Consider the following 209022-nt stretch of genomic DNA (forward strand, 5'->3'; position numbering starts at 1 on the left):
GCCCGGCGAACCCGACCCGACCGCCCACCCGGCCGGCCGCTGCAGGCCGCTTTTTCGCCGGGCGAGGCGCCCGTCTCGTCGGAAGCTCGAACTCTCCGAGCCCCGCACGCCGGCGGCGGGGCATCACCGACTTCGACAGACGTCGCACCGGCCACCCGCAACCACAAGCGCAACCCCCGTCGAAAGCGCCCGGTCCGCCCCGGAGGCCCGCCCGGTGGCGCCCCGGATCACCCGAGTCGCCGAGGTCCTGTCGTCCCCCGGCCTGCTCGTGCGTCGCGGCCAACGGCTAGGCTGGGGGGAGCATCGCGTGTCGGTCGCCGGCTGGGTGAGGCATGGAGGTGCCGGGAGTTGCCTTCGGAGGCATTCCTTGTCTGTCGAGTTGAATCACACCATCGTCCACGCCCGGGACAACCGGGAGTCCGCCGAGTTCTTCGCGGATCTGTTGGGACTCGAAATCTCCGGCGAGTGGGGGCCGTTCGTCGCGGTCGCACTCGGCAACGGCGTCACGCTGGACTTCGCCGCCATTCCGCCGGACAAGATCACCCCTCAGCACTACGCCTTTCTGGTCTCCGAACCGGAGTTCGATGCCGCGTACGCGAAGATCAAGGAGCGCGGGATCGAGCATTACGCCGATCCGCACCGGCAACACCCCGGCACGATCAACCGCAACGACGGCGGCCAAGGCGTGTACTTCATCGATCCGGCGGGCCACTACATGGAGTTGATCACCGTGCCGTACGGCGGTTGGCCCGTGTAGGCACGCCGCCCGGACAACGGTCTCGCCAATGGAGCGCGTTGCGTCGTCCGCACGCTAAAGGCTGCGATGGATATCACGGCGGTTGCCAACAGCCAGTACCCACACGATCAGGTGACCCTGTTCGACCGTATAGACGATCCGATGGTCACCGACTCGGAGACGCCATCGGGCACTGTGCCCCTGGAGGGCCTTGATAGCGGAAGCTGCTGCCACTCGGTGGGTCAGATGTGTAGGCGGGTGGCCAGGCCGTCGAGGATGCAGTCGAGGCCGGTTTCGAACTGCCATTGTGGGTCGTCCTTGTGCCGTGCCGTGCCGATGTAGTGGTGGAAGGCCGGGTAGCGGCCGGTGCGGATGAGCCAGGTCATCTCCGGGGCCATCGACGTGCGCAGGGCGTCGGCGTCACCCGGGGCACCCTGGGCGGCCATCAGGTGCCGCGTCGCGACCTCGGCGGCCGTGCGGCCCTGGACGTATGAGCCGACCGTGTCGACGGCGGCCATCGTCTCGTCGGCGGACAGGCCGGCCTCGGCCAGTGCCCGCATGCCCCACTCGGCCAGCGCCACCCGGTTCGGGGTCGGCGCGACCGCCGCCCGCCCCGAGGGCAGCTGTACCAACCACGGGTGGCGCAGGACCAGTTCGCGCGTGCGCACGGCCAGGCCCCGCAACGTCTCGCGCCACCCCGCGCCCGGCTCCGGCGCGGCCAGTTCGCCGTACGCGCGGTCGACCATCAGCTCCAACAGGTCGTCCTTGCCCGACACATACCGATAGGCCGCCATCGGCGCGACGCCCAACTCGGTCGCCAGCCGCCGCATCGTCACCGCCTCGATGCCCTCCGCGTCGGCGATCCCGACCGCGACCTCCGCGATGCGCTCCGGCGTCAGCACGGTACGCGCGGCCGGCGCCGGGGTGGCCAGCCGTTCCCACAGCGAGGTGCGCGACGCCCCGGCCTCCGCCGGCGCCGGGGTCCGGGTCGGGGGCGATTTCTTCTTCTGGCCGGCCATGACGGCGGGGCTCCTTCCGGGGGCGCGAAAACGGTCTGTTGCGTACAACGTATCAAGAGTAGACGTTGTACACCCTGATGTGTACGTTGTATTTCCGTCGATACGACGTACACCGATACGACGTACACGCACGAGCCGACCGGAGTCCGCATGCCCGCCCCCGCCCCCACCCCCACGCCCCTGCGCCTCGCGATCCTGGTCGGGAGTACCCGCGAGGGCCGCTTCGCCCCCGTCGTCGCCGGCTGGATCCGCGATCGTGCCGCCGCCCGGGACGACCTCGACGTCGATCTCGTCGACCTCGTCGAGACGCCGCTGCCCACCGTGTTCCCGGCCTTCGGGCAGCCCCCCGCGGCCGGCACCGTCGAGTTGCTCGCCGAGGTGTCCCCCCGGCTTGCCGCCGCCGACGCGTTCGTGATCGTCACCCCGGAGTACAACCACAGCTTTCCGGCCGCGCTGAAGAACGCCATCGACTGGCACGGCCCGGAGTGGCACGCCAAGCCGGTCGGCTTCGTGTCCTACGGCGGTCTCTCCGGTGGCCTGCGCGCGGTCGAGCAACTGCGGCTCGTGCTGGCCGAGTTGCACGCCGTCACGGTCCGGGACACGGCCAGCTTCCACGGGCACTGGGACAAGTTCGACGCCGATGGCGACGCCGTCGACCCGGCCGCGAACGCCGCCGCCGACGCCATGCTCGACCGCCTCGTCTGGTGGGCCCACGCCCTGCGCGACGCGAAAGCGGCCCGCCCGTACGCGGCCTGACGCCCCGTCACGCCACCCGAACCACGCCACGCCCGCACCACGCCCCGGGGGTACCCATGCGATCCGACACCGCGCCGCCCGACAAGATCCCCCTCGCCGTCCTCGGCCCGATCCTCGGCATGTTCCTGGGCATGCTCGACGGCACCATCGTCGGCACCGCCCTGCCCACCATCGTCGGCGACCTCGGCGGCCTGGATCGGCTCTCCTGGGTGGTCACCGCCTACCTGCTCGCCGCCGCCGCGACCACGCCCATCTGGGGCAAGCTCGGCGACCTGTACGGCCGCAAGGGCACGTTCATGGCCGCGATCGGCGTCTTCCTGGTCGGCTCGATGGCGTCCGGGCTGGCCCGGGACATGACCGAGCTGATCGTCTTCCGCGCCGTCCAGGGCCTGGGCGCCGGCGGCCTGATGGTCGGCGCGTTCGCCCTGATCGGCGTGCTCGTGCCGCCGCGCCGGAGCGGCCGCGTGCAGTCGCTCTTCGGCGCCGTCATGCCGATCGCCCTGGTCGGCGGGCCCCTGCTCGGCGGTTTCCTGACCGATCACCTGAACTGGCGCTGGGCGTTCTACGTCAACGTCCCCTTCGGCCTCCTGGCGCTCGCCGTCGTCGGCCTCGGCATCCGCGTCGAGCACGTGCGGATCAGGGCCCGGATCGACATCGCCGGCGCCGCCCTGCTCACCACCGGGATCGTCGCGCTCACCCTGCTCGCGGGCTGGGCCGGCACCTCCCACGCCTGGACCTCCCCGCGGGTCCTCGGCCTCGCCGCCCTCACCGTCGTCGCCCTCGCCTGCTTCGTCCCCGTCGAGCGGCGCGCGGCGGAGCCGATCATCCCGCCCCGGCTGTTCGCCGACCGCAACTTCACCCTCGCGCAGGTGCTGGGCTTCCTGGTCGGCGCCGTGATGATGGCCGCGATGAACTACCTCCCGCAATACATGCAGTTCGTCCGGGAGACCTCGCCGACGGCCGGCGGCCTGCTGCTCCTGCCGCTGATGTTCGGCATGCTCGGCGTACAGATCGCCACCGGGCGCCTGATCGCCCACAACGGGCGCTACCGGCTGTACCCGATCCTCGGCGGCGCGGTGATGGTCGTCGGCGCGCTCGCCCTGCTCGGGCTGCGCGTGGACACCCCCACCGCCGTCGCCTCGGCGCTCACTGCGGTGGTCGGCGTCGGCATCGGCTTCGTCATGCAGAGCACCATGCTGATCACCATGAACAGCGCCGACCGCCGCGACCTGGGCGCGGCGAGCGGTACCGCCACGCTGACCCGGACCATCGGCGGCTCGCTCGGCGTCGCGCTGCTCGGCTCGGTGTACGCCCGCCGCCTGGACGGGGAGACCCCCGCGGCCCCGCACGAGCTGCCCGCCGCCGCCCGGGACACCTTCCACACGGCGGTCACCGGCGGCCTGCACGGCGTGGCGATCGGGCTCGCGATCCTGTCCGCGCTCGCGTTCGCGGTGTCCTGGCTGGTCCGCGAGGTCCCGCTGCGCGGCGCGCCCGACGAGCCGGCCGAGCCCGCGTCGGCCGAGCCGGTCGCGGCGTCCGCCGGGGCCCGGGACACGTCGAACTAAGCTTCCGGGCGTGGATACCCCAGAACGCACTTTTCCCTGGTCACCCGGCGCCACCGGGATCGGTTCGATGCCCGGGGGCAACATTCGCGAGACGGTCGAGGCGACCCTCGAACTGCTGCCCGACCTGCCGCACCTGCCGGAGCTGCCGGCGCGCGGACCGGGCGCGGATCTGACCGGGCGCTCGGCCGGGCTGCTGGTCGACCTGTACACGGACGTGCAGCCCTCCGGATGGCGTTTCGTGGACCGCCCGGGGCGCGACCACCGCCGGGCCCGCTCGTATCTGGGCGAGGACCTGGACGCGCTGGAGGAGTTCGCCCAGGGCTACACCGGCCCGCTCAAGGTCCAGGTCGCGGGCCCGTGGACGCTGGCCGCCACGATCGAACTCGGGCACGGCGACAAGGCGTTGGCCGACCCGGGCGCCTGCCGCGACCTGGCCGTCTCGCTCGCCGAGGGCATCCGGCTGCACCTGGCGGAGGTGGCCCGCCGGGTCCCCGGGGCGAGCCTGCTGCTCCAGCTGGACGAGCCGGCGCTGCCCGGGGTGATCGCCGGCGAAGTGCCGACCGCGAGCGGGTTCGGCCGGTTGCGGGCGGTGGACAAGGCGGTGGTCCGGGACACGCTGCGGGACGTGATCGCGGCGGCCGGGGCGCCGACCATCGTGCACTCCTGCGCGCCGGGCATCCCGATCACCCTGCTGCGTCAGGCCGGCGTGGTGGGCGTCTCGCTGGACATGTCGCTCCTTGGCGAGGCCCAGGACGAGTCGATCGGCGAGGCGGTCGAGGCGGGCCTGCGGCTGTTCGCCGGCGTGGTGCCGAGCCTGCCCGCCGAGCCGGCGTCCGCCGAGGCCACGCCCGGTGTGGGAGTGCGGCCACTGTCCGACCCGCCCGGTACCGTCAGGTCTGTCGGAACGTTGTGGAACAGGCTCGGTTTCCCGCCGGAGTCCCTGGTCGAAGCCGTCGTGGTGACCCCCACGTGTGGCCTCGCCGGTGCCTCTCCGGCCTACGCCCGAGCGGCCCTGTCACACAGCGTGGCTGCCGGCCGGGTGCTTCGGGACGACCCCGAGAGCGCCATGCGGTCGTAGACGTACCGCAGTCCGAATTCGAACTGGTGGCGCTGGAGGGCGACGACGTGGCTGGTGCGACGACCGGAGTGGACGAGATCCCGGCCGAGGTGCGCGAACGCGCCGCGACGCTCGCCCGTGAGCTGGAGGAGCACCGCTTCCGCTACTACGTGAAGGACGCGCCGGTCGTCAGCGACGGCGAGTTCGACGCGCTGATGCGGGAGCTGGAGGCGATCGAGGAGGAGTATCCGGCGCTGCGCACGCCGGACTCGCCGACCCAGAAGGTGGGCGGGACCTACTCGACCGACTTCGCCTCGGTCGACCACCTGGAGCGCCTGCTCAGCCTCGACAACGCGATGAACGAGGAAGAGCTGGACGAGTGGGACGACCGCCTGGTCCGCGAGCTGGGCACGGGGACGTTCCACTACCTGTGCGAGCTCAAGATCGACGGACTCGCGATCAACCTCCTGTACGAGAACGGCCACCTGGTTCGGGCGTTGACGCGCGGAGACGGCCGCACCGGCGAGGACGTCACGCCGAACATCCGCACCATCGCCGAGATCCCGTCCCGGCTGCGTGACGACGGCGGGCACGACGTACCCGAACTGGTGGAGATCCGGGGCGAGGTCTTCTTCCCGATCGAGAAGTTCGACGAGCTCAACGAGCGCCTGGTGGCGGCCGGCGAGAAGCCGTTCGCCAACCCCCGCAACGCCGCCGCCGGATCGTTGCGGCAGAAGGACCCGCGGGTGACCGCGTCGCGCCCGCTGCACATGATCGTGCACGGCATCGGTGCCCGGCGGGGCTTCGAGATCGACTGCCAGTCGCACGCGTACGAGCGCCTGCACGCGTGGGGGCTACCGACCGCGCGGCACAACAAGGTGGTCGACACGATCGAGGAAGTGAAGGAGTTCGTCCGCTACTTCGGCGATCATCGCAACTCGGTCGAGCACGAGATCGACGGCATCGTGATCAAGGTCGACGAGATTCCGATCCAGGGTCGGCTGGGTGCCACCTCCAAGGCGCCGCGCTGGGCGATCGCGTTCAAGTACCCGCCGCAGGAGGTCAACACCAAGCTGCTCGACATCGAGGTGGGCGTCGGGCGCACCGGGCGGGTGACGCCGTTCGCGGTGATGGAGCCGGTCACCGTGGCGGGCTCGGTGGTGGCCCGGGCGACGCTGCACAACCAGCAGGTGGTCAAGGCCAAGGGCGTACTGATCGGCGACACGATCGTGCTGCGCAAGGCCGGTGACGTGATCCCCGAGATCCTGGGCCCGGTGGCCGATCTGCGCGACGGCGGCGAGCGCGAGTTCGTGATGCCCACCACGTGCCCCGAGTGCGGGACCGAGCTGCGCGCGATGAAGGAGGGCGACATCGACCTGCGCTGTCCGAACGCGCGGTCGTGTCCGGCCCAGTTGCGTGAGCGGATCTTCTACCTCGCGGGCCGCAAGGCGTTCGACATCGAGGCGCTCGGCTACGAGACGGCGGCGGCGCTGACCCGACCCGCCGCGGGGCCGTCCGTGCTGGCCACCGAGGCCGACCTGTTCGACCTGACCGCCGAGCAACTGCGCGACGTGCAGATGTGGCGCAAGGTCAACCGCAAGGGCGCCGCCGAGGACGAGAAGGAACTCGTCCCCTACTTCTGGTCGAAGGCCACCTACGACAAGGAGGGCAACGTCAAGAAGCCCTCCGAGCCGAAGGCCAACACGCTCAAGCTGATCGAACAGTTGGAGAAGGCCAAGACCCAACCGCTGTGGCGCGTCCTCACCGCGCTGTGCATCCGCCACGTCAGCGACACCACCGCCCGCGCGATCACCGGCGGCTTCCACGACCTCGACCGGCTCGGCGCCGCGTCCGAGGAGGAGATCGCGGCGGTCGACGGCGTCGGCCCGATCATCGCCGGCGCGGTGGTCGAATGGTTCGCCGAGGACTGGCACCGCGAGATCGTGGACAAGTGGCGCACCGCCGGTGTCCGGCTCGCCGAGGAGGGGGCCGACGAGGAGAAGCCCCCCGGCCTGCTTGACGGGATTGTGACGGTCGTCACCGGGACACTCGCCGGCTACACCCGGGACAGCTCCAAGGAGGCCCTGGAGCAGCGCGGCGCCAAGGTGACGGGATCGGTCTCGAAGAAGACCGACTTCGTCGTCGTGGGCGACAATCCGGGCTCCAAATACGACAAGGCAGTGCAACTGGGCCTGCCGATCCTGGACGACGAGGGCTTCGCGGTTCTGCTCGCCGACGGGGCGGAGGCGGCCCTCGCCTGGGTGGCCGAGCGCGCCGGCTGATAACCCTCCCCAGCCGTGCCGGAACGACCTACCCTGGGCACGAGCTTGCCCCACCCGGGGGGCTCGGTGCCCCACAGGCGTACCCGTCCCGGCGCCCGGGATGCCGCCCGACGAGGCCGCAGGGAGCAGGCGCATGGGTCGGATCGGCAGGACGGACCTGTCGCGACTGGCACGACCGCGCGCGTTCTTCATCCACACCGGGATCGTCGCGCTGGCGGGCGTGCTCGCGCTCGTCGTCCCGGCCACGACGGACCTGATCGACGGCCGCAGTCCGGTCCCGGCGACCCCGGGCGTGTGGATCATGCTCGCCCTGGTGTCGCTCGACGGGGTCTACACGGCGATGACGCGCCGGGGGTTGTACATCCCCGGCGCGATGCCGTCGATCGCCATCACGTTCGGTCTGCTGCTCGTGCACGGGTGGCAGGTGGCCGCGCTGTGGCAGGCCGTTCCGGTCCTGGTGTCCGGGCTGCTCCGGGGTGATTCGTGGTGGCGGATCGGCTACACCGTGGGCCATTACGTGCTGGGCTTCCTGGCCGCCGACGCGGTGCTCGGGGTGTTCGGGATGGATCCGGGGCCGGACTCCGCCCGGGCGCTGCACGTGGTCGACTTCCCCGTCGTCGCGCTGGCCGGCCTGGCGATGTCGGCCGTGTCGCAGACCTCGGGCTGGTTGACCAGGGCGAATTGGCGCGGGGTCAGCGTGCTCACCCTGGCCCGCGCGGAGATCCGGGCACGCGCCGTCTCGCACGGCGCGCTGATCGGGCTGTCCCCGCTGATCGCCGTCATCTGCGCCGAACAACCGTGGCTGCTCCCGCTGTTCGTGGTCCCGCTGCACACCCTCTACCGCAGCACCATGGTCCGCTTCGATCGCGAGCAGGAGTCGCGGCACGACGCGCTCACCGGGCTGCCGAATCGGCGGCTGCTGCTCGAACGCGGCGAGGAGGCGCTGGGTCGGGTCGGCGGTCGTGGTGGGCGGGTCGCCCTGTTGTTGCTCGACCTGCACCGGTTCCACGAGGTCAACGACACGCTCGGGCACGTCGCCGGCGATCGGCTGCTCCAGCAGGTCGGCGCGCGACTGGCCACGCTCGTGCGTCCCGGGGACACGGTGGCCCGGCTCGGCGGCGACGAATTCGCGCTGTTGTTACCGGGGTTGGACATGGGCACCGACCGGCTGACCGCGCAGGAGGTGGTCCTGGGGCTGGCCCATCGCATCGTCGACCGGCTCGGCGAGCCGTTCGATCTGGACGAGTTGACCCTGGACGTGGAGGCCAGCGTCGGCGTGGCGATCTTCCCCGACCACGCCTCCGACGTGCTCGGATTGTTGCAATTCGCCGATGTGGCCATGTACTTGGCCAAACGCTCGCGCAGTGGGGTGGAACTGTACGACGACACGCGCGACGTGAACACGCGGGACAAGCTGCTGTTGCTCGGCGACCTGCGGCGGGCCTTGGACAACCACGAGGTCGAGCTGCATTATCAGCCGAAGATTCGGCTCGCGGACGGGCGGGTGGACGGCTGCGAGGCGCTGGTGCGGTGGCGGCATCCGACCAGGGGGCAGGTCTCCCCCGAGGAGTTCGTGCTGCTCGCGGAGCAGACCGGCCTGATGCCCCGGCTCACCCGCTACGTGGTGGACGTCGCGCTCGACCAGGTCGCGCGCTGGCATGTGGAGGGCATCGACGTCACGGTCGCGGTGAACATCTCCGCGCGCGACATCCACGTGCCCTCGTTCGCCGACTCGGTGGCCGCCGGATTACGCGAACACGACGTCGCGGCGGGGGCGTTACAGCTGGAGATCACCGAGCGGGTGCTCCTGGAGGAGCCGCAGCGCGCGGCGGAGTCGCTGGACGCGCTGCGCCGGTTGGGCGTGCGGTTGTCGCTCGACGACTTCGGGACCGGCTACTCCTCGCTCGTACATCTCCGGCACATCCCGGTCAGCGAGATCAAGATCGACCGCTCGTTCGTGGCCCGGCTGACGATGAACGAGGAGGACGCGGCGATCGTCTGCTCGATCGTGCAGCTGGCCCACTCGCTGGGCCTGCGGGTGGTCGCCGAGGGCGTCGAGGACGAGGCCACCTACCAGCGCCTGCGCGAACTGGGCTGCGACGCGGCCCAGGGCTGGCTGATGTCCAAGGCGCTGCCCCGCGACGAGGCCACCGCCTGGCTGCTCCGCCACGGCGCGGGCGGCCACGCGACCCCGGCCGCCCCGACGGAGCTCCACCACCACCGCCGCGCGGACGTGAGCTGAGCGCACACCCGGGCCGACGGCGGGGAGGCCGGAGCGGTTCCGGATGGGCCGGCCGCTTTCGGCCAGCGTGGTGTGTGTGGGCGGGGGCTTTCAGGCGGGCTCGGCCGTGTCGCGGTCCGGGAGTTCGGCGCCGGCGCGGTCGGATCGGCTTGCCTCGACGCAGAATTCGTTGCCGGCCGGGTCGGCGCAGACGACCCACCCTCGGCCGTTGGGCTTGCGCATGTCGGCGACGATCGTCGCGCCCAGGGCCAGGACGCGCTCCAGTTCCTCCTCGCGGGTGGTGTCCGGCTCCAGGTCGAGGTGGACCCGGTTCTTGCCGGCCTTGGCGTCCGGCACCCGGACGAACAGCAACATCGGCCGGCCGTCGCCGGCGATCACGGCCGCCTCCGGGTCGCCGGGGAAGTCGTCGGGGCCCAGCGGGAGTTCGAGCACCCGGCTCCAGAACAGGGCCAGGTCGTACGGCTCGTGCGGCGCCGCGCAGTCGATGGTGATGTGTCGGACGGTGGAACCCACGCGGTGTCTCCCGAAGTGCTGCGGCGGTGCTACAGGGCCCGTCATTGTCCACTTCCGCCCGGGAGTTCGACAACGGGTACGGGATCGACGCCTGTCCGCCGAATTCCGGCGAATTCCGCCGACTTCCGGCGAGGATCGACAACTTTCGGGCGCACATTCGCAACTTTCGCCGCTCGTGCGGCCTCGGCACAGGCCGGCATCGTGGTTGCTCCGGCGCGGATGTACCCCGTGATCGACTACATCCGCGCCCGGTGCCCAGCGCCGTGTCCGGAGGGGGTTCACCGGTACCGGCCGGCTCGGCCTCCGCCGCCGGGGTGGCGGCGACACCGAGCGGGCGCCGGCGCGATCCCCGGGCCTCATCCCCCGGCCCGGGGATTCCTGCCGGCCCGCCGAAGCTCCGGCTACGCCGTGGCGTCGATCGTCGCCGAGCCGATCACGCGCGTCCCGGCGTACAGCACCACGGCCTGCCCCCGGGCGATGCCGCGGATCGGCTCCGCCAACCGCACCCGGACCTCCCCGTCGACCACCTCGGCGACCGCCGCCGTCTCGTCGCCGTGCGCCCGGACCTGGGCGGTGCAGTCCACCTCGCCCGCCGGGGCCGGACCGCACCACCTCGGGCGGATGCCGACCAGCCGGTCCACGTCCAGCGCCTCGACCGGGCCGACCGTGACCGTGTTGTTCACGGGCGAGATGTCCAGCACGTAGCGCGGCTTGCCGTCGGCCGCCGGGTGCCCGATGCGCAGGCCCTTGCGCTGGCCGATCGTGTACGCGTAGGCGCCGTCGTGCTCGCCGAGCTTGGTACCGCTCGCGTCCACGATGTCGCCGCGCTCGGTGCCCAGATGCTTCGCGAGGAAGCCCTGGGTGTCCCCGTCGGCGATGAAGCAGATGTCGTGGCTGTCCGGCTTCTTCGCCACCGCCAGGTCGCGCCGCTCCGCCTCCAGGCGCACGTCGCCCTTGGTGTCGCCGCCGAGCGGGAACATCGCGTGCGCGAGCTGGTCGGAGTCGAGCACGCCGAGCACGTACGACTGGTCCTTGCCCATGTCGACCGAGCGGTGCAGCTCGCGCGAGCCGTCGGGGTGCTCCACGATCCGCGCGTAGTGCCCGGTGCACACCGCGTCGAAGCCGAGCCCGAGCGCCTTGTCCAACAGCGCGGCGAACTTGATCTTCTCGTTGCAGCGCAGACACGGGTTCGGGGTGCGTCCGGCCTTGTACTCGGCCACGAAGTCGTCCATGACGTCCTCGCGGAAACGCTCGGCCATGTCCCACACGTAGAAGGGGATGCCGATCACGTCGGCGGCCCGCCGCGCGTCCCGGGAGTCCTCGATCGTGCAGCAGCCCCGGGCGCCCTCGCGCAGCGTCGCGGGTTTCGCCGAGAGCGCGAGGTGGACACCGACCACGTCGTGTCCGGCCTCGACCGCTCGCGCGGCGGCAACGGCGGAGTCGACCCCGCCGGACATGGCGGCGAGCACCCGGAGGCGGCGGCCGTTGGCGGGAGGAAGCATGTGATCAGACATAGCGCCTCAAGAGTACGTGGTCACCCGTGCGAGCCCCGAGCGGATTACCCCATCCCCCCGGCGCCGCTACCGGCGCGCCGACACCGACCCCGCCGACCGGGCCCGGGTCACCACCGGCAGGATCGCCTCGCCCAGTTCGGCGACCTCCGCCTCGGTCGTGGTGTGCCCGAGGCTGAACCGCAGCGACCCGCGCGCCCGGGCACTGTCCGCGCCCATCGCCAGCAGCACGTGGCTGGGCTGCGCGACCCCCGCCGAGCAGGCCGAGCCGGTCGAGCACTCGATCCCGCGCGCGTCCAGGAGCAGCAGCAGCGAGTCGCCCTCGCAGCCGGGGAAGGAGAAGTGCGCGTTGCCCGGCAGCCGGTGGGCCGGGTCGAGCCGCCGGTCCCCGTTGAGCTGCGCGTCGGGCACCGCGGCCAGGATCCGGCGCACCAGTTCGTCCCGCAGCGCGCCCACCCGCCCCGCGTACTGCGCCTGTTCGCGCACCGACTCCTCGGCCGCGACCGCGAGTGCCGCGATCGAGGCGGTGTCCAGCGTGCCCGAGCGCACGTCGCGCTCCTGGCCGCCGCCGTGCAGCACCGGCACCGGGGTGATGCCGCGCCCGAGCACGAGCGCCCCGCAGTTGCCCGGGCCGCCGAGCTTGTGCCCGGTCACCGTCATCGCGTCCAGGCCGGTCGCCGAGAAGTCGACCGGGATCTGACCGACCGCCTGGACCGCGTCGGAGTGGAAGGGGATGCCGAACTCGTGCGCGATCTCGACCAGCTCGGCGATCGGCTCGACCGTGCCGACCTCGTTGTTGGCCCACATCACCGACACCAGTGCCACCGACGCCGGGTCGCGCTCGATCGCGGCGCGCAACGTGTCGGGTTGCACCCGCCCGTCGGTGTCCACGTCCAGCCACTCGACCACCGCGCCCTCGGCGGACTCCAGCCACAGCACGGGGTCGAGCACGGCGTGGTGCTCGACCGGGCTGACCAGTATCCGCCGCCGGGCCGGGTCGTCCGCGACCCGCGACCAGTAGATCCCCTTGATCGCGAGGTTGTCGGCCTCGGTCCCACCGGCGGTGAAGACGATCTCGCTCGGCCGCGCGCCCAGCGCATGGGCCAGCGACTCGCGGGACTCCTCCACCGTGCGGCGCGCGCGTCGCCCGGACGCGTGCAACGAGGACGGGTTCCCGAGTTGGGCAAGCTGTACGGTCATCGCCCGGATTGCCGAAAGGCGCATCGGGGTGGTCGCCGCGTGATCGAAGTAGGCCATCGCACTGCGAAGCTTAGTCGGGTACGCGCGGGCGCCGGCGGGGGCGGCCGTACACCCGTCCGTAGCGCGGTCCTCCGGGCAGGAATCGATCGAGCCACAGGCGCATGGAAAGCACCGACGCGGTCGCGTACGCCACGAGGCGCCGGAGCGGGCCCCTGTCCTTCGGATCGGGTTCGGTCGACCGGTGGTCGTAGGTCAACGGCTGCTGGATCTCCCACACATCCTGGTGCAACGCGTACCGGGGCGTGTTGGGCACGGTCCACTCCTACGAGTGGCCGGGTCGGCCTCGGCGGCGCGGCCCGCGCCGGCCGCGACCGGCGGGACGCCCCGGGTCACTGCTCCTCGGCGCTGGTGCCGGAGTTGCGGCGCCACGCGCGTGGCGCCCGCCAGCCGCGCCGGAGCGCGAGCACACGAAGCAGGAAGGCGAAGGTGACCGCCGCGGTCGCGGTGACCGGGCCGAACAGGTCGAACTCGATCAGCGCGGCGGTGATGCCGGCGCCGAGCAGCGCGGGGAAGGTGTAGATCTCCTTGTCCCAGCGCAGCAGCGTGGGTACTTCCCGGGCCAGTACGTCGCGCAGCGCGCCGCCGCCGACGGCGGTGGTCACCCCGAGGGCGGCGGCCGGTATCGGATTGAGGCCGTACGCGTACGCCTTCGCGGTGCCGGTCACGCAGAACAGGCCGAGGCCGACGGCGTCCAGCACGTCGATCGCCGACATGATCCGCTCGACCTGGGGATGCAGGAAGAAGACCAGTACGGCGGCGAGCAGCGGGGTGGTGAAGTAGCCGAGGTCGGTGAAGGCCGCGGGCGGGACCGCGCCGATCATCACGTCCCGTATCACCCCGCCGCCGAGGGCGGTGACCTCGGCGAGCAGGGTGATACCGATGACGTCGAAGTTCTTCCGTACGGCCATCAGCGCGCCGGCCGCCGCGAAGACGAAGATGCCGAGCAGGTCGAGGACCTGCTGAAGCTGATGGTGGAAGATCTCGGGCGGCACCTCGGGCGACATAACGGATGTTCTACACCGCCGGGCTCGGCCCGATACTCATGGGGCGGGTGTGGGCGGTGTGTCCTTCCCGGGCGCCTCGTCGGGGGCCTTCGGGGAGGCCGCGGCGGGAGTCTCGGCGGGGCTGTCCGTCGAGGACTCGGCAACGGGTTCCGCAGCACCGTCCGCAGAGGTCTCGGCGGGAGCCTCGGCGGAGGTCTCCGCGACGGCCTCGGCGCCCTCCCCCGCGGCGACCGCGTCGGCCGGCGCCGGCTTCGCCAAAAGCACCGCCTCGCCCGCGCCGTCCTCCGTCGGCATGTTCTCCGGGAAGTGACAGGCCACCTGGTGCCGCGTGGTCAGCTCGGCCAGTGGCGGCTCCTGGGTCTTGCAGATGTCCTGCGCCTTCCAGCACCGGGTGTGGAAGCGGCACGCCGGCGGCGGGTCCATCGGGCTCGGTACGTCGCCCTTGAGCAGGATCCGGTCCCGGCTCTCGCGCCGGGCCGGGTCCGGCACGGGCACCGCCGACATCAGCGCCACCGTGTACGGGTGCTTCGGCGAGCTGTACAGATCCTCGCGGTCGGCGATCTCGACGATCTTGCCGAGGTACATCACCGCCACCCGGTCGCTGGTGTGCCGCACCACCGACAGGTCGTGCGCGATGATCAGGTAGGTCAGCCCGAACTCGCTCTGCAGGTCGTCGAGCAGGTTGACCACCTGCGCCTGGATCGACACGTCCAGCGCGGAGACCGGCTCGTCGGCGACCACCAGCTTGGGCCGCAGCGCGAGCGCGCGGGCGATGCCGATCCGCTGCCGCTGGCCGCCGGAGAACTCGTGCGGGTAGCGATTGTAGTGCTCGGGGCTGAGCCCGACCAGTTCCAGCAGCTCCTGGACGGCCTTCTTGACGCCGCCCTCGGGGGTGACCTTCTGCAACCGGAACGGCAGCCCGACGATGGTGCCGACGGTGTGCCTCGGGTTCAGCGAGGACTGCGGGTCCTGGAAGATCATCTGGAAGTCGCGTCGCAGCGGCCGCAGTTGCCCTCGGGACAGCCGGGTGAGGTCGCGCCCGCCGAACTCGATGGTGCCCTCGCTGGGCTCCAACAGGCGCATCACCATGCGTCCGGTGGTGGACTTGCCACAGCCGGACTCGCCGACCAGGCCCAGCGTCTCGCCCTCGCGGATGTCGAAGTCGAGCCCGTCCACCGCCTTGACCGTGCCGGCCCGGCGCCGGGTCATCCCGGAGCGGATCGGAAAGTGTTTGCGCAGCCCGCGCACGCGCACCAGCACGTCTCCCGGCTCGCGTCGGGACGCGGCCTCCGGCTCGCCGGCCTGCGCAACGTTCACGTCGTCTCCCGCTCGGGCGCCCTCGGTCACTTCCGCGTTCCCGTTCCCGTTTCCATCCTGGTGACCAGTCACGTGCCCATCCGCTTTCCCGTTCGCCGTCCCGCTCACAGCCGCGGCCTGATGTCCTCGGTCCAGATCCGCTCGCGCTCCCCGGGATCGAGGTGACACGCGGTGCGGTGGCCCGGTTCGATCTCGAGCAGTTGCGGGACCTCGGTCTTCTCCCGCCCGTCGTTGCGGTCCGCGTACGGGCAGCGGGTGCGGAACGCACAGCCGGAGGGCAGCGAGATCAGGCTCGGCGGACTGCCCTTGATCGGCATCAGCCGTTCCTGGCGCGCCCGGTCGAGCCGGGTCAGCGAGCCCAGCAGGCCCCAGGTGTACGGGTGTCGGGGCTGTTCGAACAGGGTGCGCGCGGGGCCGTGCTCGACCGCCCGACCGGCGTACATCACCAGGACGTCGTCGGCGAGTTCGGCGACCACGCCCAGGTCGTGCGTGATCATCACCACGGCGGAGTTGAACTCCGCCTGCAGGTCCCGGATCAGGTCCAGTATCTGGGCCTGGACGGTGACGTCCAGAGCGGTGGTCGGCTCGTCCGCGATCAGCAGTTCGGGGTCGCAGCTGAGCGCCATCGCGATCATCGCGCGCTGGCGCATGCCGCCGGAGAACTGGTGCGGATAGTCGTCCACCCGCCGGTCCGGACGCGGGATGCCGACCCGCCCGAGCAGGTCGATCGCGTGCGCGCGGGCCTGCTTGGCGCTCACCTCGTTGTGCACCTGGTAGGCCTCGATGATCTGGTGGCCCACCGTGTAGAACGGGTGCATCGAGGACATCGGGTCCTGGAAGATCATCGCCATCCGGCGACCGCGCATCAACCGGACCTCTTCGGCGGTGGAGCGCACCAACTCCTTGCCGTCCAGCCAGATCTCGCCGCCGATCCGGGCGCTGGTGCCGCCGTGCAGGCCCATCACGGCCAGCGAGGTCACGCTCTTCCCGGAGCCGGACTCGCCGACGATGCCGAGCGTTCGGCCGCGTTGGAGCGCGAAGTTCACCCCGTCGACGCTGCGCACCAGGCCGTCGTCGGTGGGGAAGTGCACGGTGAGATCGCGTACTTCGAGGAAGTTCTCCGGCTCGGGCGGGGGCCCGGCCGGGGCGAGCTTGGGCAGTTCGGCCGCGGTGTCCCGCTTGCGGCGCGGTAGCAGTCGGGGCATCAGGTCCTCACCCGGGGATCGACGACCGCGTAGAGCAGGTCCACGACGAGGTTGGCCAGGATCACGAAGATGGCGGCGATCATCGTCACGCCGAGCACTTCGGGCAGATCCTGCTGTCCGATCGCCTCGACGGCGAACTTGCCGACGCCGTTGAGGGAATAGACCTGTTCGGTCAGGATCGCGCCGCCCAGCAGCAGTCCGACGTCCATGCCGAAGATGGTCAGGATCGGGGTCAGCGCGGCGCGCAGCCCGTGTTTGACGATGACGTCGCGTTCGCGCAGGCCCTTGGCCCGCGCGGTGCGGATGTAGTCCTCGCTCATCGTCTCGAGCATGCCCGCCCGGGTGAGTCGGGCGTACAACGCCGCGTACAGGAACGCCAGGGTCAGCCAGGGCAACACCAGGTTCCAGGCCCAACTCGCCGGATTGTCCAGGAACGGCACATAGTGCACGCCCTTGAAGATCGGCCATTGATAACTGAACAACGCCAGTGCCACCAGGCCGGTGAAGAACGGCGGCAGCGAGACGCCCGCCAGCGCGAAGCCCATCGAGAACCGGTCCCACAGGCTGCCGCGTTTGAGCGCCGAGATCACCCCGATCGACACCCCGGCGAGCAGCCAGATCACCGCGGCTCCCGCGGCCAGCGAGAGGGTGACCGGGATGCGGTCCTGCAGCCGTGGCCACACTTCCAGGTTGTTGCGGAAGGAGAAGCCCAGGCACGGCGGCGCACAGTGCACCTTGCGGACACCGGTGTCGTAGTCCTTGCCGGCGACGATGCCCTTGACGAACCTTCCGTACTGGACGGGTACCGACTTGTCCAGGCCGAGGCTGTGCTTGACCTGTTCGATCGCGGCCGGGGTGGGCGACTTGCCGACGTAGCGCGCGGCGAGTTGGTCGCTTGTGGCGCCTCCCAGACGCGGAATCAGGAAGAAGATGGCGAAGACCGCCATGGTGACGATCAACAGGAGCACCACCGCTCCCGCCAGCCGCCTGAGCAGATAGAAAATCATGAGCCGGCGACCCGGTCCGGTGCGGGGAGCGGGATCACCGCTCCCCGCACCGGAACTGACGGGCCTTCACCTCTCCTTCGGGCTACTGACCTCGTCGCAGGCTTACTGGATACCGATGTTGAGGTAGTCGTACATCCCGGAGTACGCGGGCGTGACGACCAGGTTGGTCACGTTCGACGGGCGGTACAGCAGCGACTTGGTCCAGCCGAACGGGACGATCACCGCCGACTCCATCACCTTCTGGTCCAGCTGCTGCCAGATGGCCGCGCTCTGCGCCGGGTCGATGGTCCGGGTGGCCTGGTCGATCAGACCGTTGACCGCCGGGTCGTTCAGCTCGGACAGGTTCGTGCCACCGGCGGGCTTGATCGCCCGGCCGTCCACGATCTGCTGGAAGAAGCCGAACTGGGTGGGGAAGTCGGGACCCCACTGCATGAACATGATGCCGACCTTGTTCTCCGCCACCCACTTCGGGACGCCGGCGAACTGCGAGAAGTAGTCACCCGAGGGGTACTGCCGGATCTCGACCTTGATGCCGACCTTGGCGAGCGCGTTCTGCACCGACGTGGCGCCCGCGACCTCCTTGGGCCGGTTGGCGCGCGCGGTCAGCACGGTGCTGAAGCCGTCCGCCTTGCCGCACTGCTTGAGCTCGTCCTTGGCCTTGGCCACGTCACCGGTGTGCTTGGCCCCGTTGGGGTACATGTCGGTGACCTTGGAGCCGGCCAGCGTCGGCGGCATCAGGTTGGTCGCGATGTCGGAGCCGACCTCGCCACCCTGCGCGCGCTGCAGCTGCGACTTGTTGACCGCGTACTGCACGGCGCGCCGGCAGTGCACGTTGTCGAACGGCGGGGTCTTGGAGCTGACCGCCAGGTAGGCCAGCGCGCCGGAGATCGCGTCGTCCGCGTTGTCGGCGAGCTTCTTGTCCGTGAGGATCTTGTTCTGCGCGGCGGCCTGGACGCCGGTGCCGACCACGTCCAACTGCGCCGTGCCGGCGAAGAGTCGGTTGTCGACGTCGTTCGCGTCCTGCTTCTCGAGCAGTTCGATCCGGTCCGGCAGCGCCTTGCGCAGCGGGTCGGTCGCCTGGTCCCAGTTCGGGTTGCGGACCAGGTTCACCGCCTTGCCGGGCTCGTACTGGCCGTCGACCATGTACGCGCCGGAGGCGATGGGGTGCTTGACGTATTCCTTGCCGGTGTCCTTGGCGGGCGGGACCGGCGCGGTCTGCGGGAGCGCGGCGAGGTAGTTGAAGTCCGCGAACGGCTCCTTCATCTTGAAGACGATGGTGTAGTCGTCCGGCGTCTCGATCGCGTTCAGACCCAGCTTGTCCGGCGCGGAGTCCTTGTACGGGCCCTTGTAGGTGCCGTCGGGGTCCAGGTACTGGGCGAAGTAGCCCGGGCCGTTGGGCAGGATCTCCTTGTCGAAGGTCCGCTCGACGGCGTACTTGACGTCCGACGCCTTGACCTCGGTGCCGTCCTCGTACTTGACGCCCTTGCGCAGGTGGTACGTCCAGGTCTTGCCGCCGTCGTCGGTCTTGCCCACGTCGGTGGCCAGGTCCGGCGCGAACTCGTAGCTCGCGTTGCCCGGGGCGGGCTTGAAGGTGAGCAGCGGACGCGCCATCAGGCGGGAGAAGTTCCACGCCGAGGCGTAGTACATGTCGCCCGGGTCGAGCGAGTCGAACTTGTCCGAGCTGACCAGCTTGAGCGTGCCACCCTTCTTGGTGGACTGGTTGACCACTTCGGTGATCGCCTTGTTGCTCGGGCTGTACTTCTTCGAGCCGCCGCCACCACCGCCACACGCGGTGGCGGCCATCGCGGTGACAGCCACCATGCCGATCAGCGCTTGGGTCCTGCGCCTGCGAGTTACCGGGTGTTTCATCGCTGGTCGTGCCTCCTCGTGGGGACTTGCGGGATATTCAGCGGCTGCGCGGGTCGAGGGCGTCTCGAAGGCCGTCGCCGAGCAGGTTGAACGCGAGCACGGTGATGAAGATCGTGACTCCGGGGACGACCATGAACATCGGCGCGTCCTGGTACCGGGGGGTGGCCGCCGAGAGCATGCCACCCCACGAGGCGGTGGGTTCCTGAACGCCGACCCCCAGGTAGGAAAGGGCGGCCTCGAACAGGATGTTCGTCGGGATCAGCAGCGTGGAGTAGACCAGGATCGGACCCACCAGGTTCGGCAGCAGCTCCTTGAAGATGATGTGCCGGTCGGTGGCCCCGAGGCTGCGCGCCGCCTCGACGAACTCGCGTTCGCGCAGGGAAAGCGTCTGGCCGCGCACGATGCGGGCTATGTACGGCCAGCTGAAGAACCCGATCACGAAGATCAGCACGGTGATGCGGAGCGTGTCGCCGTGGAGGCCGAAGGCCTCGCCCTGGAGGCTGCTGCCGATGGCGATGGCGAACAGCAGCAGCGGGAAGGCCAGGAAGACGTCCATGGCGCGGCTGATCAGCCCGTCGACCCAGCCGCCGAAGTAGCCCGCCACGGTGCCCAGGACGACGCCGAGCACCACGGAGAGCAGGGTGGCGAGGAAGGCCACCAGCATCGAGATGCGGGCGCCGTAGCAGATGCGGGAGAAGATGTCCCGGCCGTTGACCGGCTCCAGACCCAGCGGGTGATCCCAACTCGCGCCGCCGAAGCTGCCGGTGGGGATGTTCAACACCGGGTCGAGCAGGTCGTCGTGGTACTCGGTGGGTCCGCCGCCGATCACGTCGGTGATGAGCGGCGCGAAGATCGCGACGAGCACCATGAAGATGATCACCACGCCACCGGCCATCGCGACCCTGTCGCGGCGGAATCGGGCCCACGCGATCTGACCGAGCGACCGACCCTCGATGCGTGCGCCGGCTGCGTCGGCGATCGCCTCGGGGTGCGCCTCTCGGGCCACACCGGTGGTCTCGATCGGTGCCGTCATGGATCGACCCTCCCCGCTCACGGATGCGACGGCGGCTCGGGATCGCCGCGTCCCGTCGCCATACCCGGCATTGCGATCCCGATGATCTTCGGGATCTGTCGTCCGGGTGAGACTCCTCCGTGACGCGGGTCACGAACAGGGGTGGAGGAATACCTTTACTGAACCGTGATTACGCAGACACGATTCACTGGTTGATCCGCGTAGATCGGTCACGAAATCACAACAAGGCAGCGGTTGATGACGTAACGTCAGTTTTTTGGGGGCATCACTGCCTGTTGCCCCGGCTCGCCACGTTCCGCCGATCTTCGCTCACTGCGCGTGGTGTGTGCCCGCGTCGGCCGCGCGAACCACCGTGCGGGGCGGGCGGCTTCGTCGGGGCAAGTCGATCATCGCCCGTGGCGGGCGGCCTCGTCGAGCATGTCGATGCCGATGAACGGCCGGGTGTGCTCGCGCATCCACGCGGCGATCGGGTCGAAGGGGTCGTCGAGCGCGACCGAGGAGAGCGTCAGACCGGGCGGCGCGGCGGCCGACGCACGGGCCATCGCGTCGCGCATGCGCTGCATCGTGGCGGGCTGATTGTCCGTCAGGCGCAGCCCGATCACGAGGCGTTCGGGACCGACGGTGGGGCGTACCCAGGCCCGGTGGGCGGCGCGCACCACCTGGGTCTGGAACAGTTGACCGCCGAGCAGGGAGTAGAACGCCGGGTCCCACAGGGTGGGTTCGCCGACCTCCAGGGGGCCCGCCATCAGCCGGTCCAGGCCGCCGACGATGCGGCGCAGGTCGAGGTAGGGCACGCCGACGCCGCCGCCCTGGGCGTGCGGATTCAGCCACAGACCCCAGCGGTCGGTGTACAGCGAGGACGCGATCTCGGGGACCGGACAGATCTCGAACGAGCGATCCCAGCCACTGAGACGCAGCTGTTCCTCGGACGTGAACGCCGGGGCGTAGCGCCATCCGGCCACGTCCATGTTCCCGTACTGCGCGTCCGGGCTGCCGGGTTGCCCCTGCCACAACAACATCCATACGGGCGCGCCGATGAGCGCCTGGAGCAACCGCTCGTAGGCGTCGTAGCGCCCGGGGGCCACCTGGCTCAACGCCTGCTCGACCTGGTTCACGACGTCCTCCCCGAACCCCATGTTTTCGACACCGATGCCGGCCGCGGCCGGACGGGCTCAGCGCTGGTCGGCCCGCAGATAGAACGGCTGGGTCCGCTCCAGCATCCAGTCCCCCACAGGATCCTGCGCCACGTCCAGAAGCACCACGTTGACCGGCCACGGGCACGCGGCGCGGCCGAGGGCGCGCTCCAGGGCGCCGATCGCGGCCAGCCGGTCCTCCTCCTGCCAGCGGTCCAGTTCGACGCCGACGAACAGGACCGGCGGATCGGACTCGACCACGCCCAGGCCGCGCCGGGCGCTGAGCACCACGGGAACGTGGATGAACTCGGCGGCGGCGGCGATCAGGAAGTCCATCGGCTCCTGGTCGGGCTCGTACAGCCGCACGCGCGCGCCGCGGCGGCCCGCGCCGGGCAGCCGGGCCAGTTCCAGCACGCCCGGAGGCGGGATCGGGATGCCCGCCTCGCCGCCCGGGTTGACCACGATGCCGATGTGCGGCGGCAGCCCTCGGGCGAACTCGCGCATCGGCGCCACGGTGCCCGCCATCGGCCCCGCGAGCCGGCGGAACTCCTCCTCCGAGGAGAACACCGGCACATACGGCCGACCGTCGATCTCGGCGGTGGGCAGGGTCAGTTCGGTGTCGGCGGCGCTGCCCCCCTCGGGCAGCGGAACCCACACGTCCGCTTCGGCGAGGGCCTCGAACAGGGCCTCGGCCCGGGACGGGTCGCGCATCGCCGCGACGAGCGCGCTCTCCACGGGATTGGCCGGGAACGGCATGGTGGTGCTCCTCTTGGTGTCCGGCGCAGTTTACGACTTGTCCGCATCCCGCCGTCGGGACTGTCCGGGCAGGGGGTCTGCGAAAACGATCCGGCGCAGTTGCCGCGCGGCCGGGCGGTCGAGCAGTACGCACGACGTGAAGCCGTCGGGGGCGGAGGCGAGCGCGGGTCCGGCGTCCAGCCACGGGGCGAGCCGGGCGAGCAGCGCGCGCCATTCCCGGTGGTGTCGGGCGAACACCGCGGTGGACACCCCGCGCCCGCGCGCACGTTGGCCGGAAAGCGCCTGATGGGCGGTGACGTCCAGGAGCAGCGCGTGTGCCGGGATGCCGCGCCGCCGGGCCGCGCGCACCAGTACCCGGCGCAGGATCGGATTGCGGCCGCTGTCGTGCACCACCACCGCACCGGGGCCGCGCAGCGCCCGGGCCACCTCGCCGTAGTGCGACAGCCGCACCAGCGGCCGGTAGGCCCGGTACGGCAGCCGCCCCACCCGGACCGCCCAGCGGGCCCGGACGAGATCGGCGTCCAGGACCGCGACCGCGGGCCCGGCGGCGACCACCCGGGCCAGGAGCGTGCTCTTGCCCGCGCCCGGCAGGCCGGTCACCACGAGCACGCACGAGGCCGGATAGGACAGCACGTCCACCCGCCGGCCCCCGTCCTGCTCCCCCGTACGATGCCGCTCCTCCCGCAGGTCGTGCACGGACCGGGGGATCAACATGCCGCCCGCCGCGGCGCCGGTATGCGCCCCCGCCGAATCCGTCTCCACGAATCCTCCCCTGATGTCCGGAACCCACGTGCCCTGCGCATGGTGTCGCACCGAGGGCGCGAGCGGGCGCCGACGCTCCCCGGGGCCGGCCGAGCGCTCCCGGCCGGGGCGAGCGGCTCCCCGGCCCCGGCGGGGGATTGACGGCACGCGCTAGCATGCCGGGCACAACCTCATAACGGCCGTCGACCCCACGCGGAAGAGTCCTCGCCATCGAGCGGGGCGCCGAAGGAGCAACTCCTCCCCGGAATCTCTCAGGCACCGATACCGCATGGGTCAGGCACTTCTGGAAAGCAGGCGCACCGTCGGTGCGGCTCACCCACGGTGCAAATCCCGGTCCGACGCGGTGGCGGCGGACGGGATGAAGCTCTCAGGTTCCGATGACAGAAGGGGAGGGCACCCCACTTTTCGACCGATTATGGCCGAAAAGGGCTGAACGCCATGGCAGGGAGCCCCCTTTGTCCTCGAATTCGTTCTCGTACTCGCACTCGTCCCGGTTCTCGCTCCGGTACGGGCCGCGACACCCGTCACCTTTCGTCGCACCTCGGGCCCGCGCCCGGGTCCGCGCCGTCCGGCATGCCCCGGACCGGCCCGCGCCCGCCGGGGGCTCCCGCCGGCGTCCCTTCGAAGGAGTCTTCGCATGACCACCGACCGCCGGACCCCGCTCGACGCCGTGCACGACGCGCTCGGGGCCACGATGACCGACTTCGCCGGGTGGCGGATGCCGCTGCGGTACGGGAGCGAGCGGGACGAGCACACCGCGGTGCGCACCACGGCCGGCCTGTTCGATCTCACCCACATGGGCGAGATCGAGGTCACCGGCCCGGAGGCCGCCCGCGCGCTCGACCACGCCCTGGTCGGTTTCGTCTCGAAGATCGGGATCGACCGCGCCCGGTACACGATGATCTGCACCGAGGAGGGCGGCATCGTCGACGACCTGATCGTCTACCGACTCGGCGAGGAGCACTTCGTGGTGGTGGCCAACGCGTCCAACGCGGACGTGGTGGCGGGCAGCCTGAAGCACCGCTCGACCGACTTCGACGCGACGGTGCGCGACGCGTCCGAGGAGTACACGCTGCTGGCCGTGCAGGGGCCCGCGTCGACCGGGATCGTCGGCTCGCTGACCGACGCCGACCTGCCCGCGCTCAAGTACTACGCGATCCTGCGCACCGAGGTCGCGGGCGTACCCGTGCTGCTCGCCCGCACCGGCTACACCGGCGAGGACGGCTTCGAGCTGTTCGCCGCGCCCGGCGACGCGGTCGCGCTGTGGGACGCGCTGCTCGCCGCGGGCAAGCCGCACGGCCTGGTGCCGGCCGGCCTGTCCTGCCGGGACACGCTGCGCCTGGAGGCGGGCATGCCGCTGTACGGCCACGAGCTGACCCGGGACACCACGCCGTACGAGGCCAACCTGGGCCGCGTGGTCCGGCTGGACAAGCCCGAGGACTTCGTCGGCCGCGAGGCGCTGGCCGCGGCGGAGGCGGACGTGCGCCGCACGCTGGTCGGGCTGACCTCGCCGGGCAAGCGGGTCCCGCGCGCGGGCTACCCCGTGGTGGACGCGGACAGCGGCGAGCGGGTCGGCGAGGTCACCTCCGGCGCGCCGTCGCCGACGCTCGGCGTGCCGATCGCGATGGCCTACGTGGCGTCGGAGCGGGCCGAACCGGGCACCCGGCTGGCGGTGGACATCCGCGGCAAGGCCGAGCCGGTCGAGGTGGTGGCGCTGCCGTTCTACAAGCGTGGCTGAACAGAACCCCTCCCTATATCACCGGAAAACGTCCCAAATCATCCTGAGGGACGGACTTACCTCATTCGAATGGAGAATGGACCCGTGCACGCACCCCAGCACCTGCGCTACAGCAAGGAACACGAGTGGCTCGACGAGGCGGCCTCCCCCGCCGTCGTCGGCATCACCCGGCACGCGGCCGAGGCGCTCGGCGACGTGGTGTTCGTCGAGCTCCCCGAGGTCGGCCGGGTGGTCGTCGCCGGCGAGCCGTGCGGCGAGTTGGAGTCCACGAAGTCGGTCAGCGACATGTACGCGCCGGTCTCCGGCGAGGTCGTCGAGATCAACGACGCCGTCGTCGAGGACCCGGCCCTGGTGAACTCCGACCCCTTCGGGGCGGGCTGGCTGTTCAAGGTGCGCATCGACGGCGAGGCCGAGGGCCTGCTGTCGGCCGACGAGTACGCCGCGTTCTGCGGCGAATGATCGAGATCGACCCGATCGAGGAGCTGACAACCGTGACGATCCTGGACCGTCCCCTGGGCGAGGTGGACCCGCAGGTCGCCGCCGCCGTCGCCGACGAGCTGCACCGCCAGCAGAGCACCCTGGAGATGATCGCCTCCGAGAACTTCGCCCCCGTGGCGGTGCTGGAGGCGCAGGGTTCCGTTCTCACCAACAAGTACGCCGAGGGCTACCCCGGCCGGCGCTACTACGGCGGCTGCGAGCACGTCGACGTGGTCGAGCAGCTCGCCATCGACCGGGTCAAGGAGCTGTTCGGCGCCGAGGCCGCCAACGTGCAGCCGCACTCGGGCGCGTCGGCCAACGCCGCCGCGATGTTCGCGCTGCTCTCCCCCGGCGACACGATCCTCGGCCTGGACCTGGCCCACGGCGGCCACCTCACCCACGGCATGCGGATCAACTTCTCCGGCAAGCTCTACAACGTGGTCGCCTACCACGTCGACGAGAAGACCCACCGCGTCGACATGGAGGAGGTCGAGCGGCTCGCCAAGGAGCACCGGCCGAAGCTGATCATCGCCGGCTGGTCGGCCTACCCCCGGCAGCTCGACTTCCCCGAGTTCCGCCGGATCGCCGACGAGGTCGGCGCGTTCCTGATGGTCGACATGGCGCACTTCGCCGGTCTGGTCGCCGCGGGCCTGCACCCCAGCCCCGTGCCGTACGCCGACGTGGTCACCACCACGACGCACAAGACCCTGGGCGGCCCGCGCGGCGGCGTCATCCTGTCCAAGGCGGAATACGCCAAGAAGATCAACTCGGCGGTCTTCCCGGGCCAGCAGGGCGGCCCCCTGGAGCACGTGATCGCGGGCAAGGCGGTGGCGTTCAAGGTCGCCGCCTCCGACGACTTCAAGGACCGCCAGAAGCGGACCCTGGAGGGCTCGGCCATCCTCGCCGAGCGGCTGACCCGCAAGGACGTCACCGACGTGGGCATCACCGTGCTCACCGGCGGCACCGACGTCCACCTGGTCCTGGTCGACCTGCGCGACTCGGAGCTGGACGGGCAGCAGGGCGAGGACCGCCTGCACTCGATCGGCATCACGGTCAACCGCAACGCGGTCCCGTTCGACCCGCGCCCGCCGATGGTCACCTCCGGCCTGCGGATCGGCACCCCGGCCCTGGCCACCCGCGGCTTCGGCAAGGCGGACTTCGAGGAGGTCGCCGACATCATCGCCGAGGCCCTGCTCCCGGACTTCGACGAGACCCGCAAGGCGACCCTCGCCGCCCGAGTCACCACCCTGGCCGAAAAGCACCCGCTGTACCCGAACCTCTGATCCCTCGGATCGGGTTCGTCGACACGACGAAGACCGGGGCGCCGACTCGACACCTGCCGAGTCGGCGCCCCGTTTCGTCGAGGTCCCGCCGAGGTCGCGGTCAGCGACCGGAGAACTTGGGCTTTTCCTTCGCCACGAAGGCTCGCATGCCGGTGGTGCGGTCCTCCGTGGCGAACAGGGCGGTGAATTGGAGGCGTTCGATCTCCAGGCCGGTGTCGAGGTCGACCTCGAGGCCGCGGTCGACGGACTCCTTCGCGGCGCGCAGGGCGTACGCCGGGCCGTCGGCGAACCGACCGGCCCACTCGACGGCTTCGGAGTAGACGTCCTCGGCCGGGACGACCTTGTCCACCAGGCCGATCGCCAGGGCCTCGTCGGCGGCCACGAAGCGGCCCGTGTAGATCAGGTCCTTGGCCTTGGACGGGCCGATCAGGCGGGGCAGGCGCTGGGTGCCGCCGGCGCCCGGGATGATGCCCAGGGTGATTTCGGGCTGGCCGAGCTTGGCGGTGTCGGCGCAGACGCGGACGTCGGCGCACAGGGCCAGTTCACAACCGCCGCCCAGGGCGAAGCCGGTGATCGCGGCGACCACCGGCTTGGGGATCTCGGCGACGGCGGTGAACGCGGATTGCAGCGCGGCGCCCCGGTCGACCATGTCCGTGTAGGTCATGTCGGCCATCTCCTTGATGTCCGCGCCCGCCGCGAACACCTTCTCCCCGCCGTAGATCACCACGGCGCGCACGTCGGCCCGCTCACCCGCTTCCTGCGCCACCGCCCGCAGCTCCTCCTGGAGTTGCCGGTTCAGCGCGTTCATCGGCGGCCGGCTCAGCCGGATCGTGCCGACGCCGTCGGCCACTTCCAGGTTCACGAATTCGCCCATGACGCTCTCCTCTGGTCAGCCCTGATGTGCCGATCCGACCATAGGCGTCGGTACGCCGGCGGGCCGTGAGCGGGGGGCGCCTCAGTGCGTGGGTGTCGTCGTGCCCTGCGTGGTGCCGGGCGCGCCGGTCGCGGTCCACTTGTCCCAGCTCAGGTTCCAGTCGGCGAAGCCGTTGTCGGCGTCGACCGTGCGTTCGTCGGAGCCGGAGATCTCGACCATGTCGCCCGCGATCACGCGGTCGTACAGCCACTTGGCGTTCTCCTTCGTCATCGAGACGCAGCCGTGGCTGGTGTTCTCGCTGCCGAAGACGCTCGGGTCGGCCCAGTAGTTGCCGTGGACGAAGGTGCCCGAGGTGGTGACGCGCATGGCGTACGGGACGTCGTCGATGTCGTACTCGCTGCCCAGGCCGACGGTCTGGGAGTTCATCCGGGTCTTCTCGAACTTCTCGGTGATCGCCATCTTTCCGTTCCACGTGCTGTACTTCGGCGACTTGCCGGCCGTGATCGGGATGGTTTTGACGAGTTGGTCGTTCTCGTAGACCTTCATGGTGTGCGCCTTCACGTCCACCGTCGCGATGCGCTTGGTGGCGGCGATCTTGAAGCTGTAGCTCTTGAACTGGTTGGCGATCGCACCGTTGCCGACGTCGACGCCGCGCAGGTTCAGGTTGACCTTCACATTCGTGCCGGGTGCCCAGTAGTCCCTGGGCCGGTAGTCCACGCGGGTGTTGTCGAACCAGTGCCAGGCGCCCTCCACCTTCGGCTCGACCTCGACCGACAGCGCCTTCTCCACCGCGGCCCGGTTCTTGACCGGGTAGTCGAAGGTCAGCGACACCGGGAAGCCGACGCCGACGGTGGCCCCGTCCTCGGGGCTGAAGCGCGCGGTCACCTTCTTGTCGCCGGAGAGCGTGTTGAACGTCGCACGGGCCGTGGTCGGCGCGTTGTCGGCGTTGGTCGCGGTCGCGCTCACCGTGTACTTGCCGCCGAGGGTGAAGGCGACCTTGGGCTTCCAGGTCCTGCCGTCCGCGTCGAGCGTGCCGTCGACCGGCTCGTTCTGCGCGTTGACCACCTTGACCTCGCCGAGCTTCCCGCCGCCCACCACGATCGTGAGCGGCGCCTGCGGGTCGATCGCGTTGGCGCCGTCGGCCGGGGTGAGGGTGATCGACGCGGGATCCGCGCCCTTCTTCGGGTCGCCCTTGGTCGTGGTGCCGCTCGGGCCACCGGGCTTCTTGTCGCCGCCGCCGTCGTCCGAGCTACAGCCCGACACGAGCAGGAGCGCGCCGAGCAGCAGTGCGGGCACCACGCGCCATCGGGCCCGTGACCGCGTCGGACGCGGCGGCGACTTCGTTCCTGCTGACATGTACGGGCAGTCCCTTCATCCGGAGCCGAGTCGCGACCCGGCCGAGGCCGAAAGCCACATCCCACGTCTCATTCGACGAGCCGAACATCCACCGCGGTTCCGCATTCCGGGTCACGTGCGGGCAAACGAGGTGATCGGGGCGATCGAGGCCATCCTCGCGGACGACCGCCGGGGGCCTCGACCCGAATCGCATCGCGCCCTGCTCCGTCATCCGGCCCGACGATCGGCCTCCACCAGGGCGCGAATCAACGTCGGAGCCGCGAATCCGGGCCGATCCACGGCCTCGGCGGGAAACGGACGGACGATCAATTCGTACTCCCCGGGAAGAGAAGCGGGCGGAGGCTGTGGCAGGACCGTGACGATCCGCTGGACATCCGTACCCTCGACAGCCTCCAGGAACCATTCCCACGTATCGGCGGGTGATCCCCGCCCGTCGGGGCCACGATCGAGATGCAGCACGGTGTGCGCGCCGGCGAGCACCGCGCCCAGGCGCAGCGGGTCGGACAGGTCGCTCACCGCGACCCGCACGCCGGCCGCGCGCAGCGCACCGGCCGCGGTGCGATCGCGGACCGTGGCCCGTACCTCCCCGCCGGACAGGGCGAGTTCGAGCGCGACGGCACGACCGAGCGGCTGGTCGGCTCCGGTGACGACGACGGGCATGGAGGCAACCTAACTCAAACCCGACATTCGTAAAGCTCGCGTGAAGCCGGGGGCGCGCGTTGCGCCGTGCGGGCCCACGGAGCGAGTTGAGGCACATTTCCGCGCTCCGCCGGTAGAGAACGCGCCGACGGTCACGCGCTGTTCGTCGACAAAGTGATCAAAATCGACAGAGTGGCCGAAACATTGCGCCGAATCGGCGGAAAATCTCCCTCACCCGCAACCCTCCGTGTCGGCGCTCGTTGGGGGTTCGGGGCTTCCATGTCACTCTCCCGAGGGAAGCCGGGCCGTACCGCTGGATTGTGCTCACCGTTTGCGACAGCTTGGTCACACGAAGTCGCCGTGGGGGTCGGATCGTTCGCCCCGCACGACGGCCCGTGGCGTACCTGATGGCGCCTACCCGATGACCACCCGGGCCCCGCCCGGGATCCGCGATACACGGAGGATCCCCATGAACCGCAAGCTCGGCACCCTGGCCGTAGCCCCCCTCGCCGCCGGTCTGCTCTTCCTCGGCGCGGGCGCCGCGTGCGCCGACGGCGGCAACGGCACCGTCGGCAACAACGGCTCGAACGCGTCGACCACGACCTCCTCCACCACCAACAGCGGCAGCGGAAACGTCCTCGGCGGTGTCGACGGCAACTACAACGCCACCCAGCAGAGCGCGACCGGCGCGGGTGCCTCGAACCAGAACAACAACGCCGGGATCAAGGGCAATTCGGGTGTCGTGGTGATCACCCAGGGCAACGCCGACGTCCAGCACGCCTGGCACCCCTGGTTCTGAGCGGACCCGATCGGCCGCACCGACCCGGCCGATCGTCGCCCGCGGCGGCGGCATCCCCCGGGGGATGCCGCCGCCGCGGCGTGTACGTGTATGCGAGGGGGCCCGGCGGGAACATCCTGGTGACCGGGATGGGAGGCGGCCGTGACGCTCGAGTGGGAATCGACGGACCCCGAGGTCGACGCGCGCGGCGTGCTCGGCGACGCGCGGTCGGGCAACGGCCGGCTGCCACCGCCGTGGCCCGGCCGCCGCCTGCCGCTCGGCGCGCGCTTCGACGGGACCGGCACCAACTTCGCGCTGTGGGCGGGTGACGCCGAGGCGGTCGAGCTGTGCCTGTTCGAGGACGGCCCCGACGGGACGTCGCGCGAGACGCGGCTGCCGCTGCGCGAGCAGACCTTTCGGGTGTGGCACGGCTATGTCCCCGGCGTGCGGCCCGGACAGCGCTACGGCTATCGGGTACACGGGCGCTGGGAGCCCGAGCGCGGCGCGCGGTGGAATCCGGCCAAGCTGCTCCTGGATCCGTACGCGCGCGCCGTGGACGGCGAATTCCGGCTGGACGACGCGGTCTTCGGCCATGTCCGCGGCGGATCCGACACCGTGCGCGACGATCGCGACTCGGCGGCGTTCGTCCCCAGGTCGGTGGTGGTGGCCGACGACGCCGACTGGTCCCACGACCGCCGGCCGAAGATCCCGTGGGCCGAGAGCGTGATCTACGAACTGCACGTCAAGGGCTTCACCGCGCGCCACCCCCGCGTGCCCGAGCAACTGCGCGGCACCTACGCGGGCCTGGCCCACCCGGCGGCGATCGACCACCTGGTCCGGCTCGGGGTCACCGCCGTCGAGTTGTTGCCGGTGCATCAGTTCGTGTCCGAGGAACACCTGTCGCGCGGCGGGCGGACCAACCACTGGGGCTACAACACGGTGGGGTTCTTCGCGCCGCACGCGGCGTACGCCGCGGCGGGCGGGCGCGGCGGCCAGGTGCACGAGTTCCGGGACATGGTGCACGCGCTGCACGCGGCCGGGATCGAGGTGATCCTGGACGTGGTCTACAACCACACCGGCGAGGGCGGGCCGGGCGGGCCGACGTTGTGCTTTCGCGGGATCGACAACGGCGGCTACTACCGGTTGGCCGGCGGCGGCCGGCACTACACCGACTACACCGGGTGCGGGAACACGCTCGACGTGGTGCAGCCGCACGTGTTGCAGCTGATCACCGACTCGCTGCGCTACTGGGTGATCGAGATGGGCGTGGACGGCTTCCGGTTCGATCTGGCCGCCGCGCTCGCCCGATCCGCGCACGACGTGGACAAGCTGTCCTCGTTCCTGACCGTGATCGCGCAGGACCCCGTGTTGTCCCGGGTGAAGCTGATCGCCGAACCGTGGGACCTGGGCGCGGGCGGCTATCAGGTCGGCGCGTTCCCGCCGCTGTGGACCGAGTGGAACGACCAGTATCGGGACGCCGTGCGGGACTTCTGGCGCGGCGCCCGGCCGGACGTGCGGGGGCTGGCGTACCGGCTGTCCGGCTCCTCCGACCTGTACCAGCGCGACGGGCGCAACCCGTACGCCTCGATCAACTTCGTCACCGCGCACGACGGCTTCACGATGCGCGACCTGGTCACCTACGAACGCAAACGCAACGAGGCGAACGGCGAGGACAACCGGGACGGGACCGACGACAACCGGTCCTGGAACCACGGCTACGAGGGCGAGACGACGGATCCGAACGTGGTGTCGCTGCGCAAGCGGCAGATCCGCAACCTGATGACCACCCTGCTGCTGTCCACCGGCGTGCCGATGATCACCTCCGGCGACGAGATGGGGCGCACCCAGGCGGGCAACAACAACGCCTACTGCCAGGACAACGAGCTGTCCTGGCTGGACTGGTCGGCCCTGGACTCGCCCGAGTGGCGGCCGCTGGTCGAGCTGACCGCGCGGCTGATCCGCCTGCGTCGCGCGCATCCGGTGCTGTGTCGCCGGGCGTTCTACTCGGGGCGGCCGGTCGCCCCGGACGGGTTGCGCGATCTGGCCTGGTTCACCCCCGGCGGGCGCGAGATGACCCGCCGGGACTGGTTCGCGCCGACCGCGACGCTGGGGATGTACCTGTCCGGCCTGGACATCGACCGGCGCGGACCGCGCGGTGAGCGGATCGTGGACGACAGCTTCCTGTTCCTCCTGCACGCCTCGTCGCAGCCGATGCGGTTCACCCTGCCGGACGAGCCGTGGGCGCACTCGTACGAGGTGGTGCTCGACACCGCGCTGGAGGGGGATCCGATGGCCCGGTACAGCGAACCGGTCGCGGGCGGCAGCGGGCTGCGGCTCGCGGGGCGGTCGGCGATGTTGCTGCGGGTGGAGCACGCGGTGTGGGCGCCGACGTAGGGGCGGGCGATGGAGCGGGCGCATGTAAAAGATGGCCGGTCGGAGGCGTCGGCGTGGCCGGCGGAGGTCGCCGGCGTTTCCGGTTTCGGGCGGCTCGGAGCTTGGCCGTACGCTCGCGTAGGGTGGAGATACCGACGGCGCTGCGCACGTGTGGCGTGCCGCCGTCCGCCGGCCCGGCCCGACCTCCCCGCCCGACATCCCCTCGAAGCGAAGGACCGCGCACCATGACGTCCCCGACGCCGATCCTGGTCACCGCCCCAAATTTCCGTGACGCGGGCGGGCACGCCACCGCGACCGGTCGCAAGGTGCGCACGGGCCTCGTGTACCGCTCCGACGGCCTCGGCGAGGTGGACACGACCGACGCCGCGACGCTGGTGCGCCTCGGCATCGGCCTGGTGATCGACCTGCGCTCGGCGACCGAGCGCGACCGCGAGCCGGACCGGGTGCCGGTCGGCGCCGAGTTGCTGATCGCGGACGTGATGGGTCGGGAGAACGACGAGCTGTTCGGCGAGGTGTTCGCCGACCCGGATCGGGCGGGCGAACTGCTCGGCGGCACCGCCGGGCGCGAGCTGATGTGCGAGGTGTACCGGCGGTTCGTGACGAGCGAGGGTGCCCGGGCCGCGTACCGCTCGGTGTTCACGCGGATGGCGGTCGAGCCGGCGCCGACGGTGTTCCACTGCTCGCACGGCAAGGACCGGACCGGGTGGACGTCCGCCGTGCTGCTCACCCTGCTCGGGGTACCCGGGGCGACCGTGGTCGAGGACTATCTGGCCAGCGCGGCGCACCTCGCGGAGAAGAACCGGGCGATCCTGGAGCACATCGCGGAGCGCGGCTTCGACCCCGCGCACCTGGCGCCGGTGTTCGACGTGCACGTGGAGTATCTGGACACGGCGTTCGCGGCCGCGGAGGAGCGGTACGGGTCGGTCGAGGGTTACGTACGGGACGGCCTGGGGGTCTCCGACGCCGAGGTCGCGCGGTTGCGTGAGCGGCTGCTGACGGACTGAGCCGGGACCGGCGCCGGGTGGGTCAGCCCCGGGGCGGGCCCCACGGCGGCGGCGGGGGTTGGCGGTACTGGGGCTGCTGCCAGGCCGGGTGCTGATGCGGGTTGGCCGGCTGCGACGGGTAGGGCGGGTACGGCGGGGCCGGTTGCCACGGGTTGGCCGGTTGCGGCGCGGCCCACGGACCGGTCTGGTGCGGAAACGCCGTCGGCGGCATCGGCGGCTCGGGGCGGCGGGTCGGGTGCGGGCCGCCCCGGAAGGTCACGCCGTAGCGGCCGCGCACCCGGCGGATCTCCCACATCGACATCAGGGTGATCGTGATCGGGCCGCCGAGCGACCCGATCAGCCGTACCCCGGTCGGCAGCGCGCCCTTGCCGCCGTCGTCCCCGAGGTCGACCAGCGCGCCACACCACGAGAGCCAGGGCGCGATCACGGCAGGCAGCAGCGGGTGCCCGTCCACGGCGCGGAACAGGTGCTGCGGGATGGCGCGTACGGCGAGGAACCAGAAGCGCAACACCCACAGGGACACGGCCAGGCCGAGCACGGTGAGGAAGAAGGCCTGCACGCTGGCCCCGGCGTTGACCTGCCTGGAGCCGTACGCCAACGCGGTCAGACCGCCGAGCGTGGCCACCGAGACGACCACGAACAGGGCGAGCGAACGCAGCGGCAACATCAGGCTCTTGCGCGTCTCGGTCCGCACGTCGGAGCGGGTGAGCGCGATGATGATGCCGACCGCGATCGGGCAGGCGATGATCGCCACGAAGATGGAGGCGATGAAGCTCGCCATCCAGCCCTGGGCGGCATCGTCGGTGCCCCCATAGGTGATCGCGATCCACACCAGCACGCCGAGCCCGAGCCAGGAGCGGATCGCCCGCACCCGCTCCAGCGTCACATCGCGCCCGATCAGCCGATAGTCGGGCACGAAGTAGCGCTCGGCCACCCGTTTCGGCAGCGGAATCCAACCGAACGCGAACATCGGCTTGCGCTCGATCCCCGAGTGCGTCACACGCAGGCCTTCCTCGACGACGCGCCCCCGTCAGGCGCCGACTCGCCCCGATGGTAGGGGGTCCCGCGCGCCCCACCACCAACCCCGACCCGCAACACCCCCGCGATCCCCTCGACATCACCCGTCGAGCCGCCCCCGCGCCCTGCGCCACCGGCCGCGTGACCCCGTACGGTCGGCGCGACCCGCGCGGCTCGCCCGGGCGGACGTTCACGGTCGGTCGTTACTTCTTCGACCAGTCCTTTTGGGGGAGGTCGGCGCGGCCCTGGGGGGCCTCGGCGTTGGTGCGCAGGAGGAGGGCCGTGGGGGTGGTGTTCCCGGGGAGGTCGAACCACAGGTCTTCGACCAGGGTGTCGGAGGCGCCGAGGGTGAATTCGCGCAACTGGCGCTTGATCTCCATCGATTCGAGGTCCATGGCGAGTCGGGTGCCGTCCGCGAGGACCAGGCGCTGTTCCAGGTTGACGACCTGCACGGTGGCCAGCGAGTTGTTCGCGATGGAGATCTTGACCCGGCACAGCCGGCCCTTGGCGAAGTGTTCGGCGTGTGTGCCGGTGATCCACTCGATGCCGCAGGTCAGTCCCTGCGCGGTGAACGTGGTCTGCCCGCTGAGCACCGACGGCGCCTTGACCGGGATCTCCCGCTCGCGCATCGTCATCTTCAGCGGCTTGTCCTTCTCCGGCCAGTACAGCGCCGCCGCCCCGGCCGCGCCCCCCGCACCGATCAGCAGCCCGAGTACGAACCCGATGGCGATCCACTGCCGAATCCGCCGCCGAGCCCCGAGATGGCCCACCACCTCGCCGCGTAACTCGCCGATCCGCCGACCCACGGGAACCATTCGCCACCCCTGTCTCCGCAACCGAGGCCCGCATCGTATGGGCGCGCTCCCACCGCTGACGAGAGCTTTACGACGGGGCACCCGGCCCTCAGTCGTGCTGGATCAGGGACGCCGCGGCGCGAGCGATGGCGGCGTCGAGCGGGCCCAGCGGAGTGGGCACGGCGTTCTCGCTCGGCGCGATGTGCCAGACCAGCGGCCCGGATCCGCCACGCGGCGGAGGAAAGGTCACCCAGGCCCCGAGACCGTGCCGACTCGGCCCGCGCTGGTCCCGCAGCCGGGTGCGATCCGGACCGGTGACCGGAACCAGGAAGCCCATCTTCGCGCAGCGCCGGTCGTGGATCACCGGCCCGACCCGAACTCCCGCCGCCCGCAGGTGCTTCACCACCTCGCGCCCGAGCCGCGCATCCACCTCGATCACATCGAACGTCTGCCCGGCGGCCACCAGACGCGGAGCGTAGGGGTTGCCGCCGGGCTCGGCCGAGTCGTACATGGGGTGACACCTTCATCCGTCGGATCGACTCCGGCCCCCGCACACCCCATCCCAACCCGCCGCACCCGCCCGCGCCCCCCACACTCACGAGTTGATGCACTTCCGTCACCTGTTCGGCCCAGGCGAATCAGTCGCGGTAGGGGTTGCTGAACGCAGGCATGGTCCTGGTCACGTCCTCGAGAATCGGCGTCATTCGGCGCGCGGCGGTGTAGTGCCTGCCCCGAGCCTTGCCGTGGGGTTCCAGCCACCCCTGAGCCACCAGTTCCCGAAGGTCGCGGACGGCGGACTGCTCGCTGATGTCGGCATCGTGTTGATACACCGGCCGCCGCACCTTGTTCCCGAACGCCGCAGGCATCAGGGCGAACGCCACGCGCTCGTCGAGACCGGCTCGTTCCGCGTGTTCGGTGAGCTCGCACCACACCCGGGAGTACAGGTCCACCCTTCTGCCCGCCATTTGAGCCTGTCGATGGTGGGCACCCAGGCAGAATCGAATCCAGGCGTGGGCGTCCCGGGAGGGGTCCCAGGTAGGGCCGCCCACCTGCTGAAGAACGCCGTAGTACGCGTACGTGTTCTGCCCATAGCCCAGCCATTCCTCGATGGAGGAGAACTCCGCGGGCATCAGCGCCTCGCGAGAGAACACCAGGGTGGACAGGGCACGCGACATCCGACCGTTGCCACCGGGCCAGGGATGGATGCTCACAAGGTTCAGGTGGGCCATCGAGGCCCGTACGTGAACCGGCGATTCGAGGTCGCCTTCGTTGAGCCAGGTCACCAACTCCCCCATCAGAGCCGGGACCCGGTCGGGCTCGGGCGCCGTGTACGCGGCGACGGCGGGGTCCTCCGGGGAGGTGACGTAAACGGGGCCCTTGCGCCATCTACCCGGGCGTTTGTTCATGTGGTGCCCCTGCATCATGAAGTGCAGACCGTTCAGCAGCCCTATGTCGTAACGAAAGTCCTCCCCCGCGTCGGAAAGGCCCTGAATGTAGGTCATCGCGCGCTGATACGCCTCGACTTCCACGCGCGTCTCTTCGGAAGCCTCCAAAGGCTCCTCGCCCGACAGCAGCGCCTCGACGTCGTCTACCGAGGCCGCGTATCCCTCGATCGTGTTGGAACCGGCGATGGCCCGGGCCGTGAGATTCCGCCGCAGTTGCCCCGACCATCGGAGTTCAGGGCGCAGCATGTGCCGCAACCGGGTGCGCATCTCCTCGATCTCGTGGAGAGCGCGCGCATCACGGTCGTCGAGGCGAGGAACACGAAAGAGCATGTCTAGATGACACCATCATCTAGACACTTTCGCAAACGGAAGCCGCTACGTCGCCCGGCCCGCCTGGATCAGGCCGGATTCGTAGGCGAAGACGACTGCCTGGGCGCGGTCGCGGACGCCGAGTTTGGCGAAGAGGCCCGTGGCGTGGTTCTTGACGGTCTGGACGCCGATGCTCATCGTCTGGGCGATCTCGGCGTTGTCCAGGCCCGCCGCGATCAGGCGCAGTACCTCGACCTCCCTCGGGGTCAGGTCGCGCAGGCCCGTCGCCGAGGGCTGCGGGGCCGAGGGGGCCTTGACGAAGGACTCGATCAGGCGCGTGAGCAGCCGCGGCGCGACCGCGGCCTCGCCCAGGTGGACCGTGTGCACCGCCGCGATCAGGTCCTCGGGCAGCACGTCCTTGGGCAGGAAGCCGATCGCCCCGGCGCGCAGCGCGCCGACCACGTACTCGTCCATGTCGAACGTGCTCAGCGCGAGCACCCGGCACTCGGGCAGTTCCTCGGTCAGCCGCGCGGTGGCCTGTACGCCGTCGAGGACCGGCATGCGGATGTCCATCAGGATCACGTTCGGACGCAGCCGATGCGCGGCCTCGACCGCCTGCGCGCCGTCGTCGACCTCGCCGATCACCTCGATGCCGGGGTCGGAGCGCAGGATCAGCGCCAGTCCCCGACGCACGAGCGGCTGATCGTCCGCGAGCAGCACGGTGACCGGGGGTGCGTCCACGCTCATCAGTCTCAATCCTCTCCTGGCTCCGCCGGCGGCAGGGGCACGAGTGCGGCCACCCGGAATCCGCCTTCGGGGCGCCTGCCCACCTCGAGCACACCACCGTGCACGGCGACGCGCTCGCGCATACCCAGGAGACCGTACCCGCCTTCCCCGACCGCGGTGTCCCCGCGGCCTCCGTCGCCGTCGTCGCAGATCTCCACCGCGACCAGGTCGGACCGGAATTCGAGCCGTACGCAGGCCCGCGCGTCACCCGCGTGCTTGCGCGCGTTGGTCAGCGCCTCCTGCACGATCCGGTACAGCGTGAGCCCGATCGCCAACGGCACCCGACCCGGCTCGCCCAGCGCCTCGAACTCGACGGGCAGCCCGGCCGCGCGCGACTCGACGAGCAGTCGGTCGATCTCGCGGATCCCCGGCTGGGGCGCGGAGGGCGCGTCCTCGGCCACGTCGGTGCCGCGCAGCACGCCGAGCAGTTGGCGCATCTCGCGCAGCGCGGTGCGGCCGGACGACTCCAGCGTGACCAGCGCCTCCCGGGCGGTCTCGGGATCGCGGTCGAGGGTGGCGCGCGCGCCGCCGGACATCAGGTACATCGTGGTGAGGTGGTGCGCGACGATGTCGTGCAGTTCGCGCGCGATCCGCCGGCGCTCCTCGGTCACCGCCCGCTCCGCGAGCAGCCGCCGGTTCAGCGTCACCTGCTCCCGCCACCGGCGCACCCAGACGCCCACCGCGATCACCAGGGCGATGAACAGCGCGTCGCCGAACACCATCAGCGGGGTGGTCGAGGCCTCCCGCGTCGCGTGCGCCGCCTGACCCGCGAGCGCCGCGAGAGCGGCCGCGCCGATGGCGCGCGCGCCGCGGTTCCGGGCCACCGTGTACAGCGCGACCGCGACCGACACGGAGAAGTTGTGCGCGTGCATCGTGACGACCGCGGACAACGCCACATGGAGCGCGACCAGTACGCCGAGCACGCGGGTCGGAAAGCGCCGACGGAAGAACAGCGCAGCGGCGCCGGCCGTGATCAGCAGCGCGCCGACGACGGACGCGTGCGGCGCGGCCGTATGGCCGGAGGCGAAGTACGAGGCGAGGTCCGCCGCCCCGCAGCCGAGCGCGATCAGCAGGTCGTCGCGGGTGCGCCGGCAGGCCCGGATCCGCCGCCCGACCAGCCCGATCAGCCCCGGGGGCCACCCCGGCCCCGGAACGGGACCCGAACCCGCGCCGGCCGACCCGACCGCCGACCCGATCCCCGGACCGGCCGCCGGCTCCGCGGCCGTCGCCCCGATCGTGGTGATCGTCGCCGGCCCCGCCGCTGAGCGGTGCTCGGAGCCCATGCGCGGGCCTCCTTCATGGTTGGTGCCGTTCGTTCGCCCGCGCCCGGCCGGCGTCCGCCCGCCCGGCCCGTCCGCCCGGTCGTCCCATTCCATCGCCCGTGCCCGGTTTTCTGAACCTCATCGCAGATGATCCGCGCCCCGGACCGAAGTCCTGGTTCCGCGATCCGCCCGGACCGTGGTCCCGGTCCCTTCCCCTTCCCCCGGTCGATGCCCGGAGGGGGTTTCGCGTGATGAGCTTGAGGCATTCCGGAGTTCCCGCATCGAACTCCCGCGTTTCGATCCGACGGCGGAGAAGGAAAATGATCCGTAGAACAACCGCGTTCGCCACACGTCATCGATGGATGACGATTATCGTCTGGGCGATCGTCGGTCTCGCCCTGACCGCCGTCGGCCAGCCGTTGATGAACAGCGTCACCGATTCCTCGACCGGCGACTTCCTGCCGAAGAAATACGATTCCGCGGCGGCGATCCAAATCGCCGAGAAGAAGTTCGACGAAAAGCCGGACCCGAACGCGGTGACCGTGCTCGTGGCCCGCGCGGACGGCGCCAAGCTCGGCCCGCAGGACGGGAAGAAGATCGCGGACACGGCCGCGGGGCTGTCCGCGAAGCGCATCAAGGCCGAGCCGGAGCAGTTCGCCAAGGACTTCTCCCAGACGCCGCGCTACACGGTCGGGGTGGTCGCGCCCGACGGGACATTCCAACTGCTCACCCTGTCGTTGAGCGGCAATGCGACCGACACCGGTCTGCAGGACGTGTATCGGGACGCCCGCGATCTGGCGAAAACCGATTACCAGGCCGCCGGATTCCGGGTCGGATTCACCGGCGGAATCGCGAGCACGGTCGACAACCTGGACGAGGAAAAGGACACCGAGGCACTCGTCGGCGCATTGACGATGGGTCTCATCATCCTGCTGAACGTGGTGGTGTTCCGCAGCATCCTGGCCGCGATCCTGCCGCTGCTCGCGGTGGCGTTGATCGGCGGTGTCGCCACCGGCGCGGTCGCCGGCAGCGCGAAGCTTCTGGACATCAAGGTCGACCCGTCCGTACCGTCCCTGATCACCGTCGTCCTGCTCGGCATCGTCGTCGACTACTTCCTGTTCCTGATGTTCCGCTTCCGCGAGGAGTTGCGGACCCACCCGAACATGGACAAGCGCGAGGCCGCCGCCAACACCGCCGGCCGGGTGGGCAACGCGATCACCTGCGCGGCGCTGACCATCGTGGCGGCGTTCGCCACCCTGGGCATCGCCAGCTTCGGTCAGTTCAAGGTGCTCGGCCCGGCCATCGCGGTCTCGGTGCTCGTCGCCCTGCTCGGCAGCCTCACCCTGCTGCCCGCGCTGCTCGCGGTCACCGGTCGGGCGATGTTCTGGCCGGCGCGGGCCTGGAAGAAGGAGCGTCCGGCGGGCTTCGCCGCCCGGCTGGGCGAGAACATCAGCGCGCGTCCGGTGCGCTACCTGGTCGGCAGCCTGGTCCTGCTCGCCGCGCTCGGGGCCGGTGCCGTCGGCGTCAAGATGAGCTACGACCAGCACGGTCAGCCCACCACCAACGCCACCAGGACCGCCGACGAGATCTCCCGTTCGCTGCCGGCGGGCGTGTCCGACCCGCACACCGTCTACGTGCAGACCAAGGCGGGCGGCAAGCTCGACGAACGTTCGCTCACCGGGCTGACCGGCGCGCTGGGCAAGGTCGAGGGTGTCGGCCAGGTCGCCAAGCCCGTGCTCAACCCGGACAAGTCGGCCGCTCGGATCGACGTGTTCCTGGCCGCCAAGGCCGACACCCAAAAGGCCCGTGACCTGATCACCGGCCCGGTCCGCGGCACGATCGCCCAGAACACCCCCCAGGGCACCGAGGCGCACATCACCGGAACGGCGGCGATCTTCGCCGACGTGGCCACCGCGGTGAACAAGGACCTCAAGCTGGTCTTCCCGGTCGCCGCGATCCTGATCGCGCTGATCCTGTTCCTGCTGCTGCGCTCGCTGCTGGCGCCGCTGGTGCTGATGCTCGCGGTCGGGTTGGGCTTCGTGGCCACGCTCGGCGCCGGGACGATGGTCTTCCAGCACATGCTCGACCGCCCCGGGGTGTCCTTCACCCTGCCGCTGGTGTTGTTCCTGTTCGTGGTCGCGCTGGGCACCGACTACAACATCCTGATGAGCGACCGGCTCCGGGAGGAGATGGACAAGCCGATCCCGGCCCGCAAGGCGGTGGCCGAGGCGGTCCGGCACACCGCGCCGGCGATCGCCACGGCCGGCCTGGTCCTGGCCGGTTCCTTCGCCAGCCTGGCGGCCAGTCCCGCGACCGCCGAGATCGGCTTCGCCACCGCGGTCGGCATCCTGCTCTCCTCGATGCTGCTCTCCATCGTGCTGGTGCCCTCGATCGCCGCGATCCTGGGCCGGGGCCTGTGGTGGCCGCGCCGCGGCAACAAAGGGCACGGGCGCGGGACGAGCGCGCCGACGGCGTACAACCACCCGGACGCGGACCGCACGCTCGTGACCGAACCGCAGATGGCCGGCGGATACGGGCCCGCCCCGTACACCGGACAGCAGCCCTACCCGGGGCAGCCGTACCAGGCGCAACAGCCCTACCCCGGGCAGCCGTACGGGCAGCCGTACGGGCAGCAGCACCACCCGGACCGGCCGCACGGCTGACGGGCCGGCCGAGACACGACACGACCAGTGACCCCGAAGGGGGCGGCGCCGGGACACCGGCTCCGCCCCCTTCGGGGTCGCGCACTTCGCGGGTTCGGGCGATCGAGCCGATCAGCCCGCCGTCCACCCCGCCCAGTCCATCGCCCAGCCGCTCCAGCCGTTGTCGGGGTCGACCACCTTCCTGGGCGAGTTGATCACCTCGACCACGTCCCCGATCAGCGACTCCTTGTAGAACCAGGCGGCGTTCATGTTCGGGTCGCCGCCGCCCTTGACGTCCTGCAGGCTCACGCAGCCGTGGCTGGTGTTCTCCTTGCCGAACGGCAGCGGGTCCGTACGCCAGTAGTTGCCGTGCACGTAGGTGCCGGTGGAACTCAGCCGCATGCCGTGCGGGACGTCCTTGATGTCGTACACGCCCTTGGCCAGGCCGACCGTCTGGGAGTCCATGTGCACCGTGGGCTCCTTGGACATGATGGTCATCCTGCCGTTCCACGACGGGTTCTCCGCGTCCCCCAGGCTGGCCGGCAGCTTCTTGAGCAGGGCACCGTCGCGGGTGATCGTCAAGGTGTGCGCGGTGTGGTCGGCGACGCTGGTCTGCGCGCGGCCGACGGTGAAGGTGACGTCCTTCTTCTGCCTGCCGTAGACGCCCGGGGAGGTCTGCTTCCCGTCCAGGTCCAGGTGCAGGGTCACCTTCGTGCCGGGCTTCCAGTACTTCTCCGGGCGAAAGTCCAGCCGCTGGTTGCCGAACCAGTGGCCCTTGACCTCGACGGCGGGGTCCGAGGTGACCTTGACCGACTGGTTCACCACCGCCTTGTCCGTGACCTTCTTGGTGAACTCCAGCGAGACGATCATGCCGACGCCGTACGTCTCGTTCGCGTCGATGTTGAACACGCCGTAGTTGGCGTTCGCCGGGGTGAGCGTGGTGAACGAGGACTGCAGCGCCGACACCAGCCCGGCGGCGTCGGTCGCGGTCGCGGACACCGCGTACTTGGTCCCGGTCTGCAGGGCCGCCGCGGGCTGCCAACTCGCCCCGTCCGGCGAGATGGTGCCCTCGACCGGCTTGCCGCCCTCGGAGCCGGTCACGGTGACCTGCGTCAGCTTCCCGGCGCTCGCGCTCACCTTCAGCGCGCCGTCGGTGGCCACCTCCGTCGCGCCGTCCTTCGGCGCGATCGTGACCACCGCCTGGGAAACCCGGGGCGCGCCGTCGGGGGCCCTGGTCTGCGCGATCGGCGCGACCTTGTCGTCCTTCGCGTCCTTTCCGTCCTTCTTCCCGTCACCCCCGCCGCACGCCCCCACGCCCAGGAGCGCGACACACACCGCGAGCGCCGGCAGGGCCCTGCGTATCCGTCGTCGCGAGCGAGGTCTTTGTGCGCCCGAACCGGATGTGGCCCCTGCTGCCGTCGTCGACATGGATCTCCCTAAGTCGCTGCGCTACCGAAAGGAATGACCCCGTTGCCCACCCCCGCCGTTACGACCACGAGGTATGAGGTCGATCACCACCCCTGGACGGAACCGCGGGCACGGGCCGCCGCCGGCCGAAAAACACCTCGGGCCCCGCCGTCCCGAAGGACGACGGGGCCCGAGCCCGCGATCACCGCGTCAGCGCAGCGCGATGCCCTCCGCGAAGCCCTCGCTCTCCGGCGGGATCGCGATCAGGCCGAGTTCGGCGGGGCCGGCCAACAGCGGGTGCGTCGGCATGACCCGCACCGTGTAGCCGAACGGCCCGGTCCGGTCCAGCGCGAGCGAACCCTCGTAGAACCACCGGCCGTGCTCGTCCCGGCGACCGGCCTTCAGCGGCGCGATCGTGCCGTCCACGATCCGGTCCGCGTCGTCGACCCGGCCGTGCACGACCTGGACCTCCACGTCGGCGGGGGCGAGTTCGCCCAGCGAGACGAAGACCCGCAGGTTCAGCGTGTTGCCGACCTCGGGGGCGTCCCCTATCCCGCCCGACTCCACGTGATCGACCCGAACGCCCGGCCAGGACCGCCGCGCGTGCGCCTTCCACTCGGCCAACTCCCGGGCGGCCGACCCGGTGATCGCCCGACCCGACAGCGCGGCCGGCGCGTACAGCACGTCGACGTAGTCCTTGACCATCCGGTCCGCCGGCACCTTCGGACCGAGCGTGGCCAGCGTGTGCCGGACCATTTCCAGCCACCGGCCGGGCAGCCCCTCGGGGCCCCGATCGTAGAACCTGGCCGCGACCGAGTTCTCGATCAGGTCGTAGAGCGCCGCCGCCTCCAGGTCGTCCCGACGATCCACGTCGGTGATCCCGTCGGCGGTCGGAATCGCCCACCCGTTCGAGCCGTCGTACCACTCGTCCCACCACCCGTCCAGGATGGACAGGTTCAGGCAGCCGTTCAGCGCGGCCTTCATCCCCGAGGTGCCACACGCCTCCAGCGGACGCAGCGGGTTGTTCAGCCACACGTCGCACCCGGGGTACAGGTGTTGCGCCATCGCGATGTCGTAGTCCGGCAGGAAGACGATCCGGTGCCGCACGTCCTCGCTGTCGGCGAACCGCACCAGGTCCTGGATCAGCCGCTTGCCGCCCTCGTCGGCCGGGTGCGCCTTGCCCGCGATCACGATCTGCACCGGCCGCTCCGGATGCAGCAACATCGAGCGCAGCCGGTCCTGATCGCGCAGCATCAGGGTGAGCCGCTTGTAGGACGGCACCCGACGGGCGAACCCGATGGTCAACACGTCGGGATCGAGCACCCCCTCGATCCAGCCCAATTCCGCCTCGCCGGCGCCCCGTTGCCGCCAGGACTCGCGCAGCCGCAGCCGCGCCTCGGCGACCAGCTTCGCCCGCAGCGCGCGCCGCAACTCCCACAACGAGCCCGCCGACAGCCCGTCGATCGCCGCCCACGCCGCCGGATCCTCGGCGAGTTCGACGCCCGCCTCGCGCGCGATCAGGTCGGTGACGTCGCCGTCCACCCACGTGGGCGCGTGTACGCCGTTCGTGATCGAGGTAATCGGTACCTCGGTGGTGTCGAAGCCCGGCCACAGGCCGTCGAACATGCCCCGACTGACCCGTCCGTGCAACTTGCTCACGCCGTTGGCCCGTTGGGCGAGCCGCAGGCCCATCACGGCCATGTTGAACACGCCCGGATCACCGTCCGGGTAGGTCTCCGCGCCGAGTGCGAGGACCCGATCCACCGGAACCCCCGGACACGCGAGGTCGCCGCCGAAATGCCGCTGGATCTGATCGCGACCGAACCGGTCGATGCCGGCCGGCACGGGCGTGTGCGTGGTGAACACCGTGCCCGCCCGGGCGGCTTCGAGGGCCGCGTCGAAGTCCAACCCGTCGGTCCCGGTGAACTCGCGGATGCGCTCGATGCCCAGGAATCCGGCGTGGCCCTCGTTGGTGTGGAAGACCTCGGGTGCGGGATGGCCGGTGATCTCGCAAAAAGCCCGCAAAGCCCGCACCCCGCCGATGCCGAGCAGCATCTCCTGATGCAAGCGATGTTCGCTCGTGCCGCCGTACAGCCGGTCGGTCACCTCGCGTTCGGCGGGCTCGTTCTCCTCGATGTCGGAGTCGAGCAGGAGCAGCGGCACCCGACCGACCTGGGCCTTCCAGATCCGCGCGTGCAACTCACCCGTCGGGAGTCCGATGACCACCCGTGCGGGTGCACCGTCGGCACCCCGAAGGAGGGTCAGTGGCAACTCGTTGGGGTCCAGGAGGGGGTAACGCTCCTGCTGCCAACCGTCTCGGGACAACGACTGTCGGAAGTAGCCGTGGCGGTACATCAATCCGACCCCGACGATGGGCACACCCAGGTCGCTGGCGGCCTTGAGATGGTCGCCCGCGAGGATGCCCAAACCCCCGCTGTACTGCGGAAGTGCGGCCGTGATGCCGTACTCCGGCGAGAAGTACGCGATGGCCGCGGGGGGTGCGGCAAGGCTCGCGCCGGTGCCCGAGAGGGTTTGATACCAGCGAGGTCCGGTCAGGTATTCGTGCAGGTCTTCGGCTGCGACCCGCAGGCGGGCAAGGAAGCGGCGGTCGTCGGCGAGCGCGCCGAGCTTGTCGTTCGGCACGGTGCCGAGGAGGCGGACCGGGTCCCGGCCGACCGCCGCCCAGGTGTCCGGGTCGATCGACTCGAACAGGGCGCGGGTCTCCGCGTGCCAGGACCAGCGGAGGTTCATTGCCAGTTCACCCAGTGGCTCCAGCGGAGCGGGCAGAACCGTACGCACGGTGAATCTGCGGATTGCTCTCACGCTGCGACCCTAGCCGGAAGGCGGCAGAACTTGCGACAGTGGATGCAGTGCGCTTGCAAAGCCGGCAAGATCTTGCGGATGGGTCTGGGGGCGTTTTTACACCATATGGACCGTGCCCCGATCGACTTGACGATCGTTGAACAGCCGGGTCCTTCCGTCCCGCCGTACCGCGGACACACCAGACATCCACCGTCCACGGTCGCGGGCCGGGCCCCACCCGGTCCCCGCCTGGTGGTCGCGTCACGAGCAATGGCCGCCGCGCAGCGGTGAGAGGTGGACCCGAGCGATCCCACCGGTCGCCGCCGGGTCGGTTCGTCGCCACTCCCGGGTCCGGCAATCGGGGTATCGAGTGGGTTTCCGTACGGGTGCATCGCGCGCGACGCGCACGGGACGCCCGTCCGTGGGTACAGGAGTTCGGCATGACCAGTTCGGCTGGGAAGGACCCCGGGGGCGCTCGCGCACCCCGGGCGGGGCAGGTCGCGGCCGACGAGGCCGCGGCACGGAAGACGACCGCCGGAGGGTCGCGGGCCGCACGGGCCGCGGCCGCGCCGGCCGACACCACCGCGACGTCGACCGCCGCGAAGTCACCGGCTCGCGCCGGGAAATCCGGGCGGACCGAGGGCGCCGCGAACGCCGGGGGCGATACCTCCGGCGGCAGGGACGGCAGGGACCGCAGCGGCGGTGCGACCGGCACCGGCGGGTCGGCCGCGCCGGCCAGGCCGGCCCGGCCGACCGCGCCGCGGATCGGGCGGATCCCGATCATCGACGTCGAACCCGTGGTCGACGGCGGCACCCGCCCGGTGCGCGCGATCCCGGGCGAGACCTTCCACGTCGGCGCCACGGTCTTCCGCGAGGGCCACGGCGCGGTGGCCGCGGGCGTCGTGTTGCGCGACCCGCGCGGCCGGGCCGGCGCGCTCACCCCGATGGTCCCGGGCACGCCGGGGACCGACCGGATGCACGCGACGGTCACCCCGACCGCCGAGGGGATGTGGTCCTACACGGTCGAGGCGTGGGGCGACCCGATCGCGACCTGGCGGCACGCCGCCGGAATCAAGATCCCGGCGGGTCTGGAGGTCGGACTCGTCCTGGAGGAGGGCGCGCAACTCCTGGAGCGGGCCGCCGCCGGGGTGCCGAAGAAGGACGGCCGGCGGGCGGTGGTGCTGGCCGCGGTGGACGCGCTGCGGGACGAGACGCGTTCGCCCGCCGAGCGGCTGGCCGCGGCGCGCTCGGCCGACCTGGACGAGGTGCTGGCCCGGCATCCGCTGCGCGAATCGGTCACCTCCTCGGCCCGCCATCCGCTGCGCGTCGAGCGCGAACGCGCGCTGTACGGCGCCTGGTACGAGTTCTTCCCCCGTTCCGAGGGCGCGGTGGTGGACCCCACCGGCGTCCGGCCCCCGCGCAGCGGCACCTTCCGCACCGCGATGGAACGGCTGCCGCAGGTCGCGGCGATGGGCTTCGACGTGGTGTACCTGCCGCCGATCCACCCGATCGGCACCGCCTTCCGCAAGGGCCCCAACAACACCCTCGTGGCCGGCGAGCACGATCCCGGCTCGCCGTGGGGAATCGGCTCGCCCGAGGGCGGGCACGACACGATCCACCCGGACCTGGGCACGATCGAGGACTTCGACGCGTTCGTGGCCCGGGCCCGCGAGTTGCGGATGGAGATCGCCCTCGACTTCGCGCTCCAGGTCTCCCCCGACCACCCGTGGGTGGAAAAACACCCCGAGTGGTTCCGGCACCGCGCCGACGGCACCATCGCCTTCGCGGAGAACCCGCCGAAGAAGTACCAGGACATCTACCCGATCGACTTCGACACCGACTTCGAGGGTCTGGTCGAGGAGACGCTGCGGGTGTTGCGGCACTGGATGGCGCACGGCGTGCGGATCTTCCGGGTGGACAACCCGCACACCAAGCCGGTGATGTTCTGGGAGCAGGTGATCGCCACGATCAACACGACCGATCCGGACGTGCTGTTCCTGGCCGAGGCGTTCACCCGACCGGCGATGATGCGCACCCTGGCCAAGGTCGGCTTCCAGCAGTCGTACACGTACTTCACCTGGCGCAACGGCAAGGACGAACTTCAGGAATACCTCACCGAGTTGACCACCGGCGAGGCGTCCGCCTACATGCGGCCCAACTTCTTCGTGAACACGCCCGACATCCTGCACGCCTATCTGCAGTACGGCGGGCCGGCCGCGTTCAAGGTCCGCGCCCTGCTGGCCGCCACGCTCTCCCCCACGTGGGGCGTCTACGCGGGTTTCGAGCTGTACGAGCACGTCGCCGTCAAGGCGGGCAGCGAGGAGTACCACGACTCGGAGAAGTATCAACTGCGCCCGCGCGACTGGGCCGGCGCCGAACGCGAGGGGCGCTCGCTGGCGCCGTACATCACCACGCTCAACCGCGTGCGCCGCCGGCACCCGAGCCTGCAACGGCTACGAAACCTGACTTTCCATCACGTGGACGACGACGCGGTCATGGCCTTCTCCAAGCGCACCCGGGTGGGTGACGTCGACGACCTGGTCCTGGTCGTGGTGAACCTCGATCCGCACCACACCCACGAGGCGACGGTCCACCTGGACCTGCCCGCCCTCGGCCTGGACTGGCAGGACACCTTCGCGGTGCACGACGAGTTCACCGGAGCCGGTTACCGCTGGGGTCGGCACAACTACGTGCGTCTCGATCCCGCGCACGAGCCCGCGCATCTCTTCTCGGTCCGGAGGAACAGCCCGTGATCGTCAACGAACCCGTCCGCGACACCTTCGACGACACCCCGTCGCGGGATCGCGATCCCCTGTGGTTCAAGCGAGCCGTCTTCTACGAGGTCCTGGTCCGGTCCTTCCAGGACAGCAACGGGGACGGGGTCGGCGACCTCAAGGGACTGACCCAGAAGCTGGACTACCTCCAGTGGCTGGGCGTCGACTGCCTGTGGCTGCCGCCGTTCTTCGCCTCGCCGCTGCGCGACGGCGGCTACGACGTGGCCGACTACACCGCCGTGCTGCCCGAGTTCGGCGACCTCGCCGACTTCGTCGAGTTCGTCGACTCGGCGCACAAGCGCGGCATGCGGGTGGTGATCGACTTCGTGATGAACCACACGAGTGATCAGCACATGTGGTTCCAGGAGTCGCGGAACAACCCGGACGGGCCGTACGGCGATTACTACATGTGGGCCGACGACGACAAGGCCTACGGCGACGCGCGGATCATCTTCGTCGACACCGAGTCGTCCAACTGGACCTACGACCCGGTCCGCAAGCAGTACTTCTTCCACCGCTTCTTCGGCCACCAGCCGGACCTCAACTACGAGAACCCGCGCGTGCAGGAGGAGATGCTGGCCGGCCTGCGCTTCTGGCTGGACCTGGGCATCGACGGCTTCCGCCTCGACGCGGTGCCCTACCTGTTCGCGCAGGAGGGCACCAACTGCGAGAACCTGCCCGCCACCCACGAATTCCTCAAGCGGGTGCGCAAGGAGATCGACGACAAGTATCCGGACACCGTGCTCCTGGCCGAGGCCAACCAGTGGCCCGAGGACGTGGTGGACTACTTCGGCGACGGCGACGAGTGCCACATGGCGTTCCACTTCCCGGTGATGCCGCGCATCTTCATGGCGGTGCGCCGCGAGTCGCGCTACCCCGTCTCGGAGATCCTGGCCGGCACGCCGTCCATCCCGGACAACTGCCAGTGGGGCATCTTCCTCCGCAACCACGACGAGCTCACCCTCGAAATGGTCACGGACGAGGAACGCGACTACATGTACAAGGAGTACGCGAAGGACCCGCGGATGCGGGCCAACGTGGGCATCCGCCGCCGGCTCGCGCCGCTGCTCGACAACGACCGCAACCAGATCGAACTGTTCACGGCACTGCTGCTGTCACTGCCGGGCTCGCCCGTCCTGTACTACGGCGACGAGATCGGCATGGGGGACAACATCTGGCTCGGCGACCGCGACGGAGTGCGCACGCCGATGCAGTGGACGCCGGATCGCAACGCGGGTTTCTCCACGTGCGACCCGGGTCGGCTGTACCTGCCGAACATCATGGACCCGGTCTACGGCTACCAGGTCACCAACGTCGAGGCGCAGATGTCCAACGCCTCCTCGCTGCTGCACTGGACCCGCCGGATGATCGAGGTCCGCAAGCAGAACCCGGCCTTCGGGCTCGGTGTGTACAACGAGCTGACCTCGTCCAATCCCAGCGTGCTGGCGTTCCTGCGCGAATTCGAGGACGACATCGTGCTGTGTGTTCACAACTTCTCGCGCTTCGCCCAGCCGACCGAGCTGGATCTGCGGCAGTTCGAGACGTACGAACCGGTCGAGTTGCTCGGGGGGGTGACGTTTCCCGCGATCGGCGAGCTGCCGTATCTGCTCACTCTCGCGGGGCACGGTTTCTATTGGTTCCGCCTCACCCGTGGAGAAATGACGCTGTGACGGATTCCACCCGACCCCACGATCCGACTGCCTCCGCCGTGATCGCTCTGCTGCGCGACTGGCTGCCGCAGCAGAGATGGTTCGCCGGCAAGGGCCGGCCTCTTCGTGGGGTCGGCGTGGTCCACAGTCTCGAAGTGGTCTCCGGCGATCCCGCGCTGCACCACATGTTGCTGCGGGTCGACCACGGTGGCGCACCCGAGCACTACCAACTCCTCCTCGGCGTGCGCGCCGGTCTGCCGGACCGGCTCACCCACGCCCTGATCGGCCGGTTGCCCAACGGCAGCAGCCTCTACGACGGTGTGCACGACGCGGAGCTGACCCGGTGGTTGCCGGAACGGTTCGTCGCGGCGGACACCGTCGGCGCGCTGGCCTTCCATCGTCCCGGCGCCCAGGCCCCCGATCCCGAGCACGTCGGCCTGGTGATCGGCGCCGAGCAGTCCAACACGTCGATCATCTTCGGCGACGACGTGATCCTGAAGCTGTTCCGCCGGGTGGTGCCCGGGGTCAATCCGGACCTGGAGGTCTCGCTGGCCCTCGCGGGCGCGGGCTCGCGCCGGATTCCCGCGCCGATCGCCTGGTTCGACATGCCGTTCCCGGACGCGGACGGCGAGCCGACCACGCTGGGCATGCTCCAGGAGTACCTGCGCACCGGGACCGACGGCTGGGAGCTGGCCAAGACCTCGGTGCGCGACCTGTACGCGGGCCAGGAGGTGCGCGGCGCGGGTCCACACGCGCACGAGACCGGCGGCGACTTCGCCGGCGAGTCCTTCCGGCTGGGCGCGGCGACCGCCGAGGTACACGCCGACCTGGCCCGTTCGTTGCCCACGACGGTGGCGGGCGAGCCGGAGCTGGCCGCGATCGCCGACGACATGGAGCGCCGGTTGCACGCGGCGGCCGAGGCGGTGCCCGACCTGGCCCCGTTCACCGATCGGCTGCGCGAGGCGTACCGGGATCTGCGCACGCTGGGCCGGGACGGACACCCCGTGCCGCTCCAGCGCATCCACGGCGACTTCCACCTCGGCCAGGTGATGCGTACCGCCACGCGGTGGGTGCTGCTCGACTTCGAGGGCGAGCCGGCCCGACCGCTGCGCGAACGGCGCTCGTTGCACTCGCCGCTGCGCGACATCGCGGCGATGTTGCGCTCGTTCGACTACGCGGCCCGACACCTGCTGGCCGGCGGCGGTGGCTTCTGGGGACGCGGGACCCCCGCGCCGCACCTGGTGCGCCGCGCGGAGGAATGGGCCACCCGCAATCGGGAAGCCTTCTGTGCGGGATACGCCGACGCGGGCTCGTTCGACCCGCACTCCGAACCCGTGCTGTTGCGGGCCTTCGAGACCGACAAGGCCGTCTACGAGGTCATGTACGAGTCGGGCAACCGACCCTCGTGGTTGCCGGTGCCGATGTCGGCGATCCGGCGCCTGGCCGAACGTGCGCCGTTGCCGCACTGACGCATCGTCGATTCCCGTTCCGTACCAACGTCTCAGGAGGTCCCATCCGTGACGGCCCGTCAGGACAGCGCGTCAACCGAGGACGGCGGGGTCGCCGGTCGTCCTGCCAAGCGTTCGGCCACTCGGGCCCGCCCCCGGCCGGCCGGCCGGCCCGAGGTGCCACCGTTGGCCGCCGACGAGTTGCGCCGCCTGGTGGACGGCGGCCATCACGATCCGCACGGGCTGCTCGGCCCGCACCCGCACGTGCCCGGCGTGGACGGCGTGGTGGTGCGGGTGCTGCGGCCGTGGGCCCGTGAGGTGATCGTGGTCACCGGCGAGCATCGGGTGCCGCTCAGCCACGAGGCGGAGGGGCTGTTCACCGGTCTGCTGCCCGGCACCGAGGTGCCCGACTACCGGCTCGAGATCCGCTACGACGGCACCGAGCTGCACACGGACGACCCGTACCGCTTCCTGCCCACCCTGGGCGAGTTGGACATACACCTGATCGCCGAGGGTCGGCACGAGCGGCTGTGGGACGTGCTCGGCGCGCACGTACGCTCCTACGAGACCGCCACCGGCCCGGTCACCGGGACCTCGTTCGCGGTCTGGGCGCCGAACGCGCGCGGGGTGCGGGTGGTCGGCGACTTCAACTATTGGGACGGCATCGCGCACCCGATGCGCTCGCTGGGCTCCTCCGGGGTCTGGGAGCTGTTCGTGCCCGACGTCGGCGACGGCACCAAGTACAAGTACGAGATCCTGGGCCGGGACGGCGTCTCCCGGCAGAAGGCCGACCCGCTGGCCTTCGCCACCGAACTGCCGCCGTCCACCGCGTCGGTGGTGCACACCCCGACCTACACGTGGTCGGACAAGGAGTGGTTGGAGAAGCGGGCCGGGACGGTCCACCACATCGCGCCGATGAGCGTGTACGAGATCCACCTCGGCTCGTGGCGGCCGGGCCTGAGCTACCTCCAACTGGCCGAGCAGTTGCCCGCCTACGTCACCGAGATGGGCTTCACCCATGTGGAGCTGCTGCCGGTGGCGGAACACCCGTACGGCCCATCGTGGGGCTACCAGGTGTCCTCGTATTACGCGCCCACCTCGCGGTTCGGCGATCCCGACGAGTTCCGGCACCTCGTGGACGCGCTGCACCGGGCCGGGGTCGGGGTCCTGGTGGACTGGGTGCCGGCGCACTTCCCCAAGGACGCGTGGGCGCTCGCCCGGTTCGACGGGACCGCGCTGTACGAGCACCCGGATCCGCGCCGGGGCGAGCACCCCGACTGGGGCACCCTGGTCTTCGACTACGGCCGGCACGAGGTGCGCAACTTCCTCGTGGCCAACGCGGTCTACTGGTGCGAGGAGTTCCACATCGACGGGCTGCGGGTGGACGCGGTCGCCTCGATGCTCTATCTGGACTACTCGCGCGAGCACGGCGAATGGGCGCCCAACCAGCACGGCGGCCGGGAGAACCTGGACGCGGTGGCCTTCCTCCAGGAGATGAACGCGACGCTGTACCGGCGCGTGCCCGGCGTGCTCACCATCGCCGAGGAGTCCACCGCGTGGGACGGGGTGACCCGCTCGACCGACAGCGGCGGACTCGGCTTCGGCTTCAAGTGGAACATGGGCTGGATGCACGACTCGCTGGAATACATCCAGAAGGAGCCGATCCACCGGCAGCACCACCACAACGAGATCACCTTCTCGCTGATGTACGCGTGGAGCGAGAACTACATCCTGCCGATCAGCCACGACGAGGTGGTGCACGGCAAACGTTCCATGGTGGACAAGATGCCGGGCGACCGCTGGCAGCAGATGGCCAACGTGCGCGCCTACCTGGCCTTCATGTGGGCCCACCCGGGCAAGCAGTTGTTGTTCATGGGCTCGGAATTCGGCCACGGCGCGGAGTGGTCCGAGGCGCGCGGCCTGGACTGGTGGCTGCTGGACCACGCCGAGCACCAGGGCGTCCGGGAGTTGGTCCGCGACCTCAACTCGGTCTATCGGGGACGGCCCGCGCTGTGGACCCAGGACACCCGGCCGGAGGGCTTCTCCTGGATCGACGGCGGCGACGCGGCGTCCAACGTGTTGTCGTTCGTCAGGCACGGCGCGGCCGGCGAACAGCTGGTGTGCGTGTGCAACTTCTCCCCGGTGGTCCGGGAGGACTTCCGGGTCGGCCTGCCGCACGCGGGCCGGTGGCGTGAGGTACTGAACACCGACGCGGCCGGCTACGGCGGCGCCAATGTCGGCAATCGAGGCGAGGTACGGGCCGAGGACGTGGCGTGGCACGGCCGACCGGCCTCCGCGTCGATGACGCTGCCGCCCCTGGCCACCGTCTGGTTCGTCCCCGAATAGCGGTCGAAGTCCCTCCCGGGAGCCGACGTCGCACGGTCGACGTCGGCTCCCGGTCGGTTCGCGGTCGGCTCCCGGTCGGCTCGCGGAAACGTGACACTCCGGCGAATCGTGAATTAGTGTCTTGCCTTCATGCCCCCGGAAGACGTCCCTCCGGAACCTGCCGGGGTCGATGCGACAGCCAGAGAGACATGGAACACGGGGGTGTTCTCACATGACGGCGGACGCGGGTACGGGGTACAAGGCCCTTCCCTCGGACTTCAAGACGGCGGGTAAGGCTTTCACCGACGCGGGACGCCGCGTGGCCGAGATCCGAACGACGCTCAAGACGTCCATCGAGGGTCTGGGCGAGTGCTGGGGGGACGACGACCTCGGCAACGGCTTCGCCAAGTCGTACAAACCCGCCCGGGACAAGGTGCTCGAAGCGCTCGAAGCGCTCGCCAAGGGTCTCGGGGAGATCGGCAAGGGTCTCGACACGTCCGCCGGCAACTACCAGAAGACCGAGGACCACAACCGCGAGAGCTTCGGTGGCAAGGCCTGATGGCGGTCGAAGCGGGGGAGATAGTCGAGAAGGTCCTCGAACTGCTCGTCGGCGTCGACTGGCCGGAGGGCGACGAGGACAAGTGTGAGGCCCTGGGCAAGGCGTGGGAGCACGCGGCGACCGAACTCGGCAAGGTCGCGGGGGACCTCGCCGCGGCGGTGAACAAGCTCAACGCCGCCAACGAGGGCAAGGGCATGGAAGCCTTCCTTCGGATGTGGGACAAGCTGAGCAAGGGCGAGAAGGCGTTCTTCCCGGCCCTGGAGGCGGCGTCCAAGGCACTCGGCGGCGCCGCGGACGACACGAGTGACACGATCTACGCCACCAAGATCGAGTTCGTCACGATGGCCACCATCCAGGGTGCGGCGATCCTGGCCCAGATCGCGGCCGCGCCGATCACCCTCGGCATCACCGCCGGGACCGCGGCGGCCTCGACCGCCGCACTGCGGTTCTCGTTCATGCAGGTGCTGCGGCGGATGTTGGGCCGCATCGAGGCGTCGATGGTGCGCCGACTGCTCAAGAACGTCGCCCTCGAGGCACTGTCCGAGGTGCGCGACGACATCATCTCCCAGTTCATCCACATGACCTGGGGCTCGCAGAACGGCTACTCGATCAAGCAGACCGCGCTGGCCGCGGGCGGCGGCGCGGCCGGCGGGTTGGCCGCGATCGGCGTGAACGGGCTCGGCAAGAAGGTCTTCGGCGAGGGCGCCGAGTCCGGCATCAAGGGCGTCACCACCTCGCTCGCCTCCAACGTGAGCGCCGAGGTCGCGGGCACGGTGGCCACGGGCGGCCCGGTGAACTGGGAGACGTTCGCGAGCGGAGGGCTGGGCGGGGCGACCGATCACGCGGCGTCGAAGGCGGGCGATCGGGTCTCGAACGCGTTCAATGTCCCGAACATCGGCACGACGAACCTGGGAGCGGGCGGGAACGTCGGCGGCAACAGAATCGATTCGACACTGAACCCGGATCGTGGGGGGTCGGGGAACGGCGGGGGGAACGGGGGGAGTTCGGGCGGGTCGAACGGGGCCGGTGGATCGAACGGGTCCGGGGGGTCGCACAACTCCAATGGGTCCAACGGATCGAATGGCTCAGGCGGGTCCAACGGGTCCAACGGCGGGTCCGGTGGGAATCAGGGCGGGGGCTCGCCGCACGACAACTCCGGGAACCCGGGCGGGAATTCCGGGGGGCGCTCGGGGGGTGACCCCGCGAACTCGGGAGGCAACTCCGGGAATTCCGGAGGCAATTCGGGGAACAACGGGAACTCCGGTGGCAACTCCGGTGGTGATCACCGGCCCGCACACACCCCGGTCGCGACCCAGAGCGCGTCGACGGCCCCGCCTCCCACGGCGGATGCCTCGACGGCGCCTTCCGCGCCGGCTCAGGGCGCACCGGCCCACAGCGGCGGGCCGTCGCAGAACACCACGACCTACGTACAGGCTCCGCCTCCGGGCGGCGGTCAGCCGGGTGGCGCGCCGGCGCCCGCCGGTGGCTCGCCGGCCGTGAACGGCGCGCCCGCAGTGGGTGGTTCGCCGGCCGCGAGTGGTTCGCCGCATGGCGGTGGCGGTGTACAGACCGCCAGTGCGTCGACCGGTGCTCCGGCCGCGGCCGGGCCGTCCTCGGCCGGCTCGCCGTCGAGTGGCGGGCCGTCGCCCGCCGGGCCGGGTTCGACGACGACCAACGTGTCGACGACGACGGCGGCCGCAGGTACGGCTGCCGCCGGAGTTGGGAACACGGGTCCCGGCACCGGATCGGCGACCGCGGGCAACTCGGGTGCCGGCAACGGGAGTACGACCGCGAACAACGCGGCATCCGGACCGGCGGCGACCCGGCCTGCGGGTGGTGGGACCGGCAACTCTGTTGGGACACAAGGGACTTCACCGAACCACAACGCGCCGGGCAGCGGCTCGCCGGACACCACGAACCGCATTCCCGGTCAACGTACGGAGGGTTCGGGCACCTCCGACCGCCCGAACACGTCCCCCGACACCACGCCGCGCACCGACCACCGCCCGGACTCGGCCACGCATCCGGCGCCGGACCGGGCCGCGGACCCGAATTCGGGTATCCGGCCGGACAGCCACACCGGGCCCGGCACGGACCCGGCCACGGACGCTCACCCGGACTCGGATGCCCGGTCGGATACGGACGCCCGGCCGGACACGGCGCCGGAGACTCGCCGGGACTCGACGCCGGACACAAGCCCGGACGGTCGGCCGGACCCGGCCGGGGACGCCACGCCGGACGCTCGGCCGGACCCGACGTCCGACACGAGTCCGGACAGCCGGCCGGACCCGGCCGGGGACACCACGCCCGACGCTCGGCCGGACCCGACGTCCGACACAAGCCCGGACGGTCGGCCCGACGCGGTGTCCGACACGTCTCCGGACAGCCGGCCGGACCCGACCGGCGACCCCGTCCGGGACGGCTCGCCCGACCCGGCCGGCGAGGCCACGCCGGATGATCGGCCGGACGCCGCGGCGGATCCGCGGCGGGGCACCGATCTCAGCGCCGACCCCTCGGCCGACTCGCACACCGGTGACGCCTCGCCGCGCCCGGGCCAGGACGCCTCGCCGGCGCGGGACGGCTCGAACGGCGGTGTCACCGTGCTGCACCTGCCGCCCGTCGGCCCGCAACGCGGCGCTTCGATCGGCCCGGCTCCGGCCGGCCGATTCGGCGACGCCCTCGACGGATTCGGCAACCGTGTCCGCAATCTGTTCGGCCGAGGCCCCGACGCCTCGCCGAACGTCGCCCCGGACACCGGACCGACCACCGACCCCGGACCGAACCCCGGTCCGTTCCGGCCGAGTTCCGACTCCGGCACCACCTACGACTCGACGCCGTACGGCAGTCCCCGCCCGGAATCCACCCGCCCGGACTCGCCGCGGGATCCGGCCGGCCCACTGGCCGACCGCCCGCCGCTGAACGACGGCCGACCGCTGTACGAGACCGGCGGCCTGATGCCGCCGAGCGCGCGCGACCAGTCGGCGCTCGTCGACGCCGTCCCGCGCACCCCCGACGGCACCCCCGTGGTGCACCCGGATCCGCGCGTCGACGGCTGGCTCCCGCTGCAGAACGACGGCGGCATCGACGTGCCCGGTCGGGCCAACAACTGCATGGACGGCGTGCTGGCCTTCGGCAACACCTGGTTCGGCCGTCCGGAGGTGGCCGCGCCGCGGATCCCCGGTGAGAACGGCGGCGAGACCAGGGCTCCTGAGCGGGCTCAGCGCGAGATCGGCGGGAACTGGACGCCTCTGGGGCAACGTCCGGACGGTGCCACCGATGTCGCCGGCGCGTACGGCGAGATCGAGGCGCGACTGCGCGACGCGGGACCGGGCGCGCTGACGTACATCGTCACGTCCAGGCCGACCGAACCGCGGATCCAACCGGACGGGACGGTCGAGACCGGCCGGGTCTCGCACGCGTGGGCCGCGGTCAACGTGGACGGCGACGTCCTGTGGGTCGATCCCCAGTCGGGCGAGGTCATGCCCGAGCCGTACCCGGACCAGATCCGCGTATGGGCTCTGCCCGTGGACGCGAACGCGCGGCCGATCGACATGTCGGTGCCCCCGACCACGCGCCCGGCCGACCCGACCCCGGACCCCGCCGGACAGCCGAACCCGGCCCGCCCGGCCGCCGATTCGACCACGCCGACCACCCCCGACCGGCACACCGACACACCGGACACCACGCCCGACCCGAGTGCCGACACGACACCGAACCCGCCCCACACGGAGCCGAATCCGACCTCGGACCCGACCCCGGACGCGCGGCCGGACAGCACCACCGACGGCACCCCGGACGGCCGACCGATGCCGGAAACCGACACCGACACCGACACGGACGTCACGACGGACACCCACCCGGACGCGGAGCCCGACACCGCATCCGACGCCCGTCCCGACACGAAGCCCGACCCGGCTCCCGAGGTCACCCCGGACTCCGACTCCGACCCCCGTCAGAACACCACGCCGGACCCGTCGCCCGACCCATCCCCCGACCCGACGCCGAATCGGCGGACCGAAACCACCCCGGACGGGGACGGCACGCCCACCCCGGACGCGAACACCGATCCCACCGCGGATCGGGACGCCACCCCGACCCCCGACCCCGCGGGCGAGCCCCACCCGGCGTCCCACCCGACCCCGGACACGACGCCCACCCCGGTCCGCAACACCCTGCAGAGCCTCGGCGACCGGATGCGCGGTCTCCTCGGCCGGGGCCCGGACATCGACACCGGCCCGAACCACCTCGGCCCGGGCGCTCCCCCGTTCCAGGGCGGCCCGTTCCACCAGAACACCAACACGCCGTCCCCCTACAACGGGACGGCGTACGGCAACACCCCGGTGGCGAACAATCCGTACGCGCAGCCGATGCCGCACCACGCGCCGCCACCCACGTCCGGCGGTCCGATGGCGGGCCGCCCGCCGCTGTCCGCCGGGCGTCCGTTCAACCAGCCAGGCGGCCTGCTCCCGCCCACCTGGAGCGACGTGAGCGCGTTGAACAACGCGGTACCTCGCCATCCCGACGGCACACCCGTGGTGCACCCCGACCCTCGCCAGGGCCGCTGGTTCCGGTTGCAGAACGACGGCGGCCACCAGGTGCCCGGCCGAGGCATCAACTGCCTGGACGGCGTACTGGCCTTCGGCAACACCTGGTTCGGCCGACCGGAGGTGTCCGCGGCCCGTATCCCGGGTGAGAACGGCGGCGAGACGAACGGCATGCAGCGCGCGGAGCAGGAGACCGGCGCGCCGTGGAACCGACTCGACCTCAACCCGGACGGCTCGTCGAACCCGGGTGCGGCCTTCGCGCGGATCGACGCCACCCTGCGGGCCTCCGGGCCCGGCTCGATCTCGTACATCGTCACCGAATGGCCCCCGCGCAACGAGGTCCAGCCGGACGGTTCGGTCCGGGTGGTGCGCAGTTCGCACGCCTGGGCCGCGATCAACGTGGGTGGCGACATCCTCTGGATCGACCCGCAGACGAACCAGATCATGAACCTGCCGCATCCGAACGCGATCACCGTCTCCGCGATCACGCTCGACCCGAACGCCCGACCGGTCCCCATGACGGCCCCGCCCGTCACCCAACCGGTCGCCCCACCCCCGCCGCCGCCGCTGCCGCACAACCAGCAACAACCACCGGTGAACCCGTACACCCGGCACCAACCGCCGCCGGTACAGCCCAACCCGTACACGCAGCCGCAGCCGCAACCGCCGGTGCACCAAAACCCGTACACCCAACAGCAGCCACCGCCGGTGCAGCCCGCCCCGCACTTCCTCCAGACGATGCAGCCGGGCCCATACGCCCACCAGCAGCCGGTACAACCGGGCCCGTACAACCAGCCCGGCCCGCACACCCAACAGCCGGTGCAGCCCAACCCGTACACGCAACAACCACCGGTACAACCCGCCCCGCACAACCAACAACCGATCCAACCGGGCCCGGTACACCCGGCACCGCCACACAACCAACAGCCGGTCCAGCCGACACCGCCACACACCCGGCAGCCCATCCAACCGGGCCCGGTACACCCGGCACCGCCGCACAACCAACAGCCGATCCAGCCCGGCCCGATTCACCCGGCACCGCCGCACAACCAGCAACCGTTCCAACCGGGCCCGGTACACCCGGCACCGCCGCACAACCAACAGCCGATCCAGCCCGGCCCGATTCACCCGGGACCGCCACACAACCAACAGCCGTTCCAAACGGGCCCGGTGCACCCGGCACCGCCGCACAACCAGCAACCGTTCCAAACGGGCCCGGTGCATCCCACGCCGCCGCACAACCAACAGCCGATCCAGCCCCAGCCCGGCCCGGTACACCCTGCGCCCCACCACCCGCAGCCGTTCCGAACCGGCCCGGTGCATCCCACTCCGCCGCACAACCAACAGCCCCTCCAAACCGGCCCCGTGGACCCCGGCAGCCACCTCCCGAACCCAGGGCAATCCGGGCCCAATCCCACCCCCGCTCCGACCCCGGCCACTCCCCCGCCGTCGCCACTGCGGCACGCGCAGGCCAATCCGCCCGGTCCGATCGACACCACGCCGCCCCTGGCGCCGCCGATGCAGGCCAATCCGCGGCCGCTCGGCGAGCCCGCGACCACGGCGAGTCCGACCGGCGATCGGCCCACCACGCACGACGGTCGGCGCGACGACATCGAGCGTGAGGTCGGCGACTTCATGGCGACCCGCCCGGCCGCGGAGAACTTCGACCCCAACGCCGCGCCGAACGCCAACCCCGCCACCACGCCCACCACTTCATCGACGCCGAACCCGAACCCGCCGAAGCCCGACGACGTTCGCGGCGGCCAGTCGCCCTACGACCTCGACGTCGCGCGGGACCCGTCCTTCATGGCCGACCGCGCGAACCTGACCTGGGACACCCACCGCGGCGACGCCGAGTTCGAGATGCCGCAGAGCGCCCGCTCGAACAACCCGCACCCGGACACCGGCGCACCTCCCCGCAACAACCTCAATCGGGCCACGATCCGCCGGATGTTCGACGCCGCCGGCATCGACGCGCTGGTCAACCACCCGAACCCGGACGAGTTGACCAGCGCCGAGCGCCAGGCCAGGGACGAGTTCGACCGCCTCCTGCGCGGCACCGACGGACGACTGCTGACCGGCCCGGACCTGGCCCAGCGCATGAACGACCTGGCGCTGCGCGGCCGGGACATGACCGGCGCTCCGCGCTACCCGATCAACTCGGGATACGCGGGCCAGATCGTGCACTTCGCGAGCCCGACGCTGGACAACCACTTCCCCGACGGTGTCTACATCAACCTGCAGGGTTATCCCGACTTCACCGCCTACGCGGTACGCACCATAAACCTTCCGCACACCGTCGTCGCCCCACCCCAACGCAGTGATTTCCCGCCCGGTCCGGACGGCACCAAGAAATTCAAGGAAGCCCGCCAGGAAGCGAACGACGACCAGCGCAAGCTCGATATTCGCCAGGCCAACGCGGAATTCCGAAACGATCCGATGTGGGCCGGTGTCCGCCCGGGCCGCAGCGCTCCCGGATACGTCTGGCATCACGTCGAGGGCACACGCACCATGATGCTCATACCGTTCGCAGTACACTACGCGGTGAAACATCACGGTGGTATCGCCAGCGCCATGGCCCCCGATCCCGCGTCCGGCAACCCTGGAGTCCAGCCTTGACCGTCGAATTGACGCCGCGAGGAACCCTCTCGGAAGAAGCCCTGCGCGAACTCGAAGAAAAACTCGGGTTCGCCCTGCCGGCCGAATACCGGGCCTGGCTCGCCGCCACCAACGGTGCCGACTTCCCGGTCGCCGCCCAGCTCATGCCCCGTGGCCTGGACCCGGAGGACGACCTCTACGGCCACCGCACCGGCGGCGACCCGCAGACCGAACTGCTCTACGCCCACGGCTATTGCCGCGACGTGCTCACCCGGGACTATCTGCCGGTCACCCGACTCACCACCGGAATCGTGGCGATCAAGGTGACCGAGCCCGAATGCGGCTCGCTCTGGTATTGGAGCGAATCGACGCTCGACACCGACGAGGAATACACCCCCGAATACATCTCGACCCACCTGCTCCGCCGGGTGGCCGATACCTTCGCCCAGTTCCTGGAACTGTGGGAGATCGACCCGACCTCCCCGTTCCTGGATTCGGCAGATCCGGAACGGACCGCGCCATGACCGATATCGGAGCCGCGGCCGGCGACTCGCCGGCCGCCGAATTCGCGGGTTCGATCGTCGATTTCGGCCGCACGTCGCGCAGTCGGGTCTACCCCGGCGGGGTCTTCGTCGACCTGTACGGATTCCCGGATTTCCTGCCGTACGCGCGGGTGGTGATCGAGGCCGCGCCGATCCCGCCGGGGCTCGGCGTCGACGAGGCCCGGGTCACCGACGTACTCGCGGCCAACCTCGCGGCGGTCGGCACCGGCGATCCGCTCTACCGGGGCCTCGTGGAGACGGCGACCCCGCGCGGCTGGACCTGGCACCACGCGCCGCACGCACGTCGGCTGTACCTGATCCCGGTGGACGTCAAGAACGCCATGCTCCACCACGGCGGGGTGGCCACGATGACGTCGGTCGACCGGGACCGCACCGGCCTGTGGAGCCCGGTCGAGCAGGCCCGGGTACCGGTTACGCCGGACGTCGGCCGACCGCTGACCGACGTCGACCTGACCCACCTGGAGGGCAAGTACCTCAAGTACCGACTCCCGGACGCCTACCGGGAGTTGCTGATCGACAACGGCGGCGGCCCGCCGGCCCGACCGGCGGTGCACCCGCGTCACGGGTTCGTGTTCGACCAGCAGTTCTTCAACCTCTACGGCGCGTACGACCCGTACGACCTGCTGGACGTGACGGCCCGGTTCACCGACCGGCTGACCGCCGACTTCCTGGCCGTCGCGTGGGTCCAGGGCGGCGCGCTGGTGCTCAAGACCCGGGGACGGGACGCCGGTTCGGTCTGGTACTGGGACAACGACGACCGCTACGCCCGACAGGGCGACACCCCGGAGGCGACCGTCGCGCTGCTGTCCCGGCTCGCCGACGACGTCGGCACGCTGCTGGCCGACGAGTTGGTCCAGGTGCCCGGCGAACTCGACGAGATCGCCCGCGTCGCGGCGGCCGCCGGCCACTACCGACCGATCGTCGTCGACCACGCGGGCGCGGGTCTGCCCGCCGACCTGCGTCCCTGACGCGGCATCACGAAGGGAACGGACGAGACCGATGTTCGACAATCAGCTGCCGCCCGGCGTCGGTGCGGCGTTGCAACGCCCCGGCCTGGAGCCGATGACGGCGGTGAGCGCGCACACCACGCTCGTGGACCTGCATCCGGCCGTGACCGCGCTCCTCGACCGCACCGAGCCCGCGATGCGCTCGGTGTTCCACGGGCGTTGCCCGGACGCGGCGTTGTTGTCCGAGGTCGCGGTCGAGGCGGAGGCGTCGTTGGCCGCCGAGGGTGCGCACGACCCCGACCACGAGGCGGTACTCGGCCGGATGCGGCACCTGCTGCGCGGCGCGGCGCTGGCCGCGATCCTGCTGCGCGAGCCGAACGACCCCGCGCACGAGCGGCCGATCCCGCCCTGCTCGTCCTGCGCGCCCGCGCTGGCCGATCTGGGCGTGACCGTCCTGGAGGTGCCCGCGTCATGAGCGACCGTTTCCCCGAGGCGGTGGCCGAGGCCCTGTCGGCCACCGGCTGGCAACCCGGCATCCACATCCCGGAAGAGGAACTGCTGCGCTGGTACCGGGCGTTGGGCACCGCCGGGATCGACGTCCCGCCGGGCGCGATCAAGGCGCTGTGGGAGTTCGGCGGGATGACGGTGCATCAGTACGGGCCCGGCGCGGACATGTCCCGGATGCCGTTCCGGATCGACCCGCTGGTCGGGCTGTACGCGGGCGACGTGCTCGCGGCGTACGGCGCGGCGCTGGGCCGGCCGCTCACCCCGGTCGGCGAATACGACCTGGGACGCGGCCGGTTGGCGATGGATCCGCGCGGCGCGGTCTACCTGTGGTGGGGCGACCTGTGGCACGTGGCCGACACCTTCGACGGCGCGCTGATCGCGCTGATCGAAGGTCGGCGGCCCACCAGGCTGAACCTGACGCCCGCCCGGGAGCCGCTGCCCCCGAAGCCGATCGACGAGCGCGAGGCCCGGGACAGGGCTCGGCGGCACGTGGTCGGCGGCGGCCCGCACGCGCCGATCGACTTCGTGATGACCGAGTTCGAGTACGGCTGGTTGGTCCAGGCGATCTTCGCCGACCCCGACCCGATGGCCAACGTGGGCGCCGGCCAGTGGATCATCGACCGCCGCAACGGCCGGGTGACCCTGTGGCCGAGCCTGCCCACCGAAAACGTCCTGGCCCTGTTCCGCGAACGCCACGTGGACGCGTAGCACCGGGCGACAACCGGCCCACACGCCGATGCGCCCCGGAACCGCGTGGGTTCCGGGGCGCGTCGGTGGTTCGGTGCGTCGACCGCTCGTGTCGACCCGACCCGACTACTTCACGTTGACCTTGTTGATGCCGTAGCCGGGGATGTGCAACTTCCCGCCCAACTGGGCGTACATCGAACTCTCCACGTTCGTGAAGAACACGACCGGCACGTTGATCGGCGGCGGGCTCTCGGGTGTGAAGGTGATCGGGATGATCCCGAAGATGTTCCCCTTGAGGTACTTCACGTACATCGTCGTCGGGATGTCCGCGTCCATCCAGGACTTGCTGCCCTCGTCGGACGAGATGACGACGTCCTTGCCGCCCGCCTCCTTCACCGTCATGGACATGTTCCAGATGTCGATGCCCTTGGACACGGTGAACTTGAGCGCGTTCTCCTCGACCCCGGCGAGCGTTTCGACCTTGACCACGCCCTCGTAGTTCAGCCCGGCCATGGCCAGCAGGCTGGACTTGAGGACCAGGGGGTCCACCGCGACCGGCGGGATCCCGTTGCCGCTCTTGGCGTTCACGGGACCCTGGACCGGGCACGGAAAGGGCGGCTTGCCGTCCTTCGGCGCCGCCGACGACGACGTGGCCGACGGCTTGGCCGACGTCGTCGTGGGCTTGGTCGAGGGTTTGCCCGACGCCGAAGCGGAGGGCGTCGACGCGGCCGCCGCCGGCGGCGTGGCCGAAGCCGAGCCGCCCGAGGCCGCCAACGGTGCGACGGGTGGGACGGGTGCGGCGGGTACCGTCGACGCCGGCGCGGACGACGCCGTCGAGGGCGGCTTGATCCCGGGCAGGCCGAGCCCCGGCAACCCGGGCAACGTCAACTCGGGCAGTCTCAGCTCCGGCAGCTTCAACTCGGGCAGCTTGAACGCCGGTTCCCCGCTTGCCGGTGCCGTGCTCTCCGGCGACTTCGAGGTGCCGGCCTTCGCGTCGGCCGTCGGGTTCCGCGCGGCGGTGGGTTGCCCCGCCGCGGACTGCGTCCGCGCCGCCTTGCCGGCGGGGGTCGAACCCGCCGACGCGGCGGCCGTGATGCTCGGCGCCGCGCTCGACGCGCTCGGCGCGGCCGACGCCGAACCGGCCGACGCGGTGGGACTCGCCGAGGCGCACGGCCCGTCCGCGTACGGGTTCTCGGGCAGCGAGTCGCCGGGCGACGCACTGGCGATCCCGACCAGCCCGACCACGCCGGCCATCGCGGCCACGATCACCGCGAGCGTGACCCTGGGGGCGGCCGTTCCCGCCGCCGTGTCACCGGGCCGGTCGGTCTCCGACCCGGTCGACGCTTCCCCCGAGGCATCGGGGGCCTTCCCGCTCGACACGTCGGCCGGGAAGCCGTCCTCGACGAGCGTGTCGTCGGAGTCGGCGCGGCCGTCGTGTCCGTCCCCCCGGTCGTCGTCACCGCTGCGCTCGTCGTGCTCGTCGTCCGACGACTCGTCGTACGTCCACGAGGTCGCGAGCATGCCGCCGACGAGGCCGAACAACATGCCCACGCCGAAGCCGCCGAATGTCGCCACGATGAAGGACACGAGCGACACGATGATCACGAAGATCCCGAGGTAGATCCGCGCCGCCGGGGTCAACCAGAGCGCGATTCCACACATGATCAGGATGGCGCCGATGAACAGCGCCGAGACGCCGCCGAACTGCGTCAGCCTGACCGTGACGTCACCCGCGCTGACGGATGCGTACGGGGCCCACAGGATGGGTCCGGCAGCCAGGATGGTGAAGAGTCCGGCCCAGAACGGCCGGGCCGATCGCCACTCCCGAAACGCGCGCCGGCCGCGCACGACCGCATGGGGATGCCGCTGTTCTGCGGTCACGATTCAACTCCCTGGAATGCCGCCTCGATACGACTGACCGGCTGTGGGCGACGAGGCGCCCACAGCCGACGGAACGTCAGAAGCACTCCTTGCTACCGCCGCCGACCTCCAGGTGGAGGTCCTTGAGATAGAACCGGCCCGCCTGCACGAGCCAGGCCGACTGCTTGACGTCGGTGAACGTCGCCTTGTTGGCCTGCTGGCCGAACATCGTCGGGTGGCCGTTGCCGATGGTGGCCGGACCCTTGCCCCCCGAGCCCTTGGCCATGGTCGAGGCGTCGACGCCGATGTCGATGTTCTCGAACACCGCGTCGCCGTCCAGCCCGTCCATCGACAGGGTCATGTTGTCGGCCTCGGCCTTGGTGCCCTTGCCGCCGGCCTCGATCCGGAGCACGATGCCGAACGGCCCCTTGACCGACTGACACAGGTTGGTGATGTCGGCGTGCCCGATCGCGGCGGTCGCGACCGGCACGTCGGCGCCCTTGTTCCGCTTGAGGAAGTCGCCGAACTGCGAGAAGTCCGTCGCCTCCATCTTGTCGGCGCGGACCTTGAAGTTGCCGCCGCCCACGGTGATGTTCACCGGGACCACACCGTTCGCGACACCCGCGAACATGCCCACGGTCATTGCCGCGACCGGCAGGAGCACGATGCCGAATCGCTTCCAGCGGGTCTTGCCGCTACCCGCCTGAACCTTCTTGTCCATGGTCCTCCTCGGGACAGAGTCCCCTCCTCATGCGGACCAGGGCCGCACGTGGCGGGGCATGGAGGGAGGGCCTGCCTGTCCCGGGAGGACCGGCGCGGCCTGGATGGGGAGGTCCGCGTCCGTGCCACCGACCGGCTGCCGGGGCGAATGGGACACGGATCGAGCGGCCCGATCATCTTTCACGACCGGGTCGGCACACAAGAGGTTCGTTACCGACGAGTAACGCGGTCCGTCCAACGCCGCTCGCCACCGGATCACAGCGCGGCATCGAGACGCACGCCCGCCGATCCGATTTTGTGGGATAAGTCCGTTAACGGATCACCAGGAGGTCACCAAAAGACACGCAGGGCGAGGGAAATGACCCATAGTCAAAGATGGGTAAAGACAGCGCCCCGGCCGCTCTCGGAATCGAGAACGGCCGGGGCTTCATCGACAAAGCGAGCGAGTGCGGCCGGCGCCCGGGACGCGGCCCGGAACGCCGCGCGGACCGGTGTCCGACGGAGCCGGACCGCGACGCTGACGCAGACTCAGAAAAGCACGCCCGCAAGGGCCATGCGCGCCTTCGGCACCCGGGGGTCGTCGGCGCCGACGATCTCGAACAGCTCGAGCAGGTGCAACCGCGCCTTGTTCCGCTCGTCGCCCGAGGTCCGCCGTACGGTCTCCACGAGTCGGGCGAACGCCTCGTCGGCGCGGCCGTCGAGGATGTCCACGTCGGCGGCGAGGGTCTGTACGGCGACGTCGTCCGGGTGCTCGGCGGCGTCCGCCCGGGCCTTGTCCGCGTCCACACCCTGGGTGCGCAGCAGGAGTTCGGTGTTGATCAGGCCGAGCTTGGCCTCGGCGTGCGCGGGGTGGTCGGAGAGCACGTTGCGGAACGCCTGGGCCGCCCCGTCCAGATCGCCGGCCTCCAGCGCCTCGTCGGCGGGCGCGAGCAGCGGGTCGCCGGGGGGCTCCTCCTCGGACTCGGCGTCGTCGGGGGCCTCGGCCGGCGCGCCGTCGACCACCACGCCGGTCAGCCCGAAGCGCTCCTCGCCGAGCTGGACGAGCTGGTCGAGCACCTGTCGCGCCTGCTGCTCGGGCACCACACCCTGGAACAGCGGGGCGAGCTGGCCGCCGAGCACCGCCATCACGGCGGGGATGCCCTGGATCCCGAACTCCTGGGCCAGGCGCGGGTTGGCGTCGACGTCGATCTTGGCGAGCACGAAGCGGCCGGCATACTCCTCGGCCAACCGCTCCAGGAGCGGGCTCAGCTGCTTGCACGGCTGACACCACTCGGCCCAGAAGTCGATCACGACGGGCGCCTGCTGGGAGAGCGCGAGCACATCGGTCTCGAAGGTGGCCTCGGTGACGTCGATGACGACCCGTTGGCCACCGGCCGCGGCGGCGGGCTTCCCGGCCGGTGCGGCCGCACGCTTGGCGGCATTGTCGGCGGCGGCCTTGACCGCCCCGAGATCGACTACTCCGCGCATGGACATGTTCCGTGGCTGCATGTAGACATCTTCCCCCGAGAGCAAGGCGAACGATGCACGGGGCGACCCACCGGCACACGCACGAGTCCCGTCGCGCCCCGGTCCCCGCAGGATGCGGGCCCCGGGACGGACGACGACCCTTGACGGGTCGTCAGTCGCGATCGTGTGCTCGAATCCCCATCCAGGCACCGCGATTCGCTACGGCTCGTAGCGTAAGGGGAGCGCCGGGGGGAATGCGACCGTAGGATCCCGAATGGCGGATGTGAGTTGCGCCACCGGTCCGGATCACGCCAGGTACCGTACCAACCGGTAACATGACCGCCCGTGCACGACGAATCGGCGGAAACGGCGGAACGACGGGCGGTCGGCGCGCCCCCACAGCGCATCGGGCGCCCCCGCAGCACCACTGCGGACGACGCGATCCTGGCCGCGGCGCGCGCACTCCTGGCCGAGGGCGGCTGGGCGGGGCTGACCATGGGCGACGTCGCCACGCGTGCGGGCGTGGCCAAGACCACGCTGTACCGCCGCTGGCACTCCAAGCACGACCTGGCCATCGCCGCCGTCGCGGAGATGCTGGGCACGCTGCGCCTGCCGGATCGGGGCCCGGATCTACGCGCGGACATCGAGGACGTGGTCCGCCGCTTCGCCGCGCTCCTCGGCCGTCCCGAGATGCGCACGGCCCTGATGGGCCTGGTAGCCGACTCCACCAGCGACCCGGCCCTGCGGCGGCGCATCCGCGAGGAGGTCGTCGACCCCCAAAAACGCCTGGTGGTGGAGGGCCGAGCCCGAGCCGAGGCCAGGGGCGAGATCACCGCCCCCGGCGACATAGACGTGGACCTGATCTTCGACGTGATCGCCGGCACAGTGGTCCAACACGTCCTGGTAAGCGCCGAACCCGCCTCCGACAACTGGATCCAACGCTTCACCACATTCGTGGCAACCGCCCTACTCCCCCACCCCGGACAACCAGCCCACCCACCCGCTTGAGCCCCTCACCCAAAGCCCGAGTCAACTCCCCCAAAAGCCCACCCAAGCAATTCCAGCCCACCGGTGCTTGAGGCCACCTCGACCGAAGGCCAGGTCAACTCCCACACAAGCCCACCCACGCAATTCCAGCCCGGCCGGCGTTTGAGGCCAAAGGCACCCCGACCGGCCCAGGTGCGCGCGAGGCCACCTCGACGGGAGCCCAGGCCCTCGACCGAAGGCCGGGTCCCCCAGCCCGGCCGGCGTTTGAGGCCAAAGGCCGCCCGGACCGGGCTCAGAACCGTGCCGGCTCCGTGTACGTGCCCCACTCCTCCCGGAGAACGTCACAGATCTCCCCGAGCGTCGCCTCGGCCCGAGCCGCCGCCAACATCGGCGGCACCAGATTCCCCGAGCCCCGCGCAACATCCCGCATCGCGGCCAGCGCCGAGTTCACCGCGGCCTGATCCCGCGCGCCCCGCCGCTTCCCGAGCATCGCCACCTGGTCCCGCTCGACCTCATGGCTGACCCGCATGATCTCCAGGTCGCCCGTTACCGACCCCTCGTGGCAGTTGACCCCGACGACCCGCTTGTCGCCCTTCTCCACCGCCCGCTGGTAACGGAACGCCGACTCGGCGATCTCCCCGGTGAACCAGCCGTCCTCGATGCCGCGCAGGATGCCCGACGTCATCGGCCCGATCGAGTGCGGCGAACTCTCGCCCAACTCGCGGATCTTCGCGAACGTCGCCTCCGCCTCGGCCTCCAGCCGATCCGTCAGCGCCTCCACGTACCACGACCCGCCCAGCGGGTCGGCCACCGCCGCGACGCCGGTCTCCTCCATCAGCACCTGCTGGGTGCGCAGCGCGATCTCCGCGGCCTGCGCGCTCGGCAGCGCCAGCGTCTCGTCCAGCGCGTTCGTGTGCAGCGAGTTCGTCCCGCCGAGCACCGCCGCGAGCGCCTCGACCGCGGTGCGCACCACGTTGTTGTACGGCTGCTGCGCGGTCAGCGACACGCCCGCCGTCTGGGTGTGGAAGCGCAACCACTGCGCCTTCGCGGTCTTCGCGCCGTACACGTCGCGCATCCACCGCGCCCAGATCCGGCGCGCCGCGCGGAACTTGGCGATCTCCTCGAAGAAGTCCACGTGCGCGTCGAAGAAGAACGACAACCCGGGGCCGAAGACGTCCACGTCCATCCCGCGCGACAGCCCGAGTTCCACGTAGCCGAACCCGTTGGCCAGCGTGTACGCCAGCTCCTGCGCGGCCGTCGCCCCCGCCTCGCGGATGTGGTACCCGGACACCGAGAGCGGCTTGTACGCCGGGATCTTCTCGGCGCAGTACTCCATCAGGTCGCCGATCAGCCGCAGGTGCGGCTCGGGCGCGAACAGCCACTCCTTCTGCGCGATGTATTCCTTGTAGATGTCGGTCTGCAGCGTGCCGTTGAGCGTGCCGATGTCCACGCCCTGCCGCTCGGCCGCGACCAGGTACATGCAAAACGCCGGCACCGCCGGCCCGGAGATGGTCATCGACGTGGTCACGTCGCCCAGCGGGATGTCGCGGAAGAGCACGTCCATGTCGGCCGCCGAGTCCACCGCGACGCCGCAGTGTCCGACCTCGCCCAGCGAACGCTCGTCGTCGCTGTCCCGGCCCATCAGGGTCGGCATGTCGAAGGCGACGGACAGCCCGCCGCCGCCGGCCGCCAGGATCATCCGGTAGCGCTCGTTGGTCTGTTCCGCGTTGCCGAAGCCGGCGAACTGGCGGATGGTCCACGCCCGGCCCCGGTAGCCGGTCGGGTACAGGCCGCGGGTGTACGGAAACTCGCCCGGCCAACCGATCCGCTCGAAGCCGGCGTAGGGCTGATCCGCGGGCGGGCCGTAGACCGGCTCGACCTCGAGTTCGGAAAGCGTGGTGCGGCGCATGCCGTCGTTGCGGACCTTGTCGTAGCGGTCCTGCCAGCGCCGCCGACCCTCTTCGATGTCCTCGGTGTTCACGTGGCTCCCGTCCGATGCCGTCGTCGTAGGACCCATTCCCGCGCGGCACCAGAAAATTACTAGGACGTCCTAGTAAATGTCCACGCCCCCGAAAACATGCCCACGCCCCGGATAACGCCGAAGCCCCCGACGAGGTGTCGGGGGCTTCGTGGGCGCGGGCCGCGAGCGCGGCGGCGACCGGTCAGGCGGCGGCCGGCGCCGGGGTCGGCTCGACCAGCTTGTGCTTCATCTTGTAGTCGAAGACGAACGGGCCGAACGGCGGGATCGCGGCGACGAACGCGAGCAGCGTGGTCTTGTTGTCCCAGGACAGCTTGGTGCGCGCGTCCATCATGGCCAGCAGGTACAGGATGAACAGGACCGCGTGCAGCAGGCCCAGCGGCATGACGAGGTTGATGTCCGAGATCCGGCTCAGCAGCGAGCCGAAGACGAGCAGGATCAGGAACGAACAACCCTCGGCGATCGAGATCACCTTGAAGCGGCCGGAGGCGGTGGAAAGCATGGGGGAATCCTCGGGAAGAAGCGGGTACGGAACGGGCTGACCGAGAGCGGCTCAGGCGCCGGCGGCGGCGGTGGCGAGGCCGCGCTCGTGGACCGCCTCGACGGCCTTGCGCTCGGCGAAGAACGACGCGAGCGGAACGGTCCCGGCGAGCATCATCAGCAGCATGCGCTCGAACTTCCACTTCATCTTGCTGCTGAGGTCGAAGGTGACGACGAGGTAGATCATGTAGAACAGACCGTGTGCCTGGCTGACGTAGAGCGTCGCCTTCTCGCCCGTGTCGAACCCGTACTTCAGGACCATGCACAGGCACAGGACCAGGAGCATGCACCCGGTGATCCAGGCCATCACTCGGTAGCGGGTCAATACGGCAGGCTTCACGGCAGCACCTTCGGTAACGGCGGGCTCGACGTCGTCGTCGACCGCTTTTCACAATGGCGCATGCAGCTTACGTCGCCGGCACCGGGGTCCCCGAATCCGCCCCCTCCCCCGCCGTGCCCCCGTCCTGCGCCTCGTCCTTCGCCTCCGCCTCGACCGCGAAATCGCCGGCGTCCACCCGCAACACCCGCAGCAGGTCGAACAGCTGGGCGCACTGCTCGGCGGTGTACGCGCCGAGCCCGAACTCGCGCGCGGTCAGGTCCCGGGTGGCCCGCTCGGTGACGTCGCGCCCCTTGTCCGTGATCACCGCGAGTACGCCCCGGCCGTCGCGCGGGTTCGGCCGACGGGCGACCAACTCGGCCTGCTCCAGGCGGTCGATCGTGTTGGTCACACTCGTCGGATGCACCATCAGGCGCTCGCCGATCCGGGACAGCGGCAGCGAGCCGGTCCGGCTGAAGGTGAGCAGGACCAGGGCCTCGTAGCGGGCGAAGGTCAGGCCGTACGGCTTGAGCACCGCGTCGGCACCGGCGAGCAGAATCTGCTGGGCACGCATGATCGAGGTGATGGCGACCATCGGCGGGCACTCGCCCCAGTGCTCTCGCCAGTGCTCGTCGGCACGCGTGATCGGATCGAAGGGAAGGTTCAGTGGCTTCGGCACGGGCCGAGCGTAGTGGAGGTTACCGATCGGTCACGTGGCCGTCTCACAGAGTGCGGTACGCGCCACGCCGACGACGTGCGGCAACCAAAGGGTCATTCAAGTTTCAACTAACTCCGGTATTCTTGGTCCATGACCGATGCCGAGCCCAGATGGCTGAGCGATGAAGACCAGCACGTCTGGCGCCAGATCATCGCCGTGATCAACATGCTGCCGGCGCGGCTGGAGCGCGAACTCCAGCGCACGCACGGCCTGTCCCTGCACGACTACCAGATCCTGGTCCAGATCTCGGAGCACCCGCGGCAGGAGGTGCGGCTGAGCGATCTGGCCGAGGCCACCCAGCAGTCCAAGAGCCGGCTCTCGCACCAGATGACGCGGATGGAGAACGCCGGCCTGGTCGCGCGCCGCAACTGTCCGACGGACCGCCGCGGGGCATACGCGGTGCTCACCGAGGAGGGCTGGGACGCGCTCCGGGCCGCCGCGCCCACCCATGTCGAGAGCGTCCGCGAACACCTGATGGACGTGATGACGCCCGCCCAGAAACAAGTCGTCGGCGAAGCCTTCGGCGCGGTAGCCGCCAAGCTGCGCCCGGCCGCCCGCGCCACGGTCTGCCCCTCCACGGAGGAATGCTGACCCGGCGACCCCGGGTCCACCCAAGAACAACGCCACCCACGGCCCCGGTCCGGCCCACCGTCCTCAATCGCCGGACGGGCTGACACCTGTCGACCCGGTCCGGCCCACCGTCCTCAAACGCCGGACGGGCTGGATTTGCTTCGGTCTGGGGCGCAGGCTGCGGTTCGCTTTGCCGCAGCTTGAGCCCAAGAGCCAAGCAAATCCAGCCCGTCCGGCGTTTGAGGACGGCAGGCCGACTCGGGCCCACGAGGCGAGCAGCCAGACCGCAGCCCACACAACGAACCGAACCAACCCCAGCCCGTCCGGCGTTTGAGGACGGCGAGCCGGACCGGGCCCACGAGGCGAGCAGTCAGACCGCAGCCCACACACCGGGCCGAACCAACCCCAGCCCGTCCGGCGTTTGAGGACGGCGGGCCGACCCGGGCCCACCACGCGAACAGCCGGACCGCAGCCCACACAACGAACCGAACCAACCCCAGCCCGTCCGGCGTTTGAGGACGGCAAGCCGACTCGGGCCCACCACGCGAACAGCCGGACCGCAGCCCACACACCGGGCCGAGTCAACTCCAGCCCGTCCGGCGTTTGAGGACGGCCGGCCGGCCCGGGCGCCCACCACGCGAACAGCCGGCGCGCAAGGCGGCTTCGGGCCGCTGCGCGAACTAGGCTCCCAGCCCCGCGATCAGCTCGTCCGCCGCCGCATACGGGTCCAAGGACCCGGAAAGCACCTGGTCCGCCAGCGACTCCAGCCGCCGCCCACCCCGCAGGTCGCCGATCCGAGCCCGCAGCGCGGTGACCGCGATCGCCTCCACCTCGTCCGCCACCCGCCGCCGTCGCCGCAGCCGCAGTTCGCCGCCCGCCTCCATCCAGGCCCGGTGCTTCTCCAGCGCCTCGACCACCTCGTCCACGCCCTCCCCGCGCGAGGCCACGGTCTTGACGATCGGCGGACGCCAGTCCCCCGGCCCCCGCGCCTCGCCGAGCGAGAGCATGTGGCCGAGTTCGCGCGCGGTGGTCGCCGCACCGTCCCGGTCCGCCTTGTTGACCACGTACAGGTCGCCGATCTCCAGGATCCCGGCCTTGGCCGCCTGGATCCCGTCGCCCATGCCGGGCGCCAACAGCACCACGGTGCTGTCCGCCATCGAGGCGATCTCCACCTCCGACTGGCCGACCCCCACCGTCTCCACGATCACCACGTCGCACCCCGCCGCGTCCAGCACGCGCAGCGCCTGCGGGGTGGACCAGGCCAACCCGCCGAGGTGCCCACGCGAGGCCATCGAGCGGATGTACACGCCCGGGTCGGTCGCATGGTCCTGCATCCGCACCCGGTCACCGAGCAGCGCGCCGCCCGAGAACGGCGAGGACGGGTCCACCGCGAGCACGCCGACCCGCCGACCCAGCCGGCGGTACGCGCTCACCAGCGCGGTCGTGGAGGTCGACTTGCCCACCCCGGGCGAGCCGGTCAGCCCGATCACGTAGGCGTTGCCGGTCAGCGGCGCGAGCGCGGCCATCACCTCGCGCAACCGCGGCGAGGCGTCCTCGACCATCGAGATCAGCCGGGCCACCGCCCGCGGCTTGCCCTCCCGGGCCTGGGCCACCAACGTCGCGACATCCATCCCCGACCTCATGCGCCACCGCTTCCCTGCTCGGATATGCCGAAACGACCCCGCAGTCGGCGAGCCGTCGCACCGCAGTGCGCGCCCCGCGACTGCGAGATCGTTTCAGGTGGATCGATCACACGGAACCGTACGGTCGCTCAGCCGTACGTTCCGAACCGGTTCACACGTGTGGACCGAACCGGCTCAGGCGCCCGGGACGGTGAGGATCAGCGCGTCGCCCTGGCCACCGCCACCGCACAGCGCCGCCGCACCGGTACCGCCGCCGCGGCGCTTGAGCTCCAGCGCCAGGTGCAGCACCACGCGGGCGCCGGACATGCCGATCGGGTGGCCGAGCGCGATCGCGCCGCCGTTGACGTTGACCTTGTCCGTGCTCACCCCGAGGTCGCGCATCGACTGCACGGCCACCGCCGCGAACGCCTCGTTGATCTCGATCAGGTCGAGGTCGTCGACGGTCAGGCCCTGCTTGCCGAGCGCGTGCTTGATCGCGTTCGAGGGCTGCGACTGGAGCGAGTTGTCCGGGCCCGCCACATTGCCGTGCGCGCCGATCTCGGCCAGCCACTCCAGGCCCAGTTCCTCGGCCTTGGCCTTGCTCATCACCACGACCGCGGCGGCGCCGTCGGAGATCTGCGAGGACGTACCCGCGGTGATCGTGCCGTCCTTGCTGAACGCCGGACGCAGCTTGCCCAGCGACTCGGCGGTGGTGTCCGGGCGGATGCCCTCGTCGGCGGCGAACACGACCGGCTCGCCCCGGCGCTGCGGAATCTCCACCGGCACGATCTCGGCGTCGAAGATCCCGTTCTTCGCGGCGGCCGCGGCGCGCTGGTGGGACAACGCGCCCACCGCGTCCTGCTCCTCGCGCGAGATGTCCAGCTTCGTGTTGTGGTGCTCGGTCGACTCGCCCATCGGGATGTTGTCGAACGCGTCGGTGAGGCCGTCGTAGGCCATCGCGTCGAGCATCTCGACCGCGCCGTACTTGAAGCCCTCGCGCGACTTGGGCAGCAGGTGCGGGGCGTTGGTCATGGACTCCATGCCGCCCGCGACCACGATGTCGAACTCGCCCGCGCGGATCAGCTGGTCGGCCAGCGCGATCGCGTCCAGGCCGGAGAGACAGACTTTGTTGACGGTGAGCGAGGGCACGTTCATCGGGATGCCGGCCTTGACCGACGCCTGTCGGGCGGGCATCTGCCCGGCGCCCGCCTGAAGCACCTGGCCCATGATCACGTACTGGACCTGGTCCCCGGTGACGCCCGCGCGCTCGAGCGCGGACTTGATCGCGATGGCGCCGAGGTCGGTGCCGGAGAAGCCCTTGAGGGAGCCGAGCAGTCGACCCATGGGGGTACGGGCCCCGGCGACGATGACAGAACCGGCCATGAGGGTGGCCTCCACAACTTTATGGTCGGGGTGCCATCGCCAGGCGGGCCGGGCGACGTGCGGCATCCCCGCGACGGACGTGAAGTTGTTCCGGAACCTACCCGGAAGGACGCCGAACGGTGCAGGGGGCCCCGATGTGACGGAACCCACCCTCACGCCCGGCACGAATCGGGTGTTCCCTCGCCCATAGTCTCGTGACGAAGGGTCGGGTATCTACTCGCAGGTAACCCGCAATTCTCGACGGCCTCGGGAGGCCATGGTGCTCACGCGTATCGATCACATCGGCATCGCCTGTCACAACCTCGACGAGACGGTGGACTTCTACACAACGACCTACGGATTCGAGGTGTTCCACACCGAGATCAACGAGGAGCAGGGCGTCCGCGAGGCGATGCTCAAGATCAACGAGACCTCGGACGGCGGCGCGTCCTACCTCCAGCTCCTGGAGCCGATCCGCGAGGACTCCGCGGTCGGCAAGTGGCTGGCCAAGAACGGCGAGGGCGTGCACCACATCGCGTTCGGCACCGCCGACGTGGACGGGGACGCGGCGGCGATCGGAGCCAAGGGCGTCCGGGTGCTGTACGACGAGCCGCGGCGTGGTTCGATGGGTTCGCGCATCACGTTCCTGCACCCCAAGGACTGTCACGGCGTGCTCACCGAACTGGTGACCTCGGCCGCGCCCGACGCGGAGCACTGAACCACCGGGCCCGGCGTCGACCACCGGGCCCGGCATTCGGCCCGCGACATCACGCGGCCACTCGCGACAACACGCGACCACGCGTGACAACGCGTGACCAAGCAAGACAGCGCGCCGGCCCGCGGCATCCCGCGGCGGCGCCCGCCCGGCCGCGCCATCCCGCGGAACCGGCGGCTCGTCAACAGACGGATCGTCAAAGCACCGGACGAGTTCCTGTGACTTCGCCCCTTGTCGCTTTTATGCCGAACGCCTAGCGTTACCAGCGAGTAAGTTCAGCGAAGCTCGGCAATCCCTCATGTTTCTCATGCTTCAACCGCCGACCCATGGAGGCCGACGATGAAGGAGATCCTCGACGCCATCCTCGCGGGGGACACCCCCAAGGAGGCGTACGCAGCGCTCCCGCTTCCCGACTCGTACCGCGCCGTCACCGTCCACAAGGACGAGGAGACGATGTTCGAGGGCATGGAATCGCGGGACAAGGATCCGCGTCAGTCGCTGCACGTCGATGACGTGCCGCTGCCCGAACTCGGCCCCGGCGAAGCCCTCGTCGCCGTGATGGCCAGTGCGATCAACTACAACACCGTGTGGACCTCGCTCTTCGAGCCGGTCTCCACGTTCCGCTTCCTGGAGAAGTACGGCCGCGCGTCGGACCTGTCCAAGCGGCACGATCTGCCGTACCACGTGGTCGGCTCCGACCTCGCGGGCGTGGTCCTGCGCACCGGCGCGGGCGTCAACGCCTGGAAGCCCGGCGACGAGGTGGTCGCGCACTGCCTGTCCGTCGAGTTGGAGAGCCCCGACGGGCACGCCGACACCATGCTCGACCCGGAGCAGCGCATCTGGGGCTTCGAGACGAACTTCGGCGGCCTCGCCCAGATCGCCCTGGTCAAGAGCAACCAGCTGATGCCGAAGCCGGCGCACCTGTCGTGGGAAGAGGCCGCCTCGCCGGGCCTGGTCAACTCGACGGCGTACCGCCAGCTCGTCTCGCGCAACGGCGCGGGCATGAAGCAGGGCGACAACGTGCTGATCTGGGGCGCCTCCGGCGGCCTGGGCTCGTACGCGACGCAGTTCGCCCTGGCCGGCGGCGCGACGCCGATCTGTGTGGTGTCCTCCGAGGACAAGGCGCAGTTGTGCCGGGACATGGGCGCCGAGCTGGTGATCGACCGGCGGGCCGAGGACTTCCGCTTCTGGAAGGACGAGCACACCCAGGACACCCGCGAGTGGAACCGCTTCGGCAAGCGCATCCGCGAACTCACCGGCGGCGAGGACGTGGACATCGTCTTCGAGCACCCGGGCCGCGAGACGTTCGGTGCCTCGGTCTACGTCACCCGCAAGGGCGGCACCATCGTGACCTGCGCCTCGACGTCGGGCTACATGCACGAGTACGACAACCGCTATCTGTGGATGAGCCTGAAGCGGATCGTCGGCTCGCACTTCGCCAACTATCGAGAGGCGTGGGAGGCCAACCGGCTCGTGGCGAAGGGTAGGATTCACCCGACGTTGTCGCGCACCTACGCTCTGGAAGAGACCGGCCAGGCGGCCCGGGACGTCCACCGGAACCTGCACCAGGGCAAGGTGGGCGTACTGTGTCTCGCACCGGAGGAGGGCCTGGGGGTTCGGGACGTCGAGATGCGCGCGCGGCATATCGACGCCATCAACCGCTTTCGTAACGTCTGACGGCGGTCCCTGGATCTGAGACCATTCTCCCTGGTAGTCAATGCGGTACGGGCGGTTCCGGATGGTTTTCGGGGTCGTTTCGTCACCAACCGGTCGGAAACGGCCGATTTGCAGTACTGAAACGTACGCGGCCAGGGGATGGAGTGGGACCCCACAGTGCGGGGCTACGACCGCTACCAAGTCGACGAGCACCTCGAACAGCTCGACGACGAGATCAAGCGGCTGAAGAAGGAGCGCGACGACACCGTCGCCCACGCGGAGGACCTCGGCTATCAGGTCGAGGTTCTCCGCGCGAAGCTGCATGACCTTCGCCGCCAGCTCGCCACACCCCGATTCGACAGCATCGGCGGCCAGGCCGAGCAGATGTTGCGCAACGCGCAGCTGCAGGCCGACCAGGTCCGCGCCGACGCCGAGCGCGAGTTGCAGGAGTCGCGCGCGACCACCCAGCGCCTGCTGCAGGAGGCCGCCGCCCGCTCCGCCCGGCTCGAGGCCGACTGGCAGGCCGAGGTCATGGAGCGCCGCCGGCGCCTCGACGAGGAGCTGACCCAGGCCCGACAGGCCACCGAGGCCCGGGTCAACGAGAACGTCGCCTGGGCCGAGCAGTTGCGCGCCCAGGCCGAGGAGCGGGCCCGCCAACTCCTGGACAACGCCCGCACCGAGGCCGAGCGGGTGGCCGCCGCCGCCCGCGAGCAGGCGGCCGGCACGAACGAGAGCACGCGCGCCGAGGTCGAGTCGCTGCTGTCGCGTGCGCAGGGCGACGCGGACCGGGTGATCGCCGAGGCCAAGGCCCGGGCGAGCGCGGCCGTGGACCAGTCCGAGCAGTTGCGCACCGAGACCCGCACCCGCGCGGAGAGCCTGGTCGGCGACGCCCGGGTGGAGGCCGCCCGGATCATCGGCGAGGCTCGGTCCGAGGCCGAGCGGGTCACCGGCGAGGCCGGCGCCCGGGCCCAGGGCGCGTCCGAGAACACCGCGAAACTGCTCGAATCCGCCCAGTTCGAGATCGAGCGGCTGCGGGCCGAGGCGGCCGGCGAGGCGGACCGCCGCCAGGCGGAGGCCCAGCGGCTGCTCCAGGGCGCCGAGGCCGAGGCGGGTGAGAAGCTCGGCAAGGCCGCGACCGACGCCGAGGCGCATCTGGCCAAGGCCCGCGCGGAGGCGGACAAGCTCACCGCCGAGGCCCGCGGCGCCGCCGAGCGGCTGCGCGCCGAGGCGATCACCGAGGCGGACCGGCTGCGCGACGAGGCCCGTGCCGAGGCCGAGGCGCTACGTACCGACACGCGCGCCGAGTTGGACACCGCCCGCGAGGAAACCCTGGCCCGGGTCGACGAGTTGGAGGCCGGGGCGCGCGCGGAGATCGAGCGCCGCCGGCAGGAGGTGGACCGACTGCGGGCCGAGGCGCAGCAGTTGCTCACCAACGCCGAGTCCGGCGCGGCCGAGCGCCTGGAGACCGCCGCGCGGGCCGCCGACGACCTGATGGCCAAGTCCCGGTCCGAGGCCGAGCGGGTACAGAGCGAGGCCCGCACCGAGGCCGACGAGCTGCGCGCCCGGGCCCAGGCCGACGCCGAGGCGGTCGAGACGCGCACCCGCGCGTCGAGCGACCGGCTGGCGAACGAGGCGCGCGAATACGCCGAGCAGGTGCGCGCCCAGGCCGGCGAGAGCGCCGAGGAACTGCTCGAGGCGGCCCGCGCCGACTCGGGCAAGCTGCGCGAGAAGGCGGTCGCCGACACGCACCGGCTGCGTGAGATGACCAACCGCCAACAGGCGGAGGCCGCCGAGGAGTTGGAACGCGCCCGGATCGAGGCGCAGACCCTGCGCAGCGAGGCCGCGGCCGCGGCCGAGCAGCTGCGCGAGGAGTCCGCGGCGCAGGCGGCGGAGCGGGTCGAGGCGGCCCGTGCCGAAGCCGAGCGGGTGCGTACCGAGGCCGCCGAGAACGCCGGTCGTTCGCACGCCGAGGCCGAGGAGCTGGTGGCCAAGGCCCGGGCGGAGGCGCAGAAGGCGGACGCCGACGCGACCCGCGCCGCCCAGGAGCTGATCCGCTCCGCCGAGCAGGCCGCGGCCGAACTGCGCGATCAGGCCCGGGCGCGGGCCGAGGCGATGGGCGCCGAGGCGGAGCGGCAGGCCGCCGAGCTGCGGACCCGGACCGAGGAACTGCGGGCCCGGGCCGAGCAGTCCGCCGGCGACGCCGAGGCCGCGCTGGACCGGGCCCGGGCCGACGCCGAGGCCACGATGGAGCGCGCTCGCGCCGAGGCGGGCGCCCGCACCCAGTCGGCCGCGGTCAAGGCCGACGAACTGATCGGCAAGGCCCGGGAAGAGGCCGAGAAGGTCCGCACCGACTCGCGCCGCGAGGCCGACAAGGCCCTCACCGACGCGCGTACCGAGGCGGAGAAGACCCTCGGGGACTCGCGCGAGGAGGCCGACCAGATGCGTTCGGCCGCGCGTCGCGACGCGTCCTCGATGCGCGAGGAAGCGGAGACCGAGACCCGCACACTGCGCGAACGGACGGAGAGCGAGACCCGCGCGCTGCGCGAGGAGACCGAGCACACCGCGCGATCCCTGCGCGAGAGTTCGGAGAACGCGGCGGCGACCCTGCGCGAGGAGAGCACCGAGCAGGCCCGCGCCCGGCTGGCCGCGGCCGAAGCGGACGCGACCCGGATGCGCACCGAGGCGGCGGCCGCGGCCCAGGCACTGCGCGAGAAGACCACCGAGACCGCCCGCTCGGTCCTGGAGCAGGCCGACGAGGAGGCCGAGCGCATGCGCACGGAGGCCGAGACGGCCGCCCGCACGCTGCGCGAGGAGACCACCGAGACCGCGCGTTCGGTCCTGGAGCAGGCCGACGCCGAGGCCGAGCGCATGCGCACCGAGGCGGAGGGCGCCGCGCACACGCTGCGTACCGAGACCGCCGCGACCGTGCGCGCCGCGCTGGACAAGGCCGAGAAGGACGCCGCGCGGATGCGGGCCGAGGGCGAGGAGACCGCGCTCGGCATCCTGGAGCAGGCCGACGGCGAGGCGCGCGCGCTGCGCCAGGAGGCCGCCGCCGCGCTGGCCGCGGCCAAGGCCGACGCGGACACGATGCGCACCCAGGGCGAGACCGACGCGGACCGGGCCCGGTCCGAGGCGCAGACCGCCGCCCGCGCGCTGTTGGAGCGCGCCGAACGGGATGCCGAGCAGGTGCGCGCCGACGCCGAGCACGCGGCCGGGACGCTGCGTCGGGAGGCCGCCGAGGCGCTGGAGGCGGCGCGTACCGAGGCGCAGCGCCTGCACACCGAGGCGACCTCGACGCTGGCCTCGGCGAACGCCGACGCGACCACGCTGCGCGAGGAGGCCGCCGCCGCGCTGGAGGCGGCGACCGCGGAGGCGGAGCGGCTGCGCGACGAGGCCGAGACGGCCGCGCTGAGCCGGCTGGAGCAGGCCGACACCGACGCCACGCGGCTGCGCGAGGAGGCCGAGGCCGAGGCGACGCGGCTGCGTACCCAGGGCGCCCAGGCGCTGGAGGAGGCCCGCGACGAGGCGGCCGAGTTGCGCGATCGCACCAAGGCGCGGGCGCGCGAGTTGCTGGAGAAGGCCGAGGCGCGGGGCACCGACCTGCTGGACAGCGCCACCACCCAGGCCCGGCTGGCGAAGGAGGACGCGGCCCGCGCGGTCGCCGAGGCACAGGCCGAGGCCGAGGCGGTACGCGCCGCGGTGGTGGGCATCGAGGACGCCGCCCGGGAGGAGTCGGACCGGCTCACCGCGCTCGCCGAACGCGACCTGGCCAAGGCCCGCGACGACGCGGAGACCACGCTGGTCCGGGCCCGCGCGGAGGCCGACGCCACGGTCACCGCCGCGCGCAAGCACGCCGACCGGATGAAGTCCGACTCCGACCGCGAGGCCGAGAAGACCCGTACGGCCGGCCGCGAGGCGGCGAACAAGGAGCTGCGCGAGGCCGAGGAGGCCGCGACGCAACTGCGCGAGCAGGCCCGCGCCGAGCTGGAGCGGGCCACGAACGACGCCGAGGAGTTGCTGGTTCGGGCCAAGGGTCGGGCCACCGAGATCGTCGGCACCGCCGAGCGCAAGGCCGAGAAGCGCGTCGCCGAGGCGACCGAGGCGGCGAATCTGCTGATCGCCGAGGCCGAGGCGGAGGACGAACGACTGCGCGCCGAGGCGACCGCGGTGATAGAGAAGGCGCGCCAGGACTCCGACGCGATGATCGGCGAGACCCGGCGCGACACCACCGCCACGCGCGAACGTTCCGACCGCGAGGCCGAGCAGGTCGTCGAACGCGCGCGTCGGCAGGCCGCGGAGGGTCTGAAGCAGGCGGGCAAGCGGGTCGACGACCTGGTGGCCGCCGCGGAGGAACAGGTGAGCGAGGCCCGCGTGGACGCCGAGAAGATGAAGGTGGTCGCGGCCGAGGAAGCCGAGCGGATTCGCGACAAGGCCGGTTCCGAGGCGGATAGGGTACGTATTGCCGCGGTGAAGAAGGCCGAGGCGCTGCTCTCGGAAGCGGAACAGCGGCTCGCCGACGCCCAGAAGGGCGCGGACGACCTGCGGGCGAAGGTGGCCGAACAGGTGGCCGCCGCCCAGCGGGAGGCGCAGGCGGTCCGTCGCAAGACCGCCGCGGACGCCGAGAAGGTTCTCGACGAGGCGCGGAAGGAGGCGGAGCGACTGCGCACCGAGGCGCGCAAGGAAGCCGACCGTCATCGCGCCGACGGACAGCGCAAACTCGACGAGTTGAACCGCAGACGCAAGGACATCACCGCCGAGATGTCGCGCGTGCAGGGCGTGTTGGACGCGCTCGCCGCGCCCGCGGGCCTCGCGGCCGGCAAGGGCAACTCCTCGTCGGGCAAGGGCTCCGCGACGAAGGGCTCCGGTTCGTCGTCATCCGATTGAGCGATGCCGGCCGGTTCTTATCCCCCGGTCAGGTCGATGCCCCGCCCGATTCGTGCCAGGATTCCACCCGTCACCTCATTCACCGCACCGGTCATACGACAGGAACCCCATGAGCGACACTAACTCTCCGCACGGCTTCGACATCGTCCGCCGAGGGTACGAGCGTTCGCAGGTTGACGACCGCATCACGAAGCTCGTCTCGGATCGTGACAGCGCGCTCGCGAGGATCTCGGCGCTGGAGAAGCGGATCGAGGAACTGCACCTCGAGAGCCAGAACGCGCAGGCCCAACTCGCCGACGCCGAACCGTCCTACGCGGGCCTCGGCGCACGGGTGGAGAAGATCCTCCGCCTCGCCGAGGAAGAGGCCAAGGACCTGCGCGAGGAGGCCCGCCGCGCCGCCGATCAGCACCGCGAGTTGGCCGAGGCCGCCGCACAGCAGGTCCGTTCCGACGCCGAACAGTACGGCAAGGAGCGCAAGGCCAAGGCCGAGGACGAGGGTTCGCGGATCCTCGACAAGGCCAAGAGCGACGCCGCGCAGCTGCGTGGCGAGGCGGCCAAGGACGCGTCGGCCAAGCGCGAGGAGGCCGAGGCCCTCTTCGAGGAGACCCGGGCCAAGGCCGCCCAGGCCGCCGCCGACTTCGAGACCAACCTGGCCAAGCGCCGCGAGCAGTCCGAGCGCGACCTGGCGGCCCGTCAGGCCAAGGCCGAGAAGCGGCTGTCCGAGGTCGAGCACCGGGCCGAACAGCTGCGCCTGGAGGCCGAGAAGCTGCGTACCGACGCCGAGCGCCGCTCGCGTCAGACGATCGAGACGGCGCAGCGCCAGGCCGACGACATCGTGGCCGACGCGCGGGCCAAGGCCGACCGGATCCGCTCGGAGTCCGAGCGCGAGCTGGCCGCGCTGACCCACCGCCGCGACAGCATCAACGCGCAGCTGACCAACGTGCGCGAGATGCTGGCCACGCTCACCGGCGCGGCCGTCGCCGCCGCGGGTGTCAGCATCGATGACGACGACGACAAGATGCCGGGTGTGCCGGCTCAGCAGAGCCGCTGACGCGCCTCGGCGGGGCATCGGCAACTGGTATTTCGGCCGGCTTCGGCGGCCGGGCGGCGGGCGGGTTCCATGGGGACCCGTCCGCCGCCCGGCCGCATTTTTCATGACGTGATCCCGGACGCGTCGGCGGGGGCACATCCGGATCCGGGCCGCCGACGGCCCGGGCAGGGGACGAGGAGTACGGGGCCATGGGTCGACTGGGCAACATCCGACCGCGCCGCAGACCGGGGAAACCGACACCGGCCGGGGACGGGGCATCCACGGGAGCACCGTCGACCGCGCCGAGCGGGGACGCCGGGTCCACCGGGACGCCTTCGGCCGCGCCGAGCGGCGACGCGGCGCCCACCGGGGCGCCTCCGGCACCTCCGGCGGACGGGGACACGACGGCCTGCGGACCCGCCCCGGGCGGCGCGCCCACCGGGAGCACGGTGGGCGAGGCGACCCCGGGCGGGAGCGGTGGCGGCGGCACGGCCGACGGGGCCACGGCACCGCGCGGGGGCGGTGGCGCGGGCACGGCGGCCGACGCGACGGCGTCCGGGGACGCCGGGGACGCGGCCGATACGACGACTGGCGCGGGGCGTACCGGCGGCACCGTCGACACTGCGGCGGCGCCGGCCTTTGTCGGTGGGTCGGTCGGCGACCGGGCCGCCGACACCGGCGCGGACGCGGCCCCCGCCCGGGTGCCCACCCAGGTCGCGACGGCCGAACCCGGTCCGGCGGCACCCCCGAGCGGCACGCCGAACGGCACGCCGACCGCCCCGGACCCGGCGGCGGCCCCCGGCGTACCCTCCCCCGACGACGCCAAGGCCCCCAACCGGGTCCAGCCGTGGACCGGCGTCGGCTCACGGTTCGGCGAGCCGGGTCGTCCGCTGCACCGTTCCTCGCCGTTCTACATCGGCTTCATCGGCGGACTCGGCCTGATCACCGCGTGGTTCCTGGCCCAGGCCGTGATGGGCATCCAGCACGTCCTGATCATCATCCTGATCTCGTTCTTCCTGGCCGCGGGGCTGAACCCGTTCGTCGAACGCCTCGAAAAGCGCGGCATGCCCCGACGCTGGGCGGTGTGCACCGTCGCGTTCGGGTTCGTCCTCGTCGCCGCGGCCTTCGTCACCGCGATCGCCCAGCCGCTGGTCGAACAGACGTCGAGCCTGATCAACTCGATCCCCGACAGCCTCACCGAGTTGCGGAACAACGAGAGATTCCGGCAACTGGACGAGAAGTACGACCTGGTGAACCGGGCCAAGGACTGGGCCGCCAACGCCAACACGGCGGAGAACCTGGCGGGCGGGTTGTGGGGCTTCGGCAAGATGGTGCTGACGTCGGTGTTCGACACGCTCACCGTGATCGTCCTCACCCTGTACTTCCTGGGCGCGCTGCCCAGCATCAAGGAGCACCTGTACAACCTGTTCCCGAGGTCGCGCCGGGCCCGGGTGCGGCTGCTCGGCGACGAGATCCTGTCCGGGATCGGCGGCTACGTGAACGGCGCGCTGATCGTGGCCACCTGCGCGGGCCTGTCCTCTTTCATCTTCCTGATGATCCTGGGCAACGACTACGCGCTGCCGCTGGCCCTGGTGATCGCGATCACCGACCTGATCCCGATGATCGGCGCCACGGTGGGCGCGGCGGTGGTGTCGGTCGTGGTCTTCTTCGACTCCCCCGGCAAGGCGCTCACCTGCGTGATCTTCTTCCTGGCCTACCAGCAGTTCGAGAACTACCTGATCTACCCGCGCGTGATGAACCGCGCGGTGAACGTGCCGCCGGCGATCACCGTGATCGCGGCGCTGGTGGGCGGCGCGCTGCTCGGGGTGACCGGGGCGCTGCTCGCGATTCCGATCGCGGCGGCCGTTCTGCTCATACTGCGCGAAGTGGTCACGCCCCGCCAGAATCAGGCCTGAGTTTGTCAATCATCCTCCGGGATGACATCACGGGACTTCCCTCGAACCCATGTCCCCAACCCATGCCCGTCGTACGGCGGCCGTCGGCAGCGCACGTTCGGGCCTAAGCTCGTAGCCCGGTCGGCTCACGCACCGACACCATCCCCCGAAGTCTTCCTGGGAGCGCGGCAACAGATGATCGAAGCAAGAGGGCTCACCAAACGCTACGGAAACAAGCTGGCGGTGGATCAGCTTTCCTTCCAGGTGCGTCCGGGCTCGGTGACCGGCTTCCTCGGCCCCAACGGGGCCGGCAAATCGACCACCATGCGGATGATCCTCGGGCTGGACACGCCGACCGGGGGCAACGTCACGGTCAACGGCCGCCCGTACGACCACGTCCAGGCCCCGCTGCGGGAGATGGGCGCGCTTTTGGACGCCAAGGCGATGCACGGTGGCCGGACCGCGTACAACCACCTGCTGTGTCTCGCGCAGAGCAACGGCATCCCGAACCGTCGGGTCGACGAGGTGCTCGGGATGGTCGGCCTGACCCAGGTGGCCAAGAAGCGCGCGGGGGGCTTCTCGCTCGGCATGGGCCAGCGGCTCGGCATCGCCTCGGCGCTGCTCGGGGACCCCGGAATCCTGATGTTCGACGAGCCGGTCAACGGGCTCGACCCCGAGGGCATCCTGTGGATCCGCAACCTGATGAAGCAGTTGGCCTCGGAGGGCCGCACCGTCTTCGTCTCCAGTCACCTGATGAGCGAGATGGAGGTGACCGCGGACCACCTGATCGTGATCGGTCAGGGCCGGATGATCGCCGACACCTCGATGCGCGACTTCATCGAGACGAACTCCCAGTCGTTCACCGTGGTGCGCTCGCCGCAGGCGGAGAAGCTCAACGCGCTGCTCCAGGCCAAGGGCGCCACGGTCACGCCCGACCAGGCGGTGGCCGGCTCGTTCCGGGTGCACGAGTTGTCCCCCGTGGTGATCGGTGACCTCGCCGCCGAACACGGCATCGCGCTGCACGAGTTGTCGCCGCGCTTCGACTCGCTCGAAGAGGTCTACATGCGGATGACCCAGCACAGCGTGGAGTACCGCGCGGGCCTGCCGGGCGGTCCGCCGCCGGGCTGGGGTCCGCCCGGGGCGGCGCCGCCGCCCGGATACCCGCAGCAGGGCGGCCCGCAGTTCGCCGGTCCGCCGCCCGGGTACGCGCAGCAGGGCGCGCCCGGCGCCCCGTGGGGCGCGCCCGCCGGTGCCCCGTCCCCGTCCATGCCGCGATCCAACGGAAGCGAGGGCTGAGCGATGGCACAGAACACTCCGCCCCCGATGCCCCAGGGCCCGCCGCACCTGCCCCCGCAGGGCCAACCGGCCCCGACGCACCAGCACATGCAGGCACAGCAGGAGCCGGTTCGGCAGCCGCCCGCGCAGCACATACAGGCGCAGCAGCTGCCCGGGCAGCAGTTCCCGCCGCCCGGACAGCAGTTCCCGTCACCCGGACAGCAGGCGGGCCGGCCCGCGCACGTCGGCGGCCACATCGGCGGCGGCAACGCGGGCTTCGGCCGGGTGCTGCTGTCCGAGTGGACCAAGATCCGCACGGTCCGCTCGACCGTGTGGACCCTGATCGTGATGGTCGCGCTGATCCTGGGTCTGGGCCTGCTGATCGCCGGGCTGGCCAACCCGAAGCCCAAGGACGACTACGTCAGCATCTCGCTGATCGGCGTGATCATCGCCCAGCTCGCCGCCGCGACGCTGGGCGTGCTGACCATCTCCGCCGAGTACACGACGGGCATGATCCGCACCACGCTGACCGCGTACCCGCGCCGCATCCAGGTGCTGGTCGCCAAGGGCGTGGTGTTCGCGGGCCTGATGTTCGTGGTGGGTCTGGTCACCATCGGGCTGACCGCGGTGCTCGGCAAGGCGATGTTCACCTCGCGGATCGGTGATTCCACCGCCGAGGTGGAGATGTTCCGCAGTGTCGTCGGCAGTTCGCTCTACCTGGCCGTGATCGGCCTGTTCGGGCTCGGGCTCGGGGTGCTGCTCCGGCACTCGGCGGGCGCGATCACCGCGCTGATGGGCGCCATCCTGCTGCCGATGATCATCGGGCCGTTCCTGCCGCAGTCGGTCGGCGAGAAGGTCATGCAGTACTCGCCGATGTTCGCGCTGGGCAAGCTGATCGGCGGCGGTGACGGGGACGGCGGTCCGGGACCGTGGCCCTCGCTGTTGCTGATCGCGGTCTACGCGGCGATCGTGCTGATCGCCGGCGGGATCCGGCTGCGCTCGCGCGACGTGTGATCGGGTCGGTTGGGGCATTTGCCTGACCGATCGTCAAAAAAGTTGCTCCGTATACCGAAAAGGTCTCACCCGACATGTGCCGGGCGGGGCCTTTTCGGCCGTTTTCGGGGCGACTCGCGTAGCTTCGGAAACCACATCAAAAGAGGGTCCGACGATATGCTCACGTCTCATGTATGGGCAGGGGGATCCAGGAACACCCGACGCGGCGGACGCGGCACCCGTACGCGTTCCGGAACCCGTTCACCGGAGCCGGCGCTCGGTCGGCGGACCGGCCGCGGGGTTCGGTTCCGCGGCGGCCGTCTTCGCGTTCGCGGGGATCGCGACCGCCATCGTCCTGCTGGGCGACACCGACACGCTCTGGGAGTCGGCCCTCGCGGGCACGCTGCTGACCGCCGCCGTCGCGCTGTCCTCGATCGCCGCGTGGTTGCGGCATCGGGTCGCCGAGCAGCGCATCGCCCGACTCCGTGAGTTGACCGTACGTCAGGCCGCGGAGAGCGCCCGCCTGGAGGCCGAACGCGCCCGGCTCGAGGCGGAGCACACCGAGCTGTCGCGCGGGCGGGCGGCGCTCGCCGACGAGGAAACGCTGATGCGCGGCCGGGTGCACGACGTGTTCGTCAACCTGTCGATGCGCACGCTGACCCTGGTCGAGCGCCAACTGGACCTGATCGAGAAGCTGGAACACGGCGAGGACGAACCCCAGCGCCTGCAGGACCTGTTCCGGCTCGACCACCTGGCCACCCGGATGCGCCGCAACAGCGAGAACCTGCTGGTCCTCGCGGACGCGGACGAACGGCGCGGCCGGCGACCGGCGATCCCGCTCCTGGACGTGGTCCGCGCCGGTGTCTCGGAGATCGAGCGCTACGAGCGGATCGACGTCGGCCACGTACCGCGCGCCGACGTGCTCGGGCGTGCCGCCGACGACGTGGGCCACCTGCTGGCCGAACTCCTGGAGAACGCCGCCGCCTACTCGGCGCCGGAGTCGCGCGTGGAGATCGGCGGCTGGACGCTGGAGAACGGCGAGGTCGTGTTGTCGGTGGACGACAACGGGATCGGCGTACCGGCGGACCGGCTCACCGAGTTGAACTCGCAGATCGAGCGGGACAGCACCGAGGAGGAGGCGGCCGGCGGCGCCGGCGGCCTGGGCGTGTTCGTGGTCGGCCGGCTGGCCCGACGGCACGGGATCCGGGTGCAGTTGCGGCCCCGCCCGCAGGGCGGCCTGAGCGCGGTCGTGGTGATCCCCGCCTCGGCCTTCCACGGCCTGGGGCCCTCGCCCGCCGAGTTCTCCGCCGAGCGCGACCGCGAGCAGGAGCGCGAGCGGGACCGGATGGCCATTCCCGGGGTGACTCCGGGCGCCAGGGCGATCCCGCCCGGCGCGGCCCGGCTCGCGCTGCCCTCGACCGAGGCGCCCGCGCCGGCCGGCGCCGCGGCGACCGCGGCCGCCCCCGCCGTCGAACGTCCCCGGTCCGCGACCGCCGCGCCGCGCGGGCCGATCGTGCCCCGCGAGGACGCCGCGCCGCCCGTCAAGACGCCCAAGGGCCTGCCCAAGCGCACCCCGGCGGCCAATCCCCCCGCCCCGGAGGTACCGGCGGCGAAACTGGTCGCGCCGGGCGCGCTGTTCGAGGCGACCGGGTCCACGCCGCGCCCCGAGGTCACGCCGCCCGCCCGCCGCGCGAACCCGGCACCGGTGGCGAACGCGACGGCGGCGCCGAGGACCGCCGCGGGCAAGAGCACGGCGGCACGGACCACGGCGGCGAAGAGCGCGACGGCGAAGACCACCGCCGCGAAGCCGCCCGTCGAGCCTCGGCCGGCGATCGGCGGGGACGGCACGGGTCCCGCGGCCTCCGCGGTCGGTCGTACCCGACGCGGTCTGCCCAAGCGGCTGACGGCGGGCGACGACAGCGGCGCGTTCGTGATCCCGCCCGCCGCGGACCCCGCCCGGGACGCCGCGACGCTCTCGGCCGCCGAACTGCGGCGGCGGCTGACGGGCTTTCAGGAGGGCCTGGAGGCGGCCCGCCGGGAGGACGAACCGACCGGTCCGATCCGCCCGTCCGGGCCGATCGTGTCGACCGACGAAGAACCCGCCTTCCCGCCGGAAGTGCGGGAGGAGACAGGAGGTGGAGACCGGTGACCGGATCGAATGGCACCACGGCTCGCGATGTCGACTGGCTGGTGGCCGGCCTCGCCGGGGACGTCCCGGGGGTCCGCGAGGTCGTCCTGGTCTCCTCCGACGGCCTGATGCTGGCCAGCGCGCGCGGCCCTGAGGCGGCCGGCGCCGCCGGTGACGCCGAGGAGCAGCTCGGCGCGATCGTCAGCGGCCTGGTGGCCCTGGCCGAGGGCACCTCGCGGGTGCTCGACATGGGCGCGGTCCGCCAGGAGATCGTCACGATGGCCGAGGGCTACGTCGTGGCGATGTCGATCAGCGACGGCTCCTGCCTGGGCGTGCACGCGGGCGGGTCCGCCGATCTGGGCGTGATCGCCTACCAGATGACCTCGTTCGTTCGGCGCGCCGGCCACGTCCTGACGCCGGCCCTGCGCGCACAGATGCACCAGGACCGTGGAGGTGGTCGCGTTGGCTCCTGACGGCGGTTATTCCGACTACGACGACGCAGGGGGTTTTCCGGCCCGTCCCGAACCGGGCGGTCGCACCTCGCGCGTGCGTCCCTACACGCTGACCCGCGGCCGGACCCGTTACGGCCACGTGCTGCTGGTCGAGACGCTGGTCACCACCCTGGACTGCCCGCAGGACGAGACCGGCGACATGCCCGAGGTGGCCCGCATCGTGCACCTGTGCCGCGGCGTGCGGTCGGTGGCGGAGGTGGCGGCGATCCTGCACATGCCGCTCGGCGTGGTCCGGGTGTTGATCAGCGACCTGGCCTCGCAGGGCCGCATCAGTGTGTACCAGGCCGAGCACGAGGCCGGCCGACCCGATCGTGCGCTGCTGGAGAGGGTGCTCGGTGGACTACGCAAGATTTGATCTCGGCGGTGTCGGCGGCCTCGGCGACGAGGTCCCGGCCATCCCGATGCCGGCCGCGGGCGCGGCCGGTCGGCGGATCGGCGAGGGGCCGCCGATCACCTCGACCAAGATCGTGGTCGCGGGCGGTTTCGGCGTCGGCAAGACCACCCTGGTCGCCGCCGTGTCGGAGATCCCGCCGCTGACCACCGAGTCGGTCATGACGGTGATGAGCGAGGACGTCGACGACCTGTCCGGCCTGCCGGAGAAGCGCACCACCACGGTCGCGATGGACTTCGGCCGGATCACCCTGGAAGCCGACCTGGTGCTCTACCTGTTCGGCACCCCGGGGCAGAACCGGTTCTGGTTCATGTGGGACGACCTGGTGCGCGGCGCGGTGGGCGCGATCGTCCTGGTGGACACCCGCCGGCTCGAGGACAGCTTCCCGGCGGTGGACTACTTCGAGCGGTCCGGGATCCCGTTCGTGGTCGCGGTCAACCTCTTCGACGGCGCGCCGCGCTATCCGGAGGAGGACCTGCGCGACGCGTTGTCGATCGGCCCGCGCACGCCGATGACCGAATGCGACGCGCGCGACCGGGAGAGCGCGGTGAACGCGCTGGCCGAGTTGGTCGTGCACGCCATGGACCTGACGCCGTAGCGAGGGGGGACACCCGTGGAGCCGTCGCCCGACGTCACCCTGCGCCCGATCGGGCGGGTGTACGCCCCACGCGTGGAGCTCGTGGACGATCACTGGGGGAACGTGTGCTCGGTGATCCGCCTGGACGGCGAACGTTTCGGTCCCGAGGCGCTGTTCGGGCTGAGCGACTTCTCCCACCTGGAGGTGGTCTTCCACTTCCACCGGGTCCCGGACACCGCCGTCGAGACCGGCACCCGCCGGCCGCGCGGCAATCCGGCCTGGCCGCTCGTCGGCATCTTCGCCCAGCGCGGCAAGAACCGTCCGAACCGCCTCGCCGTCTCCCGCTGTTCGCTGGAGCGGGTGGACGGCCTGGACGTCCACGTGCGCGGCCTCGACGCGGTCGACGGCACGCCGGTGCTCGATCTCAAGCCCTATCTGGCCGAGTTCGGCCCGCGCGGCGATCTTCGTCAACCGCCGTGGTCGAGCGAGTCGATGACCGACTACTACGCCGACTGAGGGTGGCGGACCCGGGCCCGCCGGGTCGAACGGCGGTGTCCGGTCGCGGTCGTCAGGCCCGCCGGGTGGCCCACCGGTAGCGGTAGGTGTGCCAGGGCCAGTTGGTGGTCACCCGCCCGTCGGCGCCCTTGTACCAGCTCGTACAGCCCGCCCCGAACACGGTGCCCGCCACACCCGCCGCGAGCGCCCTTCGGTCCGCCTCGTACTCGGCCGCGCCCACCTCGTGGACCCGCCCGTCGCGGATCCTCCGGACCACGTACTCCACCTGACTCTCGATCATGTAGATGATCGAGTTGTGGCCCAGGTTCGTCCCCGGCCCGTACAGCAGGAACAGGTTCGGGAAGCGTGGCACGGCCATCCCCAGTCGGGCCGCCGCCCCCTCCCGCCACACGTCGTGCAGTCGCACGCCGTCGCGCCCGACGATCTCCATCGGGCGCAGGAATTCGGTGGCCAGGAACCCCGTGCCGTGGATCAGCGTGTCCACGGGGTAGTCCCGCGCGGCGGTGCGCGGTCCGCTCGGGGTGATCCCGGTGATCGGATCGGTGACCAGTTCCACGTTGTCCCGGGTCAGCGTCGGGTAGAAGTCGGCCGAGATCAGGATGCGTTTGCAGCCGATCGGGAAGTCCGGGGTCAGCCGGGCCCGCAGCGCCGGATCGGCGATCTGCGCGGCCAGGTGCCGGCGTGCCGTGTGCCGGGCCAGGCGGGCGCCGAGGTTGCCGCGCACCGCCCAGTAGACCGCGGTCTCGCCGTGCAGATAGGTCGCCGCGCGCACCGCCGTCCGGGCCGGCGGGATCCGGCGGAAGACCCGGTGCGCGATTCGCCCGTAGGCCCGGTCCGGCTTGGGCACCACCCAGTTCGCGGACCGCTGGAAGACGTACAGCCGGCGCACCCGCGCGGCGATGCGCGGCACGAACTGCACCGCGCTGGGCCCGGTGCCGATCACCGCGACGGTGCGACCGTTCAGGTCGTGGTCGTGCCGCCACCGCGAGGAGTGGAAAGCGGTGCCGGCGAACGAGTCCAGGCCGGGCAGGTCCGGATAGCGCGGCCGGTTGAGCTGGCCCACGGCCGAGACCAGCACCCGGGCGGTCGCCGACCCGCGCGAGGTCTCGATCCGCCACGACTCGGCGGACGCGTCCCAGCGCGCCGCGTACACCTCGGTACCGGGTTCCAGGTGGGCCCGGATCCCGAACTCCCGGGCGCACTCGTGCAGATAGCGCAGGATCTCGTGTTGCTCGGGGAACACCCGCGACCAGTCGGCCCGTTGCGCGAACGAGTAGGAGTACAACATGGACGGGATGTCGCAACCCGCGCCCGGATAGGTGTTGTCGCGCCAGACGCCGCCGATGTCGTCGGCCTTCTCGTAGACGGTGAAGTCCTCGATGCCCGCGCGGCGCAGCCGGATCGCCATGCAGATCCCGGCGAACCCGGCTCCGATGATCGCCGTCCCCGGCATCGCGAACCCCCCTGGCGTCAGGGCCGATACGGCCGAATCGGGTCGAACGCGTCGGGCGGGTCGAGGCGGTGGCGCAGGTCGTCCGCCCGCCGCCGCGCCCGCTCCGGTCGGCCCCCTCCATGGTGGCCGGGTCGACGGCGTCGCGTACATGGTCGCCGGCCGGAAGATGGGCGCCCGGCCGCACATGGCGGGCCTAGGGGCGCTTCAGCACCCGGATCATCGCGCTCCAGGCCGAGGCGTCGTAGGTCTGCACCGGGCCGTTCTCGACCTTGTCGTCCCGGACGGCGACCGCCGTACCGAGCACGAGGGTCGCGAGACACATCGCCTCGCCGGAGTGGCTCGACGTACGCCACCCGCCGCCGGCGGTGGTCGCGATCGTGTCGTGATTGCGCTGGGTCACTTCGGTCCACCCGTCCCGTTGGGGAACAACTCGTCCGCTGCACCCGGGATTTCGGCCGCTTCGACCGGCCGATCGAGGAACCGTCGGCGGGACACCATCGGGTTCCGGCCGGTGCGCGACCGTGCGCGGAGGAGCCCGAGCACCCGCGGTCCCGAATGTCGACGTCAAGCCCGGAGCAGTGCCGGCTCGACTCCGTCGGCGAGGCCGTCCACCCAGTTAGACAAGCTTGAACGCGGGTGTCAAGGCACCCCGGAGGCGGCCCTCGTGGACCCGCGCCGCGCCGGCCGCCCTCTCAGCCGCTCAGGCCGGCGCTGATCAGCCAGATGTGTTCGCAGGTCGCGGCGGCCTCCGGCACCTTCTCCGGGGATTCCCGCGAAGCGTGATAGAAGGTGCGTTCGATCATCCAGCACAGGGCGCGCGCCATCGCCGAGGCCTGCTCCGGTTCGCTGCCGGCCGGGACGCCGGCGCGTTCCAGCACCGCGGTGATCGCCTCGATGAACAAGTCGGCGGTGTGGTTCCACAGTTCACCGATCTCGGGCACGGTCAACGACAGGTCGATCGCCGTGCGCATGACCGTGCCGTGCGCGTTCCACAGTTCCACCGTGCGCCGCATGGCCGTCGCGACGGCCGGTCGCGGCTCGTCGTGCCGCGCGGTGGCCCGCGAGCGCTCCCACAGGTGCTCGACGGTCCGGGCCACGAGTGCCGTGACCACTTCCTGCTTGGACCCGAAGTAGAAGTAGAGCGCGCCGCGGGTGATGCCGGCGCCCTGGGCGATGTCCCCGACGGTCATGGCGTCGTAGCCCTTGTCCGCCAGCAGGGCCTCGCAGGTGTCCAGGATGGCCCGCTCCCGGAGGTCGCCCTTGCGTTCCGTGGTGCGCCTGCTCCGCGCGGGGTGGTGGCCGGACATCAGAGCTGAGCACCCTCGGCGAAGTCGGTCGTCCGGGAAAGCGTCTCCCACGCGCGGATGTCCTCGTCCACGGCCGAGCGGGCGGCGGTGACCAGGCGCAACGCGTCCGAGCCCAGGACGAGGTGGGCCGGCGGCCGGTCGACCGAGGCGATGTGGACGACGGCGTCCCCGGCCCGGGCCGGGTCGCCCAGCTGGTTCCCGCTCGCCTTCCGCCGCGCCTCCCGGATGGGCTCGAACAGCTCGTCGTAGTCGTCGACGGTCCGTTCGGCCCGGGTCATGGACCGGCCGGCCCAGTCGGTACGGAAGGAGCCCGGCTCGATCGCCGTCACGTGGATCCCGAACTGCGCCACTTCCTTGCCCAGCGCTTCGAGGATGCCTTCGAGGGCGAACTTGCTGCCGCAGTAGGCGGACATACCGGGCACGGCCATGAGCCCGCCCATGGAGGTGACGGCCATCAGACGACCCCGACGGCGCCGACGCATATGCGGCAGCGCGGCCTGCAGGGTGGCCATCGCCCCGAACACGTTGACCTCGAACTGCCGCCGCACCTCGTCCAGCGGAGTCTCCTCGAAGGTCCCCTCCAGACCGTAGCCGGCGTTGGCGACGACGACGTCCAGGGGCCCGACGCCGCGCTCCACCTCGTCGATCACCCGGGAAACCGCCCGATCGTCGGTCACCTCCAGGAGGCGACCGTGAGCACGACCGGGTTCGAGCGCTTCGAAGCCCTGCCGGTCCCCCTCGGAGCGCACCGTGCCGACAACGGTGTGACCGGCCCCCAGGGCGGCCTCCGCGATCGCCCGCCCAAGCCCCGATCCGACACCGGTGACAAGCCAAGTCCGCTTCTGCACGACCCCTCCTGAACACGTCCGCTTCGGGAGCCGAGCGACTCCCCGGACACAAAGTCTACACAGCGTCGATTTTTCTCCGCGTGGTGCAGATTTTGGCCGGACCGGTCGGGACCCCCTCGGGTGCGGCGTCGAGGGCGGCGCCGCGCGAGGGCCCGATCGGGGCCGGAGGACGGCCCGGCGATCGGCGGGCTTTGCCACGCGTTTCGCGGAACCCGTGATTCCGCACAATGTGTCGACCCGCCGACGACCGCTTATCGGAATTGGTGATTCCAGGACTCCTCGGCATTGCTCCGCCACTACCCCGGTTCGGGTTGTGCAGTTCACCGGTCGATCCATAACCTGTTTCGCGCCCCTCCGCCCGACGGCGCCGTCGAACACTCGACCGACATACCTTCCGTGCGAATTGTCGGATTTACCCGACAATCCCGCAAAAGGCCCGTAGGAGAACACCGGAATGTCCGAGCAGGAAATCGCCGACACGGCCATAAATCGAGTCCTGTCGCCGGAGTATTTTCGCACCGATCCGACGAGCGGCGCCCCGAAGAGCAGCATCATCCCGCCGGCGGAGCCCTCCCATGCCACCTTGGCGGCGCCCTCGGATTCCTCCTTCCGGGTCAAAATCGAAGAGCTGGCCCCGGCCGCCGCCAAGGCGGTCTCGGTGGCCGTGGAACTGAGAAGTCTGGGCGCCGACATAAACCACGGCCCTCCGGCCGGAACACCGGGGTTCACGACCGGTTTCCAGCTGGGCGAGCTGAGCCGAGAGTGGGGTGGTGCGATCGCCCATCTCGCCGACCGGGCGCAGGCGGGGGCCGACCGGATCTACCGCACGCGAACCAAGTACGCCCAGACCGAGACGAACGTCGCCACCGACTTCACGACGGGGTCGTGACCATGGTCGGCTTCACCGAGCTCAGGGCCGCGAACTTCGAGAGCTGGCGGGAATCCGCCCGCACCTGGCGGACCACCGCCGGCAAACTCGCCGAACTGGAGAACACGTTCCGGACCGGGGTCAACGACGGTGTGGAGGCGGCCGGATGGAAGGGGCGGGCGGCCGGAACAGCCGATCAGGACCTCGAAGTGACGGTTCGACAGATCGCCGTCTCGGCAAGCCAGGCGCAGACCATCGGTATCGCGGCGGAACGTGCGGCATCCGAACTCCCCGCGATTCAAACCATGTTCCGCGCGGCCATCCAGGAGGCCGAGACCTCGGGTCTTCGGATCGTGGAAAACCCGGGCGGATACACCGTGCAGGCCGCCGCGCCGGCCGGAGCGGCCGGCAATCCCACTCCGGCGGACGCGGCAAGGCAGCAGAGCGCCATCGACGGCTTCGTGGCCCGATTCGACGCACTGCTTCGCCAGGCGAGCGAGGCCGACGCCAAATTCGCCGCGACGCTGGCCACGCTGATGCCGGGCGACGTCGCGGAAACCCGGCTCGACGCGTGGCAGAACAGCGTCGAGGACACCCGGCGCGTGGCCGGCCTGTACGGCGTGGGCCCGGTCCCGACACTGGATCCCGCCCAGACCGCGAACTGGTGGCGCGGCCTGTCCGACGAACAGCGGGCCCTGTATCTGGCCGCGTACCCGCGCCGACTCGGCAGCATGGACGGCCTCCCGGCAGCCGTCCGCGACACGGCCAACCGCACCGCCCTGGACCAACGCCTGACCGAACTCGCACCGGCACTGGCCGGCGGCAAATCCCCCGACCACGACAAACGCGAGTGGGAAAACCTCACGGAGATCAAGAAGCAGTTGGTGGCCGGTTACACCCGCCCGCCCGGGAGGGAATTGTTACTGCTGAAGTTCGGTGACAAATTTCTCGACGGACAGGTGATCATGTCCGTCGGCGATCCGGACAAGGCGAAGCACGTCGCTGTGCTGGTCCCCGGGACCGGCACCACGGTGGCCGGCAACCTCGAGGGCGGGATCACCCGGGCGGACCGGATCCGGGATACCGCGGTGGGTTTGACGGACGGGAAAAGCGGGGTGGCGTCGGTCTTCTGGCTCGACTACGACGCACCGGAGAAAAAGGGGATCGGCAGCATGGCCGGATGGGCGCGATCCGAAGAAGGGGCTCCACGGTTGGACTCCTTCGTCGGTGGCGTCCGCGCCCAGGGCAACGATCATCACATCACGGTCATCGGCCACAGTTACGGAACCGCACTCGTCGGCGACGCGGCAAAGACCGGTGGACTGGCAGCCGACGACATCGTGGCCCTGGGCAGTCCCGGAATGCACGTCAAGCGCGCGGAGGACCTGAAAATCGACCCGGGCCACGTGTGGGCGGACCGCTCACCGGCAAAGCTCGACGAAGACCAGGCCGTCGTCGACCTGGGAAGCGCAAAACACGGCACCGACAAGGAACCGAGCATATTCGGCATAGTCGCCGACGCTTTCGTCGGCAGCGACGACCGAGTCAGTCCGACGGACGAGGCTTTCGGCGGGAAACGCCTGAAAGGCGATGCCGACGGCCACAGCGGATACTGGGACACCGGCGGCGAGAGTCTCCTCAACCAGGGCAAGATCGTGGCGGGTATGTACAACGATCCGAATCCGCTGAACCGACCGCACGTCAAGTAGGGCGCACATCGTGATCGAACGCCGCCTGTCCGGTATATTCGCGGCTCTGTCCGCGGTGTTGGTATTGAGTCTGGCTTCGGGATGTGGAGATTCCGTGAAAAAGCAGGAGGTCAAGACCCCCGAAATGTCCGAGGATCAGGCCAGAGCCACCGCAGAGGAATACACGCGGCTGGTCATCGCGGGCATCAAGGCCCCCGCTGTCGATCGTGCGCCATCGTTCAACGTATCCCCGTGCGGAGAGGTGATGAGCGGGAAGGATTCCGTCGAAAAGACCTTCACCGCGCTGCGGATCCAAAACGTCACGGTGCCGTCACGGCAGCAGGAGTCGGTATTCCGGCAGGCCCGCACCACCATCGAAGGAATGGGATTCCGGATCCGGAAATTCGAGACGGCGACAGCCGCGGGAAAAGGTGCGGGCAACTTGACGGCGATGAAGCCCGCGGACGGATTCTCGATCATCTTGCAGACGACGGCATCGGCGGAGGAAGTGATGATCATGGTTTCCAGTCCGTGCCTGGAGCGGCCGAAGGCATCGGGGGGCGGCAGCCATCCGGAGCCGCCCGCCGGTCGAACCTCGTAGGCGTGGCGCGCCGGCGGGCGAGGCCCCGGGCCCCGACCTCCGTCAGAACAACTTCAGCTTGTCGTCCTCGGTGCCCCGCAGCGCGTTGTAGTCCAGCGTCACGCACGTGATGCCCCGGTCGACCGCCAGGACCCTCGCCTGGGGCTTGATCTCCTGGGCCGCGAAGACGCCCTTGACCGGGGCGATCAGCGTGTCCCGGTTGAGGAGTTCGAGGTAGCGGGTGAGTTGTTCGACGCCGTCGATCTCGCCCCGGCGCTTGATCTCCACCGCCACCGTGGTGCCGTCCGCGTCCCGGCACAGGATGTCCACCGGGCCGATCGGGGTGGGGTATTCGCGGCGGATCAGCGTCCAGCCCGCGCCGAGCGCGTCGAGGCGGTCGGCCAGCAGTTCCTGGAGGTGCGCCTCGACGCCGTCCTTGACCAGGCCGGGGTCGACACCCAACTCGTGCGAGGTGTCGTGGAGGACTTCCTCGATCGTGATGATCAGCTTCTCGCCGCCCTTGTTGATCACCGTCCACACGCCGTCCCCCTCCTTGAGGGTGCACGGCGGACTCATCCAGTTCAGCGGCTTGTACGCGCGGTCGTCGGCGTGAATGGACACGCTCCCGTCCGACTTGACCAGAATGAGCCGGGGGGCGGACGGCAGGTGGGCGGTGAGTCGCCCGACGTAGTCCACGGAGCAACGGGCGATGACGAGACGCATGCCCCGACGCTATCGCCTCCGAAGCACCTCCCCCGGCCATGCCCCCGCTCCGGCCGAAGCCCGTGTGACGCACCTCATGTGCCGACCTTCGACCATGTCGGCCACCACGCGTGGTCCACCGCCGCGGACGCGGTGCGCACGATCGAACGGGGAAACGACCGTGCGGGCGGGACGACGCATTGCGCGTGATGGACCCGGGCGGGAGCCCGGAGGGCGGCCCGACCCGCGTCGGGTGCCGGCGCCCGGCGACCGCCCGCCTCTCGAACGGTGTTCACCTCCGGTTCGCTCTGGAGCTATGCGTAGGCGATGACCTACGGTGAGTCCGGAGACGGTGCGGGCCGAGCGGATGCGCGTTCGGGACGTGTCGTGGGCTATGCACGGGTGCCACCAGCCACTGCCACGTACGAGACACGACCCGAACCGCCGGGCGAACTTGCGTACGTCCCGGCCGGAAGGAGCACCGATGTCGCTCGATGTGCCTCCGAAGCTGTTGGAGCAGGCCGAACAGGGTGAGGTCGACGAGGCGGAGTTCGTCGACTGTGTGCGTGACTCGCTGCCCTACGCCTGGAACCTCGTCGCCACCCTGGCGACACAACTGCGGGTGGATGGCGGCGCGTTCGCGGACAACCAGGTACCGCCCGCCACCGAGACCGAGCGCGGCCAACTGCTGCGCGCCCTGGCCTCGGACGCGATCCGCGGCTCGATGGAACGGCACTTCGGGGTCAAACTCGCGTTCCAGAACTGCCACCGGGTCGCGGTCTTCCCGATCGAGGGCCTGGACGCGGACCGGTACGCGAAGTTCACCTCGATCCGCGGCCAGTTGCTCAACCAGTCACCGACCCTGCGCGACTGCTGATCCCGCATCGACACCCTTCGCCGGCGCGGGCGGGCCCCACGGCGCGCCCGCGCCGGCGCATTCCCACCCGGCGCCCGAGCCCACGAACCGGCCGCCGCCGGCACCGCACCCGTCGGCCACCCCTCCCTCTCCCCCGCGAGGAGTCGTCCCATGGGCATCACCCTGCCGCTGCACCGCTGGGCCCAGCAAACCCCCGACCGTGAAGCCGTCGTCGACGGCGCCGGGTGGACCACGTTCCGCGACCTCCGCGAGCGGGTGGCCAGGCTCGCGGGCGCGCTGCGCGGCCTCGGCGTCCGCCCCGACGACCGGGTCGCCGTCCTCGCCCTGAACTCCGCCCGCTACCTGGAGTGCCTGAGCGCCGTCCCCTGGGCCGGCGGCGTACTGAACCCGGTCAACATCCGTTGGAGCCCGGCCGAGATCGCCTTCTCCCTCGACGACTCGCGGACCGGCGTGCTGATCGTCGACGACACCTTCGCCGCCCTGGTCCCCGCGCTGCGCGCGGCCTCGTCGAGTCTGCGCGTGGTGGTGCACATGGGCGATCCGCCGGCCGATTCCGACATGCACGGCTACGAGGATCTGATCGCCGCGACCGCCCCGATCCCCGACGCGCACCGGGGCGGCGACGATCTGGCGGGCGTGTTCTACACCGGCGGCACCACCGGCTTCCCCAAGGGCGTGATGCTCTCCCACGACAACCTGCTCGCCTCCGCCATGGGCGGCCTGGTCGCCACCGCCGCCTATCGGATCACCCCGAACGCCCGCGTGCTGCACGCCGCCCCGCTGTTCCACATCGCCGGGTTCGGGGTGTCGCTGATGACCTCGATCGTCGGCATCCCCCAGGTGGTACTGCCGGCCTTCGACGCCGACCGGGCCGCCGCGATCATCGCGCGGGAGCGGATCACCGAGGTCTTCCTCGCCCCGACCATGCTCCGGATGATGCTGGACCACCCGAAGTTCGCCGACCACGATCTGTCCTCACTGCGCATGTTGACCTACGGCGCCTCGCCGATCACCAGCGCGCTCCTGGACCGGGTCCTGGCCGCCCTGCCGGGCGTCGCCCTGGTGCAGGCGTACGGGCAGACCGAACTCTCGCCGCTGGCGACCCTGTTGCTGCCCGAGGACCACCTGGACGGCAACCCGGCGAAGCTGCGCTCGGCGGGCCGCCCCTGCCTGCACGCCGACGTACGCGTGGTCGGACCGGACGGGAACGAACTGCCGCGCGGCGACGTCGGCGAGATCGTCGCGCGCGGGAACCACGTGATGACGGGCTACTGGAACCGGCCCGAGGAGAACGAACAGGCCCTGCGCGACGGGTGGATGCACACCGGCGACCTCGGCTTCATGGACGCCGACGGCTACCTCACCGTGGTCGACCGGCTCAAGGACATGATCGTCACCGGCGCGGAGAACGTGTACAGCGCCGAGGTGGAGAATGCCATCAACGCCCATCCGGACGTGGCCTGTTGCGCGGTGATCGCACTGCCCGACCCCCGGTGGGGCGAGCGGGTGCACGCCGTCGTGGTGCCGCACCCGAACCACGAACTGACCGCCGAGCGGCTCCGGGCCCACGTCAAGACGCTGATCGCCGGGTACAAGGCGCCCAGAAGCGTCGAGTTCGTCGACGCGCTCCCCCTGACGGCGGCCGGCAAGGTCCGCAAATCCGTGCTGCGCGAAAGAACCGGCCGGTGGTGAATCCGACCGGGAGGACCTTCGCGCCGCCGGACCCGGCCGCGGGCGAGGAGTCGGCGCACCATCCGACCCACGACGCCGAGCACGTACGCGAGGCGGCGGCCCGCGCCCGGGTCGGCGACGCGTGACGGGCCGGCACCTCGACGAGGGATCGCCGCCGGCGCGACGGCCGTGATCGGCGGAGTCGGCGCGATCGGGCCGGCCGACGACACGGGTCGCGGCCCGGGCGCCTCGGTGTTCGCCATCCCCGGGCGGCTCGGCCCGGGGATCACCCCGACCTCTCGAACGCGCTCTCGACAAACCTTCGCCCAACCGGCACGATCGCGCGTTATGACGTTCACCCGGGGGATCGTGACGTACGCGGCCATCACGACCTTGTTCGCCGAAGCGGTGGCCGCGGTCCTCGGCTGCGGCGTGGTTGCGCCGATCCTGGTCCTGAAGACCCTGGACGACCGCGGCACCGACAACCGCGCGCTGGTCGGCGCGGTCGGCATCGGCTTCTTCGCGCTGCTCGGCCTGGTCGTCGCCATCTGGTCGGTCTGGGCCGCGCTCAACCTGCGCGACCGACTGCGTACCGGAGCCCGCTCCCGGGCCGGCCTGATCGGCTCGGCCGGCCTGCACGTGGCCGTCTCCGCCGCCGCGCTGCTCGTTCCGCTCGTCCTCGCGGTGACCGTGCCCGCGCTCGCCCTCCTGGGCACCGCCACCGCCGCCACCCGCCCCGCGCGGAGCGCCCGGATGCCCGCCGTCGACGAGGCCGCTACCGCCGCCGGGTGATCCGCCGCTGCCCCCGGCTGTTCCAGCACGGCCGGTGCCAGTGCCGACGCTCCTCGACCCGCCCGTCGGCCGACCACGCCACCACGTGCGGCACGCCCGGCGCGATCTCGTGGTCGCACCCCGGGCACCGATAGGTCTTGGTCGCCGCCTGACCGCTGATCGGGCGCACCAGCCACTCCCCGTCGGCCCCCGACTCGCGCTCCTCGAAGCCGAGGCCGGGATCGCGGGGCTCGCCCCGGTCGACGGACCGGGAGCGGCTGGTTGGCTTGTTACGACGCGGCACACAAAAAGGGTACGGGTGCACGCGCCGCATGCGCCCGTACCCCTCTCGTACTACTTACCTCCACCCGGCGCGGTACGACCGCCCGCCCGTCCGGCGACCGCCTACCGCTTCGCGTAGTCCCGGAAGCCCCGCCCGGTCTTGCGTCCGAGATAGCCCGCCGTGACCAGGTGTTCGAGCAGCGGCACCGGCGACCAGCCCGGCTCGCGGAACTCCGCGAACAACACCTTCTGGATGGCCAGCGAGACGTCGAGCCCGACCACGTCGAGCAGTTCGAACGGGCCCATCGGATAACCCGCGCCGAGCTTGATCGCGGTGTCGATGTCGTCGGCGCCGGCGTAGTTGGCCTGAAGCATCCGCACCGCGTCGTTCAGGTACGGGAACAGCAGCGCGTTGACGATGAAACCCGCCCGGTCCCCGCAGTCCACCGCATGCTTGCGGGTGCGTCGACACACCTCGTGGATGGTCGCCACCACGTCGTCCGAGGTGGCCACCGTCCGCACCACCTCGACCAGCTTCATCACCGGCGCCGGGTTGAAGAAGTGCATGCCGACCACGTCGGCGGGCCGCGAGGTGGCCACCGCGCAATCGATCACCGGCAGCGAGGAGGTGGTGGTGGCCAGGATCGCGCCGGGCTTGCAGATCTCGTCGAAGTTCTCGAACAGGGCCTGCTTCACCGACAGTTCCTCGACCACCGCCTCCACCACGAGGTCGGCGAAGGCGAGATCGTCGAGCCGGGTGGTACCGGTCACCCGGGTCAGCGCCTCGGCCTTGGCCTCCTCGGTCAGCCGACCGCGCTGGATCTGCTTGTCCAGCGAGCGGACCAGCGCCCCGCGCACCCGCTCGACCTTCTCCTCGCTGCGCGCCACGTAGACCACGTCGTAGCCGGACTTGGCGAACACCTCGACGATGCCCGTGGCCATCGTCCCGGTGCCGACCACGCCCACCGCGTGCACCTCGCGCGGGGTGCCGGCGACCGTCGCGGCCCCGCCCGGCTCGGCCACCACGACCGGCGATCCGGCCTGCTCGTAGGTGTAGAAGCCGCGACCGCTCTTGCGCCCGAGCAGCCCCGCGGTACGCATCTGCTTGAGGATCGGCGCGGGCGCGTGCAGGCGATCGCGCGACTGGCGATACATCTGCTCCAGGATCTCGTACGCCGTGTCGATCCCGACCAGGTCGAGCACCGCGAGCGGGCCCATCGGCAGGCCGCAGCCGAAGCGCATGGCCGCGTCGATGTCCTCGCGCGTCGCGTACTTCTGCTCGTACATCGAGGCCGCGTGGTTGAGGTAGGCGAACAACAGCCCGTTGGCGATGAACCCGGCCCGGTCGCCGGCCACCACCGGCGACTTGCCGAGGCGTTCGGCGAGCGCGACCACGTCGGCGAGCACGTCGGGCTCGGTGACCACGGTGCGGACCACCTCGACCAGCTTCATCACCGGCGCGGGGTTGAAGAAGTGCAGCCCGACCACGCGCGAGGAGCGGGTGGTGGCCACCGACAACTCGGTGACCGACAGCGAGGAGGTGTTGGTGGCCAGGATCGTCTCCGGGCCGCAGATCTTGTCGAGCTCGGCGAAGAGCGCCTGCTTGTGTGCCAGCTGCTCGGGTATCGCCTCCAGGACGAGGTCGGCCGAGGCCACCGAGGTCAGGTCGGTACCGAGGGTGACCCGCTCGAAGATGTCGTGCTGCTGCTCTTCCGTGAGCTTTCCGCGCGCGGCGGCGCGGGCGGTCGACTCGGCGATCCGGGCCCGGCCGCGCGCGACGGCCTCGGCGGAGACGTCCACGCCCACGACGGTCAGTCCGGCCCGGGCCAGGACCTCGACGATGCCGGCGCCCATGGTGCCCAGGCCGACCACGCCGACCGTGCTGATGTCACGGCTCATCTGCTGTGCTCCTCGCTGCTGAAATGGCGTCTCCCGACCGGGAGTACGCCTTGGTTACTGCGAAGTAGTACCGCGGGTTTCCAGGGAGTATCGCAGTCCCTGTCGAACAGGCACAGGCCGGTGGGATGTGCCGTTCGCCTCGATCCGTCCCGAACGTGTGTTCGGATATTCGCTCTCGTGTTCGACGCATGACGCCGTGGGTACCGATATCCACCCGGTCGGATCGAAAACAATCAGGCGTGAAGGATTACCAACACATGCCTTCACGCGTTGTGCTGTCGTGTGGGCGCCCTGTCGCCCACACCACCGCCCTCGCCGGCGTCGTCCGGCGGAACCGGCCGGTCGGCATCGGCCACGACACGACGAGGAGGACGCGATGAGGTTGGGCATCTTCCTGCTGGCGGCGCAATTCGACGCGGGCGACCACGGTGCGGTGCTCACCGCCGCCATGGACGCGGGAATCGCCGCGGAGGAGGCCGGATTCGACGAGGCGTGGATCGCCGAACACCATTTCGTGCCGTATGGGTTGTGCCCGTCGGCGGTCACCTTCGCTTCCATGCTACTGGGGCGTACCCATCGGATCGGGGTGGGTACGGCCATCAGCGTCCTGTCCAACCAGCATCCGGTCGCCCTCGGCGAGCAGACCGCGCTGTTGGACCAGCTGTCCGGGGGGCGCTTCACCCTCGGCGTGGGGCGCGGCGGACCGTGGGTGGACCTGGAGGTCTTCGGCACCGGGCTGCGGCGGCACGACGAGGCGTTCCCGGAGTCGCTGGACCTGCTGATGCGCTGGCTGACCCACCAGCGGGTGGGCGCGGAGGGGGAGCACTTCTCCTTCCGCAAGGTGCCGGTGGTGCCCCGTCCGCGCACCTACCCGCACCCTCCGGTGATCGTCGCGTGCACCTCCCGGGAGACCGCGTCGCTCGCCGCGCGGCACGGGCTGCCGATGCTCCTGGGGATGCACGCGGACGACGCGGAGAAGGCGGCGATGGTCCGCACCTACGAGTGTGCGGCGTCCGCCTGCGGGCGGGACCCGAAGGCGGTCGAGCACGCCGCGGCGGCGGTCGCGTACGTCGCGGACAGCCGGCGCGACGCGGTCGAGGTATTGCGGCGCGCGATGCCCAAGTGGCTGCGCCGGGGCCTGTCGGCGCACGTGACGGTGGACGGCCGGCAGCGCCACATGCGCGACCCGGACGAGTACACCGACTTCCTGTGTCGCATCCACCCGGTCGGCGCGCCGTCCGACTGCGTCCGCCGCCTCTCCCGCACCGCCGAGCGCACCGGAATCAACCGTTTCCTGCTGTTCGCGGAGGGCGCCGGAGTGGGCGCGGCGACCCTGGAGAACGTGGCCCGCCTCGGCAAGGAGGTGCTTCCGGCCCTGCGTGAAGCACCATGACCCGCGTCCGGGCCGCCGCCCCGGCCGGGCGCGAGTCGGGCACACCGACCGGCGTGCCCGACACCCACGATCCGAGGACCCGCGATCCGAGGACCCGTGCCCGCGCCGTCCCGCGCGGTCGTGGTCAACCGCCGACCGGAAGCTTCACGTCACCGGCGGGGGACTCCGGGGTCGTCGAGGTCGGCGACGGTGCGCGCGTGGAGGATGGAGCACTCGTCGGGGCCGAACTCGTGCTCTGTGAGGCCGAGTTGGCCGGGGTCGACGAGCGCGGCGCGGTGGCCGGGGCGCTCGTGCTCGGCGCCGTCGTCTCGCGGGCCGTCGTGGCGACCGAGGACGTCGCCCCAGCGGCCCCCGGCTTGCGGCTGCCCGTCGGGGGCGGCGGCTTGTCCCGGTCCACCTTGGGGTCGGCCTCCGGCCCCCGGTTCGGGGTGTTCGGGTCGTACGTCGCCGAGCCCGTCGAACCCACCGGATTGCGATGATCGCCCCGGTCCGGCGAGTCGGAACCCATCGCGACCACGGCCGCCAGGGTGACCACCAGGACCACCGCCGCACCGGCCGTCATCAACACGCCGCGCCGACCGATCCCGCCCCGCTCGGCCCCGGCCGCACCTTCCTGGCCGGCCGCCGCCACCGCCGCCCGATCGCCCCCGGCCAGCGCCAATACCCGTCGGTCCGCGGCCAATCCGCGTTTGTCCGAGGCGACGTCGCGCATCCGGGTGGCCGCGACCGCCTCCTCGCGCGCGCCCTCCGGATCGCCCGTGCACAGCGCCAGTATCGCCAACTCGTGCCGGAACCAGGCGTGTTCCGCCGCCGCCGAGGCACCCGCCTCGCGCGCCGAGGCCAGGCCCAGGTCCAGTACCTCGCCCCACGTGTCCCAGCGCGCCGAGGCGCCGAACGCGGGCGCCGACGCCCGGGCCAGCGCCCGTGCCGAACCGGCCTTGCCCAGTCGCTCGGACTCGCGCAGGCAGGCCAGGATGGTGTCCGCCTCGCGGGCGATCTCGGCCGGGGTCACCGACGGGTGGGAGACCCACCAGGTGAAGTGCTGTATGGCCGCCACCGCCCACGAGGACGGCCCGCGCACGATCGAGGCGACCGCCTCGGCGGTACCTCCGGTGAGCCGATACCGGCCGAACTCATGGGCGGCGAGCCCGGCTTCGACCAGTTCGTCGGCGGCGCCCACGGCGTCCACCGCACCGGTCAGGGCCGGCAGGTGTACCGGGTCCGGGAGTTCACCGTCCAGCGCGGAGGCCAGCCGCAACACCTGCTGGGCCGACGCGGACACCAGCGGCACCAGGCGCGGTACGAACTGCCGCGGTTCGCCGGGCGAGGGCAACTCGCCGAAGCCGTCCGCCGCGCCGTCGTCGAGCAGCCCGTATCGGCCTCTCTCGCGCCGCGCCAGCAGCGCCCCCGCCTGGACGAACCGCCCCGGGTGCCCGCCCACCTGGAACCACAGGGCGGAGGCCCAGGACAGCTCCTCGTCGTCGAGTTCGCGCCCGGCGACCCGGCGCAGCAGATCGAGGGACGCCTCCTGCGGCAGTCCGCGCAGGGTGATCTCGTGCAGCGGCGAGTCCCGGCGGGCGATCGGGTCGACCAGCTCGGGTCCGGCCACCAGGAAAGCGCATTCCGGCGCGATACGCAGAAGTTCGGCCACGTCCTCCTGGCCGATGTCCAGGTCGTCGATCACCACCAGGGCGGCCACGTCGACGAGGATCCGGGCCAGTTGCGCACGTGTCGGTCGGTAGGCGGGTCCGCCGAAGCACGCGTCGTGCAACTGCTGGAGCAGGTCGTCCAGACCGCGCCGACGCCCGTCGAGCAGGATCACCCCGTCCGGCGCGTGCGCGGGATCGAGCGCGGCGAGCCGGCGCAGCAGCGTGGTCCGCCCGCTGGAGGCGGGGCCGCCGATCCGGACCGACGTACCGCGTTGCAGCAGCCCGGTGAGTTCGGCGATCTCGGCGCCCCGGCCCAGCGGTTCGGGGCCGGTCGAGGGCACCGAGCCGGGCAGCCTGGACGGGCGCGGCGGCCGGGCGCCGGCGGGCACCGGCGCGACGTCGGTGCCGTCCGCGCCGCCGAAGGTCAGGAGCAGGTCGCCCGCGTACAGCCGGAGCACGCTCGGCCCGGGTTCGTCGGTGCCGGACCGCCCGCTCGGCGCCGGGTCCGACCGGTCGTCGTCGATCCGGATCGACTCGCTCCGCCCCGAAGGCGGCCCGCCCGACCCGTCCGCCCCGAACCCGGGAGCGCTCACACCCGGCTTCGCGGCATCGAAGCCCGCCGCGACCGCGCCGGAGCGGTCCGTGCCGAACCCGCCCGAATCGTCCGAGTCCGCCCGGGGCGGCGAGGCGCCGCGCTCCGGACGCGGCCCGAACAACTCGTCCAGATAGGCGTCGTCACCCCAGGAATCGCTCCGCGAGTCGCCCCCGGAGACCTCCCGGTCGTCGGCCGACGGCCGCGGCGGTTCGTCCTCGAAGTGCCGCTCCCCGTCCTCTTCCGGCCGTTGCCTGCCGCCGCCGTTCATGCCACTCCCTGTGCTCCCCGTCGTGGTTCCTCGACGCACCGGTGCGACCTGGGACGAGTCCGGGCACCCGGGGGCGGAAACCGGTGATCAGTGTGCCGGGCGCGGCCGGCGCACCGATACCCGGCGCCGGGTTCGTGACAAGATCGTTGAGCACCGACGCGGGCCGCCCCGAGGCGGCCGAGCATGGGCATCGTGTGTCCCCGCCGTACCACGTTCCACCTTGCCACCTCCCGCCGTCGAGCGGACCGTCTCCGGGCCGACCTTCGCTCCCTCTTCACAACAACAACGCGCGCGTCCGCAACTGGTCACGGGGCCGGCGCGGGCGGGTGACCGGGGGCCGGTGAGGTTGCCGAAAAGTCGGTCTACGCCCGGCGAGTCACCCTATGGTGCAGATGTGGCGCCACAACTGCCAGGCACACAGGGGGAACAGGGGGACATATATGTCCGGTTCCATACACTCGCGACACGCGGGACGGCAGGTGCGCCGGGGACGAACCCGGTTTGCGTGCGCCGTCGCGCTGTTCGCCTCCTTGGCACTGTCGATACCCTCGGCTGGCGCATCGCCGGCCGCGACCACGAGTACGTCGAGCACCTCCACCACGCGCCCACCCGGCCCCGAACTCTTCGGCTCCTCGCCGACCGCGCGCGACGCGACGGCCCGAGCCGCCGCCGTACCGCCGAAGTTCGCCGACGAATCGGTGCTGACCGGGCTGTCCCAGCCGATCGACGTGGCCTTCGCCAGGGACGGCCGGGTCTTCGTCGCCGAGAAGTCCGGCGTCGTCAAGGTGTTCGACTCGCTCACCGACACCACACCCACGGTGTTCACCGATCTGCGGGCGCAGGTGCACAACTTCTGGGATCGCGGCCTGCTCGGCCTGGCCCTGGCCCCGAACTTCCCCACCGACCCGTCGGTTTACGTGATGTACGCGCACGACGCGCGTCCCGGCGGCTCCGCGCCCTACTGGGGCACCGCCACCGGCGCCGACGACGGTTGTCCCGACCCGCCCGGCGCCCAGGCGAAGGGTTGTCTGATCACCGGGCGGATCGCCAAGCTGACCGCGACCGGGAACACCGCCGGTCCCGAGCAGGTGTTGGTCGAGGGCTGGTGCCAGCAGTTCCCGTCGCACTCGGTCGGCTCGCTCGCGTTCGGCCCGGACGGCTACCTGTACGCGTCCGCGGGGGACGGGGCGAGCTTCGACTGGGCGGACTACGGGCAGACCCCGGCGAGCGGCGCGATCCCGGGCAAGGAGCCGATCCCGGCGAATCCGTGCGCCGACGGCACCGCGGCGGTGGGCACCGTACTGACCGCGCCGGGCGCCGAGGGCGGCGCGCTGCGGGCCCAGGACTTCCGCACCACGGGCGACCCGTTCGCGCTCAACGGCAGCATCATCCGGATCGACCCCGCCACCGGCGCGGGCGCGCCCGGCAACCCGCTCGCGGGCAACGCCGACGCCAACGCCCGCAGACTGGTGGCAGCCGGCCTGCGCAACCCGTTCCGGTTCGGCTTCCGGCCGGGCACCAACGAGGTATGGGTCGGCGACGTCGGCTGGAGCACGTGGGAGGAGATCGACCGGCTGACCCCGTCGAGCACGGCCGTGGCCAACTTCGGCTGGCCCTGCTACGAGGGCTCGGCCCGCCAGGGCGGCTACGCGTCGATCGGCCTGAACCTGTGCACCAACCTGTACGCGGAGGGCGCGGGCGCGGTCAAGGCGCCCTACTACGCGTACCAGCACGGCGCCGTGGTGGCACCGGGCGACGGTTGCGCGACCGGCAACGGCTCGGCGATCTCCGGGGTGACCTTCTACGGCGGACAGCGCTACCCCGCCGCGTACCGCGACGCGATGTTCTTCGCCGACCACAGTCGGCGCTGTATCTGGAGCATGCGCGCGGGCGCCGACGGCCTCCCGGACCCGGCCACCCGCCAGGCGTTCGTCACCAACACCAATCCGGTGCAGCTGACCACCGGCCCCGAGGGCGACGTGTACTACGTCGGCTTCGAGGACGGCGCGATCCACCGGGTCCGCTACACCGGCGGCGCGCCCACCGCGGTCGCCTCGGCCACGCCGACCACCGGCGGCACCCCGCTGACCGTGGCCTTCACCGGTTCCGCCTCCACCGACCCGGATCCGGGCGAGACTCTCACGTACGCCTGGGACCTCGACGGCGACGGCGCGTTCGACGACTCGACCACGGCGAACCCGTCGTACACGTACACCGTGCCCGGCACCTATCACGCCAGGTTGCGCGTGACCGACCCGGTCGGGCTGACCGGCGACTCCGCCCCGATCACCGTCACCGCGGGCAACTCGCCGCCGGTACCGGTGATCGACTCCCCGGCGTCGACGCTGACCTGGAAGGTGGGCGACCCGATCACGTTCGCCGGGCACGCGACCGACCCCCAGGACGGCGCGATTCCCGGCAGCGGCCTGAACTGGCGGATCGTCATGCACCACTGCACCACGCCGACCAACTGCCACGAGCACCAGATCACCGCGCAGGGCGGCGCCTCCGGCACCTTCACCGCGGTCGACCACGAGTATCCGTCCTGGCTGGAACTGCGCTTGACCGCAACCGACTCCGGCGGCCTGACCGGGACCACGAGCGTGCGCCTGGATCCGCGGACGGTGGACATCACCCTCGCCTCGAACCCGCCCGGTCTGGCCCTGGGCCTGTTCTCGTCCCAGCGCCCGGCACCGTTCACCGGCACGGTGATCGTCGGCGGCACGTCGTCGATCGCGGCGCCTTCGCCGCAGACGCTGAACGGCAAACGCTACGAGTTCGCGTCCTGGTCCGACGGCGGCGCGGCGGCACACAACATCACCGCACCCGCGACGCCGCTCACCCTGACCGCCACGTTCCGCGAGGTCGACGGGCCGGTACCCGGGCTGGTGGCGCAATACGGCTTCAACGCGTCGAGCGGCACGATCCTGGTCGACGACGCCGGACAGGGCAACAACGGCACCGTCGCCGGTGCCGCGTGGGTACCCGGCCGCACCGGCAACGCGCTGTCCTTCAACGGGACTTCATCGATGGTGACGGTGCCGCACAGCGCCCGCCTGTCGCTCACCGCGGGCATGACCCTGGAGGCCTGGGTCAAACCCACCGCGATCACCGGCTGGCGCTCGATCCTCCTCAAGGAGCGCGGCGGCGGCCTGTCCTACGCCCTGTACGCGAACGGCACCGCCGCGCCCAACACATCCATCAACACCACAGGCACCAACAACGACACCTACGCGGACGGCACGGCACCGCTGCCCACCGGCACCTGGACCCACCTCACCGCCACCTACGACGGCACCACCCTGCGCCTGTACGTCAACGGCACCCAGGTCCGGGCCACCCCACACACCGGCCCGATCATCGACGCCGGCGGCGCCCTCAGGATCGGCGGAAACACCGTCTGGGGCGAATACTTCGCAGGCCTGATCGACGACATCCGCATCTACGACCGAGCCCTCACCCCCACGGAGATCACCACCGACATGACCACCCCGATCCCCTAGCCCAAACCCTTCGAGCGCCGGACGAGCCGACAACGAGCCCATCCGGCGCTCGAAGACACCAAGCCACCGGATCCACACCCGCCTCAAGCCCAAACCCGACCAACCCAGCCCGTCCGCCGTTCGAGGACGCCAAGCCACACCGAATCCAAGCCCGCCCCAAGCCCGAACCCAACCAAATCAGCCCGTCCGGCGTTTGAGGACGGCGACCCAACCTCGGCCCACACCCGCCCCAAGCCCGAACCCGACCAACCCAGCCCGTCCGGCGTTCGAGGACGCCAAGCCACACCGAATCCACGCCCGCCTCAATCCCGAACCCGACCAAATCAGCCCGTCCGGCGTTTGAGGACGGCGACCCAACCTCGGCCCACGCCCGCCCCAGGCCCGAACCCGACCAACCCAGCCCGTCCGGCGTTTGAGGACGGCGACCCAACCTCGGCCCACGCCCGCCTCAAGCCCAAACCCGACCTAATCAGCCCGTCCGGCGTTTGAGGACGGCGACCCAACCTCGGCCCACGCCCGCCTCAAGCCCAAACCCGACCTAATCAGCCCGTCCGGCGTTTGAGGACGGCGAGCCGACCTCGGCCCACGACACCACCGAGGCCGACCGCTACATCAGGCGGACAGCCCGTTCGCCTCCCGAATCACCGACACGATCCGCCCCATGATCTCCGTGATCCCGAAGTCCTTCGGCGTGAACACGGCCGCCACCCCCTGCGCCGACAACGACGCCGCGTCCGCGGCCGGAATGATCCCGCCCACCACCACCGGCACATCACCGATCCCCGCGTCGCGCATGCGCGAGAGCACGTCGGGGATCAGCTCCAGATGCGACCCCGACAGGATGGACAGCCCCACACAGTGCACGTCCTCCTCCACCGCGGCCGCGACAATCTGCGCCGGCGTCAGCCGAATCCCCTGGTACACCACCTCGAACCCGACATCGCGCGCCCGAACCGCGATCTGCTCGGCCCCGTTCGAGTGCCCGTCGAGCCCCGGCTTCCCGACCAACAAGCGCAGCCGCCCGCCCAGTTCCTCCCCGGTCCGGCGCACCGCCCCCCGCACCTCGGCGAGCCCGGCGCCGTCCTGCACGCCGACCACCCCGGACACCCCGGTCGGCGCCCGATACTCGCCGAACTCCTCGCGCAGCGCCTGCGACCACTCCCCCGTGGTCACCCCCGCCCGCACACACGCCAGCGTGGCCGGCATCAGGTTGACCGCGTCGGCGGCCTTCCACGACCGGGCGTCATCGCGCAGCCGCGTCATCGCCGCCGCCACCGCCTCCGGATCGCGGGCCGCCCGCCACGCGCCGACCTTCTCGATCGCCGAGCGCTCGGCGTCGGGGTCGGCACTCATGATCGCCGCGTCCAGGTCCGCGGTGAGCGGGTTCTCCTCGGTGGTCTCGAACCGGTTCACCCCGACCACCACCTCCTCGCCCGCCTCGATCCGGGCCCGCCGGGCCGCGTGCGAGCCGACGAGCTGCGACTTCATGTAGCCCGACTCGATCGCCGCGACCGCGCCGCCCATCGCCTGCACCCGGTCGATCTCCTCGCGCGCGCCCGCCACCAGGTCCGCGACCTTGGCCTCGATCACATGCGAGCCGGTGAAGATGTCGCCGTACTCCAGCAGGTCCGACTCGTAGGCCAACACCTGCTGGATCCGCAACGACCACTGCTGGTCCCACGGCCGGGGCAGCCCCAGCGCCTCGTTCCAGGCCGGCAGCTGTACCGCCCGGGCCCGGGCGTCCTTGGACAGCGTCACGGCCAACATCTCCAGCACTATGCGCTGGACGTTGTTCTCCGGCTGTGCCTCGGTCAGCCCGAGCGAGTTGACCTGTACGCCGTAGCGGAACCGGCGCTGCCGGGCGTCGCGCACGCCGTAGCGCTCCAGGGTGAGCTCGTCCCACAGCTGCACGAACGCCCGCATCTTGCACATCTCCTCGACGAAGCGCACTCCGGCGTTGACGAAGAAGGAGATGCGCTGGACCACGTCGCCCATGCGCTCCGGCGGCACCTGCCCGGAGTCGCGGACCGCGTCGAGCACGGCGATCGCGGTGCACATCGCGTAGGCGATCTCCTGCACCGGCGTCGCGCCGGCCTCCTGGAGGTGGTAGCTGCAGATGTTGGTCGGATTCCACTTGGGCAGGTGCGAGACGGTGTAGGCGACCGTGTCGGTGATCAGCTTCAGCGAGGGGCCGGGCGGGAAGACATAGGTCCCGCGCGAGAGGTATTCCTTGATGATGTCGTTCTGCGTGGTGCCCGTGAGCTTGGCGACGTCGGCGCCCTGCTCCTCCGCGACCACCTGATACAGCGCGAGCAGCCACAGCGCGGTCGCGTTGATCGTCATCGAGGTGTTCATGCCCTCGACGGGGATGCCGTCCAGGAGTTCGCGCATGTCGCCGATGTGCGAGATCGGTACGCCGACCTTGCCCACCTCGCCGCGGGAGAGTTCGTGGTCGGGATCGTAGCCGGTCTGCGTGGGCAGGTCGAAGGCCACGGACAGGCCGGTCTGGCCCTTGGCCAGGTTGCGGCGGTACAGCGCGTTGGACGCGCCGGCCGAGGAGTGACCGGCGTAGGTGCGCATGACCCAGGGGCGATCGCGCTCGACCGGGGTCGGCTGCGAGGGCTGAGCTGAGGGCGTCTGGCTCGCCACGGAATACCTCCGGAGGTTCCGGACCGACCGGATCTCGGCGACTACCGGCCTGGGCAACCCCGCTGGTCCGCTGTCACCGCGCCTGGTTCGGCCCTGCTTACCACGGAGTGTACTGACGGGTAACCGCTCCGGACAGGTGTGATCGACCACAGCCCGCAAGTCGTTTCCCGGCCTGCCTGACAGTGTGTCGGCGCCCGTCGACGCACCGTCCCGATCAGGCCGCGGTCGGTTGGCGGAGGGTGAGGATTCGGTGCAATCGCGTCAGCACCAGGACCCGGTGCACGTCGGGATTGACCCCGATCAGCACCAGTCGGCGCTCGCGTCGGCCCGCGCGTCGATGCGCGCCGACGATCAGACCCAGGCCGGTGGTGTCCAGCGCGGGCACGTGGGTGAGGTTGAGAATCAGGTCGCCGTCGCCGTGGTCCAGCGCGCCGTGCAGCGCCAACCGGACGTCGGCGGTGGACCGCACGTCGAGCACACCTTCCAGGTGCAGCTCACGCGGGTCGCCCCAAACGCGCATCGTCTCCTCCTGGGGAGTCCGTCCGTTTCGATGACGGTTCGACTCCCCAGCAGAACACCCAAAACCCGATAATCCTCACTCATCACAGTGGACTTCACTCGTACCGGTGACGATTGATCGGATGATGCGCCGATTGCGCATCACCCGTCACGCGGTCCGTCGCACCACCCGCTCAGTAGGCGTAGAAGCCCCTGCCGGACTTCCGGCCCAGGTCGCCCGCGGCCACCATGCGGTTCAGCAGCTCCGGCGGCGCGAACTTCTCGTCCTTGGTCTCGGTGTAGATGTTGCTCGTCGCGTTGCGCATGATGTCCACGCCGGTGAGGTCCGCGGTGGCCAACGGGCCCATCGCGTGGCCGAAACCGAGTCGGCAGGCGATGTCGATGTCCTCGGCGGTGGCCACACCGGCCTCGTACAGCCTGACCGCCTCGACGGTGAGCGCGGTGATCAACCGGGTGGTCACGAAACCGGCCACGTCCCGGTTGACCACGATGCAGGTCTTGCCCATCTCCTCGGCCAACTCCCGCGCGGCGGCCAGCGTCCGGTCCGAGGTCTTGAACCCGCGGACCAGTTCGCACAACGTCATCAGCGGCACCGGCGAGAAGAAGTGCATGCCGACCACGGCCTCCGGACGGCCGGTGACCGCGGCGATCTCGGTGATCGGGATCGCCGAGGTGTTGGTCGCGAGCACCGCGTCGGCCTTGCAGATGCGGTCCAGTTCGCGGAAGACGCCCTGCTTGATCTCGACCTTCTCGAACACCGCCTCGACCACGACGTCCGCGTCCGCCACCGCGTCCAGGTCGATGGTGGTGGTGATCCGGGCCAGCGCCGCCGAGGCGTCCTCGGCGGACAGCGTGCCCTTGGCCGTGAACTTCCCGAACGAGGCCTCGATCCCGCTCAGACCCCGGGCCAGCGCGGCGTCGGTGACATCGCGCAGCACGACGGTGTGCCCCGCCCGTGCGGCGACCTGGGCGATGCCCGATCCCATCAATCCGGCCCCGACGACGGCGATCTTCTTGGTCACTGCGCAACCTCTCCGGTACACGATCCCGAGCCGGCGTCCGCACCCGAACGCCCTTCGCCCGGAGCGTAGCCGCAGCGGCCTCGGGATCCACGCACCCCCACCTGACGGGCCGTCAGAAACGCGAGGTACTCTCCGGCTCCGGCTCCCGGAAGATCTTCGCGCCGAGCGACTGGAGCTGTACCTCCAGGCCGGTGTAGCCGCGGTCGATGTGGTGCACCCCGCTCACCGTGGTGTCCCCGTCGGCCACCAGACCGGCCAGCACCAGACCCGCGCCGGCGCGGATGTCGGCGGTCAACACCGGGGCGCCGGACAGCTGTTCCACCCCGCGCACGATCGCGTGGTGCCCGTCGGTGCGGATCGACGCGCCGAGCCGGAGCAGTTCCTGGAGGAACACGAACCGGGCCTCGAAGAGGTTCTCGGTGATCATCGCCGAGCCCTCGGCGATCGAGTTCATCGCCGCGAAGAACGGCTGCATGTCGGTCGCGAACCCCGGGTACGGCAGCGTCACCACGTCCACCGCCTTCGGCCGCCGGTCCATCACCACCCGGAAGCCGTCCCGCACGTGCGAGACCTCGGCGCCGGCGAGGGTCAGCTTGTCGAGCGCGATCTCCAGATGTTCCGGATGCGCGTTGCGCACCGTCACATCGCCCAGCGTCATCGCCGCCGCGACCGCGAACGTGCAGGCCACGATCCGGTCCGGGACGGTGCGGTGGCGCACCGGCTTGAGCCCGTCGACGCCCTCGATCTCCAGGGTGGACGAGCCCGCGCCCTCGATCCGCGCGCCCATCTCGGTGAGCATCGCGCAGATGTCCACGATCTCCGGCTCGCGGGCCGCGTTGTCGATCACCGTGCGCCCCTCGGCCAGGACCGCGGCCATCAGGATGTTCTCGGTCGCGCCGACGCTGGGGAAGTCCAGCCAGACGGTGGTGCCCTTCAATCCCTTCGGCGCCTTGGCGATCAGCACGCCGTGCGAGTTCTCCACGGTCGCGCCGAGCTTGACCAGGCCCTCGATGTGCATGTCCAGACCGCGCGAGCCGATCGCGTCCCCACCCGGGTAGGCGACGTGCACCTCGCCGCAGCGCGCGAGCAGCGGCCCGAGCACGCAGATCGAGGCCCGCATGCTGCGCACCAGGTCGTAGTCCGCCTCGAAGCGCGGCGCGGCCGGCACGTCGATCCGCACCGTCCCGGTGGTCTCGCCCTCGACCTCACAGCCCAGGCGCCGCAGCAACTCGCTCATGATCTCGACGTCGAGGATCCGGGGAGCCTCCTCGAGCACCGTGGTGCCCTCCGCGAGCAACGCGGCCGCCATCAATTTCAGCGCGCTGTTCTTCGCGCCCGTGATCCGCACCTCGCCGGCGAGCCGCTGACCACCTGTCACCCGGAACCTGTCCATCGGAGAATCGTACTGATTCCGGGAGCCACCCACGGACGCCGGCAAGCCGGGCCGAAGCCCGACGCCGGCGCGCCGTTAGGGTGCGTGCATGGTCAACCTCACCCGGATCTACACCCGCACCGGCGACGACGGCACCACCGCCCTCGGCGACATGTCGCGCACGGCCAAGACCGACCCGCGGCTCGCGGCCTACGCCGACGTGGACGAGACGAACGCGGTGATCGGCGTCGCGCTCTCGCTCGGCAACCTCGACGAGGACGTCGTCACGCTGCTCACCCGCGTCCAGAACGACCTGTTCGACCTGGGCGCCGACCTGTCCACCCCGGTGGTCGAGGACCCGAAGTATCCACCGCTGCGGGTCGAGCAGAGCTACATCGACGCCCTGGAGGCGGCCTGCGACGCGTACAACGAGAACCTGGAGAAGCTGCGCAGCTTCATCCTCAACGGCGGCACCCCGGGCGCGGCCCTGCTGCACCAGGCCCGCACCGTCGCACGCCGCGCCGAGCGCACCGCGTGGGCGGCCCTGGAGGTGCACGGCGACTCGATGAACCCGCTGACGGTGAAGTACCTCAACCGCCTGTCCGACCTGCTGTTCATCCTGGCCAGGCACGCCAACCGTGAGGTCGGCGACGTGCTGTGGGTACCCGGCGCCAACCGCTGAACCGGCCGGCGGCGCGCTACGCGACGTTGACCCGTTGTCCCGGCGGCGCCGCTTCCAGCCAAGCCAGGAAACCGGTCAACGCGTCGTCGCTGAGGGCCAGTTCGATCCGGTCGCCGGCGTGTTCGCAGACCAGGATCACCGCGCCGGCGAGCAGCGCCAACTCCTCCTGGCCGGCCGGCTCCCGCCGACCGATCACATGGATGCCCGCGCGCTGCAACACCCGGCGCGGGCGCGGCGCGTAGCTGAACACCCGGAACCACTCGATCCGGTCGCCGCTGTAGCGGGCGATCCCGAAGACCCAGCCCTTGCCGTGGTCCGGATCGGCCGACGGCGCCGCCGGATCGCCGTCCGCCGGTGCCTTCCCGGCACCCTCCGGGGACGACGACGCGGCGCCTCCCGGAGTCTGTCCGGGGGACGCCGCGGCGGTGGATCCGGCTTCGCCCGCCGGGGATACCGGTGGGCGCGTGCGCAACGAACAGTCGAAGGTGCCGCCCGGTCGCTGGATCAGTCGACGACGCAACGCGAACGCCGCGACACCGACGACCAACACCACGACGACGGCCGACACCACGCTCAGCACGACGAGGACCATCCCGATCGACCTCCTCGTTCGCGCGTTGAGCAGTGGTCCCGGCCGTGTGTCGGTCCGGGCTCGGGTGCCGCTACCGGATCTAGCGCCGCTGGGCGGCGAGCAGACGCGTTTCCGCGCGCCGCTCGGCGCCCGCGTCCTTCGCCGCGCCGGCGCGCTCGAGTGCCCGCTCCGCGCGGGCGACATCGATCTCGTCGGCCAGCTCGGTGATCTCGGCGAGCAGCGAGAGGTTGTTGTCCGCGAACGAGATGAACCCGCCGTGGACGGCCGCGATGACGACCGAACCGTCGGCCTGACGGATCGTCACCGGGCCGGATTCGAGCACTCCGAGGACCGGCTGGTGACCGGCCTGGATGCCGATGTCACCGTCCGCGGTGCGTGCGATGACGATGGTGGCCTCGCCGGACCACACCTTGCGGTCGGCCGCGACCAGCTCGACGTGCAGCTCAGCCAACGTGGCTCCTCATGTCGGGTCGAAGACACGCGGGTCTTCGCCTCCGCCCTCGAGGGGCGGGTGGTGTCCAAGGATAGTGGCCCGGACGGGCCTGGCTCCAACCGGCTCGAACGCCGGCGGGTTTCCGATGCCGGCGCGCGGCGTGTACCGGGAACCGACACGAGGGGCGGACCCGTGCGGGACCGCCCCTCGTCGATCAGGCGATCGTCAGCCCTTGTTGAGCTCGGCGATCTTCTTCTCGAGGTCGTCCAGCCCGCCGAGCATGAAGAACGCCTGCTCGGGAGCGTGGTCGTACTTGCCGTCGGCGATCGCGTTGAACGCCTCGACGGTCTCGGCCAGCGAGACGTCCGAACCGTCGAGCCCGGTGAACTGCTTCGCCACGTGGGTGTTCTGCGACAGGAACCGCTCGATACGCCGCGCGCGGTGCACGGTGAGCTTGTCCTCCTCGGACAGCTCGTCCATGCCCAGAATCGCGATGATGTCCTTGAGGTCCTTGTACTTCTGCAGGATGTTCTTGACCCGCATCGCACAGTCGTAGTGGTCCTGCGCGACGTAGCGCGGGTCCAGGATCCGGGACGTCGAGTCCAGCGGGTCCACCGCCGGGTAGATGCCCAGCTCGGAGATCGGCCGCGAGAGCACGGTCAGCGCGTCGAGGTGCGCGAACGTGGTCGCCGGGGCCGGGTCGGTGAGGTCGTCCGCGGGGACGTAGATCGCCTGCATCGAGGTGATCGAGTGACCACGCGTCGAGGTGATGCGCTCCTGGAGGGTGCCCATCTCGTCGGCGAGCGTCGGCTGGTAACCCACCGCGGAGGGCATCCGGCCGAGCAGCGTCGACACCTCGGAACCGGCCTGGGTGAACCGGAAGATGTTGTCGATGAACAGCAGCACGTCCTGCTCCTGCACATCGCGGAAGTACTCCGCCATGGTCAGGGCCGACAGCGCCACCCGCAGACGGGTGCCCGGGGGCTCGTCCATCTGGCCGAAGACGAGCGCCGTCTGGTCGTAGACGCCCGCCTCCTTCATCTCCTCGATCAGGTCGTTGCCCTCACGAGTACGCTCGCCGACGCCGGCGAACACCGACACACCCTCGTGCAGACGGGCGACACGGACGATCATCTCCTGGATGAGCACCGTCTTGCCGACGCCCGCACCACCGAACAGGCCGATCTTGCCACCCTTGACGTACGGGGTGAGCAGGTCGATGACCTTGATGCCGGTCTCGAACATCTCGGTCTTCGAGTCGAGCTGGTCGAAGGCCGGCGCCTTGCGGTGGATCGGCCAGCGCTCGGTGACCTCGAAGCTCGCCCGGTCCACGTCCAGGACCTCGCCGAGGGCGTTGAACACGTGGCCCTTGGTGGCGTCGCCGACGGGGACGGAGATCTGGGTACCGGTGTCCGTGACGACGGCACCGCGCACGAGGCCGTCGGTCGGCTGCATGGAAATCGCGCGCACGATGCCGTCGGCAAGGTGCTGCTCGACCTCGAGGGTGAGCGTGGTCTTGCCCTCCCCCTCGCCCTGGCCCGTGAGGTCCAGGTCGACGTGCAGCGCGTTGTACATCTCCGGCATCGCGTCGACGGGGAACTCCACGTCGACGACCGGGCCGATGACGCGGGCGACGCGGCCCGTGGCAGCGGCCGTCTCAACAGTGGCAGTCATGATGTCTAATCACTCCCCGCGGTCGCGTCGGCCAAGGCGTTGGCGCCACCGACGATCTCGCTGATTTCCTGGGTGATCTCGGACTGGCGAGCGTTGTTCGCCAGGCGAGAAAGGGTCCGGATGAGTTCTTCGGCGTTCTCGGTCGCCGACTTCATCGCCCGCCTGCGGGCCGCGTGCTCGGAAGCGGCGGCCTGCAGCAGGGCATTGAAGATGCGGCTTTCCACGTACCGCGGCAGCAGTGCGTCGAGAACACCCTCGGCCGAGGGCTCGAAGTCGTAGAGCGGGAAGGGACCGCCGGCCGGCGGCTCGTCCGTCTCCTCGACCGCCAACGGGAGCACCCGCACCGCGACCGGGCTCTGCGTGAGCATGGAGACGAACTCGGTGCTGACGAGGTGAATCTCGTCCACACCGCCTTCGTCGGTGGGCGTCACGAACGCGTCGATCAGCTCACCTGCCACCTTCTTGGCGTCGGTGTACTCGGGGCGGTCGGAGAATCCCTTCCACTGCCCGGCCAGGTCCACGTCGCGGAACTGGAAAAACGCGATGCCCTTGGACCCGATCACGTAGCGGTCCACCGTCTTGCCCTCGTCCTCGAGCAGTTTGATCAACTGCTCGGCGGCCTTGATGGCATTCGAGTTGTAGCCGCCCGCGAAACCGCGGTCACTGGTAACCAGCAGCACCGCGGCCCGGGTGGGCCGCTCCACCGACGTGGTCAGCGGGTGCTGCGTGCTGGAGAAGGTGGCGACCGCGGAAACGGCGCGCGTCAGCTCGTCGGCGTACGGCTTGGAGGCCGCGACGCGCTGCTGCGCCTTCACGATCCGCGACGCCGCGATGAGCTCCTGGGCGCGCGTGATCTTCTTGGTCGCCGACACGGAACGGATCCGACGCCGGTAGACCCGAAGCTGGGCTCCCATTGGTCAGGGTTCTCCGTTCTTTACTCGGACTTGGCCACGTGACGGGTGATCTTCTCCTGGCCGACGTCTTCCTTCGTCAGACCGGCAGGCGCCACGTCCTGGATCAACGGCTCGCCGTCGAACTTGGTGAACGTCTGCTTGAAGGAGTCCACCGCGTCGGTGAGCGCCACCACGGTGTCGTCGTCCAGCTTGCCGGTCTCGACGATCCCGGTCAGCAGGCCCGCGTGCTTGTGCTGCACGTAGTCGTGCAGTTCCTTCTCGAAGCGGCGGATGTCCTGCACCGGCACGTCGTCCAGCTTGCCGGTGGTGCCGGCCCAGATCGAGACGACCTGGAGCTCGATCGAGAACGGCTCGAACTGACCCTGCTTGAGCAGCTCGACCATGCGCGCACCACGCTGGAGCGAGGCCTTGGAGGTGGCGTCCAGGTCGGAACCGAAGGACGCGAACGCCGCCAGCTCGCGGTACTGGGCCAGGTCGACGCGGAGTCGACCGGCGACGCTCTTCATGGCCTTGATCTGCGCGGAGCCACCGACGCGGGACACCGAGATACCGACGTTGACCGCGGGGCGCACGCCCTGCAGGAACAGGTCGGACTCCAGGAAGCACTGGCCGTCGGTGATCGAGATGACGTTGGTCGGAATGTACGCCGACACGTCGTTGGCCTTGGTCTCAATGATCGGCAGACCGGTCATCGAACCGCCGCCGAGCTCGTCCGAGAGCTTCGCGCAACGCTCGAGCAGACGCGAGTGCAGGTAGAAGACGTCACCGGGGTACGCCTCGCGCCCCGGCGGACGACGCAGCAGCAGCGACACGGCGCGGTACGCCTCGGCCTGCTTCGACAGGTCGTCGAACACGATGAGCACGTGCTTGCCCTGGTACATCCAGTGCTGGCCGATGGCCGAACCGGTGTACGGGGCGAGGTACTTGAAGCCGGCCGGGTCGGAAGCCGGGGCGGCGACGATCGTGGTGTACTCCAGCGCGCCGGCCTCTTCGAGCGAGCGGCGCACGGACGCGATGGTCGTGCCCTTCTGGCCGATCGCGACGTAGATGCAGCGAACCTGCTTCTTCGGGTCGCCCGAGCGCCAGTTGTCACGCTGGTTGATGATCGTGTCCAGGCACACCGCGGTCTTGCCGGTCTGCCGGTCGCCGATGATCAGCTGACGCTGGCCGCGGCCGATCGGGGTCATCGCGTCGATCGCCTTGATGCCGGTCTGCATCGGCTCGTGGACCGACTTGCGCATCATGACGCCGGGGGCCTGCAGTTCCAGGGCACGACGGCCCTCGGACTCGATCTCGCCCTGGCCGTCGATCGGCTGGCCCAGCGGGTCGACGACGCGACCCAGGTAGCCGTCACCGATCGGAACCGACAAAACCTCGCCCGTACGACGGACCTTCTGGCCCTCTTCGATACCGCTGAAGTCACCGAGGATGACGACACCGATCTCGCGGACGTCGAGGTTCTGCGCCAGGCCGAGGGTGCCGTCCTCGAACTTGAGCAGCTCGTTCGTCATGACCGAGGGCAGGCCCTCGACCTTGGCGATGCCGTCGTACGCCTCGGTGACGGTACCGACCTCTTCGCGCGCGGCAGTCTCCGGCTCGTACGAGGCGACGAAGCGCTCCAGCGCGTCCCGGATCTCCTCCGGCCGGATCGTGAGCTCCGCCATCTGGTGTCCCTGCTCTCCTAGGTGGTGGGGTTAACGGTCCGCTGTCCGTCGCTTGTCGTACGGAACCGCGGTGCTGCTGTGGGGGTCGCCGGTCCGGTCCGGGGGTTTTCCCGGATGGTCGACGACACCCCTGTCGTCCGGTGTCTCAACCGGCGAGCCGTCGGCCCGCCTCTTCGAGACGTGTGGTCACGGTGCCGTCGATGACGTCGTCACCGATCTCCACGCGGACCCCGCCGATGACGTCGGCATCGATTTCCACGTTGAGGTGGATCTCGCGGCCGTACATCCGGCCCAGCGCCGCGGCCAGACGGGTGCGCTGCTCCTCGGTGAGGGGCAGGGCGACCGTGACCAACGCGACCATGCGACGCCGGCGATCGGCGGCGAGGCGCGCGTACGACTCGAGCCCGTGTTCAAGGTTACGGCTGCGCGGGTGTGCGACAAGCCTGGCGACCAGTCGCCGGGTGACGGGCTGGGCCCGACCCTCCAGCAGACCGGAGACCAGCTCCGCCTTGCGCTCGTTCGCCACGCCCGGGTCGGTCAGGGTCGAACGCAGTTCGCGCTCGCCCGCCACGATCCGGCCGAAGCGGAAGAGCTCGTCCTCCAGCTCGTCGAGCCTGCCGTCCCGCTCTGCGGCGATCAGCTCGGCGGACACCGAGAGTTCGGCGATCGTGTCGACCAGGTCGGTCGGCCGCGACCAGCGCGTACGCACGAGTCCGCCGAGCAGGTCCGCCGCGGTTCCGGAGATCTGACCGGACAGAAGCTCTGCCAGGAAGGCCGCGCGGGCCTCCCCGGAACGCGTCGAGTCGGTGAGGACCCGGCGCAGCGACACGTTGTCGTCGAGCAGGATCACCACGGAGTGGAGTTCCTGCGCCAACGCGACCATGTCGGTACCGGTCGCGGTCGCGAGCGCGTCCAGGCGCTCGCGAGCCGCGGTGAGGGATTCCCTGCTGGCGCCCTGCATCAGCGCACCTTCTCCGAGCTCGCTCCGGCGGAAGCCTTGGCTTCCAGCTCCTCGAGGAAGCGGTCGACGACCCGACGCTGACGCGCCTCGTCCTCGAGCGACTCCCCGACGATGCGCGACGCGAGGCCGACGGCGAGCTTGCCGACGTCCTGACGCAGCGCGTTCTGGGCCTGGTTGCGGTCGGCCTCGATCTGGGTGTGGCCGGCGGTGACGATCTCGTCCTTGATCCGCTGGCCCTCGGCGCGCATCTCCGCGATGGCGACGGCACCCTGCTCGCGGGCGTCCTCGGTGAGGCGACCGGCCTCGCGACGGGCTTCGGCGAGCTGGGTGCGGTAGCGCTCCAGCTCGGCCTGGGCCTCGGCCTGCGCCTCTTCGGCGCGCTTGAGACCGCCCTCGATGGCGTCCGTACGGTCCGCCAGCGTCTTCGCGATCTTGGGAAGGAGCACCTTCCACAGGAAACCGAAAACGATGAGGAACGCCACGCCACCGATGATGATCTCGTCGAGCGGCGGGAGAAGAGGGTTCATCTTCTCCTCGCTGTTGGCGAAGTCAATCACGGTGTGAGGACCTTCCGTCCGTAGCGGGTTGATCAGGTGCCGTAGACGAACGGCATGACGACGCCGATGAGCGCGAGCGCCTCGGCGAGGGCGAAGCCGAGCAGCATGTTCTGGCGAACCAGGCCGGCGGCCTCGGGCTGACGGGCCATCGCCTGGACACCGTTACCGAAGATGATGCCGATACCGATGCCGGGGCCGATCGCGGCGAGGCCGTAACCGATGGAACCGAGGCTGCCTGAAACGCCGTCGGCGGCGAGGTTCATCATGGGAACTGATCCTTTTTTCGAGGCCGATGGACGATCCACCGGACGACGGTCGAGGAGAGAAAGGTCTGTGGGTCTCTCAGTGCTCGGCTTCGAGCGACGTCGAGATGTAGGACGCCGCGAGCAGCGTGATGATGTACGCCTGCAGCGCCTGGATCATCAGCTCGAACGCGGTCAGCACGACGACCACGATGAACGAGGTGGCCGAGTAGAGCGCCCCGATGTGGAAGCCGAGGAGATACCAGGCGCCGACGCTGAACGTCACGATCAGCATGTGTCCGGCGAACATGTTCGCGAACAGTCGGACCGCCATCGTGAACGGCCGGGTGATCAGACCCTGCAGCAGCTCGATCGGGGCGAGGAGGAAGTAGATCGCCTTCGGCAGACCGGGCGGGAACATCATGTTCTTGAAGTAACCGACGAAGCCCTGGTTCTTGATGCCGAGGACCAGGTAGGTCACCCACACGATGCCGACGATCGATGCCGGGAAGGCGATGCGCGAGGTCGCGGGGAACTGGGCGAACGGGATGATCGCCATCACGTTCATGACCCAGACGAAGAAGAAGATCGAGAACAGGAAGGGGACGTAGGGGTCGCCCTTCTTGCCGATCGTTTCCCGCGAGATGTTGTCGCGAACGAACAGGTAGCCCAACTCGCCGACGTTCTGCGCGCCGCGCGGCACCATCTTGGGCTTGGCGAACGCACTCCAGAAGAAGCCGATCACCAGCAGCATCGAGATGAGCGCGAGCAACATCGGCTTCGTGAAGTCGAAGGCCCCGATGGAGAAGATCGGCTTGAACTCGAAGACGTTCAGCCCGGGCGAGGGGAAGCCGCACCCGGAGAACAGGTGACATCCGCTCTCGCTGGCGAGCGTCTGGACGTCAGCAGTCACCACCGACTCCTTCGTCGTGAAGCATGTTTTCGGCTACCTCGATGTGTCGGCGTGGCGAGGGGCCACGGAGCGGCACGCAACAGGGCCCGGTCAGGAGGACCTGCCGTGGCGGACAAAGACCAGAACAAGGGCCAGAGCGATTCCGACGACCAGGCCGATCGGCAGGAACAGTGCGGAGTGGCCGGTCCACCGGTCGATCAGCCAGCCGATGCCGCCGTAGATGAGCATGCCGCTCAGCAGATAACCGACACTCGACCATGCGGCACCGTCCATCGCCCGATTCTCTCGGTCCGGTGGACGGGGGCCTCTCTCGCTCATGACGCCCCGGACATTAGCAGTACCGGCGGCGAGGCTGAACACCGCGCCGGCCCGGAGGGGCGCTGTGCGTATGTCATCGCTCTCCTTCCGGTTCGACATAGGCGATCTTCAGCCGGGTGAAGACCCACACCTGCGAGGCGACCCAGACCAGCGTGGCCCCGAGGATGGTGAGCCCGAACACCTTCGTGTCGAACGCCTCGGTGTCCTTGAACAGGAACAGAACCAACCCCAGGAGCAGGATCTGCACGATGTAGGTGAACAACGCCATGTTCATCATCATCATGGGGTTGTCGCGCGAGATCCGACCGATCGCGACCTGGCCGATCACGAAGAAGGCCAGGACGACGACGGTGGCGAACACCGCGCCGAGAAGTCCTTTGCCACCGGCCGCGAGCAAAGCCGCGACTGCCGCGATCACTCCGGCAGCGGTCGTGGGCACGACCGAACCACGGAGAAGGCGGACGTCGTTGGCCTGCATGTCGGTGACTCCGGCATCAGTGGGGGGCAGGGGGCGGATCAGTCGTCCGAGCAACGCTCGGGGCGACGCAACGCTCGGGATTGGCCGTGAAAGTCCGAACCCTCGTTGCTGAGGGTTCATCGGCCATTGATCCTGGTTCGTGAACGATATCACAAACTATTTGAGCAGAGCTTTACCCGTTCGTGTGTACAAGCTCACAGCCCTCCACCACCCTTTCGCGCCCCTCTCCCCGCAGGCAAATGCGCAGGTCGGGAGGGGTCCGTGGGATTTCCAGGGGACTCTGTTGCGGGTGTGGCGGTTGCTCCGTTCAGCCGTACGCCGTCTGATTCGCCGGGAACCATCCCGTCGACCGGAACGTTCGCCCCGCGCCTCCCGCGCCGGAGCCGCCGATAGCGCGGCGGAACCACGTTGTGCAGCTCCGTCGGCACGTGCGGCTTGAACCGCGGAAGCATCAGGAACACCAGGCCGATGGCGATCAGCGCCAGTCCCGTGTAGACGATCGGACGCCGTTCCGGCCGCACCGAGATGAGCACCGTGAACGACGCGATCAGCCCGGACCAGAAATACATGATCAGCACCGCGCGACTGTGCGAGTGGCCGATCTCGAGCAGCCGGTGGTGCAGGTGGCCCTTGTCCGCCGCGAACGGCGAGCGCCCGGCCCAGCCGCGCCGGCCGACCGCCATCACCAGGTCCATCAGCGGCACTATCAGCACCGCGAACGGCAACACCAGCGGAATGTAGACGGGCACCAGCTTGTGCGTGGTGAAGGCCATCGAACCGCCGTTCTGCGCGGTGATCGCCTCCGGGTCGATCCGCCCGGTGAGGGTGACCGCCGACGCGGCGAGCATCAGGCCGATCAGCATCGACCCCGAGTCCCCCATGAAGATGCGCGCCGGATGCAGGTTGTGCGGCAGGAAGCCGACACACATGCCGATCAACAGCGCGCTGAACAGCGTCGGCGCCGCCGCCGACGAGACACCGTAACCGAACCACAATCGGTACGAATATCCGAAGAACGCGAGTGCGGCGATGCACACCATCCCGGCCGCGAGACCGTCCAGGCCGTCCACGAAGTTCACCGCGTTGATCGTGATGACCACTATCCCGATGGTCAACAGCGTGCCCTGGGTCGGCGTCAGGCTGACCGGTCCGTAGCCGGGGATCGGCAACCACAGGATCACGATGCCCTGCCAGACCATCACGCCGGCGGCGAGCGCCTGGCCGAGCAGCTTGATGATCGCGTCGACGCCCCATTTGTCGTCGATCACCCCGAGCACCGAGATCAGCGTGCACCCGGACAGCAGCGCCTGCACGTCGGTCGAGGCGGTGAACACCTCCGAGAGCACCGGCAGATGCCGGGCCATCAGCAGACCCGCGCACAATCCGCCGAACATCGCCAACCCGCCCAGGCGCGGGGTCGGCTCCTTGTGCACGTCGCGCGCGCGGATCTCGGGCATCGCCCCGGCGGCGATCGCGAAGCGGCGGACGGCGCCCGTCAGCAGGTAGGTCACCGCGGCGGCGACGAACAGCGTGAGCAGGTATTCGCGCAAGACTCAACCGTCCCCGGCTTCGACACATCCCAGCGGCAGCACGGGCATCAGACTAGACGTGCCGCCGCTCACCGGGAGAATCGCCGAACCTGCACCGGCGAGGGACGATCGCACCAAGCTCGGTGGCGCCACCACCGGCCCGTCGCCCCACACGTAACCACAAACACCCTGATCCCAGCCACCCCGGAGGGCGATTGTGGCCCGTCGGTCTCATAGGTCTCATCGGGCCCGCCCGCCCGGACCCCGCGGCCGGTTCTCACCACCCCGGATAGGCCGGATGTGTGGCCACCAACTCGCCGACCGCAGCCCGCACCTCGCCCAGGGCCGCCGGGTCGTCCTCGCGCACCGCCCGACCCAGGAGCAGGGCGATCTCCTTCATGTCCGTCTCGGTCATCCCCTGCGTGGTCACCGCGGCCGTGCCGACCCGGATCCCGGACGCGATCATCGGCTTGGCCGGGTCGAACGGGATCGCGCTCTTGTTCAGGGTGATCCCGGCCCGCTCGCAGCGGCGCTCCGCGTCCCGACCGCTCACCCCGATCCCCCGCAGGTCGAGCAGCGCCATGTGGGTGTCGGTGCCACCGGTGACCGGCCGCAGCCCCTCGGCCTGCAGCCCCTGCGCCAGGGCCTGCGCGTTGGCCACCACGCGGCGCGCGTAGGCGCGGTACGCCGGGGTGCCCGCCTCGCGCAGCGCGACCGCCTTCGCGGCCACCGCGTGCATGTGCGGGCCGCCCTGACTGAACGGGAACACCGCGCGGTCGATCCGCTCGGCGAACTCCTCGCGACACAGGATCAGCCCGCCGCGCGGCCCGCGCAGCACCTTGTGGGTGGTCGCCGTGACCACGTCGGCGTAGGGGATCGGGGAGGCCGTCGCGTCGCCCGCGACCAGCCCCGCGAAGTGCGCCGCGTCCACCATCAGGTAGGCGCCCACCTCGTCGGCGATCCGGCGGAAGGCGGCGAAGTCGACCAGGCGCGGATATCCGCTCGCACCGCACACGATCAGCCGGGGCCGATGCGCCCGGGCCAGGTCCCGGACCTGCTCGTGGTCGATCCGCTCGTCGCCCTCGCGGACCCCGTAGGCCACCGCGTGGAACCAACGACCGGAGAAGTTCACCCGGGAGCCGTGGGTGAGATGCCCGCCGTGCGGCAGCGACATGGCCAGGATCGTCTCGCCCGGGCTCAGCAGCGCCGCGTACACCGCCAGGTTCGCGGCGGTGCCCGAGTGCGGCTGCACGTTGACGTGTTCGGCGCCGAACAGGGCCAGCGCCCGACCCACCGCGAGCCGCTCGGCCCGGTCCGCCTCGGCGCAGCCGCCGAAGTAGCGCCGCCCGGGATAGCCCTCGGCGTACTTGTTGGCGAGCGTGCTGCCCAGCGCGGCGAGCACGGCCGGGGAGGCGAAGTTCTCCCCGGCGATCAACTGGAGGCCGCCGCGCTGCCGGGCCAACTCGCCGAGCAGCACCTCGGCGATCTCCGGATCCTCCCGTCGCAGCGCGAGGAAGTCCGGTCCCCAGAAGGGAGTTGACGGGGCGTCGGGAGTGCCCATGGCATCGCTCCTCAAGGCCGCAGGGACCTCTCCACGATAGGGCGGGGGTCGGGACACGGACAGGGCCTTCCGGGGCCGATTCCGCGCCGTTGTCGGCCCGTGCGCGCGCACGCTCCGGTGCCCGTCGGGGCGCGCCGGTCAGTGCGTGTGCGCGGGGTGCCCGGTGAGCGCGGTCAGGACCGGGTCCAGCGCCGAGCCGATGTCGGAGGCGCAGGCCCGGAACACGCTCAGCGGCGCGCCGTACGGATCGGCCACCTCGTCCCACTCCGGATCGGGCGCGGCCAACCGCCCGCGGAGCGCGGCGGCGGCCCGGACCAGCGAGCGCCCGCGCTGGACCAGGTCGCGCTCGGGGTAGGGGGCCCGCTCCAGCACCGCGACCAGCCGGGTGAACTCCTTCAGCGTGAACGTGCGCAGGCCCGACGCGTGCCCCATCGACACCACGTGCGCGCGGTGGTCCAGGGTCGCGGTGAGTACCAGGTCCGCCTCGGCGACATGCTCGTCGAGCAGCTCGCGCCCGTGGAAGTCGCCCGGGTCGGCGCCGTATTCGAGCAGCACCTCGGCCGCGTGCGGCTCCATCGGCGCGCCCTCGTGGCCCCAGGTCCCGGCGCTCTGCACACTCAGCCGCACCGCGTCGTCCGCGGCGAGTCGGCGCTGCAGGCCGAGCCGCGCCAGCCGTTCGGCGATCGGCGAGCGGCAGATGCTCCCCGTGCACACGAACAGGATCCGGAACGAGTCGGCCGCGGAGCCGTAGGGCCCGTAGGCGTGCCCGAGGGGCCGGCCGACCGGAGGGGGCGCGGTCAATTCACGCCCTCCAGGTCGGGAACGACCTCGCGCAACGTCTCCAACGACAGGGCACCCTCACGCAGCAGCCGGGGGCGGCCGGCGGTCAGATCGACGATCGAGGACGGCGCGGTGGAGGGGCAGCTGCCGCCGTCCAGGTACACCGACACCGAGTCGCCGAGCTGCGCCTCGGCCTCGTCGACCGTGGTCGCCGCCGGGTTGCCGGACCGGTTCGCGCTGCTGACCGCCATCGGCCCGGTCTCGGTCAACAGCTCGATCGCCACCGGGTGCAGCGGCATGCGCACCGCGACCGTGCCCCGCGTATCGCCCAGGTCCCACATCAGCGACGGCTGGTGGAAGGCCACGATGGTCAGCGCTCCCGGCCAGAACGCGTCGACCAGTTCCCACCCGACCTCGGGGAAGCCGGTGACCAGCCCGTGCAGCGTGTTGGGCGAGCCGACCAGGACGGGCGAGGGCATGTTGCGACCGCGCCCCTTGGCGTCCAGGAGCGCGTGCACCGCGTGCGGCGTGAAGGCGTCCGCGCCGATGCCGTAGAGGGTGTCCGTCGGCAGCACGACCAGATCGCCGCGCTTGATCGACCCGGTCGCCTCCCGCAGCCCGAGCCCGCGGTCCATCGCGTCGGAGCAGTCGTAGCGTCGGCTCATCGGGCACTTACCTCCGGAAACGGTACGGGCGAAGCAAGGGGTACGGATGCCGCGGGCGATGCCGGCGGTGCGGATGGCGCGGGCCGCGCGGGTCCGGCCGCCGAGCGGGGCGCGCGGTTCACGCGCCTTCCTTGCGTGCGGTGGTGAAGCGGGGGCGGTTGGTCAGATCGCGGTGGTCGGCCGCGTCCACCCAGCCGTTCTCCTCGTTGAAGATCCACGGCACGGCGCCGCCCTGGGTGTCCGCGTGCTCGACCACCACGAGCCCCGCGGGCCGCAGCAGGCGGTAGGCGGTCTTGGCCAGGACCCGGATGAAGTCGAGCCCGTCCGGCCCGGAGAACAGCGCCAGCTCCGGATCGTGGTCGCGTGCCTCGGGGGCCATCTCGTCCCGCTCCTCCAGCGGCACGTAGGGCGGATTGCTGATCACCAGGTCGACCGTGCCGTCCAGCCGGGACAGCGCGAAGAGCGCGTCGCCCCGGTGCAGGATCACCCGCGACCCGCTCGCGTTGCGTTCGGCGTAGGCGTACGCGCCGGGGTCCAGCTCGACCGCGTGCACCACCGAGCGCGGCACCTCCTGCGCGACCGCGAGCGCGATCGCACCGGAGCCGGTGCACAGGTCCACCACGAGCGGCTCGGCCACGTCCATCGCCCGCAGCGCGTCTATCGCCCACCCGACCACCACCTCGGTCTCCGGGCGGGGTACGAACACGCCCGGACCCACCTCGAGTTCGAGGTAGCGGAAGAACGCGCGCCCGGTGATGTGCTGCAGCGGCTCGCGCGCCTCGCGGCGCGCGACGGCCTCCCAGAACCGCGCGTCGAAGTCCCCGTCGGCCACCGTGTGCAGGGCGCCACGCTTGACGCCGTGCACGAACGCCGCCAGTTCCTCGGCATCGAAGCGCGGAGAGGGAACGCCCGCGTCGGCCAGTCGCAGGGTGGCCTGGGCCACCTCGGCGAGCAGCAGATTCATCTCGTCTCCGTTATTGGTGGGCGAGCCGGGCGGCCATGTCGGCGTCCACACACGCCTGGATGACCGGATCGAGATCGCCGTCGAGCACCTGGTCCAGGTTGTACGCCTTGTAGCCCACGCGGTGGTCGGAAATCCGGTTTTCCGCGAAGTTGTACGTCCGGATGCGCTCGGAGCGGTCCACCGTGCGGACCTGGCTGCGGCGCACGTCGGAGGCCTCCTTGTCGGCCTCCTCCTGCGCCGCGGCGAGCATCCGCGCGCGCAGGATGCGCATGGCCGACTCCTTGTTCTGGAGCTGGCTCTTCTCGTTCTGGCAGGAGACCACGATGCCGGTGGGCAGGTGCGTGATGCGCACCGCGGAGTCGGTGGTGTTGACCGACTGTCCGCCGGGACCGGACGAGCGGTACACGTCGATGCGCAGGTCGTTGGCGTTGATCTCGACCTCGACGTCCTCCGCCTCGGGCAGGACCAGGACGCCGGCCGCGGAGGTGTGGATGCGGCCCTGCGACTCGGTGGCGGGCACACGCTGTACGCGGTGCACGCCGCCCTCGAACTTCAGTCGGGCGTAGACGCCCTCGCCGGGCGCCGGGTTGCCCTTGGTCTTCACCGCGACCTGGACGTCCTTGTAGCCGCCGAGATCGGACTCGTTGGACTCGAGGATCTCGGTCTTCCAGCCCGCGCGTTCGGCGTAGCGCAGGTACATCCGCAGCAGGTCGCCCGCGAACAGGGCGGATTCCTCGCCGCCCTCGCCCGCCTTGACCTCCAGGATCACGTCCTTGTCGTCGGCCGGGTCGCGCGGCACGAGCAGTCGGCGCAGCTTCTCCGCGCACTCCTCGCGGCGCTCCTCGGCCTCGGCCGCCTCGGCGGCGAAGTCCGGGTCCTCGGCGACCAGTTCGCGGGCCGCCTCGACGTCGTCGCCGGCGCTCGACCACTGCCGGTAGGCGTCCACGATCGGCCCCAGTTCGGCGTAGCGCCGCCCGAGGGTGCGCGCGCGCGTCTGGTCGGCGTGCACGGCCGGGTCGGCGAGTTGCCGCTCCAGGTCGGCGTGCTCGGCGAGCAGGTCGTCCATCGCCTCGAACACTGGGGGCTCCTCTGGTTGTGGCCGCGAACTCGGCGGGATCGGTGACGACGGGGCTACCGGAGCCGGACGGACTTTGGGGACCGGCTCGTGGTGAACGGCTTCCGGAGACAAACGAACGGCGCCGGAGGGGCGGGGCGGACCTTGGACAAGGCCCACCGCTCCTCCGGCGCCGCAGGGTCGCTACTTCTTGCCGGCCACCGGCTGCGTACCGAAACGCTTCTCGAAGCGCGCCACCCGGCCGCCCGTGTCGAGGATCTTCTGCTTCCCCGTGTAGAACGGGTGACACTGCGAACAGACCTCGACGCGGATCTGGCCGCTCGTCGCGGTGCTGTGCGTGGTGAACGTCGAGCCACAGCCGCAGGTGACGGTGGTCTCCACGTACTCGGGGTGGATGTCGGGCTTCACGGGAGTCTCCTTGAGGTTCGGGAGGGCGCCGGGTCGTACGCCCGAATGGGCATCACGTGAACCGGGGCCGACAGAGCAGTCTGCCAGGAGGGGGCGACCGGACCCAAATCAGGGTCTGTACCGCCCAACCACGACCGGGGTCGCGGCATTCCCTCCCGGCGGACGTGCTGCCATGTCGTACGTATGACGAATCGCTGATCGACCGGTCGTTCGGCATCGGCGTGGTCTCGCGACCGCGCTGATCCGGGGTGCGACCCCCGGACCCCACGCCCGGGCCCCGCTAGTCGTTCGGCATCGGCGTGGTCTTCTGGATCTGCATGAGGAACTCGCCGTTGCTCTTGGTCTTCTTCATCTTGTCCAGGAGCAGTTCGATCGCCTGCTGCTGGTCGAGCGCGTGCAGCACCCGGCGCAGCTTCCAGACCACCGCGAGTTCGTCGTGCGCCATCAGGATCTCTTCCTTGCGGGTGCTGGACGCGTCCACGTCCACCGCCGGGAAGATGCGCTTGTCGGCGAGCTTGCGGTCGAGCTTGAGCTCCATGTTGCCGGTGCCCTTGAACTCCTCGAAGATCACCTCGTCCATGCGCGAGCCGGTCTCGACGAGCGCGGTGGCGAGGATGGTCAGCGAGCCGCCGTTCTCGATGTTGCGCGCGGCGCCGAAGAACTTCTTCGGCGGGTACAGCGCGGTCGAGTCGACACCACCGGACAGGATGCGGCCGGAGGCGGGCGCCGCGAGGTTGTACGCGCGGCCCAGGCGGGTGATCGAGTCGAGCAGCACGACCACGTCGTGGCCCAGCTCGACCAGGCGCTTGGCCCGCTCGATGGCCAGCTCGGCGACGATCGTGTGGTCCTCGGCGGGGCGGTCGAAGGTCGAGGAGATGACCTCGCCCTTCACCGACCGCTGCATGTCGGTGACCTCTTCGGGGCGCTCGTCCACGAGCACGACCATCAGGTGGCACTCGGGGTTGTTCACGGTGATCGCGTTGGCGATCGCCTGGAGCACCATCGTCTTGCCCGCCTTCGGCGGCGCGACGATCAGACCGCGCTGGCCCTTGCCGATCGGCGACACGAGGTCGATGATCCGCGTGGTCAGCGCGCTGGAGTCGGTCTCCAGGCGCAGCCGGTCCTGCGGGTACAGGGGGGTCAGCTTGTTGAAGTCGGCGCGCTGGCGGGCCTGTTCCGGCTCCATGCCGTTGACCGTGTCCAGCCGCACGAGGGCGTTGAACTTCTCCCGGCGCTCGCCGTCGCGCGGCTGACGCACCGCGCCGACGATCGCGTCACCCTTGCGCAGGCCGTTCTTGCGGACCTGGGCGAGCGAGACGTACACGTCGTTGGAGCCGGGCAGGTAGCCCGAGGTCCGCACGAAGGCGTAGTTGTCGAGGATGTCCAGGATGCCCGCGACGGGGACCAGGACGTCGTCGTCGGCCAGCACGGGCTCGTTGGTCTCGAAGCCCTCACGGCCGCCGCGACGACGGTTGCGGTCGCGGTAGCGGCCACGACGCCGACGGCCGCCGCCCTCGAAGTCGTCGTCGTCCAGCGGGCCGTTGTCCTGCTGCTGCTGTTGTTGCTGCTGCTTGCCGCGCTCGCCGCGCTCGGCCCGGTCGCCGCGGTCGTTGCCGCGGTCGCCACGCTCGCCGCGCTCGTTGCCCCGCTCGCCGCGTTCCGCACGCTCACCGCGCTCGGTCCGCTCGCCGCGCTCGTTGCCCCGCTCGCCGCGGTCGCGCCGGTTCTGGCCGCGCTCGCGCCGCTCGCGGCGGCCCTCGCGCTCGCCGCCCTCGCGCTGCTCGCCCTGCTCCTCGGCGGGGCGCTCGGCGCGCTCGGCCCGCTCGCCACGACGGCGCGTGCCGGTCTCGGCGACCTCGGCGGTCGGCTCGCCCTGCTCGCGCCGCCCGCGCCCGTTGGCGGGCGCCTCGGCGGCGGCCTGCTCGGGGATCTCGATCTGCGCGGCGGTCTCGACCGCGACCCGCGTCCGGGCGGCCCGGCGGGTCCGGGTGGGCGCCTCCGCGGCCGGCGCCTCGGCGACGGCGGGGGCCTCGGCGGGCGCCGCGCCGTTGTCCGCCGCGGTGGCGGCGGCGGCCTTCGCCTTGGTCGCCCGGGCCGGCTTCGTGGCGGCAGCGGCGGCGGGAGCGGCGTCCGAACCACCCTGCTTCGCCTGGATGGCCTCGATCAGCTGGCTCTTGCGCATGCGGCCGGTGCCGCTGATGCCGAGACCGGTGGCGACCTGCTGCAGCTCCGCCAGCACCATGCCGTTGAGGCCGGTGCCCGTCGAGCGGCGGCGCCGCGTGGCGGGAGCGGGGGCGTCCGCGGTGGCAGCCGCGTCACCCGAGGCGGACGCGGCCTGCGGCGTTGCGTCCATGAGTTCGGTGGTGTCGCTCACGAAGGGTCCTTCCCTGGAGCGGGCGTCGGCCTTGAGGGGGCTCGGCGACCGGTTGTGCTGTCCGTCCCGCTTCCAGTGCGGTCCGGTGCGGTGGTCCGCCGGATGGCGGGAATCGTCGAAAATGTGCCCGGTACTGCGAGGATCGGGCTCATGTATGCCTGTGGGGGCTCGTATTCCTGTAGGGGCTCGATTTCCTGCGAAGGAACAGCCCTCGGGTCCCCGGGATGAGCTCGACGCGGCGCGGTGGTCCCGCCGGTCTGTATCGGGGAGCCACGTTCGTCACGAAGGACAGACAGGAGGGGAAACTCCCAAAGGATCGTGGCCACAGAGCACCGAACGCGCCCAACCCCATACGGGCGGAGGATCTGGTGCGGTGATGACGCTAACACTACCGGACCCAAGAGACATTCCCCCACCCCATCGCTCCCCCGGCGCAGCCCATTTTTCCTGCGGTAGTGCAGTGGAGTGAACGGATCCACCGCCGTCGCCGACCCGCCGCCCGGCTGCGCCGAGTGTGCCGCCGGTCCGGTTCCGACCTACCGGGCGTACTGCCAACGAACGGCGAGTACGCAGGTCACGCCAGTGGCATGACGCTTGCTCCGGCCCCGTCCACGTCCAATTGCCGAACCACCCAATCGGGCCCGGCAGTGCCGATCGCCTCGTCCACGCGGTCCGGTGTGACCAGGGCGAGTACGGTCGGCCCCGCGCCGGAGACGACCGCGGCCATCCCCTGTGCGCGCAGCTTGTCGATCAATTCGGCGCTCGCCGGCATCGCGGGCGCCCGGTACGTCTGGTGCAGTCGATCCTCGGTCGCGGCGAAGAGCAGGTCGGGCCGCGTGGTGAGCGCGGTGACCAGCAGCGCGGCGCGCGCCGCGTTGGCCGAGGCGTCGCGGTGGGTCACCTTGGCCGGCAGCAGACCGCGCGCGACCTCGGTGGACAGCGGGGTGGAAGGTACGAACACGACGGGAGATATACCCCGGTCGGGGCTCGATCGCACCGCCCGGGGGCCGTCCTCGTCGGTCCACGCGATGGTGAAGCCGCCGAGCAGACACGCCGCGACGTTGTCCGGATGGCCTTCGAGTTCGGTGGCCAGGGCGAGCGCGGCCTCGTCGTCGAGCCGCTCGGCGCCGCCTATGGTCAGCGCCCGGGCGGCGATCACCCCGGCGCAGATGGCGGCGGCCGACGAGCCCAGGCCGCGGCCGTGCGGGATGCGATTGGCGCAGACGACGTCCAGGCCGGGCGGGCGACCGCCCATCGCCTCGAACGCGGCGTGGGCCGCGCGAACGACCAGGTGGTTCTCGTCGCGGGACAGGTCGTCGGCGCCCTCACCTGCGATGTCGATCGACAAGCCCTCGTCGGCGACCCGGATCGCGACGTCGTCGTACAGTCCGAGCGCGAGTCCGAACGCGTCGAACCCGGGACCCAGGTTGGCGCTCGTGGCCGGGATGCGAACCCGGACGGGGGCGGCACGGAATGCGGGGCCGGCCATACGCGTGGACACTCCTCCTCGTGGAGTTCCGGGCACCTTCGCGGGACGGTCCGAACCGGTGGCGCGTTCGGGAATTCGCGGGTGCTGCGGAACGGCAGGAACAGACGCGAGACTCGGGCGGCATGCGCCGCGGAACGAGTGGAAGGTCGCGTCCGGTGATCAGCCTACCGAAGGTGCGTTCCCTCGCGGGACACCGTAACCACCGCGTCGTGGGATTGGTACCGGAAATGGGATCGAAAAGGACCGAGGGCGGTCGACGGTCGATCATGGGCCGACCTGATTCGATCTTGTTGCCGATCGTGCTCCGATCGGGTGTTCCTGCCGGGGGCGTGCCCGAATGCTCGCGCCGGACGGCCGCCGCGCGGGTCGGGCCGGGGCGCCGACCAGCCACTTCGGACGGATGTGCCGACGGGCGCCCGTGCGGGTGGCGACGTCGGGTACGCCCGCCGAGCGGCCGGCCGGGGCGGTCGTGAAGCTCGCCCGGGGGTGTCCCGCTCGGTCGATCGACCGGCGAATTTTCCCGAGTCGCACGCTTGGTCGGCGGCTTTCCCGGCCGATATTCGCGGGTGTGCGGCTTCGGAGGGAATTCGACTTCGGGAGTGTCGGCCGCGCGGGTATCGACTTCGCGGGGACGACTCGGCCTATGTGGGTGTTACACGTATCGGTGGCGAAGTCGATGGTTGTCGCGCGTGTCGGCCGAGGCACGTGCGCGTCGTCACGCGTGCGCGCGTCGTCGTGGCGCCTGTGCGCGTCTTCGTGGCATGCGCGCGCGTCTTCTCGTGGCACGTGCGCGTCGGCCACCCGCTTTCGTGGGTGGCCGACGCGTCGTGGTCGGTGCGGCGGCGCCGGCGCGGTGCCGAGGGTGGTCAGTCCAGGCCGAGTTGCGCGGCCGCGGCGGCGGCGTCGATCGGGACGACGATCGGCTTGGGCGCGCCGGCGACGGCCCAGTCGGGGTCCTTGAGGCCGTTGCCGGTGACCGTGCACACGATCCGCTGACCCGGGTCGACCCGGCCCTGTTCGGCCGCCTGGAGCAATCCGGCCACACTCGCGGCGGACGCCGGCTCGACGAAGACGCCCTCCTGCGCGGCCAGGAGCCGGTACGCCGACAGGATCTGACGGTCGGTCACCGACTCGATGTGGCCGCCGGATTCGTCCCGCGCGGCGATCGCGAGGTCCCACGAGGCGGGGTTGCCGATCCGGATCGCGGTGGCGATCGTCTGCGGCGAGAGCACCGGCGCGCCCTTCACCAGCGGCGCCGAACCGGCCGCCTGGTAACCCCACATGCGCGGGCGGCGGGTGGCGAGGCCGTCGGCGGCGTACTCGTTGTAGCCCTTCCAGTACGCGGTGATGTTGCCCGCGTTGCCGACCGGCAGGACGTGGATGTCGGGCGCGTCGCCGAGCATGTCCACGATCTCGAAGGCGGCGGTCTTCTGGCCCTCGATGCGCACCGGGTTGACCGAGTTCACCAGCGCGACCGGATACTTTTCGGCCAGATCGCGGGCGAGGGTCAGGCAGTCGTCGAAGTTGCCGTCGACCTGCAGGATGCGCGCGCCGTGCACGAGGGCCTGGCCCATCTTGCCGAGCGCGATCTTGCCCTGCGGGACGAGGACGGCGCACACCATGCCGGCGCGCACCGCGTATGCCGCGGCGGAGGCCGAGGTGTTGCCGGTGGAGGCGCAGATGACCGCCTGGGCGCCCGCCTCCTTGGCCTTGGAGATGGCCATCGTCATCCCGCGGTCCTTGAAGGACCCGGTCGGGTTGGCCCCCTCGACCTTGAGGTGAACATCACATCCGGTGCGCTCGGAGAGCACCTGGGCCGGGACCAGCGGCGTGCCACCCTCACGCAGGGTGACCACCGGTGTGCTCGCCGAGACCGGCAGTCGGTCGCGGTATTCCTCGATGACCCCGCGCCACTGTGTGGTGCGGACGCCTTCCTTGAGCGCGCTCACGGTCCTCTACTCCCCTTCGACCCGCATGATGCCTGCGATGTCACGGACGATGTCCATACCGCGCAGATCGGCGACGGTCGCCGCGAGCGCGGCGTCGGTGGCGGTATGGGTGACGATCACGAGTGTGGCATCCCCGTCCCGGCCCTGTTGACGCACCGTGTCGATGGACACGTCGTGCTGGGCGAAGACCGCGGCGACCTGGGCCAGTACACCGGCGCGGTCGGCCACGTCCAGACTCAGGTGGTAGCGGGTGCGGGCGATGCCCACCGGCTGCGGGGTGAGCGCCGCGTAGGCCGACTCGCCGGGCCCGGTGGCGCCGGAGAGCTTGTTGCGGCAGACCGCGACCAGGTCGCCCAGGACCGCGCTGGCGGTCGGCGCGCCACCCGCGCCGGGGCCGTAGAACATCAGCTGCCCGGCCGCCTCCGACTCGACGAAGACGGCGTTGTACGCCTCGCGCACCGACGCGAGCGGGTGCGAACGCGGGATCATCGCGGGGTGCACGCGAGCGCTCACGCTCTGTCCGTCGGCGCCGCGCTCGCAGATCGCGAGCAGTTTCACCACACAGTCCATCGCCTTGGCCGAGGCCACGTCGGCGGCGCTGACCTCGGTGATCCCCTCGCGGTACACGTCGGCTGCGGTCACCCGGGTGTGGAACGCCAGGCCGGCCAGGATCGCGGCCTTGGCGGCGGCGTCGAAGCCCTCGATGTCGGCCGTGGGGTCGGCCTCGGCGTAGCCGAGCGCGGTGGCCTCGTCCAGCGCCTCGGCGAAGCCGGCGCCGGTGGAGTCCATCCGGTCCAGGATGAAGTTGGTGGTGCCGTTGACGATGCCGAGCACCCGCTCGACCTTGTCGCCGGCCAACGACTCGCGCAGCGGGCGCAGGAGCGGGATGGCGCCGGCGACGGCGGCCTCGTAGTAGAGGTCCACGCCGTGTTTCGCGGCGGCGGCGTGCAGCGTCGAGCCGTCCTCGGCGAGCAGGGCCTTGTTGGCGGAGACCACGGAGGCGCCGTGTTCCATCGCGGACAGGATCAGGCCGCGGGCGGGCTCGATGCCGCCGATCACCTCGACCACCACGTCGACGTCGTCGCGTTTGACGAGTTCGACGGCGTCGGTGGTGATCAGCGCGGGGTCGATGCCCGCGCGCTCGCGCCCACCCCGGCGTACGGCCACGCCGGCGAGTTCGATGGGGGCCCCGATCCGGGCGGCGAGGTCGGTCGCGTGCGTCGTCATGATGCGGGCCACTTCGGAGCCGACCACACCACAACCGAGCAGCGCCACCTTCAGCGGCTGCGTACGCATCATCCGACCTCACTTCTCGAAGACAAAGGTTGTCCGAGTCTGCCGCCCCGGCGGGTTTCCGGCGACGGGCAGTGCCGACAAGTGTCGCTCGGATCAGGCCCCGAACCGGCTCCGGTCCAGGATCCGAGACGGGAATTCTTGCGGCTCGGCTTGGTGTCGACGGGATTTTCTCCCGTGATTTTCTCCCGTGTGCGGGGGCCGCCGGACGGCGGCCCCCGACCGGGTGTCCCGCTCAGCCGACGTCGAGGGCCAGCAGGTCCGCTTCGGTCTCGCGGCGCACGATCACGCGCGCCTCGCCGTCGCGTACCGCGATCACCGGCGGGCGGGTCACGTGGTTGTAGTTGCTGGCCATCGAGCGGCAGTAGGCGCCGGTGGCGGGCACCGCGATCAGGTCGCCGGGGGCCAGGTCGGCGGGCAGGTACGCGTCGCGCACGACGATGTCGCCGGACTCGCAGTGCCGGCCGACCACACGCGAGAGCATCGGCGCGGCGTCGCTGGTCCGGGAGACGAGCGTCACGGTGTACTCGGCGTCGTAGAGCGCGGTGCGGATGTTGTCCGACATCCCGCCGTCGACGCTGACGTAGGTGCGCAGGCCCTCCAGGGGCTTGATGGTGCCCACCTCGTACAGGGTGAACGTGCCCGGTCCGGCGATCGCCCGGCCGGGTTCGACCGAGAGCCGGGGCGCGGCCAGGCCGGCCGCCGCGCACTCGCGGCGCACGATGTCCAGGAGCGAGGCGGCGATGGTGGCCGGCCGCTGCGGGTCGTCGGCGGAGGTGTAGGCGATGCCGAGGCCGCCGCCGAGGTCGATCTCGGGCAACTCGACCCCGTGCTCGTCGCGGACCGCGACCAGCAGGCCGACCACGCGGCGCGCGGCGACCTCGAAGCCGGCCGTGTCGAAGATCTGCGAGCCGATGTGCGAGTGCAGGCCGATCAGTTCGAGCGAGTCGAGCTTGCGGATCCGGCGCACCGCCTCGGCGGCCTGCCCGTCGGCGAGCGAGAAGCCGAACTTCTGGTCCTCGTGCGCGGTGGCGATGAACTCGTGGGTGTGCGCCTCGACCCCGACGGTGATCCGGACCAGCACCTTCTGCCGGACGCCGCGCCGGTCGGCCAGGAAGGCGAGTCGGCTGATCTCCTCGAAGGAGTCGACCACGATCCGGCCGACGCCGGCGTCCAGGGCGCGGTCGAGTTCGTCGGTGGACTTGTTGTTGCCGTGGAAGGCGATCCGGGCCGGGTCCATGCCGGCGGACAGCGCGATGGCGAGTTCGCCGGCGGTGCACACGTCCAGGTTCAGGCCCTCCTCGGCGATCCAGCGCACCAGCGCGCGGCAGAGGAAGGCCTTGCCGGCGTAGAACACGTCGGCGCCCTCGAACGCCTCGCGCCAGTCCCGACAACGGGCCCGGAAGTCGGCCTCGTCCAGGATGTAGGCGGGGGTGCCGAACTCGCGGGCCAGGTCGCGTACGTCCAGACCGGCGACGGTGACCACGCCGTCGGTCCCGCGCGCGGCGGTGGTGGGCCAGATCTTCGGGTCGAGCAGGGCCAGGTCCTCCGGCGCGACGGGCGGTGCGCCGTCGGGCAGGACGTCCGCGTGGCGGGGACCGGCGGGGTGGGCGGAGCGGCTCATGTCGTGGTGCTCCCCTTGGGGTCAGGGCGTCGGTGGGTGTGGTCGGTGTCCGTCGGCGGGTGTCCGACGGTCGGTATCCGGTCGTGGGTGTCCGTCCGTGCGTCGGGGCGGGTACGACCGAAGGCCGGGCAAGTACCTCCGCCCGGCCTTCGACCTGTCGCCTGTTGCGTTGTGACGATCCGTCACATGCGCTCGGGGGCGGACACCCCCAGGAGGGCGAGGCCGTTGGCCACCACGGTTTTCGCGGCTTCGGCCAGCCACATTCGGGCGTACGTCAGGTCGGTGACCGCTTCCTCGCCCTTCGGCAGGATCTGACAGTGGTCGTAGAAGCGGTGGTACGTGCCGGCCAACTGCTCGAGGTAGCGCGCGACGTGGTGCGGCTCGCGCATCTCGGCGGCCTTGGCGACCACGCGCGGGAACTCGCCGAGCATGCCGAGCAGGTCGGACTCCCACTCGGTGGAGAGCAGTTCCGGCTTGAACTCGCCCTTGACGATGCCGCGTTCGGCCGCCTTGCGCTCGACGGAGGACATCCGCGCGTGCGCGTACTGAACGTAGAAGACCGGGTTCTCGTTCTTGTGCGACGTGAGGATGTCGATGTCGAGGGTGATGGTGGAGTCGGTGGACGAGCGGGCCAGCGAGTAGCGTGCCGCGTCGACGCCGATCCACTCCACGACGTCGTCGATGGTGATGATGTTGCCCGCGCGCTTGGACATCCGGACCTCTTCGCCGGCGCGCATCATCTTCACGAACTGGCCGACGATGACCTCGATGTTGTGCTCGGGGTCGTCGCCCGCGCAGGCCACGATCGCCTTGAGCCGCCCGACGTAGCCGTGGTGGTCGGCGCCGAGCATGTACACGGCGACCTCGTTGCCCCGGTCGCGCTTGTTCAGGTAGTACGCGGCGTCGGAGGCGAAGTAGGTCTTCTCGCCGTCGGACTTGATCAGGACCCGGTCCTTGTCGTCCCCGTAGTCCGTGGTGCGCAGCCAGATCGCGCCGTTGTCGTCGTAGACGTGGCCCTGCTCGCGCAGCCGCTCGATCGCCTTCTCCACCGCGCCGGACGCGTGCAGCGTGGTCTCGGAGAACCAGACGTCGAAGTGCGCGCCGAAGTTCTCCATGGAGCGCTGGATCTCGGCGACCATCAGCCGCAGTCCGGTGGCCCGGAAGATCTTCTCCTGGAGGGCCTCGTCCATGCCCAGCACGTCGGGGTGCTCGGCGAGGATGTCGGCGGCGATGTCGTTGATGTACGCGCCGACGTAGCCGTCCTCGGGCACGGGCCGCTTGTTCGCCGCCGCCATCAGCGACTTGCCGAACTTGTCGATCTGTACGCCGGCGTCGTTGATGTAGTACTCGGTCGTGACGTCGGCGCCGGACGCGCGCAGGATCCGCCCGAGCGAGTCGCCGACGGCGGCCCAGCGCACCCCGCCGATGTGGATCGGCCCGGTCGGGTTGGCGGACACGAATTCGAGGTTGATCTTCAGCCCGTCGAACGCGTTGTTGCTGCCGTAGTCGGCGCCGGCGTCGACGATGGCGCGGGCCAGCTCGCCCTGGGCGGCCGTGTCGACGGTGATGTTGAGGAAGCCGGGACCGGCCACGTCGACCTTCGCGATGCCGGGCACCTGCGCGATGCGCGCGGCCAACAGCTCGGCGATCTCCCGCGGCGCCCGCTTCGCCGGCTTCGCGAGCTGCAGCGCGATGTTCGTCGCGTAGTCGCCGTGCTCGCGGTTCTTCGGTCGCTCCACCGTCGTGCTCTCGGGCACGGCAACGGCGAGCTCGCCCGCCTCGACGGCGGCACGAACCGCGGACAACACTGACTGCGAAAGCTCTGCGGGGGTCACGCGCACAAGGGTAGGCGACCCGCCGACCGACCCGCCCGGCGGGCGGGGTAGGTCATTCGGGTGACAGTTCCGGCGACAACGCCCGCACGAGGCGAATCAACTGCTCGGGATGAAACGGCTTGGTCAGATACCCGTCCACACCCACCGCCCGCGCCCGGGAAAAATCCTCGTCCTGCGCGCAGGCACTGATCATCAGGATCTTCAGCCCCTTGGTCCGCGGATCCGCCCGCAACCGCGCGGCCGTCCCGATCCCATCCAGATGCGGCATGACCACGTCGAGCGTCACCAGATCCGGCCGCACCTCGTGCACGAGCCGCAGACACTCCTCACCATCGCGGGCGGTGGTCACCACGAACCCCTCCAGCCGCAGATTGACCGCGATCAGCTGCCGAATCACCTCGTCGTCATCCACGACAAGGACCCGCGCCGCCTCACCACCAATCCCGCCCACGCCAGTGAGGTTAGGCCCCCCACACCCACGAGGGGGCCCGATCCGCACATCTCGTCCACACCCCGTCCACCCCCAACCCCAACCCCTTCGCAACCGCCCCCGAAGAACTGGTAATGTTCACGTCACCCGAGCCCCTGTAGCTCAGGGGATAGAGCAACGGCCTCCGGAGCCGTGTGCGCAGGTTCGAATCCTGCCAGGGGCACACAGCGTGAACAGTCTCAGCAGCCACGATCAGTCGTGAGCTGCTGTTTTTGTTTTGGGGATTGCGGGTGGTGCTCACTGTGGGGGCTGGGGTGGGCGGTGTGCGTGTGGTGGGCTTGGAGGGGTTTTGGTGGGGCGTACGTCGTGGTTGCGAGGGTGGTGGCTGGGTGCGACGGCCTCGGAGGTGATTTGAAGCTGTGTATCCGGGGTGCTTCGAGGGGCAGAGACTGGGTTTTGTGATGGTGGGCTGTGCCTTGCCTGCGGTGGGGTGAGGGAGCCCCGGGTGCGGTGGGGGTGGTTTTAGGTGAGGCCTCGGTGGGTTAGTGCGGCTGTCAGGTTTCGTTTGCGGTGGTGGTTGGTGCGTAGGGTGGTGAAGCGCTCCTGCCAGGTTTGTTCGCAGTCGGCGGCTCGGGAGGTGTCTCGGGCGCGGGCGATCAGGTCGGCGGCGCGGGCGTAGGCGTTGTTGCCTGTTGTCGTGATGAGGGCTTCGGCTTCTCGCATGTAGGTGCGGACCGCGGCCTCCGGGCGGGTGGTTCGGCAGCCGTCGGCCAGGCGCAGCCATTGTTCGCGGGTCGCGCCGAGGGTTTCGGCCTCCGTCCATGCCTCGTCGAATTGCTCGTCGGCGAGCAGGATGTCGATCAGGACTCGGGTCGCCCGGACGCGGGTGGGCGGGTGTGCGATCGCGTCGCGCAGCAGTTGCAACGCCTCGGTGTGGTAGCGGTCGTGTGCTCCGGTCGCCCGTGCGGCCTCCAGCAGTTGTCGGTGGCCTGCGACACTCGGCTGACTTCGAAACTGTTCCCAGCGGACCCGCGACGCGTCCTCGCCGCGACCGGCCGCGTCGTACCGCAGGGTCAGGTAGTCGGCGAGCCTGGATTCGTTCGGGTGTTCGGTGAAGCCGCGTTCGGCCCATTCGAGTGCTTCGTCCACACGACCGGCGTCGGTGAGTACATCGGCGATCCGCAGGTAGGCGTAGCCGTGGGTGAGGTCGTCGCGGAGGGCGTCGACCAGCGCGTCCGTGTCCTCCTGAACCTCGGCCAAGTCTTCCCGCAGGTGGCGGACAAGGCGCCGATCCTCGCGCACCGCACGCAATCGTGTGGCGTAGTGCGCGATGCCGGTGTCGCCCAGCGGATCCGCGTAGTCCCGGATCCGCAGTTCCGGCCAGTCGTGGCCGGCCAGTTGGAACGTGAGCAGCCAGTCGGCCAGTTCGACGGGGTCGGTCGGGGCCGCCGCGCATGCTTCGGCGTGCAACTCGACCAGTGCCTCGCCCTCGTCCGTGATCGCGCCGTCGGAGTCGTCGACGTCCCCGAGCGCGACGCCGATCAGGCCCAGCGCGCGACCGGAGAGGTCCACCACGGCGACGTGGTGGCCGCCGTCGGACAACTCGCGCAGGGTCTCCGCGATGTCGGCGACCGCGCCGGCGTAGGTGTGGGCGCCGTGTCGATCCAGGTAGCCGTACGTGCGCAGTGAGCGGCCGAGGTGCTCGCGGATCGCCGCGATGTCCGGTCCGCCGCCGGCGTCGGTGCGGGCGGCGCGCAGAGCGAGGCGGCGGCGCAGGTCGGGATCGTTGTGGGCCGCCTCGTCGAGGAGGTCGACGAGTTCGTGCGGATCGAGCGAGGCGAGGTAGGCCCGCAGGTCGAACGTGTGGGCGCCGGGCTCGTCGGCCGGACGGTTCTCGACGGACCGAAGGAAGGTGAGGCCGACCGCGACGCAGTGTTTACAGAAGTGGCCCTGATCGCCGTAGGGACAGTCGCAGTTGCCGGCGAGGCCGTCCGCTCCGTATTCGAGGACGACGCCGTATGTGTCGTTGCCGTACACCACGGCGGTCACGACGCCCGGGTCGTCCTCGGCCAGGTTCGCGACGGCGTCGAGATAGCCCTCGCCTCGTCCGTACGACTTCGAACCGGCGGCGGCGAGGAGGTCTTCTGCGGTGAATGGCGGTACGGGTACGGGTACGGGCACGTTCTCCATCAAACCGCACCCGCCCGGCTCGGGTCGGGCTACCTTCGGATTCCCGGCGGAGGAGGACCCGGGAGGCGGTTTCGACGAGCCGCCACGGGCTTGCCGGGGGACGGGCCACCCGGCTCGCCCCGCCGCCACGGACCCGCCGCCACAGATCCGCCGTCACAGATCCGCCGTCGTGTGTACCGCCTCGCCCTCCACGTATGTGCCCAGGACCCTTGCCTCGGCGATGTGCTCCGGCGGAGTCGCGTAGGGGTCGCGGTCGAGGACCACCAGGTCGGCGAGTTTGCCGGCCTCGATCGTGCCGGTGTCGTGGTCGCGGTGGTTCACGTATGCCGTGCCCACCGTGTAGGCCGCCAGGGCCGCCGTCAGGTCGATGCGCTGTTCGGGCAGGAACACCCGGTCGGCGGGGTCAGCGAAGGCGGGCAGGACCCGGTTGACCGCCGTGTGGATGCCCCACATCGGGTCGGGGGCGCTCACCGGCCAGTCGCTGCCGGCGGCGAGGGTCGCGCCGGAGCGGAGGAGGTCGCCGAAGGGGTATTGCCAGGCGGCCCGTTCGTCGCCCAGGAACGGGATGGTCAGTTCGTCCATCTGGGCCTCGTGGGCGGCCCACAGCGGCTGGAGGTTGGCGGACACGCCCAGTGCGGCGAAGCGCGGGATGTCGTCGGGGTGGACCACCTGGAGGTGCGCGATGTGGTGTCGCCGATCGCCCCGGCCGTTCGTGGCGAGCGCCTGGGCGAAGCCGTTCAGCGCCTCGCGCGCCGCCCGGTCGCCGACCGCGTGCACGTGTACCTGGAACCCGTGCGCGTCGAGGAGCGTGACGTGTTCGCGCAGTTCGGCCGGGTCGACGAAGCTCAGGCCGCTGTTGCCGGTGTGGCAGCCGCAACCGTCGAAGTACGGCTCGTTCAGCGCGGCGGTGAAGTTCTCCGCGACGCCGTCCTGCATGATCTTCACGCTCGTCGCGCTGAACCGGCCGACCGTCGAGGACGCGCGGAGCTCCAGCAGGCGCTCCAACTGCTCGGCACCGCGGTCGCGTTCCCACCACAGGGCGCCCACGACGCGCGCGGTGAGCTGCCCGGAGCGGGCCGCCGTCAGATACGCCGCCAGCGGATCCAGGCCCGGATGCGCGGAGCCGACCATCGCGTCCTGCCACGACGTCACGCCGACCGAGTGCATCCGTGCCTGGCCGGCGAGCAGGGCGCGCAGGCCGTCGGCCGCGTCCAGACCCGATACCAGGTCGCCGACCAGGGCCGCCGCGCCCTCGTGCAGGGTGCCCTGTGGCGTGCCGTCCGGCTCGCGCTCGATCCGCCCGTCGGCCGGGTCCGGGGTGTGCCGGTCGAGCCCGGCCAGTTCGAGCGCGCGGGTGTTCACCCATGCGCCGTGGCCGTCGGCGTTGATCAGGAACGCCGGCCGGTCCGGTACGAGTACGTCCAACTGCCGCCGACTCGGCGTGCCGCCGGCGAACGCCTCCATGTTCCACCCGCCGCCGGTGATCCACTCCTCGTCGGGCCGATGGGTCGCGTAGGCCCGAATCAGCGCGAACGTCGCGTCGGCGTCCCGGGCTTCGGACAGATCGCAGCGGATCAGCGTCATCCCCGCGAGCGCGGGGTGTACGTGCGCGTCCTGGAACCCGGGCACCAACGCCCGCCCCGCCAGGTCGATCACGTCGGTACGCGGCCCGATCAGCTCCCGTACGTCCGGGTCATGGCCCACCGCCACGATCCGCCCGTCCCGCACCGCCACCGCCGTGGCCCGGCGACGTACGGCATCGATCGTATGGACCGCACCACCTCGAAAGACGACATCGGCGAAGGCAGACATGTGGAACTCCCGGCGCTGTAACGGAGAAGGAGAGAAAGGAGGGCAAGGACAGGAAGGACGGGAAGGAGGGAAAAAGGGGACGAAGGGGAAGAAGTCAAGAGGGTGACGGGGGCGAGGCAGGGGAAAGAGGATTCGGAAGGTGGAGAGCGGACCACCCCCCTCAACGCCCCGGCATCCCCACCCCCGCGTAGTCCCACGGTCGAACCCGCTCCACCGCCGCCGCCACCCGGAACACCGTCGCGTCGTCGTAGAACCGCCCGACGATCTGCACCCCCGTCGGAACCCCGTTCGCCGCCCGCCCCGACGGCACGCTCAACACCGGGCACCGGCTCGCGATGTTGAACACCGTCGTGAGCGACGCCTCGAGGTAGTGCTCCAACTCGACGCCGTTGATGGTGACCTTGGTCGACGTGTAGTCGTCGTCCGCCAGGAACGCGGGAATGCCGGCCGTCGGGCACAACAACACGTCGTACCGGTCCAGGAGTCCGCCGATCTCGGCCTGGATCGCCGCCTCGCGCTCCAGGCCCGAAAGCAGTCCGCGCCGGTCCGCCACCGCGACCGTCTCCTCGGCGAACCTGAGGGTGTACGCGTTGAGTTGATCGCCGTGGTCGTTCGCGACCCCGCGCACCCACGAACCGAAGATCGCGCCGAAATGGATCATCGCCGTGTCCATGACGTCGCGTCGGCGGATGTCGACCGCCACCTCCTCGACGATCGCCCCGGCTTCGCGCAACGCGTCCGCGACCGCCCGGGTGTTGGCCTCCACCTCGGGATCGACCTGCCAGTCGCCCAGCCCGATCGACAGCGCCACCCGCAGCCCCGCGACGCCCCCCGGCACGGTCGGCAGGGTCAGCTTGGGGCTGAGCGCGACGCCGTCGAGCGGATGCGGGCCCGCGATCACGTTCTGGAGCAGTACGCAGTCGGCGACCGTGCGGGTCATCGGGCCGTCGTGGCAGTACGTGTCGAGGTTGAACGGCGGCAGCGCCGGAACACGGCCGTACGGCGGCTTGTAGCCGACCGTGCCGGTGAACGAGGCGGGGATGCGGATCGAGCCGCCGATGTCCGAACCGGTCGCGAGCGTCGTACTCCCGGCCGCCAGCGCCGCGCCCGCGCCACCCGAGGAACCACCCGGCGAATAGGCCGGGTTCCACGGATTGCGGGTCACGCCCCACAACTTCGAGTCGGTGAAGGCCGCGCAGCTGAACTCCGGGGTCGTGGTGCGCGCGTGCACGATGCCGCCGGCGGCCATCACCCGCTCGACCACGGGGTGCGTCGTCTCGGCGATCTCGGTCGCGAAGGGCAGCGAGCCCTCGGCGATGATCCGGCCGGCGATCGGCTGCTCCTCCTTGGTCGCCACCGCGAGCCCTTCCAACGGCCGTGGCGCGTCGCCCTTGCCGGCGTAGCGGGCCTCGGCCTCCCGTGCCGCGGCCAGTGCTTCGTCGTACATCCGCTCGGCGAGGCAATTGACGACGGGCTCGACCGCTTCCGCGCGCGTGATCACCGCGTTCATCAGTTCCACGGGCGACAACGATCGGTCCCGGAAACGACGCAGTGCCTCGGTCGCGGGCAGATAGGCGAGTTCGTCGAGGGCGTGATCGGACATGGGAAGTACTTGATCCTTTCGTCGTGTGTGCGTCGCGGCCGGGTGCACCGCGACGAGTTCGGCTGCGTCGAACGGGAATCAGTCCCCCGACGAGCCCCCCGCTTCCCGCTCCAGCGCCCGCCGATCCGCCGCGATCCGCGCCGGATCCCACCCCACCCGCGGCACCGAATCCAGCAGCAGCCGCGTATAGGTGTGCCGCGGTTCCGTCAGCACATCCACCGTCGGTCCGGCCTCCACGACCCGCCCGCCGCGCAGCACCACCACGTCCTCCGTGATGTGCCGAACGACCGCGAGGTCGTGGCTGACGAACAGGAAGCCGACTCCCGCGTCGCGCCGGATCCCGGCCAGGAGGTCGAGGATCTGCGCCTGGATGGACACGTCCAGCGCGGCGACCGCCTCGTCCAGGATCAGCACCTTCGGCTCGGCGGCCAGCGCTCGTGCGATCGCCACCCGTTGGCGCTGTCCACCCGACAGGGCCTTCGGCAGCGCACTCGCCTCGCGCTCGCCCAGCCCCACCTGGTCCAGCAACTCGACGACACGCGCGGTCCGTTGCTCCCGGGTCAGGTCGAAGTGCAGGCGCAGCACCTCCTCGACGCACTCGCGCACCACGACGCGCGGATCCAGGGACAGGTAGGGGTCCTGGAACACCATCTGCATCTCCCGCGCGCGGGCGAGGCGTTCGGCCCGATTGCGGGTAGGCGCCGACCGTTCCCGACCCCCGACGCGGATGCTGCCCGAGTCGGGCGAGACGAGCCCCACGAGCATCCGCGCCGTCGTGGTCTTGCCGCATCCGGACTCGCCGACGATGCCCAGCGAGCCGCCGGGCGCAAGCGTGAACGAGACGCCGTCCACGGCCCGATGTCCGCCGAACGCCTTGCACAGGTCGACGACTTCGAGGGTGGCGTCCACCGCGTCGGCGCCCTTGTCCCCAGTCGTCCCGGACGTCCGGGTCACCGAGCCGGTCACGTCACAATCCCCTCGTCGACCCGAAAACAAGCCGCGTACGCGTCGTCGGCCCGCACCAGCGCGGGCGGCTCGACCAGGCACTCCGGCCGTACCTGCGCACAGCGCGCCGCGAACGCGCACCCGGTCGGCGCCTCGGCCAACGACACCGGTCGTCCCGGAATCGGCTTCGGCGGCCCGGCGTCCGGGTCCAGGCGCGGCGTGGACGCGAGCAGTCCGGCGGTGTACGGATGCCTCGGTCGGGCGAACAACCCCGCCGCGGTCTGCGTCTCGACGATCCGCCCCGCGTACATCACGTAGACCCGGTCGCACACCGCCGCGGCCAGCTCCAGGTCGTGCGTCACGAACAACATGCCGGTCCCGCGCTCCGCCTGGAGCCGGGTCAGGATCGCGATCACCTCGGCCTGCGTGGTCACGTCGAGCGCGGTGGTGGGCTCGTCCGCCAGCAACAACGACGGCTCCCCGGCGAGCGCGGCGGCGATCACCACCCGCTGGAGCATGCCGCCGGAGAAGTGGTGCGGATAGCGACGCATGGCGCCCTCGGGGTCGCGAATGCCCACCGCTTCGAGCAGTTCGACCGCCCGTCGCGCGGCGACCGCCGGAGCGGTCCCGGCCGCGCGCAGCCCCTCGGTGAGGAAGTCGCCGACGCGGCGCATCGGGTTGACCGACGCCCTCGGGTCCTGGAAGACCATCGCCACCTCGCGCGCCCGGAGCGAGCGCAACTCGGCGCGGCGCATGCCCAGTACGTCGCGCCCGCCCACCCGCACCGCACCGCTCACCGCGGCTCCCTCGGGCAGCAGCCCGAGCACCGAGCGGCACGCGACCGACTTGCCCGAGCCGGACTCCCCGACCAGGCCGACACTTTCGCCCTCGCCCACCCGCAGCGAGACGCCGTCCAGGATCGGCCGGGCGGCCCGCCCCTGGGGCAACCGCACGGTCAGCTCGTCGATTTCCAGAAATGCCATGGCCGGATCAGCGCTCCCGCTTCGCGACTCGGTCGGCGATGCCCTCGCCGACGATGCCGAATGCCACGACCGCGACGACGATGCACAGGCCCGGCGCGAACGAGGGCAGCATGGCGTCCTGGAGGAGTGCGGCCTGGCCCTCGTTGATCATCGATCCCCAGTCGGAGTCGGGTGGTTGCACGCCGAAGCCGAGGTAGGACAGCGCGGCCAGGTCCATCAGCGCGTAGCCGAAGTTGATCGCCGACTGGGCCAGCACGGTCGGGGTGATGTTGGGGATCAGGTGCCGCACACAGATGGTCCAGCCCGACCAGCCCTGGACGCGGTAGGACTCGATGTACGGCCGCGCCTTCTCCTGGCCGGCGATCGAGCGCACCAGGCGGCCGACGTACGGCGTGTAGGCGACGCTCATCGCGATCACCGGAGCGGTCAGTCCGGAGCCGAAGACGGCGACGAACAGGATGGCCACGAGCATGCCCGGGAACGCGAAGATCAGGTCCATCGAGCGGGACAACATCGCGTCGATCCACCCGCCGCGCCACGCGGCGGCGACGCCGATCGCGATGCCCAGGAACGTGGAGATGCCCACCACGAGCAGCGGACCGAGCAGGCCGGTGCGGGCACCGTGGATGACGCGGGACAGGATGTCCCGGCCGGACTGGTCGGCGCCGAGCAGGTGCTCGGACGACGAGCCGGCGAGCGTGGCGGTCAGGTCCACGGCGTCGGGGTCGTACGGCGCGATCAGCGGGGCGAACACCGCGATCAGCACGAGCAGTACGAGGACCGCGGCCGCGCCGGCGAACAGCGGGCCCTGCCGCAGCGCGCGCAACAGGCCGAAGCCGGGCCGCCGGACGATCGCGCCGTCGGCGGCCTCGCGGTCGATCCGGAGCGTACTCACGAGGCACCTCGCCCGGTTGGCGAAAGCCGCGGGTCCACCAGCGGCTGCAGCAGGTCCACCACGAGGTTGACCAGCACGAACGCGGCCACGGTGAGCAGCGTGACGGCCTGTACCACCGGGAAGTCCTTGACGTTCACGGACGACACCAACAGCCCGCCCACACCCGGCACGGAGAACGCCGTCTCCACGATCGACGTGGTCACCAACAGGCCCGCGATCATGGTGCCGACGACCGTGACGATCGGACCGAGCGCGTTGCGCAGCACGTGTCGGCGCACCACGTCGGTCTCCGCGACACCGCGGGCGCGGGCCACCTCGACGTGTTCGCGGGCCAGTTCGTCCAGCATCGACGATCGTGTCACCCGGGCCAGCAGCCCGGACAGGGTGAACGCGAGCGCCACCGCGGGCAGGGTCAGATGCTCGACGCGGCCCGCGAAGCCCTGGCCGCCGCCGAAGGTGGGGAACCAGCCGAGCTTGACCGAGAAGACCGAGACCAGGCCGATGGAGGCGACGAACGAGGGTGTCGCCGTGGCCACTCCGGTGCCGATCAGTACGAACCTGTCCACGAAGCCCGGGCGCAGCGCGGCCACGATGCCAAGCAGCACGCCGGCGAGCACGATGAGCAGCGCGGCGTAGCCGATCAGGAACAGCGTGGTGGGCAGCCGGGACGCGATCAACGCGCCGACGTCCTGGCGGAACTGCACCGAGCGGCCGAAGTCGCCGGCGCACACGTCGCCGAGCCACTGCGCGTACTGGGACAGGAACGGGTCGTCCAGGTGGTACTGGGCGCGCACGGCCGCCTTGGCCTCCGGCGTCGCCGGGTGGCCCTTGAGCAGGAAGGTCACCGGATCCCCGGGGGCGAGGTGGATCGCGCTGAAGACCAGGAACGAGGTCGCGAGCAGCACCATCGCCAACCCGAGGAAACGGGCCAGGAAGTAGCGCGCCATCAGCCCGCGGCTCCGACGGTCGCGGCCCACGGCCAGTAGAGCGCGGCGCTGCTGACCGTGGCGCCGGTGATCCGCTTGTTCATGAAGAGGTTGGACGGCTGCTCGAAGAGCGGGATCGAGACCAGGTCGCGCGCCGCGATCTCCTGGAGCTTGGCGGTCAGGTCCGAGCGGGCCCCGGCGTCGGCGGTGGCCGCCGCCTGGTCGTAGAGCTTGTCGTACTCGGGGTTGGAGTAGTTGCCGTAGTTGGCGAACGCCCCGGTGACGAACGACTCGTAGAACTCCAGCGGGTCCGGGGTGTTGGTGTATCCGTTGGTCACCACCAGGTCGATGCCCTTGCGCGCCTCGGGATCGGTGAACAACGCGGTGTAGGCGTCGGGGGTGACCGTCTTGAGTTCGATGTCCAGGCCGATCGACTTGCCCGCGGCCTGGATCGCCGTGGACGAGACGGAGATCTCCGGGGCGAGCACGCTGGTGGCCAGCACGATCTTCCTGTTCGCGGCGCCCGACTCGGTGACCAGTTTCCGGGCCGCGGCGAGGTCCTGCCCGATCGGCGGCAGCGTGGCGTAGTAGCCCTGTGCGCGGTCGGGGGCCAGGCCCCAGGCGGTGATCGGGAGCAGGCTCTTGGCGTCGGTGGCGTAGCCGCCGGCCGCGGCCTTGATCAGGCCGGGCCGGTCGATCGCCATGGACAGTGCCTGCCGCGTCCTCGGGTCGCCCATCGGACCCTGCATGTTCGTGACGCCGAGCAGGTAGGCGCCGGTGCCCGGGCCGAAGTACAGCTTGCCCTGGGGGGAGTTCAGCAGCCGGCCGTAGGCGTTGGACGGCACCGTGTAGCCGCCGTCGACCGAGCCGGACAGCAGCGCGTTCACGCGCGCGGCCGGGTCCTGGATGAAGACGAACTTGAACCGGTCGTTCTTCGGGGCCAGTTTCGGGTCCCAGTAGTTCGGGTTCTTCGCGAGCACGATCGAGTCGCCGGCGGTCCACTTGTCCAGCGAGTAGGGACCGGTGCAGTTCACCCCGCCCTGCGGATTGCCGTAGTCCTTCCCGGCCTTGGCGATCGAGGCGGCGCTCTCGACCGTGCCGGGCGAGGCGGCGAGCAGCGAATTGAGCAGCGCGTCCGGCTTGTTCAGCCTGATCGTCACCTGGAGCGGGCCGGTGGCGTCGATCGAGGCGACGTTGCGGAACGCGGTACCCCAGGCGGAGGCGAGTTCGGGGTCCATGTGCCGCTTGAGGCTGGCCACCGCGTCGGCGGAGGTCATCGGCGTGCCGTCGTGGAAGGTGACCCCGGGCCGCAGTTCGTAGACCCAGGTGAGGGGGTCCGGGTTGGTGTACGAGGCGGCCAGTCCCGGCTCGATCTTCATGTCCGGCGTGGTGCGCAGGAACTGCTCGCAGACGTTGGCGAGCACGGTGTTGATCGGGAAGTCCCAGGCGTAGAGGTAGTCGAGCGTCTGCGGCTCGGCGTACAGCGACCAGGTGACCGAGGGGACGTTGCCCTTGGCCGCGGGGGTGTCCGGGCTGATCTTGAACCCGCCGGCCGGCTTGGCCGAGTCGTTGGAACCACCGGAGCACCCGGCCACGGCGGCGGCCATGACGGCAACCGCCGCGACGGATCGGAGCATGCGCAAGGGAACCCACCTCTTCCAGGGGGTAGCGGGGACGCTGGGGTCGTCTGGAGTATTGATGCGGGAACGTTCCCGCACAAGGGTTTGCGGGAACGGTTTTCTGGAGGTCGCAGCGGGGTGGGCGGGCGTGACGCGGGGCTGTCCGGCCGGCAGCATGTGGCGACATGACCACTTCACCGCGAGGCGGCGGCAAACGACCCGCGCCCGTACCCCGGGTCCGTCTCGTCGACGTCGCCCGCGAGGCGGGGCTGTCCAAGACCACCGTCTCGGCCGCCCTGAACGGCACCGGTCGACTGTCCGACGCGGTCCGCCTGCACGCCCGGGAGACCGCGCGGCGGCTCGGCTACCGCCCCAACGCGAGCGCGCGGCTGTTGCGCGCGGGGCACGCCCGCTTGATCGGGTACGCGGTCCGCGAATACGTGGACACACCCTGGTCGTACATGGAGTCGCCGTACTTCGCCCAACTCACCAGTGCCAGCGCGCAGGCCGCGCTCGCGCACGGATACGCGCTGGTGCTGCTGCCCACCCACTCGGCCCGGGACGAATGGGCGGACCTGCCCCTGGACGCGGCGGTGATGGCCGACCCGCTGGTCGGCGACCCGCTGGTCGAGGACTTTCTCGCGGCCCGGATCCCGGTCGTCTCGGACCGGCGGGTCGAGGGTCGGCCCGGCGCGCACTGGGTGGACGTCGACCACGAGACCGCGATCCGCGGCGTCCTCGACCACCTGGAGGCGGGCGGTGCCCGGCGGATCGGGCTGGTCGGCGCGCACTCCACCTCACTGTTCTACGAGGCGGGACTGACGGCCTATCAGGCGTGGTGCCGGGAACGGGGATTCCCCCCGCTGGTCGGTCTGGCCCCGCATCCGAGCACGCAGGCCACCCGGGCGGCGATCGACCTCTTGCTGGCGTCGCCCGACCGGCCCGACGCGCTCTTCATCCTGATCGAGGACAGCCCGCTGTCGATCCTGGACGCCATCCGGGCACACGGCCTGCGCGTCCCGGAGGATCTGCTGCTCGCCTGTGTCAGCGACGACCCCATGGCCGGCCGAACCGATCCACCGATCACCACCCTGAGCCTGCGCCCGAGCGAAATCGCCACCGTGGGCATGGAGTTGCTGATCAACGCGCTGGAGAGCGGCGACCGGACCCCGACCGGTCGACTCGTCGAGACACGATTGGAGGTGCGGGGGACGTCACGAAGGGGTGGTGGGGCCGAAGCGTCCGGACCGCCGCGAACGGGGTGACGATGCCACGAGCGGTACGCACGCCGGAGCGACGGCGACCGGCCACATCGAACCGCCCGGCGATCGCGAAACCCGTACCCGAGCCGCGACGTGCCTCGGCCCCGACGACCGGATCCCGGCGCCCGGGATCATCGCGGCAACGTCGCGAGGTCGATCTCGATCGGTTCCACCTGCCGCGGTGCATCCGACGGCAACGATCCATGTCGTCGGCGGCCCACCGAATCCCGTCCGACGACCCACGAATCCGACTCCGGAGGAACACACCATGATCGAGTCCGCCGAGACCTCCGCCGGCGAGCCGACCGCGGTGCGGGGCTTCAGCCCCCGCACGGGCAGGCCCATCGGTGATCCCGTGCCGGTGAGTTCCGAGGCCGAGGTCGACCGGGTCGTCGCGGCGGCTCGGGAGGTGTTGCCCGGGTGGGCCGCCCGCGACGGGGGTGAGCGGGCCTCGGTGTTGGCGGCGGTCGCCGACGCGCTGGACGCCGCGCGGGACGAGTTGGTGGCGATCGCCGACGGGGAGACCGCGCTGGGTGTGGTCCGATTGGCCGGGGAGGTCGGGCGTACGTCGGGCCAACTGCGCATGTTCGCGGGGCTGCTCCGGGCCGGCGCGCACGTGGGCGCGGTGCTCAGCCCGGCCGATCCGGCGCTCGGCCGGCCGGACGTGCGCCGCATGCTGCATCCGATCGGCGTGGTCGCGGTGTTCGCCGCGAGCAACTTCCCGTTCGCGTTCTCCGTGGTCGGCGGCGACACCGCGTCCGCGTGGGCGGCGGGGTGTCCGGTCGTGGTCAAGGTGCACGAGGCGCACCCGGCGACCTCGATCGCGGTGGCCCGGGTGGTCCGCGCCGCGCTGACCGCCGCCGGCGCCGCCGAGGACCTGCTCGGCCTGGTCGTCGGCCCCGCCTCCGGCGCCCCGCTGGTCACCCATCCGGGCATCGCGGCCGTCGGCTTCACCGGCTCGCTCGCGGGCGGCCGGGCCCTGTTCGACCTGGCCGCCGGCCGGCCCGACCCGATCCCGTTCTTCGGCGAACTCGGCAGCGTCAACCCGGTCGTGGTGCTGCCGGGCGCGGCGGCCGAGCGGGCCGACGAGCTGGCCCGGGGCTACCTCGGCTCGCTCACCCTGGGCACCGGGCAGTTCTGTACCAATCCCGGCCTGCTGTTCGTCCCCGAGGCCGGCGGCCTCCCCGACGCCATCGCCGCGCACACCCGCACCACGACCGGCGGCCCGATGTTGTCCGAGCGCATCCGGGACGCGTACGAGCGGAGCACGGCGGCGTACGCCGGGCCCGAGCCGGCCAGGGGTACCGCCGGCGAAGGCGCCTGGGCGGTCGCCCCCGTGGTCCGGCGCACCGGCCTCGCCGAGTTCGTCGCGCACGCCGCCGAGCTGACCGAGGAGACCTTCGGCCCGGCCGGCCTGGTCGTCACCTATCCCGATCCGGACCGCCTCCTCACCGCCCTCGCCGTACTCCCGGGCAGCCTCACCGGCTCGGTGCACGCCGTCGAGGCCGACCACCCCCTCGCCGCCCGGGTCGCCGCCGTACTGCGCCCGCGCGTCGGCCGGCTCGTCCACAACGGCTGGCCCACGGGCGTCGCGGTGTGCTGGGCCATGCACCACGGCGGCCCCTGGCCCGCCACCACCGCCCCCGGCCACACCTCCGTCGGCGGCGCCGCGCTGCGGCGCTGGCTCGTCCCGACCGCCTACCAGGACTGGCCCGACGCCCTCCTGCCCCCGGAACTGCGCGACGCCAACCCGCTGGGCGTACCCCGCGAAATCCAGCCCTGACCCGTCGGCGGCCCGAGCCGCCCACTTGTCCACAGACCGCACTCGGCTGTCGCCACAAGCTCTTAGACTGCTCGGATGACAGCGCTCGACGACGGTCCCCAGATCAGCGAAGCGCTGCAGGTTCTGCATCGCGTCTTCGGCTACGACTCGTTTCGCGGCAGCCAGCAGGAGATCATCGAGCATGTGATCGGCGGCGGCGACGCCCTCGTACTCATGCCCACCGGTGGCGGCAAGTCGCTCTGCTACCAGATCCCCGCGCTGGTCCGCAAAGGCGTCGGGGTGGTGATCTCCCCGCTGATCGCGCTCATGCAGGACCAGGTCGACGCGCTGACCGCGCTCGGCGTGCGGGCCGGATTCCTCAACTCGACGCAGAACCCCGACGAGCGGCGCATGGTCGAGGCGGAGTTCCTGGCCGGCGAGCTCGACCTGCTCTACCTGGCGCCCGAGCGGCTGAGGGTCGACGCCACCCTGCGGCTCCTGGACCGGGGCATCGTCTCGCTGTTCGCGATCGACGAGGCACACTGCGTGGCGCAGTGGGGCCACGACTTCCGGCCCGACTACCTCACCCTGTCCCAGTTGCACGAGCGCTGGCCCGACGTGCCGCGCGTGGCGCTCACCGCGACGGCGACCGAGGCCACCCACGCCGAGATCGCCTCCCGGCTGAACCTGGGGCAGGCCCGGCACTTCGTGGCCAGCTTCGACCGACCCAACATCCAGTACCGGATCGCCCACAAGGACAAGCCGCAGAAGCAGCTGCTCGACCTGCTCCGGGCCGAACACGCGGGCGACGCGGGCATCGTCTACTGCCTGTCCCGGGCCTCGGTGGAGAAGACCGCCGCGTTCCTGGTCGACAACGGCGTCGACGCGCTGCCGTACCACGCGGGCCTGGACTCGCGCGTGCGCGCCGCCAACCAGGCCCGGTTCCTGCGCGAGGACGGCATGGTGATGGTGGCGACCATCGCCTTCGGCATGGGTATCGACAAGCCCGACGTGCGCTTCGTCGCGCACCTGGACCTGCCCAAGTCGGTCGAGGGCTACTACCAGGAGACCGGCCGCGCGGGGCGCGACGGGCTGCCGTCCACCGCGTGGCTGGCCTACGGCCTGCAGGACGTCGTACAGCAGCGCAAGATGATCGACGGCTCGGAGGGCGACGCGGCCCACCGCCGCCGACTCGGCACCCACCTGGACGCGATGTTGGCGCTGTGCGAGACGGTCGAGTGCCGCCGGGTGCGCCTGCTCGCCTACTTCGGCCAGCAGAGCACCGCGTGCGGCAACTGCGACACCTGCCTGTCCCCGCCCGCCGCGTGGGACGGCACGATCGCGGCGCAGAAGGTGTTGTCGACGGTGTGGCGGCTCAAGAACGAGCGGCGCGGGCAGAAGTTCGGCGCGGGCCAGATCGTCGACATCCTGCTCGGCGCGAAGACCGCCAAGGTGATCCAGTTCGACCACGACACGCTCCGCGTGTTCGGCATCGGTACCGAGCTGAGCCGGACCGAATGGATGAGCGTGGTGCGGCAGTTGCTGGCGATGAAGCTGATCGCGGTGGAGCCGTCGTACAACGCGCTGGTGCTCACCGAGGGCAGCGACGAGGTGCTGGGCCGCAAGCGCGAGGTGATGTTGCGGCGCGAGCCCGAGCGGCCGGCGCGCGCGGCGAAGACCGCGAAGGCGGCCAAGACCGGCAAGGGCAAGGCGGCGCCGGTCGAGATGCCGGCGGCGGCCGCGCCGATCTTCGAGGCGCTGCGGGCGTGGCGCGGGGCGACCGCGAAGGAGCAGGGCGTCCCGGCCTACGTGATCTTCCACGACGCGACGCTGCGCGAGATCGCGACGGCCCTGCCGACCACGCTCGCCGAGTTGGGCACGATCAGCGGGATCGGCGAGAACAAGCTGGCCAAGTACGGGCAGCCGATCCTGGACACGCTGGCCGGCTCGGCCCCGACCGGCGCGGCCCCGGCGGCGGCCACCCCGCCCGCACAACCGACGAAGCCGACGCGGCCCGCGGCCGAGCTCACCCGCGAGCCCGTGCCCGAACTCATCCGCGAGCCCCTCCCGGACTACCAGCCGGACTATCAGGCCGACTACCCGCCCGACTACGAGCCGGACTTCGAACCCACCCCGGAATACGACCCGGACTTCGACCCGGATCCCGACTACCGGGGCTGACGCACCGAGCCGAGGACCGGACCGCGGGGATCACCCCGTACCGAGCCGAAGGGCCCGGGCCGCGGGATCACCCCGTACCGAGCCGAAGGACCCGGGCCGCAGGATCACCCCGTACCGCGCCGAGGGCCGGGCCGCGGAAACCACCGCGGCCCGGCCCGAAGGCTCCGCCATCCGGAGAACCCCACACCGGCGTCCGCACCGCGCACCGCCCGTACCCGCCCGCCGCCCGACCACCCACTCCGAAAACGAGAACGACCGGCCCCGGGGAGTCCACCCCGGAACCGGTCGCCTCGAATGCGTGTCGGTCAGCCCTTGTCCGCCGCGCCGCCTTCCGGCGTCTCGTCGAGCTCGGCCAGCTCCGCCATGAAGCGCTCGATCACGTCGCTGTCGGCCACCAGCGTGCCGACCGGCTCGCCGAGCACCTTGCTCGCCAGCTCGGTCGCGATCAGGCCCAGCTCCGCGTGCAGCGACGCGGTCGCGAGCGTGACGTCGCCGTTCAGCTTCTCGTGGCCGGTGGTCACCAGCTCCTCACGAATGCGCTGCCCCTCGGCGCGCGCCTCCGCGATCAGCCTGGCCCCCTCCTCGGCCGCCTGCTGCCGAACCAGCGCGGTCTCGCGCCGGGTCTCGGCCATCTGCGCCCGCAGCTCGGCCAGTGCGGCCTCGCTCTCGGCCTGGATGTCGGTCGCCCGGTCGAAGCCGCCTTCGAGCGCGTCGTGCCGTTCGGCGAGCGTCTTCCCGATCCGCGGCAGCAGGACCTTCGCGAAGACCGCGAAGACCAGCCCGAAAACGATGACTCCGAAGATCAGTTCGCCGACATCCGGCTTGAGAGGTCCCATGGTCCGAAATCCTCGAACACGACGGACCACAAATCAAGTTACGACCACATCGCCGATCACCCACCGCGACACATCGACTCCCCTGCGCACTCGAAAGGCCGCCCGAACCGCCGATCCACCGCTCACGACCGCCCCGCCGGGAGGTCGATCAGCACGATCGGCGCCCCGGAGGGCCGGGCCGAGCCGCCCGCCGGCTCCACCGTCACCCCCACCCCCGACGCCCGGTCCAACCCCGACGCCAGCAGCGCCGTCCCCGGCCGGATCAGGCCGATCGACCGCATCCGGCCGTTGTCGCTGTACCACCCCTGGTACACCCGCGCGTCCGGCAGCGTCGGCAGCCCCGAGGTCAGCACCACGGCCCGGTCCAGCGCGGGCGAGGCGATCACCCGCACCGTCCCGCCACCACTGGCCGGCGCCGACCCCCCGACCGCGTCCGGCGCGGTGATCACCGCCTCGATCGCCGCGCCCCGCGCCCGCTGCTCGGCCACGGCCCGTTCGGCGTCCCGGGCGTCCCGGTACCGATCGATCGCCACCCCGCCCAGCGCGCCGATCGCCGCCAGGCAGGCCGCCAGTACCAGGACCACCACCCGCCGGGTCCGCCGCGGCTCCACCGGGGTGGGTGAGTGCCGATCGGGCAGCTCCGGCGGCAGCTGACGCACGGTCGCGATCTCGTCCATCACCCGCCGCTTCAGCTCCGGACCCGGCGACTCGGCGACCGCGACGGCCAGTCGTGCCGAGGTCGCCCGGAACTCGCGCACCTCCCGCGCGCACGCCGGACACTCGACCAAGTGGCCTTCGAACTCCCGCCGTTCGTCCTCGTCGAGGGCGTGCAGGGCGTACGCGCCCGTCATCGTGTGCAGGTCGGCGGAGGTCATGCGCCCACTCCCAGGCAGTCGCGGAGGCGGATCAGACCGTCCCGCAGGCGGGTCTTGATCGTGCCCAGCGGTACGTCGAGCAGGCCGGCCACCTCGCGGTGCGTACAGCCCCGGTAGTAGGCCAGGGTCACGGACCGGCGCTGCACCTCGGTGAGGGTGCGCAGGCAGCGCCGTACCTGCTCGCGTTCCAGCCGCGCCTCGACCTCCTCGACCACCTCGTCGTACTCCGGCGTGTGCTCGCGGACCGCGGTGCGGTGCTCCCGATCGGTGGCCGCCTGGGCCGAGCGCACCCGGTCGACGGCGCGACGGTGCGCCATGGTCAGGATCCAGGTCATCGCGCTGCCCCGGTCGGGGCGAAAACGCGCGGCGCCGCGCCAGACGTCGAGCAGCACCTCCTGGGCCACCTCCTCCGACTGCGCGGGATCGCGGACCACCCGCCGGGCGACGCCCAGCACCGCGCCGATCACCGCGTCGTAGACGAACGAGAACGCCTCCTGGTCCCCCTGCGCGACACGGGCGAGCCGGTCCTCCAGCGTGGGGGCGTGCTCGCCCGGCGCGGCGAGGTGTACGACGGTCCTCACCCGGCCTCACCCCCCTGCCCGAGCCCGTCCCGGCGGCGGTGTCCGTGCCGATCGTCCATGTCCCACTCCCACTCGCGCCGACCCCGAGGCGGACACCCGCGCCGTGCGTCCGGGCCCCGAGCGCTCCCGGCCCCATCACCGCACATGGCCATCCGACCCATATTCGGCGCCGCGGACCGCCCGGATTGGTCCTCGCACCCATCGATTTCCGGACCGGCACGCCACCCCGCCCCATTCGAGTGAACGACCAATCCGAATGGCCGACGGCACCGAATGGCCCGACGTGAAGGCAAACGAGACTCGCCGATGGCTCCGGGCCGGAGCAGGCGCGCTGAGCGGACTGCTGTCCGCCGGCGCGGCGTTGGCCGTCGCCGAGTTCGCCGCCGCGTTCCTCCGCCCCGAGGCGGGCCCCCTTCCGGCCGTCGGGGGAGCGGTGATCGACCGCACTCCCCCGGAGGTCAAGGACTGGGCGGTCCGCCAGTTCGGCACCGACGACAAACTCGTGTTGCGCACGGGGATCCTGGTGCTCCTGGGCCTGATCGCGATGGGCCTGGGCGTCCTGTCCCTGCGGCTGCGCCGTACCGCGATGGCCGGAGTGGTCGCGTTCGGCCTGGTCGGCGCGTACGCGGCGACGCATCGCGCCGGCGCCGGCGCCGTCGACGCGGTGCCCTCCCTGCTGGGTGGTGTGCTCGGCGCCGCCGCGCTGTGGTGGTCGACCGAGCCGGTGGTGCGAGTGCGCGCGGAGGATCGCGCGTTCGACCGCCGGGCGTTCCTGACCACCATCGCCGCATTGGCCGTGGGCTCGGCCGTGGCCGGCACCACCGGTCGGATCGTCGCCGACGGCAGACGGGCCTCGATCGCCGCCTTCCGCAACCGGATCCGGCTGCCCGTCGCGGCGGAACCGGCCGCACCTCTCCCCCCGGGCACCGACCTGCGCCTGCCCGGACTGTCCGCCTTCACCACCCCCAACGCCGACTTCTACCGCGTCGACACCGCCCTGGTGGTTCCCCGCGTCGACGTGCGGAACTGGTCGCTGCGCATCCACGGAAAGGGTGTCCGTACACCGCTGCGCTACTCCTACGACGACCTGTTGCGCCGCCCGCTGATCGAGCGCGACCTCACCCTGACCTGCGTGTCGAACGAGGTCGGCGGGCCGTACACGGGCACCGCCCGCTGGCTCGGGGTACGCCTCGCCGACCTCTTGCGCGAGGCCGGTGTACGCCCGCCGAGCCGGGGCGGGCCCGCCGATCAACTGGTGTCCCGGTCCGTCGACGGGATGACCATCGGCACCCCGGTCGAAGTCGCCATGGACGGGCGCGACGCGCTGCTCGCGGTGGGCATGAACGGCGAACCCCTGCCGTTCGAACACGGCTACCCGGTCCGGATGGTGGTGCCCGGACTGTACGGCTACGTCTCCGCGTGCAAGTGGCTCGTCGACCTCGAACTGACCACGTTCGCCGGCTACGACGCCTACTGGGTCAAGCGCACCTGGGCCCGGGAGGCGCCGATCAAGACCCAGTCGCGCATCGACACGCCCAAGCCGTTCGCCCGCCTCCGGGTCGGCGTTCCGATACCGATCGCCGGCGTCGCCTGGGCCCAGCACCGGGGCGTGGCAGCGGTCGAGGTGAGCGTGGACGGCGGGCCGTGGCAGCGGGCCCGATCGGCCGAGGTCCCCGGACCCGACACCTGGCGGCAGTGGGTGTGGGAGTGGACCCCGACCCGGACCGGCTCACATCGGATCGAGGTCCGCGCGACCGACGCCGGCGGCGCGGTGCAGACCGACAAGCGGGTCGGCACGGTGCCGGACGGTGCCACCGGACGACATTCGGTGGTGGTCACCGTCGCCTGATCACCCCCTCGCCGCCTGTCGGCCCCCCGTTCCCGTCACCCGTTCGACGCCGCGGCGCATCCGTCGCGGTCGCCATCCGAAGGAAGTCTCGCCATGACCGTCATCCGTCTCCCCCGCACCCTCGCCACGGTCGCGACCGTGGCCGCGCTCGCCCTCCCGTTGGCCGCCTGCGGCAGCGACGACAAGAAGGACGACTCCACCGCGAAGACGGCGGCCTCCGCGCCGGCCGTCGCCCCTTCCGCGCCGGCCGGCGCCCCCGGCACCACCACCTCGGCCGCCGCGCCCTTCGGCGCCGGATGTGCCGCGGTCCCGGCCACCGGCGCGGGCAGCTTCACCGGCATGGCCCAGGACCCGGTCGCCACCGCCGCCTCGCACAACCCCGTGTTGTCCACACTGGTGGCGGCGGTCAAGGCGGCCGGGCTCGTGGACACGCTCAACACCGCGCAGAACATCACGGTGTTCGCGCCGACCGACGACGCCTTCGCGAAGATCCCCAAGGACACCCTGGACAAGCTCCTCGCCGACAAGGACGCGCTGACCAAGGTGCTGACCTACCACGTGGTGGGACAACGCCTGGCCCCCGCCCGGTTGGCCGGCGGCTCGTTCGAGACGCTGGAGAAGCAGCCGCTGACCACCAAGGGCTCGGGTGACGCGTACACCGTCAACGACACCTCGAAGGTGGTCTGCGGCAACGTGCCGACCGCGAACGCGACCGTGTACCTCGTGGACACGGTGTTGATGCCGCCGGCCTCCTGAACGATCCACGCGCCCGCGCCGGGCGAGCCGGTGGACGGTCGGCCCCCGTGCGTGGGGGCGCGACCGTCCACCCGGGTGCCGTACACCGTCGGGCCTCTCCCTCCCAGGCCCGGGGGTGCCGGCCGCCGCGCCGGTCGAAACCGCCCCCATCGGTCGGCCACATCGACCTCGCGCCCCGAGTCGTGTCCGCAAACCCCCGTCGGCTTCGTCGGGGGCTTGCGGACCCGACCCGGTTCGTCGCCACCCACCACGTCACCCGGGCGAGCGAACCTCCCCGTCGAAGGTGAAGCCCCTGTCCAGCCCCCCGCGCCGGACAGTCGTCTTCTTCCCTCGCGGCAAATTCGCCGGCCGCTCGGTGTCCGTGGCGGGTGGGCGCTGATACCCGGGTACGTACACCCAGGCCGTCTCGTCGACCTCCTTGGCCCGCACGTGAACCTCCCCGTAGGCCGCGCTCTCCAGGCCGCCCCGCTCCGGGACGACCACCGCCTCGTGCCAGGGCCCGGACACGATCAGCGCCAGGCACGCACGCTCCGCGGCGGCCAACACCTCGCGCAGCGGGTCCGCGTTGACCAGCCGGCAGGCGGTGTTGATCGCACTGCCCGACCAGCCCCGGGTGTCCTGCACCACGTCCCCCGCGTGCAGCGAGACCCGCAGCCGGATCCGTGCCTCGTCGCTCGCGTGCCGGTCGTGGTTGCGCAACCCGGCGTGCAGGCGATCGATGAACAGGTCGGTCAGATCCTCCTTCGGCACGTTGGCCGGGATCAGCAGGATCGCCCCGTCACCGCGATCCTCGACCACGCACGCGTCCCAGGCGATGCCCGCCGATTCGAGGGCGGAGTGCAGCAGTTCGTACAGACGTCCCCGTACCCACTCCTGCGTCACGTCCGAGCGCCTGCCGAATCGCTCGACGTCGAGCACCAGGATCGACATGTATCGCGACTTGGCTCCCACGGAATCCCCCTATCGGGCCGTGCGCTCGCGCGCACCGCTCGCCACTCCCTGCCTCCTGCCCCTCAAGGAGTACTCCGGCGCCGGCCGCTTGTACGCGTCAGATGACACACAACGCGTTATCCGTCGGCCCATTCCCGTAAAGCGGGCGGATCGGACACCACGATGCTGCCGCGCCGGGTCTGCACCAGTGCCGATTCGTGCAGCACACGCAGCGCCCGGACCACCGATTCCCGGGAGATGCCGATCGCGTCCGCGAGTTCCTGCTGGGTGGTCCGGATCACACACGGACCCTCGGCTTGGCCCAGCGTACGATCGGCCAGCGCCCGGGCCACCCGCCGCCCGGTGGCCAGCGCGCCGTACTCGACCCGCCAGCGGTCCGACTCGCGGATCCGCAACACCGTGCGGATCAACACGGCGTACACCAACGGGGCGTTCGTGCTCAGCAGTTCGCGAAAGCGGGTCAGCGGCACGAGTACCGCCACCACCGGGCCGAGGGCGACCACCGTCGCCGACCGGCCGCGCCCGTCGATACACGCGAGTTCGCCCACCAGTTCACCCGGTCCGCGCACCGCGATGGTCACCGCCGACCCGTCCGAGGTGGCTCGTTCGATCTTGACCTGCCCGTGTTCGATCAGCACCACGTGGCGCGGGTGATCGCCCTCCATGAACAGCGCGTCACCCCGGTCGTAGCCCAACCGGCGGCCCGATTCCCGCAGCACGTCCCGGAGTTCCTTGGGCAACGCCCTGTCTTCCTCCGCCACACCCGCTCCTCCGTCGCCCGTGCCGCCAGAGCTTAATCACGCGTGTCGGGGTTGGGCAGGCGTTCGGCGATCCCGCCGAACCGGCCCAACCGACCGTGCGTCGCCCCGTGCGCGGCGCACGATCCGTCCCGCCGACCGGTCACCCCTTCGATGGATTTCCGACGGTTTCCCCACCGGTTTTCGCCCTCGCCGCCACGATCGGGGAGTGAATCGGCCCGTTCCCGGGGAGGGATACGGCTCCCGAACGAGGGTCGCGCCGGGGTCGCGAGCGCCGGGACCGACGAGTGGAACGGTGGACGATGGACGCACGAATGCTCTATACCCAGGTCGTCCAGGACCTGACCGAAGGCGCCACGAACCGGTTCGTGGACCGCGCCGAGGCCGGCCCGGTCGACGTCGAGGCGTTGCGCCGGATCGCGGGCGAGGAGTACCGGATCATCTCCAGTGACGGGCGCTCCTTCGCCCTCCTGGCGGCTCGCTTCCCGGACTCCGCGCCGCTGTTCCTGGCGCTCGCGAGCGGCGAGGCGCAGGCCCTGGAGTTGTTGACGCCGTACGCCGAGGCGGTCGGCATGGGCGCCGCCGAACTGCGCGGCCACCCGCCGGTCGCCGCCGCCCAGGGGTATCCGCATCACCTGGCCTGGCTGGCCCAGTTCGGCTCGCGGGCCGAGGTGGCGCTCGCCCTGTTGGTCAACTTCGGCTTCTGGGGCGGCTATTGCGGGCGCTTCGCGCGGGCGCTGCGCACCCACCACGAGTTGACCGAGGATCAGGTGGCCTTCTTCACCTTCTTCTCCGCATCGCCCCCGGGCTTCGAGGACGCGGCGCTGACCCTGTTGCAGACCGGCCTCGACGGGGGCGACGACCAGGAGGGCGCCAAGACCGCCGCCCGACTGATGCAGAGCTACGAACTGGCCTTCTGGGACGCCCTCCCGACGTCGTAGCCGAGCCGCACGGGGCCGCCCCTATCGGTCCTCCACCAGTCCCGCCCCCGCCGCGCCCTCGGACAGCACCGCGTCGACCACCGTCGACCGCGCCGTCTGCAGCAGCGCCCGGGTGTCGGCCGGCGTGCCCGGATCGGCGAGTGCCCGGTTCACGTCCAGGATCCGAAACGGCGGGCCGGGATGGGCGAACAGCGGCCGAAACCGCGCCTCGGTCACGCTCCACCGCCCCGTCGTGTCGCGCGTGAAGGTGAACATCCCGGCCGAGCTGTAGTTGCCGCGCGGCTTGTCCGGGAAGTTGGCCAGTTCGTCGCCCATGCCGTAGATCACCCAGGTGCCGTTGACCTTCTCGTACGCCTGCGGCACGTGGTTGTGGGTGCCGACGATCAGGTCGACGTCCTTGACCCCGTTGTCCGCCGAGGCGGTCAACTCCCGGGCGAGTGTCCGCTGTTGCTCGTCCGGCTCGCGCTGCCACTCGGTGCCCCAGTGCAGGCTGAGCAGGACCACCTCGGCGCCGGCCGCGCGGGCGGCCCGGGCCTGGGCGATGATCCGCTGCTTGTCGATCACGTTGACCGACCACGGCTTGCCCTCGGGCAGCGGGATCCCGTTGGTGTCGTAGGTCCAGGACAGGTGGGCGACCTTGACCCCCTTGACCTCCAGGATGGTCGGCGCGGCCTCCTCCTCGGTCCGCGCGCTGCCGGCGTGCCGCACGCCCGCCGCGTCCAGGGTGTCCAGGGTGCGCCGAACCCCGGCGAAGCCGCCGTCCAGCGTGTGGTTGGACGCGGTCGAGCAGCCGTCGTAGCCGGTGTCCGCCAGCGTCCCGGCGATCTGCGGCGGCGCGGCGAAGATCGGATACCCGGTGAACGGCCCCTCGGGCGGCCCGTACGGGGTCTCCATGTGGCACAACGCGAGGTCGGACCCCTGCACGAGCGGCCGGACGTCGGCGAAGATGCGGTGGAAGTCGTTCCCCGAACCGCCCGCGTCCTGCTGCGACTGGGCGATGATCGTCGGGTAGGCGAGTACGTCGCCCGTGGTGGTCAGGGTGAAGCTCATCGGTGGTTTCCCGGCCGGCCCGGTCCCCGGTGCCCCGGATCCGGACGACCCGCCCGCGGTCGCGCTCGGCGCCGCGATCGGGTCCCGGCGCGCGCTGCCCTCGGTGCGGTCCGCGTCCCAGACCAGGGTGATCAGCCCGCTGAGCAGGCCGACCACCACCAGCGCGACCCCGGCCCGGCGTCCGGTGCGTGCGGTGTCCCTCGTACGTGACGTATCCATGGCCCCGTGTTCCCCCCCGCGCGCGACCGCAGCCGAAGAGCGACCGTTCGGCCGAACACGCCGGAGGCGCTCAGAGCCGCCACACCTCGGGAAGGCCCGCCTGCGCACCCGCCGCCGAGTAGTCGTGGCCGACCTCGGTCAGCTCGGCCATCCGGGCCTGCCAGGCGACGTTGACCGGGAGTTCGGCCAGTTCCGTGAGCAGCCGAGAGTAGTCCTCGCAGTCGATCAGATGGAACAGCTCCGACCCGCTGCGCCAGATGCTCCACTCGCGCACCCCGGCCGCCCGGATGGCCGCGGTCAACTCCGCCGGCACCTCGCGGTGGGCCTGTTCGTACTCGTCCTCGTGTCCCGTCCGCAGCCGGGTGTGCAGTGCCACGCGCATGTCGGCGCCCTTCGAGTCCCGGATCGACGCCGGCGGCGGGTCGTGATGCGGACGGTTTCCCTCCGACCCGACACAACCTTGACATTGATCCGATCATTAAGTTTCAGTGGTCGAGTCAATCTTGCATATCGGCAGTATCAAGGCCAGGGCTCCGGAAAATCGAATCCCATTGGTCCGATGACTGAGTCGCGTGCAGACCTTTCCGTACCTCTGGAGTGACCTTCCGTGAAATTCCTGCGGGTCGGCGCCCCCGGCCTCGAACGCCCCGCCGTGCTCGGCCCGGACGGCGCGGTGCACGACCTGTCGTCGATCACCGCCGACCTCGACGGCGCGTTCCTCGCCGGTGACGGTATCGCCCGCGCCCGCGCGGCGCTCGCGGCCGGCGGGTTGCCCCCGATCGCCGAACCGGGCCGGATCGGCGCGGCCCTGGCCCGCCCGGGGAAGGTGGTGTGCGTCGGGCTGAACTACCTCGACCACGCGGCGGAGACCGGCGCCGAGGTGCCGGCCGAGCCGATCGTGTTCATGAAGGATCCCGGCACCGTGATCGGCCCCGACGACGAGGTCCTGATCCCCCGGGACAGCCACAAGACCGACTGGGAGGTGGAGCTCGCGGTGGTGATCGGCGCCCGGGCCCGCTACCTGGAGTCCGACGCCGAGGCCGAGGCCTGCATCGCGGGCTACACGATCAGCAACGACGTCTCCGAGCGCGAGTTCCAGTTGGAGCGCGGCGGGCAGTGGGACAAGGGCAAGTCCTGCGAGACGTTCAACCCGCTCGGCCCCTGGTTCGTCACCGCCGACGAGGTGGCCGACCCACAGGCACTGGACTTGCGGTTGTGGGTCAACGGGGTGATCCGGCAGGACGGTTCGACGGCGAAGATGATCTTCGGTGTGCGTCACCTGGTCCGCTACCTGAGTCGGTTCATGGTCCTGGAGCCCGGCGACGTGATCAACACCGGTACTCCCGCGGGCGTCGCCCTCGGCCTGCCGGGCACGCCCTACCTGCGCGCCGGCGACGTGGTCGAGGTGGAGATCAGCGGACCGGGCGGCTCGTTCGGTCGCCAGCGGCAGCGGATCGGACAGGCGTGAGCGAGGCCGCGCGGCGGATCGACGCGCACCACCACCTGTGGGACACCGACGCCCGCCCCGACGCGTACGGGTGGATGGACGGCCCGTGGGCCGACCCGCTGCGCGGCCGGTTCGGACCGGACGAACTGGCCCGGGCGGCGGGCCCGGTCGACACGGTCGCGGTCCAGGCGCGCACCGACACCGAGGAGACCCTGGAACTGCTCGCGATCGCCGCCGACCCGACCACCCCCGTGGCCGCCGTGGTCGGCTGGATCGACCTGACCGCCCCCGACCCGGCCGGGCGAGCGGCCGCGCTGCGGGCCGCGCCCGGCGGGGAACACCTGGTCGGCGTGCGGCACTTCGTCCAGGACGAGGCGGATCCGCAGTGGTTGTCGCGCCCCGACGTGACCCGCTCGCTGGCCGCGCTGGCCGCCGCGGGGCTCACCTACGATCTGCTGGTGCGGGAGCCGCAGTTGCCCGCCGCGGTACGGGTCGCGGAGCGCCATCCCGGGTTGTCCTTCGTGCTGGACCACCTCGGCAAACCCGCGATCGGCGCGGGCGCCTGGCAACCGTGGGCGGACACGATCGAGCGACTGGCCGCGCTGCCGAACGTCTCGGTCAAGCTGTCCGGCCTGGTCACCGAGGCGCACTGGCGGGACTGGACGACGGCCCGGATCCTCCCGTACGCCCGACACGCACTGGCCTGCTTCGGCCCGGAACGCACCATGTTCGGCTCGGACTGGCCGGTATGCACCCTTGCCGCGTCCTACGACACGGTGGTCTCGATCGCCGACCACGCGTGCGCCGAACTGTCCGACGCCGAGCGGGACCTGGTGTTCGGCACGACCGCCCGCCGGGTGTACGGCTTCTGACGACACGTCGGGGGCCACGGCCGTCGACGACACGTCGGGTCCGCCGCTTTCGACGGCGCATGGCACGGGGGGAGCCATGCGCCGTCGGGTGCGACACGAGTGTCGCCGCTACCGGCCGCAGGCCTCCAGGTACTTGTGCAGGATCAGCCTGGCCACCGCAGTGTGCGCGCCGATCGGCCCGGCCGCCGTGCAGCCGGCCTGTTCGGCGACCTCGGCGATCCGACCCGCCTCGACGTCCGGTCCGAGTATGTGCGGCGCGAGCGCTATCGACCCCGCGCCCATCTCGCGCAGCCGCTCGGCCGCGGCCACCACCGTCTTGGGATCGCCCAGGTCGGCGGTCATCACCGGCAGCGCCAGTCGGGCCGCGAGGAGCACACCGGTCACCTCGGCGGCGGCCACCGCCTCGGGGCCCCCGTCGGTGACCAGCACGATGCCCTCGGCGGCGGTGGCCACACTGAACAGTCGGGCCCGGTCGGCCCGGGCCAGACCCGCCTCGGACAGCCGCTCGTGCAGCACCTCGGCCAGCAACGGGTGCGGACCGAGCACGCCGCAGCGCTGAAACTCCCCCTCCGCGGCGGCGAGCGCGGCATCGGTACGGGCGGTGGCCGCGGCGTTCGGGCCGAGCAGGAGCGGGACGACGACCGCCGCCGGGGCACCGTGGAGGACGGCGGCCAGATCGGTGCCGTCCTCCTCTATCACCACCGGTCGGATGTCGAGACCGGGCAGATCGGCGCCGGCCAACAGCGCGACCTCGCCCACGAGGGCGAGCAGTTCGCCGTTCGCGGGTCCGGGCACGGCGAGAATCAACGGTTTGGCGGCCTCCGGGAGTTCATGGGAATCGGGCCGACGGTGCCGTCCGCCCTGACGGGGTTGCGGCACCCGGGTGGGCAGACCTGGGGTGCGGGCGGGCAGCGGGGACGCTGCGTCCGAGGAGGAGCTCATGGGACCGGATTTTATGGAATCCGGCCAAAGCCTTCACAGCCGGACGCCAAGAGCAACAGGACTGTTACGGCCATGATCACCGGTACTGCGTGCGCTCGGCCCGGATCCGGGTGCCCAATTGCGGATAGTCCACGACCAATCCGTCGCGGTCCACGGACAGATCACTGGCGAAGTCGCCCGATTCGTACCGCACCCGCGCCCCGTCGGGGGTCGTCTCCAGGTGCGTGTACGTCTGCGCGGACGGGTGCACCACCAGGTCCGGCACGGCCACGAAGGCCATCAGGAACCGGTGCCTGCCCGGCCCCTCGTGCAACCCGTGGCGCCGGATCGGCATCGTGTTGGTCAGCGGGGACAGGCCCAGGTCGCAGTCCAGCGCGTCGGCCAGGTCCGGGCGCGGGACGCCGTCCACCGTCCAGCCCTCGGCCGTGCGCCGCAGGTCCACTCGCCTGGTCTCGCCCGCACCCTGCGCGACCACCCGCAACCGGGTGGTCACGTACTCCTCCGCCGTCTCCAACTGGTAGGTGAGCCGATAGGACCGGGGCGACGTGCCCAGGGCCTCACCCCGCGCGCTCAGCCGGGACGCGCCCAACTCGACCCACGAGGTCTCCTGCCCGCCGCTCTCGGTCACCTGCCACGTCAGTACGCGCTCATCCGTCACGTGTGCATCGGTACCCCGAATCGGCCACCCGCACCAACGCTTTTCCCGGACCCGCACACGACTCGCACACCGCCGACCCCCTCCCGTTCAGCCCGCCGCGGCGGCCGCGGTCGCCAACAGCTCGGGCAGCGTCCCGGCGAACGAGGGGGCCAGTCGGGCCGCGACCACCCGGGGTTCGATGCCCTCGCCCAGGTATTCGCGGAGGTACGCGAGCATGCGCTCTCGCTGTGCGCCGACCAACGACGCGTCGGGGCCGTACCGCTGGATCCGGTCGTAGACGTCCAGTGCCTTCCCGGCGGGCACCAGGCCGGAGAACACCTGCTCGGCCAGTCCCGGAATCTTCGCCGACTCGACGCGCAGCCGACGCGCCTCGTTCGTGTACACGTGGTCCTGCCCGGTCGCGGAACACCACCGGCCGCGGACCGGCCAGCGGGCCCGCAGGACGGTGCCGTCGTCGGCGGCGGCGAGTATCTCCGCCGGGCATCCGGGGAACGCGCTCAGCGTGCGCGCCGTCGCGCCGTCCAACGGCTCCTCGGCGTGCGCCGCCAGGAGCACGGGCCACCCCGTCCGCGGATGGCCCGGGGCACCGACCCGAAAGCCCAGCGGCTCCCGGCGCACCACCCGAAGGGCACGCTTGTCGAACGCCCGACGACACTCCTCCCGCATCCGCGTCCGGCCCGCGTCCCCCTGCGCGCACATCGCCCGCAACTTCGCGGCCACGCCCGGCCGCAGCGGCAGGTCGTCGATCAGCCGCTCCGCCTCCGCCGGCCCGTGCCGGTCCCACAGGCCGAGCAGCGCGCCGAGCAGCACACCGCGCTGCACCGGCGACACGAACGGCTCGTGCTGTTCGTTCCGGTAGCGGTTGTGGAACAGCGGGCGCAGCGCCGCGATCCCGCCGCGCTCCCACGTCTCGACCGCCTCGGACACCACCACGGTCGAGTGCCGCACCCGCAACAGCGCGGCACGCACCAGGGACGGGTCGCCGGACCACACCGCGGGCCGCCGGTAGCGCACGTTGTCCGACCGGAGCACCCGCGCCACCGTGGTCGGATCGAGCGGGACCGTGCCCGCGGCGGCCATGATCAGGTTCCGCTCGCGGTCGCCCACCCGGGAGTTGGCGTAGACGACGGCGTTCAACCCGGGTTCGCCCAGCTCGATCAGCGCGTCGAACACCTCGGCGCGCGGGTATTCGGCGGCGGCCAGCGTCCGGCGCTGTCGGGCGGTCGCGCGGCGCACCGTCTCGGCGACCACCTCGACGGGCAACACGGCGCCGAAGTGCACCAGGTCGAGCAGGGTACGCGGGCGCAGATGCGCCACCAGCGCGGCCAGGTGCTCGGGGTGGGCGCTCAGCAGCAGTTGCCGCCACTCGACGGCGATCGCGGCCGGCGGCGCGGGAATCGCCTCGCGGCCGCCCGCTCCGGCACCCGCCGCCTCGATGGTCTCGGCGACCGTGCCCCGCGCGTTCGGCAGCAGCGCGAGCAGCCGCGACCAGGCACGCGGGTCGGCGCCCAGGTGCCGGTCGAGCAGCGCGGTGGTCTCGGCCATCGGGCGCAGATAGGACAGTTCGTCGTGGGAGCCGCAATGGCGCAGGAAGCGCAACACCGCGACGGCCGGTCGCGCCTGGGCGAACACCTCGGCGGTGACCCGCTCGTGCGGGTTGCGCGCCGCGACCTTCATCAGGTCCGTGCCGGATCCGTGTCGGATCACCGAGCGGACCAGTGCGACCGGAAGGCCGCGCGTCTTGTTCAGGTGCGGGGCGTAGGTGCCGCGCACCCGGGCGAACACCTCGCCCTCGGCGTTGTCCAGCGCGGCCAGCAGCGCGAACGCGGCGGGGTATTCCATCTCGAAGGCCCTCTCGGGGTCGTGGCCCACCCGGCGGCGGCCGGTACCGGGCACGGTCAGGTACGGGCGGCGCCGGCCGCGGTGGTGACCAGTTCGGTCAGGCTGCCCTCGAAGTCCGGCAGCAGCCGCAGCGCGACCACGGCGAACGGCACACGATCCGCGGGGGCGACCCGACCCGCCATCAGGGCCCGGAAACGCTCCCGGAGTTCGCGGGCGGCGCGGGCGTCGGGGGCGATCGCCTCGCAACGGCCGAGGAGTTCGGCGGCGGCCGCCGCGCGCGGACGGGTCAGCACCTCGGCGAGCGGCACCCGCCCGGTCGCCAACTCGGTCGCGATCGTCTGCTCCTCGGGGGTGCGCCGGTGCACGCCGCGCGGATCGGTCCAGGTCACCGGCGTCGGCCAACGACCGGGTCGAGAGCGGTACGGGGCGCGCGGCACGGCCTCGGCGGCGCGGCGCAGTTCGGCCGGGCACCCGTCCTGGTCCAGCAGCAGCGCCAGCGCCCGGTCGCCGAACGGATTGCGTCGGTGGGCCCGGCGGATCTCGGCCCAGTCCACGACGGGTGTCTCGATCATCGGCCAGCCGACGCCCGGCAGGTGGCCGCGCAGCCGCCGGGCGAGTCGGCGGGTGCCACCGGCGGCGGCGACCTCGGCCCGCATCCGGTCGAGCGGGTCCGGCCCGGCGAGCAGTTCGCGACAGCGGGCGGCCAGGGGCTCCGGCAGACCCAGGTCGGTCACCAGGTCCAGGGCGGCGCGCGGTCCGGCGCGTTCGCCCAGTCGCAGCAGCGTGATCAGCAGCACCAGTCGGTAGCGCGGGGCCCGGAACGGCTGCGCCTGCCGCCCGGTCGGCATCGGCACCACGTGGTGGGTGTACGGGCGCAGTCCCTCCACGCCGCGTTCCTGCCAGATCGCCAGGCACTCGGACAGGGGCAGGCCCAGCGCGCCGCGCCGCAGCAGCGCGGAGCGCACCAGGAGCGGGTCGCCGGACCACAGCGCGGGCAGCCGGATCGTGATCGCCCAGTCGCGGCACACCCGTTCCGCCACGGTCGGGTGCAGCGGGGTCGCCGAGGCCATGATCCGGGCCCGGATCGCCGGGCCGGTGCGCGGGTTGAGGTAGACCGCCGCGTTCAGCGCCGAGTCGCCGAGGTCGATCAGCGCGCCCGCCACCTCGGGGCGGGCCCGCCTGGCCCGGGCCAGCGCGAGCCGTTGGGCCGGCGTCGCCCGGGCGATCAGCTCGGTCAGGACGGCCGGCGGCACCTCGGCGCCGAACCGCAGCAGGTCGCGCACGGTGTGCGGGCGCAGCGCGGGCAAAAGTTCGGCCAACAGTTCCGACGGCGCGAGCAGCAACAACTGGCGGAATTCGGCGCGCAGATCCGCCGGGACGCGCAGGTCGGCCGCCTCCTCGCCGGCCCCCGCCGCCTCGATCGCCGCGCCCAGGGAGGTCGCGCAGGTCGGCAACGCGGCCAGCAGTCGGCCCCAGGCGGCGGTCGAGTCGCCGAGGTGATGCTCCATCAACTCGCCGAGTCCGCGCGTGACTTCGGTGTACGCGCGGGGATTCTTCGGGGCCAGTGCGCGCAACGCGCGCAGCGCCGGCAGGGCCGGGCCGGTGTAGAGCTCGGCGAGCGCGCCGCGCGGCAGCCCCAGGTTGCCGGCGATCGCGAACAGCGCCGCCTCGTCCGCCCGGCGCAGCGCGTCGTGCACCAGGGCCGGCGGCAGCGTCTCGGTCTCCCGGAGGGCCGCCGGCATCTCCTCCCGCATCCGTGCGAAGATCGATCCGTCGACATCGTTCAATTCGGCCAGCAGCGCGATGATGGCGGTCTTCGACACTCGTGCACCCTCCGTGGCGTCCTCACCAGGAAGCTACGGGGTCCGGCCGACAACCACTCGGCCGAGGTGCACCCCGGCGCCGAAGCGCGCGAAGTGCCCTCCCCTCGGTTCGACGGTCCCCGGTTCAGTCGCTCGTCGTGGCGCACTGCCCCCGGTCGACGCGCACCGGTCCGGCCGCCGACGGGCGGATGTCGACGTCGAAGATCTCCGTCGGCAGGTACAGCGTCGCGCAGGCGTTCGGGATGTCCACCACGCCGGAGAACCGGCCCTCGATCGGCGCCGCGCCCAGGATGAGATACGCCTGCTCGGGCGTGTAGCCGAACTTGGTCAGATAGGTGATCGCGTTCAGGCAGGCCCGCCGATACGCCAACGTCGAGTCCAGGTAGCGCTGTTCGCCGTCCTCGGTGACCGAGAACCCGGTGAAGGTCAGGTACTCGCCGTACTGCGGCGCCGAGCGTCCGGGCATGAAGATCGGGTTGGTGGTCACCCCGTAGGTCTCCATGCCGCCCTTGATCACGTCCACGCGCAGGTCGATGAAGCCGCCCATCTCGATCGCGCCGCAGAAGGTGATCTCGCCGTCGCCCTGGCAGAAGTGCAGGTCGCCCACGGAGAGTTTGGCGCCGTCGACGAACACCGGGTAGAAGATCCGGGAGCCCGCGGTCAGGTTCTTGATGTCCTGGTTGCCGCCGTTCTCGCGCGGCGGCGCGGTACGCGCGGCCTCCCGGGCGGCCTCGGCGGCGCGGGCGGCGTCCATCGAGCCGAGCACGGCGGCGATCGGCTCGGGCGGCAGGGAGAGCGGCGGCACCCGGTTCGGGTCGGTCGCGCGCAGCGCGCCCTCGCGGGCGTTCCACTCGGCGAGCAGTCGGGCCGAGGGGGCGGTGCCCATCAGGCCGGGGTGGATCATGCCGGTCAGTTCGACCCCGGGGACGTGCCGGGAGGTGGCGCGTTGCCCGTGGAAGTCCCAGACCGCCTTGTACGCGCCGGGGAAGTGGTCGGTGAGGAAGCCGCCGCCGTTCTCCCTCGCGAACAGGCCGGTGTAGCCCCAGCCCTGGCCGGCCACCGGGCCGGTCACCGCGAAGGTGTCGTCCTGCGGGCAGGCGCCGACGTCGAGGATGTCCACGATCAGCAGGTCGCCCGGACGCGCGCCCTCGACCCCGATCGGGCCGCTGAGCTGGTGCACCATGGTCAGGTCGGCGTCGCGCACGTCGTCGGCGCTGTCGTTGTCGCCGATCGTGCCGTCGAACCACTCGCGACACTCGATCCGGAACTCGGCTCCGGGCTTGACCACGGTCACCGGCGGCACGTCCGGGTGCCATCGGTTGTGGCCGAGCGTCTTCTGCTCCCGGAAGGGGCGGGACTGGTCGACACCGAACACGATCTCGGGCATGTGACTCCTCGAAGCCTCTTGGTGACGGCGGCCGTTGACGGGGGGTCAGGGCCGGGGTAGTCGGGCGTGCCGGGGGTCGCCGGAGGCGCGTACTCCGGGTCGGGGTGGTGGGCCCGAGGTGACGGTGGGGGCGTGGGCCGAGCGCTCCTCGGCGGCGGCCGCGCGGATCCGGACGCCGTTGCCGGCCAGTCGGGGTGCGGTCCACACCCGCCGACCGGGCTCCGCGCAGGCGGGACATCGTTCGCTCGGGCCGGCCTCGCCCAGCGGTCGGGTCAGCTCGAAGTCACCGCAGTCCGCGCATCGGTACACGTAGGTCGCCACGATCGCCTCCTCGCCTGGTCACCGGGTCTGCCGGAAGCACAGCACAGCGCCGGGCAAAAGGAAACGGACGACACGCGGATCGCACCTGACGCATGGTCAATTCATCGGCTCCGTGGTTCCATCGCGCTGTCGATCACCAGTCGGTCACCACCTTCGGAGGTCCCGTGGCGGAACAAGTCGCCCTCGTCGTGGGTGCGACCGGCCTCGGCGAGGCCATCGCACACCGGCTCGTCGCGGACGGCCGCGACCTGATCCTGTGCGACCGGGAGGAGGCGGGGACGTCGGGTCGGCTCGCCGAGACCGCCGCCGCCACGGGTGCGCGCGTGGTCACGGCTCGGGTCCCCCTGGACACCCCGGACACCTTCCGCGACGCCCTCCCCGACCTGCTGCGGCAAGCCGGCCACGACGCGCTCGACGCGCTCGTGTACACCATGCCGCCCGACGACGCGTTCACCCCGCGCCCGCTCGCGGCGTTGACCGACGACCAGTGGCGGCGGCTGGCCGAGGACCCGGTCCGGCACGGCCTGACGGTGCTTCAGGCGGCCCGCGAACCGCTGGCCCCGCGCCGGGGCCGGTTCGTCCTGGTGGTGCCCGCGATCGCCCTCGAAGGCGCCGCCGACCTGGTCCCGCTCGCCACCGCCGCCGAGACGCTGCGCGCGTTGGCCAAGTCGGCCGCGCGCCGCTGGGCGGCGGACGGGATCACCGTCAACCTCGTCACCCCCGACGTGTTCGCCTACGGCGCCGAGCACCTGCGCGGCACCGACGTGGACCGGGGCGAGGCGGTGCTGCCCGGCCCGACCACGCCGGCCGACGTCGCGGACGCGGTGGCGCTGCTGCTCGACCCGGCCGCGGCCCGGCTGACCGGCACCACCCTGATCGTCGACGGAGGAGCGCTGATGACGCCGTGACCGAACACGTGGCCCTGGTGACGGGTGCGGCGGCGGGCCTCGGCAGGGGCATCGCCCTGGCCCTGGCGGCGGCCGGCTCCACCGTCGTGGTGACCGCGCGCCGACTCGCGGCCGGGGCGGAGGTCGCGGACGAGATCGCCGCGCGCGGCGGCACCGCGTGGGCGACCACGTGCGACGTCACCTCGGCGGAGTCGGTCCGGGCCGCGATCGAGGCGACCGCGGCCCGCTTCGGCCGGCTGGACGCGGTGGTGCACAACGCCACCTCGCGGCGCTCCGGTGAACCGGTGGACCTGGAGCACGCGGACCCGGCGCTGTGGCGCGAGCACGCCGACGTCTCGCTCACCGGCTCGTTCACCGTCGCCCGCGCCGCGTACCCGCTGCTGCGCGCCACCGAGGGCGCGCTGTTGCTGCTCACCTCCCCGGCCGGGATGCGCGGCAGCGCGAACCTGTCCTTCTACGCGGGCGTCAAGGGCGCCCAGCGCGGCTTCGTCAAGGCGCTGGCCCGCGAGTGGGGCCCCACCGGTGTCCGGGTCAACGGGCTGGCGCCCCTGGCCGTGACACCCGCGCTGGCCGGCGCGTTCGAGGCGGATCCGACCATGGAGGGGCGAATCGCGGACAAGGTGCCGATGCGCCGGGTCGGCGATCCGGAGACCGACATCGGGGCGCCCGCGGTGTTCCTGTGCGGGCCCGCCTCCCGCTACGTCACCGGCCAGACCCTGATCGTCAACGGGGGGCGGGACACCTTCCTGTGAGCCGGGCCGGGCATCGATCCCGACCAAATCCCCTCAAGCGTCCCGTACTTAGCACACGGCGCGCTTTCCCGACAAGGGCGAACACCGTGTGGTAACCGGTCGATCACGCGTCTAACCTGACGGGGTTGCCGAGCGGAACGAGGGGGCGCCCGTTCCATGTCCAGCACCGCAGCAGGCTCGATCGCACACCGTCCGTCGCGGGTCCGGCCCCGGCTGCCCGCCTCCACGCCCGGCCGATTGGTCGCGCTGGCGCTGCTGTTGGTGCTCGCGCTGATCCCGGTGTGCACGCTGTCCGTGCTGATAGCGGACCGCTCCCGGGCGACCACGGCGGAGTTGCGCGACCGGCGGATCCCGGCGGCGCTGGCCCTCGACCAGGCCGCCGCCGCGCTGACCGAGGCCGACCGGGCGACGGCGACGAGCCTGGTGTCGGGCGCGTTCTCGTTGACCGGTCCGGGGCAGGACTACCAGGACGCGGTCAAGCGGGCGAACCAGTACCTCACCGTGGCCGTCGACCTGCACCGCGACGACCCGGGCGCCCGCGCGCGGTTGACCGGGGTCAACGCGCTGATGGTCGAGTACACGATCATGGTCGGCCTGGCCCAGACCGGCGGCGACGGGCCGCTGTCCCTGGCCAACGTGTTCTACGCGTCCGATCTGCGGCGGACGATAGTCACCGGGCTCTACGACCAGCGTCGGACCGACCTGGCGGAGATCCGGGCGGCCCGCTCGACCTGGTGGGTCGGTACGTACGTGGCGGTCCCGTTCGGCGCGACCGCGTTCCTGGCCGTGCTGCTCCTGCTGTTCGCGCACGGATACCTGCGCCGCCGCTTCCGCCGCCGCACCAGCCCGCCGCTGCTGCTCGGCGCCGCCGCGCTGGCCGCGCTGATCGCCTGGACCGTGCTGCACGCGCAGAGCACCCACGACCGGCTGGCCGAGGCGGCCGGGCGCGGGGTCACCGGGCAGTCCGCGCTGTGGCAGGCGCGTACCGCGGTCCACGAGGTGGTCGGCAGCACCGCCCTGGACCTCGCCTCGGGCGGGGTGGCGCGGACGAGCGACGTCAAGGCCGGACTCACCCTGCGGGACCTGGCCGAGCCGCTGCCGTCGGTGGGCGACATCGAGGCGGTGCGTACCGGCGCCGACCCCAGGTTCGGCGGCCTGATCGCCACCGCGCTGGCCCAGGACCGGTCGGTGCCGCTGCGGGCGGCGGGCGCGCGGGCGCTGACCGCGCTCGGCGCGCTGCGCGAGGCGGGCGAGCGGGCCCGGGCCGAGGCGCCGCGCGGGGGCACCCGGGACGGCGGCGCCGGGGCGGCCATGGTGACCGACCGGTCCCCGGAGCACATGTCCGGCGCGGCGGACGACGCGGAGGCGGCGTTGACCGACGCGCTGATCGCCGGCCGACGGGAGGCCGACGCGGCGCTGGCCGAGGCGGCCGACGACGGCGGGCTGACCGTGGGCGGCCCGGTGGTGTGCGCGGCCGTGCTGGCCCTCGCCCTGGCCGGGGTCCTGGCGCGCCGATTCGAGTACGGGAGGCTTCGGTGATCACTGGCGGCGGGCCGCGAGCGGCCCTCGGCGCGCTGCTCCTGATCGGGGCGGCGCTGACTCCGGTGGCGTGCACCACCGCGCCGCCGGCGCGGGTCGTGAACGTACTGGGCACGTGGGAGGACGCCGAGCAGCGGGCCTTCGAGAACGTGGTGGCGCCGTTCGAGCAGGAGACCGGGATCGACGTGCGCTACAAGGGAACCCGGGACGTGGCGGCGGTGGTGGCCGCTCGGGTGGAGGAGGGCGATCCGCCGGAGATCGCGGTACTCAGTTCGCCGGGCGATCTGCTGCACTACGCCAAGACGAACAAACTCGCGCCGCTGGACGGGGTGCACCCGGGATACGCGCCCGAGTGGCTGGCACCGGGGCAGGTGAACGGCCGGCAGATGGCGGTGGTGCTCAAGGCCGCGCTCAAGAGCACGATCTGGTACAACCGGGCCAAACTCGACTCGGTCCACGAACCGGTGCCCACCACATGGGCGCAACTGAAGGCCACCACGGCCAAGTTGCGGGCCGCGGGCACGACTCCCTGGTGCATGGGGCTGGCCTCCAGCACCACTTCCGGCTGGCCCGGCACCGACTGGGTCGAGGATCTGGTGCTGGCCCGCTCCGGGCCGGACATCTACGACGCCTGGGTGCGCGGGCGGATGTCCTGGCAGGCGACGGAGATCAGGTCGGCCTGGCAGAGTTGGGGGGAGTTGCTGAACCAGGACACCGTCCAGGGCGGGCCGATCAACGTCCTGCTGACCGGCTTCGACAAGTCGGCGCAGGTGCTCGACGCCCGCGGCGGTTGCGCGTTCGATCATCAGGGCTCGTTCGTGGCCGGCACCTACGCGGCGCGCACTCCGGCCGGCGCGACCCCCGGCTACGACACGTTCGCCTTCCCCGGGTTCGACACGCCTCCCACGCGCGAGGTCGCGGGCGACGTCGCGGCGATGTTCCACCCGACCCAGGCGGCCCGAGACCTGCTCAACTACCTGACGGGCACCCGGGCGCAGTCGTTGTGGGTCGAGTCGGGCACCGCGCTGTCCCCGGACCGCAACGTGCCGCCGAACGCCTATCGGGACGAGGTGACCAGGCGGCTCGGCACCGCGCTGTCGGGGGCGCGGTCGATCCGCTTCGACGGGTCGGACCTGATGCCCACCACGATGCGCAGCGCGTTCCAACGGGCGGTGTCGGCCTACGTGTCGGATCCGTCGGCGCTGGACCGCATCCTCGACGACCTCGATCGGGTGCAGGCCACCGCGTATTGATCGGGTCGGAGATCGGTCGGTTCCGGGAGGGACGCGGCGGGCCCGCCCCGGCCGGGCCCGCCTCGTCTCGAAGTGTTCGCCACGCTCCCTGGCGAACACCTGCAATCTTGGCCCCTCGACCGGCTACTCATGCGTATCCGAGGCGAAGTTCTTGAGAATTTTACTTTTCTCCGCACAACCATCGAGGGATTTGCCCCGATTTTCGGGGTTCGTTCCAGGGCAGAACCTCACTCCTCCAGCGTGTCCCGGGCAATGGCCGTCAAACCGGTCACGAGGGATGCGATTCGCTCCCGACGCTCACCCGACGGATCCGCGGCGCGACCGAGCGCACCCGCGCACACGATCGCGAGCTTGATCACCGCGAAGGCTTCCCAGAACGGGATATGACGGATGTTCAGCTCATCCCGGGCGACGTGGTCGGCGCCGGCGGCACCACGCTCGGCGGCGGTACTCCCGCCGGCGCCGCGCCCCGCGACGGCACACTCGGCGAGGTACGCGGCCAACAACCCCTCCGTCGTGGGCAACCCCGGATTGGCGTCCGGCGCGTGCCCGCCCCGCCCGGCCGCCAACAACCGACCCGCCGGCCCCCAGTAGGCGAGCAGTTGGCCGACGTCCGCCGCCGCCGGGCCGAGCGCGGCCAGCTCCCAGTCGAGCACCGCGAGCACCCGCTCCGGGCGGTCCCGTTCGTACATCACGTTGGCCAGGTTGTAGTCGCCGTGCACGATCCGGTCCGGGCCCACGTCCGGCACCCGGGCGGCCAGCGCGGTCAACACCTCCTCGACCGCCGGCACCGGCCCCGCGGCGGAGGCCGCCCATTGCCGCCGCCACCGCCGCAACTGGCGCACCGGATACGGCTCGGGCCGCGCGTAGTCGCCGAGCCCCGCCGCCACCGGATCCACCGCGTGCAACCGGGCCAGGGTGCGCGCCAGTTCGTCGCCGACCGCCGCCGCCGTGTCCGCGGGCAACCCCCGCACCGACTCGGCCCGGCCGTACACCACCCCGTCCAGCCGGCCCATCAGGTAGAACGGCACCCCGATCACCGCCGGATCCGCACACAGCGCGACCATCGGCGCGACGGGGACCGCGCCGCCCGCGAGCGCCGCCTGGAACCGGTACTCCCGGTCCATGTCGTGCGCGGTGGGCAGCCCGCCGCGCCGAGGCGGCGTACGCAACACCAGGTCGACACCGCCGCCGCGCACCCGGTAGGTGGGATTGGACGACCCGCCCGCCAACGCCTCGACCCGCACCTCCGCCCCTGGCGCGAGCAGACCCCGCCCGCCCGCCCAGTCGGCGAGCGCCCGCGCGTCCACCACCCCCGGCGCGCTCACGGCAGATCCAGCAACGTCGCGAAGCGCGCCTCGGCCGCCGCGCGACGGGTCGGGATGTGCTCGCTCGGCCACCCCTCGACCGCCTGCCGGCCGCGCAGCGCGAGTTTGGCCACCTGTGCCACGTGCACCTCGTCCGCGCCGTCCGACAGCCGGAAGTTGCGGGCCAGCCGGTACATCTCCTCCAGCGGCAGATCGGCCGAGTAGCCCAGCGCGCCGTGCACCTGGATCGCCCGATCGACCACGTCGTGCAGGATCCGCGCGCCCCGATACTTGACCTCCGACACCGCCTGCCGGGCCGCCCCCGGCCCCTGGTGGTCCCAGATCCAGGCGGCCTCGAGGGTCATCAGCCGCAACGCCCGGATGTCGATCGCGGATTCGGTCACCATCGCCTGCACCAGTTGGTGCTCGGCGAGCGGCCGGCCGTGCGAACGCCGGGACAGCGCCCGCTCGCAGAGCATGTCGAAGGCCCGCCGGCACTGGCCGATCCAGCGCATCGTGTGCTGGATCCGACCGCCGTTCAGCCGTTTCTGGGCCAGCACGAACGCGTCCCCCGGCGCACCGATCAGATTCTCGTGCGGCACCCGGCAACCCTCGAAGAGCAGTTCCGCGTGGCCGCCGAGATGGTGGGTCGCGGTGCCGTCGTAGGGGTGGTGCATGGTGTGCACGTCGCGCACCACGCGCATCCCGGGCGTCCCCCGCTCGACCACGAACATCGAGGCCCGCCGGTGGCGTTCGGCATCGGGATCGGTGACCGCGAAGACCAGCACGAAGTCGGCCCGGCGCGCGTTCGAGGCGAACCACTTGTGCCCGTCGATCACCCAGTCGGCGCCGTCGCGCACCGCCCGGGTCCGGATCCCGGTCGGATCGGAGCCGGCCGTGTGTGGTTCGGTCAACGAGAACGAACTGGTCAGCCGGCCGTCCAGAAGCGGCCACAACCAGCGCTCCTTCTGCGCCTTCGACGCGCCCACGGCGAGCAGTTCGCTGTTGCCCGAGTCGGGCGCCTGATTGCCGAAGACGGCCGGCGCGGACGGGGTGCGCCCCAGGATCTCGTGCATCAACGCGAGCCGGACCTGGCCGAACCCGCCGCCGCCCAGGGCCGGGTCCAGGTGCGCGGCCCAGAGCCCCCGATCCTTGACCGCCCGCCTCAGCGGCTCGGTGGCGGCGCGCCAGTTGTCCGCGCTCATCCGGTGTTTCACCAGGTCGAGCGGCTCGATCTCGTCGACCACCATCCGCCGGATCCACGCCAGTTCGGCGGCGACCTCCGGATCGGTACTGAAATCCCATGCCATGACGGGACGTTAACTCTGTTAATTAACAGAGTCAATCATCTTGATGGCGACACCGAACGCCCGCGGCCGCACCGCTCACTCCTCGTCCAGCGGCCCGCGCAGATCGGCCACCAACCGCTGCATACGATCGGCCAGGTCGTTCAGCTCCCGCGCCGACCACTCGGACAACTGCCGCGCCAACATCGCGTCGTTGGCGGCCACGAACAGCCGGTACGCCTCGTGCCCGCGCGCGGTCGCCTCCAGGAGCGCCACCCGACCGTCCTCGGGAGCGGTGACCCGAACCGTGTAGCCGCCCTCCTCGAGGATGCGGATCTGCCGACTCAACGCGGCCGGTTGGATGTCGGCCCGCTCCGCCAACTCCGTCGGCCGGATCGGCCCGAAGTCGATGATGCGATGCAACACGCCGATCGCGACCAGACTCAACGGCACTCCGGACCGCTCCATGTGCAGCGCGTCCAGCCGCCGACTGCTCATCAGCCTGCGGACCGAGCTGATCGCCTCGTTGATCCTGCGTCGGCTCGCCTCGTCGGTCATGGCGTCAGGGTACGGGGGCCGGCGGGCTTCGCGGTCGCCGGCCGGCGGCCGCCCGCCGCCCACTCCTTCGAGCCAATCGACCCCGTACCCCTGTCCCCACCGACGTTCGTCCCCAAGACTGATCTTCGTGCATGCCGAGGTGGTCGTCGAAGGCCCGAAAAACGATTCCGCAGACCGCGCGTTCGCGCTCGCCACACCCGAGGCCGGGGTCGTGGTGGCCGCCGTGTCGACCGAGCCGGTGGGCGGGTGCGGGCACGGCATGGGGTGGTTCCTGCGGCGGCTGGGGGTGCACCTGCTCGCCCGGTTGACCGATCGGCCGGAGCGCGGCATCGCCGACTGTCTGGCCGACACGATCGCCGAGACCGCGGCGCTGCACGGTGCCCGCTGCGATCTCGGACACGAGGCCACCCCGGCCGCCTCGGTGGTCGCCTGTCGGTTGCTGGCACGCGAGTTGCAATACCTGGTGCTCGGCCCCGGCGTGGTCCACCTGCACCACGACCGGGGCCCGAGCAGCCGGATGACCGGCCCCGACGGCCCGTTGGCCGCCGCCCGGGCCCGTCCGGGCATCGCCGCCTACGCCGGCGTCGGCTCCGCCCGGCTGTACAGCCTCAGCGGCGCCTCCCTGGCCGCCGACGGCACCGACCGACCGCCGGCCGGGATCACCCTGACCTTCGGCACACCCGCGCCGACCACGCGATAGGGCGGGTGCGAGCCCCGGGCGACCCGCTACCCCGCGGCGGGCAGCCGGTACTCCCGCGCCGCCGGCACCTCGTAGGCGTCCTTGGCCACCACCAGGTTGCCCGGCGCGGCCTTGCTCGGCTTGAGGATGTACGACTTGTAGGTGGCCGGCCTGGTCACGTCGGAGAAGTCCTCGGGCGTGCCGAGGCCGGTGTCCATCTGCTTCTGCTGCCGGTGCGCGGCGATGATCCCGGCGTGCGACAGGTCCTTCGCCGCGCAGGCCGCCTTCAGGTCCTCGCCGAAGATCTTCATCGCGTTGTACCCGGAGATCACCCCCTGGTCCAGGGTCCCGTCCGGATACTTGGCCTTGTAGTCGGCGGCGAGCTTCTTCACCGCCGGGATGTCCGCGCCGATCGCCGGCGCCGCGCTCACCACGTACAGCAGTTGCTCCAGCGCCCCGGCCGCGGCGCTCGCCATCACCTGCGGGTGGAAGCCCGGCGCGCTGGTGAGCACCGGCACCCGCAGCCCGGCGACCGCGCCGAAGCCGACCAGGGTCGCGGTCTGCGTCGGCCCGGCGCTGATCAGGATCGCCTTGACACCCGCGCCGCGCAGGGCGGCGATCTGCGCGGTGAGGTCGGTGTCGGTGGCCTTGATCTTCTGCTCGACGATCTGCGCGCCGAGCTTCCCGGCCGCGAACTTCGCCCCCGCGAGCGCGTTCTCGCCGTATTCGCCCTCGAAGTAGACGTGCCCGACCTTGTCCCCGGACTTGAGCTGCGCCGCCTGGGCCAGGAAGTCCATCCCGTTGATCATGTCGATGTCGTAGGTGGTGCCGACGATCTGGATCTCCGGCCGGTTCAGCAGGGTCGCCGGCCAGGCCTGCGGGAAGGTCAGGATCCGGTCCTGCTTCAGGCTGTCCTGCAACGCGGTGACCACGGCCGAGCCGATCACCTGCGGGAAGCCCGCCACGCCACCCTTGATCTCGGTGTAGGCGGCCACCGCCTTCTGCACGTCGTAGCCGTGGTCGCGCACGGTGATCGCCAGCTTGCGTCCGCAGATCCCGCCCTGCGCGTTGATCTCGTCCACGTACAACTGCTGGGCGTTGACGATGCTCTTGCCCAACGGCGCGTACGGGCCGGACAGATCGGTCAGCGCGCCGAGCGTGATCGTCGTATCGGTGACCCCGGGGCCGGACTTCACCCCACCCGACCGCTTGTCCTTCTCGTCGTCGTCGCCCTTGGTGCTGCACGCCGTCGCCGCCAGCACGAGCGCCGCGAGCGCCGCCCCCACGCGCACGCCATTCCGAAGCCTCACGGTGCTACTCCTTGGAGCCGATACGGATGGAGCCCTGGGTACGTCCGAGTCGTCCGAGTCCTTGGCCGCGTCCGCCGGGGCCGCCGCCCGGTCGACCGCGCAGCAGGCCGACCAGGCCGCCCGGGGCGAACAGCAGGACCAGCACGATCGCCGCGCCGTACAGGTAGCGCGCGGCCTCGCCCGGTCCCACCCCCGACTCCGGGCTGCCGGGCGCCACCACGAGCGGCAGCGTGTCCGCGTACTTGCTCAGCACCTGCGGCAACATCGTCACGAACGCCGCGCCCACCACGGCGCCGGTGACCGAACCGAGGCCGCCGATCACGATCATCGCGAGGTAGTCGATGGACAGCGCGAGGCCGAAGTAGTCCGGCACCACCCGGTTGAAGATCAGCGCGATCAGCGCGCCCGCGAGACCCGCGTACATCGACGACACCACGAACGCGGCGGAGCGGTACCGGGCCGGCGCGACCCCCATCACGGCAGCCGCGATCTCGCTGTCCCGTACCGCGCCCAGCGCCCGTCCGGGCCGCCCGCGCAACAGGTTGCGCGCGGTCAGCGCGGCGACCAGGACCAGGATCAGCGCGAAGTACCACAACCGTTCGAGCCGACCGAACGGGATGCCGAGCACCTCCAGGCCGTCCGGCCGGCCGTCGGTGAGGGTGAGGTCGCCGACCCCCATCGAGGGCACCGAACGCCCGTTGAAGCCGCCGGTCACCGACGCCGCGTTGAGCATGACGTGGTGTCCGATGAACACCAGGGCCAGCGTGGCGACGCCGAGGTACATCCCGCGCAGGCGCCCGGAGATCGGACTGAACAGACCGCCGACCACACCGGTCAGCAGCACCGCGAGGACCAGCGCGAGCAGCGGCGGCAGGCCCGCGCCGCTCAGCCGGCGCACCCCCACCCGACCCGAGTCGCCCGCGAGCCACACGTAGCCGTAGGCGCCGAAGGCCAGGAAGAAGGCGTGCCCGAGGGAGAGTTGGCCGGTGGTGCCGGACAGCAGGTTGAGCCCGATCGCGCCGATCGCGGCGGCCATCGCGAACAGGCCGGTCTGCAACCAGAACGCGGTCACGTAGAACGGCAGCACGAGCAGTACGCCGACGACCACGACCACCGCGCCGGGCCCCGCCCACCGGCGCGGCCCCGGCCGGGCCGGCGCGGCGTGCCGGACCGGAATCGATTCTGCGGCCCGGCTCACCGGCGCGGACGGGCGGTCAGACACGGGCACGCTCCCTCGAGCCGAGCAGGCCGGTCGGCCGCCAGATCAACACGAGCAACATCACGACGTAGGGGGCGACATCGCCGAGGTTGGCGCCGAGCCAGCTCAGATCGCTCTGGTAGCCCGCCGTCAGCGCCGAGGTGAGCCCCACCAGCAGGCTGCCGAGCAGGGCCCCGGCGGCCGAGTCCATGCCGCCCAGGATCGCCGCCGGGAACGCGGCGAGCGCGATCTGCCCGGTGGACCGGTCCAGGCCCGCGGACGGGAACGCGGCCAGGAACACCGCCGCGACCGCGGCCAGCGCGCCCGCCACGCACCAGGCGATCAACTGCACCCGCCCGAGCCGCACCCCCATCAGCGCCGCCGCCTCCCGGTCCTCGGCCGCCGCGCGCATCGACAGACCCCAGGCGGTGAAGCGGAACGCCGCGAAGAACGTGCCGATCAGCACCACGGCCACCACGACGCAGGCGATCCGGGCGTCGGCGATGTGCACGCCGTTCCAGTCCCGCACACCCGCCCGCCACGGATCGCCCAGGCTCAGCACGTCGGAGCCGATCCGGCGGGTGAGTTCGGTGGTCAGCAGGATGTCCACGCCGATGGTGAGGATGGTCAGGGTGTGCACCTCGGTGCGTCCCAGGCCGCGGATGAACACCATCTCGACCAGGCCCGCCACCGCGGCCGTCACCACCACCGCCACCAGCAGCGCGAGGGTGAAGCCGAGGTCGTCGTGCAGCTTGGCCACGGTGAACCCGCCGAGCAGCAGCAGCGACGCGTGCGCGAAGTTGATCACGCCCGACGCCTTGAAGATCACCACGAAGCCGAGCGCGATCAGCGCGTAGACCGATCCGAGCGCGAGGCCGTTGAGGACGATCTCGGCGAGTTTGGTCATCGGGACTCCTCGTGACTCTCGCTCCGGTCGCCGTGGCCGCTCGGGTCGTGCCGCCCGCCCGCTTCGCCCTCGTCGCCCTCGTCCCCAGTGCCGAGGTAGGCGCGGATCACCGCGGGGTCGCGCCGCACCTCGGCCGGTGTACCGCTCGCGATCCGCCGGCCGAAGTCGAGCACGGTCACCGCGTCGGCGATCCGCATCACCAGCCCCATGTCGTGCTCGACCAGCACGATCGAGATGCCGAGCGAGGCCCGGATCGAGGCGATCGCGTCCGAGGTCCGCGCCCGCTCCTCGGCGTTCATCCCGGCCACCGGTTCGTCGAGCAGCAACACCCTGGGTTCCATGCACAACGCGCGGGCCATCTCCACCCGCTTGCGCATGCCGTACGGCAGCAGCGCGACGGGCGTGTCGAAGACCGCGCCCAGGTGCATGAACTCGGCGATCTCCCGGGCCCGTTCGCGATGCCGGCGCTGCTCGCGGACCACCCTCGGCAGACGCAGCGCGGTGGCCGCGAAGCCGGAGCGGGTCAGGACGTGCCGGCCGAGCATCAGATTGTCCGCGACGGTGCCCCGGGTGAGCACGATGTTCTGGAACGTACGGGCCAGTCCGAGGCCGGCGATCCGATGCGGGGGCAGCCGGGTCAGGTCGTGCGCGCCGAGCCGCACGCTGCCGCGCTCGGCCCGGTACACGCCGGAAAGCACGTTGAAGCAGGTCGACTTGCCCGCGCCGTTCGGGCCGATGACCGCGTGGATGGTGCCCGGCGCGACGGTGAAGCCGACCGCGTCCAGCGCGAGCAGGCCGGCGAAGCGTACGGTGACCGCGCGCAGCGTCAGCTCGGGCACGTCCGATGCCGCCGCGCCGCTCATCCGGTCCACCGTCCGAGCGCCCGGCGCGGGGCGGTCCGCACCGGCGCGGGCGTGCCCTCCGATTCGACCGGCTCGCCCAGGTACAACCGGCGCACCTCGTCGGTGCGGGCCAGATCGGCCGAGGCACCGGCCAGCCGCACCTCGCCGACGTCGAGCACGTACGCCTTCTCGGCCAGGTCGAGGGCGATCGTCGCGTTCTGCTCGACCAGCAGCACGGCCGTACCCCGGGCGGCGATCTCCCGGATCACCCCCGCGATCCGACCCACCATGCGCGGCGCGAGGCCGAGCGAGGGCTCGTCCAGCAGCAGCAGGCGCGGCGCGGCCATCAGCGCCCGACCGATCGCCAACATCTGCTGTTCGCCGCCGGAGAGCAGGCCGGCACGCTGCTCGCGCCGCTCGGCGAGGACCGGGAACAGGTCGAGCACCCGGTCGTGTTCGGCGCGGATCCCCGCCGCCCGCCCGCGCCGGCCCAGGGTGCCGGCGCGCAGGTTCTCGGCCACCGTGAGATGGGCGAACACCCGCCGCCCCTCCGGGACCTGCACCACCCCGGCGCGGACGATCGCGGCCGGGTCGCGGCCGCCGAGCCGGGCCCCGTCGTAGCGGATCGAGCCGCCGGCGATCGTGCCCCGATGCAGGGACAGCGTGCCCGATACGGCCCGCAGAAGGGTGCTCTTGCCCGCCCCGTTCGCGCCGAGCACGGCCACCACGCCGTTGCCGGGCACGTCGAGGGAGACGCCGCGCAGGGCCCGGACGGACCGGCCGTAGACGACCTCCAGGCCCTCCACGAGGAGCGCTCCCGGTTCCATCGCACCCCTCCCCCGCTGTTGGAGTGACCGCGATCACAGCACGGGGGGTGCACGGAGTCCAGATCCGCCCGCGAGGTCGGGGCAGCCGACCAACGCGGCGGCGTACGCCTTGTGCAGCGGCACAGCCCGCACCGCGCCGCACACGGTGCCCCGAACCCGTCCGGGCCCGCCCCGCTCAGGCGCTCAGTCGATGCGCGTCCAGGGCCAACGCCAACTCCACCAGGTCGCGCGGCAGGCCCAGTTCGCGCCCGGTCAGCTGCTCCATCCGACGCAGCCGGTTGAGCACCGTGTTGCGATGGCAGAACAACCGCCGGCCCGCGCGCACCGCCGAGCCGCCCGAGTCGAGCCAGGCCCCGAAGGTGCCCAGCAGCAGGTCCCGATCCACCACGTCCAGGGCCAGGATCGGCCCGAGCACCCGGGCCGCCAGATCCCGCGCCAGATCGGGCTGCGAGGCCACCAGGGCGGCGGGCAACCGCTCGTCCAGGCGCGCGCATTCGCCGTCGGCGGTACACGTGCGCAGCGCGATCTCGGCGAGCCGCCGGGCCCGGCCCAGCGCGACCAACCCGTCCACGATCGGGCTGATCCCGATCCGCGACCCCGCCACCGGGCCGAACGTTTCGGCAATCTCGTCCAACCCGGAGGTACCGAGCAGGACCACCGCGAACTCCCCCTCCGCGCGCGCCCGCCAGACCACCCGCACCCCGTTCGGCGCGGCCCGCCGGGGCGCGTCGTGCACGCCGGTGCCGGGCAGCGGATGGCGCACCGCGACCACGGCGTAGCGGCCCCGCTCGGGCAGATCCAACACCCCGGCCGCGGCGGCGAGATCCGCCTCCGGCGCCCGGCCGTCCAGGAGCGTGTCCAACAGGGCGTGCACCCGCTCGTCGTGACGGTTGGTCAGCTCCGTCTGGACCCGCCGATACTCGTCGGCGATCGCGCTCGCGTGCCGGTCGACGAAGTTCCACACATCGGTGGCCACGTGCACCAGCAGCCGTACCTCGTCCGGCTCCTGCTCCGCCGCGACCTCGACGAGCGTCTGCCACAACATCACCCCGCCGAGCCGGTAGGCGTGCAGCAGCGCCTCCAGCGGCACCCCCTGCTCGGCCCGCCGCCGGGCCAGTCGCCCCGACGCCCAGCGGCTGCCCTCCAGTTCGCGCGGCCAGACCGCGAGCGCGCCGACCGCGACCCGCAGTGCCTCGTGCGTGCTCTGCCACAACTCGTCCGGCGGGACACCGCCCGCCACATAGGCGGGTTCGAGCTCCTGCAACTCGGCCACGAGCCGATCGGTCAGCTCCGGCAACCGCCCCGGCAGGGCCCGTGCCGCCCGTCGTAGCAGCGCGCTGTGTTTCGGCCCGTCGGACCCCTCCGCATCGACCATGGAACCCCACCCCACAAGGTCAAGGACGCCGTCCGGGGCAACAGTGGCAGATCGGGACACCCGGCAGGCAGGGGACGAACGGGCCGCCGCCGAGCTGTGATGTGCCGGTGCCCGAAGGCTCGGCCGTTTCGGCCGAAGGCCGGGCCTCAGCCGTTCCAGGCGAAGCGCGGCGCGCGGCGCTCGGTGAAGGCGGCCAACCCCTCACGGACGTCGGCCGAGCCGCGCGACTCCCGCTCCCACCGCTCGCGCCAGGCCTCGACCGGGTCGCCGTCGACGCCCGGATCGGCGCCCGGCACGCCGGAAAGGTCCATCGCCAACAGGTCCTTGGCGGCGCGTACCGTCAGCTGCGAGCGCGAGGCGATCGTCCGGGCGAAGTCGTACACGCTCTTCTCCGCCTCCTCCGGCCCGAACACCCCGTCCACCAGGCCCACCCGCAGCGCGTGCGCCGCGTCGATCAGCTCGGCGGAGAACAACAGGTACTTGGCCGTGGACACGCCCACCAGCCGGGCCAGCCGCGCGGTCGACCCCGCGTCGTAGACGATGCCGAGCTTGGCGGGCGTCACCCCGAACCGGGCCGTGGTGTCCGCGAAGCGCAGGTCGCAGGCGGCGGCGAGCTGGCATCCGCCGCCCACGCACGGGCCCTGGACGAAGGCGATCGTCGGCTTCCCGAAGCCGGCCAGCGCCCGCTCGGCGGCCGAGTTCAGCGCGTGGTAGGCGTCCGCCGCCTCGGCCGTGGCGTAGTGCCCCCGCAGCTCGCGGATGTCGGCGCCCGCCGAGAACACCCCGCCGCTGCCGGTCAGCACCAGCACGCTCACCTCGGGATCGGCCGCGAGCGCGGCCAGGGTGCCCGGCAGCGCCGCCCACATCGCCGCGGTCAGCGCCCCGCGCGCGTGCGGGCGATCGATCCGCAGCGTGGCGATCGGCCCCTCCGCCTCGACCACGAGCCCGTCGACCCCGGTGTCCATGGTGCCCATCCCGCCGCCTCTCCCACGCCGACCCACGTCGCCGACCCACATCGCGAGGCCACGCTACGGTGCCGACCGATCCCGCCCGGTCACGCCCCCCCGCGTGCGCTCGTGCCCCGGATCCAGCGGCGGCCCCGCCATGTCGCAGCCGATCCGCGCGCACGGCGCGGCGCGCTCGCCCGGGACATCCGGCTCGGTCGCGGCCAGCGCCCCGCTCGGCACGGTGAACCAGGCCACCGCCGAGCCGACCACCAGCAACGCGGCGCAGATCCACAACGCGCGGTCGAAGCCGGTGTCCACCACGCCCGGGTCCCGATAGCCGTCACCGGACAACCCGACCAGCGCCGGCAGACCGGCCACCGCGAGCAACCCCGCCGCCCGGGCCGCCGCGTTGTTGACCCCGCTCGCGATGCCCGCCCGACCCACGTCCACCGAGGCCAGCACGGTCGCGGTCAGCGGCGCGACCAGGATCGCCAGGCCCAGACCGAACACCACCACCCCGGGCAGCACGTCGGTGGCATAGGACGAGTGCGGACCGACCCGCAGCAGCGTCAGCAACCCGCCCGCGCACACCAGCGGCCCCACGGACAACTGCCACCGCGGCCCGATCCGCCGGGCCAGATCCCCCGACCGGGCGGACAGGAACAACATCACCACGGTCACCGGCAACAGCGCCAGACCGGCCTCCTGCGCCGAGTAGCCCGCCACCGTCTGCAATTCGAGCACCAGGAGCAGCATGAACGCGCCCAGCGCGCCGTAGACGAACAGCGTCACCACGTTGACCGAGGTGAACAGCCGGATCCGGAAGATGTCCAGCGGCAGCATGGGCTCGCGCGTGCGCTTCTCCACGAGGACGAACGCCACCCCCGCCACCACCCCGGCCGCGGCCGCGAGCGCCGCCGAGGTCGGGTTGGTCTGCGCCTCCACCAGGGCCCACGTCACCCCGGCCAGGGCCAGCGCGGCGAGCGCCGCGCCGGTCACGTCGAACCGCCCGCGCGGCTTCGGGTCGAAGGTCTCCGGGACGCTGCGCAGCGCCACCACGATGGTCACCACCGCCAACGGCAGATTGATCAGGAAGACCCACCGCCAACTGACCGCGTCCACCAGCCAACCGCCCAGAAACGGCCCGATCGCGCTCGCGACGCCGCCGAGCCCCGACCAGGTGCCCACCGCCCGGGCCCGGTCGTCGGCGTGGAACGTGGCCTGGATGATCGCCAGCGAGCCGGGGGTCAGCAGCGCGCCGCCGATGCCCTGGAGCGCGCGGGCGGCGATCAGCGTCTCCACGTTCGGCGCGATCCCGCACAGCAGCGAGGCCAGCGCGAACCAGGCCACCCCGATCACGAACACCCGGCGCCGCCCGTAGCGGTCGCCGAGCGCGCCGCCGAGCAGGATCAGCCCGGCCAGGGTGAGGGTGTACGCGTTGACCGTCCACTGCAACGCCGCGAGCGAGGTGTCGAAGGACCGTCCGATGCTCGGCAGCGCCACGTTGACGACGGTCGAGTCGAGCATCGCCATGCCGGAACCGAGCACGGTGGCGAGCAGCACCCACCGACCGGCGGGAGTCTTGGCGCGGATGCCCCCGGAGGGGAGGGAGACGGACACCCGAGCATCATGCCCCTCGGGGGTCCGCCGAAAGCCGCCACGCGCGGGCCCTGGGCCGAACGGGCGATCGATCCCCGACCCGGCACCCGCGGACGGTACGAACTAGCGCGCTATCCGCGGCGCCGGGATCCCGCGCGGCGTTCCGCGCCGCAACTCACGATCCGGCCCGGGCAGTACCGCCATCGCGAAGATCATCAGCAGCACGGCGACCACGGCGTCCATCCAGTAGTGGTTCGCGGTCACCACCACCACGAGCAGCGTGATCGCCGGATGCAGCCACATCGCCCAGCTCGCGACCTTGCGACCGGTGCCGGCCGCGCGCCAGACCGAGGCCACTCCGAGCGCGACCACCACCGCCCAGCCCACGTGCAGCGACGGCATCGCGGCGAACTGGTTGGCGATCTTGGCACCGGCGCCGGCGTACGGCGAGTCGCCCGCGTCCATCCCCGTGTCGGTGAAGCCCGGCATCTTCCGCGGCGGCGCCAGCGGCACCAGGATGTGGATGATCAGCGCGGCACCGGTCATCATCGCCAGGATGTTGCGCACCCACTTGTAGTGCTCGCGATGGCGGATCCACAACCACAGCAGGAACCCGACGGTCGCCGGGAAGTGCACGTAGGCGTAGTACTTGTTGCAGAACGTGATGGCCGCGTGCGACTGCATGAACCAGTGCTGGATGGACGCCTCGTCCGGCAGCCGCAGGTCCTGCTGCATGGTCAGCAGCTGCTTCGCGTTCGAGAAGGCGGTGGACGTCTCGCCCGAGGCCAGCCCGCGACCGAGCTTGTACACCCCGAACAGCAGCGCGACCAGAAGCAGCTCGCGACCCGCGTCCTTGATCGTGCGCATCCTGCGGGCCTTGGCCGCGGCCGCCCGGTCCGGCGCGCTCGCCGCCCCGCCGGCCTTCGTCACCGACCCCGCCTGCGTGGTCGGCGGCGACTGCTCGCGCCCCTCGACCTCGTGGGAGGGATCCTCCGTGACGTTGCCCTTCACCACGTCCCCCATGCTGTCGGTTGAGCCGTCGGTCGGCCGATTCGATCGGATCCGTCACCACCCGGGTCGTGGACCACTCCCCGGATCCGCGCGGCGGATCGAGGGGTGCGTTGTCCGGCGGCAACGCTTCAGCCAGGGTAGACGGACCAGGTTAGACGGATCCTCCCCCTGAAGTACCAATCGGGGCCGGCTCGCAAGGGGTACCTCGGTCCCATGTCCCGGCCCGTTCTCCTCTGGACGTCGTAGGGGGCCTCCCCGGTTCGGGCGAGCCTGGCCAACTCGCGCACGCCGCCCGCCGACGGTACGTAGGCTGCGGGTATGACCGACGCGACGGGGGAAAAACGGCTCGTACTCGTGGTCGAGGACGAGCCCATGATCGCCGACGCGGTGGCCGCCCGGCTCCGGGCGGAGGGCTTCGGGGCGATCACCGCGCCCGACGGCCCCTCGGCGCTGACCACGGCCGCCGGCACCCGCCCGGATCTGGTCGTGCTCGACGTGATGTTGCCCGGCCTCGACGGGCTGGAGGTGTGTCGTCGGCTCCAGGCGCTGCACCCGGGGCTGCCGGTGCTCATGCTCACCGCACGTGACGACGAGACCGATCTGCTCGTCGGCCTGGCGGTGGGCGCCGACGACTACATGACCAAACCGTTCTCGATGCGCGAACTGGTGGCCCGGGTGCACGTGCTGCTGCGCCGACTGGAGCGGGCCGAGGCGGCGGCCCGGGCGGTATCCCCCGAGGCCGCGCTCCAGTTGGGCGTGTTGCGGATCGACCGCACCCAGCGCCGGGTCCGGCTCGGCGTCGACGAGGTGCACCTGACCCCGACCGAGTTCGACCTGCTGGTCTGCCTCGCCTCGCGACCGCGCGCGGTGCTCTCGCGCGAGCAGTTGCTGGCCGAGGTGTGGGACTGGGTGGACGCGTCCGGGACGCGCACAGTGGACAGCCATGTGAAGGCGTTGCGCCGTAAACTCGGCGCCGAGTGGATCCGCACCGTCCACGGTGTGGGCTACGCGCTGGAGGCACCGTCCTGAACACCGCCGACCTCCGCCCTTCGCGGCCGCGCCGACTGCGGCTCGGCCGCGGCAACCTGCGGCCGCTGGATCGACTGCGCTCGATCAAGGCCAAGCTGGGCGTGCTGGTGATCGCGTCCGTCTTCGTCTCGACGCTGCTGATCATCCTGGGGCTGCGGGCCGAGGTGCGGTTTCGGTACATGCTCGTGTTCACCTCGCTGGCCTGCCTGGCGGTCACCCTCGTGCTCGCGCACGGGATGACCTCGCCGCTGCGCGAAATGACCGCCGCCGCGCAGGCGATGGCGCGCGGCGACTACTCGCGCCGGGTGCGCGCCACCTCGCGCGACGAGGTGGGCCGCCTCGCCGGCGCGTTCAACCACATGGCGGCCGACCTGGAGGCGGTGGACCGACACCGCCGCGAGTTGGTCGCCAACGTCTCGCACGAGTTGCGCACGCCCATCTCCGCCCTGCACGCCGTGCTGGAGAACCTCGTCGACGGCGTGCAGAAACCCGATCCCGACACGCTGGGCCTCGCGCTCACCCAGACCGCGCGACTGGGCCGACTCGTGTCACAACTTCTCGACCTTTCCCGACTGGATTCGGGGGCGGTGCCGCTGCAGGCGCGCGAATTCGCCGTACGGCCCTTCCTGGTCGCGCTCACCCAGGAGACCGGGGCCCTGGGCGGCGACGTTCGCTTCGAGGTCGACGTACAGCCGGCGGAGCTGACCGCACGGGCCGACCCCGAGCGGCTGCATCAGGTTGTTACCAATCTGGTGGCCAACGCCTGCCGGCACAGCCCGTTCGGTGGCACGGTGAGTCTGCACGCACGACGCGACGACGGCATCGGCAGCCTGCGCCTGGAAGTCCTGGACGAGGGTCCGGGAATTCCGTCCGCCGAGCGCGGCCGGGTCTTCGAACGTTTCACCCGTGGCGGCGGAAGTTCGTCCACCGACGGGGGAACCGGACTCGGGCTCGCGATCGCCCGCTGGGCCGTGGATCTGCATGGGGGTGATATTTCCGTAGCCGAATCGAGCCATGGGTGCCGAATCCGAGTGCTCCTGCCCGGTGACCCGACGTAATCGGGTGATCGGCCACTTACTGCACGGGACGATCCCGACATGACGTTCCGTGACCACCAATACGGCGGGAAGCAACAAACGCGACTAAACAGTCAACCGTTTGTGATCTACGCGACGCGGAGGCCGAGGGGCCTGCGCGACACCGGTCAAAGGGCGTAGCCTTGTTTCCCGCTGTCCACCACCCCAGGAAGCGGAAGAGGGCGGTTGCCGCCGTGTCGTCACAGTCCCCTAGCAACCCGATGGCCAGCTTCGGCCCCAACGAGTGGCTCGTCGACGAGATTTACCAGCAATATTTGCAAGATCCCAACTCGGTGGATCGTGCTTGGTGGGACTTCTTCGCCGATTACAAGCCCAGCGAGCCGTCGACGCCGTCGACGTCCGCCGGGCAAGCCACCGTGGTAAGCCCGAGCGGCCCCACACCAGTGAGCGGTACCACGAACAACTCTGGAAGCATCCCCGCGCCGAGTACGGCGCAACCCCCGGTGTCGGCGACGATTTCGTCGACCGCGGCGGGGACGACGACTCCGGCCCCGGCCCCGAGCCACCCGATGATGACGACCGGTGTACAGGACGCGGCCCCGTCGCCGACGCCGATCCCGGCCGGCACTCCGGCCCCGCCCGCGCCCGTGACGGCCGCCCCCGCGGCGCCGGCCAAGCCGCCGGCCGCCAAGGCGCCCGCCGCGCCGAAGCCGCCCGCCGCGTCCCCCGAGGCCGTCCAGCTCAAGGGCCCGGCGGCACGTGTCGCGATCAACATGGACTCGTCGCTCACGATTCCCACCGCGACCAGCGTGCGGGCCGTACCGGCCAAGCTGTTGATCGACAACCGGATCGTGATCAACAACCACCTCAAGCGTGCTCGCGGCGGCAAGGTCTCGTTCACCCACCTCATCGGCTACGCGCTGGTCCAGGCGGCGAAGTCGATGCCGTCGATGAACCACGCGTACGAGGAGCGTGACGGCAAGCCGTTCCTGGTCAAGCCGGCCCACGTCAACCTCGGTCTCGCGATCGACCTGACGAAGGCCAACGGTGACCGCCAGCTCGTGGTGGCGGCCATCAAGAAGGCCGACGAGATGGACTTCTTCGCCTTCTGGCAGGCGTACGAGGACATCGTCCGGCGGGCCCGGTCGAACAAGCTCACGGTGGACGACTTCGCCGGGGTGACGATCTCGCTGACCAACCCGGGCGGCATCGGCACCGTGCACTCGGTGCCGCGCCTGATGCCCGGTCAGGGCACGATCGTCGGCGTGGGCGCGATGGACTACCCGGCGGAGTTCGCGGGGGCGTCCGCGGACACCCTCTCCCGTCTCGCGGTCAGCAAGACACTCACGCTGACCAGCACCTACGACCACCGCATCATCCAGGGCGCCCAGTCGGGCGAGTTCCTGCGTCGGATGAACCAGCTGCTGCTCGGCGAGGACTGCTTCTTCGAGGAGATCTTCCGTTCGCTGCGCATCCCGTACGAACCCGTGCGCTGGGTGCAGGACATCTCCGCGACACACGAGGACGACGTCAACAAGACGGCACGTGTGCAGGAACTGATCCACTCCTACCGGGTCCGCGGTCACCTGATGGCCGACACCGACCCGCTGGAATACAAGCAGCGCCGGCACCCGGACCTCGACGTGGTCGAGCACGGGCTGACGTTGTGGGACCTGGAGCGCGAGTTCGCGGTCGGCGGCTTCGCGGGGCAGTCGCTGATGACGCTGCGCGACGTGCTGGGCGTGCTGCGGGACACCTACTGCCGCACCGTCGGCATCGAATACATGCACATCCAGGACCCGGACCAGCGCCGCTGGATCCAGGAGCGGGTGGAGGTGCCGCACGCCAAGCCGGACCGCGAGGACCAGCTGCGCATCCTGCGCCGGCTGAACGCGGCGGAGGCGTTCGAGACCTTCCTGGCCACCAAGTACGTCGGCCAGAAGCGCTTCTCCCTGGAGGGCGGCGAGACCACCATCCCGCTGCTCGACGCGATCATCTCGGCGGCGGCCGAGGACGGTCTGGACGAGGTCGCGATCGGCATGGCGCACCGCGGCCGGCTGAACGTGCTGACCAACATCGTCGGCAAGTCCTACGCGCAGGTCTTCCGCGAGTTCGAGGGCAACATCGACCCCAAGTCGATGCACGGTTCGGGCGACGTGAAGTACCACCTCGGCGCCGAGGGCACGTTCTCCTCCGAGGACGGCGCCCAGGTCAAGGTCTCCCTGGTGGCGAACCCCTCGCACCTGGAGGCGGTCGACCCGGTCCTGGAGGGCGTCGTGCGCGCCAAGCAGGACATCATCGACATGGAGGGCGCCGACTTCCCGGTCCTGCCGCTCCTGCTGCACGGCGACGCCGCGTTCGCGGGTCAGGGCGTGGTCGCCGAGACGCTCAACATGTCGCAGCTGCGCGGCTACCGCACCGGCGGCACGATCCACGTGGTGATCAACAACCAGGTCGGCTTCACCGCCTCCCCGGCCGCGTCCCGCTCGTCCATCTACGCGACCGACGTCGCGCGGATGATCGAGGCGCCGATCTTCCACGTCAACGGTGACGACCCCGAGCAGTGCGTGCGGATCGCGCAACTCGCGTTCGAGTACCGGCAGACGTTCCACAAGGACGTGGTGATCGACCTCATCTGCTACCGGCGCCGGGGTCACAACGAGGCCGACAACCCGTCGTTCACCCAGCCGCTGATGTACGACCTGATCGACAAGAAGCGTTCGGTGCGCAAGCTCTACACCGAGGCCCTGATCGGTCGTGGCGACATCACGGTGGAGGAGGCCGAGCAGGCGCTCAAGGACTACCAGGACCAGCTGGAGAAGGTCTTCTCCGAGGTCCGGCAGGCCACCGCGCCGCAGGCCCCGCAGGCGGCCCCGGCCGCCCCCGCGGCCGACATCGCCTTCCCGCGGATCGACCCGACCGGCATCGCGCACGAGACGGTCAAGCGGATCGTCGAGTCGCAGGTCTCGCTGCCCGAGGACTTCGCCGTACACCCGCGCCTGCAGCCGCAGTTGCAGCGTCGGGCGGCGATGGTCGAGGACGGCACGATCGACTGGGCGATGGGCGAGACGCTGGCGTTCGGTTCGCTCCTGATGGAGGGTCGCCCGGTGCGCCTCGCCGGTCAGGACAGTCGGCGCGGCACCTTCGGCCAGCGGCACTCGGTCTTGGTGGACCGCACCTCGGGCGCCGAGTACACCCCGCTCGCGCACCTGTCCGAGGACCAGGCCAAGTTCACCGTGTACGACTCGCTGCTCAGCGAGTTCGCCGCGATGGGCTTCGAGTACGGCTACTCGCTGGCCCGGCCGCAGTCGCTGGTGTTGTGGGAGGCGCAGTTCGGCGACTTCGCCAACGGCGCGCAGTCGATCATGGACGAGTTCATCTCCTCCGCCGAGCAGAAGTGGCACCAGCACTCCGGTGTGGTCCTGCTGCTTCCGCACGGCTACGAGGGCCAGGGCCCGGACCACTCGTCCGCGCGCATCGAGCGCTACCTGCAGATGTGCGCGCAGAACAACATGACGGTGGCCGCGCCGACCCTGCCGAGCAACTACTTCCACCTGTTGCGCTGGCAGGCGCTCAACCCGCACCACAAGCCGCTCGTGGTGTTCACCCCGAAGTCGATGCTGCGGCTGAAGGCCGCCGCGTCGAAGATCGAGGAGTTCACCACCGGGCAGTTCCGGCCGGTGATCGGGGACACCACGGTGGACCCGGCCAAGGTCAAGCGCGTGGTCATGTCCTCCGGCAAGTTCCACTACGACCTGGCCGCGGGCCGGGCCAAGGCGGGCCGCGACGACGTCGCGCTGGTCCGCGTGGAGCGGCTCTACCCGCTGCCGGTGGCCGAGCTCAAGGCCGAGTTGGAGCGCTACGGCCTCGACCGCTACGGCAAGGACCTGGAACTGGTCTGGGCCCAGGAGGAGCCGACCAACCAGGGCGCGTGGCCGTTCATCGCGCTCAACCTGGTCGAGTACGGCCTCCCGGCGCCGCGGCGGATCGCGCGTCCGTCGTCCTCGTCGCCGGCGGTCGGTTCGGCCAAGCGGCACGAGGCCGAGCAGCAGGGTCTGGTCGAGGAAGCGATGAGCTGATCCACGGCTCGCAGGTCGATTCACCGGCTCCGCCCCGGCGCACGTACGATGCGCGCCGGGGCGGAGCCGCGTTCGGCGGTGGATCCCACACACATACCGGAGTCGGAGAGCATGTACTTCACGGACCGTGGCATCGAGGAGCTGGAGAAGCGGCGCGGCGAGGAGGAGGTGTCCCTGGCCTGGCTCGCCGAGCAGCTGCGCACGTTCGTGGACCTCAACCCCGAGTTCGAGACGCCCGTCGAGCGGCTGGCGACCTGGCTGGCGCGGCTGGACGACGAGGACGACGACGAGTAGCGCTCAGGTCCCGGCGTCGGCGCGGCGCAGGGCGCGGGTGTGCCACACGGCCCAGCCGAGGGCGTAGCACACCATTCCGACGGCGAGGCCGCGGCCGAATCCGGTCGCGGCGTCGAAGCCGAGCACCTCGAAGGCCGGCACCCGCCCGTCGGGGAACGGCAGCAGCGCCCTGGCCGCCCCGATCGCGCCGACGAGCACCAGGGCGCCCAGCACCGCCCAGCGCCCCGCCACGGGCATGCGCAGGCCCGTGACGGGGCGTTGCGGCAGTCGGCCGATCCAGCGCCACGTCCACACCGAGCAGGCGACGAGTCCGACCACGGTGCTGATGTGCTGGAGCAGCACGTAGCCCGGCCGCAGGCCCAGGAACTCCCGGCGCAGCTCGGGCAGTACGTGTGCCACCCCGGGGTCGTCGTGGTGCGTCCAGGCGTCCCAGGCGAGGTGTGAGAGGCCGCCCAGGGCGGCGGAGACCACGAACCACGCGCACACCACGAGCATTTCCCGCAGGAACGGCCGTCGGGCCCGCGCGGCGACGTACAGCCGGCTCGGCACGCGCGGGCGCAGCGGCTCCTCCAGCGCCCCCCGGATCCGATCCGGGAGCAGCACGAGCAGCGGCCGCGCGAGCAGGTGGAACGCGAGCACGAGCAGCGCGGTGAGCGCGATGTTCAGGCCCAGCACCCCGGGCCACAGCTCGTGGGTGGCCCGCCGGTCGGCGCGCATCGGCAGGAAGTCCAGGTTCACGAACAGGATCACGTCCGGGGCCATCGCGCCGAAGGCGAGCGCGGAGGCGATCAGCGGGCCGTGTCGACCTGCCCCGGCGCCGACCGTGGTGCCGGTGCGGGTCGCCCCCTGCAGCGGCAGCACCGCGGCGATGTGGCTGAGCGTGAATGGCATGCGTGGCGCCCCCGGGTGCGATGCGGGCCCCCGCGCGTACGGGCCGCGCGGCGGGCAAGGTCCGTCGGCATCCAAAAACGCCGGAAGCAGACCGGATGGTTCCCTTGACCTCCGGCACACGCGATATATCGTGAGTGGCAGAGCTTCGCGATATATCGCGTCCGGCGACATATCGCATCCGGCACACCGACCCCAAGGGGAGGGTCCATGTCCCGATGGATGATCGAGGGACCGCAAGACCTCACGCTCGACACCGTGCGGGTGCTGCGGGTGCGCACCATCGGCGGGTTGGTCGACGTCGTGGGCACCGACGGTCCGCCGCGCCTGGAGGTGCACGCCGTCGAGGGTCCGCCGCTGGAGGTGACCCACGACGAGGTGAGCGGCGAACTCGTCGTCTCCTACCCGGACCTGACGGCCAAGCACCTGATGGACCGGCTCCAGAGCGCCGGCAAACGCTCCGACCTGCGCGCGTTCATGGCCGACGGGCGCGCGCTCGGCCGGCGGCACGCCGAGGTCTCGCTGGCCGTGCCGTGGGACTGCACGGTCGAGATCGGCGTGGTGTCCGCGCACGCGACCGTGTCCGGGATGCACGGCACCACCACGGTGCGCAGCGTCGGCGGCGACCTGACCCTGGTCGGGCTGACCGGCACGGTCGACGCGAACACGATCTCCGGTTCGGTCGACGCCGAGTCGCTGGCCGGCGACCTCGGGGTGGTCACGGTGGCCGGCTCGCTCACCGTGATCGAGGGCACCGGCGGCCGGGTGCGGGCCAACTCGGTCTCCGGGTCGATGACCCTGGACCTGGACGAGGTCGGCCGCAGCCACGTGCAACTGACCACGGTATCCGGCGAGTTGACCGTGCGCCTGCCGCACCGCGGCGACATGCGCGTGGATGTGCGCACCGCGGCCGGCTCCGTCGACTCGGTCTTCGACGAGCTGACCACGAACGCCAAATTCGGCGCCAGCCACGTGACGGGCAAGATCGGCGAGGGCTCGGGGCGGCTGCGGATCAACTCGGTATCGGGCGACGTGACGCTGCTGCGCCGCGCGCCGGAGGGAAAGGTGAGCGCATGAACCCCGTCTTCGGCCACGGCCGGCTACGCCTCTACCTGCTCAAGCTGCTCGACGAGAGCCCCCGGCACGGCTACGAGGTCATCCGCCTGCTCCACGACCGCTTCCTGGGCCTCTACTCGCCCTCCGCGGGCACCGTCTACCCGCGCCTGGCCAAGCTGGAGCAGGAGGGCCTGGTCGAGCACGACGTGGAGGGCGGCCGGAAGGTCTACCGGATCACCGACGCCGGCCGCACCGAACTGGCGGCCCGCCAGGAGGAGTTGACCCAGTTGGAGGCACAGATCCGCGAGTCGGTGTACGAGCGCGCCCGGGAGATCCGGGACGAGGTGCGCACGTCGGCGCAAAGCCTGCGGGAGGAACTGGGCCGCGCGGCCCGCGAGGTCCGCGGGACCCCGCGCCCGGCCGTCGAGGAGGAGGAGCGCCCGGACACCGACGACTGGTCCGACCACAAGGCCGCCGGCCGCCGGTCCTGGGAGCCGATGTTCTCCCGGCGCATGGCCGACCTCGCCGAGGGCCTGGCCCACAACCTGGTCGACCTGGCCGCCAAGCCCGGCCTGTTCGACCTGGAACGCGAACTCCGCCGCCGCTTCGGCGGCGACCCGGAACCCACCTCGGCCCGCGCCCGAGCCAAGGACGCCTGGTCCAAGGAAACCGACCGCCCGGCCCGCACCCCGGAGTCCCTCGACCTGGAATCGATCATCGACTCCATCCGCGAGGAGGTCTCCCCCTGGGCCCACCGAGCCGGCGTAACCCAGGACCAACTCACCCAGGCCCGCGACATCGTCAAGACCGCGATCAACGACCTCAAATCCGTCTTCGCCCAGCAGCCCCCTCCTTCCGGGGGACGTGACGAGGACCACGGAGATTCCGGGTCTCGACCGCGGTAGGGGTGGGGGTGGGGTGCGGTGGCGGTGGCGATGCGCTGGCGGTGCGGCGGCGCGGACGCTGCCGCCAGCGCGCTGCTGCACCTGGATGCACGTCCGCTACGCGGCCGAAGGGTGGTGGGTGGGCGGCCGGCGTCGTGAGGTGGCGGCGCGAGGAGCGCCGCACGTCCGCTCCGCGACCGCGGTGACGGCGGCGCTACGCACCTGGACGCACGTCCGCTACGCGGCCGAAGGGTGACGGGTGGGCGGCCGGCATCGCGAGGCAGCACCGCCAGGAGGGCCGCACGTCCGCTCCGCGACCGCGGTGACGGCGGCGCTACGCACCTGGACGCACGTCCGCTACGCGGCCAGAGGGTGGTGGGTGGGCGGCCGGCATCGCGAGGTGGCAGCGCGAGAAGGAGCCGCCCGTCCGCTACGCGGCCGAGGGGTGGCCGGATTCCGATCTCGGCCGGCGGGTCGCACCCCGCTTCGGCGCGTCAGCGCCCACGAGCCGGGCCGCCCACGCGA

At 71.3% G+C, this 209022-nt stretch carries 172 protein-coding genes, 1 tRNA gene and 2 riboswitches; of the genes, 67 read left to right on the forward strand and 106 right to left on the reverse strand.

Annotated elements, in window-relative coordinates:
- The first annotated feature begins 367 nt into the window (after nt 1-367).
- On the forward strand, nt 368-757 hold the full coding sequence (locus tag EMA17_RS13440; protein WP_126637232.1) for a VOC family protein: 390 nt from the start codon (nt 368-370) through the stop codon (nt 755-757).
- A 54-nt stretch (nt 758-811) separates the two neighbouring features.
- Here EMA17_RS13440 and EMA17_RS55325 read toward each other — a convergent pair whose 3' ends face one another.
- Complete coding sequence (locus EMA17_RS55325) at nt 812-1042, reverse strand: type II toxin-antitoxin system RelE family toxin (protein ID WP_126637233.1); 231 nt, start codon at nt 1040-1042, stop codon at nt 812-814.
- Entirely contained in the window at nt 979-1755 is a 777-nt protein-coding gene (locus tag EMA17_RS13450) for a TetR/AcrR family transcriptional regulator (protein ID WP_126637234.1), read from the reverse strand. The genes EMA17_RS55325 and EMA17_RS13450 overlap by 64 nt, the downstream gene beginning before the upstream one ends.
- A gap of 150 nt (nt 1756-1905) precedes the next feature.
- Here EMA17_RS13450 and EMA17_RS13455 point away from each other — a divergent pair, with 150 nt between their 5' ends.
- The 5 genes from EMA17_RS13455 (at nt 1906) to EMA17_RS13475 (ending at nt 9657) form a co-directional block, all read left to right on the forward strand.
- Nucleotides 1906-2511: an NADPH-dependent FMN reductase gene (locus EMA17_RS13455; RefSeq protein ID WP_126637235.1), complete on the forward strand. Its 606-nt coding sequence runs from the start codon at nt 1906-1908 to the stop codon at nt 2509-2511.
- 56 nt (nt 2512-2567) lie between these two features.
- Complete coding sequence (locus EMA17_RS13460; protein ID WP_126637236.1) at nt 2568-4076, forward strand: MDR family MFS transporter; 1509 nt, start codon at nt 2568-2570, stop codon at nt 4074-4076.
- 67 nt (nt 4077-4143) lie between these two features.
- Nucleotides 4144-5154: a methionine synthase gene (locus EMA17_RS13465; RefSeq protein ID WP_126637575.1), complete on the forward strand. Its 1011-nt coding sequence runs from the start codon at nt 4144-4146 to the stop codon at nt 5152-5154.
- A gap of 47 nt (nt 5155-5201) precedes the next feature.
- Entirely contained in the window at nt 5202-7415 is a 2214-nt protein-coding gene (gene ligA, locus EMA17_RS13470) for an NAD-dependent DNA ligase LigA (RefSeq protein WP_246126645.1), read from the forward strand.
- A gap of 133 nt (nt 7416-7548) precedes the next feature.
- On the forward strand, nt 7549-9657 hold the full coding sequence (locus EMA17_RS13475) for a putative bifunctional diguanylate cyclase/phosphodiesterase (protein WP_126637237.1): 2109 nt from the start codon (nt 7549-7551) through the stop codon (nt 9655-9657).
- Nucleotides 9658-9747: 90 nt separating this feature from the next.
- On the opposite strand, the gene EMA17_RS13480 is transcribed toward EMA17_RS13475, so the two are convergent.
- From EMA17_RS13480 to EMA17_RS13540, 13 genes are all read right to left on the reverse strand, one after another.
- A complete protein-coding gene (locus EMA17_RS13480) occupies nt 9748-10170 on the reverse strand; it encodes a VOC family protein (RefSeq protein ID WP_126637238.1) in 423 nt (140 codons plus the stop codon).
- A 401-nt stretch (nt 10171-10571) separates the two neighbouring features.
- The gene (mnmA, locus tag EMA17_RS13485) at nt 10572-11684 is read right to left on the reverse strand and encodes a tRNA 2-thiouridine(34) synthase MnmA (RefSeq protein WP_174861356.1); all 1113 of its coding nucleotides are present in this window, start codon (nt 11682-11684) and stop codon (nt 10572-10574) included.
- Between the two features lie 66 nt (nt 11685-11750).
- Nucleotides 11751-12938, reverse strand: coding sequence for a cysteine desulfurase family protein (locus tag EMA17_RS13490; RefSeq protein WP_126637239.1), 1188 nt, complete (start codon nt 12936-12938; stop codon nt 11751-11753).
- 13 nt (nt 12939-12951) lie between these two features.
- Nucleotides 12952-13194, reverse strand: coding sequence for a hypothetical protein (locus EMA17_RS13495; RefSeq protein ID WP_126637240.1), 243 nt, complete (start codon nt 13192-13194; stop codon nt 12952-12954).
- Nucleotides 13195-13270: 76 nt separating this feature from the next.
- Nucleotides 13271-13933, reverse strand: coding sequence for a trimeric intracellular cation channel family protein (locus tag EMA17_RS13500; RefSeq protein ID WP_371863000.1), 663 nt, complete (start codon nt 13931-13933; stop codon nt 13271-13273).
- 48 nt (nt 13934-13981) lie between these two features.
- Nucleotides 13982-15262 (reverse strand): ABC transporter ATP-binding protein, encoded by a 1281-nt coding sequence (locus tag EMA17_RS13505; protein ID WP_148112328.1) that lies wholly within the window; start codon nt 15260-15262, stop codon nt 13982-13984.
- A gap of 104 nt (nt 15263-15366) precedes the next feature.
- Nucleotides 15367-16467 carry an ABC transporter ATP-binding protein gene (locus EMA17_RS13510; protein WP_126637243.1) on the reverse strand — a complete coding sequence of 367 codons (1101 nt, stop codon included), beginning with the start codon at nt 16465-16467 and terminating at the stop codon, nt 15367-15369.
- Complete coding sequence (locus tag EMA17_RS13515) at nt 16467-17474, reverse strand: ABC transporter permease (RefSeq protein ID WP_126637244.1); 1008 nt, start codon at nt 17472-17474, stop codon at nt 16467-16469. Before EMA17_RS13515 ends, EMA17_RS13510 begins: the two co-directional genes overlap by 1 nt.
- A 102-nt stretch (nt 17475-17576) precedes the next feature.
- Complete coding sequence (locus EMA17_RS13520; RefSeq protein WP_246126646.1) at nt 17577-19295, reverse strand: ABC transporter substrate-binding protein; 1719 nt, start codon at nt 19293-19295, stop codon at nt 17577-17579.
- 85 nt (nt 19296-19380) lie between these two features.
- Entirely contained in the window at nt 19381-20376 is a 996-nt protein-coding gene (locus EMA17_RS13525) for an ABC transporter permease (RefSeq protein ID WP_126637246.1), read from the reverse strand.
- 386 nt (nt 20377-20762) lie between these two features.
- Entirely contained in the window at nt 20763-21491 is a 729-nt protein-coding gene (locus EMA17_RS13530) for an enhanced serine sensitivity protein SseB C-terminal domain-containing protein (protein ID WP_174861357.1), read from the reverse strand.
- Between the two features lie 57 nt (nt 21492-21548).
- Nucleotides 21549-22265, reverse strand: a complete 717-nt coding sequence (locus EMA17_RS13535; RefSeq protein ID WP_126637248.1) for an enhanced serine sensitivity protein SseB — start codon at nt 22263-22265, stop codon at nt 21549-21551.
- Between the two features lie 30 nt (nt 22266-22295).
- Nucleotides 22296-23027 (reverse strand): AAA family ATPase, encoded by a 732-nt coding sequence (locus tag EMA17_RS13540; RefSeq protein WP_126637249.1) that lies wholly within the window; start codon nt 23025-23027, stop codon nt 22296-22298.
- A gap of 183 nt (nt 23028-23210) precedes the next feature.
- A riboswitch (glycine riboswitch) is annotated at nt 23211-23304 on the forward strand.
- A riboswitch (glycine riboswitch) is annotated at nt 23305-23421 on the forward strand.
- A 243-nt stretch (nt 23422-23664) separates the two neighbouring features.
- Here EMA17_RS13540 and gcvT point away from each other — a divergent pair.
- The 3 genes from gcvT to glyA (EMA17_RS13555) all read left to right on the forward strand — a co-directional run bounded on the left by gcvT (nt 23665) and on the right by glyA (EMA17_RS13555) (nt 26525).
- Complete coding sequence (gcvT, locus tag EMA17_RS13545; protein ID WP_126637250.1) at nt 23665-24765, forward strand: glycine cleavage system aminomethyltransferase GcvT; 1101 nt, start codon at nt 23665-23667, stop codon at nt 24763-24765.
- A gap of 84 nt (nt 24766-24849) precedes the next feature.
- Nucleotides 24850-25224, forward strand: coding sequence for a glycine cleavage system protein GcvH (gene gcvH / locus EMA17_RS13550; RefSeq protein WP_126637251.1), 375 nt, complete (start codon nt 24850-24852; stop codon nt 25222-25224).
- The gene (gene glyA, locus EMA17_RS13555) at nt 25221-26525 is read left to right on the forward strand and encodes a serine hydroxymethyltransferase (RefSeq protein ID WP_218042815.1); all 1305 of its coding nucleotides are present in this window, start codon (nt 25221-25223) and stop codon (nt 26523-26525) included. The genes gcvH and glyA (EMA17_RS13555) overlap by 4 nt, the downstream gene beginning before the upstream one ends.
- Before the next feature lie 100 nt (nt 26526-26625).
- On the opposite strand, the gene EMA17_RS13560 is transcribed toward glyA (EMA17_RS13555), so the two are convergent.
- From EMA17_RS13560 to EMA17_RS13570, 3 genes are all read right to left on the reverse strand, one after another.
- Nucleotides 26626-27399, reverse strand: coding sequence for an enoyl-CoA hydratase/isomerase family protein (locus tag EMA17_RS13560; RefSeq protein ID WP_126637252.1), 774 nt, complete (start codon nt 27397-27399; stop codon nt 26626-26628).
- A gap of 81 nt (nt 27400-27480) precedes the next feature.
- Nucleotides 27481-28755 carry a L,D-transpeptidase gene (locus EMA17_RS13565; RefSeq protein WP_246126647.1) on the reverse strand — a complete coding sequence of 425 codons (1275 nt, stop codon included), beginning with the start codon at nt 28753-28755 and terminating at the stop codon, nt 27481-27483.
- A gap of 207 nt (nt 28756-28962) precedes the next feature.
- The gene (locus EMA17_RS13570) at nt 28963-29415 is read right to left on the reverse strand and encodes an NAD(P)H-binding protein (RefSeq protein WP_126637253.1); all 453 of its coding nucleotides are present in this window, start codon (nt 29413-29415) and stop codon (nt 28963-28965) included.
- Between the two features lie 448 nt (nt 29416-29863).
- Here EMA17_RS13570 and EMA17_RS13575 point away from each other — a divergent pair, with 448 nt between their 5' ends.
- The 3 genes from EMA17_RS13575 (at nt 29864) to EMA17_RS13585 (ending at nt 33570) form a co-directional block, all read left to right on the forward strand.
- Nucleotides 29864-30193, forward strand: coding sequence for a hypothetical protein (locus EMA17_RS13575; RefSeq protein ID WP_126637254.1), 330 nt, complete (start codon nt 29864-29866; stop codon nt 30191-30193).
- Nucleotides 30194-30382: 189 nt separating this feature from the next.
- Nucleotides 30383-32566: a glycogen debranching protein GlgX gene (glgX, locus tag EMA17_RS13580; RefSeq protein ID WP_246126682.1), complete on the forward strand. Its 2184-nt coding sequence runs from the start codon at nt 30383-30385 to the stop codon at nt 32564-32566.
- A 224-nt stretch (nt 32567-32790) separates the two neighbouring features.
- The gene (locus tag EMA17_RS13585; RefSeq protein ID WP_126637256.1) at nt 32791-33570 is read left to right on the forward strand and encodes a tyrosine-protein phosphatase; all 780 of its coding nucleotides are present in this window, start codon (nt 32791-32793) and stop codon (nt 33568-33570) included.
- 22 nt (nt 33571-33592) lie between these two features.
- Here EMA17_RS13585 and EMA17_RS13590 read toward each other — a convergent pair whose 3' ends face one another.
- The 6 genes from EMA17_RS13590 to EMA17_RS13615 all read right to left on the reverse strand — a co-directional run bounded on the left by EMA17_RS13590 (nt 33593) and on the right by EMA17_RS13615 (nt 39204).
- Nucleotides 33593-34570 carry a hypothetical protein gene (locus EMA17_RS13590; RefSeq protein WP_126637257.1) on the reverse strand — a complete coding sequence of 326 codons (978 nt, stop codon included), beginning with the start codon at nt 34568-34570 and terminating at the stop codon, nt 33593-33595.
- A 220-nt stretch (nt 34571-34790) separates the two neighbouring features.
- Nucleotides 34791-35402, reverse strand: a complete 612-nt coding sequence (locus EMA17_RS13595; RefSeq protein WP_126637258.1) for a hypothetical protein — start codon at nt 35400-35402, stop codon at nt 34791-34793.
- Between the two features lie 88 nt (nt 35403-35490).
- Nucleotides 35491-35892, reverse strand: coding sequence for a hypothetical protein (locus EMA17_RS13600; RefSeq protein WP_126637259.1), 402 nt, complete (start codon nt 35890-35892; stop codon nt 35491-35493).
- A gap of 127 nt (nt 35893-36019) precedes the next feature.
- The gene (locus EMA17_RS13605; RefSeq protein ID WP_126637260.1) at nt 36020-37156 is read right to left on the reverse strand and encodes a Fic family protein; all 1137 of its coding nucleotides are present in this window, start codon (nt 37154-37156) and stop codon (nt 36020-36022) included.
- A 45-nt stretch (nt 37157-37201) separates the two neighbouring features.
- Nucleotides 37202-37882 (reverse strand): response regulator, encoded by a 681-nt coding sequence (locus tag EMA17_RS13610; protein ID WP_126637261.1) that lies wholly within the window; start codon nt 37880-37882, stop codon nt 37202-37204.
- Between the two features lie 5 nt (nt 37883-37887).
- The gene (locus EMA17_RS13615) at nt 37888-39204 is read right to left on the reverse strand and encodes a sensor histidine kinase (RefSeq protein WP_160161396.1); all 1317 of its coding nucleotides are present in this window, start codon (nt 39202-39204) and stop codon (nt 37888-37890) included.
- A 341-nt stretch (nt 39205-39545) separates the two neighbouring features.
- Here EMA17_RS13615 and EMA17_RS13620 point away from each other — a divergent pair, with 341 nt between their 5' ends.
- Entirely contained in the window at nt 39546-41846 is a 2301-nt protein-coding gene (locus EMA17_RS13620; protein WP_246126648.1) for an MMPL family transporter, read from the forward strand.
- A 111-nt stretch (nt 41847-41957) separates the two neighbouring features.
- Here the strand turns inward: EMA17_RS13620 and EMA17_RS13625 are convergent, their stop codons facing one another.
- Both EMA17_RS13625 and glgP read right to left on the reverse strand, forming a co-directional pair.
- The gene (locus EMA17_RS13625; protein WP_246126649.1) at nt 41958-43160 is read right to left on the reverse strand and encodes a L,D-transpeptidase; all 1203 of its coding nucleotides are present in this window, start codon (nt 43158-43160) and stop codon (nt 41958-41960) included.
- Between the two features lie 282 nt (nt 43161-43442).
- On the reverse strand, nt 43443-46055 hold the full coding sequence (gene glgP, locus EMA17_RS13630; RefSeq protein ID WP_126637265.1) for an alpha-glucan family phosphorylase: 2613 nt from the start codon (nt 46053-46055) through the stop codon (nt 43443-43445).
- Between the two features lie 419 nt (nt 46056-46474).
- On the opposite strand from glgP, the gene EMA17_RS13635 reads away from it, so the two are divergent.
- The 10 genes from EMA17_RS13635 to EMA17_RS13680 all read left to right on the forward strand — a co-directional run bounded on the left by EMA17_RS13635 (nt 46475) and on the right by EMA17_RS13680 (nt 64656).
- Nucleotides 46475-48787 (forward strand): alpha-1,4-glucan--maltose-1-phosphate maltosyltransferase, encoded by a 2313-nt coding sequence (locus tag EMA17_RS13635; RefSeq protein ID WP_170222161.1) that lies wholly within the window; start codon nt 46475-46477, stop codon nt 48785-48787.
- Entirely contained in the window at nt 48784-50478 is a 1695-nt protein-coding gene (treS, locus tag EMA17_RS13640; protein ID WP_078975378.1) for a maltose alpha-D-glucosyltransferase, read from the forward strand. The genes EMA17_RS13635 and treS overlap by 4 nt, the downstream gene beginning before the upstream one ends.
- A complete protein-coding gene (locus tag EMA17_RS13645) occupies nt 50475-51926 on the forward strand; it encodes a maltokinase N-terminal cap-like domain-containing protein (RefSeq protein WP_160161397.1) in 1452 nt (483 codons plus the stop codon). The genes treS and EMA17_RS13645 overlap by 4 nt, the downstream gene beginning before the upstream one ends.
- Nucleotides 51927-51974: 48 nt before the next feature.
- A complete protein-coding gene (glgB, locus tag EMA17_RS13650) occupies nt 51975-54251 on the forward strand; it encodes a 1,4-alpha-glucan branching protein GlgB (RefSeq protein WP_126637266.1) in 2277 nt (758 codons plus the stop codon).
- A 211-nt stretch (nt 54252-54462) separates the two neighbouring features.
- Nucleotides 54463-54789, forward strand: coding sequence for a WXG100 family type VII secretion target (locus EMA17_RS13655; RefSeq protein WP_078975381.1), 327 nt, complete (start codon nt 54463-54465; stop codon nt 54787-54789).
- Nucleotides 54789-61952, forward strand: a complete 7164-nt coding sequence (locus EMA17_RS13660) for a toxin glutamine deamidase domain-containing protein (protein ID WP_126637267.1) — start codon at nt 54789-54791, stop codon at nt 61950-61952. Before EMA17_RS13655 ends, EMA17_RS13660 begins: the two co-directional genes overlap by 1 nt.
- On the forward strand, nt 61949-62455 hold the full coding sequence (locus EMA17_RS13665) for an SMI1/KNR4 family protein (protein ID WP_160161398.1): 507 nt from the start codon (nt 61949-61951) through the stop codon (nt 62453-62455). The genes EMA17_RS13660 and EMA17_RS13665 overlap by 4 nt, the downstream gene beginning before the upstream one ends.
- Nucleotides 62452-63462 (forward strand): SMI1/KNR4 family protein, encoded by a 1011-nt coding sequence (locus EMA17_RS13670; RefSeq protein WP_160161399.1) that lies wholly within the window; start codon nt 62452-62454, stop codon nt 63460-63462. Before EMA17_RS13665 ends, EMA17_RS13670 begins: the two co-directional genes overlap by 4 nt.
- A 31-nt stretch (nt 63463-63493) precedes the next feature.
- Entirely contained in the window at nt 63494-63916 is a 423-nt protein-coding gene (locus EMA17_RS13675) for a YwqJ-related putative deaminase (RefSeq protein WP_126637270.1), read from the forward strand.
- The gene (locus EMA17_RS13680) at nt 63913-64656 is read left to right on the forward strand and encodes an SUKH-3 domain-containing protein (protein ID WP_126637271.1); all 744 of its coding nucleotides are present in this window, start codon (nt 63913-63915) and stop codon (nt 64654-64656) included. The genes EMA17_RS13675 and EMA17_RS13680 overlap by 4 nt, the downstream gene beginning before the upstream one ends.
- A 105-nt stretch (nt 64657-64761) precedes the next feature.
- Here EMA17_RS13680 and EMA17_RS13685 read toward each other — a convergent pair whose 3' ends face one another.
- The 3 genes from EMA17_RS13685 to EMA17_RS13695 all read right to left on the reverse strand — a co-directional run bounded on the left by EMA17_RS13685 (nt 64762) and on the right by EMA17_RS13695 (nt 68703).
- Nucleotides 64762-66516 (reverse strand): DUF6114 domain-containing protein, encoded by a 1755-nt coding sequence (locus tag EMA17_RS13685; RefSeq protein ID WP_126637272.1) that lies wholly within the window; start codon nt 66514-66516, stop codon nt 64762-64764.
- A 76-nt stretch (nt 66517-66592) separates the two neighbouring features.
- On the reverse strand, nt 66593-67216 hold the full coding sequence (locus EMA17_RS13690; RefSeq protein ID WP_078975388.1) for a DUF6230 family protein: 624 nt from the start codon (nt 67214-67216) through the stop codon (nt 66593-66595).
- A 527-nt stretch (nt 67217-67743) separates the two neighbouring features.
- The gene (locus EMA17_RS13695) at nt 67744-68703 is read right to left on the reverse strand and encodes a tetratricopeptide repeat protein (RefSeq protein ID WP_126637273.1); all 960 of its coding nucleotides are present in this window, start codon (nt 68701-68703) and stop codon (nt 67744-67746) included.
- Nucleotides 68704-69006: 303 nt separating this feature from the next.
- On the opposite strand from EMA17_RS13695, the gene EMA17_RS13700 reads away from it, so the two are divergent.
- Nucleotides 69007-69669 carry a TetR/AcrR family transcriptional regulator gene (locus tag EMA17_RS13700; protein WP_126637274.1) on the forward strand — a complete coding sequence of 221 codons (663 nt, stop codon included), beginning with the start codon at nt 69007-69009 and terminating at the stop codon, nt 69667-69669.
- Between the two features lie 271 nt (nt 69670-69940).
- Here the strand turns inward: EMA17_RS13700 and icmA are convergent, their stop codons facing one another.
- The 4 genes from icmA to EMA17_RS13720 form a co-directional block, all read right to left on the reverse strand.
- Entirely contained in the window at nt 69941-71629 is a 1689-nt protein-coding gene (gene icmA / locus EMA17_RS13705) for a coenzyme B12-dependent isobutyryl-CoA mutase large subunit (protein ID WP_126637275.1), read from the reverse strand.
- Between the two features lie 181 nt (nt 71630-71810).
- Nucleotides 71811-72128: a DUF3817 domain-containing protein gene (locus tag EMA17_RS13710; RefSeq protein ID WP_126637276.1), complete on the reverse strand. Its 318-nt coding sequence runs from the start codon at nt 72126-72128 to the stop codon at nt 71811-71813.
- 51 nt (nt 72129-72179) lie between these two features.
- Nucleotides 72180-72506, reverse strand: coding sequence for a DUF3817 domain-containing protein (locus tag EMA17_RS13715; RefSeq protein WP_078975393.1), 327 nt, complete (start codon nt 72504-72506; stop codon nt 72180-72182).
- 67 nt (nt 72507-72573) lie between these two features.
- The gene (locus EMA17_RS13720; protein WP_126637277.1) at nt 72574-73161 is read right to left on the reverse strand and encodes a MarR family winged helix-turn-helix transcriptional regulator; all 588 of its coding nucleotides are present in this window, start codon (nt 73159-73161) and stop codon (nt 72574-72576) included.
- Nucleotides 73162-73290: 129 nt separating this feature from the next.
- Here EMA17_RS13720 and EMA17_RS13725 point away from each other — a divergent pair, with 129 nt between their 5' ends.
- Nucleotides 73291-73791 carry a MarR family winged helix-turn-helix transcriptional regulator gene (locus EMA17_RS13725; RefSeq protein WP_126637278.1) on the forward strand — a complete coding sequence of 167 codons (501 nt, stop codon included), beginning with the start codon at nt 73291-73293 and terminating at the stop codon, nt 73789-73791.
- A gap of 659 nt (nt 73792-74450) precedes the next feature.
- Here EMA17_RS13725 and meaB read toward each other — a convergent pair.
- Nucleotides 74451-75401: a methylmalonyl Co-A mutase-associated GTPase MeaB gene (gene meaB, locus EMA17_RS13730; RefSeq protein WP_126637279.1), complete on the reverse strand. Its 951-nt coding sequence runs from the start codon at nt 75399-75401 to the stop codon at nt 74451-74453.
- A gap of 186 nt (nt 75402-75587) precedes the next feature.
- Entirely contained in the window at nt 75588-76775 is a 1188-nt protein-coding gene (locus tag EMA17_RS13735; protein ID WP_078979219.1) for an acetyl-CoA C-acetyltransferase, read from the reverse strand.
- 259 nt (nt 76776-77034) lie between these two features.
- Between EMA17_RS13735 and mce the strand changes: the two genes are divergently transcribed.
- The 12 genes from mce to EMA17_RS13795 all read left to right on the forward strand — a co-directional run bounded on the left by mce (nt 77035) and on the right by EMA17_RS13795 (nt 93326).
- Nucleotides 77035-77472 carry a methylmalonyl-CoA epimerase gene (gene mce / locus EMA17_RS13740; protein ID WP_126637582.1) on the forward strand — a complete coding sequence of 146 codons (438 nt, stop codon included), beginning with the start codon at nt 77035-77037 and terminating at the stop codon, nt 77470-77472.
- Nucleotides 77473-77808: 336 nt separating this feature from the next.
- The gene (gene ccrA, locus EMA17_RS13745) at nt 77809-79146 is read left to right on the forward strand and encodes a crotonyl-CoA carboxylase/reductase (RefSeq protein ID WP_126637280.1); all 1338 of its coding nucleotides are present in this window, start codon (nt 77809-77811) and stop codon (nt 79144-79146) included.
- A 138-nt stretch (nt 79147-79284) separates the two neighbouring features.
- Entirely contained in the window at nt 79285-84009 is a 4725-nt protein-coding gene (locus tag EMA17_RS13750; protein WP_126637281.1) for a polarized growth protein Scy-related protein, read from the forward strand.
- A 109-nt stretch (nt 84010-84118) separates the two neighbouring features.
- Nucleotides 84119-85060: a coiled-coil domain-containing protein gene (locus tag EMA17_RS13755; RefSeq protein ID WP_020555437.1), complete on the forward strand. Its 942-nt coding sequence runs from the start codon at nt 84119-84121 to the stop codon at nt 85058-85060.
- Nucleotides 85061-85488: 428 nt separating this feature from the next.
- Nucleotides 85489-86955, forward strand: coding sequence for an AI-2E family transporter (locus EMA17_RS13760; RefSeq protein ID WP_126637282.1), 1467 nt, complete (start codon nt 85489-85491; stop codon nt 86953-86955).
- Between the two features lie 174 nt (nt 86956-87129).
- Nucleotides 87130-88230, forward strand: coding sequence for an ABC transporter ATP-binding protein (locus tag EMA17_RS13765; RefSeq protein WP_126637283.1), 1101 nt, complete (start codon nt 87130-87132; stop codon nt 88228-88230).
- 3 nt (nt 88231-88233) lie between these two features.
- Nucleotides 88234-89223 carry an ABC-2 transporter permease gene (locus EMA17_RS13770; RefSeq protein ID WP_126637284.1) on the forward strand — a complete coding sequence of 330 codons (990 nt, stop codon included), beginning with the start codon at nt 88234-88236 and terminating at the stop codon, nt 89221-89223.
- Between the two features lie 169 nt (nt 89224-89392).
- Nucleotides 89393-91351, forward strand: coding sequence for an ATP-binding protein (locus EMA17_RS13775; RefSeq protein ID WP_126637285.1), 1959 nt, complete (start codon nt 89393-89395; stop codon nt 91349-91351).
- Nucleotides 91348-91803, forward strand: coding sequence for a roadblock/LC7 domain-containing protein (locus EMA17_RS13780; RefSeq protein WP_078975402.1), 456 nt, complete (start codon nt 91348-91350; stop codon nt 91801-91803). Before EMA17_RS13775 ends, EMA17_RS13780 begins: the two co-directional genes overlap by 4 nt.
- Nucleotides 91793-92197 carry a DUF742 domain-containing protein gene (locus tag EMA17_RS13785; protein WP_078979221.1) on the forward strand — a complete coding sequence of 135 codons (405 nt, stop codon included), beginning with the start codon at nt 91793-91795 and terminating at the stop codon, nt 92195-92197. Before EMA17_RS13780 ends, EMA17_RS13785 begins: the two co-directional genes overlap by 11 nt.
- 46 nt (nt 92198-92243) lie before the next feature.
- Nucleotides 92244-92831, forward strand: coding sequence for a GTP-binding protein (locus tag EMA17_RS13790; RefSeq protein WP_246126683.1), 588 nt, complete (start codon nt 92244-92246; stop codon nt 92829-92831).
- A gap of 15 nt (nt 92832-92846) precedes the next feature.
- On the forward strand, nt 92847-93326 hold the full coding sequence (locus EMA17_RS13795) for an SAM-dependent methyltransferase (protein WP_126637287.1): 480 nt from the start codon (nt 92847-92849) through the stop codon (nt 93324-93326).
- A 52-nt stretch (nt 93327-93378) separates the two neighbouring features.
- Here EMA17_RS13795 and EMA17_RS13800 read toward each other — a convergent pair whose 3' ends face one another.
- The 4 genes from EMA17_RS13800 to EMA17_RS13815 all read right to left on the reverse strand — a co-directional run bounded on the left by EMA17_RS13800 (nt 93379) and on the right by EMA17_RS13815 (nt 96934).
- Entirely contained in the window at nt 93379-94779 is a 1401-nt protein-coding gene (locus tag EMA17_RS13800) for a flavin-containing monooxygenase (protein ID WP_126637288.1), read from the reverse strand.
- Between the two features lie 193 nt (nt 94780-94972).
- Complete coding sequence (locus EMA17_RS13805; protein WP_126637289.1) at nt 94973-95179, reverse strand: DUF397 domain-containing protein; 207 nt, start codon at nt 95177-95179, stop codon at nt 94973-94975.
- Nucleotides 95180-95471: 292 nt separating this feature from the next.
- Nucleotides 95472-96086 (reverse strand): TetR/AcrR family transcriptional regulator, encoded by a 615-nt coding sequence (locus tag EMA17_RS13810; protein WP_126637290.1) that lies wholly within the window; start codon nt 96084-96086, stop codon nt 95472-95474.
- Entirely contained in the window at nt 96086-96934 is an 849-nt protein-coding gene (locus tag EMA17_RS13815) for an oxidoreductase (protein WP_126637291.1), read from the reverse strand. The genes EMA17_RS13810 and EMA17_RS13815 overlap by 1 nt, the downstream gene beginning before the upstream one ends.
- A 454-nt stretch (nt 96935-97388) precedes the next feature.
- Here EMA17_RS13815 and EMA17_RS13820 point away from each other — a divergent pair, with 454 nt between their 5' ends.
- The 3 genes from EMA17_RS13820 to EMA17_RS13830 all read left to right on the forward strand — a co-directional run bounded on the left by EMA17_RS13820 (nt 97389) and on the right by EMA17_RS13830 (nt 100091).
- Nucleotides 97389-97823, forward strand: a complete 435-nt coding sequence (locus EMA17_RS13820) for a hypothetical protein (protein WP_126637292.1) — start codon at nt 97389-97391, stop codon at nt 97821-97823.
- 2 nt (nt 97824-97825) lie between these two features.
- Nucleotides 97826-99511: an alpha/beta hydrolase gene (locus tag EMA17_RS13825; RefSeq protein ID WP_126637293.1), complete on the forward strand. Its 1686-nt coding sequence runs from the start codon at nt 97826-97828 to the stop codon at nt 99509-99511.
- Nucleotides 99512-99605: 94 nt separating this feature from the next.
- Nucleotides 99606-100091 carry a hypothetical protein gene (locus tag EMA17_RS13830; RefSeq protein WP_126637294.1) on the forward strand — a complete coding sequence of 162 codons (486 nt, stop codon included), beginning with the start codon at nt 99606-99608 and terminating at the stop codon, nt 100089-100091.
- A 42-nt stretch (nt 100092-100133) separates the two neighbouring features.
- On the opposite strand, the gene nucS is transcribed toward EMA17_RS13830, so the two are convergent.
- The gene (nucS, locus tag EMA17_RS13835; protein WP_126637295.1) at nt 100134-100793 is read right to left on the reverse strand and encodes an endonuclease NucS; all 660 of its coding nucleotides are present in this window, start codon (nt 100791-100793) and stop codon (nt 100134-100136) included.
- 463 nt (nt 100794-101256) lie between these two features.
- Between nucS and EMA17_RS13840 the strand changes: the two genes are divergently transcribed.
- From EMA17_RS13840 to EMA17_RS13850, 4 genes are all read left to right on the forward strand, one after another.
- Nucleotides 101257-101649 (forward strand): SCO5389 family protein, encoded by a 393-nt coding sequence (locus EMA17_RS13840; RefSeq protein WP_126637296.1) that lies wholly within the window; start codon nt 101257-101259, stop codon nt 101647-101649.
- Between the two features lie 150 nt (nt 101650-101799).
- Nucleotides 101800-103341: a long-chain-fatty-acid--CoA ligase gene (locus EMA17_RS13845; protein WP_126637297.1), complete on the forward strand. Its 1542-nt coding sequence runs from the start codon at nt 101800-101802 to the stop codon at nt 103339-103341.
- A complete protein-coding gene (locus EMA17_RS55330) occupies nt 103335-103466 on the forward strand; it encodes a hypothetical protein (protein WP_281290492.1) in 132 nt (43 codons plus the stop codon). The genes EMA17_RS13845 and EMA17_RS55330 overlap by 7 nt, the downstream gene beginning before the upstream one ends.
- A gap of 202 nt (nt 103467-103668) precedes the next feature.
- On the forward strand, nt 103669-104112 hold the full coding sequence (locus tag EMA17_RS13850) for a hypothetical protein (protein ID WP_126637298.1): 444 nt from the start codon (nt 103669-103671) through the stop codon (nt 104110-104112).
- Here the strand turns inward: EMA17_RS13850 and EMA17_RS52915 are convergent.
- Both EMA17_RS52915 and EMA17_RS13860 read right to left on the reverse strand, forming a co-directional pair.
- Nucleotides 104096-104395, reverse strand: coding sequence for an Rv1322 family protein (locus EMA17_RS52915; protein WP_126637299.1), 300 nt, complete (start codon nt 104393-104395; stop codon nt 104096-104098). The genes EMA17_RS13850 and EMA17_RS52915 overlap by 17 nt on opposite strands.
- 101 nt (nt 104396-104496) lie before the next feature.
- Complete coding sequence (locus EMA17_RS13860; protein WP_126637300.1) at nt 104497-106272, reverse strand: 3-hydroxyacyl-CoA dehydrogenase family protein; 1776 nt, start codon at nt 106270-106272, stop codon at nt 104497-104499.
- 376 nt (nt 106273-106648) lie between these two features.
- Here EMA17_RS13860 and EMA17_RS13865 point away from each other — a divergent pair, with 376 nt between their 5' ends.
- Nucleotides 106649-107665, forward strand: a complete 1017-nt coding sequence (locus tag EMA17_RS13865) for an LLM class flavin-dependent oxidoreductase (protein WP_126637301.1) — start codon at nt 106649-106651, stop codon at nt 107663-107665.
- Nucleotides 107666-107789: 124 nt separating this feature from the next.
- On the opposite strand, the gene EMA17_RS13870 is transcribed toward EMA17_RS13865, so the two are convergent.
- On the reverse strand, nt 107790-110177 hold the full coding sequence (locus EMA17_RS13870; RefSeq protein WP_126637302.1) for an ATP-binding protein: 2388 nt from the start codon (nt 110175-110177) through the stop codon (nt 107790-107792).
- A gap of 530 nt (nt 110178-110707) precedes the next feature.
- On the opposite strand from EMA17_RS13870, the gene EMA17_RS13875 reads away from it, so the two are divergent.
- On the forward strand, nt 110708-113680 hold the full coding sequence (locus EMA17_RS13875) for a LamG-like jellyroll fold domain-containing protein (protein WP_246126650.1): 2973 nt from the start codon (nt 110708-110710) through the stop codon (nt 113678-113680).
- A 612-nt stretch (nt 113681-114292) separates the two neighbouring features.
- Here the strand turns inward: EMA17_RS13875 and EMA17_RS13880 are convergent.
- The 4 genes from EMA17_RS13880 to murA all read right to left on the reverse strand — a co-directional run bounded on the left by EMA17_RS13880 (nt 114293) and on the right by murA (nt 119263).
- Nucleotides 114293-116260, reverse strand: a complete 1968-nt coding sequence (locus EMA17_RS13880) for an ethylmalonyl-CoA mutase (protein ID WP_218042848.1) — start codon at nt 116258-116260, stop codon at nt 114293-114295.
- A 283-nt stretch (nt 116261-116543) separates the two neighbouring features.
- Complete coding sequence (locus EMA17_RS13885; RefSeq protein ID WP_126637304.1) at nt 116544-116849, reverse strand: STAS domain-containing protein; 306 nt, start codon at nt 116847-116849, stop codon at nt 116544-116546.
- 172 nt (nt 116850-117021) lie between these two features.
- Nucleotides 117022-117870, reverse strand: coding sequence for a 3-hydroxyacyl-CoA dehydrogenase family protein (locus tag EMA17_RS13890; protein WP_126637305.1), 849 nt, complete (start codon nt 117868-117870; stop codon nt 117022-117024).
- 112 nt (nt 117871-117982) lie between these two features.
- On the reverse strand, nt 117983-119263 hold the full coding sequence (gene murA / locus EMA17_RS13895) for a UDP-N-acetylglucosamine 1-carboxyvinyltransferase (RefSeq protein WP_126637306.1): 1281 nt from the start codon (nt 119261-119263) through the stop codon (nt 117983-117985).
- Nucleotides 119264-119351: 88 nt separating this feature from the next.
- Between murA and EMA17_RS13900 the strand changes: the two genes are divergently transcribed.
- Complete coding sequence (locus tag EMA17_RS13900; RefSeq protein ID WP_126637307.1) at nt 119352-119924, forward strand: cob(I)yrinic acid a,c-diamide adenosyltransferase; 573 nt, start codon at nt 119352-119354, stop codon at nt 119922-119924.
- Between the two features lie 16 nt (nt 119925-119940).
- Here EMA17_RS13900 and EMA17_RS13905 read toward each other — a convergent pair whose 3' ends face one another.
- From EMA17_RS13905 to EMA17_RS14025, 25 genes are all read right to left on the reverse strand, one after another.
- Nucleotides 119941-120516: a DUF2550 domain-containing protein gene (locus EMA17_RS13905; protein ID WP_126637308.1), complete on the reverse strand. Its 576-nt coding sequence runs from the start codon at nt 120514-120516 to the stop codon at nt 119941-119943.
- 79 nt (nt 120517-120595) lie between these two features.
- Complete coding sequence (locus EMA17_RS13910; RefSeq protein ID WP_078975425.1) at nt 120596-120967, reverse strand: F0F1 ATP synthase subunit epsilon; 372 nt, start codon at nt 120965-120967, stop codon at nt 120596-120598.
- 207 nt (nt 120968-121174) lie between these two features.
- The gene (atpD, locus tag EMA17_RS13915) at nt 121175-122623 is read right to left on the reverse strand and encodes a F0F1 ATP synthase subunit beta (RefSeq protein WP_126637309.1); all 1449 of its coding nucleotides are present in this window, start codon (nt 122621-122623) and stop codon (nt 121175-121177) included.
- Between the two features lie 5 nt (nt 122624-122628).
- Nucleotides 122629-123537: a F0F1 ATP synthase subunit gamma gene (locus EMA17_RS13920; protein ID WP_126637310.1), complete on the reverse strand. Its 909-nt coding sequence runs from the start codon at nt 123535-123537 to the stop codon at nt 122629-122631.
- Between the two features lie 20 nt (nt 123538-123557).
- Entirely contained in the window at nt 123558-125201 is a 1644-nt protein-coding gene (gene atpA / locus EMA17_RS13925; RefSeq protein WP_126637311.1) for a F0F1 ATP synthase subunit alpha, read from the reverse strand.
- A gap of 145 nt (nt 125202-125346) precedes the next feature.
- Nucleotides 125347-126162, reverse strand: coding sequence for a F0F1 ATP synthase subunit delta (locus EMA17_RS13930; RefSeq protein WP_126637312.1), 816 nt, complete (start codon nt 126160-126162; stop codon nt 125347-125349).
- On the reverse strand, nt 126162-126689 hold the full coding sequence (locus EMA17_RS13935; RefSeq protein ID WP_246126684.1) for a F0F1 ATP synthase subunit B: 528 nt from the start codon (nt 126687-126689) through the stop codon (nt 126162-126164). The genes EMA17_RS13930 and EMA17_RS13935 overlap by 1 nt, the downstream gene beginning before the upstream one ends.
- 62 nt (nt 126690-126751) lie before the next feature.
- A complete protein-coding gene (gene atpE, locus EMA17_RS13940) occupies nt 126752-126985 on the reverse strand; it encodes an ATP synthase F0 subunit C (RefSeq protein ID WP_174861358.1) in 234 nt (77 codons plus the stop codon).
- 76 nt (nt 126986-127061) lie between these two features.
- The gene (atpB, locus tag EMA17_RS13945; RefSeq protein WP_078975431.1) at nt 127062-127877 is read right to left on the reverse strand and encodes a F0F1 ATP synthase subunit A; all 816 of its coding nucleotides are present in this window, start codon (nt 127875-127877) and stop codon (nt 127062-127064) included.
- A gap of 87 nt (nt 127878-127964) precedes the next feature.
- Nucleotides 127965-128147 (reverse strand): AtpZ/AtpI family protein, encoded by a 183-nt coding sequence (locus EMA17_RS13950; protein WP_078975432.1) that lies wholly within the window; start codon nt 128145-128147, stop codon nt 127965-127967.
- Nucleotides 128148-128265: 118 nt separating this feature from the next.
- The gene (locus EMA17_RS13955; protein ID WP_126637585.1) at nt 128266-128670 is read right to left on the reverse strand and encodes a Cg1360 family ATP-synthase-associated protein; all 405 of its coding nucleotides are present in this window, start codon (nt 128668-128670) and stop codon (nt 128266-128268) included.
- Between the two features lie 194 nt (nt 128671-128864).
- A complete protein-coding gene (locus EMA17_RS13960) occupies nt 128865-130220 on the reverse strand; it encodes an MraY family glycosyltransferase (protein WP_126637314.1) in 1356 nt (451 codons plus the stop codon).
- A 256-nt stretch (nt 130221-130476) separates the two neighbouring features.
- Nucleotides 130477-131760 (reverse strand): serine hydroxymethyltransferase, encoded by a 1284-nt coding sequence (glyA, locus tag EMA17_RS13965; RefSeq protein ID WP_126637315.1) that lies wholly within the window; start codon nt 131758-131760, stop codon nt 130477-130479.
- A 138-nt stretch (nt 131761-131898) separates the two neighbouring features.
- Nucleotides 131899-132561 (reverse strand): arsenate reductase/protein-tyrosine-phosphatase family protein, encoded by a 663-nt coding sequence (locus EMA17_RS13970; RefSeq protein ID WP_126637316.1) that lies wholly within the window; start codon nt 132559-132561, stop codon nt 131899-131901.
- A complete protein-coding gene (locus EMA17_RS13975) occupies nt 132558-133205 on the reverse strand; it encodes an L-threonylcarbamoyladenylate synthase (protein ID WP_078975437.1) in 648 nt (215 codons plus the stop codon). The genes EMA17_RS13970 and EMA17_RS13975 overlap by 4 nt, the downstream gene beginning before the upstream one ends.
- A 118-nt stretch (nt 133206-133323) precedes the next feature.
- Entirely contained in the window at nt 133324-134169 is an 846-nt protein-coding gene (gene prmC, locus EMA17_RS13980) for a peptide chain release factor N(5)-glutamine methyltransferase (protein WP_126637317.1), read from the reverse strand.
- Between the two features lie 10 nt (nt 134170-134179).
- The gene (prfA, locus tag EMA17_RS13985; RefSeq protein ID WP_371863002.1) at nt 134180-135235 is read right to left on the reverse strand and encodes a peptide chain release factor 1; all 1056 of its coding nucleotides are present in this window, start codon (nt 135233-135235) and stop codon (nt 134180-134182) included.
- A 192-nt stretch (nt 135236-135427) separates the two neighbouring features.
- Nucleotides 135428-135652: a 50S ribosomal protein L31 gene (gene rpmE, locus EMA17_RS13990; protein WP_078975440.1), complete on the reverse strand. Its 225-nt coding sequence runs from the start codon at nt 135650-135652 to the stop codon at nt 135428-135430.
- A gap of 280 nt (nt 135653-135932) precedes the next feature.
- Nucleotides 135933-138026 (reverse strand): transcription termination factor Rho, encoded by a 2094-nt coding sequence (rho, locus tag EMA17_RS13995; RefSeq protein WP_174861359.1) that lies wholly within the window; start codon nt 138024-138026, stop codon nt 135933-135935.
- Nucleotides 138027-138600: 574 nt separating this feature from the next.
- Complete coding sequence (gene thrB, locus EMA17_RS14000; protein ID WP_126637320.1) at nt 138601-139515, reverse strand: homoserine kinase; 915 nt, start codon at nt 139513-139515, stop codon at nt 138601-138603.
- An 866-nt stretch (nt 139516-140381) separates the two neighbouring features.
- Nucleotides 140382-141464, reverse strand: a complete 1083-nt coding sequence (thrC, locus tag EMA17_RS14005) for a threonine synthase (RefSeq protein WP_126637321.1) — start codon at nt 141462-141464, stop codon at nt 140382-140384.
- A gap of 6 nt (nt 141465-141470) precedes the next feature.
- Nucleotides 141471-142763, reverse strand: coding sequence for a homoserine dehydrogenase (locus EMA17_RS14010; RefSeq protein ID WP_126637322.1), 1293 nt, complete (start codon nt 142761-142763; stop codon nt 141471-141473).
- Between the two features lie 229 nt (nt 142764-142992).
- Nucleotides 142993-144381, reverse strand: coding sequence for a diaminopimelate decarboxylase (gene lysA / locus EMA17_RS14015; protein WP_126637323.1), 1389 nt, complete (start codon nt 144379-144381; stop codon nt 142993-142995).
- Nucleotides 144382-144563: 182 nt separating this feature from the next.
- A complete protein-coding gene (gene argS / locus EMA17_RS14020; RefSeq protein WP_126637324.1) occupies nt 144564-146216 on the reverse strand; it encodes an arginine--tRNA ligase in 1653 nt (550 codons plus the stop codon).
- Nucleotides 146217-146268: 52 nt separating this feature from the next.
- Nucleotides 146269-146658 (reverse strand): response regulator, encoded by a 390-nt coding sequence (locus EMA17_RS14025; RefSeq protein ID WP_126637586.1) that lies wholly within the window; start codon nt 146656-146658, stop codon nt 146269-146271.
- Between the two features lie 139 nt (nt 146659-146797).
- Between EMA17_RS14025 and EMA17_RS14030 the strand changes: the two genes are divergently transcribed.
- Nucleotides 146798-146869 (forward strand) — tRNA-Arg (locus EMA17_RS14030).
- A 299-nt stretch (nt 146870-147168) separates the two neighbouring features.
- Here the strand turns inward: EMA17_RS14030 and EMA17_RS14035 are convergent.
- From EMA17_RS14035 to EMA17_RS14070, 8 genes are all read right to left on the reverse strand, one after another.
- On the reverse strand, nt 147169-148836 hold the full coding sequence (locus tag EMA17_RS14035) for an SWIM zinc finger family protein (RefSeq protein ID WP_126637325.1): 1668 nt from the start codon (nt 148834-148836) through the stop codon (nt 147169-147171).
- A gap of 153 nt (nt 148837-148989) precedes the next feature.
- The gene (locus EMA17_RS14040) at nt 148990-150648 is read right to left on the reverse strand and encodes an amidohydrolase (RefSeq protein WP_170222163.1); all 1659 of its coding nucleotides are present in this window, start codon (nt 150646-150648) and stop codon (nt 148990-148992) included.
- 160 nt (nt 150649-150808) lie between these two features.
- On the reverse strand, nt 150809-152251 hold the full coding sequence (locus tag EMA17_RS14045; RefSeq protein ID WP_126637326.1) for an amidase: 1443 nt from the start codon (nt 152249-152251) through the stop codon (nt 150809-150811).
- Between the two features lie 78 nt (nt 152252-152329).
- Nucleotides 152330-153160, reverse strand: a complete 831-nt coding sequence (locus tag EMA17_RS14050; protein ID WP_126637588.1) for an ABC transporter ATP-binding protein — start codon at nt 153158-153160, stop codon at nt 152330-152332.
- Nucleotides 153161-153213: 53 nt separating this feature from the next.
- On the reverse strand, nt 153214-154179 hold the full coding sequence (locus EMA17_RS14055; protein ID WP_126637327.1) for an ABC transporter ATP-binding protein: 966 nt from the start codon (nt 154177-154179) through the stop codon (nt 153214-153216).
- 7 nt (nt 154180-154186) lie between these two features.
- Nucleotides 154187-155074 carry an ABC transporter permease gene (locus EMA17_RS14060; protein WP_218042820.1) on the reverse strand — a complete coding sequence of 296 codons (888 nt, stop codon included), beginning with the start codon at nt 155072-155074 and terminating at the stop codon, nt 154187-154189.
- Nucleotides 155071-156021, reverse strand: coding sequence for an ABC transporter permease (locus EMA17_RS14065; RefSeq protein ID WP_126637328.1), 951 nt, complete (start codon nt 156019-156021; stop codon nt 155071-155073). Before EMA17_RS14065 ends, EMA17_RS14060 begins: the two co-directional genes overlap by 4 nt.
- Nucleotides 156021-157637, reverse strand: coding sequence for an ABC transporter substrate-binding protein (locus tag EMA17_RS14070; protein WP_126637329.1), 1617 nt, complete (start codon nt 157635-157637; stop codon nt 156021-156023). The genes EMA17_RS14065 and EMA17_RS14070 overlap by 1 nt, the downstream gene beginning before the upstream one ends.
- 167 nt (nt 157638-157804) lie before the next feature.
- Here EMA17_RS14070 and EMA17_RS14075 point away from each other — a divergent pair, with 167 nt between their 5' ends.
- From EMA17_RS14075 to recQ, 3 genes are all read left to right on the forward strand, one after another.
- Nucleotides 157805-158884, forward strand: coding sequence for a LacI family DNA-binding transcriptional regulator (locus EMA17_RS14075; RefSeq protein ID WP_126637330.1), 1080 nt, complete (start codon nt 157805-157807; stop codon nt 158882-158884).
- Nucleotides 158885-159149: 265 nt separating this feature from the next.
- Entirely contained in the window at nt 159150-160664 is a 1515-nt protein-coding gene (locus EMA17_RS14080; protein ID WP_126637331.1) for an aldehyde dehydrogenase (NADP(+)), read from the forward strand.
- A gap of 75 nt (nt 160665-160739) precedes the next feature.
- Nucleotides 160740-162824, forward strand: a complete 2085-nt coding sequence (gene recQ, locus EMA17_RS14085; RefSeq protein ID WP_126637332.1) for a DNA helicase RecQ — start codon at nt 160740-160742, stop codon at nt 162822-162824.
- Between the two features lie 305 nt (nt 162825-163129).
- On the opposite strand, the gene EMA17_RS14090 is transcribed toward recQ, so the two are convergent.
- The 3 genes from EMA17_RS14090 to sigK all read right to left on the reverse strand — a co-directional run bounded on the left by EMA17_RS14090 (nt 163130) and on the right by sigK (nt 165116).
- A complete protein-coding gene (locus EMA17_RS14090) occupies nt 163130-163660 on the reverse strand; it encodes a F0F1 ATP synthase subunit B family protein (protein ID WP_126637333.1) in 531 nt (176 codons plus the stop codon).
- A 122-nt stretch (nt 163661-163782) separates the two neighbouring features.
- On the reverse strand, nt 163783-164535 hold the full coding sequence (locus EMA17_RS55335; RefSeq protein ID WP_126637334.1) for an anti-sigma factor: 753 nt from the start codon (nt 164533-164535) through the stop codon (nt 163783-163785).
- Complete coding sequence (gene sigK, locus EMA17_RS14100) at nt 164532-165116, reverse strand: ECF RNA polymerase sigma factor SigK (protein ID WP_126637335.1); 585 nt, start codon at nt 165114-165116, stop codon at nt 164532-164534. Before sigK ends, EMA17_RS55335 begins: the two co-directional genes overlap by 4 nt.
- A gap of 256 nt (nt 165117-165372) precedes the next feature.
- Between sigK and EMA17_RS14105 the strand changes: the two genes are divergently transcribed.
- Nucleotides 165373-166965: a molybdopterin-dependent oxidoreductase gene (locus EMA17_RS14105; protein ID WP_126637336.1), complete on the forward strand. Its 1593-nt coding sequence runs from the start codon at nt 165373-165375 to the stop codon at nt 166963-166965.
- 93 nt (nt 166966-167058) lie between these two features.
- On the forward strand, nt 167059-167721 hold the full coding sequence (locus EMA17_RS14110) for a fasciclin domain-containing protein (RefSeq protein ID WP_126637337.1): 663 nt from the start codon (nt 167059-167061) through the stop codon (nt 167719-167721).
- Nucleotides 167722-167973: 252 nt separating this feature from the next.
- Here the strand turns inward: EMA17_RS14110 and EMA17_RS14115 are convergent, their stop codons facing one another.
- Nucleotides 167974-168672, reverse strand: a complete 699-nt coding sequence (locus EMA17_RS14115; RefSeq protein ID WP_126637338.1) for a hypothetical protein — start codon at nt 168670-168672, stop codon at nt 167974-167976.
- Between the two features lie 116 nt (nt 168673-168788).
- A complete protein-coding gene (locus EMA17_RS14120; protein ID WP_126637339.1) occupies nt 168789-169433 on the reverse strand; it encodes a Crp/Fnr family transcriptional regulator in 645 nt (214 codons plus the stop codon).
- 299 nt (nt 169434-169732) lie between these two features.
- On the opposite strand from EMA17_RS14120, the gene EMA17_RS14125 reads away from it, so the two are divergent.
- Complete coding sequence (locus EMA17_RS14125; protein WP_126637340.1) at nt 169733-170371, forward strand: TenA family protein; 639 nt, start codon at nt 169733-169735, stop codon at nt 170369-170371.
- Nucleotides 170372-170392: 21 nt separating this feature from the next.
- Here EMA17_RS14125 and EMA17_RS14130 read toward each other — a convergent pair whose 3' ends face one another.
- Both EMA17_RS14130 and EMA17_RS14135 read right to left on the reverse strand, forming a co-directional pair.
- Nucleotides 170393-171640: a CapA family protein gene (locus tag EMA17_RS14130; protein ID WP_126637341.1), complete on the reverse strand. Its 1248-nt coding sequence runs from the start codon at nt 171638-171640 to the stop codon at nt 170393-170395.
- Between the two features lie 70 nt (nt 171641-171710).
- Nucleotides 171711-172022, reverse strand: a complete 312-nt coding sequence (locus EMA17_RS14135; protein ID WP_126637342.1) for an L-rhamnose mutarotase — start codon at nt 172020-172022, stop codon at nt 171711-171713.
- Between the two features lie 225 nt (nt 172023-172247).
- Between EMA17_RS14135 and EMA17_RS14140 the strand changes: the two genes are divergently transcribed.
- Both EMA17_RS14140 and EMA17_RS14145 read left to right on the forward strand, forming a co-directional pair.
- A complete protein-coding gene (locus EMA17_RS14140) occupies nt 172248-173108 on the forward strand; it encodes a fumarylacetoacetate hydrolase family protein (protein ID WP_126637343.1) in 861 nt (286 codons plus the stop codon).
- Complete coding sequence (locus EMA17_RS14145; RefSeq protein ID WP_126637344.1) at nt 173105-173959, forward strand: amidohydrolase family protein; 855 nt, start codon at nt 173105-173107, stop codon at nt 173957-173959. Before EMA17_RS14140 ends, EMA17_RS14145 begins: the two co-directional genes overlap by 4 nt.
- Before the next feature lie 108 nt (nt 173960-174067).
- On the opposite strand, the gene EMA17_RS14150 is transcribed toward EMA17_RS14145, so the two are convergent.
- The 6 genes from EMA17_RS14150 to EMA17_RS14175 all read right to left on the reverse strand — a co-directional run bounded on the left by EMA17_RS14150 (nt 174068) and on the right by EMA17_RS14175 (nt 180932).
- Nucleotides 174068-174901, reverse strand: a complete 834-nt coding sequence (locus EMA17_RS14150) for a sirohydrochlorin chelatase (protein WP_126637345.1) — start codon at nt 174899-174901, stop codon at nt 174068-174070.
- 76 nt (nt 174902-174977) lie between these two features.
- Nucleotides 174978-175559 (reverse strand): putative glycolipid-binding domain-containing protein, encoded by a 582-nt coding sequence (locus EMA17_RS14155; protein ID WP_126637346.1) that lies wholly within the window; start codon nt 175557-175559, stop codon nt 174978-174980.
- A gap of 87 nt (nt 175560-175646) precedes the next feature.
- Nucleotides 175647-177401, reverse strand: coding sequence for a hypothetical protein (locus EMA17_RS14160; protein ID WP_126637347.1), 1755 nt, complete (start codon nt 177399-177401; stop codon nt 175647-175649).
- Nucleotides 177402-177457: 56 nt separating this feature from the next.
- Nucleotides 177458-179224 (reverse strand): hypothetical protein, encoded by a 1767-nt coding sequence (locus EMA17_RS14165; RefSeq protein WP_126637348.1) that lies wholly within the window; start codon nt 179222-179224, stop codon nt 177458-177460.
- A gap of 124 nt (nt 179225-179348) precedes the next feature.
- Nucleotides 179349-180611 carry a formamidase gene (fmdA, locus tag EMA17_RS14170; RefSeq protein WP_126637349.1) on the reverse strand — a complete coding sequence of 421 codons (1263 nt, stop codon included), beginning with the start codon at nt 180609-180611 and terminating at the stop codon, nt 179349-179351.
- 45 nt (nt 180612-180656) lie between these two features.
- A complete protein-coding gene (locus tag EMA17_RS14175) occupies nt 180657-180932 on the reverse strand; it encodes an FmdB family zinc ribbon protein (RefSeq protein WP_126637350.1) in 276 nt (91 codons plus the stop codon).
- 164 nt (nt 180933-181096) lie between these two features.
- On the opposite strand from EMA17_RS14175, the gene EMA17_RS14180 reads away from it, so the two are divergent.
- The 4 genes from EMA17_RS14180 (at nt 181097) to EMA17_RS14195 (ending at nt 185384) form a co-directional block, all read left to right on the forward strand.
- Nucleotides 181097-181840, forward strand: a complete 744-nt coding sequence (locus EMA17_RS14180) for an SDR family NAD(P)-dependent oxidoreductase (protein WP_160161400.1) — start codon at nt 181097-181099, stop codon at nt 181838-181840.
- Nucleotides 181837-182592 (forward strand): SDR family NAD(P)-dependent oxidoreductase, encoded by a 756-nt coding sequence (locus EMA17_RS14185; protein WP_218042822.1) that lies wholly within the window; start codon nt 181837-181839, stop codon nt 182590-182592. Before EMA17_RS14180 ends, EMA17_RS14185 begins: the two co-directional genes overlap by 4 nt.
- Nucleotides 182593-182748: 156 nt before the next feature.
- Nucleotides 182749-184131, forward strand: coding sequence for a GlnX family signal transduction membrane protein (locus EMA17_RS14190; protein WP_126637352.1), 1383 nt, complete (start codon nt 182749-182751; stop codon nt 184129-184131).
- Entirely contained in the window at nt 184128-185384 is a 1257-nt protein-coding gene (locus EMA17_RS14195; protein ID WP_160161401.1) for an ABC transporter substrate-binding protein, read from the forward strand. The genes EMA17_RS14190 and EMA17_RS14195 overlap by 4 nt, the downstream gene beginning before the upstream one ends.
- Nucleotides 185385-185611: 227 nt before the next feature.
- On the opposite strand, the gene EMA17_RS14200 is transcribed toward EMA17_RS14195, so the two are convergent.
- The 3 genes from EMA17_RS14200 to EMA17_RS51730 all read right to left on the reverse strand — a co-directional run bounded on the left by EMA17_RS14200 (nt 185612) and on the right by EMA17_RS51730 (nt 188535).
- Complete coding sequence (locus tag EMA17_RS14200) at nt 185612-186712, reverse strand: phosphotransferase family protein (RefSeq protein ID WP_126637354.1); 1101 nt, start codon at nt 186710-186712, stop codon at nt 185612-185614.
- Nucleotides 186709-188001, reverse strand: coding sequence for an acyl-CoA dehydrogenase family protein (locus tag EMA17_RS14205; protein ID WP_126637355.1), 1293 nt, complete (start codon nt 187999-188001; stop codon nt 186709-186711). The genes EMA17_RS14200 and EMA17_RS14205 overlap by 4 nt, the downstream gene beginning before the upstream one ends.
- A gap of 75 nt (nt 188002-188076) precedes the next feature.
- Complete coding sequence (locus tag EMA17_RS51730) at nt 188077-188535, reverse strand: MarR family winged helix-turn-helix transcriptional regulator (protein ID WP_160161402.1); 459 nt, start codon at nt 188533-188535, stop codon at nt 188077-188079.
- Between the two features lie 127 nt (nt 188536-188662).
- Between EMA17_RS51730 and EMA17_RS14215 the strand changes: the two genes are divergently transcribed.
- The gene (locus tag EMA17_RS14215; protein ID WP_160161403.1) at nt 188663-189235 is read left to right on the forward strand and encodes a hypothetical protein; all 573 of its coding nucleotides are present in this window, start codon (nt 188663-188665) and stop codon (nt 189233-189235) included.
- A 26-nt stretch (nt 189236-189261) separates the two neighbouring features.
- Here EMA17_RS14215 and EMA17_RS14220 read toward each other — a convergent pair whose 3' ends face one another.
- The 9 genes from EMA17_RS14220 to EMA17_RS14260 form a co-directional block, all read right to left on the reverse strand.
- Nucleotides 189262-190524: an ABC transporter substrate-binding protein gene (locus EMA17_RS14220; RefSeq protein ID WP_170222164.1), complete on the reverse strand. Its 1263-nt coding sequence runs from the start codon at nt 190522-190524 to the stop codon at nt 189262-189264.
- A 4-nt stretch (nt 190525-190528) separates the two neighbouring features.
- Entirely contained in the window at nt 190529-191701 is a 1173-nt protein-coding gene (locus EMA17_RS14225; protein ID WP_371863003.1) for a branched-chain amino acid ABC transporter permease, read from the reverse strand.
- 37 nt (nt 191702-191738) lie between these two features.
- Nucleotides 191739-192629, reverse strand: coding sequence for a branched-chain amino acid ABC transporter permease (locus tag EMA17_RS14230; RefSeq protein WP_126637359.1), 891 nt, complete (start codon nt 192627-192629; stop codon nt 191739-191741).
- Nucleotides 192626-193492, reverse strand: coding sequence for an ABC transporter ATP-binding protein (locus EMA17_RS55340; protein WP_126637360.1), 867 nt, complete (start codon nt 193490-193492; stop codon nt 192626-192628). The genes EMA17_RS14230 and EMA17_RS55340 overlap by 4 nt, the downstream gene beginning before the upstream one ends.
- Nucleotides 193489-194298 carry an ABC transporter ATP-binding protein gene (locus tag EMA17_RS14240; RefSeq protein WP_126637361.1) on the reverse strand — a complete coding sequence of 270 codons (810 nt, stop codon included), beginning with the start codon at nt 194296-194298 and terminating at the stop codon, nt 193489-193491. Before EMA17_RS14240 ends, EMA17_RS55340 begins: the two co-directional genes overlap by 4 nt.
- A gap of 175 nt (nt 194299-194473) precedes the next feature.
- Nucleotides 194474-195673 carry a PucR family transcriptional regulator gene (locus EMA17_RS14245; protein WP_126637362.1) on the reverse strand — a complete coding sequence of 400 codons (1200 nt, stop codon included), beginning with the start codon at nt 195671-195673 and terminating at the stop codon, nt 194474-194476.
- Between the two features lie 146 nt (nt 195674-195819).
- Complete coding sequence (locus EMA17_RS14250) at nt 195820-196638, reverse strand: enoyl-CoA hydratase/isomerase family protein (RefSeq protein WP_126637592.1); 819 nt, start codon at nt 196636-196638, stop codon at nt 195820-195822.
- 63 nt (nt 196639-196701) lie between these two features.
- The gene (locus EMA17_RS14255) at nt 196702-198240 is read right to left on the reverse strand and encodes an MFS transporter (RefSeq protein WP_126637363.1); all 1539 of its coding nucleotides are present in this window, start codon (nt 198238-198240) and stop codon (nt 196702-196704) included.
- Between the two features lie 102 nt (nt 198241-198342).
- Nucleotides 198343-199242, reverse strand: a complete 900-nt coding sequence (locus EMA17_RS14260; RefSeq protein WP_126637364.1) for a phosphatase PAP2 family protein — start codon at nt 199240-199242, stop codon at nt 198343-198345.
- A 306-nt stretch (nt 199243-199548) separates the two neighbouring features.
- Between EMA17_RS14260 and EMA17_RS14265 the strand changes: the two genes are divergently transcribed.
- From EMA17_RS14265 to EMA17_RS14280, 4 genes are all read left to right on the forward strand, one after another.
- A complete protein-coding gene (locus EMA17_RS14265; RefSeq protein WP_078975482.1) occupies nt 199549-200259 on the forward strand; it encodes a response regulator transcription factor in 711 nt (236 codons plus the stop codon).
- A complete protein-coding gene (locus EMA17_RS14270; protein ID WP_126637365.1) occupies nt 200208-201317 on the forward strand; it encodes a HAMP domain-containing sensor histidine kinase in 1110 nt (369 codons plus the stop codon). Before EMA17_RS14265 ends, EMA17_RS14270 begins: the two co-directional genes overlap by 52 nt.
- 239 nt (nt 201318-201556) lie before the next feature.
- Complete coding sequence (locus tag EMA17_RS14275) at nt 201557-205375, forward strand: multifunctional oxoglutarate decarboxylase/oxoglutarate dehydrogenase thiamine pyrophosphate-binding subunit/dihydrolipoyllysine-residue succinyltransferase subunit (RefSeq protein WP_246126653.1); 3819 nt, start codon at nt 201557-201559, stop codon at nt 205373-205375.
- Between the two features lie 111 nt (nt 205376-205486).
- Nucleotides 205487-205669 (forward strand): DUF6104 family protein, encoded by a 183-nt coding sequence (locus EMA17_RS14280; RefSeq protein WP_078979233.1) that lies wholly within the window; start codon nt 205487-205489, stop codon nt 205667-205669.
- A gap of 3 nt (nt 205670-205672) precedes the next feature.
- Here EMA17_RS14280 and EMA17_RS14285 read toward each other — a convergent pair whose 3' ends face one another.
- The gene (locus EMA17_RS14285) at nt 205673-206560 is read right to left on the reverse strand and encodes a DUF4184 family protein (protein WP_160161405.1); all 888 of its coding nucleotides are present in this window, start codon (nt 206558-206560) and stop codon (nt 205673-205675) included.
- A gap of 207 nt (nt 206561-206767) precedes the next feature.
- Here EMA17_RS14285 and EMA17_RS14290 point away from each other — a divergent pair, with 207 nt between their 5' ends.
- On the forward strand, nt 206768-207634 hold the full coding sequence (locus tag EMA17_RS14290; protein ID WP_126637368.1) for a DUF4097 family beta strand repeat-containing protein: 867 nt from the start codon (nt 206768-206770) through the stop codon (nt 207632-207634).
- Nucleotides 207631-208518 (forward strand): PadR family transcriptional regulator, encoded by an 888-nt coding sequence (locus tag EMA17_RS14295; protein ID WP_126637369.1) that lies wholly within the window; start codon nt 207631-207633, stop codon nt 208516-208518. Before EMA17_RS14290 ends, EMA17_RS14295 begins: the two co-directional genes overlap by 4 nt.
- Nucleotides 208519-209022: the final 504 nt, after the last annotated feature.

It is taken from the genome of Embleya hyalina (assembly GCF_003967355.1).
Classification (GTDB): Bacteria; Actinomycetota; Actinomycetes; order Streptomycetales; family Streptomycetaceae; genus Embleya; species Embleya hyalina.

Excerpts from the sequence above, each read along its gene's own strand:
- EMA17_RS55325 (WP_126637233.1), bottom strand. The coding sequence starts at position 1,042 with ATGGCAGTTCGAAACCGGCCTCGACTGCATCCTCGACGGCCTGGCCAC.
- EMA17_RS13450 (WP_126637234.1), bottom strand. The coding sequence starts at position 1,755 with ATGGCCGGCCAGAAGAAGAAATCGCCCCCGACCCGGACCCCGGCGCCG.
- EMA17_RS13455 (WP_126637235.1), top strand. The coding sequence starts at position 1,906 with ATGCCCGCCCCCGCCCCCACCCCCACGCCCCTGCGCCTCGCGATCCTG.
- EMA17_RS13460 (WP_126637236.1), top strand. The coding sequence starts at position 2,568 with ATGCGATCCGACACCGCGCCGCCCGACAAGATCCCCCTCGCCGTCCTC.
- EMA17_RS13465 (WP_126637575.1), top strand. The coding sequence starts at position 4,144 with ATGCCCGGGGGCAACATTCGCGAGACGGTCGAGGCGACCCTCGAACTG.
- EMA17_RS13475 (WP_126637237.1), top strand. The coding sequence starts at position 7,549 with ATGGGTCGGATCGGCAGGACGGACCTGTCGCGACTGGCACGACCGCGC.
- mnmA (WP_174861356.1), bottom strand. The coding sequence starts at position 11,684 with ATGTCTGATCACATGCTTCCTCCCGCCAACGGCCGCCGCCTCCGGGTG.
- EMA17_RS13490 (WP_126637239.1), bottom strand. The coding sequence starts at position 12,938 with ATGGCCTACTTCGATCACGCGGCGACCACCCCGATGCGCCTTTCGGCA.
- EMA17_RS13510 (WP_126637243.1), bottom strand. The coding sequence starts at position 16,467 with ATGCCCCGACTGCTACCGCGCCGCAAGCGGGACACCGCGGCCGAACTG.
- EMA17_RS13515 (WP_126637244.1), bottom strand. The coding sequence starts at position 17,474 with ATGATTTTCTATCTGCTCAGGCGGCTGGCGGGAGCGGTGGTGCTCCTG.
- EMA17_RS13520 (WP_246126646.1), bottom strand. The coding sequence starts at position 19,295 with ATGGTGGCTGTCACCGCGATGGCCGCCACCGCGTGTGGCGGTGGTGGC.
- EMA17_RS13525 (WP_126637246.1), bottom strand. The coding sequence starts at position 20,376 with ATGACGGCACCGATCGAGACCACCGGTGTGGCCCGAGAGGCGCACCCC.
- EMA17_RS13535 (WP_126637248.1), bottom strand. The coding sequence starts at position 22,265 with ATGCCGTTCCCGGCCAATCCCGTGGAGAGCGCGCTCGTCGCGGCGATG.
- gcvT (WP_126637250.1), top strand. The coding sequence starts at position 23,665 with ATGACCACCGACCGCCGGACCCCGCTCGACGCCGTGCACGACGCGCTC.
- glyA (WP_218042815.1), top strand. The coding sequence starts at position 25,221 with ATGATCGAGATCGACCCGATCGAGGAGCTGACAACCGTGACGATCCTG.
- EMA17_RS13560 (WP_126637252.1), bottom strand. The coding sequence starts at position 27,399 with ATGGGCGAATTCGTGAACCTGGAAGTGGCCGACGGCGTCGGCACGATC.
- EMA17_RS13565 (WP_246126647.1), bottom strand. The coding sequence starts at position 28,755 with ATGTCAGCAGGAACGAAGTCGCCGCCGCGTCCGACGCGGTCACGGGCC.
- EMA17_RS13570 (WP_126637253.1), bottom strand. The coding sequence starts at position 29,415 with ATGCCCGTCGTCGTCACCGGAGCCGACCAGCCGCTCGGTCGTGCCGTC.
- EMA17_RS13575 (WP_126637254.1), top strand. The coding sequence starts at position 29,864 with ATGAACCGCAAGCTCGGCACCCTGGCCGTAGCCCCCCTCGCCGCCGGT.
- EMA17_RS13585 (WP_126637256.1), top strand. The coding sequence starts at position 32,791 with ATGACGTCCCCGACGCCGATCCTGGTCACCGCCCCAAATTTCCGTGAC.
- EMA17_RS13595 (WP_126637258.1), bottom strand. The coding sequence starts at position 35,402 with ATGGTTCCCGTGGGTCGGCGGATCGGCGAGTTACGCGGCGAGGTGGTG.
- EMA17_RS13600 (WP_126637259.1), bottom strand. The coding sequence starts at position 35,892 with ATGTACGACTCGGCCGAGCCCGGCGGCAACCCCTACGCTCCGCGTCTG.
- EMA17_RS13605 (WP_126637260.1), bottom strand. The coding sequence starts at position 37,156 with ATGCTCTTTCGTGTTCCTCGCCTCGACGACCGTGATGCGCGCGCTCTC.
- EMA17_RS13610 (WP_126637261.1), bottom strand. The coding sequence starts at position 37,882 with ATGAGCGTGGACGCACCCCCGGTCACCGTGCTGCTCGCGGACGATCAG.
- EMA17_RS13615 (WP_160161396.1), bottom strand. The coding sequence starts at position 39,204 with ATGGGCTCCGAGCACCGCTCAGCGGCGGGGCCGGCGACGATCACCACG.
- EMA17_RS13620 (WP_246126648.1), top strand. The coding sequence starts at position 39,546 with ATGACGATTATCGTCTGGGCGATCGTCGGTCTCGCCCTGACCGCCGTC.
- EMA17_RS13635 (WP_170222161.1), top strand. The coding sequence starts at position 46,475 with ATGACCAGTTCGGCTGGGAAGGACCCCGGGGGCGCTCGCGCACCCCGG.
- EMA17_RS13655 (WP_078975381.1), top strand. The coding sequence starts at position 54,463 with ATGACGGCGGACGCGGGTACGGGGTACAAGGCCCTTCCCTCGGACTTC.
- EMA17_RS13660 (WP_126637267.1), top strand. The coding sequence starts at position 54,789 with ATGGCGGTCGAAGCGGGGGAGATAGTCGAGAAGGTCCTCGAACTGCTC.
- EMA17_RS13670 (WP_160161399.1), top strand. The coding sequence starts at position 62,452 with ATGACCGATATCGGAGCCGCGGCCGGCGACTCGCCGGCCGCCGAATTC.
- EMA17_RS13675 (WP_126637270.1), top strand. The coding sequence starts at position 63,494 with ATGTTCGACAATCAGCTGCCGCCCGGCGTCGGTGCGGCGTTGCAACGC.
- EMA17_RS13680 (WP_126637271.1), top strand. The coding sequence starts at position 63,913 with ATGAGCGACCGTTTCCCCGAGGCGGTGGCCGAGGCCCTGTCGGCCACC.
- EMA17_RS13690 (WP_078975388.1), bottom strand. The coding sequence starts at position 67,216 with ATGGACAAGAAGGTTCAGGCGGGTAGCGGCAAGACCCGCTGGAAGCGA.
- EMA17_RS13695 (WP_126637273.1), bottom strand. The coding sequence starts at position 68,703 with ATGCAGCCACGGAACATGTCCATGCGCGGAGTAGTCGATCTCGGGGCG.
- EMA17_RS13710 (WP_126637276.1), bottom strand. The coding sequence starts at position 72,128 with ATGCTTTCCACCGCCTCCGGCCGCTTCAAGGTGATCTCGATCGCCGAG.
- EMA17_RS13725 (WP_126637278.1), top strand. The coding sequence starts at position 73,291 with ATGACCGATGCCGAGCCCAGATGGCTGAGCGATGAAGACCAGCACGTC.
- meaB (WP_126637279.1), bottom strand. The coding sequence starts at position 75,401 with ATGGATGTCGCGACGTTGGTGGCCCAGGCCCGGGAGGGCAAGCCGCGG.
- EMA17_RS13735 (WP_078979219.1), bottom strand. The coding sequence starts at position 76,775 with ATGGCCGGTTCTGTCATCGTCGCCGGGGCCCGTACCCCCATGGGTCGA.
- ccrA (WP_126637280.1), top strand. The coding sequence starts at position 77,809 with ATGAAGGAGATCCTCGACGCCATCCTCGCGGGGGACACCCCCAAGGAG.
- EMA17_RS13750 (WP_126637281.1), top strand. The coding sequence starts at position 79,285 with ATGGAGTGGGACCCCACAGTGCGGGGCTACGACCGCTACCAAGTCGAC.
- EMA17_RS13755 (WP_020555437.1), top strand. The coding sequence starts at position 84,119 with ATGAGCGACACTAACTCTCCGCACGGCTTCGACATCGTCCGCCGAGGG.
- EMA17_RS13765 (WP_126637283.1), top strand. The coding sequence starts at position 87,130 with ATGATCGAAGCAAGAGGGCTCACCAAACGCTACGGAAACAAGCTGGCG.
- EMA17_RS13770 (WP_126637284.1), top strand. The coding sequence starts at position 88,234 with ATGGCACAGAACACTCCGCCCCCGATGCCCCAGGGCCCGCCGCACCTG.
- EMA17_RS13775 (WP_126637285.1), top strand. The coding sequence starts at position 89,393 with ATGTATGGGCAGGGGGATCCAGGAACACCCGACGCGGCGGACGCGGCA.
- EMA17_RS13790 (WP_246126683.1), top strand. The coding sequence starts at position 92,244 with ATGCCGGCCGCGGGCGCGGCCGGTCGGCGGATCGGCGAGGGGCCGCCG.
- EMA17_RS13800 (WP_126637288.1), bottom strand. The coding sequence starts at position 94,779 with ATGCCGGGGACGGCGATCATCGGAGCCGGGTTCGCCGGGATCTGCATG.
- EMA17_RS13810 (WP_126637290.1), bottom strand. The coding sequence starts at position 96,086 with ATGTCCGGCCACCACCCCGCGCGGAGCAGGCGCACCACGGAACGCAAG.
- EMA17_RS13820 (WP_126637292.1), top strand. The coding sequence starts at position 97,389 with ATGTCCGAGCAGGAAATCGCCGACACGGCCATAAATCGAGTCCTGTCG.
- EMA17_RS13825 (WP_126637293.1), top strand. The coding sequence starts at position 97,826 with ATGGTCGGCTTCACCGAGCTCAGGGCCGCGAACTTCGAGAGCTGGCGG.
- nucS (WP_126637295.1), bottom strand. The coding sequence starts at position 100,793 with ATGCGTCTCGTCATCGCCCGTTGCTCCGTGGACTACGTCGGGCGACTC.
- EMA17_RS13840 (WP_126637296.1), top strand. The coding sequence starts at position 101,257 with ATGTCGCTCGATGTGCCTCCGAAGCTGTTGGAGCAGGCCGAACAGGGT.
- EMA17_RS13845 (WP_126637297.1), top strand. The coding sequence starts at position 101,800 with ATGGGCATCACCCTGCCGCTGCACCGCTGGGCCCAGCAAACCCCCGAC.
- EMA17_RS13850 (WP_126637298.1), top strand. The coding sequence starts at position 103,669 with ATGACGTTCACCCGGGGGATCGTGACGTACGCGGCCATCACGACCTTG.
- EMA17_RS13860 (WP_126637300.1), bottom strand. The coding sequence starts at position 106,272 with ATGAGCCGTGACATCAGCACGGTCGGCGTGGTCGGCCTGGGCACCATG.
- EMA17_RS13865 (WP_126637301.1), top strand. The coding sequence starts at position 106,649 with ATGAGGTTGGGCATCTTCCTGCTGGCGGCGCAATTCGACGCGGGCGAC.
- EMA17_RS13870 (WP_126637302.1), bottom strand. The coding sequence starts at position 110,177 with ATGAACGGCGGCGGCAGGCAACGGCCGGAAGAGGACGGGGAGCGGCAC.
- EMA17_RS13880 (WP_218042848.1), bottom strand. The coding sequence starts at position 116,260 with ATGCGCACCTACGCCGGTCACTCCTCGGCCGGCGCGTCCAACGCGCTG.
- EMA17_RS13885 (WP_126637304.1), bottom strand. The coding sequence starts at position 116,849 with ATGCGCGTTTGGGGCGACCCGCGTGAGCTGCACCTGGAAGGTGTGCTC.
- murA (WP_126637306.1), bottom strand. The coding sequence starts at position 119,263 with ATGGACAGGTTCCGGGTGACAGGTGGTCAGCGGCTCGCCGGCGAGGTG.
- EMA17_RS13900 (WP_126637307.1), top strand. The coding sequence starts at position 119,352 with ATGGTCAACCTCACCCGGATCTACACCCGCACCGGCGACGACGGCACC.
- EMA17_RS13905 (WP_126637308.1), bottom strand. The coding sequence starts at position 120,516 with ATGGTCCTCGTCGTGCTGAGCGTGGTGTCGGCCGTCGTCGTGGTGTTG.
- atpD (WP_126637309.1), bottom strand. The coding sequence starts at position 122,623 with ATGACTGCCACTGTTGAGACGGCCGCTGCCACGGGCCGCGTCGCCCGC.
- EMA17_RS13920 (WP_126637310.1), bottom strand. The coding sequence starts at position 123,537 with ATGGGAGCCCAGCTTCGGGTCTACCGGCGTCGGATCCGTTCCGTGTCG.
- atpA (WP_126637311.1), bottom strand. The coding sequence starts at position 125,201 with ATGGCGGAGCTCACGATCCGGCCGGAGGAGATCCGGGACGCGCTGGAG.
- EMA17_RS13930 (WP_126637312.1), bottom strand. The coding sequence starts at position 126,162 with ATGCAGGGCGCCAGCAGGGAATCCCTCACCGCGGCTCGCGAGCGCCTG.
- EMA17_RS13935 (WP_246126684.1), bottom strand. The coding sequence starts at position 126,689 with ATGAACCCTCTTCTCCCGCCGCTCGACGAGATCATCATCGGTGGCGTG.
- atpE (WP_174861358.1), bottom strand. The coding sequence starts at position 126,985 with ATGATGAACCTCGCCGCCGACGGCGTTTCAGGCAGCCTCGGTTCCATC.
- EMA17_RS13950 (WP_078975432.1), bottom strand. The coding sequence starts at position 128,147 with ATGGACGGTGCCGCATGGTCGAGTGTCGGTTATCTGCTGAGCGGCATG.
- EMA17_RS13955 (WP_126637585.1), bottom strand. The coding sequence starts at position 128,670 with ATGCAGGCCAACGACGTCCGCCTTCTCCGTGGTTCGGTCGTGCCCACG.
- glyA (WP_126637315.1), bottom strand. The coding sequence starts at position 131,760 with ATGGGCACTCCCGACGCCCCGTCAACTCCCTTCTGGGGACCGGACTTC.
- EMA17_RS13975 (WP_078975437.1), bottom strand. The coding sequence starts at position 133,205 with ATGAGCCGACGCTACGACTGCTCCGACGCGATGGACCGCGGGCTCGGG.
- prmC (WP_126637317.1), bottom strand. The coding sequence starts at position 134,169 with ATGAATCTGCTGCTCGCCGAGGTGGCCCAGGCCACCCTGCGACTGGCC.
- prfA (WP_371863002.1), bottom strand. The coding sequence starts at position 135,235 with ATGGACGACCTGCTCGCCGAGCACGCCGACCTGGAGCGGCAACTCGCC.
- thrB (WP_126637320.1), bottom strand. The coding sequence starts at position 139,515 with ATGGCCGGCCCCGCATTCCGTGCCGCCCCCGTCCGGGTTCGCATCCCG.
- EMA17_RS14010 (WP_126637322.1), bottom strand. The coding sequence starts at position 142,763 with ATGATGCGTACGCAGCCGCTGAAGGTGGCGCTGCTCGGTTGTGGTGTG.
- lysA (WP_126637323.1), bottom strand. The coding sequence starts at position 144,381 with ATGAGCCGCTCCGCCCACCCCGCCGGTCCCCGCCACGCGGACGTCCTG.
- EMA17_RS14035 (WP_126637325.1), bottom strand. The coding sequence starts at position 148,836 with ATGGAGAACGTGCCCGTACCCGTACCCGTACCGCCATTCACCGCAGAA.
- EMA17_RS14040 (WP_170222163.1), bottom strand. The coding sequence starts at position 150,648 with ATGTCTGCCTTCGCCGATGTCGTCTTTCGAGGTGGTGCGGTCCATACG.
- EMA17_RS14045 (WP_126637326.1), bottom strand. The coding sequence starts at position 152,251 with ATGTCCGATCACGCCCTCGACGAACTCGCCTATCTGCCCGCGACCGAG.
- EMA17_RS14055 (WP_126637327.1), bottom strand. The coding sequence starts at position 154,179 with ATGGCATTTCTGGAAATCGACGAGCTGACCGTGCGGTTGCCCCAGGGG.
- EMA17_RS14065 (WP_126637328.1), bottom strand. The coding sequence starts at position 156,021 with ATGGCGCGCTACTTCCTGGCCCGTTTCCTCGGGTTGGCGATGGTGCTG.
- EMA17_RS14070 (WP_126637329.1), bottom strand. The coding sequence starts at position 157,637 with ATGCTCCGATCCGTCGCGGCGGTTGCCGTCATGGCCGCCGCCGTGGCC.
- EMA17_RS14075 (WP_126637330.1), top strand. The coding sequence starts at position 157,805 with ATGACCACTTCACCGCGAGGCGGCGGCAAACGACCCGCGCCCGTACCC.
- EMA17_RS14080 (WP_126637331.1), top strand. The coding sequence starts at position 159,150 with ATGATCGAGTCCGCCGAGACCTCCGCCGGCGAGCCGACCGCGGTGCGG.
- recQ (WP_126637332.1), top strand. The coding sequence starts at position 160,740 with ATGACAGCGCTCGACGACGGTCCCCAGATCAGCGAAGCGCTGCAGGTT.
- EMA17_RS14090 (WP_126637333.1), bottom strand. The coding sequence starts at position 163,660 with ATGGGACCTCTCAAGCCGGATGTCGGCGAACTGATCTTCGGAGTCATC.
- EMA17_RS55335 (WP_126637334.1), bottom strand. The coding sequence starts at position 164,535 with ATGACCTCCGCCGACCTGCACACGATGACGGGCGCGTACGCCCTGCAC.
- EMA17_RS14105 (WP_126637336.1), top strand. The coding sequence starts at position 165,373 with ATGGCCGACGGCACCGAATGGCCCGACGTGAAGGCAAACGAGACTCGC.
- EMA17_RS14110 (WP_126637337.1), top strand. The coding sequence starts at position 167,059 with ATGACCGTCATCCGTCTCCCCCGCACCCTCGCCACGGTCGCGACCGTG.
- EMA17_RS14125 (WP_126637340.1), top strand. The coding sequence starts at position 169,733 with ATGGACGCACGAATGCTCTATACCCAGGTCGTCCAGGACCTGACCGAA.
- EMA17_RS14130 (WP_126637341.1), bottom strand. The coding sequence starts at position 171,640 with ATGGATACGTCACGTACGAGGGACACCGCACGCACCGGACGCCGGGCC.
- EMA17_RS14135 (WP_126637342.1), bottom strand. The coding sequence starts at position 172,022 with ATGCGCGTGGCACTGCACACCCGGCTGCGGACGGGACACGAGGACGAG.
- EMA17_RS14150 (WP_126637345.1), bottom strand. The coding sequence starts at position 174,901 with ATGAGCTCCTCCTCGGACGCAGCGTCCCCGCTGCCCGCCCGCACCCCA.
- EMA17_RS14160 (WP_126637347.1), bottom strand. The coding sequence starts at position 177,401 with ATGGAATACCCCGCCGCGTTCGCGCTGCTGGCCGCGCTGGACAACGCC.
- fmdA (WP_126637349.1), bottom strand. The coding sequence starts at position 180,611 with ATGCCCGAGATCGTGTTCGGTGTCGACCAGTCCCGCCCCTTCCGGGAG.
- EMA17_RS14190 (WP_126637352.1), top strand. The coding sequence starts at position 182,749 with ATGTCCAGCACCGCAGCAGGCTCGATCGCACACCGTCCGTCGCGGGTC.
- EMA17_RS14205 (WP_126637355.1), bottom strand. The coding sequence starts at position 188,001 with ATGGCATGGGATTTCAGTACCGATCCGGAGGTCGCCGCCGAACTGGCG.
- EMA17_RS51730 (WP_160161402.1), bottom strand. The coding sequence starts at position 188,535 with ATGACCGACGAGGCGAGCCGACGCAGGATCAACGAGGCGATCAGCTCG.
- EMA17_RS14230 (WP_126637359.1), bottom strand. The coding sequence starts at position 192,629 with ATGACCAAACTCGCCGAGATCGTCCTCAACGGCCTCGCGCTCGGATCG.
- EMA17_RS55340 (WP_126637360.1), bottom strand. The coding sequence starts at position 193,492 with ATGAGCGGCGCGGCGGCATCGGACGTGCCCGAGCTGACGCTGCGCGCG.
- EMA17_RS14240 (WP_126637361.1), bottom strand. The coding sequence starts at position 194,298 with ATGGAACCGGGAGCGCTCCTCGTGGAGGGCCTGGAGGTCGTCTACGGC.
- EMA17_RS14245 (WP_126637362.1), bottom strand. The coding sequence starts at position 195,673 with ATGGTCGATGCGGAGGGGTCCGACGGGCCGAAACACAGCGCGCTGCTA.
- EMA17_RS14250 (WP_126637592.1), bottom strand. The coding sequence starts at position 196,638 with ATGGACACCGGGGTCGACGGGCTCGTGGTCGAGGCGGAGGGGCCGATC.
- EMA17_RS14260 (WP_126637364.1), bottom strand. The coding sequence starts at position 199,242 with ATGGGGGACGTGGTGAAGGGCAACGTCACGGAGGATCCCTCCCACGAG.
- EMA17_RS14265 (WP_078975482.1), top strand. The coding sequence starts at position 199,549 with ATGACCGACGCGACGGGGGAAAAACGGCTCGTACTCGTGGTCGAGGAC.
- EMA17_RS14275 (WP_246126653.1), top strand. The coding sequence starts at position 201,557 with ATGGCCAGCTTCGGCCCCAACGAGTGGCTCGTCGACGAGATTTACCAG.
- EMA17_RS14280 (WP_078979233.1), top strand. The coding sequence starts at position 205,487 with ATGTACTTCACGGACCGTGGCATCGAGGAGCTGGAGAAGCGGCGCGGC.
- EMA17_RS14285 (WP_160161405.1), bottom strand. The coding sequence starts at position 206,560 with ATGCCATTCACGCTCAGCCACATCGCCGCGGTGCTGCCGCTGCAGGGG.
- EMA17_RS14290 (WP_126637368.1), top strand. The coding sequence starts at position 206,768 with ATGTCCCGATGGATGATCGAGGGACCGCAAGACCTCACGCTCGACACC.
- EMA17_RS14295 (WP_126637369.1), top strand. The coding sequence starts at position 207,631 with ATGAACCCCGTCTTCGGCCACGGCCGGCTACGCCTCTACCTGCTCAAG.